This window comes from Chromobacterium rhizoryzae, from assembly GCF_020544465.1.
Taxonomy (GTDB): Bacteria; Pseudomonadota; Gammaproteobacteria; order Burkholderiales; family Chromobacteriaceae; genus Chromobacterium.
This window is the reverse complement of the sequence record NZ_CP066126.1, coordinates 286,077-510,969: the sequence shown is the minus strand read 5'-3', so window position 1 is coordinate 510,969 and position 224,893 is coordinate 286,077. Positions and strand designations below refer to the sequence as shown.

Here is a 224,893-nt window from a genome sequence, read left to right as displayed (position 1 = left end):
CGTGCGCCGGATGCCTTCCACCCAGGCCTCGCACTCCGGGTACAGCCAATCGTCCTGCTCCACCCGGCGCGCCAAGGGGTAGCAGCGCTCCCAACTGGTCTGCCAATGCTCAGCGCCGGAATTGCCCCAGCCCGGCACCGTGATCAAGGTGACGTCGTCCTCGTCCAACATCACAGGCTCCGTTCGTAATCGACGATCAGCGGCGCATGGTCGGAAAACTTCTCGTCCTTGTATACCGAGGCCTTGCGCGCCAGCTCCATCAGCGACGGGGTCACGATGTGATAATCGATGCGCCAGCCCACGTCCTTGGCGTAAGCCTGGCCGCGGTTGCTCCACCAGGTGTAGCCCGGCGTGTCCGGGTACAGGCGGCGCCAGGCGTCGCACCAGCCCACGCGGCCCAGCAAGTCCGTCATCCAGGCGCGCTCTTCCGGCAGGAAACCGGAGTTCTTCAGATTGCCTTTCCAGTTCTTCAGATCGATCTCGTTGTGGGCGATATTCCAGTCGCCGCAGATCACGATGTCGCGGCCGGCCGCGCGCAGCGTTTCCAGATGCGGCATGAACACGTCGAGAAAATCGAATTTCACTTGCTGGCGTTCATCGCTGCTGGAGCCCGACGGCAGATACAGCGAAATCACGCTGAGATTGCCGAAATCCAGTTGCAAAAAGCGGCCTTCGGCGTCGATCCAGTCGACGCCCAGCCCCTCCACCACCGCATCCGGTTGATGACGGGTATACAGGCCTACGCCGCTGTAGCCCTTTTTTTCCGCGTAATGGAAATAGCCGGTCATCCCATCCGGCTGGCGCATGCGCTCGGACAGGTCGCCGGCCTGGGCCTTCAGTTCCTGCACGCAGACGAAGTCGGCGTCTATGCCGGCCAACCAGTCGAAAAAGCCTTTTTTATCGGCGGAGCGGATGCCGTTCAGATTGGCGGAAACGATTCGAAGCAAAGGACTCTCCCGTGATATGCTTGCCGGCAATTTTTTCAGCCGTTCAAACAGTTAACAGTTAATAAGGAGTAATGATGAGCGATTTCCGTCAGGATTTTATTCGTTTTGCGCTCGACAAGCAGGTTTTGAAGTTTGGCGAGTTCATCACCAAGGCCGGCCGCAAGTCTCCCTACTTCTTCAACGCCGGCCTGTTCAACGACGGTCTGTCCACTTTGCACTTGTCGCGCTTCTACGCCAAGTCGATACTGGAAAGCGGCGTGCAATTCGACATGTTGTTCGGCCCGGCCTATAAAGGCATCATCCTGGCCGCCGGCGCCTGTATGGCGATGGCGGAACAAGGTCGCAACGTGCCCTTCGCCTACAACCGCAAGGAAGCCAAGGACCACGGCGAAGGCGGCACCCTGGTGGGCGCCCCGCTGCAAGGCAAGGTCCTGATCATCGACGATGTGATCTCCGCCGGCACCTCGGTGCGCGAATCGGTGCAGCTGATCCGCGCCGCCGGCGCCGAACCGGCCGGGGTGGCCATCGCGCTGGACCGCATGGAACGCGGCAGCGGCGAATTGTCGGCGGTGCAGGAAGTGGCCCAGCAACATGGCCTGCCGGTCATCGCCATCGCCACGCTGAAAGATTTGCTCAGCTTCCTGGAACACAGCCCGGAACTGGCGGCGCACCTGGACGCGGTGCGCGCCTACCGGGCGCAATACGGAGTCAACGACTGATGAAACCGCTTGCCGGACTCGCGCTGCTGATACTGGGAACCGCCGTCTGCGCCGGCGGCCTCTACAAGTGGGTGGACGAATCCGGCAAGGTGCATTACAGCGACTCCCCGCCGCTGCAAAGCCAGCAGCAGGGCGTCGCCGAGCTGTCCAAGCAGGGCGCCGTCACCAAACCGGCGGAAAGCCCCGCCGCCCGCCAGGCGCGCGAAGCCGCCGAGGCCGCGCAAAAACAACGCGACGCCCAGCAATTGGAAAACACCCGCCGCGACAACGCGCTGGTGGAAAGCTACGCCAACCTGCAGCAACTGCAGGCCGAGCGCGCCAAACAGCAGGCCGTGCTGCAAAGCGCGCTGGACGCGCTGCAACAGCGCTCTCGCGGCCTGACGCTGCAAATTCAAGGCATTCAGCAAGACATTGCGCAAAGCCGGCGCAACAAACAAGCCCCTCCGCAAAACAGTCAGCGCAATCTGAACGTGCTACAGGCGGAGCAAGCCGAACTGGCCAGGCAAATCGCCGCCAAGCAGCAAGAGCTGGCCGCCTTCCGCCAAAAGACTCAGAACGACCTCAACCGCTACCGGCAATTGCGCGGCGGCTAACTACTGCCCGCCGTCCTTGCGCTGCCAAGCCTCGTTCAAGGCCTTGGTGGCCGCCTCGCTGGTCTGCGCCGCCGCGGCCTGAGCCGACTTGGCCGCCTCCAGTTCCGCCGTGGCGCCGCTCAAGCCCGCCTGAGCCTCGCTCAGTCGCTGCTCCGCCTTGAGCTTGTCGGACTCGGCCTGCGTCAAACGCGCGTCCGCCTTCTGCTGCGCGCCGCGCACTTGCTGGTAGTACATCTGCGCCGCCAGCAACTGTTCGTCCGCCGTCTGCGCCACAGCCAAGGCAGGCAAGGCCAGGGCGGCCAAGGCCGCGACGATTCCGTTTACCCTCATCACACAGCTCCCGTTTTCGGTGTCGATGCGCAAGCTTAACGCGGCGGCGGGGTTTTGGCTAAATCCGGCTGGGGCGCCGCGGCCGTCCCGGCCGGTTCGATCGCCTGCGAAGGCCGCGACAGCAAGTACAGCAAGACGCTCAATTCGATCGCCCCCACCAGCCACGGCACCCAGTGCGGAGGCCGCGCCAGCAACAAGGCGGCGAAACCCGCACCCATGCCCATGGCGGCGAAGCACTTGGCCTTGACCGGCACCACGCGGTGCTCGCGCCAGCGGCGCAGGCCCGGCCCGTAACGCGGATGCGCGAGCAGCCGCTGCTCCAGCCGCGGAGAGGACTTGCTGAAGCAAGCCAAGGCCAAAATCAGAAAAATCGTGGTCGGCATCACTGGCAGCAAGGCGCCGATGACGCCCAAGGCCAGCATCGCCACGCCGGCGCACAGGTATAGCCAGCGCACCGCGGGGTGCCGCAAACGCTGACTCAAGCGTACACCTGGTCCAGATGGCTGTTCATGCAGGCGAAAGCGGCCACCGCGCCGGCAGTGACGCGTTGCTCGGCCGCCTCGTCCAGCTGCAGACCGTCCAGCGCCGCGGTGAACGCGCGCCAGTGGCGGGCGCGGCCGTCCGGGTGGCCGGCCAGATGGCGGGCGCCGCAATGCTCGTCCAGGCCCAGTTTGCCGGCCAGCTTGTACAGAATGGCCGCGCCCAGTTTGGAACCTTCCACCACGTAGAGCCAACCCATCGCGCTGGCCACATCCAGCGTGCTGCTGATCGGCGCTTCGCGCAATTCCGGCAGCGGGCGGTCCAGATCACGCAGATCGGCGGCGATGCTGTCGTAACGGCGGCGCTCGGCCAGGTCCGGGAACAGGCGGGCCAGCTCGGGATTGTCGTACAGCGCGTCGGCGTCGCGCAGGAAGCGGTATTGCGCCAGCAGGAAGCGCGCATAGTTTTCACGGGTGGCGAACGGCTGATTCGCCATGATGCGCTGGTCCAGCGCGTCGTGGGTTTCGTGGGTGCGGGCCTTCAAGTCCTGAGTGCGGGTTTTCTCGACAACGGTAGTCATGCTCTGTGTTTCCTGTTTGATGCGATCCCGGCGCCTGCGCGCGGCGGCGCGGACGTCGGGAAGAGGCGAATAACTCGCCATTATAATGCGAATGATTCTTACAATCATTATCAAATTTACCACGACAAAGACATGTCCGCGAGAAAGACCCGGGAAAACCGGCAAACGCTAAAGCAGAGGGAAACAAGGGAAGCGAGAGAAAACAAAAAGGCCAGTTCTCGCGAACTGGCCTGATTGCTATATATTTGGTGGGTCGTGCGGGATTCGAACCTGCGACCAACGGATTAAAAGTCCGCTGCTCTACCAGCTGAGCTAACGACCCGATCCTGGGCGCTAAGAGTTTGTCGTGGTGGGTCGTGCGGGATTCGAACCTGCGACCAACGGATTAAAAGTCCGCTGCTCTACCAGCTGAGCTAACGACCCCCAACAAAACTCTTGGCAATTTCCGGTATCGGAAACTGGTGGGTCGTGCGGGATTCGAACCTGCGACCAACGGATTAAAAGTCCGCTGCTCTACCAGCTGAGCTAACGACCCAAGAGAGAGCGCAACTATAATGAAACAGTTCAGGGTCGTCAACGGGTTTTTGCATTTTTTTTCATGACAATGACAGCGGCACGGGCGGAAAAGCCCGCTTGAAACGGGAACCGAAGCGCCGCGATATCATCTAAGCCCGAACGATAATTCCAGACCGGCCTTGAAAGCCGCCAAGCCATACCCATGTGTACAACAAGGGATCAGGTTTACGCGTCCGCCGCCTGATCGCGAAACCCACTTACCGGATTCAGTTGCCCATGCGCACCTTCCTCATCCTGCTGTTGCTGTACCCCTTCGCTGAAATCGCCGCCCTGGTGGCGCTGGCGGACCACTTCGGCGGGCTCGCCGTCTTCGTTTTCGTCGTGCTGTCTTCGCTGCTGGGCTTGTGGATGTTGCGCAACCAGCAGATCGGTGCCTTGTTCACCCTGGGCAGCGTGATGCGCCAGGGCGACCGCGTATCGCTGTATTCCTTGCTCTGGCCGCTGCGTTATTTGCTGGCCGGCGTGCTGTTCCTGATACCAGGCGTCATCAGCGACCTGGCCGCCGTACTATTGCTGCTGCCTTTCAAAGGCCCCAGCATTGCCGTCAACGCTCGCGCGGCGACCGGACCCGGAGCCGCCGCCGACCCCGACATCATCGATGGAGAATATACCCGGGTGGACAAAACCACGCCGCCCGACCGGCGCCTTCACTGAAAGTCCAGCCGCCGCAGCGCGTCTTCCTCGGTGATCTCGCACTGAAGCAAGACCACCTTGTGCCGGCTCTTGTCGCCGGACAGCAGTTGAACGTCGCGCTTGGCCACGGCGAAGCGCTGCGCCAGCCAGGCCAACAGCGCGGCATTGGCCTTGCCGTCCACCGGCGGCGCCGCCAAACGTATTTTCAGGCAGTCGCCGTGTTCGCCCGCCGCCTCGGTTTTCCTGGCGCCGGGCTGCACATGCAGCGTCAGACGGACAGCGCCGTTGCGGCAATCCAGCCAAGGTTTCATGATTTTTTCCCGCAAAACGGGAGAGTGTAGTCCAAAAGCCGCCGCGCCGGCGTCAGCCGACGGGAGGCTTCCGCTCTCCCTTCACTTATGAGGATATCGCGATGGATATTGGAATCAACGAACAAGACCGCCAGGAAATCGCTCATGGCTTGTCCCGCCTGCTGGCCGACACCTACACCCTGTATCTGAAAACCCACAACTTCCACTGGAACGTCACCGGGCCGATGTTCAACACCCTGCACCTGATGTTCGAAACCCAGTACAACGAACTGGCGCTGGCGGTGGACGCCGTGGCTGAACGCATCCGCGCGCTGGGCCACCACGCGCCGGGCAGCTATGCCGACTACGCCAAGCTGACCGCGATCCAGGAAGCCGCCGGCGCCCCGCCCAAGGCCGAGGAGATGATCCGCCAGCTGGTGGACGGCCATGAAACCGTATGTCGCACCGCGCGCAGCATTTTCGCCGTGGTGGAACGCGCCGCCGACGAGCCCAGCGCCGACCTGCTGACCCAGCGTCTGCAAGTTCACGAGAAAACCGCCTGGATGCTGCGCAGCCTGCTGGAAAAATAATACGCCCGCACGCTTGATGCATCGCCACGCCGCGCTCAGCGCGGCGTTTTTACTGGCCGCCGTGCTACACTTTCAGCTGCGCCCGGTTCCGCCTGCGGCGAACTCCGCTTACCCGGTGAAAGCCAACACAACAGCCATCCATGTCCACTAGTCCGCTCTCGCCCTCGACTTCCAGCGCCACCATGCTGCCGCTGGGCTTGACGCTGCTCGCTTCGCTGCTGGTCCATGCGCTGTTGTTCAGCCTGGAGATTCGTCCACGCTCCAGCCCGCCCGCGCCCGTCTCCGCCCAGATCATCAATGTGCAGTTGAACCAGACGCCCAGCCGCCAGACGCCCAAAACCCGCCGGCTGGCGGAGCAGAACAATCTGGGGGCCGGCAATAGCGCTCAAAGCGACAAGCTGGCCAGCCATCGCGCGAAGCCGGTCGCCGCACCGGCGGAGCCCGGTACGCCCGAACCCGCCGACGCGTCGCCACGGCAACAAACCATGGCCCGGCCGCCTGAGGCCGGCAAAAAACCGGCGCTGCCGGCCGCGCAGTCCGGCACGGTCGGACATGTCAGCGCCGGCAGCCTGCTGGCCCAGGTCGGCGACTTGAGCCGGCAGTTGGGCGACAGCGGCCTGACCGACAAGGAGCAGGAAAGCGGCGGCAAACAGGGCAAGCTGGCCGAAAGCGCCCGCGGCTACCCCTGGGCCCGCTACCAGGAAGACTGGCGGCTGAAAGTGGAGCGCATCGGCAACCTCAACTACCCGGAAGCCGCCCGCCGCCAGAACATTCACGGCGCCGTGACGCTGGAAGTGCTGATTGCAGCCGACGGCGGCCTGCGCGACGTGCGCGTGCTGCGCAGCTCCGGCTTCGACGTGCTGGACGAAGCCGCGCGCCGCATCGTGGAACTGGCCGCGCCCTACGCGCCGTTCCCGGCCTCGCTCGCGGAGCAATCCAGCTCGCAACGCATCCGCCAGAAATTCGTTTTCACTCGCGACAATCAACTGTCCAGTCGCTGACACATCATCAAGGAATCTCCATGTACGAAGTCAATCGCAGCATCGCCCTGATCCGCCCCCTCGCCCCCTTCCACGCCTGGCTGCAATCCTTGCCCGGCGGCTTGGACGAGGAAATCTCGCTGCAGCACCTGGGCCAGGACTGCAACGCGCTGCTGATCCCGGCGGCGGAAGATTACGCCGACGCCCAAGCCTTTGTTTTCGAGCGTTACCAGCAATTATTCGCAGCCGAGCTGTCCGACTGGTGCGACGACGACAGCCTGTGGCCGGAAGAGCTGTCGCTGGAACTGTTCCAGCAATGGTTCTCGCTGGAAATCCATTCCATCGTCACCGACCTGGTGGACGAGGCGCTGGAGCGCGAGGCCTTCGTGCCGCTGGAACTGGGCGAATAACATGGGCGCCGCGGCGTCGCCGTCCATGGCGGCGCAGCGCGCCATCACGAGCAAAGGGGAAAACACCATCATGCAGCACAATACCAAGATCAAAGTGCGCGGCTATCATCTGGACCTGTACGGCCATGTCAACAACGCCCGCTATCTGGAGTTTCTGGAGGAGGCGCGCTGGAACTACTTCGAGAGCCGCGGCGACCTGCCTTGGTTCCTGCAATCCGGCCTGGCGCTGGTGGTCGTCAACATCAATATCGATTACCGCTACCCGGCCACCATGGGCGACGAGCTGCAAATCGACACCGGCGTCAAATCGATAGGCACCCGCAGCGCGGTGATGCATCAACGCGTCACCCTGGTCGGCAGCGGCAAGCTGGTGGCCGAGGCCGACGTCACTTTCGCGGTGTTTGACGCCAAACAAGGCAAGGCGGTGGCGCTGGACGGCAAGCTGAAGGAACTACTGGAACAAATGCTGGCCGAACAGGCTTGATCGCCATGGCATGAACCGTCCGGGCCGCGCCCGGACCTTACCGCAGGATAAGGAAATGAAGAAAGGTCTGCTCGCGCTGCTGGGCATCGCGCTGGTCGCCGTCGTCGCCTATATGACGCTGTTCGCCGGCTCGCCGGCGCCCCAGGTCAACTACACCTCGCTCAGCGGCCAGACCGCCAGCACCGAATCGCTGAAGGGCAAGGTGGTGCTGGTCAATTTCTGGGCCACCAGCTGCCCGGGCTGCGTTGAGGAAATGCCGGAAATCAAGAAAATGCATCAGGAGTTCGCCGGCAAGGGCTATGAAACCATCGCGGTGGCGCTGAGCTACGATCCGCCCAATTACGTGAAGAGCTTCGTGGACAAATACCAGCTGCCCTTCTTCGTGGCGCTGGACGGCAATGGCGAGATCGCCAAGGCCTTCGGCGACATCCAATTGGCGCCGACCACCTTCCTGATCGACAAACAGGGCAAGATCATCAAGCGCTACGTCGGCGTGATGGACTTCAAGGAAGTACGCAAGCTGGTGCAGCAGCATCTGTGATGCCCGCTCGCCCCGGCAAAACCAACGCCCCGGTCAAACGGGGCGTTTTTCATCGCGCGGCGCACACCGCGCAAGCGGGATCCCGCGGCACCTTGATCTGGCGGAACTCTCCGCTCAGCCCGTCATACAGAGTCAGCCGGCCCAAACGCGGCGCAATGCCGGCCAAGAGCTTGACCGCCTCCACTGCCTGCAAGCTGCCTATCACCCCCACCAGCGGCGACAGCACGCCGAAAGTCGCGCACGGCCCGTCGCCGGCCTCGCCCTCGTCCGGAAACAGACAGTGATAGCAGGGAGACGCCGCGTCGCGCGGATCGAACACCGCCAGCTGGCCGGCGAAACGCACCGCGGCGCCGGACACCAGCGGTGTGCCGGCGGTGACGCAGGCGCGGTTCACCGCGTGACGGGTGGCGAAATTGTCGCTGCAGTCCAGCACCAGATCATGGCCGGCCGCCAACTCCTCCAGGGCCGCCTGGTCCAGCCGCCGCGCCAGCGGCCGCGCATCCACCTCCGGGTTGATGCGGCGCATTCTCTCGACGGCGGACTCGGCCTTCAAACGCCCCAGGCTATCGCTGTCGTGAACGATCTGACGCTGCAGATTGGACAGCTCCACCACATCGTCGTCGGCGATGCTGATATGCCCTACTCCAGCGCTGGCCAGGTACAGCGCCACCGGCGAGCCCAATCCGCCGGCGCCGACGATCAGCGCGCGCGCCCGGTTTAGCCGCTGTTGGCCGGCAATGTCGATTTCCGGCAGCAGAATGTGCCGGCTGTAGCGCAATAGCGCCTCGTCGTTGAGTTCAATCATGATTGCTAGCCTAATCCGAACGCCGCCACCGCGCCATCACCCAAAGCATAAGGCCAGCCGTATCCGGGCTGGCCTTATGCTCAAAGTCTGCTGCGCTTCAGCTATACGGCGTTGAAAATACCTTCAGAATGCTCATGTACCGTATGTACGTTCCGCTTCTTCAGCCATTTTCGCCTTGTCTCGCTCTTGCTCGCGAGACTTTGAACGGTTCTAACGGAAACGCGGACTTATTCTTCCACCGTCTTGCGGGCGAACTTGATGCCCAACTGCTTGAGTTTGCGGTACAGGTGGGTGCGCTCCAGGCCCACCTTCTGCGCCACCCGGCTCATATTGCCGTTCTCCAGCGAGATATGGTACTCGAAATAACGGCGCTCCAACTGCTCGCGCAGTTCGCGTAGCGGCATATTGAAGTCGAAACCGGACTCTTCCACCGGCTTCTCGTGGCGGAACTGCGCCAGCACCTTATTGACCTCGCCGGCGTCCACTTCATCCGACTCCGACGTCAGCGCCAGGCTCTTGATGATGCTGCGCAGCTGCTCAAGGTTGCCCGGCCAGTCGTACTGACGCAGCGCATTGAGCGCGGCGGTGGTCAGCTTGCGGGCCGGCACCTGCTTGGACTCCACCAGCTCGGTCAGGATCTGCTCGGCGATGAAGATGATGTCTTCGGAATGCTCGCGCAGCGGCGGAATCGGCACGATCACGCTGGACAAGGCCGTCAGCAGGCGGTTGTCGCACTCGGGATCCACCAACAGTTCCTGCAACGGGCGGCTGCAGGAACACAACAGCCGCACATTGAAGCGGTCCAGCTTGGACAGCAGGAACAGCAGCCCTTGTTGCACGCGGCGGCCGTACTGGCCGATCTCCGGCAGGAACAAGACGCCGTTATTGGCTTTTTGCAGCAGCTCCAGCGGGGCGTCCGCCAATTGCTCCTGCTTGGCCGGCGTCACCCACGGGGTGTTGCCCTGATGGAAGAAGCGCGCCACCAGTTCGAAGCCGGAACCCGGTTCGCCGGTCAGCAGCACCGGCGACTTGACCTTGGCCACGCGTTCCAACTGCCGCTTCAGCTCCTGGATCGGCTCGCTGCGGCCGAGCTTGTCCAGATTGAGCGAGGTGTTGGCCTGCATATCGCCGTATTTCAGCGCCCGCTGCACCGTGGTCAGCAGCTTTTGCAGCGCGATCGGCTTCTCCAGGAAGTCGAAAGCGCCGATGCGAGTCGCCTCTACCGCGGTGTCTATGCTGGCGTGACCGGACATCATCACCACCGGCATGTTCAGCTGACCGGACTTGGCCCATTCCTTGAGCAAAGTCACGCCGTCGCAATCCGGCATCCAAATGTCCAGCAACACCAACGCCGGACGCGTCTGGTTGCGCAACTGTCTGGCTACCTCGGCGTTTTCCGCCAGCGCGACGGTGTACCCCTCATCCTGCAGTATCTCGGAGAGCAATTCACGGATACCGATCTCGTCGTCAACAATCAAAATATCGCTGCTACGCATTAGGCCTCCAGCAATGGCAGGGAGAGAAGGATGCGCGCGCCATTCGGTTCGAGATTACCCACTTTGATCTGCCCGTGATGGTCTTCAAGAATCTTCTTGACCACCGCCAGGCCAAGACCGGTACCTTTGGTCTTGCTGGTCACATAGGGTTCGAACACGCGTTGCAGGATCTCCGGAGCAAAGCCCGGACCGTTATCCTCCACGCAAACGAGCGCATAGCCTTCTTCTTTTCGGCTGCTAATTTGAATCATCGGGATGTCAACGTCAAGGACCGCATCTTGCGCGTTCTGAATCAGGTTATGTAAAACCTGCCGCAACAATGCCGCATCCGCCATGATCATCAACGGCCTTTCATCAAGCGCCATCTTAACAGCAGAGTTGGATTCGTAAAGAGCCATCACCTCCCGCACCACTTGATTCAGGTCCAATTCGGTCAACTTGGTGCGCGGCGCGCGCGCGTAATCGCGGAAAGCGTCCACCATGGCCTTGAGCGCGCCCACCTGCTTGATGATAGTGTCGGTGGAGCGTCGCAGCATGTCGGCGTCGGCGCCGGCCAGCTTGTCCTGCAGCTTCATCGCCAGCCGTTCCGCCGATAGCTGGATAGGCGTCAACGGGTTGCGGATCTCATGCGCCAGCCGCTTGGCCACCTCGCCCCAGGCCGCGTCGCGCTGGGCCCGCGCCAGTTCGGTGATATCGTCGAACACCACCACATAGCCCACCGCAGACGCCTCCGGCAAATGGGCGCCGCGCACCAGCAAGGTGCGCTCGCCCTGCACCGTCAAATAGTTAAGCTGGGTTTTCCAGTCGCTGTCGCTGTTCTTGGACGCGTACTCCAGCACGCACTCCACCAGCGGCGCCACCGCCGGAATCGAGGTGGCCCAGTGCGGGAAATCCTGATCCGACACCTCGGCGAAATCCACGCCCAGAATGCGCGAGGCGCTGGTATTGGCGGCGCGCAGCTGCCAATCGGCGCCGAAGGCGATCACCCCGGCGCTCAGGTTGGCCAGAATGCTTTCCAGGTAAAGTTTGCTGCTTTCCAGTTCGCTGCGGCTGAGGTCCGCGGCGTGGCGCGCGTCCTCAAGCTGCTGCGTCATCCGGTTGAACAAGGTGGTCAGCATGCCCAGCTCGTCGCGCCGGTATACCGGGTGGCGCTTGGAAAAGTCGCCCTGCGCCACGGCCCGGGTGCCGGCGGCCAGCTCGGACAAGGGCGCCGACAGGCGCTCTGACAGGAATAAGGCGAAGGCCAGCGCCGCGGTCAACGCCAGCAGCGCGGACAGCGCCAGCGTCAGCATGTAGAAGGTGGTCAGGCCCTCGCGGCCCAAGAGCAGCTGGCGGTACTCCGCGCGCGCGGTCTCGATCTGCTCCGCGTCCTGGGCGATACGGCCGGGAGCGGATTGCAGGGCCTGCAACACGCGTTGCTGGCTGTCCAGATTGCGGTAAATCAGCAGCGATTTCAGCACCAGGCCGCTGCCGCCGTCGTTCTCGAAGCTGTCCAGCGTCTGGCGCGGTTTGAGCTTGCCTATGCTCTCGCGCGACAGCGGAGGAGGCACTCGCTCGCTGAGTCCGCCGGCGAAGGCCAGCAGCTGACCGCTGCGGCTATAGACAGCAAGCTCGCGCAATCCCAGTTGCTCGCGCAAGCGCTCCAGCCGCGCCGGCAGCAGGCCTTCCGGCAAGGACTCGATATCGTCCTGCACCGAACGCGTGCGGCGCCCCAGGTCTTCCTGCACGTACTGCAGCGAGTTGCGCGCCAAGCCCAGGCTGCGGTCCAGCGCCGACTCAACGCGGACGTCGAACCAGCTTTCGATGCTGCGGGTCAGGAACTGGGCGGAAACGGTGAACACCAGGATGCCCGGCACCAGGGCCACCACCGCGAACATCATCACCAGCTTCTGAGTCAGCTTGGCGCCGAACACCCGTTGCCGCACCCGCTGACGCAGGCGCAGCAGCTGCCGTGCCACCACGCCCAGCAACGTGGCGAGCAGGAGGCCGTTCAGGCCGAACACCCACCAGTAGTATTCGTTGAGTTTGGATGCGTTGCCGGTGGCCAAGGCCAGCAGATAAAGCAGGATGGCGCCCAGCGTCGCCAGCGCAATCACCGCGTAACGCATCAGCCGCCGTCCTTCACGTCCAGCTTGACCCAGTCGGACGACAGCGACCAGTCCGACGAGCCCAGCGCGTTCAATTGAAAGGGCTTGGGCAGTTCGCCGATGTCCAGCAACAGCCGCACCTGGCCGGCTACGCGCCCCGAGGCGCGCGGGTCCAGGGTGCCGGAATTGAGCACGCGCCAGCCCTGGATAGCGCCCACTGCGCCCAGCGCTTCGCGCAAGGTGGGGTAGTAGCTGGAGAGATTGCCGATGGTGACGCGGTAGCGATTGGTCAAGGACTGATAGGACAGCTTGAAGCCCAACTGGGCGTGCGGATCGAACCACTCGCTGAAATTCAGATAGTAAGCGGTCAAACGCGGCTTGGTCAGCTGGAACTCCAGCCGGAACGGCAGCACCACGCCCTGTTCCAGCGCGTCGCTGAGACTGGGCGTCAAGCGCGTCTGAAACCGGGTGCTGACGGACAACTGGCCGTCCGCCGTCACCTCGGCCTCAGCCCGACGCGAGCTGATGGTTTCGGCCTGCGCCGCCATGGCGAGACCGGCCAGCAAGCACAGCAGCAGGCTAACGTTTTTCAAGCAACGCGTAATAAAAGCCGTCATGACGCTCACAAGGAAGCAACTGCTCCTGTCTCAGGCACGCGGCATCCGCATGGCGATTCAGAAAGGAGTCTAGCTGTTGCTGATTCTCTTCGGGGAAAATGGAGCACGTAGCGTAAAGCATTTTGCCGCCCGAGGCGAGCAAAGGCCACAGCGCGTCGGCCATGGCGGCCTGCTGCACGCCCAGCGCGGCGAAATCGCCGGGGCGGCGCAGCCACTTGATGTCCGGATGGCGACGCACCACGCCGCTGGCGGAACAGGGCACGTCGGCGAGGATGCGGTCGAAGGGCCGGCCATCCCACCAGCCGTCCGGCTGGCCGGCGTCGGCCGCATGCAGCCGCGCGGTCGCGCCGATGCGCTCCAGATTGTCGGCCACGCGCTGCAGCCGCTGTTCGTCGATGTCCAGCGCGGTCACTTCGACATCGGCGCTCTCCAGAATATGGCCGGTCTTGCCGCCGGGGGCCGCACAAGCGTCCAGCACCCTTTGGCCGGCGCGCAGGTCCAGCCAGTGCGCGGCCTGCTGCGCGCCCCAATCCTGCACCGAGACTTCGCCGTCGGCGAAGCCCGGCAAGTCTCGCACATTAACCGGCCGCGCCAGCGTGATCGAGCCGCCGTCCAAAGCCTCGCCGTCCAGCCCGGCGGCGCGCAGCCGCTCCAGATAGGCCGCGGCGTCGCCATGGCGGCGATTGACGCGCAAAGTCATCGGCGGATGGCCGTTGTCGGCGTCCAGCACGGCTTGCCAGGCGTCCGGATAGGCGCGCTGCAAGCCCTTGATCCACCATAGCGGGTGGTTGAAGCTGGCCTCTATGTCCTTTTCCGCCGCGCGTTCCAAGGCGGCGCGCTGGCGCAGGAAGTTGCGCAGCACCCCGTTGACCAGGCCCTTGAAATTGCCCTTGGCCAGCCGGCTGGCCAGGGTCACCGCCTCGTTCACCACCGCGTACTCGGCGGCGCGGGTGTGCGAGAGCTGATAGAAGGCCACGATCAGCACCCGCTCCAGCACCGGCTCGGGCAAGGGCTTGGCCACCAGTTGGCGCAGGTAGAAACGCAGCCGCGCCAAGTGGCGCAGGCTGCCGTAGGCCAGATCCTGCAAAGCGCCGCGCTCGGACGGCGTCAACTCCGGCGCCTTGCGTTGAGCCTCGGCCAAGGCCTCGGTCAGATTGGTTCCGGATTCGACGCGCAACAGAATATTGGCGGCCAATTGCTGAATATGATGCATGGGTGCTTTCTATCAAACCATAACAAACAGGCCAATGCCCTCCGGCATTGGCCTTGCGCGATCAAGGCGGCGCGCGGCCGCCCGACGCTCTTCAATTAATATACGCCGCGCGCCATCGCTTGCAGCCGTTCGATGCGGTCCGCGGTCTGCGGATGGGTGCGGAACAGATCGCCCATCCCGCCGCCGCCGGACAAGGGGTTGATGATCATCATCTGCGCGGTTTCCGGGTGCGCCTCGGCGGTGGGCATCACAATGCCCTGCGCATAGTACTCGATCTTCTGCAAGGCGGAGGCCAAGGCCAGCGGGTCGCCGGAAATCTCGGCGCCGCCGCGGTCGGCCTCGAATTCGCGCGCGCGGGAAATCGCCATCTGTATCAGGCTGGCCGCCAGCGGCGCCAGCAGGGCAATGGCCAGACGCGGCAGCCAGCCCACCGGCTGGCCGTTTTCGTCGCGGCCGCCAAAGAACATGGCGAAGTTGGCCAGCGCGGATATCGCGCCGGCCATGGTGGCGGAAATAGTGGAGATCAAGGTGTCGCGGTGCTGGACGTGGGCCAGTTCGTGCGCCATCACCCCGCGCAGCTCGCGATAGTCCAACATGCGCATGATGCCGCTGGTGGCGGCCACCGCCGCGTGCTCGGGACTGCGGCCGGTGGCGAAGGCGTTGGGCTGCTCTTCGTGAATCACGTAGACGCGCGGCATAGGCAGGCCGGCGCGCTGCGCCAGTTCCGCCACCATGCCGTAGAATTCCGGCGCGCTCTGGGCGTCCACCTCCTGCGCGTTGTACATGCGCAGCACCATCTGGTCGGAATTCCACCAAGCGTACACATTCATCGCCCCGCCGAACAGCAAGGCCAGAATCATGCCGCTTTTGCCGCCTATCATGCCGCCGATCACGGCGAACAGCGCCAGAATCGCCGCCATCAGCAAGGTGGTCTTGAACCAGTTGTCCGTCATTGCCGCCCCCTTTCCTCTCGCCTCAGTCTATCCGCTCACACGCCCAGCCGCGTGCCCGCCAGCTGGCTTCTACCGGCGACAAAGTCCCGCGCGGCCAGCCGCTTGCCGCCGGCCGCCTGCAGCACGCTCAAGCGCACCAAGCCGGAGCCGCAGCCCACCAGCACGCCGTCCGCGTCCGCGGCGACGATCACGCCCGGCTCGGCCTGGCCAGCTTCGGCGCCGGCCATCCACAGTTTCAGCGCTTCGCCGGCCAGCAGCGTATGCGCGCCCGGCGCCGGGTTGTAGGCGCGGATGGCCCGGGCCACTTCTTCCGCCGGCAGGCTCCAGTCCACCAAGGCCTCGGCCTTGCTTAGCTTCTGCGCGTAAGTGACGCCCGCTTCCGGCTGCTTGAGCGGGGCGATCCCGTCCAGTCCGGCCAGCGTGGAGACGATGGCGCGCGCGCCTTCCACGGCCAGCTTATCGTGCAGCGTGGCGGTGGTTTCGTCGTCGGCGATGGCCACAGGATGGATGGACAGCATGTCGCCGGTGTCCAGGCCCACATCCATCTGCATGATGGTGATGCCGGTTTCGGCGTCGCCGGCCAGGATGGCGCGCTGTATCGGCGCCGCGCCGCGCCAGCGCGGCAGCAGCGAGGCGTGGATGTTCAGACAGCCGCGCGTCGGCATATCCAGCACCGCCTGCGGCAGGATCAGCCCGTAGGCGGCCACCACCATCAAGTCGGCGCCGATGTCGCGCAGCATCTGCTGCGCTTCGTCGTTGCGCAAGGACGCCGGCTGCTCCACGCGCAGGCCGTGCTCCAGCGCGACCGCCTTGACCGGGCTGGGCTTCAATTTCATGCCGCGGCCGGCCGGACGGTCCGGCTGGGTCAGCACCAGGGCGATTTCATGGCCGGCGGCGATCAACTCGCGCAGCGCGGCGGCGGCAAACTCCGGCGTACCGGCAAAGATCAATTTCATTCAAACCATTCCGGACGGGGCGCCCACGGCGCCGCGGTCACATATTCTGTTTTTCACGCTTTTTCAGCTTGGTCTTGATGCGGGTCTGCTTCATCTGCGACAGGTATTCTACGAATACCTTGCCGTCCAGATGGTCGATCTCGTGCTGGATGCAGATCGCCAGCAGGCCGTCGGCCTCCAGTTCGAACGGCTTGCCGTTGCGGTCCAGCGCGCGCACCTTGACGCGCTCGGCGCGAGTCACTTTGTCGTAAATGCCGGGCACGGACAGACAGCCTTCTTCATATTCCGTCTCGCCGTCCTTGCTCAGGATTTCCGGGTTGATGAACACGCGGCGTTCGTTCCGTTCCTCGGAAATGTCCATCACCACCAGGCGGTGGTGGAAATCGACCTGAGTCGCGGCCAGGCCGATGCCTTTGGCCTCGTACATGGTCTCGAACATATTATCGATCTGGATCTGCAAGGCCTCGTCGAAGACCTCCACCGGCTTGGCCACGGTGTGCAGCCGTTCATCCGGGTAATGCAAAATATTCAACAATGCCATCGGATTTAATGACTCCCCGTCGTTTCATTCACTCATCAAGTTGTCGTATCGCGATCGGCACGCCGATAATAGACATGTTCGAAACGCGATTCCTTGTATGCGGGCCACCCCCGCAGGTGTCCGTCCACCTTCATATTGGGGCATTTCCCATGCGTAAAAGCATTATATCCTTCGCCTTGGCCCTCGGGCTCGCCGCGCCCGCCTTCGCCGCCGATCTCCAGTTGAAGGCTGACGCGCCCAGCCGCTACACCGTGAAGCGCGGCGACACGCTGTGGAGCATTTCCGGACGCTATCTGAGCAGCCCCTGGAAATGGCCGCGTCTGTGGCGGATGAACCAGGGCGAAATCAAGAATCCGCACTGGATCTACCCGGGCGACGTGCTGGCGCTGGACTATGTGGACGGCCAGCCGCGGCTGTCGCTGGCGCGAGGCGCGCAGCGCGAAGTCAAACTCTCGCCGCAGGCCCGCGTCGAGACGCTGGATCAGGCGGTGGCCAGCATTCCCGCCTCGGCGATCGAGCCCTTCCTCAAACGGCCGCTGGTGGTGGACATGGCGCAGTTCCTGCAATCGCCCAAGCTGATCGCCGGACCGGAAGAACACCTCACCGTCGCCACCGGGGACCGCGTCTACGCCACCGGCGTCAACGAGGCCGGCACCTGGCAGGCTTACCGGCTGGGCAAGCCGCTGCTGGACCCGGACACCAAGAAGGTGCTGGGCGTAGAAGCGACCTACAGCGGCGACCTGACCGCAGACAAGCCCCAAGGCGACGTTCAGACGCTGAAAGTCAGAAACGTCAGCGAGGAAATTCTGGTGGGCGACCATCTGATGCGCGCGCCGCAGCAAAACTTCAACAACTACGCCCCGCATCCGGCCGACGCCCATCTGAGCGGCAAGGTGGTCTCGGTCTACAACGGCGTGGACGGCGCGGCCCAATACTCCACTATTGTACTCAATCTGGGCCAGTCGCAGGGCGTCGAAAACGGTCATGTGTTCGGCCTGTTCAAAAAAGGCCGCCCGCTGGAAATCAAGGATGAGCAGGGTAAGCGCATGGTGACGCTGCCGGCGGAGCGCGCCGGCAACGCCTTCGTCTACCGCGTGTTCGACAAAGTGTCCTACGCGCTGGTGCTGGACAGCCGCGGCCCGATCTACGTGGGCGATGGCGTGGCCAGCCCCGAGCAAGAATGAAGGCTCCGCCGCATGACTGGCTGTTGCTGGCGCTGACCCCCGGCATCGGTCCAGCCGGCTTTTTACGGCTGATCGACGCCTTCGGCGGCGCCGACGCCGCCTTGAACGCCAACAGCCGCCAGACCGAGCCCTTGATCGGCAAAGAAGCGGCCGAAGCCTTGCAGCGGCGCGAGGCCGCCGCCTCCGCCGAGGCGGCGCTGGAATGGGCGCAAACGCCGGGCTGCCAATTGCTGTCGCTGCTGGACGACGACTACCCGCCGCAGCTGGCCGAATCCAACTCGCCGCCGCCGCTGCTGTTCGCCCGCGGCCGGCGCGAGCTGCTGACCCAGCCCATGCTCGCCATCGTGGGCAGCCGCGCCGCCACCCCGCAGGGCAGGCAGAACGCGGAAAGCTTTTCCCGCGAACTGGCCGAACACGGCTATTGCATCGTCAGCGGCCTGGCCAGCGGCATCGACGCCGCCGCCCACCACGGCGCGCTCGGACAGCCGCCCGCCACCGTCGCCGTGGTCGGCACCGGCATAGACCGCGTCTACCCGGCCAGCAACCGCCAGCTGGCGCACCGCATCGCCGAGGAAGGCCTGATCCTGTCCGAGTTCGCGCTGGGCATGGGACCGCTGGCCGGCCATTTCCCGCGCCGCAACCGCATCATCGCCGGCCTCAGCCGCGGCTGTCTGGTGGCGGAGGCCAATATCGGCTCCGGCTCGCTGATCACCGCGCGGCTGGCGATGGAGAACAACCGCGAAGTGATGGCCATCCCCGGCTCCATCCACAATCCGCAGTCTCGCGGCTGTCACCGGCTGATCAAGGACGGCGCCAAACTGGTGGAAACCGTGGACGACGTGCTGGACGAAGTGGGCAGGCTGCAACGCAAACGCCCCAGCGCCAAGCCGGCGGCCCCCGCGGCGGAATCGCCGCTGCTTGAAGCCATGGGATTCGACCCCATCAGTATGGATGCGCTTTCGACCACGCTCGGGTTGACTGTGGGGGAGCTTTACGCGATGCTGCTCGAACTTGAGCTGGCCGGCCTGGTGGCCAGCCATCCCGGCGGGCTTTTTCAGCGCCTGAAACCGGGCTGAACCGCGCTAACCCGCACTTTAAGAAGATAGATTGATGTTTGACGTACTCGCCTTCCTGTTTGAACAATTCCGCGATCCGGACGCTTTCGGCGACCGCGGCGCGCTGATGCGCCAATTGGAGGCCGCCGGTTTCGAGGACGAGGAGATCAACGACGCGCTGGATTGGCTGGACGGCATCAGCGGTCTGGACGACAGCGGCTACGTCGGCGCCAACGAAGCCAGCGGCATGCGCGTTTACGCCGAAGACGAGCTGGAGCACCTGCCCGCCGACGTGCGCGGCCTGCTGCAGTTCCTGGAGGATCACGGCGCCTTGACGCCCGCGCAGCGCGAAATGGTCATCGACCGCCTGATGGAACTGCACGGCGACGACATCAACGTCGGCAGCGCCAAGCTGGTGGCCTTGATGGTGTTGTGGGCGCAACAGGCGGAACTGCCCATTCTGCTGGGCGAGGCGCTGTTGGATGCCGTGCATGGCGAACCCACCATGCAATGACTTGTCAGCCTCATGGAGCGGGCTTAACATGCCGCCCTTGGCCGCCGGTTCCGGCGGCCGATCCAAGAGCGCTCTTGCGCTCTTGTTTTATTTGACGAATATATTTTCTGTCGACGCGAAATTTTCAGGGTGAAGCCTTCATCCTCCTTGTCGACGGGAACGCAGCAGCCCACGCACGGGCCTGGCGCCCTTCTGCCGCGCGGCAGAAACGCCCGGTTCGGACGGATCGGCCGGCATGCCGGCGATTGCACATAGAAAAGATAATATGCCCACCAGTCTCTTGATCGTCGAATCGCCTTCCAAGGCGAAAACGCTGAAGAAATACCTAGGCCCTGACTTTGAAGTCCTGGCCTCCTACGGCCATGTGCGCGATCTGGTGCCCAAGAACGGCGCAGTGGACCCTGAAAAAGGGTTCGCGATGAAATACCAGCTGATCGCGCGCAACAGCAAACACGTCGACGCCATCGTCAAAGCGGTGGGCGACGCCGAACACATCTATCTGGCGACTGACCCGGACCGCGAAGGCGAGGCCATTTCCTGGCATCTGGTGCAGATCCTCAACGGCAAGAAGCTGCTGAAGAACAAGACCGCCCAGCGCGTGGTCTTCCACGAGATCACCAAGAACGCGGTGCTGGAAGCGATCCAGAACCCGCGCGAAATCGCGCAGAACCTGGTGGACGCACAGCAGACCCGCCGCGCGCTGGACTACCTGGTGGGCTTCAACCTGTCGCCGCTGCTGTGGAAGAAGATCCGCCGCGGCCTGTCCGCCGGTCGGGTTCAAAGCCCCGCGCTGCGGCTGATCTGCGAGCGCGAGAACGAAATCCGCGCCTTCGTCGAGCAGGAATACTGGTCTGTGCATCTGGACAGCCACAAGGGCCGCACCAAGTTCGGCGCCAAGCTGACCTCGATGGCCGGCAAGAAGCTGGAGCAGTTCGACATCCCCAACGAGGCCGAGCAGGCCAGCATACTGGCGCGGCTGGAAGGCCACCCGGCGGTGGTCAGCAGCATCGAGAAGAAAAAGAAATCTCGCAGCCCCGCCGCCCCGTTCACCACCTCCACGCTGCAGCAGGAAGCCGTGCGCAAGCTGGGCATGACCACCGACCGCACCATGCGCACCGCGCAGCAGCTGTACGAGGGCATAGACATCGGCCAGGGCACCGTCGGTCTGATCACCTATATGCGTACCGACTCGGTGGCGCTGGCGGGCGAGGCGGTGGAGGAGATCCGCGGCTATATCGGCCTGAAATTCGACGGCGACTACCTGCCCAAGAACCCGGTGGCCTACAAGAACAAGTCCAAGAACGCCCAGGAAGCGCACGAGGCGATCCGCCCCACGTCCATCCTGCGCACCCCGGACATGGTCAAGCCCTTCCTGACCTCGGATCAGTTCAAGCTCTACGACATGGTCTGGAAGCGGACGCTGGCTTGCCAGATGGCGCCGGCCAAGTTCGACACCACCAGCATCGACATCGCCGTCGGCGAAGGCGTTTTCCGCGCCACCGGCCAGGTGCAGACCTTCGCCGGCTTCCTCGCCGTGTATGAAGAAGACGTGGACGACGCCGAGGACGAGGACAATGCCAAGCTGCCGCTGCTGGACGAGGGCGAGACCCTGCCGGTGGACAAGCTCTACGGCACCCAGCACTTCACCCAGCCGCCGCCGCGTTATTCGGAAGCCTCGCTGGTGAAGGCCCTGGAAGAATTCGGCATCGGCCGGCCGTCCACTTACGCCAGCATCATCTCCACGCTGAAAGACCGCGAATACGTGGTGCTGGACAAGAAGCGCTTCCTGCCCACCGACACCGGCGACATCGTCAACAAATTCCTGACCGAGCACTTCGCGCAATACGTGGACTACAACTTCACCGCCAAGCTGGAAAACCAGCTGGATGAAGTGGCCAACGGCCAGCGCGAATGGGTGCCGGTGATGGACAGCTTCTGGAAGAACTTCTCCAAGCAGATCGCGGAGAAGGAGAGCATCTCCCGCGCCGAGGTCACCACCGAAAGCCTGGACGAAGCCTGTCCAAAATGCAGCAAGCCCTTGTCCATCAAGTTCGGCAAGCGCGGCCGCTTCATCGCCTGCACCGGTTATCCGGACTGCGATTACACCCGCAATATGGGCGAAACCGCCGAACAGGCTGCGGAAGAGGCGGAAGCGCCGACGGTGATCGAAGGCCGCAGCTGCCCGGAGTGCGGCGGCGAGCTGCACATCAAGAAGGGCCGCTACGGCAAGTTCATCGGCTGCGCCAACTACCCGAAGTGCAAGCACATCGAGCCGCTGGAAAAGCCGCGCGAAACCGGCGTGGAATGCCCGGAATGCAAGGCCGGCCAGCTAATCGAGCGCAAGAGCCGCTACGGCAAGCTGTTCTACAGCTGCAACACCTATCCCAAGTGCAAGTACGCCACCTGGAACCCGCCGGTGGCCGAGCCCTGCCCGAAGTGCAATTGGCCGATCCTGACCATCAAGACCACCAAGCGCCGCGGCACCGAGAAAGTCTGCCCGCAGAAGGAATGCGGCTATAGCGAGGTGATCGCGCCGCCGGAAGGCAAGGAAGCCGAGCCGGCTTAAGGGCTCCGCTTACGACAACAGCCCTGCGCGGGACACCGCGGCAGGGCTGTTTTCATTGAGGCCTCGCTTACGCTTGCGCCAAGCGCCGGATCACGCGGCCGGCGGCTCTGTGGGCCGGCGCGCCGCCTCGGCTTCGCGAATTTCCCTGCCCAGAAAGTAATTGAGCGCGGTGCGCAGCACCGCGATGGCGCCCAACTTGCCGATCTGGTCCCAACTGGGCGCCACCGCTGTGGACAGGATGTCGGCCGCCAATTGCAACTCCAGCGCCAGCGCCAGGAAGCGGGCGAAGCTGAGCCGCACCTGATTGTAATCGTCATGGTTGGCGCTGAGGCAGCGGCGAACATAGCGGACGCCCAGGGCCAGGATGCCGACGCCTATCACCAGCGCGCCCAGCGCTTCCACGCCCAACTTGAGCCAGAGCACGATGTTCAACACCCACTCCTCGACTCCGGATTCCACTGGCGACATCATCGGACGGCTCCCTCTGGGTTCAGGCAGCCGTCACCTTACCCGCTTCAGGCAAACAACACCAGACACCACACCGCGGTCAGATTGATCAGGCCCAGCAATTGAGCGGCGCTGCCCATGTCCTTGGCGCGCTTGGCCAGCGGATGCCGCTCCAGCGAGGTGTGGTCCACCGCCGCCTCGATCGCGGAGTTCAGCAATTCGATGATCAGCGTCACCAGCGAGCTGGCCACCAGCAAGGCGCGCTCCAGCGGCTGGGCATGGATGACGAAGGCCAGCGGGATCAGCACCGCCGCCAGCAGCACCAGCTGGCGGAAGGCGTCCTCATGCCGGAACGCCGCCTTGAGGCCGTCCAGCGAGTAGCCGAAGGCGTTGATCAGGCGGGTGATCCCGGTTTTGCCTTTGAACGGGCTTTCTTTCATTGCTAGATCCATGCGGTTGGGTCGTCGGAAACGGCATCGGATGGCGGCCGGCGCTCCAGCATGCCAGCTCAAGATGACGACAATAAAAATCAAAACGGCCGACGTTGCCGCCGGCCGTGTTTATAAAGTCGTCGCAAACCGTGTCAGTGCGGCTGGCAGCGCCGCTCCAAGGCGTCGATGTACAGGCCGGCGACCTTGATCTCGGTCTGGTCCATGATTTCGCGGAAGCAGGTGGGGCTGGTGACGTTAACCTCGGTCAGATAGTTGCCGATCACGTCCAGCCCGGCCAGCAGGATGCCGCGCTTTTTCAGCTCCGGCCCCACCGTTCTGGCGATTTCGCGATCGCGCTCGGTCAGCGGCCGCGCCTCGCCGCGACCGCCGGCGGCCAGATTGCCCCGGGTCTCCCCCGCCGCCGGAATGCGCGCCAGGCACCACTCCACCGGCTCGCCGTCTATCACCAGAATGCGCTTGTCGCCGTCGCGGATCTCCGGAATGTAGCGCTGCGCCATCACCGTGCGCTTGCCGCGCAGCGTGATGGTTTCAATGATCACAGACAGATTGGCGTCGTCCGGGCGCAGCCGGAAAATGCTGTCGCCGCCCATGCTGTCCAGCGGCTTCAGGATCACGTCCTGATGCTGGTTGATGAAGGCGCGCAGGCGGTGCGCCTCGCCGGTGATCAGCGTGGGCGCGGTCAGCTCCGGGAACTGCAGAATGGCCAGCTTCTCGTTGAAATCGCGCAGCGCCTGGCCGCTGGTGAACACCTTGGCCCCCTGCGCCTCCGCCAGCGTGAACAGCTGAGAGGCGTACAGGTATTCCATGTCGAAGGGCGGATCCTTGCGCATCACGGTGGCGCTGAAGGACTGCAGGGGCTGGCGATGCACTTCGCCCAGCTTGAACCAGGCCGGATGCTCGCCCTCGTACTGGCCGGTCAGGCTCAGATCGCGCGCGTCCACCAGCACGCGGCCGCCCTCCACCGACAATTGATGGGCCTGGGCGAAGCTCAGGGCATGGCCGCGCGCGGCGGCCTCCTGCATCATCGCGAAGGTGGTGTCCTTGTAAAGCTTGAAGTGATCCAGCGGATCGGCAATGAACAGGATGCGCATGATTATCGGTCCTCGCTTGGCTTGGCGGCGTCGCGCAGCATGCGTTCCATGCCGCTGCGCGCCGTTTGCATCATCTCGTCGGCCTGTGCGGCGACGGAAAGGAAAGTGGGCTCGTCGGCCCCATTATAGGAGCAGCCGAGGTAGCGCAGCGCTTCGCCCTGCTGCGGCGCGCCCAGCAGCGCCGCCAAGGGATTGGCGGACATCTCGTAGACGGACAGCATCGGCCCTTCCGCGCCGACGAAGCGGTAATACTGCTCCGTCGCCCGGATCGGCGCGCGTTTGAGCCGCAGCCGGGACGCGGCTTCGGCCATTGTCCAAGCGGACGGCAGCGGCACCGACACGAACTCCTTGTGCAACGCCAGCCGCGTCGTCTCCGCGCCGAACACCCGGATCGGCCGTTTCAGATCATAGGCGTAAACGCCCAGCGTGCTGGCCTGCTCGTTCTTGCGTATCCAGTCCGGCCCCTTGTCGAACACCACGTCCAGCAAGGCCGGCTGCAAGGCCTGGTAGCGCTCGAACGACGCGCACTGCACCAGTTCCTCCAGCGCCTGCGGCGTCAAGGCCTCGTCGGCGGCCGCCGAGGCCGTCGCCGCCAACAGCGCCAGGCTCAGCCAGGCTTTCATTCGTCCGCGTCCGGATCGGTGGCTTCCAGCTCCAGCGAGGCGGCCAGCAGCGCCAGCCGCGAAATCACGCCGTAGGCGTAGAAACGGTTGGGCGCGCAGTCCGGCGTGCCCTGCTTGTCCGGCAGGCAGGCGGTTTCGAACGAGAGCGGCACGAAGTGCATGCCCGGCGCGTTCAGGTTTTCATCGATGCCGCGGCCGGTGTGCACGCGATAGAAACCGCCGGTCACGTAGCGGTCCATCATGTAGACCACCGGCTCGGCCACCGCGTCCTCCACCGTTTCGAAGGTGTACACGCCCTCTTGCACGATGACCTCGGACACCTCCAGGCCTTCCTTGACCACCGACATCTTGTTGCGCGCCTTGCGGTTGAGGCCCAGCACCTCCTCCGGGCTCTTCACGCTCATCACGCCCATGCCGTAGGTGCCGGCGTCCGCCTTGACGATGACGAAGGGATCGTTGTCTATGCCGTATTCGCGGTATTTGACGCGAATCTTGTCCAGCATCCGCGACACCTCGTCCGCCAATTGCTCCTCGCCGGTGCGGGCGTGGAAATCCAGGCCGCTACAGCTGGCGAAATAGGGATTGATGGTCCAGGGATCGATGGAGATCAAACGCGCGAAGTCCTCGCACACCTTGTCGTAGGCGGCGAAGTGGTTGCTCTTGCGGCGCACCGCCCAGCCGGCGTGCAGCGGCGGCAGCAGGTTCTGCTCCAGGCCTTTGAGCAGGTCGGGAATGCCGCCGGACAAATCGTTGTTGAGCAGGACCACGCAGGGGTTGAAGCCGTCCGCCAGCACCAGGCGGTTGCCGCGGCGTTCGATGGGCTCCAAGCGCACGATGTCGCCGTTGGCCGATTGCAGCTCGGTCGGCTCGGTGATTTCCGGGTTCAGCGAGCCCAGGCGCACCTTGAGGCCGGCCTGCTCGAAAATATGCACCAGCGCGGCGATGTTCTGCAGGTAGAAGGTGTTGCGGGTGTGGTTTTCCGGTATCAGCAGCACGCTGCGCGCTTCCGGACACACTTTTTCCACCGCGCTTTGCGCGGCGTGGACCGCCAGCGGCAGAAAGTCGCGGTTCAGGTTGTTGTGGCCGCCGGGAAACAGGTTCATGTCCACCGGCGCCAGCTTGAAACCGCTGTTGCGCAGGTCCACCGAGCCGTAGAACGGCGCCGCGTGGTTATGCCACTGACTGCGGAACCAGTGTTCGATCTGAGGCTGGGCAGTCAGGATGCGGCTTTCCAGTTCGTAAAGCGGGCCGGTCAGTGCGGTTGCCAGATGCGGAACGGGCGGCATGGAATCCCCTTGGGTTTTCGAATTGAATTCGCTAATGGTGGGGGTGGCGCGGGATGAATTCAAGACTTGTTGTGTTGGGACCGTCAAAAAGCAAAGGACGCTTGCGCGTCCTTGTCGGTTTGGCCCGCGGGCCGCATCGTCACAACGGCCAGGGTTCGCCGTAAGCCTGCTGATACAAGTCCTTCAGCGAGTCCCAGTCGAAGAAGTGATTCTGGCAGCCCGGCGTGGTGACCTTGATCGCGCCGATCACATTGGCCAGACGGCCGGTGATCTTCCAGTCCAGGCCGCGGCTGATGCCATAGAGCAGGCCGGCGCGGAAAGCGTCGCCGCAGCCCATCGGGTCCACCGGCTTGATCGGCATTTGCACGCGCGGGATCAGGTGCACGGTGTCGCCGACGTAAATCTCCGCGCCCTTGGAGCCACGGGTGACGATCAGCGCCTCCACCTTTTTGCGCAAGTCCTCCACCGACAGGCCGGCGCGTTCGCGCATCAGCTCGCTCTCGTAGTCGTTGATGGCCACATAGCTGGCCAGTTCGACGATCTCGTGGATCTCGTCGCGCGACAGCAGCGGCAGCTCCTGGCCCGGATCGAAGATGAAGGGAATGCCGGCCGCGGCCAATTCCTTGGAATGCTGCAGGAAGGCGCTGTAGCCGCCGGGCGACAGAATCGCCAGTTCGATCGGCCCCGGAATATCCGATATGTGGTTTTCGGTGGCAAAATCCATGGCGCCGGGATGGAAGGCCATCAATTGATTGCCATCCTTGTCGGCGATGCCGAAGCACTGCGAGGTATACTGCTTGCGGATCAAGCGAATGAAGCGGTCGTCCACGCCGGCGCGTTTCAGATGTTGGCGATACGGCTCGAAATCCTCACCCACCACGCCCATGACGATGGGGGTTTCGCCCAACAGACACAGGCTGTAGGCGATATTGCCGGCCATGCCGCCGAATTCGCGGCGCATGGTCGGGGCCAGGAAGGTCGTGGAAATTTTGTGCAGCTGATCCGGCAGGATCTGGCTGTCAAAACGGCCATGAAACGAGAACAGGGTATCGTATGCGAGGGCCCCGCAGACGAGGATAGACATGCCCACTCCGCAAAAAGGTCAATCGACCATTTTAACATGAAACATTTGTTTGGTTCACGTCGAGAACTTTGACCTTGTCGGATATCCAATACACTTCAAACACCTACCGGAAGCTCAACAAGATGCTGAAACGACTGCTCGCCCCCGCGCTGATCGCGCTGCTGCCGCTCTCCGCCATGGCCGCGCCCACGCTGGAACAAACCCATTTCACCAAGCTGCAAGGCGGCGACGCCACCATCACCGCCTATAAGGGCAAGGTCACGGTGCTGAATTTCTGGGCCACCTGGTGCGGGCCTTGCCGCGAGGAAATGCCGATGCTGAACCGCCTGCGCGCCAAGCTGGCGCCCAAGGGCGTGGAAGTGGTGGGCGTGGCGCTGGACAATAAGGAAGAAGTCAGCGCCTTCGTCGGCCAGCTAAAGATAAGCTATCCCATCCTGCTGGGCGACAGCGACACGCTGAACCTGATGCGCAGCCTGGGCAACGCCACCGGCGGCCTGCCTTACACCCTGATCCTGGACCGCAAGGGCAAGATCGCCGCCAAGCTCACCGGCCTCTTGGACGAGAAAAAACTGGAAGCGGCGATCAAAGCCCAGTTGTAAACCGCTCGGCGACGGCCATTGACGCCGGCCGCCGCCCAAGCCTCCTCAGCGGCCGGCTCTGCGCCGGCTCACTTCCGCCGCCAAGGCCTCGGCCTCCGCCGGCAAGGCCTGCGCCACATGCCAATAACGCCGGCAATCCGGCGTCCGCCCCAGCAAGCCCTGCTCCACCAGCTCGCGCCGCAGCAACACATGGTCGCCAAAGGCTTCTTCGGCGCGGATCAAGGCGTTCGCCTCCGGCTCGGACCACTGCTCCCCGCCCGGCAGGCTGGCCCACAAGACCCACAGGCAGACGCGCTGTTCGCTGAATTTCTTAGGCCAGCGCGTCAAGCGCCCCTCGGCGTCGTAATGACGCAACAGCCGCGTCGTCGCCGCGGACAGGCCGGCCGGCGGCGCCGGACGTTCGCATTCCGCCCGCCAGTGCTGGAAGTTCTGGAAGCCGGCGGAACGCGCCAGCATATTGAGGATGTGCACATGGCTGGGCGGAGCGCTTTCCTGCGCCCATTGCTGTTTGAGCGAACGCGCCAGCGCGGAGATGTCGCTGCAATAAAAGGGATAAAGCGTACGAGACATGGTTCGAATCCTGTCGTCGTGCCAAGGTCGGGAGGGACTGCCGCGGTCGCCGTTACGGCCTGGCACGGGTTCGAGCCAAGCGGGTTGAATCTAGCCAAGACAGGTTTAGCGTGGTGAAGGCACCGGCGACGCCTGGGTGAACTGTTGACCCGCGACGATGCTAACACCGCGCCGTCCACTTGCAAAGCGCGCGGGCATGAAAAAAGCCGACGCTCACGCGTCGGCTTTGGGCCCTGCGGCTACCGGATCACTCCAGGCGGCCGTGGCACTGCTTGTACTTCTTGCCGCTGCCGCATGGGCAGGCGTCGTTGCGGCCGATGCGCAGGCCCTGCGCCGCCAGCGCGTCCGGGGACAGAGGATTGTCCTCGTCCTCGCCCAGCGCCGAACCCGGCGCGGCGTGCTGCATTTCGTACTCGCCCACCTGATGCGGCTCCACCGCGTCCACGTCCTCCTGGCTGCGAATCTGCACCGTCATCAGCACATTAACCACGCTGCGCTTGATGCGCTCCAGCATGTCGGCGAACAGCTCGAAGGCTTCGCGCTTGTATTCCTGCTTGGGGTTCTTCTGCGCGTAACCGCGCAGGTGGATGCCCTGGCGCAGGTGATCCATCGCCGCCAGATGTTCGCGCCAGTGATTGTCCAGCATCTGCAGCACCAGGCTGCGCTCGAACTGGCGCATCACGCCGTCGCCGGCCAGCTCCACCTTGGCCTGATAGGTCTCGGCGGCTTGCTCGATGATGCGTTCGCGGATGCTTTCGATGTCCAGCGCCGGCTCGGCCTTCAGCCATTCGCTGACCTTGATCGGCAGCAGGAATTCGGCTTCCAGCGTTTTCTCCAGGCCCGGCAGATCCCACTGTTCTTCCATGGATTCCGGCGGCAGGTGCAGGTCCACCAGGTCGGACAACACGCCTTCGCGCATATTGACCACCACGTCGGACACATCGCTTTCCACCAGGATTTCATTGCGCTGCTGGTAGATCACCTTGCGCTGGTCGTTGGCGACGTCGTCGTATTCCAGCAATTGCTTGCGGATGTCGAAGTTGCGGCCTTCCACCTTGCGCTGGGCGTTCTCGATGGAGCGGGACACCCACGGGTGCTCGATCGCCTCGCCTTCCGGCATTTTCAGGCGGTCCATGATCGCGGCGACGCGATCGGAGGCGAAAATGCGCAGCAGCGGGTCTTCCAGGCACAGGTAGAAACGGGAGGAGCCCGGGTCGCCCTGACGGCCGGAACGGCCGCGCAGCTGGTTGTCTATACGGCGCGATTCATGGCGCTCGGTGCCCACGATGTGCAGGCCGCCGGCGGCCAGCACCTGATCGTGCACCACTTGCCAATCGGCGCGGATCTTCTCGATGCGCGCGCGCTTCTCCTCGGCGGACAAGCTGTCGTCGGATTCGACGCCCTTGATCTCCGGCTCCGGATTGCCGCCCAGCACGATGTCGGTGCCGCGGCCGGCCATATTGGTGGCCACGGTGATCACGCCGGGGCTGCCGGCCTGCACCACGATGTCGGCTTCGCGCGCGTGTTCCTTGGCGTTCAGCACATTGTGCGGCAGCTTGGCCTTTTGCAGCAGATTGGCGATCAGTTCGGAGTTTTCAATGCTGGTGGTGCCCACCAGCACCGGCTGGCCGCGCTCGTGGCAGTCCTTGATGTCGGCCAGGATGGCGTCGTACTTCTCCTTGGCGGAGCGGTAGACCTTGTCCTGCGCGTCCTTGCGGACCATGGGCCGGTTGGTCGGGATCACCACGGTTTCCAGGCCGTAAATGCTCTGGAATTCGTAAGCTTCGGTGTCGGCGGTGCCGGTCATGCCGGCCAGCTTGCCGTACAGACGGAAGTAGTTCTGGAAGGTGATCGAGGCCAGCGTCTGGTTCTCGCGGTTGATCTCCACGCCTTCCTTGGCTTCCACCGCCTGGTGCAGGCCTTCGGACCAGCGGCGGCCGGACATCAGGCGGCCGGTGAATTCGTCCACGATCACCACTTCGCCGTCCTGCACCACATAGTGCTGGTCCTTGTGGAACAGCGAGTGGGCGCGCAGAGCGGCCATCAGATGGTGCATCAGCGTGATGTTGGTGGCGGAATACAGGCTGTCGCCTTCCTTCAGCAGGCCCAGACGGGTCAAGATTTCTTCGCTGTGCTCGTGGCCCGCTTCGGACATCATTACCGAGTTGGCTTTCTCGTCCACCCAGTAATCGCCCTCGCCCTCTTCGGTTTCCTGGCGCTTCAGCATCGGCGGCACCGCGTTCATGCGCTGGTACATGTCGATATTGTCGTCGGCCGGGCCGGAGATGATCAGCGGGGTGCGCGCTTCGTCGATCAGGATGGAGTCCACCTCGTCGATCACCGCGTAGGCCAGCTTGCGCTGCACCTTCTCTTCCACGCTGAACACCATATTGTCGCGCAGATAGTCGAAGCCGAATTCGTTGTTGGTGCCGTAAGTGATGTCGCAGGCGTAGGCGCTCTGCTTCTCGTCGTGCGGCATCTGGGACAGGTTGACGCCCACGGAAAGGCCGAGGAAGTTGTACAGCTTGGCCATGATGCCGGCGTCGCGGCTGGCCAGGTAGTCGTTGACGGTGACGACGTGCACGCCGTCGCCGGTCAGCGCGTTCAGATAGGACGGCAGCGTGGCCACCAGGGTCTTGCCCTCGCCGGTGCGCATCTCGGCGATCTTGCCGTAGTGCAACACCATGCCGCCGATCAGCTGCACGTCGAAATGGCGCATGCCCAGTACCCGGCGCGAGGCTTCGCGGCACACCGCGAAGGCTTCCGGCAACAGGCCGTCCACCGTCTCGCCCTTGGCCAGACGTTGCTTGAACTCATCGGTTTTGGCCGCCAAAGCCTCGTCGGACAACGCTTTCAAGCCCTCTTCCAGAGCATTGATGCGCACCACCGTCTGGTGGAATTGCTTCAGAAGCCGGTCATTGCGGCTGCCGAATACTTTTTTAAGCAAAGAAGAAATCATGTAATCGAATCCAGAGACCAGCGGGCTGTTTAGGTAAGGTGTCCGCAAAAATGCCTGAAAGTGTAGCACATTAGCAGTCTTATTTTATGGGGGCGCGCTTGCGCTGTATCAAGGGGGCAGGCGCTGCGCGCGGCCTTTATTTTCCTCCGCGCCCGGCCGCCGCCGGATGCACGCGCGAAAACCGCCCGCCGCGGCGCGGCCGCGTCCCAAAGCGCGCCGCCCCGGCGCGGCGCTGGCGGGCGGAAGCGGATCAAACTCAAACAAGTGTTGGTTTTAACCCACGTTTTCCGGGCCAATTCGAGCAAACACTCAATTAAATTGACACCCGCTGTCATGCCACTTTAATAATCCCCTCAAACAATAGCGCCTTTCCGACAAGGGCCGCCCACGGCCCGATTCAGACACAAGCACGCAGGACAATAGAGGGGAGACATCGATGGATCGCAGACAGTTTCTGAAGTGGAGCGGCTTCTTGACCGCCTCCGTCGCCGCCGGCGGCTTGAGCGCATGCGGCGGCGGGGGCGCGGGCAGCCTGCCCGGAGGCTCCGGCGCCGCGATCGGCGTCAACGGCAGCGGCTTTAGCCAGGGCGTGGCCTCAGGCGACCCCAAGCCGGACAGCATCGTGTTGTGGACCCGTGTCGACGGCGGCGACGGCAGCCAGAACGTCAAAGTCACGCTGCAATTGTCCGACCGCGCGGACTTCTCCACCCTGCTGGTGAACGTGGCGCTCAGCGCCCAGCCTGACTGGGACTACACCATACGCCACAAGGTCACCGGCCTTGGCAGCGCCGCCACCTACTACTACCGCTTCCTCACCGGCCCGGCGGTCAGCATGACCGGCCGCACCAAGACCGCGCCGGCCGCCGGCGCGCCGCTGTCCCAGCTCAAGTTCGCCTTCATTTCCTGTCAGGACTGGAGCGTCAACCACTGGGGCACTTTCGAGGAATTGGCCAATCAGGACCTGGACTTCATCGTCCATCTGGGCGACTACATCTACGAAACCGTCGGCGCCGGCTTCCAGAGCGGCGGCAACGAAACCCGCCACCCGGCGCTGAGCCTGCCCAACGGCACCCTGCGCGCCGACGGCGCCCGCTACGCCACCACGCTGGCGGACTATCGCGCGCTGTACAAGTCCTACCGCAACGACGCACGCCTGCAAAAGCTGCACGCCAGCTTCCCGATGATTGCGATCTGGGACGACCACGAGTTTTCCGACGACTGCTGGCAGGACCGCCAGGAATACACCGCCACCGACGACAGCTCGCCGCAAACCGCGCGCCGCCGCAGCGCCAGCCAGGCCTGGTTCGAAAACATGCCGGCCGACGTACGGCTGGACTTGAACAACCCCTCGTTCCAGAACATCCAGATCTACCGCAGCTTCACCTTCGGCGATCTGGCCACCCTGGTGATGACCGACGAGCGCCTGTACCGCAGCGACCACATCATCCCGGAGACCCAGGCCGGCGGCGAAATCGGCAGCCGCTACTTCGTGCAGAAAAACACCCTGGCCCAGGTGGAAGCCGTCAAGATGGCCTCCACCGGCGGCAATCTACTCAATGTCTCCATCCTGGGCGAGACGCAGCGCGCCTGGTGGCAGACTCAGATGAAATCCGCCGCCACCACCTGGAAGCTGTGGGGCAATGAAGTCTCGCTGCTGCGCATGGGCTTTGACGGCACCGTCGCGGTGGCCTCGCTGCTGACCCAGGGCCTGGCGCCGCAGCTGGCCGGCATGGGCCTGACGCTGACCCAGCCGCAGATCGCCCAGCTGCAAGGCGCGCTCTATCTGGACCTGGCCGCCGCCAACACCAGCGGCTCCACGCCCGTGGTCAGCTACGCCAACACCCAGCCGCTGTTGAACACTCTCAGCGGCGGCGCGATCTCCGCCGGCGTGTTCAACGCCGCCATCAAGCCCGGCCTGGACGCCAGCCTGCCGCCGTCGATGTTCTTCGATAAATTCATCCTCAACGCCGATCAATGGGACGGCTACAACGCCGAACGCAAAGCGCTGATGGCCTATCTGAAAGCCCAGGGCATCGCCAATGTGGTGGCGCTCACCGGCGACATCCACGCCTTCTTCGCCGGCCCGGTGATGGACGACTACGACGCCGCCAGCCCCGCACCGGTGATGGTGGACCTGGTCACCGCCGGCGTATCCAGCAACTCGCTGTTCAGCTATTTCAAAAACGTGGTGGACACCGTGCCGGCCTTCTCCAAGGCCAAACCGCTGATCTACACCACGGTCAGCGGCCAGGTGGTCAACACCTTCACCAACACCCTGCAAAGCTTCAACAGCTGGCTCAAATACGTGGACAGCGACGCCCAGGGTTACGCCTTGGTCACGCTGACACCGGCCAAACTCAGCTGCGCCTTCCACAAGGTGGGCGCGCTGAACGGCGGCGCGGCGCCCAGCCCGGCCACCGCCAGCGTCAAAACCGTGGAAGTGGCGGCCGGCAGCCCCGCCGTCAACGTCTTGTAAGCATTGGCGCCGCCGCCCGCTCGGAACGCCGGGAGCGGGTGGCGAAACGCCACTCAGTTTCAAACAGTACAATCCGTCACAAAAGCCCAACAAATCTGCGGCGCCGGTAACATTCCCGTCCACGCAACTCTGCTAGTATCCAGCGCCTACGCCACGCGCATTTTCCCGCCGCAAACCAGCCTCCGCGACAGCCCGCCGTCCCTGATGCTGGCCTATGCTGTGAAGGCAGGCGGGCCGATCCCGGCCGCGCGTCGCGCCGCAACCCCAGATCGTCGGGCCGGCTTTCCGCCGCAACTCCGCCCGGACAAAACAGACTACACACCGCCGGCGTCGGCGGCGATAAACCGGAGAGGCCCGATGACAGCCGTTGTCCGCCATTTCATGCCCGCCACGGCCAAGCGGCTGATTCCCAACCGCTGGGACCTGATCGCGTTTCCGCTCCTGCTCGGCTTCCTGCTGATGGCCACCACCGGCATCCGCGAAACCTGGGCGCCGCTGACCGCGCTGCAAACCGTTCCCATCACGCTGGACCCGGCCAATCTGCCGGAATACGCGCTGCGCACCACGCTGCGCATGCTGGCCGCCATGGCCGCCGCGCTGGTCTTCACGCTGATCTACGGCACGCTGGCGGCCAAGAGCCGCCGCGCCGGCCTGCTGCTGGTGCCCATGCTGGACATCCTTCAATCAGTGCCGGTGCTGGGCTATATCTCCTTCACCGTCACCTTCTTCCTGGCGCTGTTTCCCGGCCGGGTGCTGGGCGCGGAGTTCGCCGCCATCTTCGCCATCTTCACAAGCCAGGCCTGGAACATGACCTTCAGCTTCTACCAATCGCTGCGCACCGTGCCGCGCGATCTGGAGGAAGTCTCCGTCAATCTGCGGCTGACGCCGTGGCAGAAGTTCTGGAAGCTGGAAGTGCCGTTCTCCATGCCCGGCATGATCTGGAACATGATGATGAGCATGTCCGGCGGCTGGTTCTTCGTGGTGGCCTCGGAAGCCATCACCGTCGGCGACAAGACCGTCACCCTGCCCGGCGTCGGCTCCTATCTGGCCATGGCCATCCAGCACAAGGATCTGGCCGCGGTGGGCTGGGTGATCCTGACCATGACCGTGGTCATCGTCGTCTACGACCAGTTCCTGTTCCGCCCCATGGTGGCTTGGGCCGACAAATTCCGCCTGGAAGACACCTCCAGCCAATCCGCGCCGGAGTCCTGGGTGCTCAAGCTGATCCAGCGCACCCGCGCCATCCAGCTGCTGCTCAAGCCCTTTGGCAAACTGCTGCGCAAAGCCGCCCGGCTGCGCCTCAACTACAGCCTGCCGCAAGGCCTGCATTCGGAGGCGCAAACGCCGGTGTCGCGCGGCATCGACGTGGTCTGGTGGCTGCTGGTGGCGGCGCTGGGCCTGCTGGCCAGCTGGAAGCTGCTGACCTTCATCCATACCGAAGTGGGCCCGGCCGAAGTGCTGCGCGTGCTGGGCCTGGGCCTGATCACCCTGCTGCGGGTCACCTTGCTGATCCTGCTGGCCTCGCTGATCTGGGTGCCGCTGGGCGTGCACATCGGCCTGCGCCCGGCGCTGGCGGAAAAAATCCAGCCGCTGGCCCAGTTCCTCGCCGCCTTCCCGGCCAATCTGCTGTTCCCGGTGTTCGTGGTCTTCATCGTCCACTTCAAGCTCAATCCGGATATCTGGCTGTCGCCGCTGATCGTGCTGGGCACCCAGTGGTACATCCTGTTCAACGTGGTGGCCGGCGCCAGCGCCTTCCCCAACGATTTTCGCGAAGCCGCGGCCAATTTCCGCATCCGCGGCTGGCAATGGTGGCGGCAAGTGATGCTGCCCGGCATCTTCCCCTACTACGTCACCGGCGCGATAACGGCGTCGGGCGGAGCCTGGAACGCCAGCATCGTGTCCGAATACGTGTCCTGGGGCGACGACAAACTGGCCGCCCACGGCCTGGGCGCCTATATCGCCCAGACCACCGCCGCCGGCGACTACCCCAAGATCCTGCTCGGCATCGCCGTGATGTCCATCTTCGTCGTTCTGTTCAACCGCCTGCTGTGGCGTCCGCTGTACGCCATCGCCGAAAACAAACTCCGTCTCAGCTAAGGGGGCAACCATGACACTAGACACCACCACCCCCGGACGGGAAATCTTCCAGCTGAAAAACGTCTGCCGCGGCTTCAACAAGGGCAATGACGAAATCCAGGTGCTGGACGACGTCAACCTGACGCTGCGCGAAGGCGAGATCGTCGGCCTGCTGGGCCGTTCCGGCTCCGGCAAATCCACCTTGCTGCGCATCATCGCCGGCCTGATCAAGCCCAGCAGCGGCGACGTCCGCTACCACGACAAGCCCTTGACCAGCCCGGCCGAAGGCGTGGCCATGGTGTTCCAGACCTTCGCGCTCTTCCCCTGGCTGACCGTGCTGCAAAACGTGGAGGCCGGCCTGGAAGCGCTGGGCGTGGAAGCCAAGGAACGCCGCCGCCGCGCGCTGGCCGCCATCGACCTGATCGGCCTGGACGGCTTTGAAAACGCCTACCCGCGCGAACTGTCCGGCGGCATGCGCCAGCGCGTCGGCTTCGCCCGCGGCCTGGTGGTCAACCCCACCCTGCTCTTGATGGACGAGCCCTTCTCCGCGCTGGACGTGCTCACCGCCGAAACGCTGCGCACCGATATGCTGGATCTGTGGAGCGAAGGCCAGTTGCCCATCCAGTCCGTGCTCATCGTCACCCACAATATCGAAGAAGCCGTGTTCATGTGCGACCGCATCCTGGTGCTGTCGTCCAATCCCGGCCGCGTGGTGGCGGAAATCAAAGTGCCCTTCCCGCACCGCCGCAATCGGCTGGACCCGGCCTTCCGCAAAATGGTGGACGACATCTACGCGCTGATGACCGCGCGCCGCAGCGCCCACACCCTGCACAAGCTGCCGCTGGAAATCGGCAGCCAGTTGAGCGAGGTCTCCACCAACCTGATGGCCGGCCTGATCGAGGAAGTGGCGCAAGCGCCGTATCACGGCAAGGCGGACATGCCGGAAATCGCGGAAAAGCTGCGGCTGGAAGTGGACGAGTTGTTCCCGGTGGCGGAAATCCTGGAGCATCTGGGCTTCGCCGAACTGAAAGACGGCGACATCCTGCTCACCGCCGCCGGCAAGCTGTTCGCCGACTACGGCACCCAGGAACGCAAAGTGCAGTTCGCCGAACACCTGCTGCGCCACGTGCCCATGGCCGCCCACATCCGCAAAGTGCTGCAGGAGCGCCCGGGCCAGCGCGCGCCGCGGCTGCGCTTCGCCCAGGAGCTGGAAGACTCGCTGTCCGACGAAACCGCCGAAGAGACGCTGGACACCGTGATCAGCTGGGGGCGCTACGCGGAAATCTTCTCCTACAACGACCACAGCGAAACCTTCAGTCTGGAGGATGTGGAAGGCGGACAGTAAGACTTGGGGGCGCCGCCGGCCCAAGGCTCCCCAAGCGCCCCCCTCAGCGGCTACAATGAACTGTTTTCACTAGACTGCCCGCCATGTTCGGACGCCAATTCAACGACATCGCCAGCAAAGACAGCACCCTGACCCGGCTCACCGCCGAGGCCAAAGAGCTGATGAAGCTGGACCGCGCCTTTCAGAAACTGCTGCCGCCGCTCTTGGTCGGCAGCTGCCGCGCCGTGCGCATCCGCGACGACGAGCTGGTGATTTACACCGACACCGGCATCATCGCCGCCCGCTTGCGCATGCTGGCCCCCAGCCTGTTGCCGCAACTGGCCAAGCAAGGTTTCATCGCCGGCAAGACCCGGGTCAAGGTGGATGTCCGCCTGGCGCGCAAGCCGCGTGAAAAAAAGCTGAAAATCAGCCAGAACGCGTTGGACGGCATGGAAGAAGCCGCCGCCAGCGTCAGCAATCCGCTGGTCAGCGCCGCGCTGGCCAAGCTGATCGCCCACCACCGCAAGTAAAGACCGGGACCGCCGCCCAGCTTGCCGCCGCCGGCCAAACCGGCTTAAAGTCGCGGCATGAAACAACACATCATCATATTGATCGCCGGTCTCGCCGCCGGCTTCGCCCAAGCCACGCCGACGGAACAGCCGACGCCGGCCGAGGCGGAAGCCTCTTTCAAGGCCCAGGCGCTCGCCTCATTCGATTCCAAGCCGGAATCCACCCACACCCTGCTGATACGCTCCATGGTGGAGTCCACGCTCAAAGACCTGCGCGTCACCGCGGTGAACGACTGCCAGAACGACGAGGAAAACGCCACGCTGGACTGCGAAGTCAGCTATCAGGCCCGCAAGCTCACCGGCAAGCCGGTGGAGCGCGAACAACGGATGCGCTTCAGCCGCCAGGACGGCCAATGGCGCATCGTGCCGCCGCCCAAGGACGCGGACGACGAAGAAAGCGGCGCCGCCTCCGCCCCGCAATAGGCTCAGGCCGGCTGGGCCTCGAAGCTGTCCGCCCGCGCCATCTGCCACATGCGGCCGTAAAAGGCCGCCTTGATCTCCGGCTCCAACAACTCGCCCGGCTGCAAAAAGACGTGCAGCTGCGAAAACAGGCGGATCTCGGTATCGCTGACACGGCGCACCAAGTGGTGCGGCCGCAGCTGCGACGGATGTTCCAGCCCTGCCGAGGCCAGCATCTCCGCCAGCGCCTTCATGGTGTTGCGGTGGAAATGAAACACCCGGTCCGCCTTGTCCGGCACCACCAGCGCGCGCTGGCGCAGCGCGTCCTGCGTCGCCACCCCGGTGGGACAGCGGTTGGTGTGGCAGCTCTGACTCTGGATGCAGCCGATGGCGAACATGAAGCCGCGCGCGGAATTGGCCCAGTCCGCACCTATGGCCAGCACGCTGGCGATGTCGAAGGCGCTGACCAGCTTGCCGCTGGCGCCTATCTTGATCTTGTCGCGCAGATTCAGCCCCACCAGCACATTGTGGACAAACAGCAGGCCCTCGCGCAGCGGCACGCCGATGTGGTCGGTGAACTCCAGCGGCGCCGCGCCGGTGCCGCCCTCCTTGCCGTCCACCACGATGAAATCCGGCAGAACCCCCGTTTCCAGCATCGCCTTGGCGATGCCCATGAACTCCCACGGGTGGCCCAGGCAGAACTTGAAGCCCACCGGCTTGCCGCCGGACAGCTCTCGCAGCCGGGCGATGAAGCGCATCAGTTCGATCGGCGTGGAAAACGCGCTGTGGCGCGACGGCGACACGCAATCCTGCCCCAGCGGCACGCCGCGGGTGGCGGCGATTTCCGGCGTCACCTTGTGCTTGGGCAGAATGCCTCCGTGGCCGGGCTTGGCGCCTTGGCTCAGCTTGATCTCAATCATTTTCACCTGCGGATTGCGCGCCTGCTCGGCGAAGCGCTCCGCGTCGAAACCGCCGGCCGCGTCGCGGCAGCCGAAATAGCCGCTGCCCAGCTCCCACACCAGCGCGCCGCCATGTTCCAAGTGATAAGGGCTGATGCTGCCCTCGCCGGTGTCGTGATAGAAGTCGCCGCGTTGCGCGCCCTGGTTCAAGGCGCGGATGGCGTTGGCGCTGAGCGCGCCGAAGCTCATCGCCGACACATTGAACAGGGACGCCGAATACGGCTGCGCGCACTGCGGGCCGCCGATCTCCACGCGGAAACCGGCCGGATCGCTCAGCGGCGCCGGCCGCATCGAATGGCTGATGAACTCGAAGCCCGGCTGATACACATCGATCAAGGTGCCGAACGGCTTGTCCGCGCCCTCGTTCTTGGCCCGCGCGTACACCAGGGAGCGCTGCGCGCGCGAAAACGGCAGCTGCTCGCGGTCGGACTCCAGCAAATACTGGCGGATTTCCGGACGGATGCTTTCCACCAGGTAGCGGATATTGCCCAGGATCGGGTAATTGCGCCGCACCGCGTGACGGGTTTGCAGCAGATCGAACACCCCCAGCAGCGTCAGCGCGGCCGCCGCCAGCGTGAACGGCCACAACCACTCGTAATGGACGAAAGGCAGGCTGAACAAGGTGAACAACAGGCAACAGGAGAAGAAAGCGTAACGGCTCAACAAAGACACACTCATGTGGACTCCAAAACTAGGTGGCGGAGAAGGCCCAGGGTAAGGTGACGCCCCGCCGCGCACAAGCCGCGGCAAGCGCCCATTCACATTAATAAATACATTCACTACATAGATAGTCCGCCACCTGATCTAAAGGCCGGCTCCACAAACACGACGACTATCCGGAAGATAACATCGCTCGACATCCACACCGCCGCGGCCCGGCCGCCGGTTCATTAGATAAAACGATGGAATCCACCACATGCCCAGCCTGCAACGCTTCCGCCCGGACACCGCGCCGGAAACCCTGATCGCCGCGTTAGAACAAGACGGCGGCATCGTGATAGAACAGCTGTTGACCCCGGAAAGCCTGGCCCAGTTCCGCGCCCAGCTGCAACCGTTGCTGGACCGCTCCGCCCCCTGTCAGGGCGATTTCTACGGCTACGCCACGCGCAGGATCAGCGGTCTGATCGAACGCGTGCCCGTCACCCGAGAACTCGCCGCCCATCCGCTGATCCTGCGAGTGATGGACGCCTTCCTGCTGCGCGGCTGCCGCGAATACCAGCTCAATCTGACCCAGGCCATCAGCATCGGCCCCGGCGAACCGCGCCAATTCCTGCACAGCGACGATCTGATGTTCCCCGGCACCGCGCCCGGATCTGAAAAAATGATCAACTGCATGTACGCGCTGGACGACTTCACCGAACAGAACGGCGCCACCTGCGTCGTGCCCGGCAGCCACCGCTGGCCCGAGCCGCGCGAAGCCCGTCCGGAAGAAGTCATCAGCGCCGCCATGCCCGCCGGCTCGGTGCTGATCTACCTGGGCTCGCTGACCCACTGCGGCGGCGCCAACCACAGCGACCAAGCGCGCACCGGCGTGGTCATCAGCTACAACCTGGGCTGGCTGCGCCAGGCGGAAAACCAATATCTCGCCGTTTCCCGCGAACTGGCCCGCACGCTGCCGCCGCGGCTGCAACGGCTGCTGGGCTACTTCGTTCACGCGCCCAATCTCGGCAGCCTGGACGGCCGCGACCCGATAGAACTGCTGCGCGAGGAGCCGCCGGCGGACACGCTGTTCCGCGAATTCCTGCCGGAGGAAATTCGCCAGCCGTTGGCGGAAGCGCGCGCCGCCGCGCTGCGCGCCGACTAAACGCCGACATCCTGCCGCAACACGGCGGCGGGATGATGGACCACACCGCATGCTCTCAGACAAGGACGCATCATGACCGCCGCCGATGAACAGGACAGCTCGTTGCCAGCCGAAACGGACGCCCCGCAAGACCCCTCCCGCCGCCGCCTGTTCGAAGGCCTGGCCGCCATCGGCGCCAGTTGCGCCTTGCCCGCCGCCGCCGCGCCCAGCAGCCACCCGCGCCGCGGCAAGCTGGACGCGCTGCTCAAGGCCAATATCAAGAACGTGGTGGTGATCTACCTGGAAAACCGCAGCTTCAACAACCTCTACGGCAACTTTCCCGGCGTGGCCCAGCCGCTGAGCGCGGTCAAGCCGGAACAGGCGCAGCAACGCGACCGCGACGGACAGCCGCTGTCCGGCCTGCCCAAGATCTGGGGCGGCCTGGTGCCCACCGGCCAGACCGTGGCCGGCAAGCGCTACTTCATCGAAGAAAAAGACATCCACGGCCTGCCCAACGCGCCCTTCCCGCTAAAGGACGCCGAAGGCCAGCCGCTGCCGGAGGCGGTGATCACCCGCGATCTCTGTCATCTGTTCTATCACAACCAGATGCAGATCAACGACGGCCGCAACGACCAGTTCGTCGCCTGGGCCGATTCCGGCGCGCTGGTGATGGGCCACTACCCGGACACCGCGCGCACGCTCAACCAATGGCAGATCGCCCGCCGCTTCACCCTGTGCGACAACTTCTTCATGGCGGCCTTCGGCGGCTCCTACCTCAACCACCAGTTCCTGATCTCCGCGCGCACCCCGGAATACTTCAACGCCGCCCAGACCCCGGCCAAGAAGAAAATCGCCGTACTGGCCGACGGGCCCACCGGCCACCAGTTGGCGCTGGACCCCAAATCCCCGGCCTCCGCGCTGGACGGCCCGCCCAAATTCGTCAACAACGGCGCCATCACCCCGGACGGCTACGCGGTCAACACCATGGCCCCGCCCTACCAGCCCAGCTTCGTGCGACCGGCGGAAGGCGGCGACAAGCGCTACGCCGACCCGCAAGACCCCAGCACCCTGCCGCCGCAAAGCTACCGCACCATAGGCGACCTCTTGTCCGAGAAGCACATAGACTGGGCCTGGTACGGCGGCAGCTGGCAAGCCGCGCTGGACGGCAAGGGCGGCGGCGACGCGCCCAACTTCCAGTACCACCACCAGCCCTTCAACTACTTCCGCCAGTTCGCGCCCGGCAGCGCCGCCCGCGAGCGCCATCTGCTGGACGGCGGCCTGGGCGACAGCCCGATTTCCAACCGCTTCATCGCCGACGCCGTGGCCGGCAAACTGCCCGCGGTGGCCTTCTACAAGCCGCAGGGCAATCTGAACATGCACGCCGGTTATTCCGACGTGGAGTCCGGCGACCGTCATGTGGCCAATGTGTTGCAGCACTTGATGAGCGGGCCGCAGTGGAAGCATATGCTGGTGGTGATCACTCACGATGAGAACGGCGGCTGGTGGGACCATGTGGCGCCGCCGCAGGGGGACCGCTGGGGGCCGGGCTCGCGGATTCCGGCGATCATCGTCTCGCCGTTCGCCAAGCGCGGGCATGTGGATCACACCTTTTACGACACCACGTCCATCATCCGTTTCATCAGCCGGCTGCATGATTTGCCGGAGCTGGAGGGGGTGAGCGCGCGCAATGCGGCCTTCCGCGCGCGCGGCGCGCAGCCGCCGGGGGATTTGACCGGGGCTTTGGCGTTTGCGTGAGGGGGGTTGTTGCATCCGCTTTGCGGGTGATGATTTGGGTGCCGCTTTCCGCGCTGACCAAGCGAGGCAAGCGCAGCGTTGTGAGGGCATAAGACAGGGAGGGGCGGGAAGCCGTAGGCCAGGCTTGCAGGGTGGCCTTTAGGAGTGGAGAGGATATTTGGCCAAGCAAATATCCTCTCCCTGCCCGCCGGGCAGCCCCGGCAATCAAAATCATCATCCGCGCAGCGGATTCAAAATCCAGATCACTCAACAACTAAGCCACGCTCAATCAAAGCAACCACCCCGCCTTGACCCCAAGCACTCCCTCAGGAACAATCCCCCCGTTGCCGCCCACATGCGGCACCGGGATTGGCGTCCCGTTGTGAGCTTTAGCAAACCTACGCAGCATGCTGCGTAGGTTGTTTTTCCATTGCAACGCCATTTGGCAGGTGCGTGGGAGGAGAGTGCTATGCACTCACCGGCTTGAAAGCTCACCCGGTACGCCAATCCGCTCACGCGCCTGCCTAATACCTCAGCCTCACCCGGCAGGTGGTTTATCTTGTGTCACAGCAGGAGAAACACCATGTCTTACACCCTACCTTCCCGCCGCCGCTACAAACTAGCCGCCCGCGAACAGCAGGCAACCCTGCTCCCCTTCGTTCGCTACCTGCCTTCCCGCGACTATCCCCACTACTGGCAAATGCCCGCTGCCTCCGAGAACTACGACATCGCCTGCGCTTACGGCCGCGAATGCGCGGCGCACCTGTTGCAGTGGTTGAAAGACAATCCGGACTACGTCGGCTCCGGCCTGCTCAGCCGCGTCGCCCGCGACATCGATTTCAGCGACCACAGCCAGCGCGGCCACTGGATGGGCTTCTTCAACTATCTGGAACACATGCTGTGGCTGGGCGCGCGCCGGGTTAGGATCTACCAACATCTCGACAGCCAACACCAGCTGCACGACGCGCAAATCCTGCGCACCTGGCTGGAGGCGCGGCACGCGCGACGCCGGCATTAAACCCGGCCGACGGATTTAGCCATCAACACAGCTGCCATCATAAAAAAAGCACCGTTTTCCTGATTAGGGAACGGTGCTTTTTGCTCGTATTGGATCAAAAACACGCTTCAGGCGGGAACGAGCTCCACCTTGATTTTCTTGCCAAGCGCCGTCGCGGCGCCTGCCAGCGTAGCCAGCGTCAAGCTGGTATCCGTGTCATCCAGCAAGCGGTTCAAGGCTGCGCGGCTGGTATGCATTTTCTTTGCCATAGCCGTCTTATTCAGCTTCTGCGCCTTCATTTCCTGCTGAATCTGCCAGGCGATCACCCGCTTCACGGCGATTGCCGTGGCTTCTTCCAGCATGCCCTCTTCGGCGAGGAAGTCATCGAAGCGGCTGCCGATATGCTCTTTGTTCATCATGTATTCCCTAGCTGTTTGAGCCGCGCAAGCGCCAGCCCCAAATCTTCCTTCGCGGTGGCCTGCGACTTCTTGATGAAACCATGCAGCAGAACCATCGCCTCCGCGACCACGGTGAACATCACTCTGGCGATACGCCCAGGCAGATGGATGCGGACCTCCCATAAATCCTTAGCCATTTTCCGCACCAAGGGCATGCCAAGCGGCCAGCCAAACTGGACCGTCTTGATGGCTGCGCCTATGACTTTTCGGTCCGGAGCCTCCAGCGCTTTCAACCAATCACGCACGGGTTCCGTACCGCTTGCCGTCTGGTAGAAACGAACATCCAGGATGGGGGCATTCATACTTGGATGGTACCAATTTTGGTACATTAGTCAAATCGAAAGCCTAGGCTGAAATACCGGCGCCACTTAAGAACCTGTTTACGATCTCGCGAGCTAGGGCGAGACAAGGCGAAAACGAGCGAAAAAGCGGAATGTACTCGTGGTACATGAGCATTTTGAGCTTGGTTTCAACGCCGTATCGCCGACGCGCAGCAGATCGTAAACAGGTTCTTAGCAAAGGCCATGAAAAAACACCGTTCCCCCTTATCTGGACGAACGGTGCTTTTCTCTTTCCAACGAAACGGACTCAGCGCCAACGCTGCCCGCAACACTCAAATCACGTAATCCTGACCTTCCTGCTTGGCGAACACCGACAGCTTCTTCGGCGTCACATACAGGCTGTCGCCAGGCACTACCGCCAACTCGCGGTAACGCTCCTTGCTCACCGCCGCCTCTATGCTGCGGCCGTCGGCCTGCACCAGTTCCACCCGCACGATGGGCCCCACCGCGTGGATATGCTCCACCGTGCCCTGCGCCAGCGCGCCGTCGGCCTGACGCGACAGGTCCAGATCATGCGGGCGCACATAGGCCACCGCCTCGTCGCCGCTGGCCAGCGTCAGCCCTTCCAGCGCATGGGCGTAGCCGCCGATCTGCAACTGTCCGCGCTCGATGCGGCCATGGAACAGGTTCACATCGCCCAGGAATTGGGTGACGAAGGGGGTGGCCGGGTTTTCATAGATGTCGTCCGGACGGCCCACTTGCTCGATGTGGCCGTGGTCCATCACCACCACCCGGTCCGACACTTCCAGCGCTTCTTCCTGATCGTGGGTGACGAACACGCTGGTGATGTGCATATCGTTGTGCAGATCGCGCAGCCAGCGGCGCAGGTCCTTGCGCACCTTGGCGTCCAGCGCGCCGAAGGGTTCGTCCAGCAACAGCACCTTGGGCTCCACCGCCAGCGAGCGCGCCAGCGCGATGCGCTGACGCTGGCCGCCGGATAGCTGGCCGGGATAGGCGTCCGCCAGCCAGTCCAGCTGCACCATTTTCAGCAGCTGCATCACTTTGTCGCGGATCTCGTCCTTGCCGGGCCGGCTCTTGCGCGGCTTGACGCTGAGGCCGAAGGCCACGTTGTCGAACACCGTCATGTGGCGGAACAGCGCGTAATGCTGGAACACGAAGCCCACTTCGCGCTCGGCCACATGGGTGTGGGTGGCGTCGGCGCCGGAAAACAGCACTTGCCCGGCGTCCGGCTGTTCCAGGCCGGCGATGATGCGCAGCAAGGTGGTCTTGCCGCAGCCGGACGGCCCCAGCAGCGCCAGCAGTTCGCCGGCTTCCACGTTGAGGCTGACATTGTCCAGCGCGACGAAATCGCCGAACTGTTTGCGGATATTACGGATTTCTATGCTCATGCGGGCTGGTCCTTGGCTATGGCGCGGCCGGCGGCGGCCAGGCGAGCGGCCGCGCTGCGTTCCGCGGCGGCGTCGCTCTGTCGCGCCATCCGCCACTCCACCAGGCTCTTGACGCCCAGGGTAACCAGGGCGAGGAAGGCCAATAGCGAAGCGCAGGCGAAGGCGCCGACGAAGTTGTACTCGTTGTACAGGATTTCCACATGCAGCGGAATGGTATTGGTTTGGCCGCGGATATGGCCGGACACCACGCTGACCGCGCCGAATTCCCCCATCGCGCGGGCATTGGTCAGGATCACACCGTAGAGCAGGCCCCATTTGACATTGGGCAGGGTCACGCGCCAGAAGGTCTGCCAGCCGGAGGCGCCCAAGACCAGCGCCGCCTGCTCCTCGTCCGCGCCCTGGGCCTGCATCAGCGGGATCAGTTCACGGGCCACGAAGGGGAAGGTGACGAAGACGGTGGCCAGCACGATGCCGGGCACGGCGAAGATCACTTGCAGGCCGTGCTGCTGCAACCAGCCGCCCAGCGCGGTGTTGACGCCGAACAAGAGCACGTACATCAGGCCGGCCACCACCGGCGACACCGCGAACGGCAGGTCGATCAGCGTGGTCAGGAAGCTCTTGCCGCGGAATTCAAAGCGGGCGATGGCCCAGGCCGCCGCCACGCCGAACACCAGGTTCAGCGGCACGGCAATGACGGCGGCGGTCAGCGTCAGCTTGATGGCCGCCCATGCATCCGGCTCCACCAGCGCGGCCAGGTACAGGTCCCAGCCCTTGCGGAAGGCTTCCCAAAACACCGCCAGCAGCGGCACCAGCAAGAACAGGAACAAGAAGGCCAGCGCCAGGCCGGTCAGCAGATAGCGCACCGTGCGCGATTCAGTGGTCAGGCTTTGCATATCATTTACCCGCGCCGTGGCGGCGCGCGGCCCACCATTGGATGAGGTTGATGGCGAACAGGAACAGGAAGGAGATGGCCAGCATCACCAGCGCCACCGCCACCGCGCCGTTTTGGTCGAACTGGTCCAGCTTGGCGGCGATGATCAGCGGGGCGATCTCCGACACCATCGGGATATTGCCGGCGATGAAGATCACCGAGCCGTATTCGCCGGTGGCGCGGGCGAAGGCCATTGCGCCGCCGGTGATCAAGGCCGGCAACGCCGCCGGGAAGATCACGCGCCGGAAAATGTCCCAGCGCCCGGCGCCCAGACAGGTGGCGGCTTCTTCCAGCTCGCGCTCCAGGTCTTCCAGCACCGGCTGCACCGTGCGCACCACGAAGGGCAGGCCGATGAAGGTCAGCGCCACAATGATGCCCAGCGGGGTGAACGACACTTTCAGGCCCAGCGGCTCCAGGTATTGGCCTATCCAGCCGTTGGGCGCGTACAGCGTGGTCAGCGCGATGCCGGCCACCGCGGTGGGCAGCGCGAACGGCAGGTCCACCAGCGCGTCTATCAGCCGTTTGCCGGGAAAGCGGTAGCGCACCAGCACCCAGGCCACCAGGAAGCCGAACAGCAGATTGATCAGCGCGGCGATGCCGGCGGAAACAAAGGACAGGCGAATGGCGGCGGCCACGCGCTCATGGGCCACCGCGTCGACGAAGGCCGCCCAGCCCATGCCGTGCGCCGACCACAGCAGCGCGGCAAAGGGCAGCAGCACGATCAGTCCCAGCCAGAACAGGGTGATGCCGAAAGACAGGCCGAAGCCGGGCAGCACCGAGTGGCGCTTATTGATCAGATTGAAGCCGCTGGCCGCCATCACGCGCTCATTTCTTGCTGAAGATCTGGTCGAAGCTGCCGCCGTCGGCGAAGTGCTTCTGATTGACCGCGGTCCAGGAGCCGAACACGCTGGCCACGGTGAAGGTTTTCACCGCCGGGAAGCGGGAGGCGAACTGCTTGGCCACCGCCGGGTCTTGCGGCCGCAGGTAGTTGTCGGCGGCCAGTTTCTGGCCTTCCGGGCTCCACAGGTATTGCAGATAGGCTTCCGCCTGCTTGCGGCTGCCCTTGCGGTCCACCACCTTGTCCACCACGGACACCGGGTTCTCGGCCAGCACGGACACGCTGGGGTAAACCAGTTCAAAGCCGCCTCGGCCGAATTCGCGGGCGATCATTTCCGCCTCGTTCTCAAAGGTCACCAGCACGTCGCCAATCTGGCGCTGCATGAAGGTGGTGGTGGCGGCGCGGCCGCCGCCGTCCAGCACCGGCACGTTCTTGAAGATGCGGCCTACCAGATCCTGGGCCTTGGCCTCGTTGCCGCCCGGCTGTTTCAGCGCATAGCCCCAGGCCGCCAGATAGCTGTAGCGGCCGTTGCCGGAAGTCTTGGGATTGGGGATCACCACTTTCAGGCCCGGCTTGGCCAGATCGCTCCAGTCGCGCACTTGCTGCGGATTGCCCTTGCGCACCAGGAACACGATGGTGGAGGTGAACGGCACCGCGTGGTTGGGCAGGCGGCTGGCCCAATTGGCCGGCACCAAGCCCTTGCCCGCCAGCAGGTCGATATCGGTGGCCTGGTTCATGGTGATCACGTCGGCGGCCAAGCCGTTGGCCACCGCCAGCGCCTGCTTGCTGGAGCCGCCGTGCGACTGCTGCAGGGTGACGGTTTCGCCGGTCTTGGCCTTATAGGCTTTCTGAAAGGCCGGGTTGTAGTCCTTGTAGAAGTCGCGCATCACGTCGTAGGACACGTTGAGCAATGTGGCGTCGGCCAGCGCGGAGCCTGACGCGGCCAGCAACAGGGCGGCCAGGGCGAGACGGAGCTTCATGGACAGACCTTTTCTGAATGGATGATCGGCGATGTTCCCGAGATGTTCCCGACTATACCCAAGGACTGTTATATCCATAAATAATATTGTGAAATACTCTTATCCCTCAATCATCTAACAAGCCCGCCCCACCCTCTTCGCATTCCCGCGCGCTCCAGCGGCGCGCGCACCGCTCTGGCCGCCCTCCCCGCTTTGGTTTACTCTCAGAGTCAATCCTCTATTCTGGCTCTCGGAAGTTTCCACGATGAACGTCAAAGACTATATGCAACAGGCGGGCAAGGCCGCCCGCAAAGCCAGCCGCGAACTGGCCCGCGCCGACACCGCGCAGAAGAACCGCGCGCTGCTGGCGATGGCGGACGCCATCCTGCGCGATCAGGCCAAGCTGTTGGCCGCCAATGCTCAGGACATGGACGCGGCGCGCAAGGCCGGCTTGGAACCGGCGATGCTGGAGCGGCTGGCTTTGACTGACAAAACTATCGTCGGCATGGCCGAAGGCCTGCGCCAAATCGCCGCGCTGCCGGACCCGGTGGGCGAGGTCAGCGAGATGGCCTACCGTCCGTCCGGCATCCAGTTGGGCAAGATGCGAGTGCCCTTGGGCGTGGTGGGCATCATTTACGAGGCCCGCCCCAACGTCACCGCCGACGCCGCCGGCCTGTGCCTGAAATCCGGCAACGCCGCGCTGCTGCGCGGCGGCTCCGAGGCCTTCCACAGCAATCAGGCCATCGCCGCCTGCGTGCACGAGGGCCTGCGCGAAGCCGGCCTGCCGGCCGAGGCGGTGCAGGTGCTGGCCACCACCGACCGCGCCGCGGTGGGCGAGATGATCACCATGCCGCAATACGTGGACGTGATCGTGCCGCGCGGCGGCAAGGGCCTGATCGCCCGCATCAGCGCTGAGGCGCGGGTGCCGGTGATCAAGCATCTGGACGGCAACTGCCATGTCTACATCGACGACACCGCCAGCCCGGACAAGGCTTTCGACATCGCGCTGAACGCCAAGACCCATCGCTACGGCACGTGCAACACCATGGAAACCCTGTTGGTGCACACCGCCTTCGCGGAATTCATCCTGCCGCGCCTGGCTGCGGCCTATTGGGAAAAAGGCGTGGAGCTGCGCGGCTGCGAACGCACCCGCGCCATCCTGGGCGACAAGGTGCGCCCGGCCGGGGAAGAGGACTGGGCCAGCGAATACCTGGCGCCCATCCTGGCCGTCAAGGTGGTCAAGGATCTGGACGAGGCCATCGAACATATCAACCACTGGGGCAGCCACCACACCGACGCCATCGTGTCCGAAGACTACGGCCGCACCCGCCGCTTCCTGCGCGAGGTGGACTCCGCCAGCGTGATGGTCAACGCCTCCACCCGCTTCGCCGACGGCTTTGAATACGGGCTGGGCGCGGAAATCGGCATTTCCACCGACAAGATCCACGCGCGCGGCCCGGTGGGCCTGACCGGTCTGACCAGCCAAAAGTGGATCGTGCTGGGCGACGGCCATATCCGTTCCTGATCCCGCCGCATCGAAGGCCGCTTGCTTGAGCGGCTTTCGCTATGCCGCCGGCCTCGCTGCCGGCGGCGTTTTCATTGATAATCGCTGCTTTGCTTCCATACCCGGCGATTCCATGCTGACCCTGAACCAACAAGACTTGGCCGCGCTGTCGGCCAAAGCCGCCTGTGCGCCGCGCCTGCGCGCCAATCAGAATTTCCACGTCCAGCTGGAAGACCCGATCCAGCGCCTGGCCATCGCCATGGAGCCGGACACCTATGTCCGCCCGCACCGCCACGACCACAGCTGGGAAATGCTGATCGCGCTCAGCGGCGCCTTTGAAGTGATCGTTTTCGACGAGGCCGGCGTGGTGCAAAGCCGCCATCGCTTGGGCGCGGACGGCGCGCGCGTCTTCGAAATGCCGGCCAACACCTGGCACTCGGTGGTGTCGCTGCAACCGGGCAGCGTGGTGTTCGAAGTCAAGCACGGCCCGTATCTGCCGCTGCAGGACCAGAACCTGGCCGCCTGGTCCCCGGTCGAGGGTTCCGAGCGCGTGCCGGCGATGCTGGATTTCCTGCGCCGCGCTCAAGCCGGCCAGCGCTTCGACGGCTGAGCCCCGCGCCGGTCAAACGGCTAGCCGAATAAGCTTGCCAGCCGCCTCGCCCCTGTTTACCGTGTAGGGCATCTCTTGGGGGCGGGAGTCGGACCATGTTGTGGCATTGGTTGCTGGCAAGCTTGCATCTACTGGCTCTGGGCGCCGGCCTGGCCGCCCTCTGGAGCCGAGCCGGCCTGCTGCGCCAGCAGCAATTCCCCAATCAGACCCCGCAGCTGTTTCGCAGCCACCGCTGGTGGCTGCTGGCGCTGACGCTGTGGACCGTCAGCGGCCTGGGCCTGCTCTCGCTGGACCCCGCCCGGCTGCAACAACCGTTGTTCATGCTCAAACTGCTGACCCTGGCCCCGCTGCTGCTGCTGGAAGTCCGCGCTTCGCGCGGACTGATGCGCTGGCAAAGCCAGCTGCGCATCCAGCGCAGTCTGGAACTGCGCGGCGCCGACTCGCTGGCGCGCAGCAGTTATTGGCAAATCTGGCTGCTGCTCGCCATCGTCGGCGAATCCGCCGCGCTGCATGGCTGAATAAACGGCGCCCAGTCCGCCGCGGCTCCGCCGTCTCAAACTCCTTAACACCTGCAACCGGCCTAACTCGAACTTGCGCGCGGCGCCGGGCTTCCAACCCCATATCCCGTCCCGACGCAAGAACGCCATGCCCATTCTGATCGAACACTGCAAATCCCTATTGCTTCAAGCCGCGCTGGGCGTCGCCCTGAGCTGCGCGGTCATGCCTGCTCTCGCCAACCTGAGCGACCCCGTCGCCACGCTGAAGGCCAAGGCCTCGCCGCCCGCCGTGGCCAGCTGCCTGGACGAACGCATGCGCAAGCTGCGCATTCCCAGCGAATACATCGAACGCGAGCGCGGCCGAGACGGCGGCGAGACCGTGCGTCTGACCAATCCGGCCACCCAGAAAGACGGGCTGGAAATCCTCATCCGCCCGGACGGCGACGCCAGCAAGCTGACGGTGAACACCCATGGCCTCAGTTACAGCAAGGCATGGCGCAAACTGGTCACGGACTGCGCTCAGCGCGCCTGAGTCCCTCCCCGGCCGGGCTGTGGACAGCGCCGGCCGCGGCCCCGCGGCTGTGGAAAGTGTGCGCAAACTGTGTACAAAACTGTGGATAACATTGAAAAGCCCCCGGCAGACCCCCGGTTTGATTGCGTCCGCTTGCCTTTTCCGCTTGTGTACAACTTTTGAAACCCACGGCGCGCTGTGTGTAATGTGGATGAAACGGGGACAAGCTTGTGGATAAGCGGAGCCGGCGTTTGACAGCCAGTCCCGCTGACAAAAATTCTCCAGCGGTTACACTGGACAAGAGATCTTCGTCCAGGAGCCCGCATGTCCAATTACCACGCCAAGTACGAACTGCACTACGCCGCCGGCAAGGCGCTGCGCCAAGCCTGCTCCCGCACGCTGCAAGCCGAAAACCGGCTCAGCGCGCCGCGCGACATCCTCGCCATGGTGGAGCACACCTCGCAGGGCCGGGTGCAGGGCCTGATTCCGCTGCGCTACAGCCGGATGCAGGTTTCGCCCTTCACCTTTTTCCGCGGCTTCGCCATGATCCAGGCCGCCGATCTGGCCGCCAATCCCTCCAGCGGCCTGAAGCTGCAGATCTGCGGCGACGCCCACCTGATGAACTACGGCTTCTTCGCCTCCCCTGAACGGCAGCTGATCTTCGACATCAACGACTTCGATGAAACCCACCACGGTCCGTGGGAATGGGATCTGAAACGGTTGGCGGTCAGCCTGGTGCTGGCCGCGCGCGGCCAGGGCTTCAGCGAAAGCCAGGCGCGGGACATGGTGTGCCGCGCCAGCGAGGTCTACCGCCGCCGCGTCAATGAATACGCCCGCATGGGACAACTGGAGCTGTGGTACACCAAGGTGGGCTTCGAACAATTGCTGGAGCGCGCGCCCACCGACGCCATCCGCCAGCAAATGCTCAAGCTGTCCGACAAGGCCAGACACCAGACCCAGGAAAAACTGCTGCCCAAGATGACGGAGCTGGAAGACGGCACCCTGCGGCTGCGCGACAACCCGCCGGTGATCTTCCATCTGCACGACAAGAACACCCTGCTGGACAACGACGACAGCTGGCTGTCCGCCGACGACGCCGAGGCCCTGGTCAAGCCGATGCTGGACAACTACATCGACACCTTGAAGGAAGACCGCCGTCAGTTGCTGGAGCGCTTCCGGCTGGTGGATTGCGCGTTCAAGGTGGTGGGCGTGGGCAGCGTGGGCACCCGCTGTCTGGTGATGCTGTTGCAGGACAACTTCGACCAGCCGCTGTTCCTGCAATTGAAGGAGGCGCGCCCCTCGGTGCTGGAGCCTTACACCCAGGCCTGCGTGCACGGCCACCAGGGCAAGCGGGTGGTGTTCGGCCAGCGCCTGATGCAGGCGGCCAGCGACCTGTTCCTGGGCTGGACCACCGGCCCGGCCGGTCGTCACTTCTACGTGCGCCAGTTGCGCGACATGAAGGCGGCGCCGTCGCTGGAAGCCTTCGCCACGCCGGAAGCGCTGACCGCCTACGGCCAGGCCTGCGCCTGGGCGCTGGCGCGCGCGCACTCCAAATCCGGCGGCCAAGCCGCCCAACTGGCCGGCTATGTGGGCGACAGCGACAAGCTGGACCAGGCCATCGCCGGCTACGCGCTGGCCTACGCCGACCAGGTGGAAGCCGATTATCAGGTGTTCAAGGCCGCCATCGCCAGCGGCCGGCTGCAAGTCCACGACTGAAAACCCCGTCGCAACGCCGCCGCCGGCGGCGTTCATCCTTCCGTATTAATACCAAACCCTTGATCTTGTTGCTTGTAATGTCATAAAACCATACTAGAACAGGCGATAATCCCGGCCCTGTCCTTGCCGCCGGCAAAGACAGGGCCGACAGCCCACAATCAGACATCCACCTTCGAAAAGCGAACATCATGCGGGTCAATACCAGACTGTTCATCATCATGGCGGCCAGCCTGCTGGCGCTGCTCAGCATCGCGGCCGTGGCGCTGCTCTCCACCCGCGCCACGCTGGGCCAGGAAAAGCGCGAGCAAATCACCCACCTGCTGCGCATGGCGGAAGGCACCATGAGCCACTTCCAGAAACTGGAGGAAAAAGGCCTGCCGCGCACCGACGCCCAAAAACAAGCCATCGCCGCCCTCAACGCGCTCAAGGTGGACGACATCTACTTCTTCGGCCGCAATCCGCAAAACGTGGTGATGTTCCACCCCAACAAAGACCGGGTGGGCAAGGTGGACATGGGCAGCACGCTGCCGGACGGCCGCACCACGGTGGCGGTCTATGAAGAGGCCTTGCAGAAAGAGCATTACGGCCTGGTGACCATCCAGACCTCGCGCAAGGGCAGCAAGGGGGAATTTCCCAAACTCAACGGCGTGGTGCGCTTCGAGCCCTGGGGCTGGATGGTGGGCACCGGCATCTTCATCGACGACATCGACCAGCTGTTCTGGAGCCAGGCGCGCACGCTGCTGATCATCGCCGCCATCGGCGTGATCACGCTGGCCGGCCTGATCCTGCTGGTCTCGCGCAGCATCATGCAGTCTCTGGGCGGCGATCCCAACTACGCGGCTCAGGTGGTCAAGGCCATCGCCGACGGCGATCTGGGCACCGACATCGTGGTGCAGGGCCCGCCGCACAGCCTGCTGGCGGCAATGCGCGAAATGCAGCTGAAACTGCGCCAGATGATCGAGGAGATTAGCCTCGCCGCCACCAATATCAACCAGGCCAGCCGTCAGCTATCCAGCGATATGGACAAGGTGCACGACGTTTCCGGCGTGGCCAGCTCCTCCACCAGTTCCGCCGCCGCCGCCATCGAGCAGCTGTCTGTGAGCATAGACCACGTCACCGCCAGCGCCCGCGACACCGAATCCGGCTCGCGCGACACCGTGGAGCTGGCGCGCCAGGGCGAAGCGCTGGCGGCGCGGGCCGCCGAGGGCATCCGCAACATCGCCGGCCAAGTGCATAGCGCCAGCGATATGGTGGGCAAGCTGGCCGAACGCACCCGCAACATCAGCGGCATCGCCGAAACCATCCGCGACATCGCCAACCAGACCAATCTGCTGGCGCTGAACGCGGCGATCGAAGCGGCGCGCGCCGGCGAGATGGGCCGCGGCTTCGCGGTGGTGGCGGACGAAGTGCGCAAGCTGGCCGAGCGCACCGCCTCCGCCACCGACGAGATCTCCACCATCGTGCAGGCGGTGGTCAGCGAAACCGGCAGCGTGTCCAGCCAGATGGACGACATCCGCCCGGCGGTGGAAGGCGGCGTGGAGCAGGTGCAGCAGGCGGCCCAGACGCTGGACGCCATCAGCAAGCAGGCCAGCCAGGCGCTGGAGCATGTGCACAATGTGGTGGTGGCGATGGGCGAGCAGAGCCAGGCCGGCACCAATATCGCCGGCAACGTCGAGCAGGTGGCCGGCGTGGTGGAGGAAACCCAGAATTCGGTCAGCAACGCGGTGGGGGCGGTTCGCGCTATCGATCAGCAGGCGGACACCCTGCAACAGACCGTGGGCCGTTTCCGCCTCTAAGAGCCTGTTGGCGGCGATACGGCGTTGAAAACAAGGTCGAAATACGCATGCGCCACGAGTACGTTCCGCTTTCTCGGCCGCAACGCCTTGTCTCGCCCTAGCTCGCGATCGTAAACCCCTTCCCAGCCTTCCCCAAGCCCCGCTCCGCCGGGGCTTTTTGCCGCCTTCATTCCGGGCTTGCCCTCCCGCCCCTGCCTGATGGCATAATGTGCGCAGAGCAAACGCTCCAAAAATAAAACAAAGCCACGGACAGACAGACCCAAACATGCAAACAATAATGCGCAAGCGCATCGGGAGAGATTCATGTCCCAGGCCACCATCCCGGCGGACTTGGCCGAATGGCTGATTCAACAGAATGTTCGTGACGTAGAACTGGCTTTCGCCGACGTGCACGGTTTTGCCCGCGGCAAAACCTTGCCGGCCAAGGCCTTCATCAAGGGGCAGCCGCTGCGCATCGCGCGGGCGGTGCCCATCCAAAGTTGCATCGGCGAATTCCCGGACTACCGCTACTACGGCGAGCACGATCCGGACGTCACCCTGGTTCCGGATTTCGCCACCCTGCGCCAGGTGCCGTGGGCCAAGACCCCGCGCGCCAGCGTGATCTGCGACTGCGTGGACCACGACGGCAGCCTGGCGCCGCTGGCGCCGCGCTCGGCGCTGAAAGCGGTGCTGGCGCGCTACGCGGCGCTCGGCTGGACGCCGGTGGTGGCGCCGGAGCTGGAGTTCTACATCTTCGCCGCCCACGGCGACCCGCAGCAGCCGTTTCAGCCGCCCACGCTGCGCAGCGGCCGCCGTGAAGCCGGCTTCGACTCCTTCAGCTTCTCCTCGCTCAACGATCTGGAAGCCTATTTCGACGATCTCTACCGCGCCTGCGAAATGCTGGGCATCGCCACCGACACCTTCGTCCACGAAATGGGCCCCAGCCAGTTTGAGATCAATCTCAAGCACGGCGACGCGCTGGCGCTGGCCGACCAAACCTTCCTGTTCAAGACCGCGCTTAAGGAGATAGGCAACCGCCACGGCCTCAGCGTGGTGTGCATGGCCAAGCCGCTGCCGGGCCAGCCGGGCAGTTCGATGCACTTGCACCAAAGCGTGGTGGACCAGCATGGCGACAATGTCTTCAGCCGCGCCGACGGCGAAGCCTCGGAAACCTTCTACGGCTTCATCGCCGGCCTGCAGCGTTATCTGCCGGAACTGATGCCCTTGTTCTGCCCCAGCCCCAATTCCTACCGCCGCTTCGTCAAAGGCATGGCCGCGCCGGTCAATCTGAGCTGGGGCCTGGACAACCGTTCGGTGGGGTTGCGGGTGCCGGTGTCCGGCCCGGAAGGCCGCCGCGTGGAAAACCGGCTGCCCGGCTGCGACGCCAACCCCTATCTGTCGCTGGCGGCCAGCCTGGGCGCCGGCCTGCTGGGCATTGAAGGCCGCTTGCAGCCCAGCGAGCCCGCCACCGGCAATGTGTTCAAGAGCGAACGCGCCAGCCTGCCCAATACCCTGGACGCCGCCTGCGAGGCGATGGCCGGCGGCGACGCCGCCGCGCAGCTGTTCGGCGCGGAGTTCAGCGCCGCCTATCTGGCGGTGAAGGAGGTGGAACTGACTCACTACCACAGCCAGATCACGCCGTGGGAGCGTCAATACCTGGGTCTGCTGGCCTGAGAACCCATTGACCAATGCAAACAGGCCCGCTCATGCGGGCCTGTTTGCATTGTCTCGCGCCAAGCGCCTCAGTTGCGGCTCAACAGCAGCCGCCGCGCCAGCAGTTCGATCGCCTCCTCGCGGCTGACCGGCACGCTGCCGCGGTATTGCTCGGCCACGATCCACTTTTCCACCGCGGCGCGGTCGCCGCGCGCGGCCTTGAGCAACACGCCGAAGGCCGCCCCGGTGGAATGCTCAGGCGGCTCCACGCTGCGGATCTGGGTATTCAAGGCGTACACCTTGTCCTCGGCGCGCGTCCTCGTGACCTGGCGCGGCGCGCGGCGCGAGTACACAATCCACCCCAGCAAAGCCAGCAAACACGCGCCCACGATCAATAGAAAAACAAACATTTCAAATCAAACCTTTAACTGAGGATGTCATTGTAAAACACCGCCTCGCCCCGCCGTCAACGCCTTGCGCCAGGTCAAACCCGGTTCATGCCGGCTTGGCCTGGGCCGCCCGCCGCGATATGCTGTCACGATAATCCCCCTGTCTCACCAGCCATAAAGGACATCGGACATGTACCAACACATCATCGCCGCGCTGGATGGCAGCAGCAATTCGGACAAGGCGCTGCTGGAAGCCATCCGCGTCGCCAAGTTCTGCAAAGCCAGCCTGACCCTGTTCCACATCGCCAGCCTGCGCGATCTGGCGGTGGAAGGCGTCGGCCTGCTCGGCACCCACGAACTGCACGATCAAGCCTTCCGCGACGGCAACCGCGTGCTGGAACAGGCGCGCAAACAGGCGGTGGAAGCCGGCGTGGAACAGGTGCAGATCCACATGGCGGAAAGCTGGGACGGCGGCGCCGACATGGCGGAACTGCTGGTGCGCTACGCGGACAGCCACAAAGCCGGCCTGGTCGTGCTCGGCACCCATGGCCGCAGCGGCATCGCCCATCTGCTGTTGGGCAGCTTCGCCCAGAACCTGCTGCGCCGCGCCAACTGTCCCGTCATGGTTCTGCGCAGCGAGCAAAGCGAGTTCGGCCAAGCGGAATAATAACCGCGACGCGCGGCCCTGGCGATGCCTTCATCATAACAAGGCATCGCCTCGCGCCGCTCAGCGCTTGCGCGCGTAGATGAAGAACTCGCGGTTGCCGTCGCCGCCGGTGATCGGACTGTCGAACCACTTCAGCAGCTCAAAGCCCTGCTCCCGCACCGCTTCGCTGATCTTGTCCCGCACGCGCGGGTACAGGCTCTCGTCGCGTACGATGCCGCCCCTGGCCAAACCTTCGCGCCCCACCTCGAACTGCGGCTTCACCAGGCTGAGCAGGTGACCGCCGGGACGGATCAAGGGCAGCGCCGAGGGCAGCACCAAGGTCAGCGAAATGAAGGACACGTCGCACACCATCAGGTCGAAAGGCAAACCCTCGTTGGCCGCCAACAGGGCCGCATGGTCCAGCGCCCTGGCGTTCACCCCTTCGAAATAACGCAGGCGCGCGTCCGTCCGCAGCCGCGGATGCAATTGATCGTGCCCCACGTCCACGCCCACCACTCGCCGCGCGCCCTGCTGCAGCAGGCAGTCGCTGAAACCGCCGGTGGACTGGCCCACGTCCAGCGCCAGCGCGTCGCGCGGGTCCAGGCCGGACGACTCCAGCGCGCCTAGCATTTTCAAGCCGCCGCGCGACACGAAACGATCGGATGGATCGGCGGCGATATCGAAGCGGCTGCCCGGCGCGCATTTCTGGCTGGGCTTGCTCACCGGCGCGCCGTCGCAACGGACGCGCCCCGCGGCGATCAGATTCTGCGCCGCCGTGCGCGAAGCCGCCAGGCCCAGTTCCACCAGCAACACGTCCACTCGCGTCATCGCACCCTCCCCACCATCGACAAAAACCGCACAGCGTGGCAAGCGCGCCGGCCGCTGTCAAGCCAAGACCATGATCTCACCGTGCGTAGGGCCCGCCAACCGCGCTAGAATCGCTAAATGCCAATCCGGCCAGCCGTCGCCCCCGGCGTCGGCAGCCTCAAGCGGAGACATGGATGGATACACATCAACTGGAAGCGCATGAAGTGCGCGTGCTGGGCGCCCTGGTGGAAAAACAGGCGCTGACCCCGGACGCCTACCCGATGACCTTGAACGGCCTGGCCTCGGCCTGCAACCAGCTGACCAGCCGCGAACCGGTGATGCAGCTGTCCGAAGCGGACATCAGCGCGGCGCTGGACAGCCTGATCGCCAAGAAGCTGGCGAGCGAGCGGCTGCCGGCCGGCAGCCGGGTGGCCAAATACGAGCACAGGCTCAATTACGAATGGAATATCGAAGGCGCGCGGCTGGCGGCGCTGGCCCTGCTGATGTTGCGCGGACCGCAAACCTCGGCGGAAATCCGCACCCGTTCCGGCCGCATCTACGGCTTTAGCGGCGTGGAGGAAGTGGAAACCGCTCTCAACGCGCTGGCCGACAAATACCCGCCGCTGGTGCTGAAGCTGGAGCGCCAGCCCGGCGAGCGCGAGGCGCGCTGGGCCCATCTGCTCAGCGGCGAGCCGCAATCGCTGCCGGCCGCCGGCGACAACGGCTGCGGCGTGATCGAGGTGGGCATCGCCGGCCGCGTCGCCGCCTTGGAAGCGGAAGTGGCCGCCCTCAAAACCCGGCTGCTGGAGCTGGAGAATTTGCTGGCCAGTGAATAATTCACACTCGAATATTTGGCGGCTCGCCGAACTTGTTACTTAAAAAGCGGTCACTTCCCTTGTTGTCTAACTCACCCAAGAGAAGTGACCCATGAAAACTCTGCATCTGAGCGCCGCCGCCGCGCTGCTCGCCCTGACCGCGGCCGCCCACGCCGCCGATTACAGCTTTATCGCCGGCAAGGACTTCCAGCAATTCAGCCGCACCCCGCAGGGCCTGGGCCTGGGGCTTTCCATCGACTACCTGAACAGCGACCACAAGGGCAACGCCGGCGGCGCCGGCCTGGAGTTCGCGATTCCGCTGGGCCCGGTCACCCTGGCCGGCGGCGGCAAGCTGATGGGCCTGAACCCGGACAGCGGTTCCGGCACCGCCGCCTTGCTCGGCGGCCGCGCCAACATCCAGCTGGCGCCCAAGCTCAGCCTCTACGGCCAGGCCTATTTCGCCGGCGACAGCATGGCCAGCGGCAGCGTCAAGAACGTCAGCGACCTGGCCGCCGGCGTGCGCTGGAACCCCATTGGACCGTTCACCGTGGAAGCCGGCTATCGCTACTTCGACATCGAGCGCAAGGACAACAACCGCAATCGTCGTCTTGCCGACGGCATGTATATCGGCGCCGGCTTCACCTTTTAAGCCCAGCCCGCCGCCACGAAAAACAGCCCCGCAATGCGGGGCTGTTGCTTGTCGCGGCTCACTCGGCGTGTCGCGCTTCGAACACCGCGTAAGTCTTGCACGCCGGCTCCAGCACCTGCCAGGTGCCGACGAAGCCCGCGGGGATCACGAAGTGATCGCCCTGCTTCAACTCCACGCTGTTCCCGGCCTCGTCGCTGACCTTCACTCGTCCTTGCAACAGCGTGCAGAACTCGTGTTCGCTGTAGCGCACTTTCCAGCAGCCCTGCCCGCCGCTCCAGATGCCGGCGTGGAACTGCCCGCTGGGATCGGAATAATGGTTGGCCACGCTTTGCCGGCATTCGCCGGCGACGCGGCGATCCTCGGCCGCCACAAACGATTCCAGCGCCACGTCGTGACGCTGGAACACAATGATATCGCTGGCCTGTTTCATCGCTCTGCTCTCCATGGCTGTTTGAAATTTTCAACACAATGCCATGAAGCAGACAGAATATTCAACTCCCTACCGATTCAATCGCCGCGCCGCCGGCCACATCGCCGCGCACAGCAGCGCCATGGCCATGGGCTGGTACAAGACATACGGCTGATAAGCCGCGCCAAGCAAACCCAGACCGCCGGCGATCAGCAGGTAGTACATCAGGCCCAATAAGGCGCCGGCCGTGCCCTGCACTTGGCGGTAATCCCGCAGGGCCCCCGCCAGCAGCGGCGGAATCGCGCAGCCGAAGGCCGCGGAAATCGCCAGTTGGCTGAGCAACAGCACGCCGACGGCCGCGGCCGGCCGCAGACCCGGCCAGCCGCTGAGCAACTGCACCAGGGCCGCCGCGCCGGCGGCCATCAAGGCCAGGCGCGGCAAGCGTTCCGCGCCGCCTCGCGCCGCCAGCCGGCGATTGACCGCGCCGCCGAACAGGCCGCCGGCGGCCACCAGCAAACCGCTGAGGCCGAACAACCAGGCCGGCATGCCCAGCAATTGCAGCGTGAACGGGGCCAGCGTGTAAAAGCCGAACAACAGCAGATTGAAGCCGGCCACCAGCCATACCGTGGCCAGCACCCGCGGATCTCGCGCCATCCTGGCCGCCACCGCGCCCAAGGCCGCCGGCGGCGGCAGGTCCGCCGGCCGGGTTTCGCCGGCCAGCTTCCAGGACAACAGCAGCAACAGCGCCGCCAAGCCGCACAAGGCGGCGAACACGCCCTGATGACCGAAACCGGCCACCAGCAAAGCGCCCAGCGGCGGGCCCAAGGCCGGCGACAGCGACAACACCGCGCTGACGGTGGCGAACACCGTCAGCAAGGCCGGGCCTTGATAGCGGTCGCGCAACATGGTCTGCACCACCACCGAACCCGCGCTGGCGCCGAAGGCCAGCAATAGCCTGGCCAGCAGCAGCGCGGTGAAATCGCGGCTCATCACCGCCAGCACCGCGCCCGCGCCGTAACAGGCCAGGGCGGCCAGCAAGGCCGGCCGCCGTCCGTATAGATCGGCCAGCCGGCCCCAGCACACCACGCCGAAGGCGAAAGCCAGAAAGTAGACGCTCATCGTCAACTGCGCCTGACCGGCGCTGACATGGTAAGCCTGGGCGATCTCGGTCAAGGCCGGCGCGTAAATGGTTTCACTCAATTGCGGGAAACCCAGCAATACAATCAGCAGCGCCAGCGGCGCCGCCCGGATCGCGGTTTTCATTTTGTCCTCCTAAAAACAACGAACAGGGATTGTAGGAGGATGAAGGCACGCCTATTATCGATGGATAGCCATAAAACATTGAGAATCGGACAAGATGCCGCGCTACCTGCCCGCCACGGCGCCGGACCCGGACCAGCTCGCCGATCCCATCGTCGGCATGGCCATAGACGCGCCGGCGCCGCATGACTCCGGCCTGCACCGCCATCGCCGCGCGCAGCTGATGTACGCGGTCAGCGGCGTGCTGCAAATCCGCATCGGCCACACCCGCTGCGTGCTGCCGCCGACAATGGCCGCCTGGATTCCCTCGGGCCTGTGGCATCAGGCCGAAACCGGCAAGCCTTTCGCCTATCGCAGCCTGTACTTCGATCCGGTCGTCTATCCCGCGCTGCCGCGGCGGCCGCAGATCATCGCCGTCAGCCCGCTGTTGCGGGAATTGATCGTGCGGGTGGCGGAATGGCCGCTGTCGCCGTTGGAGCCTGAGCAAGAACGGCTGGTGGAGGTGTTGCTGGACGAGGCCGGCCGCGCGCCGGAGCAGGCGCTGAGCCTGCCGCTGCCGCAAGACCGGCGGCTGCTGCGCATCGCCGAGCAGCTATTGCAGCAGCCCGGCGACGAGGCCACGCTGGAGCAATTGGCCGCCCAGGCCGGCGCCAGCGCCCGCACCGTCAACCGGTTGTTCCAGCAACAGACCGGGCTCAGCTTCAGCGCCTGGCGGCGGCAATTGAAAATGATGGAGGCCAGCCGGCTGTTGGCCGAGGGGGAAAGCGTCAGCCGGGTGGCGGCGGAACTGGGCTATGCGCAGGACAGCGCCTTCATCGCCATGTTCCGCCGCCATGCCGGGCTTACGCCCGGCCAGCTCAAACGCTCAGTCTGAGAACCGGTTTACGATCTGGGAATGACTCACCACCACAAATGGAAGCGCTGCTTGGGCGACAGATACATCTTGTCGCCCGGCTTGACGCCGAAGGCCTGGTAGAACGGCTCCATATTGCTGGCGGTGCCGATGGGCCGCCACAGGTCCGGCGTGTGCGGGTCCGACACCAGCTGTTTGAGCGTGGCTTCGTCGCGGCTCTTGCTGCGCCAGGATTGGGCGAAGGCGATGAAGAAACGCTGGTCGCCGCTCATGCCGTCCAGCACCGGCGCGTCCTTGCCGGCGAGCGCCAGATGATAGGCCTTGTAGGCCACTTCCAGGCCGGCGTTGTCGGCGATGTTCTCGCCCAGGGTCAGTTCGCCGTTGACATGGTGGCCGGGCACCGGCTGGTAGCGGTCGTACTGCTTGACCAGCTTGCGCGTGGCCGCCTTGAAGCGCGCCTTGTCGCTGGCCGTCCACCAGTTGCGCATATTGCCGTCGCCGTCGAACTGGCTGCCCTGGTCGTCGAAACCATGGCTGATTTCGTGGCCTATGGTGGCGCCTATGCTGCCGTAGTTGACCGCCGGATCGAAGCCGGGATCGAAATACGGCGCCTGCAGGATGGCCGCCGGGAACACGATCTCGTTATTGGCCGGATTGTAATAGGCGTTCACCGTCTGCGGCGTCATGCTCCATTCCTTGCGATCCACCGGCTGGCCCAGCTTGCCGCTCATATAGCGGTAGTTGAACACCGCGATGCGCCGCACATTGCCGGCCAGATCGTCCGGCGCCAGCTGCAGGCCGCCGTAATCGCGCCACTTGTCCGGATAGCCTATCTTCAGCGTGTACTTGGACAGCTTGATATGGGCCTGGCGCTTGGTGGCGGCGCTCATCCAGTCCAGAGTGTCGATGGACTGGTCGTAGGCCTGCAGCAGATTGCGCACCAGTTCGTCGGCCTGGCGCTTGGCCTCCGGCGTGAAATAACGCGCCACATAGAGTTTGCCCAGCGCCTCGCCCAGGCCGCTTTCCACCATGCCCACGCCGCGTTTCCAGCGCGGGCGGTTCTGCTTGCGGCCTTCCAGGGTCTTGCCGTAGAAGTCGAAGTGGGCGTCGACGAAGGCCGGCGTCAGGCTGGGCGCGTAAGCGTCCAGCGTGCGCGCCAGCAGGTAGTTGCGCAGCGTGGACGCGGGCGCGGCCCGCAAGAGTGGCGCCAGCTTGCTCAGATAGCCGGGCTGGTCCAGATTCAACTGCTTGGCGGCGTCCAGGCCGGCGTCGGCCAGCAAGGCCGGCCAATCGTAGCCGGGCTGCCGGCGCGCCAACTCGGCCAGGCTCAGCTTGTTGTAGGTTTTCTGGATGTCGCGGTTCTCGACATTGGTCCACTGGATTTTCGCCAGCCGGGTCTCGAAAGCCAGCACGTCGCGGGCGCGGCTTTGCGGCTGGTCCAGTTCCGCCAGTGCGAACAGCCGCTCCAGATAACTCAAATAGGCCTTACGCGCGGCGGCGAAGTCGGCGGACTTGCCCAGATAGTAGTCCTGGTCCATCGCCAGACCGGATTGGCCGACGCCGGCCAGGTAGGCGGCGGAATCCTTGGGGTCCTGGCCGACATAGAAGCGGAACGGCGTATCCACCGGCTGATCCTGCAGGCGGCCCATATAGCGGACCGCCTCCGCCGCCGTGCCCAGACCGGCCACGGCCCGCAGCGATTCGCGCAGCGGCTCCAGCCCGCGCCGGGCGACGACGTCCTCGTCCATGAAGCTGCGATACAGCGCGGCGATCTGCCCCGCCTCGGCATCCGTCCCCTGCCCGGCCTGTTCGATCAACTGGCGCAGCCGTTCCAGATTGCGGTCCGCCAAAGCCTCCGCCACGCCCGCCGAGGAACGCTCGGCCGGAATCACCGTGCGCTGGATCCAGCGGCCATTGGCGTGCAGCGACAGATTGTCCTGTACTCTCACCGCCGGATCGATGCCGTTCAAATCAATGCCGTAACGGCCGTAATCCAGGCCGCCGTCCGCCCAGGCGCCGGCCGCGCACAGCAAGGCCGCCAAGGGCAGCAGTCTGCTCATCTTCATGTTTTCCCCTTTGTTTTTGTCGTACCGCGGCGCGGTGGGCCCAGCCGGCCTATCCACTGTAAAACTCGGCCCTCAGTCTTTCCGCATAGGCCGCCAGATTGGGCCGCGCCGCCACCAGCGCCCGCGACGGGGTTTCCCCCATCGCGTCGGTCAAGGCGCCGCTGACGAAGGCGTAAACGCTGGCGTCTATCCAGGTGGCGGTCTCGCCCATGAAATAACGCTGCTCGCCCAACAAGGCTGACAGCGCCGCCACGTCCGCCTCCAGCAGCCGCAGGCGCTCCGCCGCGCTGAAACGGCCCATGCCCTGCCCCCATAGATTGGCGCGCACCTTGCGCCGCACCAGCCTCGTCACCAAGCCGCGCAGCAAGGCCGGCACGCCTTTGAAAAACACGCTGGGCCCGCGCGCGAAGTGTTCGTCCACCATCCAGCGTTCATGCACGATGCCCCAGTAGAAATGATCGCCCAGCATGCAGTCCACGCTCCAGGCCAGCGCCTTCTGCGCCTCGCTGAGACCGGCGTCCAGCGTGAGGCCGTGCTTGTCCGCCAGATGCAGGCGGATCAGCGTGGAGTCCGCCACGATCTGGCCGTCGTCGTCGATATAAGGCAGCTTGCCCTTGGGCGCCTTGCGCATATCGCCGCGCACGCGGCGGTAGGACAGGCCCGACAGCTTCAGCAGCAGGTCCGCCTTCATCACGAAGGGACTGGGGTCCACCAAGCCCATGGCCGGGCCGAACTGATACAGAGTGATCATCAAGCGCCTCCCGCGGCAGACATGACATTGAACTGAAGCAGACTAGCACGCCGCCGGGAAGGCGCGCGAGGGGGCGGGCGCGAAAAGGGGAAGGACGCCTAATCCGCCGCGCAAACCCGCAGCCAGTCCATCACCGCCCGCACCCGAGGAGACGGCGCCGGCAACGGACGCACCAGGTAATAAGCCTGCGGCCCCAGCGGTTGAAACGGCCCCAGCGGCAGCATCAGTTCGCCGCGTTCCAGCTGCCGCTGCACCAAGCGACGCCGACCCAACGCCACGCCGGCGTGATGCGCGGCCGCCTGCGCGCATAGGTCGGAACGGTCGAAGCTGATGCCCCGCGGCGGCAAGGCCACGTTCTGCCGCCGCGCCCACTCCCGCCATTCGGCGTCGTGAGCCGCCCGTTCCCAGGCCTGGGCGTCGTGCAGCAGCAGGCATGCGGCCAGGGCCGCCGGATTGTCGCGCAAGCCGTGCCGCTCCGCGTACTCCGGGCTGCACACCGGCGCCACCTGCTCGTCCATCAGACGCTGCGCGTCCAGGCCGGGAAACTCGCCGGCCGAGTAATACAGCGCCAGGTCTATATTCCAGGCGCGGAAGTCCACCATCTCGTTGCCGCTGCGGATGTCCAGCGCAATGCGCGGATAGCGCGCGGCGAAATCCGCCAGCCGCGGCGCCAGCCAACATTGCGCCAGCGAGGGCCGCGCATACAGGGCCACCGCGCCGGCCGGCTCGGCGTCGTCCTGCGGATTCAGCGCCGCCTCCAGCCGCGTCTGGCCGGCCAGCCAGGCCTGATAGATGCGTTCGCCGTCCTCGCTCAGCCTCAGGCTGCGGGTCAGCCGCAGGAACAGGCGGGTGCCCAGCGCCCGTTCCAGCCGGGCGATGCGATGGCTGACCGCGCTGGCGCTCAGGCACAGTTCCTCGGCGGCGCGGGCGAAGCTCAGATGCCGCGCCGCCGCCGCGAAGGTGTGCAGATTGGACCATTGCGCGCCGTCCAGCCGGACGCCGGCGCGCGGGGGAAGATTCAGCATATCGCCAGCATCGTTCACGCCGACAGCCGCCGCCGGCCTTCCGCCAGATAGGCGTCCATTTCCGCCGGCGGCACCATGCCGCCGCCGGTGCCCCACACCAGATGGCTGGCGCGCGACAGCCGCTCCGCGCTCAAGCCCGTCCGCTGGCGGTAACCCTGGGACTCGCTCAACACCCGCAACGGCCCCGGCATGCCGGCCAACGCCGACGGCTCCAGCCGCAAGCCCTGCTCGCGCTCCAGCATGGCCAGCAAGCGGTAGAGCTCGCCATCGTCCACCGTGTAATAGCCGTCTATCAGCCGCTGCATCGCGCGCCCGACAAAGCCGGACGGGCGGCCCACCGCCAGGCCGTCGGCGGCGGTCAGATTGTCGATGCCGAAATCCTGCACCGCCACCTCATCATGCAGCCCGGTGTAAACACCCAGCAGCATGCAGGGCGCGTGGGTGGGTTCGGCGAACAGACAGTGCACCGCATCGCCGAAAGCCAGCTTGAGGCCGAAAGCGACCCCGCCCGGCCCGCCGCCGACACCGCAGGGCAGGTACACCAGCAGCGGGTGTTCGGCGTCCACCCGGACGCCCTGCTCCGCCAACTGGCCGCGCAGACGCTCCGCCGCCACCGCGTAACCAAGGAATAGATTGACCGAATTCTCGTCGTCGACGAAATGACAGCGCGGATCGGACGCCGCCTGTTTGCGGCCTTCGGCCACCGCCACGCTGTAATCAGACGGATACTCGACCACCTCGACCCCATGGCTGCGCAGCAAGTCCTTCTTCCACTGTCGCGCGTCCGCCGACATATGCACGCTGGCCTGAAAACCCAGCTTGGCGCTGATGATGCCGATGGACAGGCCCAGGTTGCCGGTGGAGCCCACCGCTACCCGGTAGCCGCCGAAGAAGGCCCGCGCCTCGGCGCTGTCCAGTCCGGCGTAGTCGTCCCCCTCCCGCAGCAGGCCATGACTCAGCGCCAAGCTTTCCGCGTGCTTCAATACCTCGTAAATGCCGCCGCGCGCCTTGATGGAGCCGGAAATCGGCAGCAGATTGTCCGCCTTCAGCCACAGGCCGCCGCCGTCCGCCAACCCGGCCTCGGCCCATAGGGCCGCGCGCATCGCCGGCAGCGGCAGCAGCGGCGATTCGATGATGCCGCCGCTGGCGGCCGCGTCCGGAAACACCCGCGCCAGATAGGGCGCGAAGCGGCGCAAGCGCGTATCGGCGTCCACGACATCGGCCCGGCTCAGGCCCACGTCGGCCAGCGCTTCCGCCGCCGACGCCAGCGCGGGGTTGAACCAGCTCAAAGACTGCAAGGCCATCAAGGGCGTCAATAAGGGGTGGCTGGCCTGCCAGTCGGCCACGGTCTTGCCGGCAATCGTCGCTTGCATCGCGCGCTCCATGGAATCGAAGACCCGATTAAACCGCGCCGCGCCGCCGCTGGCAAAAGACGATTGCGCAGCCGACGGCTGACGCTGGATCAGCCATGCGCGCGCGGACTTGCCAGACACCGGGGCGCATCGCCTATGATGGGCGCATCGTCCGCCGCCAGGAGTCGCCGTGCTCGCCATAATCACCCGTCTGTTCCCGCTATGGGCCCTGCTGCTGTCCGCCGTCGCTTACCAGCGGCCGGCGGCGTTCACTCCGCTGCTGCCGCATACCGGTCTGCTGCTGGCGGTGATCATGTTCGCGATGGGGCTGACGCTGACGCTGGACGATTTCAAACGGGTGCTGAGCCGGCCGGCGCCGGTGCTGGCCGGACTGGGCCTGCACTATCTGGTGATGCCGCTGGCGGCCTGGGCGCTGGCGCGGCTGTTCCAGATGCCGCCACAGCTGGCCATCGGCATGATTCTGGTGGGCAGCGTCGCCAGCGGCACCGCGTCCAATGTGATCATCTATCTATCGCGCGGCGACGTGGCGCTGTCGGTCACCATTTCCTCGCTGTCGACGCTGGTTGGGGTGATAGCCACGCCGCTGCTGACCCGGCTGTACGTGGACGCGGCGATCAAGGTGGAAGTGGCGGCGATGCTGCTAAGCATTCTGCAGATCGTCATCCTGCCGATAGGCCTGGGCCTGCTGGCCCATCGCTTCTTCGCGCCCCAGGTCCGCCGGCTGGAGCCCTTGCTGCCGCTGTTGTCGATGCTGGCCATCGTCGCGCTGATCGCCGCCATCGTCGCCGGCAGCAAGAACCATATCGCCGCGGTGGGCGGGCTGAGCATTCTGGCGGTGATGCTGCACAACGCCATCGGCCTGTTGGGCGGGTATTGGGGAGGACGCTTGCTGGGCTTCGACGAATCGGTGTGCCGCACGCTGGCGATCGAGGTGGGCATGCAGAACTCCGGCCTGGCCGCCCAGCTGGGCAAGGCCTACTTCAGCCCGCTGGCGGCCTTGCCCGGCGCGCTGTTCTCGGTCTGGCACAATATTTCCGGCTCGCTCTTGGCCGGCTATTGGCGGGACAAGCCCGCCGAGCGGGGGCGTCAAGCGTCGCGGGCCGGCGCGCAGCAAAGCTTGTAACGACGCATGACGCGGCTTGCAAAACCGAGCAGGATCAGCCTTCCACCCGCCAATGCCCGCTCTTGCCGCCCTCTTTCTCCAGCAGCCGCACGCCGTCGATGACCATGCCGCGGTCCACCGCCTTGCACATATCGTAAATGGTCAGCAGGCCGACGTTGGCCGCGGTCAGCGCCTCCATCTCCACCCCGGTCTGGCCACTGCATTCGGCGGTGACCTCGATGCGCACGGCGTTGTCGGCCTCCAGCAGTTCGAAGTCCACCGCCACCCGGGTCAGCGCGATCGGGTGGCAGAGCGGAATCAGGTCCGCGGCCTTCTTGGACGCCATGATGGCGGCGATGCGGGCGATGCCGAGCACATCGCCTTTTTTATGGCCGCCGTCCTTCACCAGCGCGAAGGTGGCGGGCAACATGCGGATGCGGCCTTCGGCCACCGCGCGGCGGCGGCTGTGCGCCTTGGCGCCGACGTCGACCATATGGGCCTGGCCGCCGGCGTCGAAATGAGTCAATTTTGACATGGGTTCATTACTCCTCCGGCCCGCTTAGAACAGGCTCTTAGGACAGCAGCCGGTAAATCAGCCAGAAGGCGCTGACCAGCACCACCAGGCCGCCGCTCCAGCGGGCGATGCGGCCGAGGTAGCGCAGGTAGAGCGGATTGCGGGTCAATAGGTAACAGACGCCTGCCCAGCCCAGCAGCAGGATGGTGACGAGCAGCCACAAGCGCCAGAAACCAAACACCGCTAGGCCACCTCCGGCAGCCGGTGGAAGCTGGACGGCGCGTCCAGCGGGTCGTCGTAGCTGACGTATTCCCAGGCTTCCGGCGTCTCCAGCAGCTTGCGCAACAGCTTGTTGTTCATCGCGTGGCCGGATTTGTGGCCGGAGAAGGCGGCGATCAACGGGTGGCCGATGATGTAGAGGTCGCCGATGGCGTCCAGGATTTTGTGGCGAACGAATTCGTCCGGGAAACGCAGGCCTTCCGGATTCAGCACGTATTCGTCGTCGATGACGATGGCGTTGTCCAGGCTGCCGCCGCGGCCCAGGCCGTGGTTGCGCATGTACTCCACCTCGTGCATGAAGCCGAAGGTGCGCGCGCGGCTGATCTCGTCGGTATAGGAATGACGCGCGAAATCCACCGCCACCGTCTGCGGCGCCAGATTGAAAGCCGGATGGTTGAAGTCGATGGACAGCGTGACCTTGAAGCCCTCGTGCGGCTCCAGCTTCACCCACACGTCGCGCTCTTCCACGGCCACCGTCTGGGTGACGCGGATGAAGCGCTTCTTGGCGTGCTGCTCGACCACGCCCGCGGTCTGCAGCAGGTAAATGAAAGGGGCGGCGGATCCGTCCATGATGGGGATCTCCGCCGCCGTGACCTCAATCACGAGGTTGTCGATGCCAAAGCCCGCCAGGGCCGACATCAAATGCTCGATCGTGCCGACACGCACGCCGGTGTCTGTCACCAGCGTGGAGGAGAGTCGCGTGTCGTTGACGAGCGATGGATCCACTTTCACCGTCACCGGCTCGGGCAAGTCGGTGCGGCGAAAGACGATCCCGGTGTCGGGCGCGGCCGGCAGCAGGGTGAGCTTCACCCGCTCGCCGGAGTGCAAACCCACACCCGTGGCGCTTATCGCTTGTTTCAGCGTGCGCTGCAATATCATGTCGGGCTTCTCGAACGAATGGGAATGCCCGATTCTAGCACAGTCAAAAACCGCACTTTATTGATTGATTTGCAGTATTAAATAGCTTTCTTCTATAGCGGCTCCGCCTCAGTCCGCCTGCTTGCGCAGGAAGGCCGGGATGTCGTAGCTTTCGCTCACTTCCGGGTTGGAGAAGTCCATGGACGGCGCGGCGCGGCGACGGCCCTGGCGCATGATGGCCGGGGTGTCGAAGTCGTCGTAGCTGACCACTTCCACCGCGCGGTCGTCGGTGCCGGTCTTGACGATCTTGATGTATTCCGGACGCTCCTCGGTATTGCGCGCGGTCTTCTTCTGACCCAGGCCGGTGGCGATCAAGGTCACGCGGATGGTGTCTTCCGGCATGTCTTCCACTTCGGCGGTGCCGAACTTGATCTGCGCGTCTTCGTCCGCGTACTGGCGCACGATGCCCATGATTTCGCGATACTCGCTCATCTTCAGGCAGCCAGGCGCGGTGGAGATGTTGACCAGCACGCCGCGCGCGCCTTCCAGCGTGATGTTGTCCAGCAACGGGCTGGCCACGGCCTGTTCGGCGGCCACGCGAGCGCGGTCGATGCCGGAGGCGTAGGCCGAGCCCATCATCGCCAGGCCCATTTCGCTCATCACGGTGCGCACGTCGGCGAAGTCGACGTTGATCAGGCCCGGGCAAGTGATCACTTCCGCGATGCCGGCCACCGCGCCCTTGAGCACGTCGTCGGCGGCGCGGAAGGCTTCGCGCATGGTCACGTCGTCGCCCAGCACTTCCATCAGTTTTTCATTGGGGATCACGATCAGCGAATCGACGTGCTTTTTCAGATCCTCGATGCCATTCTGCGCCACTTTCATGCGCTTGCCTTCGTGCTCGAACGGCCGGGTGACCACGCCCACGGTCAGGATGCCCATTTCCTTGGCCACTTCGGCCACCACGGGCGCCGCGCCGGTGCCGGTGCCGCCGCCCATGCCGGCGGTGACGAACACCATATTGGAGCCGCGCAGCATCTCGGCGATGCGTTCGCGGTCTTCCAGCGCCGCGCTGCGGCCCACTTCCGGATTGGCGCCCGCGCCCAGGCCGCGGGTCAGATTGTTGCCCAGCTGCAGCTTCTGCGGCGATTTGTTGCGCAGCAGCGACTGAGCGTCGGTGTTGGCGCAGATGAACTCCACGCCGTGCACATTGCCGTCGATCATATTGTCGATGGCGTTGCAACCGCCGCCGCCGACGCCGATGACTTTGATGATCGCCACATTGGCGGTTTCTTGCATAACTTCAAAGACCATTCCGCTCATTTTCCTCTCCTCAATAAAGATGAGCTACCGACTTCATATACATCTGCCCGATCGCTATCGTGGCCAGCGAGTGCGCCGGCCGCGTAGCGCTTAGAAATTGCCAGCGAACCACGCCTTCATGCGCGTGAACATCTGGCCCACACCCGCCGTCTCCACCTTGGGGCCGGCATGCGTTTGAATCTGATCCTTGCCGTACAACAGCAGGCCGACGCCGGTGGAGAAGCGCGGGGTCTTCACCACTTCCGCCAGGCCGCCCACATACTTGGGCACGCCGACGCGCACCGGCATGTGGAACACTTCTTCCGCCAGCTCCACCATGCCCGGCATCAGGCTGGCGCCGCCGGTGAGCACGATGCCGGAGGACAGCAAATCCTCGAAGCCGCTGCGGCGCAGTTCCTGCTGCACCAGTTGGAACAACTCTTCCACCCGCGGCTCCACCACTTCGGCCAGCGTGGCGCGCGACATCTGCCGCGGCCCGCGCTCGCCCACGCCCGGCACTTCTATCATCTGGCTCGGGTCCGCCATCGCCACCAGCGCCACCGCGTGCTGGATCTTGATGTCCTCGGCTTCCTTGGTCGGGGTGCGCAAGGCCATGGCGATGTCGTTGGTGATCTGATCTCCTGCGATCGGAATCACCGCAGTGTGGCGGATCGCGCCGTTGGCGTAGACCGCGATATCGGTGGTGCCGCCGCCGATGTCGATCAGGCACACGCCCAGATCTTTTTCGTCTTCCGACAGCACCGCGATGGCGGAGGCCATCGGTTGCAGCACCAGGTCGGACACTTCCAGACCGCAGCGGCGCACGCACTTGGTCACGTTCTGGGCGGCGGACACCGCGCCGGTGACGATGTGCACCTTGGCTTCCAGCCGCACACCGCTCATGCCCAGCGGTTCGCGCACGCCTTCCTGACCGTCGATGCTGTATTCCTGGGTCAGGATGTGCAGCACCTGATGGTCCGGCGGGATGGTCACCGCGCGCGCGGTTTCAATCACGCGGTCGATGTCCATCTTGGTGACTTCGCGATCCTTGATCGCCACCATGCCGTGCGAGTTCACGCTCTTGATGTGGCTGCCGGCGATGCCGGCGAACACTTCGTGAATCTTGCAGTCGGCCATCAGTTCCGCCTCTTCCAGCGCGCGCTGGATGGCCTGCACCGTGGATTCGATGTTCACCACCATGCCGCGCTTCAAACCGCGCGACGGCGTGTGGCCCATGCCGACGATATTGAGTTGGCCGTCCTCCAGGACTTCTGCGACGATCGCCACGATCTTGGATGTGCCGATGTCGAGGCCAACCAGCATGTTCTTGCTTTCCTTTGGTTTGCTCACCTGTCGCTCCAACTGCTAATTACTTGTTTCCCTTGGCCGGCGGCGCCTTGTAATCGGGCATCCGCACGGCGAATCCATTCGGGTAGCGCATATCCACGTATTCCACGTGATACGGCAACGCCGCCAATTTGCTCTTCCAGTACTGGGCGAAGCGGCGGGCGCGCGGACTCACGTCGTTGCGTCCCAGCTCCAGCTGCACCTGGTTGTCCAGCCCCACTTTCCAGGCGCGGCGGCTGGACAGCCACAGCGCCGCCGGCTTGACGCCCGCCGGGGCCAGATCCTGCCGCAGCCCTCCCAGCATTTCGCTCATGTCCTTCTCTGCCCCCGCCGGCCCGTAAAACACCGGCAGGTCCTGGTCGCTGGCGGCGTCGAACCGCTCTCCTCGGGTATTGACCAGGCCGTTCTCTCCCCAGCGCGCAAGCGCCACATGCTCTTCCACCGAAATGTCCAGCGCGTCCGGCCAGCGCCGCCGCACCTGGGCATCCCGCACCCACGGCAATTTGCCGAAGGCCGCTCGCGTCTTGTCGATGTCCAGCGTGAAGAAGGTGCCGGACAGCTCATGCTCGGCAATGAACTTCAGCTGTTCCGGCGTCACGCGTTTCATGTCGCCGCGAATCTGGATCTTCTTCACCGGAAACACCGGAGCGTGCGTCAACCAGAACCCTCCTGCATACAGCAACATCAGCGCTGCGGCGGCCAGCATCAGATTGGCCAGGCCTCTAAGCAGCCGATGGTTATCCCACATGCACCATATCCAGCACCTTGAGGCACAAATCCTCGTAACTGATGCCCATCGCCCGCGCCGCCATCGGCACCAGGCTGTGGCTGGTCATGCCCGGATTGGTGTTGGCTTCCAACAGGTAAATGCCGCCGGCTTCGTCCATCAGGAAATCCACCCGGCCCCAGCCGCGGCCGCCCAATACGCGGAAAGCCGCCAGCGACAGTTCGCGCGCGCGCGTCTCCACGTCTTCGCTCAGGCCGGACGGGCAACGGTAGACGGTGTCGTCGCGGAAATACTTGGCGTCGTAGTCGTAAAACTCGGTCGCCGGTTCGATCTTGATGGTCGGATAGGCGGTGTCGCCGATCACCGCGCAGGTGTACTCGCCGCCGCCGATGAAACGCTCGGCGATCACGATGCTGTCGTATTTGCGCGCCTCTTCGAACGCCGCCTTCAGTTCGCCCGGCTGCTTGACCTTGGTCACGCCGATGCTGGAGCCCTCGGTGGCCGGCTTGACGAAGATGGGCAGGCCCAGCTTGGCTTCCACCGCGGCGAAGTCGCTGTTCTCGTCCAACAGTTCGAAGGCCGGGATCGGCAGGCCGGCGCCCTGCCACAGCAGCTTGGTGCGCCATTTGTCCATGCAGATCGCCGACGCCATCACGCCGCAACCGGTATACGGCAGGCCCATGCTTTCCAGCACGCCCTGCAGGGTGCCGTCTTCGCCGAAGGGCCCATGCAGGATGTTGAACACGCGGTCGAAACCCTCGTCTTTCAGCGCGCTCAGCGGCTGTTCCGACGGATCGAACTTGTGAGCGTCCACGCCACGGGATTGCAGGGCTTTGAGCACGCCGGCGCCGCTCATCAGCGACACTTCGCGCTCGGAGGAACTGCCGCCCATCATCACCGCCACCTTGCCGTACTGCTTCATTGCCTTGTCCTTGTCATTCATCATCACGCGCCCGCCGCCACTTTGGCCGGCACCGCGCCGATGGAGCCCGCGCCCATGGTCACCACCACGTCGCCGTCGCGAGCTTGATCGAAAATGGTCTGCTGCATCTCGGCGATGTCCTCGACGAACACCGGCTCCACCTTGCCCTGCACGCGCACCGCGCGCGCCAAGGCGCGGCCGTCGGCGGCCACGATGGGCGCTTCGCCAGCGGCGTAGACTTCGGACAGCAGCAAGGCGTCCACGCTGGACAGCACTTTGACGAAGTCTTCAAACAGGTCCCGAGTGCGGGTGTAGCGGTGCGGCTGGAAGGCCAGCACCAGACGCTTGTCCGGGAAGGCGCCGCGCACCGCGGCCAGCGTGGCGGCCATTTCCACCGGGTGATGGCCATAATCGTCCACCAGGGTGAAGCGGCCGCCGTCCTTGGCCGGCACTTCGCCGTAACGCTGGAAGCGGCGGCCGACGCCGGCGAACTCGGCCAGGCCTTGCTGGATCGCTTCCACGCTGGCGCCGCACTCCAGGCCGATGGCGATGGCGGACAGCGCGTTGAGCACGTTGTGGCGGCCCGGCATGTTCAACACCACCGGGAAACGCACTTCCTTGCCGTTCTTCACCACCACGTCGAAATGCATCTGGCCGGCGGCGGCGCGCACGTTCTCGGCGTAGATGTCGGCGGAGTCGTCCAGACCGTAGGTGGTCACCGGCTTGGTGATGCGGCCGCGGATCTCGCGCACATTGGGGTCATCCACGCACAGCACCGCGCGGCCGTAGAACGGCAGCCGCTGCAGGAAGTCGACGAAAGCCTGCTTGAGCTTGTCGAAGCTGTGGTCGTAGGTGTCCATGTGGTCGGCGTCGATATTGGTCACCACCGCCATCACCGGAGTCAGATGCAGGAAGGAGGCGTCCGATTCGTCGGCCTCGGCCACCAGGAACTCGCCGGAGCCCAGGCGCGCATTGGTGCCGGCCGCGGTCAGCTTGCCGCCGATGACGAAGGTGGGGTCCAGGCCGGCCGCGCCCAGCACCGAAGCGGTCAGGCTGGTGGTGGTGGTCTTGCCGTGGGTGCCGGCGATGGCGATGCCCTGCTTGAAGCGCATCAGTTCCGCCAGCATCAGCGCGCGCGGGATCACCGGGATCTTGTTGGCGCGCGCTTCCAGCACTTCCGGATTGTCGGCCTTGACCGCGGTGGAGGTCACCACCACGTCGGCGCCGTGCATATAGGTGGCGTCGTGGCCGTAGAACACGCGGATGCCCTGATCGATCAGCCGCTTGCTGGTGGCGCTTTCCGCCATGTCGGAGCCGGACACGGTAAAGCCCAGGCCGTGCAGCACCTCGGCGATGCCGCACATGCCCACGCCGCCGATGCCGACGAAATGTATGTGTTTGACCCTGTGTTTCATGTCTGTGTCTCTGCTTGAGCGCTCGTATGACGCTCTGTCATTCCCGGGCCAGCTGCTGGCACAGGTCGGCCACCCGGCCGGCCGCGCCGGAACGCGCCAGCGCGCGCGCGCGTTCGGCCTTGTCCAGCAACTGCTCTCTATCCAAACCCGCCAGCAGGCCCGCAAGCCCGTCGGCGTTCAATTCTTTCTGCGGCAGATGCCAGGCCGCGCCGGCCTGCGCCATCCACTCGGCGTTGTCGCGCTGATGGCCGGTGGTGGACACCACCAGCGGCACCAGCACGCTGGGCACGCCGGCCGCGCACAATTCGCTGACCGTGATCGCGCCGGCGCGGCAGATCACCAGATCGCATTCGGCCAGGCGCTGCGGCATATCGTCGACGAAGGGCAGCAGTTCCACTTGCTCCCGCAGGCCCGCGGCCTGATACGCGGCCTCGACCGCGGCGAAGTTCGCCTCGCCGGTCTGATGCGTCAGTCGCGGCCGCTTGTCGGCCGGCAGCTTGGCCATCGCCTGCGGCAGCGTTTCATTCAAAACCTTGGCGCCCAGGCTGCCGCCCACCACCAAGACCTTCAGCGGGCCGCTGCGGCCGGCGAAGCGCTCCGCCGGCGCGGCGATGCCCTCGATCTCCCCACGCACCGGATTGCCGGTGACCAGCGCCTTGCCGTTGCGCGCCGCGTCGCCGTCGAAACCGCAGGCCAGTTTCTTGGCGAAGGGCAGCAAGGCCTTATTGCTCAACAACAGGCCGGCGTCGGCGTTGACCAGGACCAGCGGTTTCCACAGCAGGCCCGCCATCACGCCGCCGGGCAGGCAGACGTAACCGCCCATGCCCAGCACCACGTCCGGGCGGTGACGGAAAATCTGCGCCGCGCTGCTGAAGAAAGCGCCGGCCAGCTGCAACGCGCCCTTGAGCGAGCCCAGCAGGCCCTTGCCGCGCACGCCGTGGAAATTCAGCCGCTCCAGCGGAATGCCGGTCGGCGGCACCAGCTTGTTCTCCATGCCGCGCCGGGTGCCCAGCCACACCACCTTCCAGCCCCGGCTTTGCAATTCCTTGGCCACGGCGAGGCCGGGGACGATGTGTCCACCCGTGCCAGCCGCCATCACCATGACCGTGCGATTCGCCATCTCTATCCGTTCCGTTAACTCTCGTTGCCGCGCATCATGCGCCGGTTTTTGCTTCGCCCTTCGGACTCGCAGAAACCGCCACCCTACGGGCTTACGCCCTAAGGCGCCTGACAGCGCTGCTCATGCGCGGCTACACTTTGTAGCCGCGCATGATGCGGCGGTTTTCATAATCAACTCGCAGCAGCACCGCCACCGCGATCAAATTCATCAACATCGCCGAGCCGCCGAAAGACATCAGCGGCAAGGTCAAACCCTTGGTCGGCAGCAGGCCCATATTCACCCCGATGTTGAAAAACACCTGGATGCCGAGCCAGATGCCCAGGCCCTGCGCCACCAGCGACTGGTAGTAACGCTCCAGCTTTTTCGATTCCACGCCGATGTGGAAGGCGCGGCGCACGATCCAGGCGTACAGACCGACCACCACGCAGATACCGGCAAAGCCGAACTCTTCCGAAATCACCGCCATGATGAAGTCGGTGTGCGCCTCCGGCAGGTAAAACAATTTCTCTATGCTGCCGCCCAGACCGACGCCGAACCACTCGCCGCGACCGATGGCGATCAAGGAGTGCGACAGCTGGTAGCCCTTGCCGTACGGGTCGTCCCACGGGTCCATGAAGCCCAGCACCCGCTTCAGCCGGTACGGCGAGGAAATGATCAACACCACGATGGCGCCCACCGCCATCACCGCCAGCCCGCTGAAGATGCGCATATTGATGCCGCCGAGGAAGAGCACGCCCATCGCGATGCTCATCACCACCATCAGCGCGCCGAAGTCCGGCTCGCGCAGCAGCAGGAAAGCCACCACCACCATGGCGGCGAACATCGGCGCGAAGCCTTCCTTCAAGCTGTGCAGCAAATGGCTCTTGCGCACGGTGTAATCCGCCGCGTACAGCACGGTGGCGAACTTCATCACCTCCGACGGCTGCAGGTTCAGCACGATCAGATTGATCCAGCGCCGCGAGCCGTTGACCATCTTGCCGATGCCGGGAATCAGCACCAGCACCAGCAAGACCAGTCCGATCAGGAAAATCTTGCCGGAGTACTTCTGCCAGAACGCCGTTGGAATCTGGAAGGCGATATAGGCCGCGCTCAGCCCTATCGTCATGAAGATCATGTGACGGATCAGGTAGAAGTAGCGGTTGTGCGTGGCCGCGTCGGCCTCGGCGTAGGCGATGGACGCCGAGTACACCATCACCAGGCTGATCGACAACAGCAGGGCCAGCGCCCAGGACAGCGCCTCGTCGAACGGCTTGATGGCGGCGTAACGCCGGGCTCCGTGCACGATCATGGCCGCGTCGCCTCCGCTTGCCGCGCTTTCCACTCGCGCACGGCGTCGATGAACACCTGGGCGCGATGCGCGTAGTTGCGGAACATGTCCAGACTGGCGCAGGCCGGCGACAGCAACACCACGTCGCCCGGCTGTGCCAGTTCCGCCGCGCGGCGGGTGGCTTCTTCCAGCGTCTCGCAGTCGTGCAAGGGCAAGCCGGTGGCGGACAGCGCGGCGCGGATCTTGCCGGCGTCGCGGCCGATCAACAGCACGGCGCGGGCGATGCGGCGGCAGGCCGGCGCCAGCGGCGCGAAGTCCTGGCCCTTGCCGTCGCCGCCGGCGATCAACACCACCGGACGCGTCATGCCGTTCAGCGCCGCTTCGGTGGCGCCGACATTGGTGCCCTTGGAATCATCGATAAACGCAACCGAGGCGATTTCGTCTACCAGCTCGACGCGATGCTCCAAACCATGGAAGGTTTTCAGTCCTTGCAGCAGCGCGGCGCGCGGCGCGCCCACTGCTTCGCACAAGGCCAGCGCGGCCAGCGCGTTGGCGGCGTTGTGCAGGCCTTGCAAACGCATCTCGGCGCAATCGAAGGCCCGCTCGCCGTCCAGGCTCAGCCAGTAGCGGCCGTCATCCTGCCGCAACGCGTATCCGGCATCCTCTGTCAGCGAGAACCATTTGACCGCGCGGCCGGGGCGAACCATCGCGCGCACCAGCGCGTCGTCGCGGTTCAGCACCTGGACGCCGGCGCCGTGGAACACCCGGGTCTTGGTGTGGGCGTAGTCCAGCAGATCGTCGTAACGGTCCAGGTGGTCCTCGGAAATATTCAGCACCGTGGCGGCGTCGGCCTCCAGCGTAAATGTGGATTCCAGTTGAAAACTGGACAGCTCCAGCACCCACACGTCCGGGCGCTTGCCGCTTTGCTCGCGTTCCAGCTGCGCTTCCAGCACCGCCAGGCCGATATTGCCGGCCACCACCGCGTCCAGGCCGGCGGCGGCGCACAGATGGCCCGCCAGGCTGGTGACCGTGCTCTTGCCGTTGGAACCGGTAATGGCGATCACCTTGCTGCCGTCGCCGCGGATCGCGCGCGCCAGCACTTCGATATCGCCGATCACCTCGCCGCCGGCTTGGCGGTAGGCGGCGACGGCCGGGTGTTTCAGCGGCACGCCCGGGCTCAGCACCAGCAAGTCGGCGTCGGCGAAGGTCTGGGCGCTGAAATCGCCGGCGCGCACTTCCGCCTGCGGCAGGAAGGCGCGCAGCTCGGCCACGCGCTCGGCCGACGGCTTGGCGTCGGCCACGCTCACGCGCGCGCCGTGCGCGGCCAGGTAGCGCGCGGCCGCCAGGCCCGAGCCTCCCAAGCCCACCACCACGACGTGACGATTCGCGTAGTCCATAGTCTTCCTCAACGCAGCTTGATGGTGGACAGGCCGGCCAACACCAGCATCATGGTGATGATCCAGAAACGCACCACCACTTGCGTTTCCTTCCAGCCCTTCAACTCATAGTGGTGATGCAGCGGCGCCATGCGGAACACCCGCTTGCCGGTGAGCTTGAACGAAGCCACCTGAATCATCACCGACAGTGCCTCCACCACGAACAGGCCGCCCATGATCAAGAGCACGATTTCCTGACGCACGATCACCGCCACGGTGCCCAGCGCCGCGCCCAGCGCCAGCGCGCCGACATCGCCCATGAAAACCTGGGCCGGATAGGCGTTGAACCATAAAAATCCCAGGCAAGCGCCGCACATCGCCGCGCAGAACACCACCACCTCGTGCGCGCCGGGAATGAAGGGCAGGCCCAGATATTTGGAAAACACCGCGTGGCCGGCGACATAGGCGAAGATGGACAGGCCGGCCGCCACCATCACGGTGGGCAGGGCCGCCAGGCCGTCCAGGCCGTCGGTCAGGTTCACCGCGTTGGAGGTGCCGACGATGACGAAATAGGTCAGGATGCAAAAACCGATCGCGCCCAGCGGATAGGAGATGGTCTTGACGAAGGGCACGATCAGCTCGGTGGACGCCGGCAGCTTGGCGGTGGCGATCAGGAACACGCCGGCGCCGATGGCGATGGCGGACTGCCAGGCCATCTTGAACTTGGCGGACACGCCTTTCGGGTCCTTGTACACCACCTTGCGCCAGTCGTCGTAAAAGCCCAGCGCGCCGGTGCCGAACATCACAGCCAGCAGCAGCCACACGTATTTATTGGACAAGTCCGCCCACAGCAGCGTGGTCAGGCCGATGGCCAGCAGGATCAGCGAACCGCCCATGGTCGGCGTGCCGGCCTTGACCAGATGGGTTTGCGGGCCGTCGTTGCGCACCGCCTGGCCCACTTTGAGTTCGGTCAGCTTGCGGATCACCCACGGCCCCAGCAGCAGGGAGATCGCCAGCGCGGTCAGCGCCGCCATCACCGCGCGCAGCGTGATGTAGTTGAAGACGTTGAAGGCCCGGATGTGGGAGCCCAGCAGTTCAGCCAGCCAGAGCAGCACGTTATTGTTCCTCTCTAAATTGTTGCATCAGGTGTTCCACCACCCGTTCCATGCGCATGAAGCGCGACCCCTTGACCAGAACGGAGGCACCCGACGGCAACTGCCGGTCGAGAAACTCGTACAACTCGTCAATCGAATCAAAATGTTTGCCGCGCGCGCCGCAGGCGGCGGCGGCGTGGCGCGAAACCTCGCCCAAGGTCAGCAGCAGGTCCACGTCGCGCGTCCGCGCGTACTCGCCCACTTCCGCGTGCAGCGCGTCGGCGGCTTCGCCCAGTTCGCCGATGTCGCCCATCACGAAGCAGCGCGGCGCCGGCAGGCGGACCAGCACGTCGATCCCGGCCTTCATCGAATCCGGGTTGGCGTTGTAGCTGTCGTCGATCACGCTCAGACCGCGCGGGCTTTGCTTGAGCTGCAAACGGCCCTTGGCGCCGCCGAAGGCGGCCAGGCCGGCGGCGATGTCGTCCAGCGGCACGCCGGCGGCCAAGGCCAGGCTGGCCGCGGCCAGCGCGTTGCGCACATTGTGTTCGCCCGGCGCCGGCAATTCGATCCGCCGTTCGCCGTCGGCGCAACGCAGCGTGAAGCGGCTGCTCAAGGCGCTCAGTTCGCTGTCGACGGCGCGGACGTCGGCTTCGGCGCCCAGGCCGAAGGCGATCTGGCGGCGACCGTCCGCCGCGCGGCGGAACAAGGCCAGATTGGCGTCGTCGGCGTTCAGCACCGCCGCGCCGTCGGCGTCCAGGCCTTCGAAGATTTCCGCCTTGGCGCGCGCCACTTCCTCGGTAGAGCCGAAATAACCGAAGTGGGCGCGCATCGCGTTATTGACCAGCGCGATGCGCGGCCGGGCCAGACCGGTCAGATAGCGGAGCTCGCCGTGATGGTTCATGCCCATCTCCAGCACCGCGTAGCGATGCGCCGGCGTCAGCCGCAGCAGGGTCAGCGGCAGACCGATATCGTTGTTGAAGTTGCCGGCGGTGGCCAGCACCGCGTCCGCGCCTGCATATTGGCGCAGAATGGCGGCCAGCATTTCCTTGACCGTGGTCTTGCCGTTGGAGCCGGTGACGCCGATGCGCAGCGCCGGCTGGCGTTGCGCCCAGCCGGAGGCCAGCCGGCCCAGGGCCAGGAGGGTGTCGTCCACGCGGATCAGGCTGGCGCCGGGCAGCTCGAAATCCGCGCGCACCAGCGCGGCCGCGCCCTTGGCCGTCACCTCGGCGACGAAATCGTGGGCGTCGAAGCGTTCGCCCTTCAGCGCGACGAATAGATCGCCGGGTCCGGCCTCGCGGCTGTCGGTCACCACGCGCAGGATGTCGCCGTCCGGGCCGCTCAAAGCGCCCCGGGCCAGTTCGGCGGCCTGCAGCAGCGTCATCATGCGCGCTCTCCCCAGGCGGTCAGCGCTTCTTCCGCCACGCGGAAGTCGGAGAACGGCCGCTTGACGCCGGCGATGTCCTGGTATTCCTCATGCCCCTTGCCGGCCACCAGCACCACGTCGCCGGCGCGCGCCTGGCTCACCGCCCAGTGGATGGCGGCTTCGCGGTCCGCTTCGACGTGGGTGCGCGCGGCGTCCATGCCGGCGAGCACGTCGCGCAGAATGGCTTGCGGGTCTTCGGTGCGCGGATTGTCGCTGGTCAGCACCGCCACGTCGGCGATGTTCTCGGCGATGGCGCCCATCATCGGGCGCTTGCCCGGATCGCGGTCGCCGCCGCAGCCGAACACACAGAACAGGCGGCCGCCTTCCGGGCGGATCTCGGCCAGCGTGGACAAGGCTTTTTCCAGCGCGTCCGGCGTGTGGGCGTAGTCGATCACCACCAGCGGCTCGTGCGCGCCGCCCACGCTCTGCATGCGGCCGCGCGCCGGCTGGATGCGCGCCATCACCGCGGCCGCGTCGCGCAGGCTGACGCCGTTGACGCACAGCGTGGCCAGACAGGCCAGCAGATTGGCGGCGTTGAAGCGGCCCACCAGGCCGGTGCGCACATCGGCGACGCCCCAGGGCGTGGTCACCGTCAATTGCAGGCCGTCCAGCGTGGCGGCCAGCGCCAGCGGACGCACATCGCCCTGCTCCAGGCCGTAAGTCACCACCTGAGTCTCAGCCGGATCGATTTCGGCGGCCAGCTGACGGCCGAATTCATCGTCGGCGTTGATCACCGCGTGCTTCAGGCCTTCCCAGAAGAACAGCTTCTTCTTGGATTCGCCGTAGGCTTCCATCGAACCGTGGTAGTCCAGGTGATCGCGAGTCAGGTTGGTCAGCACCGCGGTGGCGAAGTCCACGCCGTTGACGCGGCTTTGATCCAGGCTATGGCTGGACACTTCCATGGTCACCACGTGCGCGCCCTGGCGGCGGTATTCGGCCAGCTTTTGCTGGATGGTCACCGGGTCCGGCGTGGTGTGGGTGGTTTCGGTCAGCTCGCCGTAAAAGCCGTTGCCGACGGTGCCGATCAGCGCCGCCTTCTGGCCCAGCAGCGAGAAAGCCTGCGCCAGCCAGTGGGAAATCGAGGTCTTGCCGTTGGTCCCGGTGATGCCGATCACGCGCAGCGCGCGGCTGGGATAGCCGTAAACCTCGGCCGCCAGCATGCCGATGCGGTCGCGCAGATGCGGCACCGGCAGATTGGGCGCCTGCCACAGCGGGTTCCAGGCGAAGCCGCCGGCGTCGTCCCACAACACCGCGGCCGCGCCTTTCGCCAGCGCGGCCTGGATGTAGTCGCGGCCGTCGGAATGCAGGCCGGGGCACGCCAGGAACACGTCGCCGGGCAGCACGCGGCGGCTGTCGGTCTCTACCCGTTTGACGGGCAGTCCCAATTGTTTGATGTCGGCCGGATTCCAGTCCGGCATGGGGGTCAAACGGCTTTTCATGATCTGATCAAAAATCCACCGGCACCGGGGTGGATTCCGGCAATAAAGTGTTGTTGGAGGGCTCGTCCGGCTGCACGTTCAGCACCCGCAGCGCGCCGCCGGCGATCTGCGAGAACACCGGCGCAGCCACCGCGCCGCCGTAATATTTGCCCGCGGAGGGCTCGTCTATCATCACCGACACGATCACGCGCGGCGCTTTGCCCGGCGCGAAGCCCATGAACAGCGCGCGGTGCTTGTTGGCCACATAGGCGCGGCCTTCCAGCTTGCGCGCGGTGCCGCTCTTGCCGCCCACGCTGTAGCCGATGATGCGGCCGCCGACGGCGCCGCCGCCCGGCTGGCTGTTGGCGATCAGCAGATCGCGCATCTCGTGCGCGGTCTTTTCGCTCAGCACCCGCTTGCCCGGCATCGGGGTGGCGGTCTTGTACAGCGAGATCGGCAGCATCACGCCGTCGTTGGCGAACACGGTGTAGGCGCGCGCCATCTGGATCAGGCTGACCGAGATGCCGTAGCCGAAGGACATCGTCGCCTGCTCGATGGGCCGCCAGTTGTGCCAGTCGCGCAGCCGGCCGCCAGCTTCGCCGGGGAAGCCAGTTTCCGGCGCGCGGCCAAAACCCAGCGCGTCGTAATGCTTCCACGATTGTTCCGGCGAGCTCATCAGTGCCAGCTTGCTGGTGCCGACGTTGGACGATTTCTGGATGATGCCGAGAATGTCCAAGCTGGGGCGCGGCGCCACGTCGCGGATGGTGGCCGGGCCTATCATGTAGGTATGGGTGTCCAGCACCGTGTTGAGTCCGGCCTTGCCGTTTTCCAACGCCAGCGAGATGGACAGCGGCTTCATCGTCGAGCCCGGCTCGAACAGATCGATCACCCCGCGGTTGCGCATCATTTCCGGCGTCACGCCGCTGCGGTTGTTGGGGTTGAACGAGGGGTAATTGGCCAGCGCCAGCAACTCGCCGGTGTGGGCATCCACCACCACCACGCTGCCGGCCTTGGCCTTGTTCAGCTCCACCGCGGCCTTGAGCTCGCGGTAAGCCAGGTATTGGATGCGGTGATCCACCGCCAGCGCCAGCTTCTGGCCGTCGCGCGGCGGCTCGATGGCGGCGACGTCTTCGATGATGTGGCCGCGGCGGTCCTTCAGCACCACGCGGCGGCCGTCCTTGCCGGCCAGCATTTTCTCGCGCGCCAGCTCCACGCCTTCCTGGCCCTTGCCGTCCACGCCGGTGAAACCGATGATGTGGGACACGATTTCCCCGGCCGGGTAGAAGCGGCGGAATTCCTGCTGTTTGGCGATGCCGGGCACGCCCAGCGCCATCACCTTGTCGGCCAGCTCCGGGCTGATCTGGCGTTTGACGTAGACGAATTCCTTCTTGCGGTCGGACAGTTTGGCCGACAGCTCCTCCGGCGACAGATCCAGCATCGCCGCCAGTTCGCGCAGCTTGGCCGGCGGCACCGGCTCCATATCCGCCGGGCTGGCCCAGATGGTCTGCACCGGCGAGCTGATCGCCAGCGGTTCGCCGTTGCGGTCCGTGATCACGCCGCGGTTGGCCTCCAGCGTCAGCGCGCGGCGGAAACGCGCCTCGCCCTGGTTTTGCAGGAAGTCCTGCTGCACCACTTGCAGATAGACCGCGCGGCCGATCAAGGCCAGGAACAGCAGCGCCAGCATCAGCAGCACAAAGCGCACGCGGCCCGGCTTCATGCGCAGCGCGGGGCTGGCGTCCGGGATGCGTTGCTGGTGGCGGGGGGAGTAAGTGCGCATCACATCCCCTTCCCAGGCGAGATCACCTGGGTCTGGCGCGGGTCCGGGATATGCATGTCGAGGCGGCTGGACGCGGCTTTCTCAATCACCGCGTGCGCGCCCCAGGTGCTCTGCTCCAGCTGCAGCTGGCCAAACTCGATCTCCAGCTGCTGGGCGGATTTGCGTTCCTTCTGCAAATCGCTGTAGAGCTTGCGCGACACGTGGGTCGAGGTGACCACCGACCAGGCGGACAGCACCACGATGACCAGCAGTATCGCGTTGAGCTTGTTCATGCGTCGATCTCCCGCCACGGCGCGGCGGTGCGCTCGGCCACGCGCATGATGGCGCTGCGGGAGCGCGCGTTGGCGCGCACCTCCTCATCGCCGGCGCGCACCGGCTTGCCCACGGTGGACAGCGGCGGCTGGGCCATATCGGACGCGCGCACCATCGCCCACGCCGGCAGCTTCTCCTCGCTGCTGGCGTCGCGCAGGTATTGCTTGACGATGCGGTCTTCCAGCGAATGAAAGCTGATCACCGCCAGGCGGCCGTTTTCCGCCAGGCGGCGCGCCGCCTGCGGCAACACCGCCTTGAGTTCGTCCAGCTCGCGGTTCACAAAGATCCGGATCGCTTGGAAGGTACGCGTTGCGGGGTCCTGACCCGGTTCCCGAGTACGGACGTTTTGCCCAACGAGCAAGGCGAGCTCACGCGTGGTCTGGAGGGGGGCGTCAGCCCTTTGCGCAACAATGGCTGCTGCGATCTTGCGAGCAAACCGCTCTTCACCATAAGTCTTGATGACCTCTCTGATATCGGCCTCGTCTGCCGTCGCCAACCATTCGGCCGCGGTGATGCCGCGGGTGGTATCCATACGCATGTCCAAGGGCGCGTCGAAACGGAAGCTGAAACCGCGCCGTCCGTCGTCGATCTGCGGCGAGGACACGCCCAGATCCATCAACACGCCATCCACCTGGGGCACGCCCAGGCGGTCCAATTCCTGCCCCAGCGTTTCAAAACCGTTGTGCACGATCTGAAAGCGCGGGTCTTCCTCCGCCAGCCGCGTGGCCACGGCGATGGCTTCGGGATCCTTGTCGAAGGCGATCAGGCGGCCTTGCGGCCCCAGTCGCGACAGGATCAAGCGGCTGTGGCCACCTCGACCGAAAGTGCAATCGACGTAGACGCCATCCGGCCGGATGGCGAGCGCGTCGACCGCTTCGGTCAAGAGCACCGTCAGGTGCACGAAAGGGGTGGTGCTCACAGCGTAAAGTCTCCAAGGTGTTGGGCCAGATCGGTTTGATCGATGGCCAGGGCGTCAGCGGTCTGGTTGTCCCATTCCTCGGCATTCCACAGCTCGAAGCGGTTGCCCATGCCCACCAGCGCGACGTCTTTGTCGAGTCCGGTGAGATCGCGCAGGCGCGCGGGCAGCAGAATGCGTCCGGCGCTGTCCATTTCCAGCGTTTCCGCGTGGCCGAGCACGAGGCGCTGATAACGTTTCAGAGTGGGATTGCCGGTGGGAAGGGCTAGCAGGCGGGCTTCGACCGGACGCCAGTTGGGTTCGGGGTAGATCAGCAAGTGGTCTTGGGACTCGAGGGTGACGATCAGTTTGTGCCCGAAAGCGGACAGCAGTGTCTCGCGGTGTTTAGCCGGAATAGCCAAACGCCCCTTGCTATCGAGAGACAAGATGCTGACGCCACCAATCATGATTTCGAGCCCGCTGACCGAATAAACCTAAGGGGCCGTCGCCCCCTGGGACAAATGCCCCACTTTCACCCACTTCGCCCCACTTTCCGCCACTATAAGAAAGAACTTCCCCACGGTCAACATCGAGAAGTTCTAATTCACCTTTTGAGACAATGACTTAGCGGACCAGGCAAAAAGCGGATTCCTTGTCAAATCAGAGGCTTAAAAACATCAGTCAAAGTGAGCTGTTAACACTCGAACCATTTCCGAAACACCACACCCCGGGCCTGGGAATATTTCCAAGGACAGTCCAGAGCAAGACCACTTGTCGCGCCGCAACACAAAAACAGGGCGGCGGCGCCACGATCGGCGCCGCCGCCCTGAAGTTCCGCCGGATTAGGCCAGCTTTTGACGCAGAATATCCTGCACCTGAGCCGGATTCGCCTTGCCTTTGGAGGCTTTCATCACCTGGCCGGCCAAGGCGTTGAGCGCCTTTTCCTTGCCGGCGCGGAATTCTTCCACCGCCTTGGGATTGGCTGCGATCGCTTCCTCCACCATTTTCTCGATGGCGCCGACGTCGGACACTTGCTTCAGGCCGTCGCGCTCGATGATGGCGTCGGCGGACAGTTCGCTGTCCCACAAGGCGTCGAACACCTGCTTGGCCAGCTTGCTGGACAGCGTGCCGTCGGCGATGCGCGCGATCAGGCCAACCAGGCGCTCGGCCGAGATCGGGCAATCGGCGATCTCCTTGCCGTCGCGATTCAGCCGCGCGGCGATCTCGCCGTTGATCCAGTTGGCGGCCAGCTTGCCCTGGCCGGAGGCCTTGGCCGCGGCTTCGAAGTACTGGGCCTGGGCCAGGCTGGACGTCAGCAACGCCGCGTCGTAGGCGGACACGCCGTAGGCCTCGGCCAGACGGACTTGCATCGCCGCCGGCAGCTCCGGCATCTCGCCGCGGATGCGGGCGATCTGCTCGTCGGAGATGCGCACCGGCAACAGGTCCGGGTCCGGGAAGTAGCGGTAATCGTGCGCGTCTTCCTTGCTGCGCATCATCCGGGTCTCGCCGGTATCCGGATCGAACAGCACGGTGGCCTGCTGCACCTTGCCGCCGTCTTCCAGGGTGTCGATCTGCCACTGGATTTCGTATTTGGCGGCCTGCTCCAGGAAGCGGAAGGAGTTGAGGTTCTTGATCTCGCGGCGGGTGCCGAAGGCTTGCTGGCCCTCAGGGCGCACCGACACGTTGACGTCCATGCGGAAGCTGCCTTCCTGCATATTGCCGTCGCAGATGCCCAGCCAGGTCACCAGCGCGTACAGCGCCTTCACATAGGCCAGCGCCTCGTCCACCGAGCGCATGTCCGGTTCGGACACCACTTCCAGCAGCGGCGTGCCGGCGCGGTTGAGGTCGATGCCGGACAGGCCGTGGAAGTCTTCATGCAGGCTCTTGCCGGCGTCTTCTTCCATATGGGCGCGGGTCACGCCGATGACCTTATCCTGCTCGCCCACCAGGATCTTCAGCTGACCGCCTTCGACGATGGGCAGATCCATCTGACTGATCTGGTAGCCCTTGGGGAGATCGGGATAGAAGTAGTTCTTGCGCGCGAACACGTTCTTCTGGTTGATCTTGGCGTCCAGCGCCAGGCCCAGGCGGATGGCTTTGTCCACCGCCGCCTTGTTCAATACCGGCAACACGCCGGGAAAGGCCAGCTCCACCGCGGAGGCCTGGGTGTTCGGCTCGGCGCCGAAGGCGGTGCTGGCGCCGGAGAAAATCTTGGAGACGGTATTGAGCTGCACATGCACCTCGATACCGATGACGACTTCCCATTTCATGGTTGGAAAATCCTTCTATTATTTTTTGCCACGGAAGCACACGGAAAACACGGAAGAAAAACGGCTGCCCCTAGCTCACCCACCTCTTGGGAGCCGGGGTTTGTCCATGTCCTTCCCTGCGCTTCCGCGGCTAATTCATTCAATTACAAAACCGGCGCGCGGCTGTGCCAATCAGTCGCAAGTTGGAACTGATGCGCGACGTTCAGCATCTTGGCTTCGCCGAAGTAGTTGCCGATGATCTGCAAGCCGATCGGGCGGCCATTCGCGCTAAAGCCGGCCGGCACGCTCATGCCCGGCAAGCCGGCCAGGTTCACCGACAACGTGTAGATGTCGGACAGATACATCTGCACCGGATCGTCGTTCATCGCGCCGATGTCGAAGGCCGCGGTCGGCGCCACCGGCCCCAGGATCACGTCGCACTGCTCGAAAGCGGCTTTGAAATCGTTGGCGATCAGACGGCGGATTTTCTGGGCCTTCAGGTAATAGGCGTCGTAATAGCCGTGCGACAGCACATAGCTGCCCACCAGGATGCGGCGCTTGACCTCGCTGCCGAAGCCTTCGGCGCGGGTCTTCTCGTACATGTCCACCAGGTCCTTGTACTCGGCGGCGCGATGGCCGTAGCGCACGCCGTCGTAACGCGACAGATTGGTGGAGGCCTCGGCCGGCGCGATCACGTAATAGGCCGGGATGGACAGCTCGGTATTGGGCAGGCTGATGTCCACCACCTGCGCGCCCTGCTGTTTCAGCACCGTCACCGCCTCGTCCACCGCGCGCGCCACGTCGGCGCTCAAGCCGGCGGCGAAGTATTCGCGCGGCAGGCCCACCTTGAGGCCGGCCAGCGGCTGATTCAGGTCGCGGGCGTAATCTTCGCGGGCGCGCTCCAAGCAGGTGGAGTCGCGCTGATCGAAGCCGGCCATCACGTTCAGCATCAGCGCGCAGTCCTCGGCGGTCTGCGCGATCGGGCCCCCCTGATCCAGCGAGGAGGCAAAGGCCACCATGCCGTAGCGCGACACCACGCCGTAGGTCGGCTTGATGCCGGTGACGCCGCAATGGGAGGCCGGCTGGCGAATGGAGCCGCCGGTGTCGGTGGCGGTGGCCACCGGCGTCAGCCGCGCGGCCACGGCGGCGGCGGAGCCGCCGGAGCTGCCGCCCGGCACCGCGTTCTGATCCCAGGGATTTTTCACGGCACCGTAGAAGGAGTTCTCATTGGACGAACCCATCGCGAACTCGTCCATATTGGCGCGGCCCAGCGTCACCATGCCGGCGGCCTGGCACTGCTCCACCACGTGGGCGCTGTACGGCGACACGAAGTTGTCCAGCATTTTGGAGCCGCAGCTGGTTTTCCAGCCCTGCTGGCAGAACAGATCCTTGTGGATGATGGGCACGCCGGTCAGCGCATGGGTGTTGCCGGCGGCGATGCGCGCGTCGGCGGCCGCTGCTTCGGCCAGGGTCTTGGCGCGGTCGACGGTGACCAGCGCGTTGAGCGCCGGGTTCAGCGCCTCGATGCGGTCCAGATATTGGGTGGCCAGCTCAAGGCTGGAGACTTCCTTGGCCGCCAGCTGCCGCGACAGTTGCTTTAAAGTAGACTGTGTCATTTCAAATGGAATCTTTAGCTATCCGGGAATGGCGTCGCCGTCCTTTCAGACAGCGACCGGCGCCGGCCTCCCGCGCGGGCGGGAACCTAAACCGGCGCAGGCAATCAGAGCATCACTCGATGACCTTGGGGACCAGGAACAAGCCCTTTTCCACTTGCGGGGCCACGGCCTGGAAAGCTTCGCGCTGATTGGTTTCGGTAACGATATCTTCGCGCAAACGCAAAGAGACATCCTGCGGATGGGCCATCGGCTCGATGCCGTCGGTGTTCACCGCCTGCATCTGTTCGATCAGGCCGAAAATATTATTGAGTTGCTTGCTTGTCGCGGCAATTTCCGCTTCATTGACATTGATGCGGGCAAGCTTGGCAATTCGTGCGACATCCTGATGCGTCAGCGACATGGTGTCCTCGTTCAAAACCTTTAATATTTCAAGCGTTATAGGGTATCATAGCCCGCTTGATTCTCCCAAGATCGACATCACGCCACGGCGTAATTTCGGCAACGCTTTCACCGCGCGGCCGACAGGCGGCAAGCCGCCGCGCCGGGGCCGGATCGTGCAGGCCTTATCGAACCGACACGGCGTCGGAAAATGATGCGCAAGGCCAGCGGGCGAAGCCGCTTAGCCGGCGTCGCCCAGTGGGCGCCAAGCGTCGTTTTGCCACGCGGCGGTTAGACTCGGGTCGTACGAGTAGACAACAAACAACAGATTAAGCGCGGACGCGACGGCGCGTCCGCCACATGACGAAAACTGACCAGGATCGCCCAATGTTTCGTTCGCTGACCGGATACTTCTCCAACGACCTCGCCATTGACCTTGGCACAGCCAACACCCTCATCTACATGCGCGCCAAAGGCATCGTGCTGGACGAGCCCTCGGTCGTCGCCATTCACAGCGACGCGCCCACCAACAAGAAATCCATCCTGGCCGTGGGCCTGGAAGCCAAGCGCATGCTGGGCCGCACCCCGGGCAGCATCCAGGCGATCCGCCCGATGAAGGACGGCGTGATCGCCGACTTCACCGTCACCGAACAGATGCTCAAGCAGTTCATCAAGAAGGTGAACCCCAACCGCTTCTTCGCCGCCAGCCCGCGCATCGTGATCTGCGTGCCCTGCGGCTCCACCCAGGTGGAGCGCAAGGCGATCCGCGATTCGGCGCTGGCCGCTGGCGCGCGCCGCGTGGAACTGATCGAAGAGCCGATGGCGGCCGCCATCGGCGCCGGCCTGCCGGTTGAGGAGCCCACCGGCTCCATGGTGGTGGACATCGGCGGCGGCACCACCGAAGTCGGCGTGATCTCGCTGGGCGGCGTGGTGTACTCCAACTCCGTCCGCGTCGGCGGCGACAAGTTCGACGAAGCCATCATCAACTACATCCGCCGCAACTACGGCATGCTGATCGGCGAAACCACCGCCGAGGAAATCAAGAAGACCATAGGCTCCGCCTTCCCGGGCGCCGAAGTGCGCGAAATGGAAGTCAAGGGCCGCAATCTGGCCGAAGGCATTCCGCGCGCCTTCACCGTGTCCTCCAACGAAATCCTGGAAGCGCTGACCGAGCCCTTGAACCAGATCGTATCCGCGGTGAAGATCGCGCTGGAACAGACCCCGCCGGAACTGGGCGCCGACATCGCCGACAAGGGCATGGTGCTGACCGGCGGCGGCGCGCTGCTGAAAGACATCGACCGCCTGCTGGCCGAAGAAACCGGCCTGCCGGTGTTCGTGGCCGAAGAACCGCTGACCTGCGTGGTGCGCGGCTCCGGCAAGGCGCTGGAGAAGATGGACAAGATTGGCACCATTTTCACCAACGTCCCCTAAACCGGAACGACCGACGACCGCCTGAGCCCGGCTCCGGCGGCGGCGGCCGCTCGTAAAGCAAGCGATGATGGCGGGCGCGCGACAAGCGCGCCCGTTTTTGAAGCACAGCGCCCCGCGTCAAGGGGCGAGGTCTGAGCCGATGGACTTTGCCAACACCCCCAGCTTTTTCCGCTCCGGGCCGCCGCCCGGCGCGCGCTTGGCCATGGCCGTGGCCGCCTCGGTGGCGCTCCTGGTCGGCGACAGCTATTTCGGCCTGATGGAACAGGCGCGCGAAGCCACCTCGCTGGCGCTGTACCCGGTGCAGCGCGCGGTGAACATGCCGGCGCAGGCGATGCGCCACGTCAGCGATTTTCTCAGCTCCCAAACCGAACTGAAGCAGGAAAACACCGCCTTGCGCGTGCGCCAGCTGGAAATGTCGGCGCAGCTGTCGCGGCTGCAAACCCTGCAGCGCGAGCTGGACGAAGTGCGCAAGCTCAACGGCATCAAGTCCAGCTACCACCAGCAAGCGCAGATGGCGGAAACCCTGTACACCGGCCGCGATCCGTTTTCCTACAAAATCATCATCGACAAGGGCAGCGACGCCAATCTGAAAGCCGGCCAGCCGGTGGTGGACGCCAGCGGCCTCTTGGGCCAGGTCACCCGGGTGCAGCCGCTGACCGCGGAAGTGACCCTGGTCATAGACAAGAACCAGATGGTGCCCGTGATGGTGGCCCGCACCGGCCAACGCGCCATCCTGTACGGCTACGGCGGCGGCGTGGAAATCCGCTACCTGCCGCAAAGCGCGGACATCAAGGACGGCGACCACATCGTCACCTCCGGCGTGGACGGCGTTTATCCGGCCGGCATCCCCGTGGCCCGCGTAACCCGGGTGGAGCGCAACCAGGGCGCCACCTTCGCCCGCATCGCCACCGCGCCCTTGGCCGGCGTGCAGCAAACCCGCTACATGCTGGTGCTGGGCGACAAGCAGGCGCCGCCGCGCCCGCCGGAACCGGCCCCCATCGTCAAAAAGAGCAGGGGCGGCAAGAAAGCCGCCGCCGAGGAGTAAGCCCCGATGACGTTCGAGCGCCCCAAGGAACTGCTCAAACCGGTGAAGCGCCGCTTCATCCTGTTCACCTTCATCTTCGCCGTCCTGATCGAACTGATCCCGCTGCCGCACGGCAGCACGCGCTGGCTGCCGGATTTCATCGGCATGCTGATCCTGTACTGGGTGATCAACCAGCCGCGCCGGGTCAATATCGGCACCGCCTTCTTGCTGGGCCTGGTGGCCGACATCTCCACCGCGGGATTGTTCGGCCAGCACGCGCTGGCCTATTCGATCACCGCCTATCTGGCCTTGGCGCGCCAGCGCCAGGTGGTGATGTTCAACCTGGGCCAGCAGACGCTGGTGGTGCTGGGCCTGCTGCTGACCAACCAGCTGATCATGGTGGTGGTGCGCATGCTCACCGGCTCCGCCTTCGTCGGCTGGGGCTATTTCCTGCCGCCCTTGATCGGCGCCCTGCTATGGCCGCTGCTGACCAAGCTGATGCTGATGCCCTACCGCCATAACGCGGTCTAGCGCCGCGGACCGTCCATGCCTCAACCCACCCGCTTCAAGAACCCGCAGGCCGAAGACAGCCAGTTCCAGCTGCGCCTGATCGTCGCTTACGCGCTGATCGTGCTGATGTTCCTGGTGCTGCTCACGCGCTTCATCTGGCTGCAAGTGCTGCAGCACGAACACTTTTCCACGCTGGCCCAGAACAACCGCATCTCGCTGGTCCCCATCCTGCCCAACCGCGGCCTGATCCTGGACCGCAACGGCGTGGTGCTGGCGCAAAACTACTCCGCCTACACGCTGGAGCTGACGCCCAGCAAGATCGCGGACCTGGCCGCCACCGAGGCCGAACTGCGCAAGCTGGTGGACATCACCCCGCGCGACGAGCGCCAGTTCAAGCGCCTGCTGATCGAGAGCAAGAACTTCGAATCCATCCCGCTGAAAACCAAGCTCAGCGAGGAAGAGGCCGCGCGCGTCGCCGCCCAGTCCTGGCGCTTTCCCGGCGTGGAGGTCAAGGCGCGGCTGTTCCGAGACTATCCGTTCAAGGAAATGACCAGCCATGTGCTCGGCTATATCGGCCGCATCAACCAGCGCGACAAGGAAAGGCTGGAAGAAGAAGAGAAAACCGCCAATTACAAGGGCTCCAACTACATAGGCAAGACCGGCCTGGAGGCGGTGTACGAGGACGATCTGCACGGCAAGGTCGGCTTCGAGGAAGTGGAAACCGACTCCGGCGGCCGCGCGGTGCGCTCGCTGCGACGCACGCCGCCGGTCAACGGCAACACCTTGAAGCTGGCGCTGGACATCCGCTTGCAGGAAATGGCGGACAAGCTGTTCGGCAGCCGCCGCGGCGCGCTGGTGGCGATAGAACCGTCCACCGGCGGCGTGCTCGCCTTCCTGTCCAAGCCGGGCTTCGACCCCAATCTCTTCATCGACGGCATCGACACCCAGACCTGGACCAATCTGAACAGCGACTGGCAGAAGCCGATGATCAACCGCGCGCTGCGCGGTACCTACCCGCCCGGCTCCACCTTCAAGCCCTTCATGGCGATGGCCGCATTGGAAAACCACGCCATCGGCATGCGCGACATCCGCCCGGCGCCCGGCTACTTCACCCTGCCCGGCTCCAGCCACCAGTTCCGCGACAGCAAGAAGGCCGGCAACGGCATGATCAATCTACAGCGCGCGATCGAAGTCTCCAGCGACACTTTCTTCTACAAGCTGGCCTGGGACATGGGCATAGACAAGATCCACCCGGCGCTGGCGCAGTTCGGCCTGGGCAGCAAGAGCGGCATCGACCTGGACGGCGAATCCATCGGCGTGCTGCCGTCCAAGGAGTGGAAGGCCCGCCGCTTTTCCCGCTACAAGGAAGAGTTCCGCCGCTGGTATCCGGCCGACGTGGTCAGCATCGGCATCGGACAGGGCTTCAACGCCTACACCCCGCTGCAAATGGCCAACGCCACCGCCATCATGGCCAACGACGGCCAAGTGTTCAAACCGCACCTGGTCCAGCAAGTGGTGGACACCCGCAGCGGCAAGGCGCGCATCATTGAACCGATGCCCACCCGCCAGATCCCGTTCAAACCGGAAAACTTCGAATACGTGAAGCGCGGCATGGAAGGCGTGATGACGCGCGGCACCGGCGCGCGGCTGGGCGTGGGCCTGCAGTACTCGATGGCGGGCAAAACCGGCACCGCCCAAGTGGTGCAGATCAAACAGGGCGCCAAGTACAACGCCTCCGCGCTGGCCGAGCAATACCGCGACCACAGTTGGTTCATCGCCTTCGCCCCGGTGGACAAGCCTCGCATCGCCGTGGCGGTGATCGTGGAGAACGCCGGCTTCGGCGCCGCCGCCGCCGCGCCCATCGTGCGCGCGCTGTTCGATTACTACTTGCTGGGCAAAGTGCCGAAAGACATCGAAGGCACGCTGAAGACCATGCCCACCGACACCGCCAACGACAATGCAGACCTCTCTAATTAAACGCGTCTGGGAACAGGTCAAAGAGCCGCTGGACGGCTGGCTGATGCTGTTTCTGGGCATGATCTTCGTGGTCAGCATGGTGCTGCTGTACTCGGCCAACAACCAGTCCTTCGACAAGATAGACAACAAGCTGATCTACACCAGCCTGTCGCTGATCATCATGTGGATCATCGCCCGCATGCGGCCGCAAAGCATCATGAACTTCGCGCCGCCCATCTACGGCCTGGGCGTACTCTTGCTGCTGGCCGTCCACTTCAAGGGCGTCACCGTCAACGGCTCCACCCGCTGGCTGGAACTGGGCATTACCCGCATCCAGCCGTCCGAGATCATGAAGATCGCGCTGCCGATGATGCTGGCCTGGTTCTTCCAGAAATACGAGCTGTCGATGCGCTGGTGGCACTATCTGGTGGCCGCCTTGCTGATGGCCGTGCCCAGCGCGCTGGTGCTGAAGCAGCCGGACCTGGGCACCACCCTGCTGATCGCCGCCGCCGGCCTCTTCGTGCTGTTCTTCGCCGGCCTGCCGTGGAAAGTGATCTTCGCCGGCATCGGCCTGGGCGCGGCCAGCCTGCCCATCGTCTGGAACCTGCTGCACGACTACCAGCGCCGCCGGGTGCTGACCATGATAGACCCCACCACCGACCCGCTGGGCGACGGCTACCACATCATCCAGTCCATGATCGCCATCGGCTCCGGCGGCCCCTGGGGCAAGGGCTGGCTCAACGGCACCCAGACCCACCTCGATTACATCCCGGAACGCACCACCGACTTCATCTTCGCCGTGTATTCAGAGGAATTCGGCCTGGCCGGCAATGTGCTGCTGCTGACGCTCTACCTGCTGGTGCTCAGCCGCGCGATGATGATCACCGCCAGCGCGCAAACGCTGTACGGCCGGCTGATGGCCGGCTCCATCACCCTGTCCTTCTTCGTCTACGCCTTCGTCAATATGGGCATGGTGTCCGGCATCCTGCCGGTAGTGGGCGTGCCGCTGCCCTTCATGTCCTACGGCGGCACCGCCACCGTCACCCTGTTCGTCGGCATGGGCATGCTGATGAGCATCAGCAATCTAAAACGCTGAGAGCCTGTTTACGATCTGCTGCGCTTCGGCGATACGGCGTTGGAAATGACCTCAGAATGCTCATGTACCGTATGTACATTCCGCTTCTTCGGTCATTTCCGCCTTGTCTCGCTCTTGCTCGCGAGATCGTAAACAGGCTCTAAGTTCCATGGCGGGAACCAATGCCCCGCCGCGGCGGCCTACCCCTGTTTGCCCCAGACTTACGTCATGCCCGGAAGGTTTCCGACTTGACGAAGGCAAGCAAAATCGCAAGCCTATAGCATTCCGGCGCCATCGCACGCCGCCATCCCGCATTCATGCCAGAGGAAACGCCACCGCATGCGCATCAAGACCCTGAGCCTGCTGCTCGCCCTGTCCCTGGGCCACGCCCTGCCGGCCATCGCCGCCGAACCCGCCGCCGCCAGCCAAAGCCAGCTGCAAGCCTACACCAGCGTGGAAGGCGTCACCGAATACCGGCTGCCCAACGGCCTGCGCGTCCTGCTGGCGCCGGACGCCTCCAAGCCCACCACCACCGTCAACATCACCTATCTGGTGGGCAGCCGCCACGAAAGCTATGGCGAAACCGGCATGGCCCACTTGCTGGAGCACATGCTGTTCAAGGGCACGCCCAGCAGCGGCAATCTGATGCAGGAGCTGGGCAAGCGCGGCATGCAGTTCAACGGCACCACCTTCCTGGACCGCACCAACTACTACGAAACCTTCCCCGCCAGCGACGCCAATCTGCGCTGGGCGCTGGAGATGGAAGCGGACCGCATGGTCAACAGCAAGATCGCCAGGAGCGATCTGGACACCGAGTTCTCGGTGGTGCGCAATGAAATGGAGATGGGGGAGAACAATCCCCGCCGCGTGCTGTGGAAGCAGATGACCGCGGTCAGTTACGACTGGCACAACTACGGCCACAACACCATAGGCGCGCGCTCGGACGTGGAAAAGGTCCGCATCGACAATCTGCAGGCCTTCTACCGCAAGTACTACCAGCCGGACAACGCGGTGCTGATGATCAGCGGCAAGTTCGACCCGGCGGCGACGCTGGCCGTCGTCCAGCAGGCCTTCGGCAAGATCGCCAAGCCGCAGCGCCAGCTGACGCCAACCTGGACCGAAGAACCGCAGCGCGACGGCGCGCGCGAACTCACCGTGGAGCGCGTCGGCGACACCCAGCTGGCCGCAGTGCTCTATCCGATCTCCGCCGGCAGCCACCCGGACGCGGCCGCCGTCCTCGCGCTGGCCGACATCCTGGCCAGCACGCCCAACGGCCGGCTGTACCAGGCGCTGGTGGGCGGCAAGAAAGCCGTAGGCGTCGAGGCCTGGCCCTTTGCGCTGGCCGAACCCGGCTACATCATTTTCTGGGCGGAGTTGAACAAGGGACAGAAGCTGGCCGACGCGCGCCAGGCCCTGCTCGCCGCCATCGAAGGCTTCAAGAGCAAGCCGGTGACCGAGGCTGAACTCAAGCGCGCCAAGGCCAGCCTGCTCAATGAGATCGACAAGACCTTGAACGATCCGCAGCAGCTGGCGGTGGAAATGTCCGAAGCCATCGCCAAGGGCGACTGGCGATTGTTCTTCCTGACCCGCGACCGCATCGAGGCGCTGAGCGTCAAGGACGTGGAACGGGCGGCCGAGAATTACTTCAAGCCGTCCAACCGCACCTACGGCCAGTTCGTGCCCACCGCCAAACCGGAACGCAGCGTGATCCCGGCCACGCCGGACGTGGCCAAGCTGGTGGACGGCTACAAGGGCCGCGCCGCGATCAGCCAGGGCGAAGCCTTCGACCCCAGCCCGGCCAATATCGACGCCCGCACCGAGAAAACCACGCTCGCCAACGGCGCCAAGCTGGCCTTGCTGGCCAAGAAGACCCGCGGCGAAACCGTCAACGGCAGCTTCAGCCTCGCCTTCGGCGACGAGAAAAGCCTGTTCGGCCGCGGCGCCGTTCCCGGCCTCGCCGCCGACATGCTGGAGCGCGGCAGCGGCAAACTCAGCCGCGCCGAAATCAGCAATCGCCTGGACCAATTGAAAGCCAAGCTCAGCATCTCCGGCTCCGGCCAAGAAGTCAGCGTGGACTTTGAAACCACCCGCACGCATCTGCCGGCCTTGCTGGACCTGATCGCCAGCCTGCTCAAGCAGCCCAGCTTCCCGGAACGGGAGTTCGAACTGCTGCGCAAGGAGGAGCTGACCGCCATCGACGCCCAGCGCAACGAGCCTCAGGCCATGGCCACCCAGGCCGTGGGCCAGGCGCTCAATATCTATCGCAAGGGCGATCTGCGCTACCGTCCGACGCTGGACGAGGCCGCCGCCGAATTGAAAGCCGCCAAGCTGGACGATCTGAAGCGCTTCCACCGCCAGTTCTACGGCGCCAACCACGCCCGCTTCGCCCTGGTCGGCGACTTCGACGCCAAGGCGGCGCAAAGCCAGCTGCAAAAACTGTTCGGCGGCTGGAACAGCCCTGTGGCGTACAGCCGCGCGCCCAGCCAGCTGCCGCCGGCCAAACCGGGCCAGCGGCAACTGCTGGCCAAGGACAAGGCCAACGCCTTCTACCTGGCCACCGCGCCGCTGGCGATGCGTGACAGCGACGCCGACTACCCGGCGATGCTGGTCGCCAACAAGATTCTGGGCGGCGGCGTCAAATCGCGGCTGTTGGACCGCCTGCGTCAGAAGGACGGCATCAGCTACTACGCCGGCAGCCAGTTCAAGGCCGGCAGCTTCGAGCCGGTGGCCAGCCTGAGCCTGGTGGCCATTTACGCGCCGCAGAATCTGGACAAGCTGAAACAGGGGGTGGCCGAGGAATTGGCCCACTTCATCCGCGACGGCGTCAACGCCACCGAGCTGACCGACGCCAAGAAAGCGCTGCAGCAGGAAAGGGAAATCGCCCGCGCTCAGGACGGCGCGCTGAGCGGCGCTCTGGACGGCCAATTGCAGATCGGCCGCGGCATGGACTTCAACGCCAAGGTGGACGCCGCCATCGCCGCGCTGACGGTGGAGCAAGTCAACGCCGCGCTGCGCAAGCATATAGACCCGGCCCAGTTGTTCCAGGTCTACGCCGGCGACTTCAAAACCCCCTGATCCGGCCTTGCGCTGACCCGCCTCAACCGTTCGGGGGCGGGTCGGCGTCTCGCGCTGGCGGCTCCGCCTCGCCCGCGGCGGCGTCCGCCGCCGGCAGGTCCGGCAAGGGCCGGCCGTCCCGGCCGAACAGGCGCAACTGACGCGGCAGGTCATGCTCGTCCGCCAGCTTGACGCCGACGCCGACCAGACGCACCGGCCGCCGTCCGCGCTCGAATCCCACTCGCAGCAGTTCCCCGAAACGCGCCGACGACAGTTGTCCACCGACGTGTTCCACCGTGGTCTGGTTGAAATCGTCGAACTTGAGCTTGACCGACAAGCCCTTGAACGCGGGATTGCCGCTGCGCGCGATGCGCGCGCTCAAGCGGTCTATCAGCTCCGGCAGCTTGGACAGACAGGCGGCGACGTCGGGCAGGTCCACCGCATAGGTCTCCTCGACGCTGATCGATTTGCGGCTGCGGTCGGTGGACACCGGCCGCGGATCCACGCCGCGCGCCAGCTCGTGGAGACGCTCGCCGAAACGGCCGAAGTGACGCAGCAGATCGGCCAGCTCCCAGGCCAGCATATCGCCGCAGCGCCGAATGCCCAGCTCGTTCAGCCGCTGCGCAGTGACCCGGCCCACGCCGTGTATCTTCTCCACCGGCAGCGCGGCGACGAAGCCGGCCACGTCTTGAGGCCGGATCAGGAATTGCCCGTCCGGCTTGTTCCAGTCGCTGGCCACCTTGGCCAGGAATTTGTTGGGCGCGATGCCGGCCGAGGCGGTGATGCCCACCTCCTCGCGGATCTGGCGGCGTATCGCCTCCGCCATCCGCGTGGCGCTGCCCTGCTCATGCGGCTGACCCGTCACATCCAGATAGGCTTCATCCAGCGACAAGGGCTCGATCAAGGGCGTGTAGCGCTCGTAGATGCGCATGATCTTCTGGCTGGCTTCGCGGTAGCGCGCCATATCGGGCGGCAGAATCAGCAGATTGGGGCACAGGCGCAGCGCGCGCGCCGACGACATCGCCGAGCGCACGCCGTAGCGGCGCGCGATGTAATTGCAGGTGGCGATCACGCCGCGGCTTTCCGGCCGCCCGCCCACCGCCAGCGGCAAGGGCCGCAAGGCGGGATCGTCGCGCATCTCGATGGCGGCGTAGAAACAATCGCAATCGACGTGGATGATTTTGCGCAGCAGCTCGCTCATGGCGACGGCCGGGTCAGGAAACGGCGCCGTCGCTATGGCCCAGCGAACGCTGCGGCGCCACCCGGTCGCGCACCCGCTGCTTCAGCAGCTTGATGTCGGGGAAACCGCCGTCGGCCTTGCGGTCCCACAGCAGCTCGCCGTCCAGTTCGACGCGGAACACGCCGCCGCTGCCGGGCTGCAAGGCCACTTCCGCCAATTCCTTCTCGAAGGTGGTCAGCAGCTCCTGCGCCATCCAGGCGGCGCGCAGCAGCCAGCGGCAGCCGGTGCAGTATTCAATGCTCAGGCGCGGAGATTTGGCGGGGGGGATAGAGGGTGTCATGCGGGAAAACGCAGTCGGCAAGAAGATAGCTGACAGCATACATCATGGGAGGGGAAAGGAACTGCCGGCGTCCCTGGATTTTGTTGTGTGCGGGCGCAAGCGCTCGCTCCTCCATCGTTTCTCTCTTTGTGCAGACTTGGCGTTTTGACCTTGTTCAGGGCGCCGGCAGTGGCAATGACGTCTTGTTCTCAACACATTCCCGAGGCCAAGTCTGCCCAGTCGCCGGCGCGGGGTAAAGCATTTACTCCAGCCCGCGCCGATTGCTGCACTGCACGATGTAACTTCGGCGCAACGTTACCGGTAGCATCGCACCTTGCCGTTCAATGCGCGTGCTCGGCCGGCGCGGCGGCGGCCACGCCGTCTTCCACCACCACTTCCACGGTCACGCTGCCCGCTTTCTCGAATCGCAATGTCAGCGGAAAGCGGTCGCCCACGCGTAGCGGCTGCTTCAGGCCCATCAGCATCACGTGATAGCTGCCGGGCGCGAACTTGACTTCCTGGCCTGCGGCCACGGCCACGCCGCCGGCCACTTCGCGCATGCGCATCACGCCCTTGTCGTTGATGTGGGTGTGCAGTTCGGCCTTGTCCGCGCGCGGCGTGCTGGCGGACAACAGTTTGTCCGCGGCCTTGCCGCGATTGCTCAGCGACAGGTAAACGCCGCCGGTGGGGCTGCTTTCCGGCATCGCCCGGCTCCATGGATGGCCGATCTTCATATCGCCCAGCTTGAATTCGTGCGCCATCGCGCCGGCGCTCAGCAGGCACAGGCCCAACAGGGCGCTCAATGTCTTTTGCATAATGGATTCCTCGGGTTTTCCGCACTCTAGCACAGCCGCCGCAGGCAGCTGTGCGGCATAATGCCACAGCCAATGTCATGCCGCGCGCGCTTCGCGCCGCCGGCCGCAGAATTTCCCTTGTCACCGGCCCGCGGCCTCAGGCAGACTGCGTCCATTCCATGTAATGTTCGCTTCATCAGCGTAGTGCCATGCTCAAGACGTTGTCGCTCCAATTCCTGTTCGGCGGGCTGCTCAGCCTGATCACCATCACCAACCCGCTATCCAAGATTCCGCTGTTCATCACCCTGACCCGCGAGATGAGCGACTCTGCGCGCGACAATCAGGCGCGCCGCGCCTGCGTGTTCGCAGCCGCAATCATGGTGGTCAGCCTGCTGGCCGGCAACGTGATCATGTCCGCCTTCGGCATTTCCTACGGCGCGCTGCGCATTTCCGGCGGCTTCGTCGTCGCCGTGCTCGGCTACCGCATGCTGTTCCTGTCTCAGGACCCGGGCAACGCGCCCAAGACCGGCGAACGCGAGGACTACGCCTTCTTCCCGCTGGCCATGCCCGGCATCAGCGGCCCCGGCACCATCGCCGTGGTCATCGGCATTTCCACCGAGATCGCCGAACTGACCACGCTGCCGGCCAAGGCGCTGGCCTTCGCGATGACCTTCGCCGCCATCGGCGGCACCTGCTTCGGCATGTGGCTGACGCTGAAATCCTCGCAGCTGATCGCCCAGCGTCTGGGCCGCGGCGGCCGCGAAGTGATGACGCGGCTGATGGGCTTTTTGCTGATCTGCATCGGCGTGCAGTTCGTCGGTTCCGGCATCCGCACCTTCATGGCCGGCTCCTAAGGCCGGCCGCGACGCCCCGCCATGTCCCGCCCGGCGTCCGATCGTTCCGATTTCTTCCGCGCCGACGACATCGGCGCCTTGGAATGCCTGGACGCCAGCTACGCCCAAAGAGTGTTTCCGCCGCATTTTCATGAAGAATACGTGGTCAACGCGCTGACCCTGGGCGCTCAGTCCTACCGCCACCGCGGCGGCACCCACCGCGCCGGCGTCGGCGCGCTGGTGCTGATCAATCCCGGCGAAGTGCATACCGGCGAAACCGCCGACGCGCGCGGCTGGGCCTATCGCGGCTTCTATCCGTCCGCGGACTTCCTCCAAAAGCTGGCCGCCGACATCAGCGGCGACGCCCACGCCCGGCCTTACTTTCGCGACACCGTGGTGCTGGACGCGCCGCTGGCCGCCGGCATGGACCAGCTGCATCGCCTGCTGCGCGACAGCCGGGACCGGCTGCTGCGCGAATCTGCGTTGCAGCGCATGTTCGGCGCGGTGCTGCAACGCCATATGCAGGTGCGCGGCCAGACGCAGGCGGCCGCCCCCCGCGCGGTGGAGCTGGCGCGGCAAATGCTGGCCGACGCCGTCAGCGACAATCTGTCGCTGCAGACGCTGGCGGAAGCGGCCCAGCTCTCGCCCTGGCAGCTGTGCCGCCAGTTTCGCCAGCACTTCGGCCTGCCGCCGGTGGCTTGGCGCAATCAGCTGCGCGTCAATCGCGCGCGCCAATTGCTGGCGCAGGGACAAACGCCCGGCGCGGTGGCGCTCAGCCTGGGCTTCGCCGACCAGGCCCATCTGACCCGCGCCTTCCGCCACACCGTGGGCCTGGCGCCGGCCGCCTATCAACGCGCGCTGGGCCTGCGCCGCTGAGAACCTGTTCAAAGTCTGCTGCGCTTCAGCGATACGGCGTTAAAAACAAGCTCAAAATGCTCATGTACCAGCTGTACATTCCGCTTTTTCGCTCGTTTTCGCCTTGTCTCGCCCTTGCTCGCGAGACTTTGAACAGGCTCTGAGAAGCAGCTCAAAGCCACGCGGCCATCCCCCGCAAAATCGTTCAAGACGGCGGCCGGTTTCGGCGGCATGATGAATCCATCTCATTGCCGCAAGGATACGCCCCGATGACCCGCCCCACCCCCGCTGCCTGGGCCTTGCAAGGCGCGCGCGACAGCCTGCCCATGCTGATAGGCGCCGCGCCCTTCGGCGTGATTTTCGGCACCTTGGCCATCGCCGCCGGGCTCAGCCCGCTGAGCACCCAAGCCATGTCCTTGCTGGTGTTCGCCGGCTCCTCGCAATTCATCGCCGTCAGCCTGGTGGCCGCCGGCGCCGCGCTGCCGGTGATCTGGCTGACCACTTTCGTGGTCAATCTGCGCCACGCGCTCTACAGCGCCACCCTGCTGCCCTATGCGCGGCAATGGCCGCTGGCCTGGCGCTGGCCGCTGGCGTTCTGGCTCACCGACGAAACCTTCGCCGTGGTCGAACACCGTTTCCGCACCCAGGCCGCGGCCGGCGGCCAGTGGTATTGGCTGGGCTCCTCGCTGGCGATGTACGGCAATTGGCAGGCGTGGACGCTGGCCGGCGTGCTGCTGGGGCGCTCGGTGCCGGGGCTGGCGCAGCTGGGCCTGGACTTCGCCATGGTGGCCACTTTCGCCGCCATCGTCGCGCCGCAATTGAAAAAGCGACCCACGCTGGCGGCCGCGGCGGTAGCCGGCCTGACCGCGCTGCTGGCGCGCGGCCTGCCCTACAAGCTGGACCTGATGCTGGCGGCGCTGCTCGGCGTCGGCGCCGGACTCTTGCTGGAAGGCAAGCGCAAGGAGGCGGCATGAACCATTGGTGGATGATTTTCGGCATGCTGGCGGCCACTTTGCTGATCCGCGCCAGCTTTCTGGTGTTCGGCCAGCGGCTGGCCTTCCCGGACTGGCTGAACCGCGCGCTGCACTATGTGCCGGCGGCGGTGCTGTCGGCGCTGGTGGTGCCGATGGCGCTGGCCCCGGCCGGGCGCATTGATCTGTCGCTGGGCAACGCCTATCTGATCGGCACCCTGGTCGCCATCGCGGTGGCGTGGAAGAACGGCAAGACCCTGCTCGCCATTGTGGTCAGCTTTATCGTCTACGGCTTGCTGCGCTGGCTCTAAAAACCCGTTCAAAGTCCGCTGCGCTTCGGCGAGATGGACGAAACGGGCTTAAGAGCCGCTCGCAACGCCTCGCGGAGAAGCCGAGCCAAGGCGCGCCGGCGCAGGCCGTACAAAGAGTGCGGCCAGGAGGCGCAAGCAGGATCAGGGGTTTGCTTGGCGGGTCTAAGCCGCCAGCAGACCCAGCGCCGCCAGGCCCGCTTTTTCCTCTTCGCGCAAGGTCAGGATGCGGCAGCCGTCGGCGGTGACCAGGAGGGTGTGCTCGAACTGAGCCGACAGGCTGCGGTCCCGCGTCACCACCGTCCAGCCGTCCGGCAACACCTTCACGTCCTTGCCGCCCTGATTGATCATCGGTTCGATGGTGAAGGTCATGCCGGCCTCCAGCTTGAGCCCTTGGCCGGGCCGGCCGTAATGCAGCACCTGCGGCTCCTCGTGCATGGCGGCGCCGATGCCGTGGCCGCAATACTCGCGCACCACGCTATAGCCCTGCGCCTCGGCGTGCTGCTGGATTGCGTGGCCGATGTCGCCCAGCGTCGCGCCCGGGCGGACCTTGGCGATGGCCAGATACAGGCAACGCTGGGTGACGTCCACCAGGCGCTGCGCGTACGGGCTGATCTCGCCGACGGCGAAGGTCTTGCTGCTGTCGCCGTAATAACCGTCCTTCAGCACCGTGACATCGACGTTGACGATGTCGCCACGCTTCAGGCGCTGCCGCTCGGAAGGCCAGCCGTGGCACACCACCTGATTGACCGAGGTGTTGACGCTGAACGGGAAGCCGTACTGCCCCTTGCTGCCCGGCCGCGCGCCCAATCGCTCGACGATGTAACGCTCGCAAAAGGCGTCGATCTCCAGCGTGCTGACCCCGGGCCGGATCTTCTCCTCCACCGCCTGCAGCACTTGCGCGGTCAGGGCGCCGGCCAAGATCATGCCCTGGATGTCGGACTCGGTTTTAATCATGGCCGCTCCCTTTCTTGCCCATGCCAACGGCAAAGCGAATCAGATATTGTATACCAGCACCAGGCTGATCAGAATGGGCGCCGCCCAGCAATAGATGAAGCGCACGCCGGCGCTCAGCGCCGCGGGCAATTGCAGCTCGGCGCGCATGGTCGGCCAGATCACCCAGCCGGCGAAGCAGGCGGTGCCGATGCCGCCCAGCGGCAGCAGGATGTTGGACGCGGTGTAGTCCATCAGCTCGAACACATTGCGGCCGAACAGCTTCCAGTCCGCCAAGGGCCCGAAGGACAGCGCCGCCGGAATACCGGCGCAAAACACCAGCAGGCAGATCAGCAGCGTCGCTTTGCGCCGGCCTACGCCCCACTCGTCGATGGGAAACACCGCCACCAGTTCCAGCAGGGACACCGAGGAGGTCAACGCCGCCATCAGCAGCAGCAGAAAGAAGGCCGCCGCCAGGGCTTGGCCGAAAGGCAGGTGGTTGAACACCACCGGCATGGTCATATAGGTCAGGCCCGGTCCGGCCTGAGGGTCCAGCCCAAAGGCGTAGATCGCAGGAAAGATCATCAGGCCGGCCAAGACCGAGGTCAGCGTGGTCAGGCCGGTCACCCACAGCGCGGCGCCCGCCAGTTTCGCGTCCCGGCCCAGATAGGAACCGTAGGCGATCATGCAACCGGCGCCCACCGACAAGGAAAAGAAGGCCAGGCCCAGCGCTTCCACCAGCATGCCCGGCGTCACCTTGGAGAAATCCGGCGTCAGCAAGGCCGCCACGCCGGCCCCTGCGCCCGGCAAGGTCAGCGAGCGGGCGATCAGGCCCAGCATCAGCAGGAACAGCAGCGGCATCAACACCTTGCCGGCGCGCTCAATCCCCTTTTGCACCCCGCACATCACCACCAGCAGCGTCAGGCCGGTGAACAGGGCGTGAGTCAGCAGGGATTCGAAGGGATCGGACACGTAATCGCCGAACAAGCGCGCCAGCGCCGCCGGGTCGTTGCTCATCACCCGGCCGTCCACCGCGCGCAGCAGATAGCCCAGCGTCCAGCCGCCCACCACGCTGTAGAAGGAAAACACCAGGAAACCGCACAGCACGCCGGCGTAGCCCACCAGCTTCCAGCGGCGCGAACCCAACCGCGCGAAGGCGCTCACCGCGCCGCAGGCCGCCGCGCGGCCGATGGCGATCTCGGCCAGCAGCAAGGCGATGCCCAGCGTGAAGGTCAGCAATAGATAGATCAGCAGAAACGCCCCGCCGCCGTTCATCGCGGTGACGTAGGGAAACTTCCAGATGGAGCCCAGGCCGACCGTGGCGCCGGCCGAAGCCAGAATGAAACCGAGGCGGGAACCCCATTGTGTGCGAGACATGACAACTCCTGAGTCAGAACAATTTGCCGCCGCACGGGGTAACGCTGGATACAACAAGGCCGCCCATGACGGCGGCCCGGAAAATAGATGCGAACATCCCTGGCGCGCCGATTAGCTGCGCCACCACCACGTTTTGGTCTGGAATGGGATCGTTTGCTTCATAAGCGTGGAAGCATGCCGGTTTACGCCCCAGTACGTCAAGCCCGGCATGCGGATTCACGCCTTGTCGACGGCCAGACCGGCCGCGTCCGCCCCCGGCCGCTTCAGCCGGAAACCCAGCCACAGGACCAGCAGCCAGGCCGGCAAAACGTACACCGACACCGCCACCCCCGGCGTGAACAGCATCACTCCCAGGATCATCAACATGAAGGCCAGGCACAGCCAATTGGAGAACGGATGCCACAGCGAGGCGAACACCAGCTTGCGGCCGCCCTGGGCGCGGCGGAACTTCAGGTGAGTCAGGCTGATCAGCGCCCAGTTGATCACCAGGGCGGTGACCACCAGCGACATCAACAAGGCCAGCGCGCCGCTGGGCAGCAGGTAATTGAGCACCACGCCGGCGAAGGTCGCCAACGCCGACAGCAAGGTGGCGTTGACCGGCACCCCGCGCTTGTCCAGCCTGGCCATGCTCTTGGGCGCATTGCCCTGCTGAGCCAGGCTGAACAGCATGCGGCTGGTGGCGTAGACGCCGCCGTTGTACACCGACAAGGCCGCGGTCAACACCACGAAATTAAGCCCGTGAGCGGCGAAGCCGGCGCCGATCTGCTCGAAAATCATCACGAAGGGGCTGCCGCCGGCGGCCACCTTGCTCCACGGATACAGGGACAGCAGCACCAGCAGCGAGCCGATGTAGAAAATCAGCACGCGGTAGATCACCTGATTCACCGCTCTGGGAATGGTTTTCTGCGGGTCCTGGGTCTCCGCCGCCGCCATGCCGATCAGCTCCAAGCCGCCGAAGGAGAACATGATCACCGCCATCGTCATGAACAGGCCGCCTACGCCGTGCGGAAAGAAGCCGCCGTCGCTCCACAGATTGCTCACCGAAGCCTGCGGGCCGCCCTTGCCGGACAAGAGCAGATAGCCGCCGAACACGATCATCGCGATCACCGCGCCCACCTTGATCAGCGCGAACCAGAACTCCGTCTCGCCATAGTATTTGACGCTGCTCAGATTGACGCCGGTGATCGCCGTGAAGAAGACCAGCGCGGTGACCCAGGTGGGCACATCCGGCCACCAATAGCGCACGTACTCGCCTGCGGCCGTCAGTTCGGCCATGCCGGCCAGCACATACAGCGCCCAGTAATTCCAACCGGACAGGAAGGCGGGAAACTTGCCCCAGTAACGGCCGGCGAAATGGCTGAGCGAGCCGGCCACCGGCTCTTCGGCCAGCATCTCGCCCAATTGGCGCATGATCAGGAAAATGATGAAGCCGGCGACGGCGTAGCCGAGAATCATCGCCGGTCCGGCCGCTTTCAACACGCTGGCCGAACCCAGGAACAGACCGGTGCCGATCGCGCCGCCCAGCGCGATCAATTGGATATGGCGGTTTTTCAGCTCGCGCTTCAAACCGGTGGAAGTGGGGGTAACGCTCACCTTGGCGCCTCCTGCTGATGGGAAGCTGTTTACGATCAGCGGCGCGCGGCGATACGGCTTTGAATCCGGCTTGGCATTGCTCGTGCGCCATGCGCGCATTCCGCTTTCTCAGCCGCAAAACCTTGTCTCGCCCCAGCTCGCGCCATCGTAAGCAGGCTCTCTTGTGAATGGGACGGTATTGCTTCATCAATGCAGCAAGGCCCTCACCACCCGTCAATCAGACAAAAAGTCCAAAAAGCAAGCAAGACATCCTTATTACATACATCAACCTCAAACAAACCACATTCAGACTAAACAAAATACGACAAAAGGTCAAAAATCTTTTTCAAACCATCTGGTGATGATCCATAAGACCATCATCAGCACCAAGCAAATTAGACAATAAGTCCAATAAAATGCAAGTCGAGGAGACGGACCGCACGGGGCAAAAAGCAGGGCCGCCCGGATAAGGCGGCCCTGCCGATACGCTCGCTGCGCGAGCGTCGTGAAAACACTCAGGAGGTCTGGCGCACGGGCTCCGCCGCCGGCGCGCCCTTGGCTTTGGCGCGATAGCCCACCCACAACAGCCCCAGCCATATCGGCAACACATAGACCGATACCGCGGCGCCCGGGGTCAGCAGCAGGATCAACAGAATCATCGCCATGAAAGCCAGGCAGATCCAATTGGTCAGCGGGAACCAGAAGGACTTGAACACCAGTTGCTCGCCGGCTTCGACCTTGGCGCGGCGGAACTTCAAATGCGTCAGGCTGATCATCGCCCAGTTGGTCACCAGCGCGGCCACCACCAGCGACATCAAAATGCCCAAGGCCTCGCCCGGCAGCACATAGTTGAGGATCACGCAGGCGAAAGTGGCCAACGCCGACACCAGGATCGCCGGCACCGGCACGCCGCGCAGGTCCACCTGCATCAAGGCCTTGGGCGCGTTGCCCTGTCTGGCCAGGCCATACAGCATGCGGCTATTGGCGTAAACGCTGCTGTTGTACACCGACAGCGCCGCGGTCAGCACCACGAAGTTGAGCAGATTGGCGGTCAGCCCGGAGCCGATTTGCTGGAAGATCATCACGAAGGGGCTGCCGCCGGACGCCACCTTGCTCCACGGGTACAGCGACAGCAGCACCACCAGCGAACCGATGTAGAAGATCAGGATGCGGTAGATCACCTGGTTCACAGCCTTGGGAATGGTGGTGCGCGGGTTATCCGCCTCGGCCGCGGTCAGGCCAATCAGTTCCAGGCCGCCGAAGGAGAACATGATCACCGCCATCATCATGAACAGGCCGCTGAAACCATGCGGGAAGAAGCCGCCATCGCTCCACAGATTGCTGAACGAGGCTTGCGGACCGCCGGTGCCGGTCAGCAGCAGGTAGCCGCCGAACAGAATCATGGCAATCACCGCCACCACCTTGATCAGCGCGAACCAGAACTCCGCCTCGCCGTAAACCTTGACGTTGGCCAGATTGATGCCGTTGATACAGACGAAGAACACCAGCGCCGACACCCAGGCGGGGACATGCGGCCACCAGTACTGGACATAGGCGCCGACGGCGGTGAGTTCCGCCATGCTGACCAGGATGTACAGCACCCAGTAGTTCCAGCCGGACAGGAAGCCGGCGAAATCGCCCCAGTAACGGTAGGCGAAGTGGCTGAACGAGCCGGCCACCGGCTCCTGGGCCACCATTTCGCCCAACTGGCGCATGATCATGAAGGCGATCAGGCCGGCGACGGCATAACCCAGAATCATGGACGGACCGGCGGCCTTCAGCACGCTGGCCGAGCCCAAGAACAGGCCGGTGCCGACCGCGCCGCCCAAGGCGATCAATTGGATGTGGCGGTTTTTCAAACCGCGCTTCAAACCGGCTTCGGTGGAGATATCAGTCAAGGCTGCCCCCTAAAATCATCATTTTCCAGCAACATTAATACCAACAGCATGACAATTCAGGCAAGCCGCTTCGTTTCTGTTGCAAACATCAACAAGCTGGACATTAAGCACTCATGCTCGCCTCGCGTCAAATGAAGACATTGGATTTTTATGCCTTAATAGCGTCATATATTGGATACAATGAAATTAAATTCGATTATTTAAACAAAAACTTTGCTCTAATTGCTCAATTACCTGCAGACTACTGCAAATTTCTGCCCCACTCCCCATCGCGGGGCCCAGCATGCCAATTTGCATATAAGCAAGCGTTCACTCGCTGATATATTGATTTAAATCAAATTGCTAGCGCCGCTGCAACACCGGAGCCGCCGCCGCAAACGCTAACGATTCGCCACTTTTAGTAACAAATGGAAAACATTTGATTTGCAACTGTCTGCCACCATGAAGTGTCTGAATTTCATCTCACTCATCATGATTACGGCCGCATAGACGGCCCGCTTTTGGAGACGAACCATGAAACAATCCTTGTTGATCGCCAGCGTGCTGGGCGGCGGCATCGCGCTCGGCGGCCTGGGCGTGGCCGGCTATCAAGCCGTGAAATCCAATCCTCAGACCGCGGCCGCGCCGCAGCAAACCGCCAGCGCGCCGGCAGCCGCATCCGCCCCAGTGGCGGTGCTGCCGCCCGCCGTGGCCTCCGCCCCGGCGGTCGTCGCCGCGGCCGCGCCCGTCGCAGCCGCCCAAGCGGCCAAGCCGGCGGAGAAAACCGCCGAACCCAGCGCGCCGGCCAAGCCGGCCGCTCCGGTCCACGCCACCCATGCCCGCATCCTGGCGGTGACGCCGATCAAGGAAACCGTCAACGCGCCCAAGCAGGTCTGCCATCAGGAGCAGGTCACCCATCAGGCGCCGGTCCAGGATCAAAACCGCATCGCCGGCTCAGTGATAGGCGGCGTGATCGGCGGCGTGCTGGGCAATCAGGTGGGCGGCGGCAACGGCAAGAAGGCCGCCACCGTGATCGGCGCCCTGGCGGGAGGCCTGGCCGGCAACAAGGTGCAGGAAGGCATGCAACAGCGCGATCAGGTCAACAGCACCCAGACCATTTGCAATGAAGTGAACGAAAGCAGCGAGAAGGTGGTCGGCTACGACGTCAAGTACTCGCTGGACGGCAAGACCGGCACCGTGCGCATGGACCGCAAGCCCAAGGGCAAGACCTTGCCGGCCAAGAACGGCAAGGTGCTGGTTTAGCATCCTGCTGTAGCGTTGCGCCGACTGGCTCAGCGCTGACGCTGATGCTTGCTAGCCACGCAGGCTGGCAAGACCATGCTATGCAAAAGCGGACCTCCCGGTCCGCTTTTTTCATGCCCTCAGCGCCAGCGCGCCGCGACCGCCTCAGCCTCTTCCGGCGGGCCGAACAAGACCGTCCAGCGGTCCTTCCAGTTGGGCGCGCGCCAGGCTTCCCGCAACATATCGCGCCATTCCACCACGCTGACCCATAGCGGATTGAAGCTGTTCACCGGCTTGACCGTGCCGTAGTCGCAGGGATCGTCGGCGCTTTCCTCCACATAGGTGCCGAACAGGCGGTCCCAGACCACCAGCACGCCGGCGTAGTTGTGATCGATGTAGCGCGGATTCTTGGCATGGTGGCCGCGATGGATGGACGGGGTGTTGAGAACGTATTCCAGCCAACCCAGCTTGGGGCAGGCCTGGGTATGCACGAAGAACTGGAAGGCCAGGTTCAGCAACACCACGCCGACCACCTGCTCCGGCGGAAAGCCCAGCCAGGCCAGCGGCAGCCAGAACGCCCACATGCCGGCCAGCGGATACATCAGGCTCTGGCGGAAGGCGGTGGTGAAATTCATCCGGGTGGAGCTGTGGTGCACGCTGTGGGCGGCCCACAGCCAACGCACGCGGTGGCTGACGCGATGGAACCAGTAATAGAGGAAATCCTGGCCGATGAACAACAGCAAGAAGCTGAGCCAGGAGTCGTAAAATTGAAACAGCCGGTGTTCTTGGAAAATCCACGCGTACAAGGGCAGCACTAGCACCCAGGCCAGCTTGTCCGCCCCCTGGTGCAGCAAGCCCAGACAGGCGCTGCACACTGAATCGCGCCAATCGTACAGACTGAGCCGGCCCTGCCGGCGCAAATGCCACAACTCGCCGGCGACGAAGGCCAGAAACACCGGCGCCATCACCAACAACAGCAGCTGAATATCGAACTTCATCACGGCCTCCCGCTTGGGCAAGGCGTTTGCGTCAGGGGCAAACACTTGATTGGAGTTTGAGCTCTATAATTACTCAAACGCCGAATGCCGGCAAGCGGGTCGGTCCTGTCCTGCGGTTTACCCTATTGCTGCTGACGCGCGCGGAACGCGGTCAAGGACGCCTCACACTCGCTCCAGGTCCGGCTCACGCTCTTGCGGGCGGACAGGCGCTGCAGATAGGCGTCGCGATCGGGGAAGCCGGCGGTCAGGTCTTCGCCCAGCAAGGCCTTGCTCATCTGCTCCAGCGCCGGCAGGACGCAGGCGGCGCCGATGTCGGCGCTGCTGAAATCCTCGCCACAGGCCCAAGGGCCGTAATCCAGCAACTGGGCGCAGGCGGCCACGCCACGGGCGATCTGCTGACGCGCGGCGTCGATCGCGCCCGCTTCCAGCGGGCTGCCGAACAGCCAATGGCGGTATAAAGGCAGCGCCGGCATCAGCACGTACAAATCCAGCATCGCGCTCAGCTGGCGCGCGTGGGCGCGGCCGTTCGGCGTCGGCGGCAGCAAGGAGGCGGTGGGATAGGCGTCCTCCAGCCATTCCAGGATCACCGATGACTCCGCCATGGCGTGGCCGCCCACTTCGACAAAAGGAATCTTGCCCATCGGGCTCTTCGCCAGCAGTTCTTCCTGCTGCGAAGGGGCGGTGAGGATTTCTTGGAAGTTGACGCCCTTTTCCAGCAAGGCGATTTTGACCTTGTTGTAATAAGGGGACAGCGCAGCGCCGTAAAGCTTGATCATTCAGGTCTCCAGGCAGGCCGGGCCTGCGGTTGCTGATGGAAGGCGGCCGGCCATGCTGCAATGCAGGGCCAGCCCGGCAGCATTATGCCATTACTTATTCATGGCAACGGCTTTTTGCTGCAGCAATTGCCTGATCTGCGGCAGCGCCGCCTGCGCGGCGCGCTCTCCTTCCAGAATAGCCTGATGGCGCGCGTCGAATTGAGCGGATCCGATATTCTGCACTTGCGGGCGGATCACCACGTCGGCCTGCTTCAGCTCTTGCGCCAGCGCCGGCCCGTTCATGATGTTCAGGCTCTGATCCAGCATGGACAAAAAGCCGGTGGCGGCGCCCTTGCGCGGCCGCGCCGAGATATCGACGGCGATGACGAAGTCCGCGCCCATCTCGCGCGCGGCGCTGACCGGCACCGGGCTGACCAGGCCGCCGTCCACATAGCTCTTGTTTCCTATCTTCACCGGCAGGAAGACGTTGGGAATGCTGGCCGAGGCGCGCACGGCCTGGCCGGTGTTGCCCAGGCGGAACACCACCTTGCGGCCGCTGTCCAGTTCGGTGGCCACCGCGCCGAACGGGCGCGGCAATTGCTCCATGGTCTTGTTGGCCACCTGAGCGTTGATCCAGTTCTGCAGCTTCTCGCCCTTGATCACGCCCTTGCTCGACAAGGTCCAATCGGTCAGATTGGATTCGTCCAGTTGAATCGCCCGGCTTTGCAGCTGCATGCCGCTGAGGCCGGAGGCGTACAGACTGCCGACCACGCTGCCGGCGCTGGTGCCGGTCACCAGATCGGGCGTGAGGCCGGCGGCTTCCAGCACCTTGATCACGCCGACGTGGGCAAAGCCCTTGGCCGCGCCGCCGCCCAGCGCCAAGCCGATCTTGGGCTTAAGCGCCGGCTTCGGTGGCTGCGCCGCGGGAGGGGAGGACAAGGTGGAACAAGCCGACAACAGTGCGGCCATGCCCGCCAACAGCCAGGGGCGGAGAGTGTGTTTGCTCATCATGATTTCATCGGGCTTTCAGGCATCGGCGGTGGTTGGAACCGCCCCAACGGGCGCGCAGTCCAGCATCACGTAATTCAGATGCCGCGCGCCCTCCAATTCGAAATGGCATTCGCCGTGGACGGTCATGCCCAGCCGGCGGTAGAAGGCGATCGCGCGCTCGTTGCGGTGCCACACCGTCAGCCACAAACGCGCGGGTTCGGGAAGGGCGAGCGCCCATTGCCGCGCCGCTTCCAGCAAACGCCGGCCCAGGCCCTCCCCGGTGCGGCTTTCCACCAGGTAGATCCTGCACACTTCCACGGTGGGGAAGTCGCAGCCTTGGCAGGGGCTGTCCAGCTTCATCAGCGCGTAGCCGAGCAGAAAGCCGTCTTGCTCCATCGCCAGCAGATGATGCGAGGGGCTGGCGATCAGCGCCTCGAAATTGGCCGGCGTGAATTCGCTCAGCACATAGTCGGCCATGTCCCGGCGGACGCCGTCGGTGACGTAGGTGCTCAGCCACACTTGAATCGACAAGGCGGCCAGGCAGCCGGCATCCTTGGGCGCGGCCAGGCGGATGGTCGGCATCGCCTTAGTCCGGCCGCTTCTTGACGAACTCGATCACTTGGCGGCCGTCCTCGCTGAATTTGGCCAGCTTCTTGTCGCCGCCCTTCCAGGCGTGACCGTACACTACCTCGTAGGTGGCCGGCAGCTTGCCGTCGCGGCGCAGGCTCTCGTAGGCCGCCTCCACCCGCTGCCAGGCGTGCTTGCCCATCAGGCCGCGGCCGCGGCCGCTGGTGGCGTTGTGCGCGCCTATGGCCTTCAGGTCCGCCATCACCTCGCGGGCGCGGCCGTAGGTCAGCACGATTTTTTCCATGTCCATCACCGGCTCGGCGAAACCGGCCCGCATCAGCGCGTCGCCCAGATCATGCATGTCGATGAACTGGTTGACGTGGGTGGCGCGGTCCACGCCGGCGAAAGCGCCGCGCAGCTCATGCAAGGTGTCGGGGCCCAGGGTGGAAAACATCAGCATGCCTTCGGGCTTCAACACGCGGCGGAATTCGGCGAACACGCTGTCCGGCACATTGACCCACTGGATGGTGAGGCTGGACCAGATCATGTCCACGCTGGCGTCGGCCAGCGGCAGGCGCTCGACGTCGGCCACCACCTGCCACGGCAGGCTGGGGCGGAACAGTTTCTTCAACAGGCCGTCGCCGCTTTGCTGCTTGGCGCGCGAGGCTTGCAGCATCGCCTGCGCCAGATCCAGCTCCACCACGCGCGCGTCCGGGTAGCGGGCGCGCAGCTGGGCCGAGCCGTAGCCGGTGCCGGCGCCGGCGTCCAGCACCACTTGCGGCTGAAACTTGATGTAGTCCAGCCGCTCGGACATCCGGTCGGAGACTTCGCGCTGCAAGACCGCGGCGGAGTCGTAACTGGCGGCGGCCTTTTCGAACGAGGCGCGCACTCGCGCCTTGTCGGTGTAAAACGCTTCAGTCATGCATGGGCTTCCAAATGCTGGGCAAGCGCGGCGACGAATTCGGCTTCGTGCGACAGAAACGGCGCGTGCGACGCTTGCGGAAATTCATAAAGCCGGGCGTCGCCCAGCGCGTCGGCCAGCCAACGGCCGGCGCCTATCGGGGTGATGGCGTCGCGAGCGCCGTAGAACAGGCCCGCCGGGCATTGAATGCGTCCGGCCAGCGCGCGCGCGTCCGCCGTCAGCAGCAGCTCCAGCGCCGGCAACAGGCCTTGCGGCCTGCCGTGGGCGAACAAGTCCGCGCGCAAGGCCTTCAGGGTGTCGCGCGCCGACGGCGCGCCCATCATCTGCAAGGCGAGAAAACGCTCCAGCGTCTGCTCGAAGGCGCCGTCCAGGCTGGCGGCCACCGCTTCGATGGACTTGCGCTCCTGCGCGTGCGGCCAGCTGTCGTCGCGCACGAAGCGCGGGCTGGTCGCCACCAAGGCCAGGCTCTTGATCTTGTCCGGATGGCGAGCGGCCCAGTGCTGGGCGATCAAACCGCCCAGCGACCAGCCCACCAATTGCAGCGGCAATGGAAAGGCCTGGTCCAGCAGATCGGCCACCGCGTCGGCGTCGAAGGAGGCCAACGGGGCGGAAGCGCCGTGACCGGGAAGGTCGACCAGATGCACGCAATGACTGGCGGCCAAGCGCGCCGCCACGCGGCTGAACACGCCGCCATGCAGGCCCCAGCCGTGCAACAGGACCACGTCCGGGCCTTGGCCCAGCGTTTCAACAAACAGACTCATGGACGACCAGATGGGGTGAAACCTTCATTTTCGCAAGATCGCGATGCGAAAGAAACCACCTAGTCCGGCATCTTCGTCATGAACCTTGCTCAAACGACAAGCCGCCAGGATATCTTCCAGCCGGCGGTTGATATCGGTGGCGATCGCCCGCGACAGCAGATTGCCGGCGCTGCGCAATAAGGACGGCCGCCGGCCGTCGGGCAGGAATTTGTCGAACACAGCCGCCCGGCCGCCGGGCTTGAGCACGCGCTCCACTTCGCGGATGCAGGCTTGCGGGTCCGGCACCACCGCCAGCGCCAGATGCAAGACCACCGCGTCGAAGCTGGCGTCGGGAAAATCCAGCGCCTGCGCGTCCATCACCCTGGCGTCCACCGCCATGCCCAGCGCCGCGGCGTGGGCGCTCAGCCGCTCCAGCATGCCGTCCGAGATGTCGATGGCGGCCACATGTCGGCAACGCACCATGAAATCCAGATCCAGGCCGGTGCCGGCCGCCACCAGCAGGATGCGCTCCTCCGGCTGCGGGTTGAGCAGGGCGATGGAGCGGCGCCGGCGCGCGGCGAAGGCCTGCGCCACCCGGTCGTAGACCGGCGCGTACAGATTGTAGCGCCAGCGGTTGAACGCCAGCGGCCAACGCCGCCATCCGCTAGCGCTCACTCTGGAACTCCTGCCGGAAGCGGGCCAGCCGCTCCCAGTCCACGCCCTCCGCCGGCGCCGGGGCGGCGAAGTAGAAACCCTGCAGCTTGCCGCAGCCCATTTTTTTGAGCATGGCCAGCTGGGCGGCGGTTTCCACGCCTTCGGCCACCACCTCCAGATCCAGCGCCTTGGCCAGCGCCAGGATGGCGCGCACAATGGCCGCCGACTCCTGGGTGCGGTCAAGATCGAAGACGAAGGACTGGTCTATCTTCAGCACGTCGAAACGATAGCGGTGCAGATAGGACAGCGCCGAATAGCCGGTGCCGAAGTCGTCCAGCGCCAGCCTCACGCCCAGTTCATGCAGCGCGTGCATCACGGTGGCGGCGATTTCCGGCTGATCGATCAGCGCGCTCTCGGTGATTTCCAGGTGCAGCGTCGCCGGCGGCAGCCGGTAATGCCGGATGCGCTCTCCTATCCAGGCCGCCAGTTCCGGATCGTGGAAATGGGCCGAGGACAGATTGATGTGCAAGGCCACCTCCGGCCCCACCCGGCCCTGAACGCGCCACGCGCTCAATTGGGCGCAGGCCGCGTTCAGCATATAGCGGTCCAGCCGGGTGATCAGCCCGCTTTCCTCGGCGATGGGTAAAAACAGGCCGGGCGAAATCAGGCCGCGCTGCGGGTGCTGCCAGCGAGCCAAGGCCTCGAAGCCCACCAGCTCGCCGCTGTCGCCGTCGATGAAGGGCTGGAAATACGGCTGCAGCTGCCCCTCCTCCTCCAGCGCGCGCCGCAGTTCGCTCTCCATCGCCAGCTGGTCCGCCTGATTGATGCGCAACTCGTGGTTGAACAGGGTATAGCCCTGCCGCCCTTGCTGTTTGGTGCAATACATCGCGTGGTCGGCGTCGCGCAGCAGATCGTCGGCCTTGTGGTAATGCTCATGGTCCGCCAGCACCACGCCGACGCTGGCGGTGGAGAACACCTCCCGCCCCGCCAGGATCACCGGCCGTTCGAACTCGCTGACGATGCGCTGGGCGATGCGCTCGCAGTCGCCGCCGCCGTCCATGCCGAACATCAGCACCGCGAATTCGTCGCCGCCCAGCCGCGCCAGGAAATCGTAATGACGCAGGCAGGAGCGGATGCGCGCGCCGGCCTCGAACAAGAGGTGGTCGCCGGCCAGATGGCCCAGGGTGTCGTTGACCAGCTTGAAGCGGTCCAGATCGATGAACAACACCGCGAAGCGTTCGCCGCCGCCATTCGCGTACGCCTCCCAGGCCCGGCGCAAAGCCTTGGAAAAATAGCTGCGGTTGGGCAGCTTGGTCAGCGGATCGTGCAGGCTGTCGAACTCCAGCTGGGCGTTGACCGCGTCCAGCTCGCTGGTACGCTCGCGCACCCGCTGCTCCAGTTCCACGTAAGCGGTTTGCAGGCTCTCCAGCGCCTTGACCCGGGTCAGCGCCGCGCCGATGTGGTTGGCGACGAACTCCAGCACTTCTTGGTCGCGGAAGTTGTAGACCACGTCGTCTTCATAGCTTTGCACCGCCAGCACGCCCAGAAGATCGGTGCCGCAATACAGGGGCACGCCCAGCCAGCTCTTGGGCCGGGGCAGTTCTTCGTCGGCGTCCGGCTGGCGGTTCTGTTGCGAATAGGGGTCGATCAACAAGGGCCGGCCGCTGTGCAGCACCTGTTCGACGAAGCCCTTGCCCGGCCGGTGCGGCTTGAGCGGCGGCGCGTATTCGTCTGCGCAATAGGGGAAGCTGATGCAATCCTCGGTCTGGTCGTACAAGGCCACCAGGCAATTGCGCGCCGGCACCATCTCGGCCAGCAAGCGGTGCAGGCCGCCGAGAAAGGCCTCCAGCGACAAGCTGGTATTGGACAGTTCCGCGATCCGGAACAAGGCGCCCTGGAAACGCTCGGCGCGCTTGCGCTCGGCCACCTCGGCGCGCAGCCTCGCGTTGGCGCCCTCCAGCTCGCTGGTGCGCAGCCAGACCTGACGCTCCAGCTGGCTGCGGTGCAAGACCCGCTCCAGCACGAAGCCGACATGGCGGGCGGCGAACAGAAACAACTGCTGCTCGGCCGAGGTCAGCGGCGTTTGATCCTCGTACAGCTGCAGCACCACCGCGCCGATGACATGGCCGCCGGCATTGGCCAGCGGCGCGCCCATCCAGCTGGCCGGCAACAGCCCTTGCCGGCTCAGGCCCTCCTGCTGACACACTTCCAACAGGCGCTCCCGGCTCAACACCACCGGCTTGCCGCCGCGTATCAACCAGGCGGTCAGGGACTGGGCGTGGCCGCTCAGCGGGAAAATGGCGTCGCTGGCGGGCGGCGCGGGATCGCGCTGGTCAATGTAGAAGGGAAAGTGGATGACCTGGGCTTCATCGTCGTACAGGGCGATGTAGAAGTTGCTGGCGTCCATCAGCCGCATCATCTGCCGGTGCAGGCCGGGCAATACCTGATCGATGGTGCCACACTCTTCGGCCAGCTGAGAAATATCGAACAAGGCCTCGTTGGCCTCGCGCGAGGCCACCTGCTCCGCGCCCAGCCGCGCGCACAGCAGATGGGCGCACAGCAAGGCGGCGGATGGATTCAACGCCGGACCGGCGTCGCCGCGCCACACCAGCCAACCCAGCACTTGCTCGCCGGCGCGCAAAGGCATCGCCTCGCAGCCGGCATCCAGCCTGTCCCCGCTCGCCAGCGCTTCCGCGCCGGGCAAGGCGTCGGCGTCGCCCAGCGCGGCCAAAAGCTGCCAAGCCGCCCCCAGCTGCCGCCAGACCGCGGCAACGCGCACCCCTCCCTGCTCTTGCAGCAGAGACAGCGCCATAGCGGCGGCCTGCTCTGGCGTCGCCAGATATTCAGCCATGCTCTTCATGTGATTATCGTAGTATGAGTTAGCTGGAAAATCCGGCCATGCCGGCGCGCCCCTCCCCATGGGCGCGTCGGCTCAGGACGCCGCGACGTGCTGAATACAGGACAGCAGGCGCTGCAAGTGTTCCGGCTGGTGCATGGCCGACAAGGACAGACGCAAGCGCGCCGTCCCTGCGGCCACCGTGGGCGGGCGGATCGCCGGCACCCACAAACCCTGGTCGCGCAGACGGGCGGCCAAGGCCAACGCCTGTTCATCGCCGCCTATGATAAGTGGCTGAATCGGCGTTCGGGAAGCCCCTGCGGAGTATTTGGACTCGGATAGTCCGGATTTGATGATTGCTATCGATTCGCGCAAGCGCGCGCGCCGCTCGTCGGCCTCGGCGATCAGGCGCAGGCTGGCCAAGATCGCACAGGCCAGCGCCGGCGGCTGGGAAGTGGTGTAGATATAACTGCGGGCCGCATTGATCAGCCATTCCACCAGATCAGCGCCGCCGGCGATGAAGGCACCGGCCACGCCGGCGGCTTTGCCCAGGGTCGCCATGTAAATCAGCCGCGGGCTGGACAGGCCGTGCTCGGCCAGCGCGCCGCGGCCCTCGCCCAGCACGCCGAAACCATGGGCGTCGTCCACGTACAGCCAGGCCTCGTAACGCTCGGCCAGCGCCAAGAGCGCGGGCAGCGGCGCTTCGTCGCCGTCCATGCTGTACACCGACTCCACCGCGATCAGCTTGGTTTTGGCGTCGGACTCGGCCAGCAAGCGCTCCAGCTGCGTCAAATCGTTGTGATGGAAGCGTTTGAACTCGGCGCGGCTCAGCCTACAGGCGTCGTTCAGCGAGGCGTGGTTCAGCCGGTCGGCGAACACCGCGTCGCCGCGATCCAGCAAGCTGCTGACAATCGCCAGATTGGCCGCGTAGCCGGAGCCGAACAATAATGCCGCCGGCTGGCCGACGAATTCCGCCAGCGCCTCCTCGGCTTCTTGCTGCACGCTGAAGTGGCCGGCCAGCAGATGCGATGAACCGCCGCCCACTCCCCAACGCTCTAGGCCCTGCTGCGCGGCGCGCACCAGGGCCGGGTGATCGGCCAGCCCGAGGTAATCGTTGCTGGCGAAAGAAACATAGGAACGTCCGTCCACCACCACTTCAACCCCCTGCGGGCTGTCGACGACCGCGCGTTGGCGGCGGCGGTGGGTGGCGGAAAGATCCATCAGGGCGGCAGGCAGGTCTTGAAGGCGCATATCGGCTCGAAATATCCCGTGTAAAGGGCTTGGCGGAAACCGGCCTCGCCGTCCGCCCAAGCTATTCCTTATATATACATTTTTTACATCGCCCGCGAATCCGCCACCCAAACCGCTCAAAGCGGCGTCAGATCAAGCTTTTCCAGCAAGAGCCGGTCGGCGTCCACCTCGGGGTTGCCGGTGGTCAACAGCTTGTCGCCGTAGAAGATGGAATTGGCCCCGGCCAGGAAGCACAAAGCCTGCGTGGACTCATCCATTTCACGGCGTCCGGCGGACAATCGCACATAGGTTTTGGGCATCACGATGCGGGCCACCGCGATGGTGCGCACAAACTCGGTCCAGTCCAGCGGCGCGGCGCCTTCCAGCGGCGTGCCCTCCACCTTGACCAGCTTGTTGATAGGCACCGATTCCGGTTGCGGCTCAAGATTCGCTAGCTGTGCAATCAGACCTGCGCGATCGTTGCGGGTTTCATTCATGCCAACAATACCACCGCAGCACACCGACAGACCGGCGCTGCGTACTTTTCCCAAAGTGTCGAGGCGGTCTTCGTAGTCGCGCGTGGCAATGATATCGGAATATTTGTCCGGCGAGGTGTCCAGATTGTGATTGTAATAATCCAGGCCCGCCGCCTTCAGTTTTTCCGCCTGGCCTCCCTTCAGCAAACCGAAAGTGGCGCAGGTTTCCAGGCCCAAGGCTTTGACTTCCTTGACCATTTCCAAAGTTTTCTCCAAGTCCGCGTCCTTGGGGCCGCGCCAGGCCGCGCCCATGCAAAAACGGCTGGCGCCGTTGGCCTTGGCTGCGCGCGCGGCGCTCAAAACTTCATCAACCGTCAGCATCGGCTGATTGGGCACCGGGGTGTCGTGATGCGCCGATTGCGGACAGTAGCCGCAGTCCTCCGGACAGCCGCCGGTCTTGATGGAAATCAGCGTGGACAGCTGCACTTTGGCGGGGTCGAAAAACTGACGATGAATCTCGGCCGCGCGAAACACCAGCTCCATGAAGGGCAGCGCCAGCAGGGTTTCGATTTCCGCCACAGTCCAGCTGGGAGACTCCGGGTGCGGGGTGGCGGAAGGCTTGAATTCGATAGCGGAAGAATGCATGGTCTATCCTGGCTGTGGTCGCTGTCCGGCGATGGAAGACCTTGATCAGGCAAGGATAATTCCGGCTTGCGCCGTCAGGACCGTCAGAGTGCCACGCCCGGCCGGGCGTGGGGCGAATCAGCGCATCTTGCTGGGGAGGGCGCCATGCTGTCAAACCTGACAAGCCTCATAATTGACAAGTGCACAATATTTAATCAACCCTGCTGGCTCTGCGGGGATTGGCGGGCAAGCCGGGGTTTCTGCCCCGACTGCCGCCGCCGGTTGCCGGCGCTGCCGTCCGCGCAATGCGCGCGCTGCGCCGAACCCCTACCGGTTTCCGGCCTGTGCGGCCAATGCCAACGCCGCCCGCCCGCCTTCGACGCGCTGTACGCGCCCTACTGCTTCGACTACCCGCTCGCCGCGCTGATCCACGCCTTCAAATACGGAAAACAGCTGCAGATGGGTGCGGCGCTTAGCGGCCTGCTCGCCGATTTCGCCCGTCCGCGCCGCCAAGACTATCACCTTGTCATTCCCGTTCCACTGGCAAAAGAACGACTTGCCGAGCGCGGTTTCAATCAAAGTCATGAGTTGGCAAAAGCATTCGCTGCTACAATGGCGAGCCGTTTGAGCGCCGAGGTTTGTTGGCGAAAATACAACACTCCGTCCCAGGCCTCGCTCGGGCGCGCCGAACGCCGGAAAAACCTCCGCCATGCTTTCGGCGTAAATTGCCGCTGTGACGGGCTTTCCATCGCCATTGTCGATGACGTCGCCACCAGCGGCGCCACCCTGTCGGCGCTGGCCGAAATTTTGAAAAAACAGGGGGCAAAACGGGTCGATGGCTGGGTGCTCGCCAGGGCCTTTTCTCCTAAAACTTGACCAAGATTTTGATTCTTTGGAACAATCCAGGCTGCCAACGATGTTCACTGTAATTCTTTTTCAGCCGGAAATACCGCCCAACACGGGCAATGTGATTCGTTTATGTGCCAACACCGGCTGTGAACTGCATCTGGTCAAACCCATGGGCTTCCCTTTGGAGGACGCCAAGCTTCGACGCGCGGGACTCGATTACCACGAGTACGCTCGCGTAGTGGTTCATGAGGATTGGGCGGCTTGTCAAGAGACTTTGCGCGGACGGCGTATTTTCGCCGCCACCACCAAGGGCTCCGAGCGCCATGACCGGATATCCTATCAACCTGGGGACGTTTTTTTGTTCGGTCCCGAATCCCGCGGTCTGCCGCCTGAAGTGCTGGAGTCTTTGCCTCCCCAGCAGAGGATTCGTTTGCCGATGCGTCCAGAATCAAGAAGTCTCAATCTTTCGAACGCGGTCGCGGTGACGGTGTTCGAGGCTTGGCGACAGCTCGATTTCGCAGGGGGAAGCTGAAGCGGTTCGCAGATCGGCCCAACAAGGGACTCTGGAAAGCCTGGACTTGGCGCTTGCAAGCAAGCGCGAAGCGCCGACGTTGAAACGGCGCGCCAAGGTTTTGCAGTGGTTCCGACAGCATAAGGGAGATCTATGCAATCAGTACTCCGATGGCTGTGGCTTGTGTTCGTCAGTCTCGTACTCGTGGCCTGTTCCACCGTGAAGACGGCCAGCGCCACCAACCAGTCGGCGTCCTCGTCGACCGGCAACAAGAAAACCGTTGCCAAGAATGGAGCTTATTTCCAGAACGATGGTCCCGCGGACCATATCCCGGTCAACCTGAACCTGGTGCCGGACGCCGTGCCGCAGGAAGAGCCGCTGATCAAGTCGGCCAATCTGCCCTACACGGCGCTGGGGATGAGCTTCCGTCCCGACACGCGCGAAAAGCCCTATCAAGCAACGGGCCGCGCCTCCTGGTACGGCAAGCAGTTCCACGGCCGCAAGACGTCCTCCGGCGAGAAATACGATATGTTCGCCATGACCGCCGCCCATCCTACGCTGCCGATCCCGAGCTACGCCCGGGTCACCAATCTGAACAACGGCAAATCCGTGGTGGTGCGCGTCAATGACCGCGGCCCCTTCCACAAGAGCCGCCTGATGGACCTGTCCTACGCGGCGGCCTACCGCCTGGGCTTCATCAAGCAAGGCAGCGCCAAGATCGCCATCGAACGCGTATGGCCGGACGCCGGCGGCGAGAACATCGCCAGCACCCGTCCCGTCAACACCGCGCGACGCGTAGAAGACACGCCCAAGTATCTGCAACTGGGCAGCTTCTCCAAACTGTCCAACGCCGAGGCGATGGTGCAGAAAATGCTGGGCGAGATGGACGACAAGTACGAGTCCAAACTTGGCATCGTGAATCAGGAAGGCGTCTACAAAGTGCGCCTGGGGCCTTTCCGCTCCAGCGACGCGGTGCGCAACGCCGCCGAGAACCTGCACGTAGAGACCGTAGTCACCAGCTTGTAAGAACCAACGATCTGCTGCGCGTCGGCGATACGGCGTTGAAACCGACTGCGAAATGCTCATGTACCCAATGTACATTCCGCTTTCTCAGCCGTTTTCGCCTTGTCTCGCTCTAGCTCGCGAGATCGTAAACAGGCTCTACAAGTGCTCGGTCAAAAACAAAGGCGAAGGAGAGATCTCCTTCGCCTTTGTCGTTTCCGCCGCCGATAAAAAACCCCGGCAAGCTGCTGCCGGGGTAAGCCTGATCAATCCAGGCCCCGCTCAGGGAGGCAAGCGGGAGGTGTTGGCCACCTGCTTGTTTAGGTGCGGGCCTGTTCCTAAAGTTCCGGCGGCGCGGCCTCGTCCGCGGCCGGCTGTCCCATGTACTGCTCGAACCAGCCGTTCACCACCCGCTCCACGTCCTCTACCCCGCTTTTCTTCAGGCTGGAGAACATCTGCACGCTGACGTCCGGATAGTCTTTCAGCTCGCTCTTGACCAGGGCCAGCACCTTGGATTGCTCCTGGCGCGACAGTTTGTCGGCTTTGGACAACAGGATATGCACCGGTCGCCGGTTCACCCGGAAGAACTCCAGCATCTTGCGGTCCAGCTCTTTCAAAGGATGGCGCGCGTCCATGATCAACAGCAGACCGATCAGGCTCTGGCGCGACTGCAGATAGCGTCCCAGCAGTTCCACCCAGTGCGCGCGAACCGCTTCAGGCACCTCGGCATAGCCATAACCGGGCAAATCGACTAGAAAACATTCGTTACCCAGCTCAAAAAAATTGATGTGCTGAGTGCGGCCCGGCGTCTTGGACACCCGCGCCAGGCGGCCGTGATTGGCCAATGTGTTGATGGCGCTGGACTTGCCGGCATTGGAGCGCCCCACGAAAGCGACCTCCGCTCGGGTAGGCGGCAAGTCCTTCATGTGGTTGACGGTGGTATAAAATCGGGCGTTTTGAAAAGTCGACATAGTAGTAAGGGTGAAATCAGTTGGTATAGAATAGCAGGTTTGAAATTGCCACTTTTACAGATATTTAGGGATAGCCCCTAAAGGAGCGACCATGAAACGTATGATGCTGTTGGCGATGGCGGCTGCAACCCTGGCCGGAAACGCGTTGGCGGCTGCGCCGGTAGCCGTCAAGGCGGACCCGGTGAAGGCCAAACAGATCGTAGAAACGGTTTGCGCGGCTTGCCACGGCACTGACGGCAACAGCGTAGCCGCGGCCAACCCCACGCTGGCGGGTCAGAACGCGCACTATCTGTACACCCAGTTGAAGGCGTTCAAGGCCGGCGTGCGCAAGGACCCGACCATGCTGGGTATGGCCTCCATGTTGTCCGAGGACGATATGCGCAATGTCGCCGCCTACTACAGCGAGCAAAAGCCGAAGGACCGCGAAGCCTCCGACAAGGCGCAAATGCCGCTGGGCGCCAAGATTTACCGCGTCGGCAACGCCGGCACTCAGGTTCCCGCCTGTATGTCCTGCCACGGTCCCGCCGGCAAGGGCCTGCCCGACCAGTATCCGCGTCTGGGCAGCCAGCACGCCGGCTACATCGTCAAGCAGCTGAACGAATTCAAGGGCGGCGCGAACCGCAAGAACGGCCCGATGCAGGACATCGCCAATCGCATGAGCGACGCCGAAATGAAAGCGGTGGCCGAATACATTTCCGGCTTGCGCTAAGCGTTGAGCAGCCCGGCCGCACCGGCCGAGCCTGACGGCCCCTCAGGGGCCGCCCCTGCGGGGGCTCCGCCGCCCGCGCTCCGGGGCGCGCCGGCAACTTTGCCCGGCACGCCGGCTCAAAAGGGAAGACCCGTCCACGGGCTTTCCTTTTTGCACTTTACGCCACTATGAAAAAAACTAGCCGCAACAGCCTGGCTCACGCCTGGTATGAGTTGCTCAGTTCGATGCGATTCGCCATCGGCCTGCTGACCATCTTGGCCATCGCCTCGGTGATCGGGACGGTTCTGAAACAGAACGAACCCTATCCCAACTACGCTTTCGAGTTCGGGCAATTCTGGTTTCAAGCGTTTGAATGGCTAGGCTTGTACGACGTCTACCATTCGGCGTGGTTCCTCACCATCCTCACCTTCCTGGTGCTGTCCACCAGCTTGTGCATTCTGCGCAACGGTCCCGGCTTCATCAAGGACATGCGCGCCTACCGCGAAAAAGCCTCCGACAACTCCCTGGCGGCGATGAAGCACAGCGTCAGCTTCCAGGCCGAAGGCTTCGACGCCGACGCCGCGCGCGCCTATTTGCAGGCGCAAGGCTTCCGCCTCAAGGAGCAGCCTCGCGCCGACGGCGGCCTGGTGCTGGCGGCCAAGAAGGGCGCGGCCGGCAAGCTCGGTTATTTCTTCGCCCACATCGCGCTGGTGGTGATCTGCATCGGCGGCCTGCTGGACGGCAACCTGCCGCTGAAAATCGGCGAGCTCACCGGCCGCGTGGTGCCGGAAACCCGCGACGTGCCGCAAAACCAGATTCCGGCGGCCAGCCGGCTGGGCTCGAACAATCTGTCCTTCCGCGGCAACGTCACCATCGCGGAGAACAAGAGCGCCGACGTCACCTTCCTCAACGCCGGCAACGGCTATCTGGTGCAGGAACTGCCCTTCATCATCACCCTGAAGAAGTTCCACGTCGATTACTACAGCAACGGCATGCCCAAGCTGTTCGCCAGCGACATCGTGGTCACCGACAAGGCCAGCGGCAAAACCACCGAGGCCACGGTCAAGGTCAACCACCCGCTGATCGTCGACGGCATCGCCATCTACCAGTCCAGCTTCGGCGACGGCGCGTCCCCGCTCAAGTTCAAGGCCTGGAATCTGGCCGCGCCGCAAGCGCGTCCGACCGAGATTCCGGCGGTGTCGATGTCCAGCCAGCCGCTGAAAGCCAACGGCAAGGACTACACGCTGGAAGTGGGCGAGCTGCGCGTCTTCAATATCGAAAACATCGGCAAGCCGCAGGAAGGCCAGCGCACGCTGTCGCAGCGCATGCACGACGCGCGCGAGGTCAAACAGGACAAGCAGCTGAAAAACCAGGGCCCGTCGATCAGCTTCAAGCTGCGCGACGCCCAGGGCCAGGCGGTGGAGTTCATGCATTATATGGCGCCCATCCAGCAGGACGGCGCCAGCTATATGATGGCCGGCGTGCGCAAGACCGTGGCTGAACCGTTCCAGTACGTGCGCATCCCCTTGGACGAGGAGATGAGCGTGGAGCGCTTCATGCGCCTGCGCGCCGCCTTGCTGGACCCGGCGCGTTACGACGAGATCGCCCGCCGCGCCGCGCACAAGGCGCTGAAAGGCGACGCCATCAGCCCGGCGATGCAGCAGCAGTTCACCGACAGCGTCAAATGGGTGCTGGCGCGCTTTGGCGACAGCGGCTTCGTCGGCCTGGAGAAATTCCTGGACGACCGCGTGCCGCAGGACAAGCGCCAGGCGGTGGCGCAAACCTATATCAAGATCCTGCAAGGCGCGGTGGTGGACGTGATGTCGGTGGCCGACGAAAAAGCCGGCCTGCCGCCGATGAAGCTGGACAGCGAGCATTACCGCTTCTTGCTGGACAGCCTGGTGGCGGCCAGCTCGCTGCACGACTACGGCGCGCCGGTCTTCCTGCAGCTGGAAGGCTTCGAGCAAGTGCAGGCCTCCGGACTGCAACTGACCCGCTCGCCCGGCAAGACCTTGGTCTATCTGGGCTCGGTGCTGCTGGTTTTCGGCATCATCCTGATGTTCTATGTGCGCGAGCTGCGCCTGTGGGTGCGCGTCAACGGTTCCAAAGTACGGGTCGCGATGACGTCAAACCGGCATAATCGCGATCTGGACGGCGACTTTGCGCGCCATACTCAACTTATCAAACAGCTGGTACGAGGTGCATGATGGAACTGGCTCACGCTTCTTTCTCGCGGCAGCCGCTGCTGAAACGGCTGACCCCGGCCGACTGGCTTTACGCGCTGCTGGTGCTGGCCGCCGCCGGCTACAGCTACGCGCTGTACAACCATTACATGGACGGCTACGAACAGGCCATCCTGGCCGGCTCCGCGCTGGGACTGATCGGCCTGGGCTGGTTCTGGAAAGCCTGGCGCTGGTTCTTCCCGCTGGCCGGCTGTATCTCGCTGCTGGCGATCCAGGTGTATCAGCATGAGCTGGCGCGCGGCCAGACCGCCTTCCTGCTCAAATACATGCTGTCCAGCCAATCCTCCATCATGTGGATGTGCACGCTGTTCTTCCTGGCCGCCTTCTCGTATTGGGCCGGCTTGCTGACCCGCTCCGACACGCTGAACCGCATGGGCAGCGGCCTGACCTGGGCCGCGTCGGTCATGGGCCTCGCCGGCCTGTTCACCCGCTGGTACGAAAGCTATCTGATCAGCCCGGACATCGGCCACATCCCGGTCTCCAACCTCTACGAAGTCTTCGTGCTGTTCACGCTGATCACCGCGCTGATGTATCTGTACTACGAGGCCAAGTACGCGGCGCGCCAGATGGGTGCCTTCGTGCTGCTGGTGATCTGCGCCTCGGTCGGCTTCATCCTGTGGTACACCTTCGACCGCCAGGCCCATGAGATCCAGCCGCTGATCCCGGCGCTGCAATCCTGGTGGATGAAGATACACGTGCCGGCCAACTTCGTCGGCTACGGCGCCTTCGCCATCGCCGCCATGCTCGGCATCGCCGAACTGCTGGCGTTGAAGGGCTGGCTCAAGGACAAGCTGCCGCCGGCCGAAGTGCTGGACGAGGTAATGTACAAGGCCATCGCCGTCGGCTTCCTGTTCTTCACCATCGCCACCATTCTGGGCGCGATGTGGGCCGCCGACGCCTGGGGCGGTTACTGGAGCTGGGACCCGAAGGAAACCTGGGCCTTGATCGTGTGGCTGAACTACGCCGCCTGGCTGCACATCCGCCTGGTCAAGGGCTGGCGCGGCGCGCCGCTGGCATGGTGGGCGGTGGTGGGCTTATTCGTCACCAGCTTCGCCTTCCTCGGCGTCAATATGTTCCTGGCCGGCCTGCATTCCTACGGCGGCTTGTAAACCGCCTCCCGAGCCACCCCGCCTCGGCGGGGTTTTTTCTTGCCGCCGCGGCCGGGCGCAATGGATTTTTGTTAATCGCGCCCCGACTGTGCTATTTTTACCCCGTTTTTATCTATAAGGAATCTTCGTTTTCATCATGGACGTTTCGTGGCTGTCTGACCCTTCCGCCTGGCTTGGCCTCCTCACGCTGATCATCCTGGAGGTGGTGCTGGGCGTTGACAACCTGATCTTCGTCGCCATCCTGGCGGAAAAGCTCCCCCCGCACCAACGCGACCGCGCCCGCATCACCGGCCTGTCGCTCGCCCTGATTATGCGTCTCGTGCTGCTGGCCAGCATCTCCTGGCTGGTGACGCTGACCTCGCCTCTGTTCCACGTGCTCAGCCAGCCCTTCTCCGGGCGCGATCTCATCATGCTGGGCGGCGGTGTATTCCTGTTGTTCAAAGCCACCACGGAACTGCACGAACGCCTGGAAGGCGTGGATGAAGTGAAGAGCAACGGCCAGAAGGCTTACGCCGCCTTCGGCACCGTCGTCGCCCAGATTCTGGTGCTGGACGCGGTATTCTCCATCGACTCGGTGGTCACCGCCATCGGCATGGCCGAACACCTGCCGGTGATGATGCTGGCCGTCATCGTCGCCATGCTGATGATGATCGCCGCCAGCAAACCGCTGACCGCCTTCGTCAACGCCCACCCCACCGTGGTGATGCTGTGTCTGGGCTTCCTGCTGATGATCGGCTTCAGCCTGGTGGCGGAAGGCTTCGGCTTCCATATTCCCAAGGGCTATCTGTACGCGGCCATCGGCTTCTCGGTGCTGATCGAAGCCTTCAACCAGGTGTCGCAGGCCAATCGCATCCGCTACCTGAACCGCAACCAGTCCTTGCGCGAACGCACCGCCAACGCGGTGCTCAGCCTGATGGGCAGCAAGCTGACCAGCCCCAGCGCCGACGAAGGCAAGGTGGAGGACAGCAAGGACGCCGAGCCGCAGGAAGCTTTCGCCCAGAACGAACGCGCGATGATACACAGCGTGCTGACCCTGGCCGAGCGGCCGATCCGCGTGATCGCCACGCCGCGCGCCGACGTGCACCGCCTGGACCTGAGCCAAAGCCAGGATGCGCAGCGCAAAGTGCTGCGCGACAGTCCTTACTCGCGGCTGGTGGTGATCAAGGACGGCAGCATCGACGAGCCTCAAGGCATCGTCGCGCGCAAGGACTTGCTGACCCAGTTGCTGGACGGCGGCGAAATGAATATCGACGCCGCGCTGCGCCAGCCGCTGGTGCTGCCGGAAACCGTCACCGTGCTCAAGGCGCTGGAGAGCTTCCGCCAGCACTCGGCGGACATGGCCTTCGTGGTCAACGAGTTCGGCAGCCTGGAAGGCATCGTCACCCAGAAGGACTTGATGGAGGCGATCGCCGGCGAGTTTCCGGAGGAACACGAGCGTCACGAACTGCCGGCCATCGTGCCGCAGGCCGACGGCAGCTTCGACGTGGAAGGCAGCCTGGAACTGGTGACGCTGGAGCAGCACATCGTGCTGGGCGACTTCGAGGACGAAGACTTCCACACCGTGGCCGGCCTGCTGATGGACTGCCTGGAGCGCATTCCGCGCGAAGGCGATGAAATCACCGTCGGCGAATGGAAGCTGCGCGTCACCGTGCAAAAGGGCAACCGCACCGAACGGGTGCTGATCAGCCCGCTGGCCAATCTGGATGCCAGCATCTAAATCCGCCGACGCGCGGGACACGCAGGGCCGGGCTTCCCCCCGGCCCTGGTTTTTATATGTGCTGCGCTGCCGCGACGGCGCGCTCTACACCGGCGTCACCACCGATGTGGCGCGCCGCTACGCCCAGCACGCCGCCGGTAAGGGCGCGCGCTACACCCGGCTCAACCCGCCGCAGGCGCTGGCCCTGGTGCTGGTCTGCGCAGGCCGCTCCGAGGCGCTGAAGGCCGAATACGCGTTCAAGCGGCTGGACCGCGCCGCCAAACTGGATTTTCTGAACCGCCATGCGCCCGCGGACGGAGATTTCTTAGTTTTCATGTCTAAGCCCGCCGCGGGCAACACAGATTAAACAGCCTTAACAAACACTTGCCCTGCCCCCTTCTAGGATGACATCTGGCAATCATTGCCATCCCAGGAGATCAAGATGAAAACGAACGCTCGCCCCCTGCTGCTGACCGGCCTGCTCGCCGCCAGCCTATTGCTCGCCGCCCAGGCCCGGGCCGAATCCGAATGGCAGAAGGAGCATCCGCGCCGCGAGGAAGTCAATCAGCGCCTGCATCATCAGGACCGCCGCATTCACCGCGAACTGAAGGAAGGCAAGATCAGCCGCGACGAAGCGCGCAAGCTGCACGGCGAAGACCGCGACATCCGCCAGCAGGAGCAGGACATGGCCAAACTCGATCACGGCCACATCACCAAGCAGGAGCAAAAAACGCTGAATCAGGAGGAGAACCAGGTCAGCCAACAGATCAAGAACGGCAACTGATCGCGCCGTCCAAACGAAAAGCCCGCCAAACGGCGGGCTTTTACTTTGACCAGAACCTGGCTTAGGACCTGTTTACGATCTGCTGCGCGTCGGCGATACGGCGTTAAAAACAAGCTCAAAATGCTCATGTACCACGTGTACATTCCGCTTTTTCGCTCGTTTTCGCCTTGTCTCGCCTTAGCTCGCGAGATCGTGAATAGGTTCTTAGTGCTGCAAGATCTTGGACAGAAAGTGACGGGCGCGCTCGGAACGGCCGTCCAGATTGCCGAAGAACTCGTCCTTGTCGCAATCCTCCACGATATGGCCCTGGTCCATGAAGATCACGCGATTGGCCACGCGGCGGGCAAAGCCCATCTCGTGAGTCACGCACATCATGGTCATGCCCTCGTGCGCCAGTTCGGTCATCACGTCCAGCACCTCGTTGATCATCTCCGGGTCCAGCGCGCTGGTGGGCTCGTCGAACAGCATCGCGATCGGATCCATCGCCAGCGCGCGCGCAATCGCTACCCGCTGCTGCTGGCCGCCGGACAGCTGGCTGGGAAACTTGTCGGCATGCGCCTTCAGTCCCACCCGGTCCAGCAATTTCAAGCCCTTGTCGCGCGCCTCGTCCTGGCTGCGGCCCAGCACCTTGACCTGGGCGATGGCCAGATTCTCGGTAATGGACAGATGCGGGAACAGTTCGAAGTGCTGGAACACCATGCCCACGCGGCTGCGCAGCTTGGGCAGATCGGTCTTGGGCGCCCCCACCGAAATGCCGTCGACGATGATCTCGCCCTTCTGGAACGGCTCCAGCGCGTTCACGCACTTGATCAGGGTGGATTTGCCGGAGCCGGACGGCCCGCACACCACCACCACCTCGCCCTTGGCGACCTGGGTGGTGCAATCGGTCAGGACCTGGAACTGGCCATACCATTTGCTGACTTGCTTCAGGGAAATCATTGCGCTCATACAGCCAACCTCTTTTGCATACGCTTCACCAGCCGCGAAGCGCCGAAACTGATCACGAAATAGACTGCGCCGGCAAACAGCAGGAACTCATGCGGCAAGCCGACGACGTCGCCCTTGGAGCGGGCGGTGTTGAGAAAATCCATCAAGCCGACAGCGTACACCAGCGAAGTATCCTGGAACAGGATGATGGACTGTTGCAGCAAGAGCGGCGTCATCTTGCGAAAGGCCTGCGGCAGGATCACCAGACGCATCACCTGGCCGTAATTCATGCCCAGCGCGTAGGCGGCGCCGGCCTGCCCCTTGGGAATGGCCTGGATGCCGGCGCGGACGATCTCGGAGAAATACGCCGCCTCGAACATCACGAAGGCCACCAGGCAGGAAGTGAACGCCCCCACCGGCTCGAAATTGCCGGTGATCCAGTTCAGCAACAGCGGCACCACCAGGTAAAACCAGGAGATCACCAGCAATAGCGGAATCGAACGGAAGTAATTGACGTAGAACTTGGCCAACGGCGCCAGCACCCGGTTGTCGGACAGCCTGGCCAGCGCCAGCAGAGTGCCCAGCACCACGCCGCCCACCACCGCCATCACCAGCAGCTTCAGCGTCAGCTGCATGCCCTGCCACAGTCCCGGCAAGGCCGGGCCGATCTGGCTGAAATCGAAATCCATCATTTGCCCCCCATCATGCCGGGAATGCGCACCCGCTGTTCAATCCAGGCCATCAGCGTCATCAGGCTCATATTGAGCACAAAATAGATGATGGTGGCCAAGGTAAAGGCCTCGAAGATGTTGGCGGAGAACTCCGCGGTCTGCTTGGTCTGCGCCAGCAGTTCCATCAGGCCGATCAGCGAGGCCACCGAGGAGTTCTTGAAAATATTCAGAAACTCGCTGGTCAGCGGCGGAATGATGATGCGGAAAGCCTGCGGCAGCAACACGTGGCGATAGGTTTGCGCCAGGGAGAAACCCATGGCCAGCGAAGCGTTGCGCTGCCCCAGCGGCAAGGCTTCGATGCCGGTGCGCACCTGTTCGCACACCCGCGCCGCGGTGAACAGGCCCAGACACACCACCACCGACAAGAAGGCGGATGTGGCCGGCGCCAGGTCCTGCTTGAACCAGGTCTGCGCGCCCTCGGGCAGCAGGTCCGGGATCAGGAAGTACCAGACGAATAATTGCACCAGCAAGGGCACATTGCGGAACAACTCGACATAGGCGGCGGCGATGCCGGCCACCCAGCGATTCGGCACCGTGCGCATCACGCCCAGCACCGAGCCCAAGGCCAGGGCGATCGCCCAGCCGGCCAGCGCCACGGCGATGGTCCAGCCCAGGCCGGTGACGAACCAGTTCAGATAGATCTCGCTACCCACCCCGGTGGACTTGAAAAACACCATCCAGTCCCAGTGGTAATTCATGCTTCACTCCCACAACGCCAGCCCGCCGGGCGCGCTCATGCGCAGGCGGGCCGCGGCCGGCGCAAACGCCCGGCCACACACAAAGAAAGCGGGTACGACCGCGCGCCCCGGGCTCCGCGCCAGACAGCGGGGAGGACGGGGCGGCGGCGCGCCAACCGCGACTTACATCTGCTCGGCAGACTTGTCGGTCGGCTTGGCGATCAGCTCCTTGAACTCATCGGACATCGGGAAGTTCAGGTTCAGGCCCTTGGGCGGCACCGGGCTGGTGAACCACTTGGCGTAGATCTTGTTGACCTCGCCGGACTTGAAGGTGTTGCTCAGCGCGGCGTCCACCACCTTCTTGAAGGCGGGGTCTTCCTTGCGCATCATGCAGCCGTAGATCTCGTAGGACTGGGCCTTGCCGGTCACCACCCAGTTGGCCGGGCTCTTGGCCTTGGCCATCTCGCCGTAGAGCAGCGCGTCGTCCATCATGAACGCCGCGGCGCGGCCGGACTCCAGCATCAGGAAGGATTCACCGTGATCCTTGGCCGAGATGATGTTCATGCCCAGCTTCTTGTCGGCGTTCATCGCCTTGATCAGGCGCTCGGAGGTGGTGCCGGCGGTGGTCACCACGTTCTTGCCCTTCAGATCCGGAAAGTCCTTGATGCCCGAGGTTTTGGCGGTCAGCAAACGGGTGCCGATCTCGAAGATGCCCACCGAGAACGCCACTTGCTTCTGACGCTCCACGTTATTGGTGGTGGAGCCGCACTCCAGGTCCACGGTGCCGTTCTGCACCAGCGGGATGCGGGTCTGCGAGGTCACCAGATTGTACTTGACCTGCAGGTTGGGCATTTTCAGCTCTTTTTTCACCTGCTCGACCACTTTGTTGGCCAAGTCCACCGAGTAGCCCACCGGCTTCTGGTTGTTGTCGTAGTAGGAAAACGGAATGGACGCGTCGCGGTTGCCCAGGACGATCACGCCGGAATCCTTGATCTTCTTCAGGGTGCCGGTCAGTTCGGCTGCCATGGCCGGAGCGGCGCAGAAGGCGCCCAGAGTGGCGGCACAGATCAGGGTGGAGCGAATACGCATGAAGTTTCTCCTTTTTCACTTCCTGTGATAGACAGCCCCCGCCGACAAGGACGGGGACGGACGACTCTTTGTAGTGCGGCGGGCGCTGAACGCCCGCTCGTATTTTTTTACGTTGCCAAAGCCCCGTTACTGACGTTTGGCCTTGTGGCCTTTCGCGCTCAGATAATTGGCCAGTCGGACGTAATCCTCCACCGGCAGATTCTCCGGCCGCAATCCGGGGTCCATTTCCAGCGCGGCGAAGCCGTCCGCGTCCAGCAGGCCCTTCAGATTGTTCTTCAGCGTCTTGCGCCGCTGCGAAAACGCCGTGGTCACCACCTGCTCCAGCAGAAGCTCGTCGCTGGCCACGCCGCAGCGGCCCGGCGCCGGAATCATCCGCACCACGGCGGAATCCACCTTCGGCGGCGGCCAGAACGCTTCCGGCGGCACGTGCAGGATATTCTCCATTTCAAAACGGTACTGCAACATCACCGTCAGCCGGCCGTAATCGGCGGTGGACGGCTCCGCCACCATGCGTTCAATCACCTCTTTTTGCAACATGAAATGCATGTCGGTGACTTTCTGGCCGTAAGTGGCCAGATGGAACAGCAAGGGCGTGGAAATATTGTAGGGCAGATTGCCGACGATCTTCAGCTTGCCCTCCGCCACGGAGGCGAAGTCGAAGGCCAGCGCGTCGCCGGCGTGGATGCTCAGGCGCTCGGCCGGAAACTCCTTTTGCAGGCGGCTGATGATGTCGCGGTCGATCTCCACCACGTGCAAGTGCTTGAGCGCCGCCAGCAGCGGCTTGGTGATCGCGCCCAGGCCGGGACCGATTTCAATGACGACGTCGTCCGGCTGCGGGTTCACCGCATGCACGATGTTGGCGATGACGCTGGCGTCTTGCAGGAAATTCTGGCCGAAACGCTTGCGCGGAATATGTTTGTTCATGAAATCTGCTAATCAGTGCAAAGAACGGAGAAGCGCCGGGTGATTTGCCGCCGCGCCTCATTGTCGAAGTCAACTCTCAAATTTGGGCCAATTGTCTGCCGATTGTAGGCTGCCCGACAAGAGCTAAAGCCGGACCCGCGCCACAAATCTCACAATACATGCCAAACGCTTGAAAATCAGTGAGGATTTTCCCGAATCGCCGCCGCGGGCCGGGTCAGCCAGCGGCACAGGCCGGCCAGCAGCAGGATCGTCGCGCCCAGCGCCCATTCGCCCGGCAAGGGCAGCGCCGCGAGCCCCGCCGACACGCCGGCGGCGAACAGCATCTGACCGCAGCCCAGCAAGGCGGCGGCGCGGCCGGCGCCCTGGGAAAACGGCGCCATGGCCATGCCGCTGGCCGGCCCCAGCGTCCAGGCGAAGCCCACGCTCAGCACGCCGATCGGCAACATATAATGCCAAGCGCCCGGCTGGCCGGACAGCGCCAGCAGCAATACGCCGGCCAGCAACATGATGTTGAGGCCGTAACGCAACATCGCCTTCTGGCCGAAGCGGCCGATCAGCTTCAGACCCAGGAAGCTGGCCGCCATCACCAAGAGAGCGTTGCCGCCGAACAGCAGGCCGAAGGTGGTGCTGTCCACCCCGCCGCGCTCGATCAGCACCGCCGGCGCCAGCGTCACATAGCTGACGATCAAGGCCAGCGCCGCGCAGCAGCAAGCGCCGTAACGGCGCAGCGCCGGCGTCGCCAGCACCTGGCGCATGCCCATCGCCGGGCCGGCGGCGCTGGAAGCCGCGGGCCGGGTTTCCGGCATTTTCCAGACCAGCCACGCCGCCGCCAGCACCGCGCTGCCGGCCAGCGCCAGAAAGCAGGACTGCCAGCCCCAGCGCGCGGTCAGCCAGCCGCCCAGCAAGGGCGCCATCGCCGGCACCACGTTCAGCGCGGCGTTGAGCAGGCTGTAGCGCTGGGCCGCCGCGTTGCCGGAGAAGCAATCGCGCACCAGGGTGAACGCGCACACCGAGCTGGCGCTGGCGCCCAGGCCTTGCAGCGCGCGCAGACCCAGGAAACCGCCCAGGCTGTCGCTGCGGCTGGCTAGATAGGCCGCCGCCGCATACAGCAGCAGGCCGCCCAGGGCCACCGGCTTGCGGCCGATCCGGTCCGCCAGCGGGCCGAACAGCAACTGCCCCAGCCCCAGGCTGAAGATGAACACGCTGAGGCTGATCGCGACGTCGGCCTGGAAATGCCGCTGCATCGCCGGCATCGCCGACAGGTAAAGATCGATGCCCAAGGGATTGAACAGGATCAACAGAATGGCCGCCAAAGTGGCGGCGCGGGCAAACGGGGAAACGCTGGACTTGGGCATCGGGGTATGACGACAGGAGATGGGGAAGCAAGCCGCCATGATACCGGGCAGCGCGCTCCGCCGCAGCAGGCCGCCGGAAAAAAACCCGTCCGCGCGCCGCTTCCACGCCTTTAAAAACAGGAAATTGACGCCATTTGAATGGGAACTTGCCGGCCTGAAAACGCCCGGCGTCTGATGGATTCGATGGTTGCGGCATCACGCGTCTGGTAACCTAGACGACGACCGAAAGAACAAATGAGCAGACTATCATGACCGCAAATGACACCCGGATTTACCTGTCTTCCGGCAGCCCGCGCCGCCGCGAAATTCTGGAACAGTTGGGCATGCACCTGGAGCGCATCCACGCCGACATCGACGAATCGGTGCGGCCCGGCGAGTCCGCCGTCGCCTATACCGAACGGCTGGCGCTGTCCAAGGCCGAGGCCGGCTGGCAGGTGGTGGAGTCTTGCGGACTGCCGTCCCGGCCCTTGCTGGCCGCCGACACCACGGTGGCGATGGACGGTGAAATCTTCGGCAAGCCGGAAAACGCCGACGACGCCCGCCGCATGCTGCGCGCCTTCTCCGGCCGCGGCCATCAGGCCATCACCAGCGTGGCGGTGCGCGAGGGCGAACACGTCAGACTCAAGACCTCGGTGACCGAGGTGTTCTTCCGTCCGCTCAGCGAGCAGGACATCGAGCGCTATCTGGACAGCGGCGAGCCTTTCGACAAGGCCGGCGCTTACGGCATCCAGGGCAAGGCCGGCGTCTTCGTCGAGCGCATCCACGGCAGCCACAGCGGCGTGATGGGCCTGCCTATCTTCGAAACCGCGGCGCTGCTGAGCGAATTCGGCTTTCAGTTTCCATGAGCGCGCGGGGAACCACCATGCTGCATCAATCGATACCCCTGCCGCGCGATCTGCCGCGCCCCAAAGAACAAATCCTGGTCAACATCACCCCGCAGGAAACCCGGGTCGCGGTGTTGGAAGACGCCGTCGTCCAGGAACTGCACGTGGAGCGCGCCGCCAGCCGCGGCATCGTCGGCAACATCTACCTGGGCCAGGTCAAGCGCGTGCTGCCCGGCATGCAGAGCGCCTTCATTGAAATCGGCCTGGAGCGCGCGGCCTTCCTGCACATCGCCGACGTGCTGGAACAACGCCAGCACCCGACCGAGCCGCAACGCATCGAAAAAATGCTGTTCGAAGGCCAGACCGTGCTGGTGCAGGTGATCAAGGATCCGATCGGCACCAAGGGCGCGCGCCTGTCCACTCAGATCTCTCTGGCCGGCCGCTTCCTGGTTCACCTGCCGCAGGAAGAGCACATCGGCGTCTCGCAGAAGATAGACAGCGAAAGCGAGCGCCACAATCTGAAGTCCCGGCTGGAAAAGCTGTTGCCGGCCAATAGCCCGCGCGGCTACATCATCCGCACCAGCGCCGAAACCGCGCGCGACGACGAGCTGGCCGCCGACATCGACTACCTGTCCAAGCTGTGGTCCGACATCCGCCACAAGTCCCAGCACCTGCCGGCGCAAAGCCTGCTCTACGAGGACCTGCCGCTGGCGGTGCGCGTGCTGCGCGACATGGTCAGCGACTTCACCGACAAGGTGGTGGTGGATTCCACCGAGAACTACAGCCGCATGGTGGAGTTCGCCGAGCAATACGTGCAGATCGCCGTGGACAAGATCGAGCGCTACAGCGGCGAACGCCCGCTGTTCGAGCTGCACGGCATCGAAGCCGAGATCGACAAGGCGCTGGCGCGCCGCGTCAACCTCAAGTTCGGCGGCTATCTGATCATCGACCAGACCGAAGCGATGACCACGATAGACGTCAACACCGGCGGCTTCGTCGGCAACCGCAATTTCGACGAAACCATCTTCAAGACCAATCTGGAGGCCACCCAGACCATCGCCCGGCAACTGCGGCTGCGCAATCTGGGCGGCATCATCATCGTCGACTTCATCGACATGGACAACGACGAGCACCAGTCCGCGGTGCTGGCGGAGCTGGCCAAGGCGATGGCGCGCGACCGCACCCGCGTCACCCTCAACGGCTTCACCAGCCTGGGCCTGGTGGAAATCACCCGCAAGCGCACCCGCGAAAGCCTGGCCCACGTGTTGTGCGAACCCTGCCCCACCTGCCAGGGCCGCGGCGAGATCAAGACCGCGCAAACCGTGTGCTACGAGATCCAGCGCGAAATCGTGCGCGAGGCGCGCCAGTTCGACGCCAAGGGCTACCGCATCCTGGCCGCGCAATCGGTGATCGACATGTTCATAGACGAGGAATCGCAAAGCCTGGCGATGCTGATCGACTTCATCGGCAAGCCGATCTCGCTGTCGGTGGAAGCCACTTACACCCAGGAACAATTCGACGTCGTCCTGTTGTAAGCCGCGCATGCCATCCCGCCCGCCCCGTCCGGCGGCCCGGCTGCCGCGCCTGTTGTCCCGCGCGGCGCTGGGCCTGCTGGCCCTGATCGCCCTCTATCTGCTCGCCGCGCTGACCCTGGGCCTGTTGCCGGTCAACCGGGACTGGCGGCCGGCCGAGTCCGGCATACCGGTCTACCTGGACAGCAACGGCGTGCACGCCGGCCTGCTGCTGCCCCGCCGCGCCCCGGGCATGGACTGGGATGAGACCTTTTCCCCACGCCATCCGCGGACCGGGGCCAATCTGGACAAACTGCCCTATGTGGGCATAGGCTGGGGCAGCCGCAGCTTTTACCTGGAAACGCGGAACTGGTCCGACCTCACCCCAGGCAAGGCGCTCTACGCGCTGTCCGGGCTGGACGGCGCCGTGCTGCACGTGGAATACCTGCCGACGCCGCGCGAAGGCGCCGCCACCCGGCGCCTGCTGCTCGCGCCGGAACAATACCGGCGGCTGACCGGCTTCATCCAGGCCGCCGTCGCCCGCGACGCGGCCGGCCAGGCCCTGTGGATGCCGGGCTATCATTATCATGATCAGGACGCGTTTTACCTGGCCAACGGCCGCTACAGCCCGTTGACCACCTGCAACCAGTGGGTACGCGACGCGCTGGCCGCCAGCGGCGCGCGCACCGCCTGGTGGTCCCCGTTCGACCGCGCACTATTCTGGCAATTGAAAGACCGCTGAGGCGCGCCGCCCCAGCGCAAGGGAGTTTCGCAAAATGAACGAAGCAAACGGCGACCCGCTCTGGTCCGCCATCCGGCGGGAAGCCGAACAAGCCGCGCAAGACGAGCCCATGCTGGCCAGTTTCCTGCACATGACCGTGCTGCGCCACACCACCCTGGAAGACGTGCTGGCCTTCCACCTGTCCAGCAAGCTCGCCAGCCCGGTGATGGACGCCCGCGCGCTGATGGAATTGTTCCGCGAGGCGCTGGACGCCGATCCGGCCATCAGCGCCGCCGCCCGCGCCGACATCAGCGCCTGTTTCGACCGCGACCCGGCCTGCGACAACTACTCCACCCCGCTGCTTTACTTCAAGGGCTTCCACGCCATCCAGTGCCAGCGCATCACCCACTGGCTGTGGCGGGAGGAGCGCAAAACCCTGGCGCTCTTTCTGCAGAACCGCATCTCCGAAGTCACCGGCGCCGACATCCACCCGGCCGCGCGCATCGGCCAGGGCGTGATGCTGGACCACGGCACCGGCGTGGTGGTGGGCGAAACCGCCGTCATCGGCGACAACGTCTCGCTGCTGCAGGGCGTGACCCTGGGCGGCACCGGCAAGGAACACGGCGACCGCCATCCCAAGATCGCCGACGGCGTGCTGATCGGCGCCAACACCTCCATTCTCGGCAACATCCTGGTGGGCGCCTGCGCCAAGATAGGCGCCGGCAGCGTGGTGCTGGAAGACGTGCCGGCCCACACCACCGTGGTCGGCGTGCCCGCCCGCGTGGTGGCCCGCGCCGAAGGCACCCCGGCGCTGGACATGGACCAGCGCGTATGAACGCGGAGCGGGTTCACCTCGCCGTCGGCGACTCCGCCGCCGGCATGCTGAACGCGCTGCGGCGCGACGGCCTGCTGGACGGCGAGGTCCTGCCCTTCATCGAAGACCTGAGCGCCGGGCCTCTGCTGGACGCCGACGCCATCGATCAAGGCCTGCGCCTGGCCTGGCATCAGCAACTGCTGCAGGCCCAGCCCTGGCTGCCGGAATACGAGGACGATTGGCTGCGCCGGCATCAAGCCGGCCGCAAAGCGCTGCTGCGGCTGCTGGAACGGCCGCGGCCGCTCACCGTCTGGCAAGGCCGCAACGCCGGCGACCGCCTGGCGCTGGCGCTGCTGGCCGAGCAACTGCCGGCGGACTGCCCGTTGACCGTCTGCGCCGCGCCGGAGCCCGTCTGGCAGGCCGGCGACGAGATGGCGGAATGGAGCATGGCCATGCTGCCGCTGGAACGGCTGGCGGATTGCCAGCGGCGGGAACGCCCGCTGGCGGCCGGCGAACGCCAGGCGCTGGCCTCGCAATGGCGCCGCTGGCGCGAACACGGCCAAGGCCTGCGCCGCCTGCAAGACGATGACGTCGTCGAAGCGCCGCTGGACCGCTACGACGCGCTGCTGCTGGAACTGAGCGGCGAGCAGCCGCGCGCGGTGTCCCGCCTGGTCGGCGACGCCCTCGTCCACATCCGGGAAGCGCTGCTGTCCTCCGACATCCTGTTCTGGCGCGTCCAGCAGTTGCTGCGCGCGGGCCGGCTCCGCGCCGACACCACGGCCGGCGGCGGCTCCTCGCCCTTCATCCGCGCCGGCGGCTGAACCGACGTTGCCGCGACGCGACACCCCCGCGGCCCGCGCTTGGTGATGCCGGGAGCCGCGGGTAAAATCCCAGCCCTCGGCGCCTGCCCCGCCATTGAATGGCAGCGTCCTGCAATCCTCAGGAACCCCACCCCATGAATGTCAGAGTTGTCGACTACCACGCGCCGGACGCGGCGGAACAATTCACCCGCTCCCTGCACGAAACCGGCTTCGGCGTGCTGGTCAACCATCCGATCCCGCAAAGCCTGGTGGAAAAGATCTACGCCGACTGGCTCGCCTTCTTCAACAGCCAGGCCAAATACGATTACGCCTTCTCCATGGAACGCCAGGATGGCTGGTTCTCGCCGGAAGTGTCGGAAACCGCCAAGGGCGCAACCCTGAAGGACATCAAGGAGTACTTCCACATCTACCCCTGGGGCCGCGTACCGCCGCAGCTCAAGGCCGACACCGACCGCTACTACGCCATCGCCAACCAGCTGGCGCAGGAACTGCTGTCCTGGGTACAGCAATACACCCCGGCCCACATCGCCGCCCATTACACCGAGCCGCTGTCCCACATGATCGCCGACAGCCAGAAAACCCTGTTGCGCGTGCTGCGCTACCCGCCGCTGACCGGCCAGGAGCCGGCCGGCTCGCTGCGCGCTGCCGCCCATGGCGACATCAATCTGCTGACCATCCTGCCCGCCGCCAACGAGCCCGGCCTGCAAGTGCAGGACAAGCAGGGCGAATGGCTGGACGTGCCCTGTGATTTCGGCACCCTGGTGGTCAATATCGGCGACATGCTGCAAGAAGCGTCCGCCGGCTACTACCCGTCCACCCAGCACCGCGTGGTCAACCCCAGCGGCGAAGGCGCGAGCAAGAACCGCATCTCGCTGCCGCTATTCCTGCACCCGCGCCCGGAAGTGGTGCTGTCCGAGCGCTATACCGCGGACAGCTATCTGAACGAGCGCCTGCGCGAACTGGGCGTCAAGATGTAAGAACCTGTTTATGATCCGCCGCGCGTCGCGCGGCGTAACACGGAGGCTGCGGCTTCGCAGCCTCATCCATCGTCCCCTTGCCGCAACGCCTTATCTCGCCTGCGCTCGCTCGATCGTGAACAGACGGCAAACCCCTCGCAGCGGCGGCTTCCCACCGCCGCTGGCGGCCCTCCGCAATCAAATCCAAAAATTCATTAGTAAAATGCTATCGCTCTGAGCAAAATATTCAACTGGCCCACTCAAATGAGAATGACTATCATTCAATAAATACTCAACGTGGAGCCCTGCCATGCTCAAGACCATTACTTTCGCCATCTGCCACTTCACCGTCGCCTTCAGCGTGGCTTATCTGCTGACCGGCAATATCGGCGTATCCAGCCTGCTGGCCCTGGTGGAACCGCTGGTCAACACCGTGGCCTATTACTTCCACGAGAAGGTGTGGGACCGCATCCGCGGCCGCAAGGCCCAAGCCGCCGAAACCGGCGCCGCCGGTCACAACGCCCTGTTCCATCAGCACTGACGCCAACGGTGCCGCGCCCCTGTCCGGGCGCGGCCTTGCTCTCACGGCGCTTCGTCCCGCTCCATGCCAATGAATTTCTGTATTGACAGAAATTTCGGAAACAACTATCGTAAGCACCATGGAACTGACACCCGTATCCCAACGCTTCGTGCTGCACTGGGGCGAAATGGGCACCCGCTGGGGCGTGAACCGCACCGTCGCTCAAATACACGCGCTGCTCTTCATCACCGGCCGCCCGCTGAACGCGGAAGAACTGGCCGACACCCTCAACGTGGCCCGCTCCAACATCAGCAACAGCCTGAAAGAGCTGCAGAACTGGCAACTGATCCGCATCGTGCACGTGCTGGGCGACCGCCGCGACCACTTTGAAACTTCGGGCGACGTTTGGGAACTGTTCCGCATCATCGTGGCGGAGCGGCAGCGCCGTGAAATCGAGCCCACCCTGCTGGTGCTGAAGGAATGCATGGACAGCCCGGACTTCCAGCAGGAGAGCCCGCTGGCGCAGGAACGCATCCGCAACACCTGGCAGTTCATGGACACACTCACCTCCTGGACTCGGGAAATGCTACGCCTGTCCACCGCCACGCTGAGCCGGGTGCTGAAGATGGGCGCCAGCATTCAGAAACTGCTGGGACGGGATAAATAAGTTCGCCGCGCACGCGGGCGGCGCCGGGCGGCCTTGCGCCGCCGGAAACCCCGCGCATTTTTTTTGCCATTATATTTCTGTTTTGACAGAAATTTCAGAAACAAAGGAGAACACCATGAGCGGATTCATCACCAGCATGATCATCGTCCCCCTACTGTGCAGCCTGTTGTGCTGGTGGCTGCTGGCCGGCCCCTTGCGCCAAGTAACCCAGGCCCTGTGCGAGCACGGCGCCGGCGGCCCGTTCTGGCAACGCGCCTTCTTGATCCTGATCCTGGCTGGACCGCTGCTGGCCGTGCTGCTGTTCGCGCCGGATGCCCCTTCCGCCTCTCTATGGCTGGACATCCGCGGCATCCTGATGTGGGCGCTGCTGGGCGTGGTAGCGCAGTTGCTGGTGCTGCTGCGCCTGGTCTGGCGGCAGGTGGCGCCGCGCCCCGTCGCGCGGCAGGCCCAGCCCCTGCCCGCCGCGCCTCAGGAGACCGCGCAATGAAGATACTGCTCTTGGGCGGCGGCGGCTTCATCGGACGGCCGCTGCGCCAGCGGCTGGAACGGGACGGGCACCAAGTCAGCGCGCCCTCACGCCGGCAGCTGGACCTGCGCCAGCCGCGCGCCGACTGGCGTCAATGGCTGGAAGGCGTCGACACGGTGGTCAACGCCGCCGGCCAGTTGCTGGACCGCCCAGCAGGCGCGCTGGAAGCCGTTCATCACTTGGGACCGTTGCAGTTGGCCAGCATGGCCTATCAAGCCGATGTGCGCCGCTGGGTACAGCTGTCGGCCCTGGGCGCGGACCCGCAGGCCGCCACCCCGTTCCTGGCCGGCAAGGGCCGCGGCGACGCCGCCCTGCTGGCCAGTGGCCTGGAAGCCCGCATCGCGCGGCCCTCGCTGATCTACGGCCCGCAAGGCGCCAGCAGCCGGCTATTGCTGCAACTGGCGCGACTGCCCCTGTGGCTGCTGCCCGACGGCGGCAATCAGCGCATCCAGCCGCTGGCGCTGGACGACGCGGTGGAGGGGCTGGCGCGGCTGGCCTTGGCCGACGACGCGCCGGAAGGCGTCGTCGAGTTCGTCGGCGCCGAGGCGCTGACCCTGGCCGACTACCTGCGCCAGCTGCGTCGATTGCAAGGACTGAACGCCCCGGCCTACATCCTCAACCTGCCGCCTCAGGCCAGCCGGACACTGGCGGCCTTGGCCGAACGCTGGCCGTCCAGCCTGATCAGCCGCGACACCCTGGAGATGCTGAACCACGGCAGCTGCGGCGACCCGTCCACCCTCGGCGCGCTGCTGCAACGCGCGCCGCTGGCCAGCGGCCAATTCCGGGAAGCGCCATGACGCCCTCCACGCGCAACATCGAATACGCGTTGGCGGCGCTGTGGCTGTGGAGCGGCCTGCAGCCGCCGCTCAGCGCCTGGGACGCGTCCGTCGCCATGCTGCAGCGGCTGCCCTTGCCCGCCGCCTGGGCCGCGCCGCTCTTCCTCGCCGCCTGCGGCCTGGACCTCGTCTTCGGCCTGCTGACGCTGGGACGCCCCTGCCGCGCCTTATGGCGGACCCAGGCCGCCGTCGTCGCCGGCTACAGCCTGACGTTGGCGCTCTGGCTGCCGGAGAATTGGCTGCATCCGTTCGCCCCCTTAGTGAAAAACCTGCCCATCCTGGCCATGCTGCTGTGGCTGGGCGCCCGCCGGGAGACTTCCGCATGAACGCCTATCTCGTGGTCAAAACCCTGCACATCCTGTCCGCCACCCTGATGGTGGGCACCGGCTTCGGCTCCGCCTTCTACCTGTTCTTCGCCAACCGCGGCCGCCAGACCGCGGCCCAGGCCGAAGTGGCGCGGCTGGTGGTGCGCGCCGACTGGTGGTTCACCACGCCGGCGGTGATCTTCCAACCGCTATCCGGCCTGTGGCTGGCGCGGCAGGCCGGCTGGCCGCTCGCCAGCGGCTGGCTGCTCGCCTCCATCGGCCTGTTCCTGTTCGCCGGCCTGTGCTGGCTGCCGGTGCTGCGGCTGCAAACCCGCATGGCGGCGATGGCGCGCGCCGCCGTCGCCGCCGGCCAGCCGCTGCCCGCGCGCTACTGGCGCTACGCCCGCTACTGGGAATGCCTGGGCTATCCGGCCTTCCTTGCCATGCTTACGACATACTTTCTAATGGTGATAAAACCGGGAGCTTGAGCAGGAATAAGGATAGAATGTTTGGTTTTTTATTATTCAAGCCAGAATCATGGCTTGAGCCTTCCGCACTATGTCGCTCACCCCCCACTCCTGTATCGACGCCAAAGCTTATCGGCCGGACATCGACGGCCTGCGCGCGCTGGCCGTGCTCAGCGTGGTCGCTTTCCACATCGGCCTGCCCGGATTCGGCGGCGGCTTTGTCGGCGTAGATATATTCTTCGTCATTTCCGGCTTCCTGATCAGCGGCCTGCTGCGGCAGGAATTGCTTGCGCAAGGCCGCATCGACTTCAAGGCTTTCTACGCTCGCCGCATCCGCAGGCTTGCGCCCGCGCTGGCGCTGGTGCTGGCCGTCAGTCTGGCGCTGGCCTACTTCGTGATGCTGCCGGACGACCAGATCAAGCTGGGACGGGAAGTCCGCGCGGTCGCCACGCTGTCCGCCAACCATCACTTTCTCAAGCACGCTTTTGATTATTTCGACTCCGACGCCGACCTCAAAGTCTTGCTGCACACTTGGTCGCTGGCGGTGGAGGAGCAATATTATCTGGTCTGGCCCTTGCTGCTATGGAGCGTCTTCCGCCTGAGCAAGGGGGATCGCCATGTCACCGACCTGCGCATGCGTCTGGCCCTGGGCGCGGTCTTGCTCGGATCGCTGGGCTTGAGCTTATGGTTAAGCTATCGCGATACGCCGCAAGCCTTTTACCTGATGCCTGCCCGCGCCTGGGAATTCGCCGCCGGCGCCCTGCTGGCCTTGCTGCCGCCCCCGCGCGGAGGCCGGCGCCTGGCCTTGCCCATCGCCGCGCTGGGTCTGGCGCTGCTGCTGGCGTCCATCGCGCTGCTGAATGAACGCATGGTCTTTCCCGGCGTCATCGTGTTGCTGCCGGTCATCGGCAGCGTGCTGTTCATTCTGGCCGGCATGCTGGACCCGTCCAATCCGATAAGCCGCTGTATCGGCTCCCGTCCCTGGACCAGCATCGGCCTTTTGTCCTACGGCTTTTATCTGTGGCACTGGCCCTTGCTGGCGCTGGGCCGCTATTGGGGCCTGGGCGAACGCGATCTGACACGCGACCTGTTCTTGGGCGGCGTCCTGGCGCTGGCGCTGGCCTGGCTGAGTTACCGCTATGTGGAACAACCGCTGCGCCGGGGACAATGGCGGAAGCTGCGCGACACCCGGTCCACGCTGCGAACCGGCCTGGGCATCACCCTCGGCCTATGGCTGCTGGGCACGGTCGCCATGTATTTGCCCAAGCACTTTCCTTGGCCGGGACAGCAAAGCATTCTGCAGGCCAAGCGCGACGCTTTCCATTTTGTCGGCGATTGCGGCATGCCGGCCGCCGGCGTCCCCTTGTCCCCGCGCGCCCAATGCTTGGTCGGCGCGCCCGGCGCGCCGCTTAAACTGCTGGCCTGGGGCGATTCCCACACCGACCATCTGATGCCGCTGTACGACGCGCTGGCCAAGGAGCGCGGCATCGCCATCCTGCGCCGGGTCTACCACGGTTGCCCGCCGCTGGCCGACGCCATGCCGGTGGGCGAAGGCAAAAAACGCAGTTGGTGCCCCAGCTTCGCGCGGGCCGTGCGCGCGGAATTGCCGCAGCTGGCGGCCCAAGGCGTCACCGGCGTGCTGCTCAACGCGCGCTGGAACAGCTATACCGCCCAAGATCTGCCGGGCAGACCGGCCATGACCGGGCTGGTGGCCGCAGGTCTCGAAGGCGTCCCCAGCGTATCCGGCGGCATGAAGGCCGGCGTCGCTCCGCTGGACCGCGCCTCCTCGCTGCAGGTCCTGGAGCAATCGCTGGACCGCAGCGCGCAAGACATGGCCGGCCTGGGACTGAAAATCGTCCTGGTGCTGCCGGAGGCGGAGATGAGCAAGTCGCCGCCGGAATGCGTGGCCCTCTTGGGCGCGGCGGCCTGCAACGCGCCGCGCGCGGACGTTGAGCGCCATCGCCTGCAGATTGTCCAGCTGCTGCAACGCGTCGCCGCCCGTCACCCCAACATCCGCTTGTGGGACCCCCTGGATCAGTTCTGCGACGCCAAGACCTGCTTCGCCAGCCGCGACGGCAAAGTGCGCTACCAGGACAAGGACCATATCACCGCCAGCATGGCGCTGACCTTGACGGATAGTTTCCGCCCCAGCTTCGACTGGGCGAGAAGCGCCGAACGCTGAACCCGCCCTCCTCAAAATGGCAGCCTCCCGGCTGCCATTTTCGCTTTTACCCACGCAATGCCGACGATGCCGACGCCTGGTGTAAAATGGCGTTTTGCCTGAACCAGATAGACACCTCGCCATGACAGATCTCCTCGCCGGCCTCAATCCAGAACAACTGCGCGCCGTCACCTGGCCCGACAAGAGCGCGCTGGTGCTGGCCGGCGCGGGCAGCGGCAAGACCCGGGTGCTGACCACCCGCATCGCCTGGCTGTTGTCCACCGGACAAACCAGTCCCAGCGGCGTTCTGGCGGTAACCTTCACCAACAAGGCCGCGCGCGAGATGCAGACCCGGCTGGCGACCATGGTGCCGGTCAACGTGCGCACCATGTGGATAGGCACTTTCCACGGCCTGTGCAACCGCTTCTTGCGCTCCCACTACCGCGACGCCGGCCTGCCGCAGACCTTCCAGATTCTGGACTCCGCCGACCAACAGGCGGCGATCAAGCGCCTGCTGAAAAGCCTGGAACTGTCCGACGAGAAATTCCCGCCGCGCGCGGTGCAAAGCTTCATCAACGGCAGCAAGGAAGCCGGCCTGCGCGCCGACAAGCTGCCGCCGGCGCTCAATCCCTACGAAGCCAAGCTGGTGGAGCTGTACGCCGCCTACGACGCCCAATGCCGCCGCGAAGGCGTAGTGGACTTCGCCGAACTGCTGTTGCGCAGCTACGAGCTGCTGAGCGCCAACCAGGCGCTGCGCCAGCATTATTGCAGCCGCTTCCGCCACATCCTGGTGGACGAGTTCCAGGACACCAACCGCCTGCAGTACGCCTGGCTCAAGCTCTTGGCCGGCGACGGCGGCTCCTTGTTCGCCGTCGGCGACGACGACCAGAGCATCTACGCCTTCCGCGGCGCGGAAGTGGGCAATATGCGCTCCCTGCTCAACGACTTCTCGGTCAGCGAGCCGGTGCGGCTGGAACAGAACTACCGTTCGATGGGCAATATCCTCAATGCCGCCAACGCGCTGATCGAGCAGAACGACGGCCGGCTGGGCAAGAATCTGTGGACCGACGCCGGCGAGGGCGAAAAGATCCGCCTGTTCGAAGCCTACTCCGACGGCGAGGAAGCCGAGTTCATCAGCGACGAGGTGCGCAGCCTCAAGCGGGACGGCTTCAATCTGTCCGACATGGCCATTCTCTACCGCTCCAACGCCCAGTCGCGCTTGCTGGAACACGTGCTGGTCAACGCCCAGATTCCCTACCGCATCTACGGCGGCCTGCGCTTCTTCGAACGCCAGGAAGTCAAACACGCGCTGGCTTATATGCGCCTGATCGCCAACCCGGAAGACGACAACGCGCTGCTGCGCGTGATCAATGTGCCGGCGCGCGGCATCGGCGCGCGCACGGTGGAAGGCCTGCAAGCGGTCAGCCGCGAGCAGGGCGTCACCCTGTGGCAGGCCGCCTGCGCCTCCGGCGGCGGCCGCACCGCGGCCAAACTGGGCGAGTTCGTACTGCTGGTGGAACGCATGCGCGAACGGGGCCGCGAGCTGCCGCTGGCCGAAGCCGTCAGCCTGGCCATAGACGATTCCGGCCTGCGCGCGATGTACGAGCAAGACAAGAAAGAAGGCGAAGAGCGGCTGGCCAACCTGGACGAATTGATCAACGCCGCCGCCGGCTTCATGCCGGACGAGCCGGCGCAAGCGCTGACCGAATTCCTCAGCGCCGCCAGCCTGGAAGCCGGCGAACACCAGGCCGAAGCCGGCAGCGACGCGCTGCAACTGATGACGGTGCACGCCGCCAAGGGCCTGGAATTCGACGCCGTCTTCGTCTCCGGCCTGGAAGAAGGCCTGTTCCCGCACGAAAACAGCATGAACGACGGCAAGGGCCTGCAAGAAGAACGCCGGCTGATGTACGTGGCCATCACCCGCGCGCGTCAGCGCCTCTATCTGTCCAACGCGCAAAGCCGCATGCTGCACGGCCAGAGCCGCTACCCCATCCGCTCGCGCTTCGTCGACGAAATCCCGGCGGAGCTCACCCACGACCTATCTGCTAAAGTGAAAGCGACAGCCAAGACAAATGCATCGACAAATGCATCCTGGCGCGCGGTTCCGAAGGTGGGCCGCGTGGCCGCCGACAACAGCCAGGGCTTCCGCATCGGCCAATCGGTGGAACACGCCAAGTTCGGCAGCGGCGTGGTGATCAACGCCGAAGGCGGCGGCGAGGATGTGCGCCTGCAAATCAACTTCGCCGAGCACGGCGTGAAGTGGCTGGATCTGCGCTACGCCAAGCTGAGCGCCGGCTAAGCCTCTCGCCGCGGCGGCGGCCGCTTGAGCGATTTTTGTAAGTCGCACTGATGACAGTTTGCGGAGAATCGTCAAAGATAGCGAGATGAGCACAGCCAACACCAACTCGACCACCTTCCAGAGCGTCGCCGCCGCCAGCAAGACCGGCACCGCGCCGCGGAAAAGCTACGACGATCCGTACAGCAAGCGTCTGTTCCTGATCATAGACAGCCTGCCGGAAATGCAGCGCGCGCTGGCGATGACCCTTTCCTCCTTTGGCGCCGACAAGGTGGAGTACGCCAGCAAGGCCGGCGACGCGCTGGCCAAGATGGGCAAGTACGAGTTTGACGTGGTGCTGTGCGACTACGATCTGGGCAACGGCTACGACGGCCTCTACCTGTTCGAAGAGGTCAAGGAACGCAATCTGATCAAGCAGTCCTGCGTGTTCATGATCGTCACCGGCGAGCGCCGCTCCCAGCGCGTGATCTCCGCCGCGGAACTGGGGCCGGACGACTACCTGCTCAAACCCTTCACCGGCGAAGTGCTGCGCGAGCGGCTGGAAAAAGCGATGCGCCGCCGCGAAGCCTTCCGTCTGGTGGACGAGGCCATCATGCGCCACGAATACCTGAGCGCCATCGAAGTCTGCACGCGCCTGATCGGCGAGCGAGGCGAATTCACGCTGGACTTCATGAAGCTCAAGGGCTCGCTGGCGCTGAAGATAGGCGACTTCGACAGCGCGCGTTCCCTGTACATGGACGTGCTGCGCATCAAGCCGGTGCCCTGGGCCAAGATGGGCCTGGCCAAATCGCTGACCGGGCTGAAAGCCTACGACGAGGCGCGGCTGCTGTTCGAAGAGGTGCTCACCGACAACGACCGGGTGATGGAAGCCTACGACTGGCTGGCCAAGCTCTACCGCAGCAACCACAATCTGGACGAAGCCCAGGCCACCTTGAAACAGGCCACCGACATCTCGCCGGTGGTGTTCCGCCGCCAGCAGCAGCTGGCGGAAGTGGCCCTGCTCAATAATCAGCTGGAAGTGGCGGAAGGCGCCTGCCAGACCACGCTGGACATCGCCAAATACACCTGGCACCGCAGCCCCACCCACTACGCCGCGCTGGCGCGGGTGCAACTGGCGCGCGGCGACACCGCCAACGTCGGCCGCACCCTGTCCAATCTGCGCCGCGACTACCGCTACAACGAAGAAGGCGAATGGATGGCCGGCGTGGTGGACAGCCAGCTGCAAAACAAAAAGGGCAACCGCGACAAGGCGCGTCAGTTGTTTAGCGACGCCGAGACCAAATTCCGCCAGCTGGCGCCCAAACTCAGCAGCGACGCGCAGATGGAGTTCGCCCGCGCCTGCTACGCCCAGGGCCACAAGGACGCCGGCAACAGCGTGATGCGCGATCTGGTGCGCAACCATCACGACGACGAGGAACTGCTGGCGCGCTTCGGCGACATGTTCGAAGAAGTGGGCCTGGGCGAGGACGGCCGCCAGCTGATCGCCGACAATGTGCAATCGGTGCTGGAACTCAACAACCAGGCGGTGCGCGAAGCCCAGGCCGGGCAATTCGACTCCGCCATCGAGCGCTTCGTCAAAGCCCACGAGGAAATGCCGCAAAACATCCAGGTCATGCTCAACCTGATCAACGCCACCATGGCCTACGTCCACCGCCAGGGCTGGCACGAAAGCCATATGCGCCGCGCCCACGACATGCTGAGCAAGGTGCGCGACCTCGCCCCCACCAACAACAAGTTCCAGAAAATCCTGCAAGCCTGGCGCATGCTGGTGGAAAAGCTGGGCAAGCCGCAATGGGTGCTGTAAGCCCCTGGCAAGATTGGCGCGCGCTGGTGGTGGACGACGAACCGCTGGCCTGCGAGCGCCTGCGCCAACTGCTGCGCGAGCAAGGCCTGCAGCATGTTTACTGCCTGACCGACAGCCGCCAGGCCATGAGCTGGCTGGCGCAAAACCCGGCCGACATCGTGCTGGCCGACATCTCCATGCCCGGCGTTTCCGGCCTGGAACTGGCTCAGCAACTGCGGCGCCAGCCGCTGGCGCCGCAGCTGATCTTCACCACCGCCCATGAACAGTACGCGGTCAGCGCCTTCGAACTGGAGGCCATAGACTACCTGCTCAAGCCGGTGCGGCGCGAACGCCTGCGTCAGGCGCTGGAGCGCGCCGCCCGCCAGCGCGGCGATGCGCCGCAGCCGGAGGCCAGCTTCACCGTGCGCCAGCGCGACCGCCTGCTGCCCATCCCCTTCTCCCAGGCCCGCTACCTCAAGGCCGAACTCAAATACGTCACCCTGGTGACCCCGGACGCGGAATACCTGCTGGACGAAACCCTGATCGCGCTGGAACAGCGGCTGGGCGACGCCGCCGTGCGCATCCACCGCAATTGCTTGGTGATGCGCCACGCGCTGCGCGAGCTGTTCCGCGCCAGCGCGGACGGCGAGGAACAATGGCAGGTGCGCCTGGCCGATATCGGCCAGCCTCTGCCGGTCAGCCGGCGGCAGCTGGCCGGCATCAAGCAATGCCTGCACCAGCAGGACTAGGCGCGCCCTTCCCTCCCCGCGCGCCGTCGCCATATATACAGATCACAAAACCAAAGCATCTGTAATCATTGATGGCAGAAAGCTGCGTTCTGCTTTTCAATCGCATCAAGCTTGACTTTAGTCATTTGTCATTATCAGAACTAAAACTATCATCCTTGCCCATGCGCACGGTTTGCGCGGCAGCGTCCCGCCGCCGGCCATACATTCATTTTTGGGCAAGGAGCGGTCATGCGGTCATTGAAAATCATCTTGTTGTCGTCGGCGTTCAACGGACTCACCCAGCGCGCCTGGCTGGAATTGCGCCAGTCCGGTCACCAAGTCAGCGTGCAGCTGTTCACCAATGAACAGGAAGTCAGCGCCAACATCCAGCAATCCGGCGCCGATCTCGTCATCTGCCCCTTCCTCAAGGACCGGGTGCCGGAAACCCTGTGGCGCGACGCCAGCCGGCCGGTGGTCATCATCCACCCCGGCATCGTCGGCGACCGCGGCGCCTCGGCGCTGGACTGGGCCATCACGCTGCGGGAAAACCGCTGGGGCGTCACCGCGCTGCAGGCGGTGGAGGAAATGGACGCCGGCCCGATCTGGTCCAGCTGCGAATTCGACATGCCGCCGGACGTGCGCAAATCCGAGCTCTACAACGGCCCGGTCAGCGACGCCGCCCTGTATTGCATCCGCGACGTGGTGGAGAAGTTCGGCACCGGCTTCAAGCCCGCGCCGCTGGACTACGGCCAAGCGCATGTGCGCGGCCGGCTGCAAGCCAATATGCGGCAAAGCGACCGCGCCTTCCTGTGGCAACAGCCCGCCGCCGAGATCAAGCGCCGCATCGACGCCGCCGACGGTCAGCCCGGCGTGCTGACGCAACTGGCCGGCGGCGACTACTACGTCTACGACGCCCATCTGGACTACCGCGCCGGCCAGCCTGGCCAACTGTTGGCGGTGCACGACGACGCCGTGCTGGTGGGCGCCGGTGAGCACAGCCTGTGGCTGGGCGCGCTGCGCCGCAAGCCGGAGGCCGGCGAAGAAACCTTCAAACGCCCGGCGCGCCATGTGCTGGCCGGCTTGCTGGACGACGTGCCGCGGTTGGACTGGAGCCTCGCCACCCATCCTCACTGCGAGGAAAGCTATCAGCCCATCCGCTACCGCGAATACGGCCGCGTCGGCGAGCTGACCTTCGAGTTCTACAACGGCGCGATGAGCACCGAGCAATGCCGACGGCTGAGCGAGGCCCTGCGCTGGGCCAAGGCCCAGGACACCAGCGTGCTGCTGGTGCGCGGCGGCCGCGGCAGTTTCAGCAACGGCGTCCACCTCAACGTGATCCAGGCCGCGCCGGAACCGGGGCTGGAAGCCTGGGCCAATATCCAGGCCATAGACGACGTCTGCCAGGAAATGCTGACCGCGCGGCAGCTGGTGGTGTCCGGCCTGACCGGCAACGCCGGCGCCGGCGGCGTGATGCTGGCCCTGGCCGCCGATCTGGTGTTCGCCCGCGGCGGCGTGGTGCTCAACCCGCACTACAAGACCATGGGCCTGTACGGCTCGGAATACTGGACCTACAGCCTGCCGCGCGCGGTGGGCGAGGAACAGGCCCGGCAGCTGACCGAAGCCTGCCTGCCGCTGAGCGCGCGCGAAGCCTGGCGTCTGGGCATGGTCCACGAGATCGGCCCGCACGACCCGCACGACTTCGGCGTCTGGCTGCGGCAGGCCGCCGGACTGGCGCTGAACGATGACCGCTTCCGCCCGCAGCGCGCGCGCAAGGCCGAGCTGGATCTGGAGCGCATGGAGCGCTGCCGCCAGACCGAGCTGCTGGAGATGCGCCAGGACATGGTGGAAAACCGCGGCCAGTTCCTGGACAAATGCCGCAACTTCGTGCTCAAGCGCAAAGCCTGCGGCACGCCGCAACGCCTGATCGCCGACTGGGCGCAGGCGCGCTGAGCAACGCCGAGACAGCGCTTTAAAACAGCCTTCAAAGAGCAAAGACCCGTCTCTTCAACGCCCAAACGGCCCGCCCTGGCGGGCCGTTTGATTTCAATCTCATCCCGAAAAACCACAGTATTGTTTTACGTACAACTACTTAAAACCCGCTTTTTCATCAGTCAAAGCTAAAAAATAGCCGCTCCTTCTTATAAAATCTGTCATCCCCTCTTTCCCCCTTCCTACGGTTGCTACATGCGGACACGGCTGGTTTATGCAGGATGCATCGCGATATGGCTGGTGCTGAGTGCGCTAGTGGCCCTGTCGGTCGCCAGTCACGCGCTGCTGGGCGCGGAGCAGCAATTCAACCGCGACGCCCTGCTGCTGTCCGAACAGCTCAATCAAAAACTGCAAAGCCATGAAACCGTGCTGGACAGCTACGCCACCTTCAGCACGCTGGACCGCAGCTGGAGCCTGCCGTCCGAGAAAAGGCTGGCCCGGCAACTGCTGCGCCGTTATCCACAGATCCAGTGGCTGGGGCATATCGAACGCATCAGTCCCGGCCAATTGCCGATGTTCAGACAACGCTTGAAGCAGCTGTACGGCCAAGCGCTGCCCCTGCCCGCCGCCAGCGGCGACGGCTGGGAAGGCCGCTTCGGCCTGTTCCCGCTCGCCTTCATCGAACCCATGCCCCAGCCCGGCCTGCTGGCCGCGGACCTGGGCCGGCTGCAAGCCGCGCGCCAAGCCCTTCAGAACGCGCTGGAAAGCGGACGGATGGAAATCTCCAGTCAGATCAAGTTGCCCGGCCTGCCGGCCGGCTATCTGCTGATCCGCGCCATGGACGATATGCTGAGCAAGCCGCTGGCCGCCCCGCTGGCGCCGGCCCACTTCGCCGCCATGGCGATACGCGCCGACAGCCTGCTGCCCAGCCCGCTGGCGCTGCGCGAGGGCGTGGAAGTGCGCCTGTTCCACCGCAACGACCCGCCGCCCGGCCCGCCCACCCTGCTGCGCGACGCGGCACGCGCCAGCGCTCTGGAAACCCTGCTCTTCCCCCGGCTGGAAGCCCGCCATCCGCTGGGCGGCGCCAGCCAGCCGCTCTTGCTCACCATCAGCCAGCAACTGGGCTGGCGGCAGATAGGCGCGTTTGAATGGGGCATGCTGCTATTCCTGTCGCTGGCCTTGCTGGCCGGCCTGCTGCTGGTGTCGCACCACTATCTGCAACTGGCGCACGGACGTCGCCAGCGCGAAAACCAACTGTTCTACCTGGCCAATCACGACCGTCTGACCGGCCTGGCCAACCGCAATCTGTTCTACGACCGGCTGCAACACGCCATCTCTCGGGTGGACCGCAGCGGCAAGCGGCTGGCCTTGCTGTTCCTGGATCTGGATCGCTTCAAACCGGTGAACGACACCTACGGCCACATCACCGGCGACCGCATCCTGCAACTGATCGCCGCCCGCATCAAGGAAGAATTGCGCGGCGAAGACACGGTGGCGCGGCTGGGCGGCGACGAGTTCGTGGTGCTGATGGAAGACATAGAATCCAACCGCGAGGCGGACAAAATCGTCAATCGCCTGAAACAGGTGATTCATCAGCCCTACGAGGTCAACGATAACCTGATCACGGTGGGCGTCAGCATCGGCATCGCCTATTACCCGGAGGACGGCTTGTTGATCGACGAACTGCTGACGGTGGCGGACCGCAAAATGTACGGCGACAAGCGCGAGATCGCGGCGGCGGGCGCCGAGACGGCCTGATCCCAGGCCGCCGCAACCCCGCCCCCGCTAATGCGCGGCCTCCCCAAGCGCGACGCCGGACGACGCCGTCTCCCGCGGCCGCGCCAGGCCGTTGAACCAGACATTCAGCGCCACCGCGCTGACCGTGGCCAACAGGATGCCGCTATGCAGCAGCGGCGCCAGCACCTCCGGCAGTTGCCGGAAAAAACCGGGCGATACCGTAGGAATCATGCCCAGGCCCAGGCTGATGGCCACCACCAGCAGATTATGCCGCTGCGTCTGATAGTCCACCTTGCCCAGAATCTTGATGCCGGTGGCCAGCACCATGCCGAACATCACCAGGCCGGCCCCGCCCAGCACAAAGGGCGGAATCGAGGCCACGATCAGCGACATCTTGGGCACCAGGCCAAACACCACCAGGATGCCGCCGGCCATCACGCACACCCAGCGACTGCTGACCCCGGTGACGCCCACCAGGCCGACGTTCTGGGAAAACGAGGTATGCGGGAAGGAATTGAACAGACCGCCGATCACCGTGCCCAGCGCGTCCACCCGCAGACCGCGCACCAAGGCAGCCCTGTCCACCGGACGCTCCACGATCTCCCCCAGCGCCAGAAACATGCCCATGGACTCCACGAAGATGATCAGCATCACCACGGTCAGCGTCAGGATGGACCACAGCTCAAAGCGCGGCATGCCGAAACGGAAGGGCGCGATGGGCGCGAACCAGGCCGCCTCGCCCAGGCCGCCCAAATTGACCTTGCCCAGCAGCAAGGCCAGGACAAAGCCGAACAGCAAACCCAGCAACACCGCGATATTGCAGAAAAAGCCTTTCAGATAGCGGGTGATCAATAGGATGAACACCAGCACCGCCACCGATACCCCCAGATAGAGCGGATGGCCGTAGTCCGGGTTGCCTCTGCCGCCGGCGGCCCAGTCTATGCCGACGCGGATGATGGACAGGCCGATGGACGTGATCACCACCCCGGTGACCAGCGGCGGAAACAGGCCGATCAAGCGCCCCATCAGCGGCACCAGCAACAGGCTGAGCACCCCGGCGCCGATAGTGGCGCCGAAGATGCCGGGCAGGCCCAGCGCCGGGTTGCCGCCAATGGCCACCATCGGGCCCACGGCGGCGAAAGTCACCGCCATGATGACCGGCAGCCGGATGCCCAGGCTGCGGAAGCCCACGCACTGCAATAGCGTCACCAGCCCGCAACAGAATAAATCGGCGCTGATCAAGAACGCGATCTGCTCCTTGGGCAAGCCCAGGGAACCGCCGATGATCAGCGGCACCGCCACCGCGCCGGCGTACATCACCAACACATGCTGCAGGCCCAGGGTGAACAGCTTGCCCGCCGGCAGGGGCTGATCCACCGGGTGCACCGTCTGCTTGCCATCCATGCTCGTCTCCTTGGTAGATGCCGGGCCGCTTTTTCAAACACGCGGTCCTGGCGACTTGCGGGTATTACACAATCGACTCCTTGACAGCAAAAAGGGAAGGCGGCACAGGCTCAGCCCGCGCCGCCCGGTTTGATCAGGCAGGGGCGCGACAAGACGGCCTCGTCGCAGTTGTCGCCGGCGCCGATGCGGTCCAGCAGAATGAAATCGCCCACCTGCTCCAGACAAGTCAGCGGGTGGTGCCAGGTGCCGCGGTGGTAGTTGACCCCCTGATCCCCGCGCGCCAGGAAGGCGCGGATCCGGTCTTCGTCCGGACGGTCGCCCATGCCTGCCGGCGCCACCACCACCACGCAGGCGGCGCCGCTGCAGGGAATGAAGGCCTGGCTGCCCAGCGGATGCCGTTCCAGCATGCGGATCTCCAACGGCAGGCCATGCGCGTCGCCGCGCGCCATGCTGATGCCGGGCTGGCCGCCGCCGGCCTCCACCAGGCCCAGCCGGTGATAGCGGCGAGTGCTGCCCTGATTGATGGGAAACCAATCGCTGCCGTCGATTTCGATCACATCGCCAAACGGGGCGAACGCCTGTTTGGTCAACGGTTCCAAGCTTAGAATCCTCATGCCTCGCTCCTCAACAGAACGCCATCGGCAAGGGCGAGCGGCTTAATCCGCCAGCCGTCCCCAAATCCGCAGCCGGCTGACCCCGCCGTCCGGGAAGATGTTCAGCCGCACATGGGTGACCGCGCCCAGATCGCGCAGCATGGTCTTGTCGTAAAAATGCTGCCGGTCCATCTCGGTTTTCTGCTCCGGCAACAAGTGCTCCCAAAACATGGCTTGGGTCACGATGGATTGATCGGTGCCTTGACGAACGTAAGCCGCCTGCACCGAGACCCGATCCGGGTAATTGCCCTTGAAATGCGCGGTGTCGACTTCGATGCTGTCCACCAGCGCCGCATGTCCCAGCTCGACGATGCACCAGTCGTTGCCCGGCTCTCGGCGGCGACGGGTTTCCCAGCCGTCGCCCATATTCACGCCGCGCCCCGGCATGATCAGCCGGAAGGGCACGCCGAAGTGGGCGTCGTTATAGGCGACGATGCGGCCGCCCTTTTCCAGCGCCGACACCTCATGCAGCGCGGCCGGGTCCTGTCGCGCCCAGTCGCAGGCGGGCTGGCCGTAGACGCGGAAACGCGCCACGCCGCCGTCCGGGTAAATATTCAAACGCAGATGGGTCCAATCGCGCGCATCGTCGATGGCGATGAAATGATGAGCGCTGGCGCCCAAGGAGGTGGCCGGCAGGATTTCCACCCACTCGCTGTCTTCATCCGGATCGCCGGCCGAACGGCAGGCGTCCACCGAGGCCGCCGGCGGGTAGTTGCCGCTGAAGTGGCTGGTATCGATGTCCAGTCCCTTGATCACCCCGGGCAGGCCCAGCTTGATCACCGCGTGGTCGTAGCCGCCGTTGCGGCGGCGGCGGGTTTCCCAGCCGTCCATCCATTTGCCGTGATCGTCGAACTCACCGACGATGAACACCGGCTCGGACGCTTGCAGCATCCGTTCCGCCGCGGCGAACCACTGATCGGAACAGGCCAGGACCCTGGCGCCGAAATCCGCCGCGGCCAGATTGGCGTAACGCCGGGCGAACTCCGGCACCTCGACCGCCGGGGCGTGCAGCGCCGTTCCCGCCGGGTGATTGACAAGCGCCATCAAACTTTCTCCTTATCAATGGCGTCGGCGCGCGCCCTCTGGCCGCGCCGTACGCCGTTCATGCCGCCAGCCGGCCCCAAATCAGCGCCAGCCCCAAGACGAGAAAAAACAAGGCCGAAACCTTGAGGAAGACGAGCCGCAGCACCGCCAGACGCTGGAAGAACAGCTCCGCCAACAGGCCGTACGCGGTCTTGCACGATAAATCGATCGCCACCCAGCCGGCCGCCATCCAGCCCAGTTGCGGCGCCAGCGGCGCTTGGGCGTTGATGAACTGCGGCAGCAGCGCCACGAAAAAAGCGATGTCCTTGGGATTGCTGATGCCCAGCAGAAAAGCATGGGAAAACCATTGCGCCGGCGCCGCCTTTCGGCTGCCCTGAGCCGCCGCGGCCCGGCCGGCGCCGCGCCAGGTCTTGAAACCCAGCCACAGCAGATAGCCGGCCCCCAGCGTCTGCAGGACGGAGAACAGACCGGGAGAGGCCAGGATCAGCGCGCCCACGCCCAAGGCGGACAAAAGCAGCAGCGACAAAGACGCCAGCACGCCGCCGGCAAACGCCGGCCAGGCGCGCAACAGGCCATGCTCGGCGCTGGTGGCGACCATGAACAGCGACAGGGGGCCGGGCACGGCGATCACCACCAGGATGGACAACAAGTACATGACAAGAATCTGGCTGGACATGGCGGCTCCGGTCTTGGCGCGGGATCAGGAAGAAATCAGTTCGGCCAAGCGCAGGCCGGCGATCCGATAGATTTGCTGCAAACAGGCCAGCCGTTCCGCCTCCGGCTCCGCAGCCAGCCGCCGCTGGAACTCGGCGATGACGCCGGCGCGCCCATAGCCGCGCACCGCCAGGATGAAGGGAAAACCGAAACGGGCCCGGTAGTCGGCGTTCAGCCGCCGCAACAACTCCAGTTCCTGCGGCGAACACTGATCCAGGCCGGCGCCGCCTTGCTCGGCGGCGGACTCGGCGGTCAACTCCCCGCGCAGCGCGGCCTTGCCGGCCAGCTCCGGGTGGGCGCGGATCAGTTTCAATTGCGCCCCCGCGCCCGCCTCCTCCACCTGCCGCCGCATGCAGCCGTGCAGGTCCGCCACGCTGGCGAACGGCCTCAGGCCGGCCGCCTGCGCCGCCACCCACGGCGAGTGTTCGAAAACGCCGCCCAGCGCAGCGACGAACTGCTCCGTCGGCAGGGCGTTGATGCGTTCCAGCGTCAAGGACATGGCCGCTCTCCGGTGAAAGGATGCGTCTCCCGCCAATGCCGGGCGATGTCCAGCCGCCGGCAGATCCATACCCGCGGATGACGCTCCAGATAATCGAGAAAACGACACAGGCCGGCAAAGCGGCCGGGCCGGCCGATCAAGCGGCAATGCAGGCCCACCGACAACATGCGCGGCCTGTCCGCCCCTTCGGCGTAAAGCACGTCGAACGCGTCTTTCAGATAACTGAAAAAATGCTCGCCGGTATTGAAGCCCTGCGCGGTGGCGAAGCGCATATCGTTGGTGTCCAGCGCATAAGGCACGATCAGATGCGGCTGCTCGCCGCCGTCGCTGCGTCGCACCAGGGTCCAGAACGGCAAATCGTCGCCGTAGTAATCGGAGTCGTAGAGAAAGCCGCCGTCGTCCGCCACCAGCCGGCGCGTATTGGGGCTGTCGCGGCCGGTGTACCAGCCGGACGGACGCTGGCCGGTCAAACGCCGGATCGCTTCCACGCAGCGCCGCATGTGCTCGCGCTCCACCGCTTCGTCCACCTGCTGATAATGCAGCCAGCGATAGCCGTGGCCGGCGATCTCGTGGCCCAGTTCCGCCAGCGCGCCGGCCAGCTCCGGATGCCGCTCCAAAGCCATGCCGACGCCGAACACCGTCAAGGGCAGGCCGCGCCGCTCAAACTCGCGCAGAATGCGCCACACCCCGGCGCGCGAGCCGTACTCGTAAATCGACTCCATCGACAGATGCCGCGCCGGGTAGGCCGCCGCGCCGATGATTTCCGACAAGAACTGCTCGGAGCCGGCGTCGCCGTGCAACACGCAACTCTCGCCGCCTTCCTCGTAATTGAGCACGAACTGCACGGCGATGCGCGCCGCGCCCGGCCAATTGGCCTCCGGCAGATCGCGGCCGTAGCCGATCAAATCGCGTGGATAATCCGCCTGCATGGCCATCCTTCCCGCTGTCAGCGCTTAAGATTGAACACCGTCCACGGGTCCAAATGGGGGTGGGTTTCCACCTTCATCCGCCGCTCGCAATCCTCCAGATGATGGTGCATCGCCGCCGCCGCGCCGGCGCGGTCCCCCGCCTCCAGCCGCGCCAGAATCGCCTCATGCTCGTCGAAGGAACAAGCGCTGCGGCCGGGCACATCGTACAAAGCGATGATCAGCGAAGTGCGCGAACACAGGCCGTGCATCAACTCGGTCAACACCTCGTTGTCGGCCAGCCGCGCCAATTGCACATGGAAGGCGTTGGACAGACGGATCCAGCTGACCCGGTCGCCGCGCTCGAAGGCGGCGCGCTCGTCGGCCACCATGCGCCGCATCGGCGGCAGGCGCTCGGCCAGATCGGGCAAGGCCAGCAGCTTGTCCAGAATCGCCGCCTCCACCATGCGCCGCGCCTCGAACACATCGCGGGTTTCCTTCTCGTCCGGCTTGGCGACGAAAGCGCCGCGGTTGGGCAGGATGTCGACGATCTTGTCGTGCGCCAGCTGGGCCAGCGCGCTGCGGGCGCTGCTGCGCGAGCACTGGAAGGCGTCGCACAGCACCGCCTCGGTCAGCTTGACCCCCGGCAATAAGCGCTGGTCTATCACCGCGTCGAAGATTTCCCAGTACAAGCGATCGGCGTCATTGCTCGGCGCGCCGTCGCCCACCAAGGTGGACGCTCTGGGCGCCGCGGCCGGCGTTCCGTTAGCGGAATGCAACATGTCCTCTCCCGGTATTTCCATATCCCGCTCTATGCCTTCAGAATTTTGTTGACAATTATTGTCGTTGGCAAACACTATCGTCAACATAAATTGTCGACAATTTTAAATCGCCATCGCGAACAACAAGATCGACAACAGGTCCGCCAGATCGGGCCGCACAACAAAGGAGAAACAACCGTGGGCAAATTGACCACCCATGTGCTGGACACCATGCACGGCAAGCCGGCGGCGGGCGTGCGCTGCCAGTTGTACCGGCTGGACGGAGAACAAAGGCTGTTGCTGGCCGAGGCGACAACCAACAGCGACGGCCGCTGCGAACGGCCGCTGCTGGAAGGCGAGCAACTGCGCGCCGGCGTGTACGAACTGCTGTTCCATGCCGGCGATTACTTCGCCGCCCAAGGCGTGAAGCTGCCGGAACCGCGCTTTCTAGATCAGGTGCTGCTGCGCTTCGGCGTCGCCAAGGCGGACGAAAACTTCCATGTGCCGCTGGTCCTGACGCCGTGGAGCTACTCCACCTACCGCGGCAGTTGACGCTGTTCCCGTCCCCCACCCGGAAACCTCGCCATGGAAAACTACCTGCTGGAGCTGGGCAACCTGCTGCTGCGCTGGTTGCACGTGATCGCCGCCATCGCCTGGATAGGCGAATCGATTTACTTCGTCATGCTGGACAACAGCCTGTCGCCGCCCGCCCCCGCCGATGCCCGGCGCGGCCTGCACGGCGAGATGTTCGCCGTGCACGGCGGCGGCTTTTACCATAACCAGAAATACCTGGGCCAACCGCCCTTCCCGCTGGACGACAAACTGCACTGGTCATTCTGGAAATCCTACGCCACCTGGCTGTCCGGCTTTGGCCTGTTCTCCCTGCTCTACCTGCTCAATCCCGCCTTCTACCTGGTCAACCCCGCCAGCCCCTGGGCCTGGGCGGCGGCCTTGTCCGGCGGCGCGGCCGCCTTAATCGCCGTCGCCTTCCTCTTGGGCGGCTGGCTGGCCTACGATCAGCTCTGCCGCCGCATCAGCCCGGACATGAACCGCGACGGCGCGCTCAGCCTGGCCGTGGCGCTGCTGATGGCGCTGGCGGCCTACGCCAGCAGCCACATCTTCCAGGGCCGCGCCGCCTTCCTGATCACCGGCGCAGTCATGGCCACCTGCATGTCGGCCAATGTCCTGTTCTGGATCATCCCCGGCCAGCGCCGCATGGTGCGCGCCATCCAGGCCGGCGACAAACCCAATCCGCTGGATGGGCTGCGCGGCAAGCAGCGCTCGGTGCACAACACCTATTTCACGCTGCCGGTGGTGTTCCTGATGATCAGCAACCACTACGCCTTCACCTTCGGCAGCCGCCACGCCTGGCTGATCATGGTGCTGTTCATCCTGTCCGGCGCGCTGATCCGCCAATACTTCGTGCTGCGCCACTCCGGCCGCCAGCGGCCGCTGCTGCCGGCGCTGGGCGGCCTGCTGCTGGTCGGCGTGGCGGTATTGGCCGCGCCGCCCCCGCCCAATACCGCGCCCGCGGCGCCGCAAGCCGCGGCGGACGCCCCTGAACCGGCGGCGGCGCAAACGGCGGCCGACGCCCGTCTGCGACAGATTCACGCCATCATTCAAAACCGCTGCCTCTCCTGTCACTCGGCCACGCCCAGTCAGGCCGGTTTCGTGGCGCCGCCGGCCGGCCTGAAGTTTGACGATGCGCAGGAGATTCTCATCAACGCGCACCGAATCAAGCAGGCGGTGGCGTCCAAATACATGCCGCTGGCCAATTTGACCCAGATGACCCAGGAAGAGCGCGAGACTCTGGCGAAATGGGGGCCGGCGCCCGGCCGCTAACGCAACGCCGACCCGTTTGAAAATGGCGAGCGGCTTAGCCATATGGGTTGACTGGGGATAACTTTCCCATTCCGCCCCATCTGTGGATATCTTGAAACGATCAAGAAGAAGCCGCCTCGCCTTGACCCCCGCCCGCCGCTCGGCAACAATCCCCCACGTTGCCGCCAAAACAAGCGGTACACGGGATTGGCGTCCCGTCCTCTACTTACCAACTTCTACTTACGCGGCATGCCGCGTGAGCAGCTTTACTATGGCCGTGCCATTTGGCAGGCGCATGGTGGCCCATGAGCCGACGCTTCAACGATTTGATTTGTTTAGACGCCAATCCTGTTCCCTCTTAATGGGCTCAGGTGCTTCATCTTGTGTTATTCATCAGGAGAAACACCATGCAACAGCCTCAAAACTTTCCCCCGCGCCGTCGCTACAAACTGAACGCTCTGGAACAACAAAGCGCACTGCTGCCCTTCGTCCGCTTCTGCCCCGGCCGCACCTACCCGCATTACTGGCAAATGCCCACGCCCAGCAAGGATCTCCTCGCCGACCACGCTTATGGCCGCGAATGCGCGGCTCACCTGTTGCAATGGCTGAAGGACAATCGGGAATACGTCGGCAAAGGCCTGCTCAGCCGCGTGGCGCGCGACATCGATTTTGACGACCGCGCCGGACGCGGCCAGTGGATGGGCTTTTTCAACTATCTGGAAATCATGATGCTGCTGGGCGCCGACCGGGTCCGGGTTTACCGCCATGTCGATAGCCAGCACCAGATCTACCTGGCGCTGGGACAGCGCTTCAGCCTGGAAGCGCGCTTCCGCCGCATCCGGCTGCGAAACCGCTAAGCGTCTTGCGGTGGGTATCGCTGCGCTCCACCCACCCTACGGTGGAAGGTTTGGTCGGGGGCATTTGTAGGGTGGGAGGAGCCGTAGGCGATACCCACCAAGCCCCGCCGCCAAGGTCCAAGCATCGGTCCCACCACGTTTCCGCGTGGGTATCGCTGCGCTCCACCCACCCTACGGCGGATGGTTTGGTCGGGGGTATTTGTAGGGTGGGTGGAGCCGAAAGGCGATACCCACCAAACCCCGCCGCCAAGGTCCAAGCATCGGTCCCATCGCGTTTCCGCGTCGGCATCGCCGCGCTCCGCCCACCCTACGGCGGATGGTTTGGTCGGGGGTATTTGTAGGGTGGGTGGAGCTGAAAGGCGATACCCACCAAAGCCCGCCGCCAAGACCCAAGCATCGATCCCATCGCGTTGCCGCGTGGGCATTGCCGCGCTCCACCCACCCTACGGCGGATGGTTTGGTCGGGGGTATTTGTAGGGTGGGTGGAGCCGAAAGGCGATACCCACCAAACCCCGCCGCCAAGGTCCAAGCATCGGTCCCATCGCGTTTCCGCGTGGGTATCGCTGCGCTCCTCCCACCCTACGGCAGGAGGTTTGGTCGGGGGTATTTGTAGGGTGGGTGGAGCCGAAAGGCGATACCCACCAAACCCCGCCGCCAAGATCCAAGCATCGATCCCATCGCGTTTCCGCGTGGGTATCGCTGCGCTCCACCCACCCTACGGCGGATGCTTTGGTCGGGGATATTTGTAGGGTGGGAGGAGCCGATAGGCGATACCCACCAAGCCCCGCCGCCTTTCCTTGCGCGTCACGCTTAAGGAGTGTGTGGAACGACGGCTACCGCAAACACGAGCCGGAATGAAAACGCGCGTCCTAGCCCTCAGGACGCGCCGCCTTGCCAACAGACGCCGCCGAGCATGGGTTCCGCCCAAAAAGGCGGACGGACGCCCTCCTCCGTTGTTTTGGCCATTTCCACCCAGGCGTCTTGCTTGCTCCACTCGTACAAGACGCCGGGCTGGATCAGATGCAGGTAGACGCGCTCGAAGGCGGACGACTCCAACAGATGATGGGTGGCGGCGGTCAGCGCCGCTTCCTGGATGAAGGCGGGAAACAGGGTGGTGGCGGCCACGCCGCCGAACTGCGGGATATTGGCCGCCAGCAGCAGGCTCAATTCATAGCCGGGCTTGGCCGCATAGCGCTTCACGCACTTGGCTTGGATACGGTATTTGATCGCGGCGATGGGCGCGTTGGGCACACTGATCGCCGCATCCTCGCCCTGCTGCGCCTGGCGCACTTCGCGGGCGCGCAGACAGCCCTTGCCGCCGCCGAACAAGTGCTCGTCCGCATGCACTTCCGTCACTTCGAAAGCGATCCGCCGGCCGTCGCTGAGGGTGGCGCCCACATCCGGCAGCGGCGGCGGCCAGGACTGCCGGTCCACTGCGTGCAAACCCTTGCGCTGCAATAAACGCAGCACCAGTTCCAGCTCTTTTTGCGCTTTTGAAGCCATCGGCCTCCCCCAGCCTGCGTCCGCTGGCGTTGCGGCGCGGCTGCGGCCGACAACGCCGGGGCGCGGTTATTTTGGCTATCGCTCAACCCAACCCGGCACAAGATATTTCTTTTTAGCACAAAAAATAAGCTATTCAGATTGGATTTAAAGTTTGATAAGCGATAGCGCTGCGCCGGGGGGCTTCAGTGCAGGGAATCTCCTTCGCCGGGCAGCACCACGAACTCGCCGTTCAGGCCGCCCACCGCTTCGCCGCCGCACTCCAGCGCCACGGCAAGCCGCAAGCGCCCCATGCGTCCGCGCCGCAAAGCCCGCTCCAGCTTGTCCCAGTCGGCGGCGTCCGGCGCGGCGGCGCGGGCGAGGAAGTCGGCGGCGATGGGCTTGTCGTAGCGCATGTCGTTGCCGTGAATGATGACGCGGCCGGCCAGGCCGCGCTCGCGCAAGCGCATGAACACCAGGCACCAGGCGGCGAGGATGGCCACCGCCGAGGCGCTGCCGCCGAACACGGTGGCGCGGTGGTTGATATTGGGCGCCAGCGGCGCGCTCAGGATCACCCGTTCGCCGCTGGCCTCGGCCACGCGGACCGCCATCGCGGCGGACAGCGGGATGTGTTGATGGAGGTAGTCTTCAAGCGCCTGTGGACTCATGTTGTTCTCCCGATTCGGCGCGCCCGGCTTTGGCGCCGCCGCCCTCATTCTGCCCCAAGAGGTGGCGCTGGAAAAACCACAGGCTATGGCCCAGTTGCAGCACCTGGTTTTCCCGTTTGGCCGCGCCGTGGCCTTCGTCCGGGAACAGGATCAGGCCGCCGTCCACGCCCTTGCCGGCCATCGCGCGGTACATTTGCAGCGCCTCGCCCACCGGCACCCGCGGGTCGCTGACGCCCTGGATGATCAGCAGCGGATCGCGCAGCTTGTCGATGTGATTGATGGGCGACAATTGCTCCAGCGCGGCGCGGTCGCGCTCCAGGTCGCCGTATTCGGCGGCGCGCAGCGCGCGGCGGTAGGGCGCGGTGTTTTGCAGGAAGCTGACCAGGTTGGCGATGCCGACATTGGACACGCCGGCGTCGTAGGCGCCGGCGAAGATGGTCATCGCCGCCAGCGTGGAATAGCCGCCGTAGCTGCCGCCCATCACGCCGATCTTGGGCGCCACGCCGTCCGCGCCCCACTGGCTGCGGATGTAGCGCGCGGCGTCTTCGATATCGGACAGCACTTGCAGCCGGCGCGGACCGTTGTCGCTGTCCAGCCAGCTCTTGCCGTAGCCGACGGAGCCGCGCACATTGGGCTGCACGTAGATGAAGCCGGCATCGACGAATAACTGGGCCTGCGGCAAGAAGCCGGCCCGGCTCTGGCTCTCCGGCCCGCCGTGAAAGTGGACCACCACCGGGCAGGGCGTGGCCGCGCAGCGCGTCGGCCGGCGCACGAACATCGGAATCGGCGTGCCGTCGCGCGCCGGGTAGCTTTCCAGGCTGACCTTGGCGAAGCCCCGGGTATCCAGTTCCGGCGCGGACGGCAACAGCCACTGGCTGAGTTTGCCGCGCTTGCTGTCCCAAACATGGCTGCTGGCCGGCGCAGTGTCGGTTTCCACGCTGAAGTTGACGTAGCGGCCGTCGCGGCTGAGGTTGACGACGTTGACCTGGGCCGCGCCGGGAAAAGCCGGCAGCTTCAGCGCGCGATAGCCGCGGCGGCCGTCCAGCGCCAAGGCCTTGCCGTAACCATCCTGGCTCAGGGTGTAGTAGACGCGGCCCCGCTCATGGTCGATGTTGAGGTTTTCCACGTCGCCGCGCGCTTCCGGCGTCAGCGCCTGGAAAACGCCGGCGCTCCACAGATAAAGACGGTGGTATTCGCCGAACTTATTGCTGCGCACCAGGTATTCGCCGTCGCGCAGGCCGAAGTCCATCCGATAGTCGACGGCCTCGCCCTGGCCCAGCAGCGGCTGCAAGGCTTTGCCGTCCGGCGTCCATAAATAGAATTCCGCGCTGGCGTTGCTCAGCGTCTTTTGCAGCAATAGACGGCCGTCGTCGCGGTGGTCGGCGATGCTCCAGGCCCCGCGCTCGCCGAACAGACGCTCGCGGCGGCCGTCGGCCAGCCGATAGCGATACAGGGTGTAGCTGTCGGCCCGCTCGTCGTTGCTGCGGTAGTACAGCCATTGGCCGTCCTTGCTGAGAAACTGGAACTGGGTCTGCACGCCGGGCTTGTGCTGGACTTCGCGCAGCGCGCCGCCGGCGGCGGCTTGCAGATAGAGGCCGGGATTTTCCTCGCCCTTGCGGTCGCGGCTGAGCACCAGCCAGCGCCCGTCCGGACTGACGTCCTGGATCAGGGTGGCGTCTTCGCCGCCGGTAAGCTGCACCGGAAAGCGTTGCGGACCGTCCAGCCTCCAGACCTGCGGCACGCCGGTGACGCGCCAGCTGAAATACAAGGCCTTGCCGTCCGGGGACAGCACGCCGGCGCCGGGCGCGCGCAGGTCCAGCATATTCTGCACTTTGCGGCTCAGCTCCGCCGGCAAGGGCGCGGCGCGGTAGCGCGCCACCTCCTCCGCGCTGACGCTGGCGGCGCCAAGGCCGCTGTAGCCGCCGGCGGCACAGTCATGAGTGGACAACATCATCAACGCTGCGGTGGATAAGGCACGGACCATCATGACGACTCCTGAACCATTGGGCGGGCGACCAGTATAGCGGCCATGACAAAGCCATCGCAATTTGCATTATTCTCATGCCGACTCTGCGACACTTTGTCGCATGCTAGGGGGATGAGCAGGCGCTAAACTGATGCGGCTAATCCTCATTCGCATTTGTCGCCGCCAATGGCCGACACGCGCGCTAACCCTGATCCGCAAAGAGCTACGATGAAAAAGATCGCCCTGCTGGCCTTGCTGGCCGCTTCCGGCTCCGCCCTCGCCCACGTCACCCTGGAAACGCCCACCGCCGCCAGCGGCGGCTATTACAAGGGCGTGCTGAAAATCGGCCATGGCTGCAACGGCAGCCCCACCACCGCCATCAGCGTGGAAATGCCGGAGGGCGTGCGTCTGGCGCAGCCGATGCCGAAAGCCGGCTGGGAGGTGGAGGTGAGCAAGAGCGCGGTCAAGCCTTTCGACAATTACGGCCGCAAGGTGAGCGAGGATGTGAGCCGCATCACCTGGAAGGGCGGCAAGCTGCCGTCCAATTTCTACGATGAGTTCGTATTCCAGGCCAAGATCGCCGCCCAGCCGGGCAAGCTCTACTTCAAGGTGAAACAGCTGTGCGAACAGGGCGAAACCAATTGGGCGGACATTCCGGCCCCCGGCCAGGACGCCCATGACTTGAAAAGCCCGGCGGCGGAGCTGACGGTGACCGCCGGCGCGGCCGGCCATCATCATTAAGAACCTATTTACGATCTGCTGCGCGTCGTGGAACGTGGCTCGGTGAGTACACCTTGGAAACGCTCATGTGCCTTATGTACATTCCGCTTCCTCTGCGGTTTTCGCCTTGTCTCGCCTTAGCGCGCAAGATCGTAAACACGTTCTCGGAACGGATTCCTTGCGCCGGCCTGATCCCGCTTGCAAGCGGGCCGGCCAAAGGCATGAAAAACGCCGGCGGCGAGTCTCTCGCGGCCGGCGTTGTTGCATGGATGGGTGGGATCAGCGGAATAAGCCTTTGAGCAGATCCGCGCCCTGGGACAGCAAATCATCGCCCTGCGGCAGCTGGCCGTTGGGGGTCAGCTTGTCCACCAGGCCGGGCAGATGTTCGGCCACCAGTTGCGACACTTGCCCCTGGTCCAGGCCCACTTTTTCCGCGATGCCGGCGAGTTGATCGCCGCCCAATACTTGCTGGATCTGCTCGGCGGACACCGGCAGATTCCCGCCCTGCCCCACCCAGGACGACACCAGCTCGCCCAGACCGCCTTGCTGAAACTGTTCCAGCAGTCCGGACAAGCCGCCTTGTTGTTGCAACAAGCTTTGCAGGGCTTCGCCGGCGCCGCCTTCCGCGCCGCCGGACAGCAAACCGCTCAAGGTATCGAATAAAGCCATGGTGCTCTCCTGTTTGCCGCGCACGGGGCGCGAATCTTGGTGAATGTCCCGCCGGATCAAGCGGCCAGCAGGCCCGCCAGCCCGCGCATGGTCTGCCAGGGGTCGCCGACTTCCACGCCCTTGATCTGACGGTCTATGCGCGCGCATTCGTCCAGCGCGGTCATCAGCTTGCGCGGGCCGATGCGGCGCAAGGCCGGTTCGGCCAGACGCTGCTTGTCGCCCCACAAACGCAGTTCGCGCGCCATGTCGCGCGCGTTGCGCCCATCCTTCAGGCCCTGGCGCAGACGCAGCAACATGCGCACGTCTTCGGTCAGCGACCACAACACCAGCACCGGCGCCTCGCCTTCGGCCATCAGGCCGTCCAGCATGCGCAGCACCCGCGGCACGTCGCCGGCCAGCCAGGATTCGGACAGATGGAACACGTCGAAGCGGGCCACATTGGCCACCGCGGCGCGCAATTGCTCCAGCGTCAGTTCGCCGGCCGGATACAGCAAGGCCAGCTTGTCCACTTCCTGGCGCGCGGCCAGCAGATTGCCCTCCACGCGATCAACGAAGAAAGCCAGCGCCTCGCCGCCCAGCACCTGGCCCTGGGCCTTGAGCCGGCGCGTGATCCAGCCGGGCAGCTCGGCGCGCCCCACCAGGCGGGCCTCCGCCGTCACCGCCAGCTTTTCCAGCGCCTGGAACCATTTGGACTGCTGCTGCGCGCGCTCCAGCTTGGGCAGGGTGATCAAGGTCACCGTGTCCTGCGGCGGCTGCGCCGCCAGCTGTTGCAGCGCTTCCGCGCCTTCGGTGCCGGGTTTGCCGTTGGGAATGCGGATTTCCAGCAGCTTGCGCTCGGCGAACAGCGAGACGCTGCTCATCGCGTCGCGCAATTGCGACCAATCGAAACCGGCCTCCACCGTCAGCACTTCTCGCTCCTGATAGCCTTGCTCGCGCGCCGCCTGGCGCAGCGCGTCGGCGGCTTCCAGCGCCAGCAGCGCTTCCTCGCCGTGGATCAGGTAAAGCGGCGCCAGGCCCTTGCCCAGCGCCGCGATCAGCGCGTCAGGGCTTAGGCTGGGCATCGGCGGGCTTCAGGCTTTGCGGGCCGGTCAGCGGCGCGGCGGCCGGCTTTTTCAGATAGGCCAGCCGGCGCACGATCTGCTCGGCCGCGTCGCGGCGGGCATCGGCCCAGATCAGCGCTTCTTCCTGCTCCTTGCCGAGGATGGCGCTGTCGGAGTAGTTCATGCTGCGGCGCACGACCACCGTCATGTCCGGCTCCACCGGCACGCCGAACAGCACTGTGCGCACCACGGCGGTGTAAGTCAGCTGGTACTCGTTGATCTTGCCGCCCACGTTCAGGGTCAGGATGTCCTTGGACTGATTTTCGCTGAGGATGGTCACCACCGCCTCGGCCTGCTTGGGATTGCCCAGCACTTGCAGACGCGGGTCGCGCGCCAGCACGGTGCGTACGTCGCCGGCCACCGCGGTGTTGCCGCCGTCGAAATACATCGAGGCGAACGGCAGCGGCTTCATCGGGCCGCCCAGACCGCGCAGGTGGAAGCCGCAGGCGCTCAGCGTAAGGGCCAGCAGCGCCAGCCACAGCCATTGCAGGGAAAGTCTCATTCGCGATTCCTTATCGGGAAACAATGCTTGCCTGGCCCGGCCCGGGGCGCGATCCGCGACCCGGAGCCTAAGCCACGCCGGTTTACAGCACGATGTTGACCAGGCGGCCCGGCACCACGATGATTTTCTTGGCCGGTTTGCCTTCCATGAACTTCTGCACGTTTTCATGCGCCAGCGCCGCCGCCTCGATCGCGTCCTTGGCCGCGTCGGCGGCCACGGTGACGCTGCCGCGCAGCTTGCCGCCCACTTGCACCATCAGTTCGATCTCGCTCTTGATCAGCGCGCTCTCGTCCACTTTCGGCCAAGCTTGTTGCAGCAATTCGCTGCCCGGACGCAAGGCGTTCCACAACGCGTCGCAGATATGCGGCACGATGGGGGACAGCAACAGGGTCACGGCTTCCAGCGTTTCCTGCGCCACGGCGCGGCCGGCGTCGCCGGAGGTGTCGGTCTTGTCGTAGGTGTTCAGCAGTTCCATCACCGCGGCGATGGCGGTGTTGAATTGCTGGCGGCGGCCGTAGTCGTCGGCCACTTTCTGGATGGTGGCGTGCAGCTTGAAGCGCAGGTCTTTCAGGCCGGCGCTCAGTTCGCCGCCGCTGTAAGCCGGCGCCAGGCCGGTTGCGACATGCTCGTTCGCCGCCTTCCACAAGCGCTTGAGGAAGCGGAACGCGCCTTCCACGCCGGCGTCCGACCATTCCAGGCTCTGCTCCGGCGGCGCGGCGAACATCATGAACAGGCGGGCGGTGTCCGCGCCGTAGTTTTCAATGAATTCCTGCGGGTCCACGCCGTTGTTCTTGGACTTGGACATTTTCTCGATGCCGCCCACCACGACCGGCAGGCCGTCCACGCGATGCTTGGCGGCCACGATCTTGCCCTTGGCGTCGCGCTCCAGCACCACGTCCTGCGGCGCGATCCAGTCGGTGGCGCCGTTGGGCAGTTCGCGATAGAAGGTTTCGCACACCACCATGCCCTGGGTCAGCAGGCTCTTGAACGGCTCGTCGCTGGACACCAGGCCCTCGTCGCGCATCAGCTTGTGGAAGAAGCGCGCGTACAGCAGGTGCAGGATGGCGTGTTCGATGCCGCCCACGTACTGGTCCACTTGCAGCCAGTAGTCGGCCGCCTTCTTGTCCACCATCGCGGTGTCGCACTTGGGCGAGGCGTAGCGCGCGTAGTACCAGCTGGACTCGACGAAGGTGTCCATGGTGTCGGTTTCGCGCTTGGCCGCGCCGCCGCATTTCGGGCAGCTGGTTTCGTAGAATTCCGGCATCTTGGCCAGCGGGGAGCCGGCGCCGTCCGGAATCACGTTCTCCGGCAGCGTCACCGGCAGGTCTTTTTCCGGCACCGGCACGTCGCCGCAGCTCTGGCAGTGGATGATGGGGATAGGGCAGCCCCAGTAGCGCTGGCGGGAAATGCCCCAGTCGCGCAGGCGGTATTGGGTTTTCTTCTGGCCGGAGGCCTTGGCTTCCAGATCGCCGACGATGGCGTCGAAGGCGGCGGCGAAGTTCAGGCCGTCGTATTTGCCGCTGCCCACGGTGCGGATGCTGTCGTCCTTGGCGGCGTACCAATCCTGCCAGGCGGCGGCGTCGAAGTTGTCTTCGCCGCTGGCCGGCGCGTAGACCTGCTGGATCGGCAAGCGGTATTTGTTGGCGAACTCGAAATCGCGCTCGTCATGCGCCGGCACCGCCATCACCGCGCCTTCGCCGTAGCCCCACAGCACGTAGTTGGCCACCCATACCGGCAGCTTGGCGCCGGTCAGCGGATGAACGACGAACAGGCCGGTGTCCATGCCCTTCTTTTCCATCTTGGCCACGTCGGCCTCGGCCACGGAGCCGGCCTTGCATTCGGCGATGAAGGCTTGCAGCTCGGCGTTGCCGGCCGCGGCCTGGCTGGCCAGCGGGTGTTCGGCGGCCACCGCCACATAGGTGGCGCCCATCAGGGTGTCGGGACGGGTGGTGTAGACCTTGAGCTGGCCGGCGTGGCCGATGCTGGCTTCGTCGTAGGCGAAGGCCACGTCGGAGCCGAAGCTCTTGCCTATCCAGTTGCGCTGCATGGTCTTGACCTGTTCCGGCCAGCCGTCCAGCTTGTCCAAATCCGCCAGCAGCTGCTCGGCGTAGTCTGTGATGCGGAAGTAGTACATCGGGATTTCGCGCTTTTCCACCAGCGCGCCGGAACGCCAGCCGCGGCCGTCCACCACTTGCTCGTTGGCCAGCACGGTCTGATCCACCGGGTCCCAGTTGACCACGCCGTTTTTCTTGTAGATCACGCCTTTTTCAAACAAACGGGTGAACAGCCACTGTTCCCAGCGGTAGTAGTCCGGCTTGCAGGTGGCCAGCTCGCGTTCCCAGTCCAGCGCAAAGCCCAGGCTGTCCAGCTGCTGCTTCATGTATTCGATGTTGGCGTAGGTCCAGGCCGCCGGCGCGCCGCCGTTTTTCATCGCGGCGTTCTCGGCCGGCAGGCCGAAGGCGTCCCAACCCATGGGCTGCAGCACGTTGAAGCCTTGCAGACGCTTGAAGCGGGCCAGCACGTCGGTGATGGTGTAGTTGCGCACATGGCCCATGTGCAGCTTGCCGGACGGATAGGGGAACATCGACAGCGCGTAGTATTTGGGACGCGACGCGTCTTCCACGGCTTTGAAAGCGGCAGTCTTCTGCCATTTCTGCTGGGCGGCGGCTTCCACCGCGCGCGGGCTGTATTGTTCTTGCATGGCGATCTTTATCTGGACTCTGAAATACAAAAGGCGGGCTGCCCGGAGGCGCCAGTGATGCGCTCCGCTCCGGATAGCCCGTCCGCAAAAAGGTTGCCCCCATTATAACGGCGTCTTCGCTTCCGCGATAAGACCCCAAAAAAACAAATGCTTGGCCGGCTCCTTGACCCGTCGCCGTCAAGGGCAGGGCTTGACGCCCCAGCCTTTGCGGCCGCGCCAGCAGGAGAAATCCTCCTTCACCGAGCGTATGGTCCAGACATTGCCTTCGCGGGAGAGCTGGAAGCGCTGGCGCATGCCCTTGACGCTGTCGTCCATCAGACCTTCGCGCAGCAGCGCGATGCTGGCCTTGTCGAAGGCTTCCGGCGGGCTGGTCTGGATCACTTTCAGGCTGCGGTATTCGAACTGGCCGTCTTCGCCCAGCCGGTTCTTGGCGAAGCGCAACACCACTTCCAGCGGCAGTTCGCCGGGCTGGCCGGCAAAGGGGAAGCGCGTCTCGTCGCTATAGGCGGAGGCGGCGGCGGGCATTCCGGCCAGTAAGGCCGCGGCGCAGAGAACGATGGTTTTCAATTGCCAGTCTTTCCTTGTCGAAAACCAGATTCGACCGGCCTACGCGCCAAATAGTTGCGCGGGCTTAGAAGCGATTCAAAGTCTGCCGCGCTTCGGCGATACCGCGTTGAAAACGCTTTCAGGATGCTCATGCGCCACCTGTGCATTCCGCTTCTTCAAGCGTTTTCGCCTTGTCTCGCCTTCGCTCGCGAGATCGTAAACACGTTCTTAGACCCGGCCGGCCAGATGGGCGTCGCGGAAGCGCTCCAGTTGCCGCAGCAGCGCCTCGAGTATGCCCGGCTCCCACACAGAGTGGCCGGCGGCTTCCACCAGTTCGTAGTGGGCCTGCGGCCAGGCCTGGGCCAGCCTCAGCGCGGTGGAGGGCGGGCAGACCACGTCGTAACGGCCTTGCACGATGGCGGCGGGAATGTGGCGGATGCGCGCCAGCCCATCCAGCAGCGCGCCTTCCGGCAAAAACACGCGGTTGACGAAGTAATGGGCCTCCAGCCGCGCCAGCGACAAGGCCACGTATTCGCTGCCGGCGCGCTCGGCGGCATCGGCATTGGGGCGCAGCGCGACGCAAGCGCCCTCGTAGCGGCCCCAGGCGCGGCAGGCCGGCAGGTGCACCGCCGGGTCCGGATCGGTCAGCCGCCGGTAATAGGCGGCCAGCAAATCGCCGCGCTCCGCCTCCGGGATGGGCGCGACGAAGCGTTGCCACTCCTCGGGAAAGAACTGACCCATGCCGTGCAGAAACCAGTCGATCTCGCGGCGCTCGCCCAGGAAAATGCCGCGCAGAATCAGGCCGCTGACGCGTTCCGGATACGCCTGGGCGTAAGCCAGCGCCAGCGTGCTGCCCCAGGAGCCGCCGAACACCAGCCAGCGCTCTATGCCCAGTTGCTCGCGCAGCCGCTCGATGTCCGCCACCAGATGGGCGGTGCTGTTGTCGCGCAGCTCGCCGCGCGGCGAGGAGCGGCCGCTGCCGCGCTGATCGAACAGCACCGCGCGGTAAAAACCGGGGTCGAACAACTGGCGGCAGGCCGGCACGCAGCCGTCTCCGGGCCCGCCGTGCAGATAGAGGACCGGATACCCCTGCGGCTGGCCGCACTGCTCCCAGTACATGGAATGCAAGCCGTCCAGCGGCAGCATGCCGCTGGCAAACGGTTCTATCGGCGGATACAGCATGGCTTCTCCATCAAAAGTTCGGTTTCTCAGAGCCTGTTCAAAGGCTCGCGAGCCAGAGCGAGACAAGGCGAAAATTAGCGAAAAAGCGGAATGTACGAGGGGTACTGAGCATTTTGAGCTGGTTTTTAACGCCGTATCGCCAAAGCACAGCAGACTATGAACAGGATTCTTAGCCGCGCAGCAGGCTATACAACATCTCACTGGCCATCGTCGCCATCAAGGCGGCGAACACCTGCTTCAAACGGGCCACCGGCAGCTTGTGCGCGGCGCGCGCGCCCAGCGGCGCCATCAGCACCGTCATCAGCATCAGCGCCAGCATCGCCGGCAGGTAGATAAAGCCCAAGGCGCCTGCCGGCAAGCCGGCAACGCTCCAGCCGCTGTAGAGATAGCCGACGGCGCCGGACACGGCGATGGGCCAGCCCAAGGCCGCGCTGGTGGCGATGGCGGTGTGCACCGGCACATTGCACCAGCTCATATAGGGCACGCTCATCGAACCGCCGCCTATGCCCACCCAGCTGGAGATCATGCCTATCGCGCCGCCGGCGCCCCACTGCCCGGCCTGGCCCGGCATTCCGCGGCTGGCTTGCGGCTTGAGATTGAAGAACATCTGCACGGCGACCAGGTAGGCATAGCCGACGAAGAACCATTTCAACGCCAGCCCGGAAATCGCGCCGGCGATCAGGCTGCCCAGCAAGGTGCCGACCACCATCGCCGGCGCCATCGCCCGCACAATGCGCCAGTCCACCGCGCCCTTTTTATGATGAGCGCGCACGCTGGACAGGCTGGTGAACACCATTACCGCCAGCGAGGTGCCCACCGCCAGATGCTGAGCATGGTCGCCGCCCAGATGCGCGGCGGACAAGACCCCCAACACCACGGGCACGATGACCAGGCCGCCGCCGACGCCGAGCAGGCCGGCCAGAAAGCCGGCCACCGCGCCGCAGGCCAGCAGCGCCAGAATCAGCGGCACGCTCAGCATGCCAGCAGCTGTTCAGTGATATAGCGCCATTCGTCCTCGCTCAGCGGGGTGATGGACAGCCGGTTGCCGCGCTTGAGCACCGTCATCTCCGCCAGCGGCGGGTGCCGGCGCAGCTCGGCCGGGGACAGCAGCCGGGTCTTGCGCAGGAAACGCACGTCCACCGCCAACCAGCGCGGCGCGTCGGGAGAGGACTTGGGGTCGTAGTAAGGGCTTTCCGGGTCGAACTGGCTGGAGTCCGGATGCGCGGAGGCGGCGATTTCCGCCAGGCCGGCCACGCCCGGCTCCGGGCAGGACGAGTGCCAGAACAGCAGCCGGTCCCCCTCTTGCATGCCGTCGCGCATGAAGTTGCGCGCCTGGTAATTGCGCACGCCGGTCCACTCGAACAAGCGTTCGGGCTCGGCGGCGAGATCGTCGATCGAGGTATCGTCCGGTTCGGACTTCATCAGCCAGTATCGCATGGGCAATGTCTGTTAATCAGTCAGGGAAAGGGTTAACGCTTGCTCAATCTTACTGGAAAGATTGCGGCTTAGGCTGTCTTCACCGCCCCGAAAGGGGGTTCTGAAGCGATATGGAAAGGGAAGACCATGAAAACGCATGAAAAACAGCTGGTGATGGGCCTGTTGCTGAGCGGCGCCTTGAGCGCCTGCGTGGTGGTGCCGCCCCGGGCGGCGCCGGTAGTCGTCAGACCCGCGCCGGTGGTAGTGCGCCCGACGCCCGTCGTGGTGACGCCCGTCTACGGCTATTACGGCGACTACGGCCGCCGCCCCTGGCGCTAAGCCGCGCGCAGATACAGCCAGCCGCCCAGCAAGGCCAGATTCAGCGCCGCGCCGCACCAGAACAGCAGCCGGAACGGCTGCTTGACGGTTTTGTGGCGAAACAGCCGGCGCGCCATCAGGCCGCCGGGCCAACCGCATAGCACACCCAACCACAGCAGCCGGGCTTCCGGCGTGCGCGGCCCGCCGCGCTCCGCCGCCCGCTTGTCGCGCCAGTACAGAATGAAGCAGAGCAGGCTCAAGCTCAGATACAGCCACGCCACCGCCCACTCCAGCCGCCCCAGCAGGGCCAAGGCCGGCAAAACGGCCAGGAAGACGATGGCTATCGGCATAGGGGGCTCAAAGGCAGCCGGCGCAAGCCGGATTCGGTCAGCAAATAATCCAGCCGGACGTCCCAGGGCTCGCGCGGCACGCGCTCGACGCGCTGGCAATCGTAGGCCACGCCCACCAGCAAGGGCTTGCCGAACAAGCGCGCGCGCTGGCGGAAGGCCAGCGTGGTGTCGTAGAAGCCGCCGCCCTGCCCCATGCGATAGCCCTCGTCGTCGATGGCCAGCAGCGGCACGAACAACACGTCCAGCCGTTCGGCGCGCAGCGCCGGGCCATCGTATTCGGCGATCCGGTAGCGCGGATGCAGATACCAGCGGTCAGCCGCGCCCAGACGGCTGAACCACAGCCGGCGGCCACGCTGCGGAATCTGCGGCAGATAGACTTCCGCGCCGCGCCACAACGCTGCGCTCATCAGGATTTCCAGATCCAGCTCCGAGCCGGCGGCCAGATAAGCGCCCACGCGCTTGCCGCGCTTGAGCAGCCGCGAGGCGTAACGCGCGATCACCCGCATCGCCTGCAAACGGTAAGAAGCGCTCAGGGCCTGACGCGCGCGGCGAATTTTCCTGCGCAATGCGGGCTTGTCGACGGAAAACGGATCGGAAACAAGAGAGGGTGCGGTCATGGCAGAGGGGGGAGCCCCCGCGAGTGTCGTTCGGGCAAAATTCGCTTGTACCCTGTTTCCAGGGAGGGCCGCCTGCCAGTCATTTCGGGCGCATCCTCAAGAGGACGCGGCACGCCCATGACTCACGCTGGCAGCCTGAAGCGAACGCATTGGTACAAAGGAATTGTGTGCCTTCACAAACACCGCAGGGGGTACTGACCTTGGTGTTCGCCAGCGGGCTGCGGTTTAAAACAGCGCTTGCTGGCTTTCGCGGAGCGCCTGGTCGGCTGCTTCGCTCATACTGCGTATTTTACGCTGAAACGCCGCCATCTCCAAGCCCTCTCCCACTTTTGTCTTCAACAAATCGTGGGCGATGTTCAAGGCGGCCATGATGGCGATCTTGTCGGCGTCCATCACCTTGCCGTGCTGCTGGATCATTTCGATCTTGCCGGCCAGCAGACGCACCGCCTCTTGCAGCGTTTCCTTTTCTTCCGCCGGGGTGCCGATGGTGAAGGAACGTCCCAGCAGTTCGATTTCAACCTGAGCCACGTCGCTCATTCCGCATCCTCCGACGCCTTGGGCAGGCGCTCGACCAGAGCCGCCACCCGCGCGCGGGTTTCGTTCACTCTGAAGTTCAGCTCCGCATTGTCGCGCAGCGCTTCGGACAGCGCTTCGGCAAAACGGCCGTTTTGTGTTTCAAGTTCGCGAATGCGCGCCACCAACGCCGTCACCCGCGACTCGAGATATTCCAGTTCCTTGTCCATGGCGGCGAGGATAGCCGGCGCTCACTTGGCCGTCAAACCCAGCCGCTGCCGCGCTGTGTCCAGCGCGAGACACAGGGCCGCCGCGCCGTCCACCAGCCGCGGGCCGGGCACGACCATGGCGTCGCCCGGCAAGGCGAACAAGGCGTCTTTGGCCACCGCCGGCAGCGTCTGCCAACGACGCCACATCCGCAGGCTGGCCTCGTCACCGGCCAGAATGGCCTGCGGACGCGCGGCCACCACGGTGGCGGCGGACACTTGCGGCGCCGGCTGCCGGACATCGCCAAACACGTTGACGCCGCCGCATAAGCTGATCAGCGGCCCCATGAAGCTTTGATCGCTGACGGTGAAAATGGGCGTTTGGCTAACCTGATAGAACACCCGCACCGGCGCGCGCGCGCCGTAACGCCGGCGCAACTCGGCCAGGCGCTGGCGATAGCTCGCGGCCGCCTTGCCGGCCGCGGCGTCCACGCCCGCCAGCCGCCCCAAGGCCAGCATTTCCTTGGCCACGTCGTCCGGCTGCAAAGGGTGACTCAGATAGACGGGAATGCCCAGGCCGCGCAAGCGCTCCAGTTCGCGCGGCGCGCCGCCGTCGCGCCAGGCCACCACCAGATCCGGCCGCTGCCGCATCACCGCCTCCAGGCTGAAGCCGGTGAAGCTGCCCACCCGCGGCAAACGCTTGGCGGCGTCCGGATGGTCGCTATGTTCCACCGTGGCCACCAGCTTGTCGCCGGCGCCCACCGCGTACAGCATTTCCGTGGCGTGCGGCACCAGGGTCAGAATCCTTTGCGCCGGCTGCGCCAGCGTGATGGTCTGGCCACCGCCGTCCTGGGCGCTGACCGCCGCCAAAGCCGGCAGCGCGCCCAGCAGCAAGGCCAGAACCGGCAACCGTCTCATATCTCGCCTTTCAACACCAGCGGCAAGCCGCAGGCCACCAGCGTCACCCGCTGGCAGACCTCCGCCACCGCTTGATTCACCCGCCCCAGCTCGTCGACGAAGCATCGGGTCTGGGCATTGGCCGACACCACGCCCCAGCCGATTTCATTGCTGACCAGCAGCACCTCGCCTCGGGCCTGTTCCAATGCCGCCAGCAGCGCGGCGCGTTCCTGTTCGAAACCGGCGGTGTCGAAACCGCCGTCCTCGTTGAAAAAGCGCATCAGCCACATGCCCAGGCAGTCGACCAAAAGCAGGCCGCCCGCCGCGTCGCGACGCAGCAGCTCGGCGGCCAAGCCGCGGCCGGCCTCCGCTTGCGACCACGCCGCCGGACGCCGTCGACGATGGTGTTCGACGCGAGCGGCGAACTCGGCGTCGCCGCCGCGCAGCTCGGCCGTCGCCAGATAGCAGACCGGACCCGGGTGGGCCAAGGCCAGGGTTTCGGCGTAGCGGCTCTTGCCGCTGCGCGCGCCGCCGGTGATCAGGTGGAGCATGGTTACACCTCTACACTTTTACTGCGCCTGGTAGGTGACGCCGAGATAACCACCTAAACCACTGGTGTTGTAGCCATAAGCCGTGGTGTAGCGTTTCTCGAAGACATTGGTCAGACGCATCATTGCCGTCCATTCCTTGGCTAAACGGTAGTTGGCGAACAGATTGGTCAATGAATAACCGCCCAGCGTGACTGGAACATTGGGATAAGGCCGGTAGTCAACATCCGGACGCTTGGCGCTAGCCTGCCATTCAACCCCTGTGATCGCCTTACCCCAGTCATAGGCGGCACTCAGTTGAGCAAAGGCACGCGCACGACGTTGCAACTGTAAATGGCTGCTCTCATCAATCGGATCCTGGTAGGTAGCCGAACCGCTAAGATCCCACGCACCATATGTAGCAGCGCCGGACAAAGTGACGCCCCTAATATGGGCATCACGATTGAGGGAGTGGTCTTTCTGATAAACAATCAGGTTTTCAATTCGATTATCAAACCAGGACAGTTCCAAGCGGCGGCCTTTACCAAGCCACTTCAAGCCCAGCTCGATATTACGCGAGGTTTCAGGCTGCAATGACGGGTTGCCATAGTTGGGCCAATACAAGTCATTGAAGGTTGGCGCCTTGTATGCCGTTCCATAGCTGGCACGCGCAGTCAACTCATCGCTGAAGCGATAACCATAGGCCAGCTGTCCTGTCGTCTTACCTCCAAACTGGGAGTCCCTATCATTGCGTAGGTTTGCCTGCACCAAATTATGGCCGAACTCCCCGGAGTAGCCTACAAATCCGGCATTATTGGTGCGTTGAGTCACCGAGTACCCATTCGGCAAATAAGTAGATTGACCGTCAACATTCTGCTGAGTATGCACCGCGCCAGCCAAGAAAGTGCCTATGCCTGTCTTGATATCATTCTGCCAGAACCATTCATTCTGACGAGTTTCTATCAAGCTGCTACGGTTAACCATATCACTGGCAACCCACGTCTCTTGACGATCAACGGTATGACTGAAACGCAAAGTGCTGGACCAATGATCAGTCAACGCGTTTTTTGATTGAATCGTAAAGCCGTTTTGCCTGTTTTTCTGCAAATCTTCGCCCACAGACGATTGGTCGAAATCAAGTTTGCTAAAGGTTTGAAAAGCACGCACTGTCAGTTCATGCCCCGGCAACAGTGTTTGGGTAACGTTAGCGCTATATGAAAGGTTGCGATACGGATCTCGATCCGGATTGTAGTTTGAACTGTCCCGATTCGTCGCGGAAATACCTTCGTTCATTTCATGGTTCAAATTCAGGCTGAACGCCGTATTCTCAACTTTACCGCTGATCCCTGCCCCGGCCTTCATCAGGCCATGGTCGCCCACACCAAAGCTGGCATTCAACTTGGGACTACCTTTGCCTTCACGAGTAAAAATCTGGATCACACCACCAATCGCATCCGCGCCATATAGACTGGAACCAGACCCTCTCAAAATCTCCACTCTCTCGATCTGTTCGAGAGGAATGTTCTCCACTGCGCTGGTGCCTGTTGTAGCCGAGACGATACGCACGCCGTCCACTAACACCACCGTCTGATTGGCGTTGGCTCCACGCATGAAAATACTGGACGGTGCACCACGCGTTCCCGTACTGACAATTTCCAGGCCACCTTGACGCGACAGCAACTGAGGTAAGCTGGTTGCCGCTGATTGCTCAATCTGCTCACGCGTAATCACACTCACATCGGACAAGGTCTTGGAAATTTCCTGCGGCTGGCGCGTAGCAGTCACCACTACCGGATCCCCGGCGAACTCGGGCACATTGGCGGCATAGGCCTGGCCGGCGCAGGCCAGCGAGACCAGCAAGGCGCATTGTTGGGGTTTGAACATGAAACACACTCCACATCGAATCTGGCCGCCGCGACGGCATGGTTAGGAAGAGTGCGAAGAAGGCATGAAAAGGGGGACGCCGCGGCAGGACGCCGGGCCGTCTGTCGGATCGCCTCCCCGCGATACTCCAGTGCGGCCGCCTTCCGGGCGGCCATTGGGCGGGCGCGAGTGTGGTTTCCATGATCGCGCATGCCAGCAGGCCGGTCTCCGGGCTCGGCCTTGCGGCGATGCGCCTTCCCATCCGATGGACAGTGGCCCTTGCATCGCCTGGGCGTTGAGGTTCAACGTCTCGCGCGTCGAGCGCGACTCGGTTGAACAGCTTCACACGCCAGGCCTTACCGTTGCGGGGGCAGCGCCGGTCTTGCACCGGCTTCCCGTTTCATCCGCGGCGCTTGAGCCGCGGACACCTGCTAGGTTCCGGATTATACCGGAGAGCATCCCGACGGGATGGCGCCAAAAGAAATATGTTTAGTTAGGATCAAATCGTCCACCGGCTGCGGGTTGCCCCGGTGGCGGGCTATCGCTTAAAGTCGCCGCTGAATCACTCTCTCATCCAGGCTGGAGTTGGCCATCTCATGACATTCATCGATACCTTTCGCTCACCCGATTTCGCCGCCTACCAGGCCGCCCGCGCCCGCCAGGCCACACTCACCAAGCCGGCGGGCAGCCTGGGCAGGCTGGAAGAGCTGGCCTGCCGCTTCGCCGCCTGGCAGGGCAAGGTCTGCCCGGACGCGCTGCGGCCGGCGATCACGGTGTTCGCCGGCGATCACGGCGTGACGGCGGAAGGCGTGTCCGCCTATCCCTCGGTGGTGACCGGCGAAATGGTGCGCAATTTCGCCAATGGCGGCGCGGCCATCTGCGTGTTGGCGCAAAGCCTGGACGCCAGGCTGGAGGTGGTGGACGCCGGCGTGCTCAGCGACGTCTCCGCGCTGCCCATCGTCCACGCCAAAGTGCGGGCCGGCACCGGCAATCTGGCCAGGGAGGCCGCAATGACGCCGGCACAGGCGGAGGCCGCGCTGGAAGTGGGCCGCCTGGCCGCGCGCCGCGCGCTGGACGGCGGCGCCAATTTGCTGATCGCCGGCGACATGGGCATAGGCAACACCACCGCGTCCGCCGCGCTGATCTGCCGGCTGGCGGACTTGCCGCCGGAACGCATCGTCGGCCGCGGCACCGGCCTGGACGAGGCCGGCCTGGACACCAAGCGCCAAGTGGTGCGCACCGCGCTGGCCCGCGTCGCCGGACGCGATTTGTCCGCGCTGGACATCCTGGCCGAGCTGGGCGGCCTGGAAATCGCCGCCATGGCCGGCTTCTATCTGGAAAGCGCCGCGCAAGGCGCGCCGGCGCTGGTGGACGGCTTCATTTCCAGCGCCGCCGCGCTCTGCGCGCTGGCGCTGGAGCCGCGCGTGGGAGATTGGCTGCTGGCCAGCCACCGCTCGGAAGAAACCGGGCACCTGCTGGCGCTGCACGCGCTGAAGCTGGAGCCGGTGCTGGACCTGGGCATGCATCTGGGCGAGGGATCCGGCGCCGCCTTGTGCGTGCCCTTGCTGCAAATGGCCATCCGCCTGCACAACGAGATGGCCACCTTCGCCGAGGCGGGCATCACCGGAAAAGCGGAATGAACCCCTATACCCTGACCCTGTTGCGTCACGGCGAAATCGATCATGAGGGCCGCTTGATCGGCAGTTGCGATCTGCCGCTGAACGCCACCGGACACATTCAGATGGCGCAAAGCTGGCAGCGCATTTGCGCGCTGGCGCCGGTCACCGCGATGGCCAGCTCGCCCTTGCAGCGCTGCCGCGAGTTCGCGGTCCAGCACGCTCTGCACGGCTCGCTGACGCTGAAAGTGGACCCGCGCTTCGCGGAAATGGACTTTGGCGACTGGGACGGCATGGACGTGCAGGTGCTGGCGCAGCGCTATCCGGACTGGCGCGCCAAACTGGCGACCGGGGAGCTGACGCCGCCGGGCGGCGAAGCTTACGATGGCTTCCGCACCCGAGTGCTGGCCGGCCTGTCCGAGTGGATGACCACGGCCAGCGGCAGCCACCGCGTGCTGGTCACCCACGGCGGCGTCATCACCACCTTGCTGGCGGAGTTGCTGGGCGCCGATTTTGCGGTGGCCAAGCTGATGACGGTGCAGCGCGGCGGCTTTGCCCAATTATCCATCCTGGACGGGCACCCGGCCTATTTGATGCGGCTGGAAGCACCGTGCGCGGACTGATTCTGGCGCTGCAGTTCCTGACCCGCCTGCCCACGCCGCAGCTGCGCGAGTTCAAGCCCGAGTGGCTGGCCGACAGCGCGCGCTGGTTCGCCGCGGTGGGCTTGATCGTCGGCGCGCTATTGCTGGCGGCGCTGACCCTGGGCCGTTTGAGCGATCCTTGGCTGGCGGCGCTGCTGGCGCTCTTGATGTGGACCTGGGTCACCGGCGGCCTGCATCTGGACGGCTTGGGCGATCTCGCCGATGCGCTGGGCGCCGCCCACCGTTCGCGCGAACGTTTCTTCGAGGTGCTGAAAGATCCTCACGTCGGCAGCTTCGGCGCGCTGGCGCTGATCCTGGCCGTCGTCGCCAAGCTGGTCTTGCTGATGTTGCTGGCCAAACAGCCGGCGCCGCCCTGGGGCCTGCTGCTGATCCCCGCCTGGTGCCGCTGTTTCGCGGTGTACTGGTCGGCCAGCCTGCCGGCGATCGCGCCCGGCAGCGGCGAACGCTTCGCCTGGCGGCGGCACGGCCCCAGCTTGGCGGTCAACGCGGCGCTGCTGGCGGCGCTGTCGGCCTGGCTGGCCCCGGCATTGCTGCTGGCGCCTTTGGCGGCGCTGGCCTGGCGGCGCTTCCTGCTGCGCAAGCTGGGCGGCATGACCGGGGACTGCCTGGGCGCGGGCATTGAGCTGTGCGAAATCGGTCTCTTGCTGCTTTTGGCGGTCCGCTGGCCGGCGCTCTAGCAGCGCTGCAACGATACCGCCATCTCCCCGTCATCCCGCGGTGATGCCGAGCGCGGATACTGGCGGCGTCGTCATCGCACGGAGCCGCCATGGCCCATCTGGAGATCAGCTGCGAGCGCGGCCGGCTGGACCGCGACATGATTCAGCGCTTCCTGTCTCAAACCCACTGGGCGCAAGGCCTGACGCCGGAGCAGCTGGACAAGGCCATAGCGCACTCGCTGGTGTTCGGCGCCTACCGCGGACAACGGCAACTGGGCTTTGCCCGCATCGTCACCGACTACGCCAGCTTCGCCTATTTGTCCGATGTGTTCGTGCTGGCCGAGGCACGTCGCCTCGGCGTCGGCCGCGCCTTGATGGAGGCGGCGCTGGCCCACCCCGAGCTGCAGCAGCTGCGGCGCTTTCTGCTGGTGTCCCGCGACGCGCGCCCGTTCTACCGCCGGCTGGGCTTTGCCGAACTGCGCGACGGCGAACGCTATATGGAGCTGCGGCGCGAGCCGGCGGCACAGCCGGCGCGCGCCTGGTCCTGGTTCCGCGCAAATAAAAACGCCGCTTGATGAGAGCGGCGTTCTTGCATGCGTCAACGGTTCAAAGCGTGCCGGCCAGCTTCTTATTGCGCATCAGGCACAGCATGTCACAGGCCAGATGCGCGGCGGCGAGGGCGGTCACCTCGCTATTGTCGTACGCGGGCGCCACTTCCACCACGTCCATGCCGACGATGTTCAGATCGCCCAGATTGCGGACGATCTTCAAAGCCTGAGCGCTGCTGAGGCCGCCCGGCACCGGGGTGCCGGTGCCCGGCGCGAAGGCCGGGTCCAGACAGTCGATGTCGAAGGTCAGGTAGACCGGGCTGTCGCCGATCACTTCCTTGATGCGCGCGATGGTGGCGTCCACGCCGTTGTCGTGCACCCAGGGCGCGTCCAGCACATTCATGCCCATGAAGTCGTCGTTCCAGGTGCGGATGCCCACTTGCACCGACTTCTTCGGATCGATCAGGCCATCCTTCACCGCCTTGTAGAACATGGTGCCGTGGTTCAGGCTGTCCGGCTCATCGTCCGGCCAGGTGTCGCAGTGCGCGTCGAAATGCAGCAGCGCCAGCGGCTTGCCGTATTTCTCCGCGTGCGCGATCAGCAGCGGGTAGGTGATGAAATGGTCGCCGCCGAAGGTCAGCATCTTGGCGCCGGAAGCCAGGATGGTGCGCGCGTGCTCGATGATGGAGGGCTTGATGGTCAGCGGATTATGCGCGTCGAACCAGCAATCGCCGTAGTCGATCACGGCCAGATCGTCGAAGGGGTTGAAGCCCCAGGGGAAGGGGCTCAACTCGGCCAGCTGCACGCTGGCGGCGCGGATCGCCTGCGGACCCAGCCGCGCGCCGGAGCGGAAGGTGGTGGACAGGTCCAGCGGAATGCCGGACACCACCACGTCGGCGCCGGTCAGATCTCGGCTATAGTTGCGGCGCATGAAGGACAGCACGCCGGCATAAGTGTTTTCAATGGAAGAGCCGTACAGGCCCTGACGGCGGATCGCGCCGTCGCCGTAAATGGTTTCGCTCATGAATACTCTCCGCGAGAGAGTACGCCGGGCTCAGGCGTCCCGACGATTACCGTCCATCTTGCACAGCCGACGGCTTGAGGCTGCCGCCCCCCTTGGGGCGGAACCCCGAAGTTTGCCGCGATGCGCGCGCACGCACAAGAGCCAATCGAATCAATGGCTTTCCAGCTGGATGCGCCACAGCCGAAAACGCAGTCTCACGTCGTACCAGACCGGGCGCAGCCCCAGCAGAAACAAGAGCAGCGCCAGCGGCAGGGTGAAGCTGTATCCCATATGCTTGAAGCCCAGCGCGCCCACCACGCCGCCGCCGAAAAACGACAGCAGGATCAGCAGATAGGTGCGCAGCTTGACGCGGTTGGCGCGCACGTCCTTGACCTTGGGCATGCTTTCCCGGCCGTAGTAGCTGAGCTTGGCCAGCTCGATGCCGATGTCGGTGGCGATGCCGGTCATGTGGGTGCTGCGCAACAGGCCGCCGGACAGCTTGGTGACGATGGTGTTGTGCATGCCCATGATGAAGCAGAGCAGCATCACGGTCAGCGGGGTGAAAAAGCCCTTGTGTAAGGACAGCGCGGCCCCCAGCAGGCCAAACAGCAGCAGCAGGCCGGCCTCTTCCATCATGGACACGCCGTAACCGCCGCGCAGACGCTGCCGGCGCGCCCACAGAATCAGCCAGGAACTGTGCATGGCGCCGGCGATGAAGCACAGCAGCATCACCAGCAAGGACAGGCCCAGCGTCACCTCGCCCAGCGCGAACTCGTCAGCCATGCCGGACACGATGCCGGACATGTGCGAGGTATAGCGGTGCACGGCGAGAAAACCGCCGGCGTTGAGCGCGCCGGCGATGAAGGCCATGGACCATCCCAAATGCCGCAAGGTGCGGTCATTGAAACGGCCCCGGTCCAACAGCCGGGTGATGTTGCTTCGTCTGGACATATCCTGCTGACAGAATGAACAACGGCGGCCAGAGGCCGCCGTCATCGGAGAAATGAAGACCTGCGCCTGCGCCCGCTTGGGGCGATGCTTGATAGTGCATCGCCGCGCCGGCGCTGGCAAGCGGTCAGATCAAGACTATCCGTCTCATCCGCAGGATTTCAGGCCGATTCCCGGCGTCAGCCGCTTTTGCAGCCCCTTGAGCTTGTCGGCCTGCTGCGCGTCCAGCGTCTTGAAGCTGAGCGTGGTCTTGCTCGCCTTCTGCCCCTTCTGCTGCACCAGCGCCTTGTCGTAGCCGGCCGCCTTCAGCCGCGCGGCCAGACCCTTGGCCGCGTCTTCCTTGCCGAACAGGCCCAGCGACAGATGGCCTTTGAAGTCGTCGTTCTTGACGATGTAGTTGTCAAAGCCCTTGCCCTTCAGTTCCGACGACAGCGTCGACGTCTCCGCCTGGGTGGCCAGCGGCGGATAATAGACCCAGAAGCGCCCGCCGCCGGCGGTTTCTTCCTTGCTGGCCTCGCTCAGCTGGCCGGCCTTGAGCTTGAGCTGCGGCACGCCGCCCTTGACCCTGGCCAGCAGCTTGTCGTCCAGCGGCCCCCATTGCAGGCAGGCCGCGACGGCTTCCGCCGGCTTGGCCGTTTCGGCCTTGGGCTCCGGCTTGGCGGTCTCCGTTTTGGCGACCTCCGCCTTGGCGGCCGCTGTTTTCGGCGCAGACGCTTCCTGGGCCTTAGGCTTGGCCGCGGCCGGCTTGTCCGCTTTGGGCGCGGAAGATTCGCGCAGCGGCTCCGCCGCCGGGGCGGACGCGGCCGGCGCGGAGGCGTTCGGCTTCCAATTGGCCGGTAGCAGCTTGACCAGTTCCGGGCTCACTTCCTGCGCCCGCACGTCCGCCGGCGGACGCTGTTTGAACGAGCCATACATCGCCACCAGCAAATTCAGCACCACGACCAAGGCTAGAAACCACTTCATTTTTCGTCGGCCACTCTTAATAAGCCCAATAACACCAGATTATCCACGATCTCGACCGGCCCGGCGAGCCAAGGCGCCAAGCGCGCCGCGTCGCCGCCGGTCAACAGCACCCGCACCGGAGCGCGTCCGGTATGCGCCTGCAATTGCCGACGCTGCGTTTCCACCGCGCCGGTCAGCGCGTACACCGCGCCGCTGGCCAAGGCGTCTTCCGTGCCTTGCGGGAACGGCGTCACCACGCCGGCGGAACGGTCCAGATTGGCGGTGTTGCGCGCCAGGCTGCTCAACATCAGCTTCAGCCCGGGCACGATCAGCCCGCCCAGATAATCACCCTCGGCCGTCAAGGCCTCCACGGTCAGCGCGGTGCCGGCGCAGGCCACGATCAAGTCGTCCCTATGCAGTTGCCGCGCGGCCAGCACCGCCAGCCAGCGGTCGGCCCCTTGCTCGGCCGGGTTGCGGTAGGCGTTGCGCACACCGCCGAAACCGGCTTCCGCCCGCACCCATCGCAAGGGACAGGGCGTTGCCGCCTCCAAGGCTTGCGCCGCCTCCGCCCGCGCCACCGACGCGCCCCAGGCGGCCGTGATCGGCCATTGTCGCCAGACTTCAGCCAGGCTGGCGATGTCGCCGTGCTCCACCGCGCCCTGCACCAGCCAGTCACGGCCATCATGCACCGCCCATTTGACCCGGCTATTACCGGCGTCGATCAACAACTTCATGCCAGTTTCCTCAAACTGACCTCGCCGGCGTGATACGTCTTCACGCCGTCGGCGGTGTCCACCAGCAGGGCGCCGCTCTCGGCCACGCCGCGCGCCACGCCCTGCACCGGCTCGCCATGGGAAAAACTCAGGCAGACCGGCGCGTCCTGATGCGCGGACAAGCTCATCCACTCCTGCCGCAAGGGCACGAAGCCATGACGGTCGAAATCGCTCAGCACCCGGTGCAGTTCGTTCAGCAGCTCCGCCAGCAACGCGCTGCGCGCCAGCTTGACGCCCGCCTCGGCCAAACAGGCCACCGGCTGATCCACTTCGCCCGGTTCGCCCACATTCATGCCGATGCCGATCACCACCGCGGTCGGGCCCAGCGCGTCGCCGGACAGTTCTATCAGGATGCCGGCCAACTTGCGCTCGTTCAACAACACATCGTTCGGCCACTTCAAGGCCACCGGCGCGCCCAGCCGCCGCAGCGTCCGAGCCAAGGCCACCCCTACCGCCAGGGACAGGCCGGCCAATTGGGACAGGCCGCGGTCGAAGCGCCACAGCAGGGAGAACGTCAGGCCCGAGCCCAACCGCGCCTGCCAGCGCCGCCCCAAGCGCCCGCGGCCGGCGGTTTGCAGCTCCGTCGCCAACACCAGGCCGTGCAGGCCGCCGCTGGCGGCGCGCGCCAGCAGCTGGGAATTGGTGGAGTCGGTGCGCTCCGCCACCGCCAGCGTGAAGGTATCCGCCGCCGCCTCGCTCAGGCCGTCGCGGATGGCCGACACGTCCAGCCATTCAAACGGCGCTTCCAAGCGATAGCCCTGCCCGCGCACGCTGAATACGGTGACGCCCAGGTCTTGCTGGATGGCGTGCACCGCCTGCCAGACCAGGGTGCGGGAACAGCCCAGTTCGCCGGCGATGTCTTCGCCGGAATGGAAACGGCCGTCGGCGAGACGGCGCAGCACCGCGAAAGCGTGTTCGCTCACCGGCCGGCCTCGCTGCCCCGAATCTTATTCAAGGTGGAGGTGGTGGAGGTGTCGAACAGGAAGGGAATGGAGTGCACCTGGCCGCCGCGCGCTAGCGTCTCGGCGCTGCCGACGATCTTGTCCGGCGTCCAGTCGCCGCCCTTGACCAGCACATCGGGACGCACCTGCTCTATCAGCTGCGCCGGGGTGTCTTCGTCGAAACAGATCACCAGGCTGACGCTTTCCAAGGCGGCCAATACCGCCGCGCGGTTGTCCTGATGATTGATGGGCCGGTCGTCGCCCTTGCCCAGACGGCGCACCGAGGCGTCGGTGTTCAAACCCAGCACCAGGCTGGCTCCCAAGGCGCGCGCCTGCGCGAGATAGGTCACATGCCCGCGGTGCAGGATATCGAAGCAGCCATTGGTGAAGACGATGGGGCGCGGCAAGGCCGCCAGCTTGTCCGCCAGCTGTTCCTGAGTGCAGATTTTATTTTCGAACAAAGGTGTCGGGTAGGACATCGGCTTCCTTCAAACTCGGCAATCGTCCATGGGCGGCCACGCTCCCATGGACATCAAGTTGCGAAGGATACCACAGCCCCCCACCGCTGCCGCTAGCCAAGCCGCGGACTCCGGTCCGCGGCTGTCTCGTTTCGCCCTCAGCGCCAGCAATTGCTGACGGTGCCGCTGGCAGCGCTCTTGCTGCCCAGGCTATTGAGGCTCAGCGTGCCGCAGCTCTCTCCCACCTGCCCGCCGGCCGGGGCCGCCTGCAAGGTATAGCCCTGGCCGTTGGCCAATGTGGCGGAGGCGCTCAGATCGCCCATGGTGATGGTGTAGCGGTTGTCCTGGCTGCTAATGCTGGAGGAGGCGTAGCTCAGCGCGGTCAGCGAGGAGGCATAAGCATTATTCAGCGTGAAGTATTTTTCCTGCGCCTGGGCGATGGCTTGCAGCTCGGTCTGCACTTCGGCCCGATAGGTGCGTTGCACGTAGTTGGTGTACGACGGCAAGGCGATGCTGACCAAAATGCCGATAATGGCCACCACGACAATCAGCTCTATCAAGGTGAAGCCGCGATGTGTCCGCCGCGCCGCTTTGCTGCGATATCCCATTCCCCATCCTCAGTTATTGGTCAGTTCGCGCCAGGTGACGCGCTTCCAGCTACGCCCCAAGTTCCAGCCCGTGATCGAGGTGCTGCCCGTGGTGCTGCTGGACAGCGAGTAGACCTTGCCGCTCAGGACAAAATCGGTGGTGCCCAACGAGCCGCCCATCTGCTTGCCGATGATGGGCTTGTAGTTGCCGGAGGAGTCCGTCGTCTGCGCCACGGTGTCCGCCAGCTTGGGCTTGATCCCGGCGCCGCCGTTATCGTACTGCACCCGCAGAATATAGGCGGCGTCCTTGGGCGTGCAAATATCGCTGGTATCCGAAGAAGGGATATAGGTCTGATATTCCAGCGTCTTCGAATAATAGTTCAGCATCCCCACCACCCGCTCGCCGCTGATGTTCAAATCCTCGTACCAGCCCAACTTGCCGGCGGTGGAGCTGATCGAGCCGTACTGCGTCGAGCAGCTCTGGTTCGCCGTCGCGCTGGCCAGCGTGTAGTCTTTCCAGCTGATCGAGGTATTGGTGGCCTGCCGGTAAGTGGTGCCGCTGATTACATTGGTGGATAGGGTTTGTTGCAACAACAGACGGCGATCGCAGACCGGCGCGCCCCAGTCCCAAATGCCGTACACACTGTGGCTGTTGGATTCCGGCGTGCAGCTACTGGTCTTGTCGCAGCTTTCTATGTATTTGCCGGTGCCGAACATCACAATCCGGTTGCTATTGCTCGCCGAGGTGACGCCGTTGCTGACCGGCATGGGCGCGGTCACCGGCGCCAGCACGATGGGCTGGGCCACGCCGCTGCTGTCTTTGGCGCTGAACAAGGGCACGCGGTTCAAGGCCACCTTCCAATTGGACGGCGTGCCGGAGCTGAGGTCGAACTTCCACATATTGCCCTTCAGATCCCCGGCGTAGACCACGTCTATCGTGCCGTTGCCGTCCAGATCCACCGGCTCGATGGTGGAGAGGCCGTTAGGCGACACCGCGGTGCCGGACAAGGTGGACAGCTTGTAGTAATTGCTGTTCAGGACCCAGCTGACGCTGGAATCCAGCGACAGAATCAGCAGGGCGGCGTCGCCGTTGGTGCTGTTGTAGCCATTGTGGCTGACCACATACCACTTGTTGTCGTTGAGTTTGATGATCTGCGGCGCGCCGAACACATAGCCCATGTCCAGATCGTTGGTGGCGTTGAACTCCCATTTGGCGATGGAGGCGGCGCTGCTTTCGCTGAAGGCGTCCGGATTGGTGATATCCAGCAGATACAAGCCCTTACCGCCCGCGCCCAGGCCGCCGGCCAGATAGCTGCCCCAGGTGCTGCCAATCTGGGCGTCGACGGCAACCGGGGTCGAGTCGACATAGAAGTTATGGGTATAGGAGTTGCTGGCCAGCAGGTTCAGGTTGCCGAACACCGGCGAGGGGATGTAGGCCAGCAGTTCTACGCCGGTGGTAGCCTGAAAGCCATGCAGCATGCCGTCGTTGGCGCCCACGTACACCATGGAGGAACGGCTACCCTTGCTCGTCACGAAGGACTGGTAGCTGGTGCTGCTGTAGTTCGGATCGCTGGAGCCGTTCGCCGGCGCCGGGATGTAAGCCGGCGAGGAGTTGACGATGTCTCCCAGCTTGGTGGCGGGCCGCGGCCGGAACTGGGTGCTGCCGTAGCCCTCGTTCGCCGGGCTGCCGCGCAGATAAGTCAGCCGGCTTTGCGTCACCGAGCTGAGCTCGGACGAGGACGCCCGCAGAGCCTGCTGCTGCACGGTGTTCAGGCTGGACCACTGGAAGGCTTGCCCGCCGCCGATGCCGCCGCTGGAAGTGATGATCTGGCGACCGGTGTCGCTGCTCACCTTCAGCTTGGCGTTCCACAAGGGATTGCTCAGGGACAGGCTGGTGCCGCTGACCAGAATCTTGCGGGCGCTCAAATCCCCGGACCAGTCCGCGCTGTTGACCGAGGCTTCGTAGTAATAGGTGTCGCCGCTGATCGTGGACTTGCTGCCCACACCGGCCGAACCCGAGCCGTTCTGATTGCTGATGTTCTGGAAGGCCTGATCCAGCTGCGCGTTCAATTTGGACGGGTTGCTGACCAGCGAGTAATTGTCGGGGTTGCCGTCGCCGTCCGCGTCCCATTGCCAGACATTGTTCGGGTCAAAGGAATTGGGGCTGCTGGGATTGGTCTTGTTGTCGGTGAAGCCGCCGTATTTGGCCATATACCACAACGGGCTCTCGAACAGCGTAGTCGAGCCCTTGGTCGGATCCAGCGTGAAGGTGGCGGTGAAGGTCAAGGGCAGCACCTTGCAGCTAGCGCTGCTGAGACCGTAGTTCAGCGGGTTGTAGCCGGACTGCCCGCTGCTGGTGCCTATGCACTGAGTAGCGCTGCTTGACTCGTTCTCGCGCACCACCAGGTAGGCGCCGGCCTTGTTCTCGGTGGAGGCCCCGGCCAAGGGTTGCACACCGGAGATGATAAAACCCAGATGGTTTGCGTAGCCGCTGGCCGCATAGGTGGAGTTGACCGTCACCTGCACCTGATTGCTGCCCACCTTGCTGATCTGATAAGTCGCGATAGCATCCAGGTCGTAGTCGCTGCCGAACTCGCTATCGTCGAAGTTCACCTGAAAGGAATAGGAACTGCCGTCGCTGGCCGCGCTGGTCAGGAAGAAGTTGGTAATGGTCAAGGTATTGCTTGCGCCAATCACCACCTTGCCGAAAGGCACCAGCGTCACCGAACCGCCGGTCAAGGGCACGGTGATCTTGGGCAGGGGCGAAGACAGCCCCACCGCGAAAGTGCGCACCGGCGCCAAGGTGGCGCCGCTGGGCGGACTGGTCGGCGTCACCAGGATATTGGTGCGCGCATAATAAGCGGCCATCGCCGCGTAAAAGCTGCCCTGCCGCGTCGGCTCCTCCGGCGACAAGCCGCGGACATCGAAATTGGAGGCGGGCTTGCTGGTCGGCAAACCGTCGGCGGTGCCGCCGGACACCTCTCCTATCATCACGTTCTTACTACCGCTGCCAAACTGGTAGCCCCACAAGGTGTTGCCCAACTGGCTGACGTTCATCCCGCTCAAATCGTTGCTGTAGGAGAAGCCCCAGGGCGAGCCCGGCATCTGACTGTCGTAAGAGGTCAAAGCCTCGCTGATCACGGTGACAAAGGGCTTGGTGCACCAGGCCCTGCCGTTATAGGGGTTGGTCCAGCTGGTGATCTTGGGCAGGCCCAAAGTACTGGTATCGATCGAGGTGGTGCCGGTGATGAATTTGGGCCCGCTCTTGCCCGCCAGATAACGCAGGCCCTCGTAATACATGGTGGCCACCGGGTTGCCCCAGTTGCCGCTGCCGCTGGTGGAGGTGTCGTAGCTGGAGCTGGGCTTATTGATCCTGAGGCGGTCGATCGTATCGGCCGTACCCCCAGCCTTAAAAGTACCGTCGCTGTTCAATTCGTCGCCGAACTTGCCGATGGCGTCGCGCAGCACCCCGCCCAACTGCGGCGAGTCATACGAGCCGGTCAGTAAGCCAAACTCCATATTGCTGCTGATGCCGTATTTGTGCAGCAGACCGGTGGGCAGGTAATTGCTGCCGTACTGATTGCAGTTGCTCTCCAGCAAGCCCGCCACGCACACCCGCACTTGCAGGGTCAAGGCGGTGAAGTTCTGAGACAGCTTGCCGTTGCTCTCGGTGCTGACCCAGTCCGTCATCACGTTCTTGGTGGGATCCATCGCCGCGATCCGCAGCACCGGCGTACCGGGATAGGTGCCGCTATCCATGTTCACCATGACGATGTTGCGGCCCGCCGACAGCATGCTGGCAATGGTGCTGGTAGAGGTGCCGGCGCCGTTTTCATACTTGGACACGCCCAGCGTGGTATCAACGTAGGAGGCCAAGGACACCGTGGGGCTAATGGAAATGACGCTGCCGAAAGATTTGCCCCAGACATGGGCGTCCAGCGGGATGTTGGAGCGGATCAGCGTCGCGGGCGAAGCGCTGGCCCGCTTGCCGCCATACAGCGATTTGCGCAGCACGTCGATGCGCGACATGGTGACGTAGTTGAGGAAGTCCCCGCTCCAGTGCGAGCCGTCGCAGGTTTTGTCGCTGGTCGTCGCGTAAGGGACGAAAGCACTGCTGGATGAGCTATAGGTGTAACACTTGAAGGAGTCGAAATAGCCGTAATAGTCGATGGACTTGGGCTTGTAGCCGATATCCGGCATCCCGACACCATCCAGATCGGTATAGTCGTTATAAGCCGCGACAAACAGATTATGGCTCTTGCCCATCACCAGCAGATTGATCGGGTTCACTTGCAAAGTGTTTTGCAATAAGGGCTGGGTCGGAATGGTCAACGCCCAGGCCAGGCTTCCCTGGGTCAGGGCCAAGATCAGACTCAAGCAACCTTGCATCAAGATGCGCGCCATCTTCCGTCTCCTTACTGCTCCACCCAGACGACGGACTCCAATTGCGTCTGAGTTGTGTTCAACAGGGTCTTGCGGCCGCCGTAGCCCGTCGCCCGCAACAGGTAATAATCTCGTCCCCCGCTGGTGCTGACATAGCTGATGGTATAGGTGGCGGATGCGGCCGAATTGGACACGGCGACAGTGCCGCTCGCCGTGGTGCCGCTTGCCGGCAGATTGTCGGCCGTGGCGATATAAGTCTCGGCCTGACGCATCGCCACTTCCGCCGCCATGAAGGCGATGGCCCGCTCGCGATTGTTGCCGCCCAGTTTTTCTTCCATCAGCGCCGAACGCACCGCCCCGAAACCGAGCATCGCCAGCACGGTCAGGAAGATCAGGGCCACCAGTAATGAAAACCCCTGCTGTTGCGCCTTGGCCGTCATGACAGATTGTTCCGCAAGAAGATGGAGGTCCGGAAGGTACGCGCCAGCTTGCCGTTATTGGACACCCCGGCCGCCGGATAGGCGCTGCCATTGCAGTCGGTCACGGAGTAGCCGCTGGGCGCGGTGTACTGAGTGTCCGACTCCACCAGGATGCAAACCCTCACCACATGCACTTTGGTCCAATCGGCAACCGCCGCCGCCGCGACATAACTCTCCGGAATATTATCCGGCGTCGTGCTGCTATCCACCCCATACGTCAGCACCAATTGCTTCACCCCGCTCAACACCGTGCTGGTGCTGCCCGCCGAGGCGCAGGTCATCACATCGCTGGCGGTGCGGGCAATTGCGAAACTATAAGCCGTCGACGCGCTGGCCACCGGACTGCCCTGGCAATCTATGATCTGATTATCGTTATTTCCGTAAAAGCGGTAGTTCAAAGTGCCGCTCGCCTCCAGCAACACCGTGCCCGCGCTCGTGAATGTCGTGCCGCTGGCGGGGAAATTGACGGCCAAGCCATTGGCCAGCCTGGTGGTGTCCACATAGCCGGCCTGACGCACTTGCTCCGATATCCAGCGGAGGGCGAAACGGCCTTTCTCCTGCACCTCGGCCTGCGCCGCCTGGCTGCGAAACACGGTCTTGTTGGAATAGAACACCTGGCCGACCAGCAGCACCACCATCAAGCCCAGTGTCAACGCCACCATCAGCTCGATCAAGGTCATGCCGCCTTCACGGCGGCTGCGCATCGCCAAGGTTTTCATCGGAATCGGTACTCGAAGGTCTGGGTTTGCATGGGCGTGGTGCCGCTCGCCGCTTTTTCCTGCCAGCTGACGCTGACCGAAACCTGACAAGCCGTACCCGTACCCGCCCCTGCCAGGCTGTAGCTACACGCGCTCAAGGTAGCCGCGGAACTGCCGTCCGCCTTTTTCAGCAGAACCTGCACCGAGCCCGAACCCAGCAAACTATTGGCCGTGGATGAAAAGTAAGAAGTGTCTGTCGTCGCCATGGTCTGCGTGGCGGAACTGTTGGCGGTACAATCCGACGTCGCCACCCCGGAGGCGTAGCACCCCATCGCGCCATTCAAGTCCATCTGATTGCTGGCGGTATTCAGGGCGTAAACCTGATCGCCGGTCGCCGCCCTCACCCGCTCGGCCGCCTCCACCGCCAGTTCCGAAGCCAGGCTGCGCATATAAGCGTCATGCGAATCGCGGATGGATTTCAGCTGCATGCCGGCCATGGCCAACATGCCCAGGGCCACCACCAGCACTGAGATCAGCACCTCCAGCAAGGAGAACCCGGCCTCCGCTCTTATCCGTGCGCGCATATCAATTCCCGCTTATCAAGCCGTACGGCGCCACCTGCACCGTGCTGCTGGCCGTTGTGGTCTGGCTTTGAAACAGTATCTGCAGCGTGGTGGTCAGACGCGTGCCGCTGGCCGTCGCCCCCCTCGCCTCGCCGCTGGGCGCAAAACGAAAACCGGCCACCGTGCTCGAAGCGACAGCGGCGCCGCCAGGGTTATGCACCGATAGGATTTCGCTACTGGAAGGCGCGCCGCTGCCGTCGAGATCGGCGAAAACCAGCCAGCCCACCGACCAATTGCTGGCCGCATTGGAACAACTGCTGCCATCGGTCGATGCGCACACACCCACCGGCACGCCGCGGCGAATCGCTTCGGCGCGGGCATTGGTCATGTCCGCCACCAAGGCGCGCGACAACGCCTGGTAACGATTGGTGTCGATGAATTGGTTAAACGCCGGCACCGCCAATGCCAGGCCAATCCCCACCACCGCAATGGTCACCAATAGCTCAACCATGGTGAAACCACCCAACGTCGTTCGCCGGCCCATTCCATTCCCATTGCTTAAGCTGTTTTTTCAGGATTGTATAGAGAAGCGAACGCAGGCAAGCCTGGCTGGACAAGCGGCAACTAAATCAAGACAGAAGGGAAAGACAAGGAGCAGAAACGGGAAAGGGATCGTCAGCCAGACGGCGATGCAATGCATAAAGCCCAGCTCGTGTGAGCTGGGCTTTGCAATGGGGCGTCTGGCGGTGTCCTACTTTCACATGGCGAATGCCACACTATCATCGGCGCTAAGGCGTTTCACGGTCCTGTTCGGGATGGGAAGGCGTGGGACCACCTCGCTATGGCCACCAGACATAAACTGGTACAAACTTGAAGAAGCCTAGGTCGATACTCGATCAACCCACATATATTCGGTATTCAATTGTGTCGCACAACCACTATCTCGTCACTCGGTTTCCCAAGCCACTCAAATGATAGGATCAAGCCTCACGAGCAATTAGTATCGGTTAGCTTAACGCCTCACAGCGCTTCCACACCCGACCTATCAACGTCCTGGTCTCGAACGACTCTTCAGGAGGGTCAAGCCCTCAGGGAAGTCTCATCTTCAGGCGAGTTTCCCGCTTAGATGCTTTCAGCGGTTATCTCTTCCGCACTTAGCTACCCGGCAATGCGACTGGCGTCACAACCGGTACACCAGAGGTGCGTCCACTCCGGTCCTCTCGTACTAGGAGCAGCCCCCGTCAAACTTCCAACGCCCACTGCAGATAGGGACCAAACTGTCTCACGACGTTTTGAACCCAGCTCACGTACCACTTTAAATGGCGAACAGCCATACCCTTGGGACCGGCTACAGCCCCAGGATGTGATGAGCCGACATCGAGGTGCCAAACACCGCCGTCGATGTGAACTCTTGGGCGGTATCAGCCTGTTATCCCCGGAGTACCTTTTATCCGTTGAGCGATGGCCCTTCCATTCAGAACCACCGGATCACTATGTCCTGCTTTCGCACCTGCTCGACTTGTCGGTCTCGCAGTTAAGCTACCTTTTGCCATTGCACTATCAGCACGATTTCCGACCGTACCTAGGTAACCTTCGAACTCCTCCGTTACACTTTGGGAGGAGACCGCCCCAGTCAAACTGCCTACCATGCACTGTCCCCAATCCGGATCACGGACCAAGGTTAGAACCTCAAACACACCAGGGTGGTATTTCAAGGACGGCTCCATGAGAACTAGCGTTCCCACTTCATAGCCTCCCACCTATCCTACACAAGTCTGTTCAAAGTCCAATGCAAAGCTACAGTAAAGGTTCACGGGGTCTTTCCGTCTAGCAGCGGGGAGATTGCATCTTCACAAACACTTCAACTTCGCTGAGTCTCAGGAGGAGACAGTGTGGCCATCGTTACGCCATTCGTGCGGGTCGGAACTTACCCGACAAGGAATTTCGCTACCTTAGGACCGTTATAGTTACGGCCGCCGTTTACTGGGGCTTCGATCAAGAGCTTGCACCCCATCACTTAACCTTCCAGCACCGGGCAGGCGTCACACCGTATACGTCCACTTTCGTGTTGGCACAGTGCTGTGTTTTTGTTAAACAGTCGCAGCCACCGATTCTCTGCGACCTCTCAAAGCTCCTCCCGCAGGGGATTCACTCTAAGAGGCATACCTTCTCCCGAAGTTACGGTATCAATTTGCCGAGTTCCTTCTCCTGAGTTCTCTCAAGCGCCTTAGAATTCTCATCCTGCCCACCTGTGTCGGTTTGCGGTACGGTTCTTATGCAGCTGAAGCTTAGTGGCTTTTCCTGGAAGCGTGGTATCAGTCACTTCAGGTCCGTAGACCCTCGTCATCACGTCTCGGCCTTAAGGGGCGGCGGATTTGCCTACCACCCCAGCCTACCGGCTTAAACAGACTATTCCAACAGTCTGATGACCTAACCTTCTCCGTCCCCACATCGCACTGCATAAAAGTACGGGAATTTTAACCCGTTTCCCATCGACTACGCTTTTCAGCCTCGCCTTAGGGGCCGACTCACCCTACGCCGATGAACGTTGCGTAGGAAACCTTGGGCTTTCGGCGAGCGGGCTTTTCACCCGCTTTATCGCTACTCATGTCAGCATTCGCACTTCTGATATCTCCAGCATCCCTTACGAGACACCTTCACAGACCTACAGAACGCTCCCCTACCATCTGCACTTACGTGCAAATCCGCAGCTTCGGTTATCAGTTTGAGCCCCGTTACATCTTCCGCGCAGGACGACTCGACCAGTGAGCTATTACGCTTTCTTTAAATGATGGCTGCTTCTAAGCCAACATCCTGGCTGTCTATGCCTTCCCACCTCGTTTACCACTTAACTGATCATTTGGGACCTTAGCTGGCGGTCTGGGTTGTTTCCCTCTTGACGATGGACGTTAGCACCCACCGTCTGTCTCCCATGCTCGCACTTTCCGGTATTCAGAGTTTGCCATGGTTTGGTAAATCGCAATGACCCCCTAGCCATAACAGTGCTTTACCCCCGGAAGTGATACATGAGGCACTACCTAAATAGTTTTCGGGGAGAACCAGCTATCTCCGAGTTTGTTTAGCCTTTCACCCCTATCCACAGCTCATCCCCTAGTTTTGCAACACTAGTGGGTTCGGACCTCCAGTGCGTGTTACCGCACCTTCATCCTGGCCATGGATAGATCACTCGGTTTCGGGTCTACGCCCAGCAACTAAAGCGCCCTATTCGGACTCGGTTTCCCTACGCCTCCCCTATTCGGTTAAGCTCGCTACTGAACGTAAGTCGCTGACCCATTATACAAAAGGTACGCAGTCACGGAACAAGTCCGCTCCCACTGTTTGTATGCATCCGGTTTCAGGTTCTATTTCACTCCCCTCCCGGGGTTCTTTTCGCCTTTCCCTCACGGTACTGGTTCACTATCGGTCGATCATGAGTATTTAGCCTTGGAGGATGGTCCCCCCATCTTCAGACAGGATTTCTCGTGTCCCGCCCTACTTATCGTACGCCTAGTCCTTGGAATGCGTTTTCGTGTACGGGGCTATCACCCACTATGGCGGTCCTTTCCATGAACCTTCCACTAACACAATCCATAACACGTACAGGCTCTTCCGCGTTCGCTCGCCACTACTAACGGAATCTCGGTTGATTTCTTTTCCTGCAGCTACTTAGATGTTTCAGTTCGCTGCGTTCGCCTCCTCAGACCTATGGATTCAGTCTGGGATCTCCTTGCGGAGGGGTTTCCCCATTCGGACATCGCGGGATCAAAGCTCTATTGCCAGCTCCCCCGCGCTTTTCGCAGGCTTACACGTCCTTCTTCGCCTATGATCGCCAAGGCATCCACCAGATGCACTTAGTCGCTTGACCCTATCATTTCAGTAACCTAGATCACCAAAACAACAAGTGTGTTTGTGCGACGACTACACCGCCCCTTTTGATATGGCGACGTAGCCTAGATACAATCAAATACCCAAGATGACGATCCGTCCGCGTAAAGAGTTAACTCTACGCTTCCTTCTCGCCGTCTTTATATATTCGGCTTCTTCAGTTTGTTAAAGATCAGTGCGTTCAAACAACGCGATCACAGTACTCATCCAAGCACTCTGATCGCGAGACTCAAACTCGCGAATAACCGATAGGCTGTAAGTACTCGATCAACAACCTTCTCTAGAAAGGAGGTGATCCAGCCGCAGGTTCCCCTACGGCTACCTTGTTACGACTTCACCCCAGTCATGAATCCCACCGTGGTAAGCGGCCTCCTTACGGTTAGCCTACCCACTTCTGGTGAAACTCACTCCCATGGTGTGACGGGCGGTGTGTACAAGACCCGGGAACGTATTCACCGCAGCATGCTGATCTGCGATTACTAGCGATTCCGACTTCACGCACTCGAGTTGCAGAGTGCGATCCGGACTACGATCGGTTTTATGAGATTGGCTCCACCTCGCGGCTTCGCGACCCTCTGTACCGACCATTGTATGACGTGTGAAGCCCTGGTCATAAGGGCCATGAGGACTTGACGTCATCCCCACCTTCCTCCGGTTTGTCACCGGCAGTCCCATTAGAGTGCCCAACTTAATGATGGCAACTAATGGCAAGGGTTGCGCTCGTTGCGGGACTTAACCCAACATCTCACGACACGAGCTGACGACAGCCATGCAGCACCTGTGTTAACGCTCCCTTTCGGGCACCACCACATCTCTGCGGCGTTCGTTACATGTCAAGACCAGGTAAGGTTTTTCGCGTTGCATCGAATTAATCCACATCATCCACCGCTTGTGCGGGTCCCCGTCAATTCCTTTGAGTTTTAACCTTGCGGCCGTACTCCCCAGGCGGTCAACTTCTCGCGTTAGCTACGCTACCAAGGATTCAAACCCCCAACAGCTAGTTGACATCGTTTAGGGCGTGGACTACCAGGGTATCTAATCCTGTTTGCTCCCCACGCTTTCGTGCATGAGCGTCAGTGTCATCCCAGGGGGCTGCCTTCGCCATCGGTATTCCTCCGCATCTCTACGCATTTCACTGCTACACGCGGAATTCTACCCCCCTCTGACGCACTCTAGTCGTGCAGTCTCCAATGCCGTTCCCAGGTTAAGCCCGGGGCTTTCACATCAGACTTGCACAACCGCCTGCGCACGCTTTACGCCCAGTAATTCCGATTAACGCTTGCACCCTACGTATTACCGCGGCTGCTGGCACGTAGTTAGCCGGTGCTTATTCTTCCGGTACTCTCAGACCCAGCGGTTATTAACCACTAGGATTTGCTCCCGGACAAAAGTCCTTTACAACCCGAAGGCCTTCTTCAGACACGCGGCATGGCTGGATCAGGCTTGCGCCCATTGTCCAAAATTCCCCACTGCTGCCTCCCGTAGGAGTCTGGGCCGTGTCTCAGTCCCAGTGTGGCGGATCATCCTCTCAGACCCGCTACTGATCGACGCCTTGGTGAGCCTTTACCTCACCAACTAGCTAATCAGACATCGGCTGCTCGTATAACGTGAGGCCTTTCGGTCCCCCACTTTCCCCCTCAGGGCGTATGCGGTATTAATCCGGCTTTCGCCGAGCTATCCCCCATTACACGGTACATTCCGATGCATTACTCACCCGTTCGCCACTCGTCAGCGGTGCAAGCACCCTGTTACCGTTCGACTTGCATGTGTAAAGCATGCCGCCAGCGTTCAATCTGAGCCAGGATCAAACTCTTCAGTTCAATTCCAAGCAAATTTTCTGGCACGCAAGATCAAAGAAACATCGAGACATTTCTCGTCTTGCAGTGCAAGTGTTTGGTCATCGACCGAGCACTTACACCTATCGGTTATTCGTTCTGTTAAAGATCGGTGCAGGTCGCTGCGTTTCGTTTCCGCCGCTGCGTTGTCTGCTGAGGAGGTGAAATATACGTTACAGCCCTCGCTCCGTCAACACCTATTTTGAAAAAAGACGGAGATTTCGCAAGCAGCGCCGGCAAGCTTTTGATTTGTAAAGAAGCTGTCATTCCGAGCCTGAACAATTTCTCTCCAACGCTCCGACAAGCCCGCGCGGAGGAAACGCGCAGGATGCGAAAAAGCCCCGATTGACGGGGCTTTTTCTGGGCAGGAGGCCGGCATTCCGGCAAACGGAGCGGCCCAAACGGCTAAAACGCCTTGCTCAGCTGCGGTAGTCTGCATTGATCTTCACATAGTCATAAGAGAAGTCGCAGGTCCAAACCGTGGCTTCCGCCGCGCCGCGCCCCAGGTTTACCCGCACCAGGATTTCCGGCTGGGCCATCACGCGCTGGCCGTCTTCTTCTTTATATAGAGGATTGCGTCCGCCGTTGACGGCGACCAGCACCTCGTCCAGATACAGCTCCAGGCGATCGACATCCAGGTCCTGCACCCCGGCGTAGCCGATGGCGCACAGCAGGCGCCCCAGGTTTGGGTCGGAAGCGAAGAAAGCGGTTTTCACCAGCGGGGAACGCGCGATGGCGTAAGCGACGTCCTTGCACTCTTCGAAGGAGCGGCCGCCCTCAACTTTGACGGTGATGAACTTGGTGGCGCCCTCGCCGTCGCGGACGATGGCCTGAGCCAGCGCCGTGGCGACTTGAATCAGTTCCGCCTTCAGCGCCTGATAAGCCGCCAGCTGCGGCGAATCGATCAACGGAGCGCCGCTTTGACCGGTGGAGATCAGAATAAAGCTGTCGTTGGTGGAGGTGTCGCCGTCCACCGAGATGCAATTGAAGGAAACATCGGCCACTTCCTTCACCAGCTGACGCAGCACCGGGCGCGTCACGGCGGCGTCGGTGGCGATGAAGCCCAGCATGGTGGCCATATTGGGATGAATCATGCCGGCGCCCTTGGAGATGCCGGTAATGTTGACCGGATGACCGTCCAGCGTCAGGCGGGCGCTGACCGCCTTGGGCGCGGTGTCCGTGGTCATGATGGCGCGGGCGGCGTCGGCCCAGTCCGCACCTTGCCGATGCGGCAGCGCCGCGGTGATCTTGTCCACCGGCAGCGGTTCCAGGATGACGCCGGTGGAAAAGGGTAGGATCTGTTCCGGCTGGCAGCCCAGTTCGTCGGCCAGCGTGCGGCAGACTTGCAGCGCGTCGCTGCGTCCTTGTTCGCCGGTGCCGGCGTTGGCGTTGCCGGTGTTGACGACCAGCGCGCGGATCTGCACGCCGGCGTCCAGATGCTTTTTGCAGATTTGCACCGGCGCGGCGCAGAAGCGGTTTTGGGTGAATACGCCGGCAACCGTGTTGCCTTTGTCCAGACGAATGACCAGCACGTCGTTGCGGTCGGCTTTCTTGATGCCGGCGGCGGCAACGCTCAGTTCCACGCCGGGAATGGGGAAGAGATGTTCGCCGCTGACGGGCTTGAGGTTTACTGCCATCTATCGCTCCAGATCAATCAATATTATTCGCATCGATTGTAGCGGATTTGATCCGCCGGACCGGAAACAAAAACAGCGGCCGGATCAACCCGCTTCGGCCGCCGCCGCGCTCAGCAGTTCAAGCAGCGCTTCGCCGTAGCGCGCCAGCTTGAGTTCGCCCAATCCATACACCTTGGCCAAGCCGGCGCGGGAGCTGGGATGCTTTTCCACCAGGTCGCGCAGGGTGCGGTCGGAGAACACCGCGTAGGCCGGCACATTGTGTTCGTCCGCCATTTGCCGGCGCCAGCCGCGCAGCGCCTGCCACAGCCGCTCTTCGCGCTCGGTGCGCAGCCAGCGATCGGCGCTGGCGCTGCTGCGCGTCGCCTTATCGTCGGCCAGCGGCCGCAGATAGACTTTTTCCTGGCCTTTGAGCACGGCCCGGCATTCGTCGCTCAACACCAGCGACTGACCGCGGGCGATGTCGACATGCAGCAGCTTGCGCGCCACCAGTTGGCGGATGATGGAGCGCCAAACGCGTTGGTTGTAGTCGCGGCCGATGCCGAAGGTGGACAGCTTGTCATGGCCGTAATGACCGACGCTTTGATTGGCGCGGCCCAGCAGCACGTCGATCACGTGGCCGGCGGAGAAGCGCTGCTCCACCCGGTAGATGCAGGACAGCAGCTTTTGCACCGCCACGGTGGCGTCGAAGGTGATCGGCGGATGCAGACAGTTGTCGCAATGGCCGCAAGGCCGGCTCTGTTCGCTGAAATGCGCCAGGATGTGCTGGCGGCGGCAGGAGGCGGCTTCGCAGAAGGCCAGCATGGCTTCGAGCTTGCCCAGTTCCACCTGCTTTTGCAGCTCGGCCATTTCCCCGCCTTCTATCATTTGCCGCAGTTGCACCACGTCGTTGAGCCCATAGCACAGCCAGCTGGCGGCGGGCAGGCCGTCGCGGCCGGCGCGGCCGGATTCCTGATAAAAGTTTTCCGGGCTCTTGGGCATGTCGATATGGGCGACGAAGCGCACGTCCGGCTTGTCTATGCCCATGCCGAAGGCGACGGTGGCGACCATGACCACGCCTTCGTCGCGCAGGAATTCGCGCTGGTTCGCCTCGCGCTGCTGATGACTGAGGCCGGCGTGGTAGGGCAAGGCGTGGATGCCGTTGTCGCACAGCCATTGCGCGGTGTCTTCCACGCGCTTGCGCGACAGGCAGTAAACGATGCCGGCGCTGCCCGGGTATTCGTTGCGGATGAAGTCGAGCAGCTGCTTTTTGGCGTTGTGCTTTTCCACCACTTGGTAGAACAGATTGGGCCGGTCGAAGCTGGACAGGAAGACGCGCGCGTCCTGCAGCTTCAGGTAATGGATGATGTCGGCGCGGGTCTGTTCGTCGGCGGTGGCGGTCAGGGCGATGCGCGGCACTTGCGGGAAGCGCTCGGCCAGAAAGCCCAATTGCTGGTATTCCGGGCGGAAGTCGTGCCCCCAGTGGCTGACGCAATGCGCTTCGTCGATGGCGAACAGGCTGATGTTCAGCTGCGACACGAACTCTTGGAAACGCGGGGTCAGCAGGCGCTCCGGCGCCACATACAAAAGATCCAGCGAGCCGGCGCGCGCCTGGCGCGCGATGTCGCGCGCCTCGTCCAGCGGGGTGGCGGAATTGAGACAGGCGGCGGCCACGCCCTGCTCCACCAGGGTGGCGACCTGGTCCTGCATCAGCGCGATCAGCGGCGACACCACGATAGCGACGCCCGGCCGCATCAACGCGGGGATCTGAAAGCAGAGGCTCTTGCCGCCGCCGGTGGGCATCAGCACCAGCGCGTGGCCGCCCTGGGCGACGTGATCGACAATCTCCCCTTGCTGCCCGCGGAATTCGGGATAGCCGAAGATATTATTGAGTAGGGAGAGCGCGTCCTGCATAAGCCGTCTTCTTGCGAGAAGGGGCCTATTGTACGGCAAGTGGCCGGCAGCGTCCTGTCCCGGGAGCCACGGGCAAAAAAAGGGCCGCTGGAGTGCAGCGGCCATAAAGTTGGATGGAGACAATGTGAAACGAAGAGGAAAAATGCTCTCGCACTACCATGGACCTGTGGGACACTCGCGAAGTTCCTTTTTTTTCATTTATTTTTGGCGTTTTTTCGCAAAAAAATACTTATATGGCATTGCGGATTTTTTGCGGCGCCGCACTGTCGAAGGCAGCCCGCCACCCGTCTCTAGCCACCGCCGCGCAAGCCGTTCCGCGCGCCGGCGCTTGGAGCCTTCCCCCGGCTGTGCGACACTGACCGACGATTTCTTGGAGGCATTAATGCGTAATATTTGGCCCGTCCTGCTGGCGGCCGCAGTGATCGGCGGCTGCGCCAGCGCCCCCAGCAAAGCACCCAGCCCATCGACCGTCGGCAAGCCCGCTCAGTCCGGGGCCAGTCCGGCCAACGCCGATTGGCAAAACCTGGGGGTTTCCCCCAACGGCAACATCCTGAACGAGCTGGACAAGCTGTCTGTCCGCAAGCAGGGCCAGGTGGCCAGCTTTCGCGACCGCAAGACCATCTTCAATCTGAAGAAGGAAAACTTCCTGTCCACGCCGCGTCACAAGGTGTCGATCAATACTTGGCAGATAGACTGTTCGCAGCGCACTTTCCGCCTGCTGGACATGGTGCTGTTCGATGAGAACGGCCGCCAGATCGCCAGCTTCACCTATAATGACGCTCAGATAAAACCTATGCCGGTAGTGCAGAATTCGGCCAGCTATCAACAGATGCTGCTGGTATGCAAGGGCGAACCCGGGTTCTGAGCCCGTTTCGCCCAGCCCGCTCGCTCGCGGCCGCGTCCCGCGGCGCGCCAAAACGCGAGCGGGCGTTTTTTGCGTAGCGGCCCCGCCGCCCAACCGGCCCCATGCCTGGAGCGCCCATGCAAGCGATTCGACGAGTGGTCTTCAATCAAAAAGGGGGGGTGGGCAAGTCCACCATTACCGTCAATCTGGCCGCCGTCGCCGCCAAACAGGGCAAACGGGTGCTGTTGGTGGACCTGGATCCGCAGGGCAACGCCAGCCATTATCTGATGGGTTCCGCCGCCCGGGACGACGCGCCGTCGCTGGCCGGCCTGTTCGAGCAGATGCTGAGCATTTCCATGTTCAGCAAGGAACCGGCGGACTTTGTCCGCGCCACGCCGCTGACCGGGCTCAGTCTGCTGGCTTCGCACCCGGACCTTGCCGAGCTGATGGGCAAGCTGGAGGCGCGCTACAAGATGTTCAAACTCAAGGAAGCGCTGGACAGCTTGAGCGGCCGGTTCGACGAGATCTGGATCGACACTCCGCCGGCCTTGAACTTCTTCACCCGCTCGGCGCTGATCGCCGCTGACCGCTGCCTGATTCCCTTCGACTGCGATGCCTTTTCCCGCCAGGCCCTCTATAACCTGAAAGTGAACACCGAGGAAATCCGCGCCGACCACAATCCCGAGTTGTTCATCGAAGGCATCGTGGTCAACCAGTTCCAGGCGCGGGCCAGTTTGCCGGTGCGCCTGGTGGAGGAGCTCAAGCAAGAAGGCCTGCCGGTGTTGTCCTCTCCGCTGTCTTCATCCGTGAAAATCCGGGAGTCACACGATGCGGCGCTTCCCATGGTGTACCTGGACCCGCGCCACAAACTGTCTCGCGAGTTCGAAGCGCTTTACCAGGAGCTGGCGCGGGATGGACGGCCGGCCTAGCGTCCCTCTCCCGCCGTCCGCCGGCTCGCGCGGAGGCGGCTCCCCTTGAATCGCCTGAGCTCGCTGCTGGTCAGCGGCCTGCTGAGCGTCGGCCTGCTGTCCGCCGAATACTGGCTGATGATCAACGATGAACGCGCCGAGCTCATCGACCGCCAGCATTACTGGGGCGAATTGAGCGCCGAGTTGCTGCGGGTGCGGATGCAGGCGATGCTGGATCACTCCGCCGTGCTGGCGCAGAGCCTGGCCAACAGCCCTCAGCCGCGTTCGCTGGCCGTGCTCGCGCGCAGCACCATCCGCGACGATACGCCGTTCGGCGGTCTGGGCATCATCGAATACGTGCGCCCGGAACAGCGCGAGGCGTTCGAGAGCCGCATCGCCAACAGCATACGCGTATTGCAGGACCGCCATCTGGCGCCCAGCCCGCGCCGCCCGCTGTACTATCCGGTGTCCGGCTACCTGCCGGACGACAGCAACGCCTTGCCGCAAGGTCTGGACCTGGGGGGCGTAGGCAACGCCCGCCGCAAGATGGACCTGGCGCGCCACAGCACCCAGCCGGTGCTGATGCCGACCACGCTGCCCGGCAGCAACGGCAGCCGTCTGGACATCGTCGTGCGGCTGAACGACGACAACACCCTGCTGCTGCTCAATCTGCGCAAGGACAAGCTGATCCAGGACAGCCAGCGCGAACCCGGCACCGCCAGCCCGCTGCGCCATGTCCGCATCGTCGCCTGGACCCAGGAACAACCCGACGCGCCGCTGCTGGACTCCCAGCCCACCCGGCCGCTGCCGTCCACGCCGCCTTTGTACACCATTCGTCACAATCTGGGCGGCAACGAGATCTTGTTCGGCGCCTATCCGCAAGGCGTAGCCAATCCCGGCATGCGGCTGACCCACTGGGCGATCCTGGCCACCACGGCCGGTTTTTTGCTGGCGATGTTCTGGTTCCAGCAACAGCAGGCCCAATCCCGGCGCCGGATGCAGGATCAGCTCAAGCGCAGCCAGCAGCAATTGGAAATGAACACGCGCACGCTGCGCGAGCAGATCAACGACAGAGTGATGTCCGAGCAGGCGTTGGCGCAGAGCGAGGCGCGCCAGCGCGCCATTCTGCAAGCCAGTTCCGACGCCATCATCCTGATCGACCACCAGGGCCTGGTCTTGCAGATCAACCCGGCGGCGGTGCGGCTGATCGGCCAATCGGCGGACATGGTGCGGCAACTGCCGATAGGCAAGCTGCTGGACGAGCTGTACGACCGCAATCCGGCGCGCAGCTTCGAACACATCGCCCAGGAGCACGAGGGCCGGCCGTTCGAGGCCAGCTTGCGCCGCAGCGACGAGCATATGCTGCCGGTGGAGCTGTCGCTCAGCCGGGTCACCTTGCCGGACGACTGGTTCTACGTGGTGGTGTGCCGCGACATCTCCATCCGCAAGGAGCAGGAAGCGGCGCTGATCGAACTGAAAAACAGCCTGGCCGAGCAGGTGGAAGTGCAAAGCCGCCAGTTGTCCGCGCTGCTGGACGCCAGCCCGATGGCGATGGCCTACATCGTGGACCGCAATCTGCTCCAGGTGAACCGCGCCTTTCTCGATCTGTTCGAGCAGCGCGAGGAAGTCGTCCTCGGCCACAGCACCCTGCCCTTCTTTGAATCGCCTGAGCAATGGGAGCGCACCGGCAAGGCGCTGTACAGCCTGCTCAACGACGGCAAGGTGGTGCAGACCGAGCAAAGGCTGCGCACCGGCACCGGCAAGCTGTTCTGGTGCCGGCTGTACGGCAAGGCCATCAACCCCTCGGTGCCCAAGCTCGGCACCATCTGGCTGTATCAGGACTTTTCCGCCCAGCGCGCGCTGGAGGAAACCCTGCGCCACGCCAAGGTGCTGGCCGAGGAAAACAGCCGCGCCAAGACGGAGTTCCTGGCCAATATGTCCCACGAGCTGCGCACGCCGCTGCACGCCATCCTGGGCTTCACCGAAATGGGCCAGGCCCGCTCGCGCGGGCAGCACGACGACAAGATGGCGCAATACTTCAGCCGCATCCAGAGCAGCGGCAACCGGCTGCTGACCCTGCTCAACGATTTGCTCGACCTGGCCAAGATGGAAGTGGGCCGCATGGAATACACCATAAGCCGCAACAATCTGTGCCAATGCCTGCACGACATCTGCGACGAAATGACGCCGCTGGCCGCGCTCAACGACATCCGCATCTATCTGAACTGCTCGTCGGAGCAACTGCACGCCGACATCGACCCCTTCCGCATCGGCCAAGTGATGCGCAACCTGCTGTCCAACGCCATCAAGTTCAGCCCGCACGGCGGCGAGATCTACGTCAACGCCGGCCTGCGCCAGGACACCGACGGCGAGAACATCCTCGTCACCGTGGAAGACACCGGCCCCGGCGTGCCGGAGTCCGAACTGGAAAGCATTTTCGACAAATTCATCCAGAGCAGCAGCACCAAGACCGGCGCAGGCGGCACCGGCCTGGGGCTGGCCATTTGCCGCGAGATCATCTCCGCCCACCATGGCCGCATCTTCGCCAGCAATTTGCCGACACGCGGCGCGCTGTTCACCTTCATCATTCCGCGCACCGGACAGGCCGGCGCCACGGAGGACCCCAACCATGCCCCACAAACTACTGCTCGTTGACGACGAACCCTTCAATCTGGAGCTGATGGCCGAGCTGCTGCAGGACGCCGGCCACGAAGTGGTCCAGGCCGAGGACGGAGAGACCGCGCTGGACATCCTGCAGCGAGAAGGCGAAACCTTCTCCACCGTGCTGCTGGACAAGATGATGCCCGGCATCAGCGGCTTCGACGTGCTCAAGCGCATCAAGAGCGAGCCGCGGCTGGAGTTTTTGCCGGTCATCATGCAAACCGCCATGGGCGCGGCCTCCAGCGTGCAGGAAGGGCTGGCGGCCGGCGCCTTCTACTATCTGACCAAGCCGTTTTCCCGCGACATGCTGCTGGCCATCGTCGAGGCGGCGATAGGCCACTGGGACCGCTACGCCCACTTCCGCGAACTGGCCAATCTTCACGTCGACGCCCTGCGCCACCTGAACAAGGCCACCTTCAGTTGCCGCAGCCACAAGGAAGCCCAGACCGTCACCGCCCTGCTGGCCAAAACCTGCGCCCATCCGGAGCGGGTGGCCACCGGCCTGTTCGAGCTGCTGGTCAACGCCATCGAGCACGGCAATCTGGACATCAGCTTTGACGAGAAAAGCCACTATATGGCCGAAGGCCAGTGGGAGGCCGAGCTGGCCCGCCGCATGCAAGACCCGGTGCTGGGACAGCGCCAGATCAGCGTGGACTTCAGCCGCGAACCGGAACAGATGCGCTTCACCATCAGCGATATGGGCGCGGGCTTCGACTGGGAGCACTACCAAAACGCCGAGCCCGCCTCGCTGATGTCCAGTCATGGGCGCGGCATCCTGATCGCGCGCAAGCTGTCCTTCGACGGCCTGCACTACCAGGGCCGGGGCAATATCGTGGTCGCCCACGTCAACAGCGGAGAATAAGACGCGGTTCAAGGCCGCGCTGAGGCGGAGCCGCCGCGGCGTTCGCGCCCGAGCCGGCCCGCCCGGGCTCACGGCGGCTCGCCGCAATCGCCGCGCTCGCGCCAGTAACGGCGCTGACTGTCGCGCCAACAGCTCCACTCCACCCCTTCGCCGAACTCCAGCGTCAAGGCGCCGTCCAGATCCGTGCGCAGCACCGCGGCGCCGGCCTCCTCCGCCCGCCTCAGCACGGACGGATGCGGATGGCGATAACGGTTCAGATAGCCGGCGCTGATCAACACCACCTCCGGCCGCGCCGCCGCCAGCCAGGCCGCCCCGGTGGCGGTGCGGCTGCCATGATGGCCGGCGACCAGCACCGTGCTGCGCAAGCGCAGGTCCGGCCGGCCCGCCAGCGTCCGCTCCGCCGCCTCAGGCGCATCGCCGCTCAAGAGCAGCGCATGGCTCGCGCCCGCCACCCGCAAGATGCAGCTGCGCGCATTGGCGTCCTTGGCCGGAACGCTTTCCGGCGGCCCCAGCACGTCAAAACGCACCCCGTCCCACGCCCAGCTCTGTCCCGGACGGCAGCCATCGCCGCTCAAGCCCAACTCAGGCAAGGATTCCGGCTGCCCCGCCCATACCCGGCCCGGCGGCATGGCGGCGGCCAGCTCCGCCGCCGCGCCGTCGTGATCGCTGTGGCGATGCGACAGCATCAGGCCGTCCAGCCTCCTCACCCCCAGGCCGCGCAGCTGCGGCAACACCACTCTCTCGGCCCCTCCTGGGCCGGTGTCGAACAACAGGGCGCGACTCCGGGTCTGCACCAGCACCGATAGACCCTGACCCACGTCCAGCATGGTGGCGCGGAACGCGCCCTCAGCCGGCGGCGGGGGCCGGTAGAGCAACATCGGCAGCAGCATCAAGGCCGCCAGTCCCCGGCCGGGCACGCCGCGCGGCGCGATCAGCCACGCCGAGCCCAGCAAGGCCAGCAAGAACAACGGCAAGGGCGTTCCGGCCAAGGGCAGGACCGGCGCTTGCGCCAGCCTCTCCACGCCCCAGTAAAAGCCGCGCGCCAGCCAGGCCGCCCCATGCAGCGGCCACTCCAGCGGCAGCAAGACGGCGGCCAGGGCCAGCGGCGTCAGCAGCAGCGACACATAGGGAATGCCCAGCGCGTTGGCCAGCGGCGACACCAGCGGAATGCCGCCGAACCACCAGACCAGCGGCGCCAGCGTGCACACGCCCGCCGCCCACTGCCCGGCCAAGGCGGCCCGCCACTTGCCCGGCGCGCGGCGTCTGGCGATGGCGCTGGCCATCAAGGCCGCCACCAGGCCGAAGGACAGCCAGACCCCGGGCGCCAGCACGCAGAAAGGATCGATCAGCAACACCGCCGCCAGGGCCAGCCACCAAATGCGGAACGGCGACAGGCCGCGCCGCAGGCATAAGGCGGCCAGCCCCACGCCCAGCATGAACAAGGTGCGTTGGGTCGGCACCGAAAAACCGGCGAGCAAGGCATAGGCCGCCGCCGTCAGAAAAGCCCCGCCGGCGATCAGCAAACGCGGCGGAAGACCGAAGGCCGGCAGCCTGCGCGCCAGCCAGGCCAGCGCCGCCGCGGCCAGGCCCGCCAGCATGGTGATGTGCAGGCCGGAGATCGAGATCAGATGCGTCAGGCCGGTGGCGGCGAACAGCCGCCAATCCTCCCGCGCCACGCCTTGCTGCGCACCCACCGTCAACGCGGCGATCAGCGCCGCTTCGCGCGACTCGCCCAGCACCCGCTCGATGCGCGCCACCAGGGCGGCGCGCGCGCGGTCCACCCAGGCCAGCGGCGCGCGGCCGTCCTCCAAGCGACGCTCGCCCGCGCCCAGCGAGCCGCTGGCCAGCACGCCTTCCGACCATTGCCATTGCTCGACGTCGAAACCGAAGGGATTGGCCGGCCCGCGGCTGCGCTTGAAACGGGCCTCGGCCCGCCAGCGGCTGCCCGTCGGCCACTCCCGCCGGCGAAAATCCGTCAGCCTCACCGTTGGCGGCAAGTCCACGCCCGGCGTCAGCGTGCGCTCCACCTCCATGGTCAGGCGCGTCCCGTACTCGCCGGGCTGCGGCAGGCCCCGCACCTCGCCAACGAAGACGATGGGCCGTTGCTGCCAATCGGCCGGCAATTGCTGCGCCATTCGGCTGTCGGCGCGCCAGGAGGCGTAGCCCAGCCCCAGTAGAAAAGCCGGCGCCAGGGCCGCCCAAGGCCGAGCGCGCGACGGCAGACAGGCGGCCAGCGCCGCCGCGCCCGCCGCCAGGCCCAGGCAAGCCGTCGCGGCGGGCAAGTCCGGCAAGACGGCGCACGCGGCGATGCCGCACAACACAGCGATCAAGACAGGCATGCCGGCATCTTAGGCGGCGATGCCGCGGCACCGCAATCTATTAAATACATTCACTAAAGCGCAGCGAATAGATCATGCCGATCGTATTTTTTATGATCTCGGAACGCACCCATAGCAGATGAAACGGGAAAAAATAACAAGTACAAATGCGTATTGCATTAACGAAGCGCTGGACTACACCTAGGACAAGCGCTTTCGAAACCCCCGGCCGCCGCGACGCCTCGCCAGGTCCAGGCGGCGCCCAAGCGCGGCAGCCTGCCTCTCTTTCACATGACTTTCCATCTGGCAGCCGCCAGACGGTTCACTCGCAGGAGGAATACATGGACGCATACATGGGCACCATCACGGTCTACGGCTTCAATTACGCGCCGCAAGACTGGGCGCTGTGCCAGGGCCAGACCTATCAGGTATCGCAGTACGAAGCCTTGTACTCGCTGCTGGGCACGCTCTACGGCGGCACCGCGTCTCAAAACTTCAAGCTGCCCAACCTGACCGGCCGCATGGCCATCGGCACCGGCCCCGCGCAGCCCGCCTATAATCTGCCGGCCTACAATCCCGGTCAGTTCGGCGGCACCCAGAACGTGGCGCTCAGCGTGGCCAACCTGCCGGCGCACTCCCATACCGCCACTTCCATGGCGGTGACCTTCCACGCCGCCGGCACGCCGACGCCGGCCACCCCGGCCAGCGCGCCCAGCTCCAGCAACCCCTATCTGGGCGCTTCCGGCGCCGGCACCGGCCTCGCCACCATCTGGTCCACCGCGCTGAACAACCCCGTGTCGGTGCAAGGCCTGTCCGCCACCGGCAATACCGATCTGACCGGCGGCAACGCTCCGGTCAGCGTGCTCAACCCCTTCCTGGCGCTGAATTTCTGTATCGCTATCAACGGTCTGTATCCGGTTCGTCCATAATCACAATACGCGGCCTACCGCCGCTTCCGGCCGCCTCTCCGCCGCAGGGGCGGCGGCCGTTGCCTTCAGGGGACATCGCCATGCTCGCCACCGTTCAAGCCGAAGACTTCATGCATCTGCTCGGCAAGCACTGCATCTTCCGCAACCCGCAACATCCCGATATCGCGCTGCAAGTGCAGGCCGTCAAGCTGCGGCCGCAGGCGCAATCGCCGCATCAGACCGCGCGGCGCACCCCCTTCGTGGTGGAATTGGCCGCCGAGGGCGCCACCGAGCTGGCGGACGCGGTGGGCCAGCTGGAGCTGCCCGCCACCGAGCACAGCGACGCCATTCGGCTGGATCTGGTGTGGATAGGGCGGGTGATTCCCGCTGGACGCGATCCGGCGCTGGCCTACTTCCAGCTGCCGTTCAATTAAGCCGGCCCGCCGACAGCCCGTGGGCGGCCGGCGGACGGATAAAAAGGACGAAGACTCCGGCCGGGCGGCGCGCCCGGCGAAATATTACAAACCCGCCCGCGCCTCGCCCTGCGGCGAATGGCGCTCGGGCCGCCACACCAGCTTGTCCGCCATGTCGCCGGCCTCTTCCAGCACGAATCCCAATTGGTGATAAAGCCGGCGCGCCTGCACATTGCTGTGCCACACCACCACCGCCAGCGGCGCGCGCACTTGCCAGGCCGCCTGCTGCAAGCCCATCAGCACCTCCTTGCCGTAACCCAGGCCGCGCGCTTCCGGCACCATGGCCAGAAAGATGATGCGCACCTCGTTATGGCCGAAGTCCACCATCACCACGCCGACGTTGGCCCCGGTTTTCTCGATGACGAAGTGCATCGCGTCCGGGTAGTTGTCGCCTGCGCCGCGTTGCAGCACCTGGTATTGCTGCTCCTGCACGGTGCGGATCAGTTCCTCCTCGCCGTCTATCAATTGCAGGTCCGGGCGGGCGCTGCGGTAGAGGCCGGCGATGAAGGCCTCGTCGTGATGTCGCGCCGGGCGCAGATGCAGGCCTTCGGCCAGCGAGGACGTGTTCAAGAATGAGGACATGGCGAACGGCTCCTTTCCAAAACCTGTTATGGGGCGCGCCGGCGGCGCGCCCGTTTCGTTCTACGCGCATGCGCGCGCAAGGTCTTGCGAATCAGGCGAAACCCGGTCTTAAGGCCTATTCAGTCTACGCCGAAGGCATGAGCTTTCCAGGCGTCTCAAAACCGCTTGCTATCCGCCCCCAGCGGATCGCGAACAGCGTCTACAGTCCGGCCTCTCGACGGAACACCGCCAACAACTGACGCCACCCGCGCTCCAGCCAGCTGTAGCGCTCCCCCCGCAAGCGCGCCACGCCGGCCAGCTCCCGCAGCGGCGCCGCGCCTCGCTCGCAACGCTCCAGCCGCACGCGGAAAGTAGCGGCCAAGGGCACCAGGCCGCGGTCGCGCTGTTCGGTGGGAATGGGGCCGCCGTAGGTGGAGGCCAACAAGGCCTGATCCAGCAGCGGCAGATTAAGCCGGTCGATCTGGCCCAACCGGCATTCCACGCTCCAGAACTCCCCGCCGTCGGCGACGAAGCGGGCGACATGGCCGGGCTTGAGTCCGCTCAGCGCGGCCTCGTCGACAAAGGCTTCGCCCTTGACCCCGTCCGGCCCCACCACGTCCAGCAGATGCTCGCCCTCGGCCAGCGCGGTGCCGGCGCGCAGCGCGTCGCTGAGGTCCACCACGCGGCCGGCGAACGGCGCGGCGAGCGTGAGCCTGGCCATTTGCTGACGCAAGGCGGCCACCTGTTCCTGCGCCACCTGCCATTGCTTGCGCAAGGCCGGTCCGCGCTGTTGCAGCTCCAGATCGAACGGTTGCTGCGCGGTCTGCCAGGCCAGGTCGCGCTCGCGGGCGTCCGCCAGCGCCAGCTGCGCCTCCAGCATCGGCGAGCGGAGCCTGGCCATGATCTGCCCCGCCTTGACCAGCTGGCCGTCGCGCACCAGGACTTCCGCCACCTCGCCCGTCGCCGGCGCGTACAAGCCCTGCGACTGCAAAGCGCCCAACACCGCCGGGCTGGCCACTTCGCGCTGCCACGGCAGAATCAGCGCCAAACTCAGGATCAGCAGCGCCGCGGCGCTGCGGCGGGTTTCGCGGCCCCAGCGCAGATCCGCGCGGTGCTGCCACCACACCATCAGTTCGCCGACCACGGGGCGAGCGATGAACCAGCCCAGCTCCACCGCCAGCAATAGAATGCCCAGGGCCTTGAAGAACAAGTGGTAGACCAGGAAGGCGATGGAGAGAAACAGCACCAGCCGATACAGCCAGGTGGCCCAGGCGAACAGGATCAGCCCGCGCCGCCGCGCGTCCGGGAAATGTTCCGGCACCGGATCGTCCAGGCCCAGCAGCGTTTTGCGCAGCCGCCAGCGCGCCAGCGCGAAGGCGCGATTGTGCAGATTGGGCAGGCCCAGGTAGTCCGCCAGCAGGAAATAGCCGTCAAAGCGCATGAAGGGGCTGGCGTTGATCGCCAGCGTCGCCAGCCAGGTGGTGGTGGCCAGCAGAAAGACCCCGGCGCGCAGCGGCCCGTCCGGCAAAAAACTCCACAACAAGGTGGCCCAGGCGGCCAGCACCAGTTCCGCCAGCATGCCGGCGCCGCCGATCAGCAGCCGCTGGCGGCGCGAATCCAGCTTCCAGGCGTCGTTGGTGTCGGTGTAGAGCACCGGCATCATCACCAGAAAGGCCACCCCCATCGCCGGCACCCGGCAACCGAAATGGCGCGCGGTCAGCGCATGGCCCATCTCGTGCAGGATTTTGGCCAGACTCAGCGACAGGCCGATGCCGATGGCGGCGCTGACGCCGCCGTAAGCGGAGAAGGTGTGGGTGAACTCGTCCCAGCGCCGCGACACCAGCGCCAGCGCCAGCAGCAGCACCGCGCCCATCGCCAGCCAGAAGCGCGGATGGAACAGCCAGCCGGTCCACGGCAGCAGGCGATTGAGCAGGGCTTCCGGCCGCAGCAGCGGCACCCGGAAAAACAGATAGTTTTTCAACAGCCACATGGCGCGGCTGGGCCGGTTGGCCTCGCGCAGCTGCCACAGCCAGCCGTTCTGCTCGGCGCTGGCGGCCTGCAGCAGTTGATGGCGGGACAGGAAGAGCAGCACGGCCTCGATATCCTCGGCGCCCAACTGCAGCGTGGTTTCGGCGTTGACGGCTTGCAGCACCGCTTCGGCGGTGCCCAGTTGCCAGCGCGACAGGATTTCGAAACTGGCCCAGCCCAGTTGATAGAAGCGGTGGGCGCAGGGGTCGTGCAGGGTCCAGCTGGGCGCGCCGTCGGCCAGCGCCGGGCCGGGATGCAGCGTCAGTTCCTGACGCAGCGCGGGCAAGGCGGGGGATCTCATGCTCACCACCCCAGCCATTGCCGCGCGGCGGTCAGCGGCCGGCGCAGCGCGTAGTAGATCAGCGGCACCCAGTCGCCGTAGACGCGGGCGGTGCCCATCTGGCCCAGCCGCGGCTTATCGCCGCCGACGAAGCGGGCTTGCAGCCGATAGGCGAGCAGACCGCCCTCCACCGCTTCCGCCTTGTAGGCGACGCGGAGGATTTCCGCGTCGTAGGACTCGGTGGGCGAAGCGTTGGGATAAAGGGTGATCTTGCCGCCGGGCGCCACGTCTATGGCTTCCGCCGCCGGCAGCCAGGCGGCCAGTTCCACGTGGGCGGGGTCGGCCAGCGTCATCACTTTCTCACCCACCGTCACCGCCTTGCCCTGCCAGTCGTTGCGGTCGGAAAACACCACCACGCCGGCGCTGGGCGCGGTGACGTGCAGCCTTTGCAGCTCCAGTCCGGTGTACTCGGCCGCGATGCTTTTCTCTTCCAGCTTGGCGCGGTCCTGCGCCATGGCCAGCTTGCCCTTGTCGTCGGTGACCGCCAGCTGAGCGCTGGCGCGGAAGCTTTCCTGCGCGGCGTCGCGCTCGCGCGCGGCCATGGCGAACTGGCCGGCCAGCAAGGTGGCGTCCAGATCGAACAAGGGATCGCCGGCCTTGACGCGCTGATTGGGCTGCACCTGGATGCGGTCTATCACCCCGCTGAGCGGCGCGCGCAGCAGCACCGGATTTTGCGGCGCCACTTCGCCGCGCGCCAGCACGCTGAGGCGTATCGGCATGCAGGCCAGCAACAGCGCGGCGATGAGCAGCCGCCGCTGCTTGCGGCCGGGCCGCAGCCATTGCCCCGCCAGTTCCCGCCAGTTGCGCCGGGGCGCGAAGCGCAGCAGCGCGTGGCCGTAACCGTGGGCCAGCTCTTCCGCCAGCTTGCGCTCGTAATCGCTCCACGGCAGTTCCCGCGCCAACAGCCAGGCGCCCTGCTCGCCCAGGCGCAGCCACAGCGCGTGGGCCGGCAGCCAGGACGACCAGTCCTCGGCCAGCGCCGCGGGCAGGTCGCCGGCCTCGAGCAAGCGGCTGTCCTGCCCGACTTCCGGCCCGCCGGATTCCGCCAGATGGCGGAACAGGCGGGACAGCCACTGCATATAGGGCGCGGTGGGGTCCAGCTCGGCCAGGCCGGACAGCGCCGTCACGTGGCGATGCAGGCCCTCGCGCCAGACCGCCGACTGGCGGTAGGGCAGCAGTTGCTGGCTTTCGTTGACGATGATGAAACCCAGCTGCTCGGCGCTGACCGCGTCGCGTCCGCGATGCAGCAGCTGCAGCAGGCCGGCCAGTTCCCGGCTTCTATCGGCGTGCCCCATGCACGGCCTACTTGAAGCTGGCCCAGCCGCTCATCCCCGGCAGCAGGCTGGCGCCGTTGCCCTCGATGACGCCCACCGCGAGGATGGACTGGCTGACCGGATCGATCTGCGCGCCCAGGCGTTCTATCCTGGCCGGGAAACTGGCGCCCAGCTCGTCCACCGCCACGGTGAACTTGCTGCCGGGCTTGAGTTTGGCCAGCCATTTGGACGGCACCAGCATGCGCAGTTCCAGCGAGCCGGAATCGACGATGTCCAGCACCGGATTGCCGGGGCTGACGTATTGATGCACGGCGGCGATGCGGCGCGCCACGCGGCCGTTGAACGGCGCGCTGATCACGCATTTGCCGACTATGGTCTGCATATAGCTGGCGTCGGCGGCCGCTTCCTTGGCCTTGCCCTGGGCCTGGGCCACGTCCAGCGCGCCGGCGGAATTGAGCTTGGCCAATTGGTTGTTGACCTTGAGCAGCTGGCTGGCGGCCTCCAGCGAAGCCTGGGATTTGCGCAGCTGGGCGCGATAGCTGCCGCAGTCGAACTGCACCAGCGCCTGACCCTTGCTGAAGCTGGCGCCCTCTGGCACCGGCAAGGCCGCGATCTTGGCCGCCACTTCGCCGGACAGGGTGACGGCGTTGCGCGCCATCAGCTGCACGCGGATGCGGCCGTCGCTGGCGTTGGTCACCGGTGCCGCCGGCGGCTTGGGCTTGGCCGGCGGCGTGGCCGCCTGGGCGCAGGCGGCCGCCAGCAGGCAGGCCGCGGCCCTCAGAACCGTCAACTTCATGGCTTGCTCCCCGCCACCTGCCCCTGCCAACGCGTTTCCGCGCCCTTGAAGGCGGCGGCCAAAGCCGGCAGATCATAGCTGGCGGTGCTTTCCGGCAGCGGGTCCATCCCCAGGCTGGAACCCATCTGGCCGTAGGCGTTTTGCAGATCGCCGTAGCTCTGGTACAGCCGCAGCGTGGAGAACACCGCGTTGGCGTCGGCCAGGATCGCCGGCAGGCGGCCTTGCACGCCGCTGTCGGTGGCGTTGCGGTTCTGCACGTAGATGCGCTGTTCCACGTCGTTGAGTTCTTGTTCCAGCCCGAACTGGCGCGAGCGGCCTTTGAGATCGAGGTACGCCACGTGCACCTGGGTCAGCACCGCCATGTTCAGCGCCATGCGCTGGGTCTTGGCCACTTGCAGCTGGGCGTCGGCGGCCTTGGTGATCGGCCCGGCGCTGAACAGATTGAGCAGGTTCCAGCTGATGCGCAGGCCGGCGTCGCTCCAGGAGTTGTTGACCAGGAATTTATTGCTGTCGTAGTTCTGTCCGATGCTGAATTCCAGGCCCGGCAGCAGCTTGGCGATGGCCTTCCGGGTTTCGGTGACGCCGATGCGTTCGTTGTAGCGCGCCTCGTTCAGCTCCGGCCGGTTCAGCAAGGCCATTTCTTCCATCTGCTCCAGCTTCAGGCCCAGCGTCGGGGTGGGCAGCCCTGCGGGCACCGCCACCTTGAAATCGGTGCCGGGCGGCACGTTCATGATGGCGGCCAGCTTGGGCTTGGCCTGGGCCAGCGCGTTGCGGATCATGCCCATCTGGCGGATCACGTCCAGCAGTTGGCGACGGTAGTTCAGCGCCTCCAGCGGCGCGCGCAGTTTCTGCTTCTCCACCTGCCGCGCGTCTTCCAGCGCGCGGTTGGTTTCCGCCAGCAGCGCGTCGATGCGGCCTTCCAGCTGCTGCGCGCCCACCGCCTGCCACCAGGCTTCGCGCACTTGCTGCATCAGCTGCTGCGCCACTTTGCGCTTGCGCTGTTGCAGGATCAGCATGCGGTCGGACTGCTGTTGGGCGGTGTAATAGCTGACGCCGAAGTCCAGCACGTTCCAGCTCAGATTAAGGTCGGCGGTATGGCTGCGCTTCTCCGAGGAG

General features: G+C 64.5%; 214 protein-coding genes, 3 tRNA genes, 3 rRNA genes, 1 other RNA gene and 1 riboswitch (2 of these 222 only partly in view). Of the genes, 87 read left to right on the top strand and 134 right to left on the bottom strand.

Annotated elements, in window-relative coordinates:
* A protein-coding gene (locus JC616_RS02300) for an RBBP9/YdeN family alpha/beta hydrolase (RefSeq protein ID WP_227106537.1) crosses the window boundary here: on the bottom strand, positions 1-171 show its beginning. It extends 423 nt beyond the left edge of the window; 171 of the gene's 594 nt are visible here — the first part of the coding sequence; the start codon lies at positions 169-171; its stop codon lies off the left edge, out of view.
* Entirely contained in the window at positions 171-947 is a 777-nt protein-coding gene (locus tag JC616_RS02295) for an exodeoxyribonuclease III (protein ID WP_107797886.1), read from the bottom strand. Before JC616_RS02295 ends, JC616_RS02300 begins: the two co-directional genes overlap by 1 nt.
* 74 nt (positions 948-1,021) lie before the next feature.
* Here JC616_RS02295 and pyrE point away from each other — a divergent pair, with 74 nt between their 5' ends.
* Together pyrE and JC616_RS02285 are read left to right on the top strand one after the other, a co-directional pair.
* Positions 1,022-1,666, top strand: coding sequence for an orotate phosphoribosyltransferase (gene pyrE, locus JC616_RS02290; RefSeq protein WP_227106535.1), 645 nt, complete (start codon positions 1,022-1,024; stop codon positions 1,664-1,666).
* On the top strand, positions 1,666-2,259 hold the full coding sequence (locus JC616_RS02285) for a DUF4124 domain-containing protein (RefSeq protein WP_227106533.1): 594 nt from the start codon (positions 1,666-1,668) through the stop codon (positions 2,257-2,259). The genes pyrE and JC616_RS02285 overlap by 1 nt, the downstream gene beginning before the upstream one ends.
* On the opposite strand, the gene JC616_RS02280 is transcribed toward JC616_RS02285, so the two are convergent.
* The 6 genes from JC616_RS02280 to JC616_RS02255 all read right to left on the bottom strand — a co-directional run bounded on the left by JC616_RS02280 (position 2,260) and on the right by JC616_RS02255 (position 4,184).
* The gene (locus JC616_RS02280; RefSeq protein WP_227106531.1) at positions 2,260-2,589 is read right to left on the bottom strand and encodes a hypothetical protein; all 330 of its coding nucleotides are present in this window, start codon (positions 2,587-2,589) and stop codon (positions 2,260-2,262) included.
* Positions 2,590-2,624: 35 nt separating this feature from the next.
* A complete protein-coding gene (locus JC616_RS02275; protein WP_199225783.1) occupies positions 2,625-3,071 on the bottom strand; it encodes a YbaN family protein in 447 nt (148 codons plus the stop codon).
* Positions 3,068-3,649, bottom strand: coding sequence for a biliverdin-producing heme oxygenase (locus JC616_RS02270; RefSeq protein WP_227106529.1), 582 nt, complete (start codon positions 3,647-3,649; stop codon positions 3,068-3,070). Before JC616_RS02270 ends, JC616_RS02275 begins: the two co-directional genes overlap by 4 nt.
* Positions 3,650-3,895: 246 nt before the next feature.
* Positions 3,896-3,971, bottom strand: a tRNA-Lys gene (locus tag JC616_RS02265).
* A gap of 25 nt (positions 3,972-3,996) precedes the next feature.
* Positions 3,997-4,072, bottom strand: a tRNA-Lys gene (locus JC616_RS02260).
* A 36-nt stretch (positions 4,073-4,108) separates the two neighbouring features.
* Positions 4,109-4,184, bottom strand: a tRNA-Lys gene (locus tag JC616_RS02255).
* Positions 4,185-4,441: 257 nt separating this feature from the next.
* Here JC616_RS02255 and JC616_RS02250 point away from each other — a divergent pair.
* Positions 4,442-4,879, top strand: coding sequence for an FxsA family protein (locus JC616_RS02250; RefSeq protein WP_107797881.1), 438 nt, complete (start codon positions 4,442-4,444; stop codon positions 4,877-4,879).
* Here the strand turns inward: JC616_RS02250 and JC616_RS02245 are convergent.
* Entirely contained in the window at positions 4,873-5,169 is a 297-nt protein-coding gene (locus tag JC616_RS02245; RefSeq protein WP_107797880.1) for a DUF167 domain-containing protein, read from the bottom strand. The genes JC616_RS02250 and JC616_RS02245 overlap by 7 nt on opposite strands.
* 101 nt (positions 5,170-5,270) lie before the next feature.
* Between JC616_RS02245 and JC616_RS02240 the strand changes: the two genes are divergently transcribed.
* The 5 genes from JC616_RS02240 (at position 5,271) to JC616_RS02220 (ending at position 8,153) form a co-directional block, all read left to right on the top strand.
* Positions 5,271-5,738 (top strand): Dps family protein, encoded by a 468-nt coding sequence (locus JC616_RS02240; RefSeq protein ID WP_107797879.1) that lies wholly within the window; start codon positions 5,271-5,273, stop codon positions 5,736-5,738.
* Between the two features lie 140 nt (positions 5,739-5,878).
* A complete protein-coding gene (locus JC616_RS02235; protein ID WP_227106527.1) occupies positions 5,879-6,739 on the top strand; it encodes an energy transducer TonB in 861 nt (286 codons plus the stop codon).
* Positions 6,740-6,759: 20 nt separating this feature from the next.
* Complete coding sequence (locus JC616_RS02230) at positions 6,760-7,128, top strand: VacJ (protein ID WP_107797877.1); 369 nt, start codon at positions 6,760-6,762, stop codon at positions 7,126-7,128.
* 70 nt (positions 7,129-7,198) lie between these two features.
* Positions 7,199-7,612 carry an acyl-CoA thioesterase gene (locus JC616_RS02225; protein WP_107801583.1) on the top strand — a complete coding sequence of 138 codons (414 nt, stop codon included), beginning with the start codon at positions 7,199-7,201 and terminating at the stop codon, positions 7,610-7,612.
* 55 nt (positions 7,613-7,667) lie between these two features.
* Positions 7,668-8,153: a TlpA disulfide reductase family protein gene (locus JC616_RS02220; protein WP_107797876.1), complete on the top strand. Its 486-nt coding sequence runs from the start codon at positions 7,668-7,670 to the stop codon at positions 8,151-8,153.
* Positions 8,154-8,202: 49 nt separating this feature from the next.
* On the opposite strand, the gene JC616_RS02215 is transcribed toward JC616_RS02220, so the two are convergent.
* The 8 genes from JC616_RS02215 to def all read right to left on the bottom strand — a co-directional run bounded on the left by JC616_RS02215 (position 8,203) and on the right by def (position 16,821).
* Entirely contained in the window at positions 8,203-8,958 is a 756-nt protein-coding gene (locus tag JC616_RS02215; RefSeq protein WP_227106524.1) for a HesA/MoeB/ThiF family protein, read from the bottom strand.
* A 227-nt stretch (positions 8,959-9,185) separates the two neighbouring features.
* A complete protein-coding gene (locus tag JC616_RS02210) occupies positions 9,186-10,454 on the bottom strand; it encodes a sigma-54-dependent transcriptional regulator (RefSeq protein ID WP_019100015.1) in 1,269 nt (422 codons plus the stop codon).
* Entirely contained in the window at positions 10,454-12,562 is a 2,109-nt protein-coding gene (locus JC616_RS02205) for a sensor histidine kinase (protein ID WP_107797874.1), read from the bottom strand. The genes JC616_RS02210 and JC616_RS02205 overlap by 1 nt, the downstream gene beginning before the upstream one ends.
* Entirely contained in the window at positions 12,562-13,134 is a 573-nt protein-coding gene (locus JC616_RS02200; protein ID WP_227106522.1) for a DUF4390 domain-containing protein, read from the bottom strand. The genes JC616_RS02205 and JC616_RS02200 overlap by 1 nt, the downstream gene beginning before the upstream one ends.
* A complete protein-coding gene (rsmB, locus tag JC616_RS02195) occupies positions 13,121-14,371 on the bottom strand; it encodes a 16S rRNA (cytosine(967)-C(5))-methyltransferase RsmB (RefSeq protein ID WP_227106520.1) in 1,251 nt (416 codons plus the stop codon). The genes JC616_RS02200 and rsmB overlap by 14 nt, the downstream gene beginning before the upstream one ends.
* Positions 14,372-14,466: 95 nt before the next feature.
* Positions 14,467-15,324, bottom strand: coding sequence for a zinc metalloprotease HtpX (gene htpX, locus JC616_RS02190; RefSeq protein ID WP_227106518.1), 858 nt, complete (start codon positions 15,322-15,324; stop codon positions 14,467-14,469).
* A 35-nt stretch (positions 15,325-15,359) separates the two neighbouring features.
* Positions 15,360-16,280, bottom strand: coding sequence for a methionyl-tRNA formyltransferase (fmt, locus tag JC616_RS02185; protein WP_227106516.1), 921 nt, complete (start codon positions 16,278-16,280; stop codon positions 15,360-15,362).
* Between the two features lie 37 nt (positions 16,281-16,317).
* On the bottom strand, positions 16,318-16,821 hold the full coding sequence (gene def / locus JC616_RS02180) for a peptide deformylase (RefSeq protein ID WP_107797869.1): 504 nt from the start codon (positions 16,819-16,821) through the stop codon (positions 16,318-16,320).
* A 149-nt stretch (positions 16,822-16,970) separates the two neighbouring features.
* Between def and JC616_RS02175 the strand changes: the two genes are divergently transcribed.
* From JC616_RS02175 to topA, 4 genes are all read left to right on the top strand, one after another.
* Entirely contained in the window at positions 16,971-18,005 is a 1,035-nt protein-coding gene (locus JC616_RS02175) for a LysM peptidoglycan-binding domain-containing protein (protein ID WP_227106514.1), read from the top strand.
* Positions 18,002-19,081, top strand: a complete 1,080-nt coding sequence (gene dprA / locus JC616_RS02170; protein WP_107797867.1) for a DNA-processing protein DprA — start codon at positions 18,002-18,004, stop codon at positions 19,079-19,081. Before JC616_RS02175 ends, dprA begins: the two co-directional genes overlap by 4 nt.
* A 34-nt stretch (positions 19,082-19,115) precedes the next feature.
* Positions 19,116-19,574 (top strand): DUF494 family protein, encoded by a 459-nt coding sequence (locus tag JC616_RS02165; protein ID WP_048413521.1) that lies wholly within the window; start codon positions 19,116-19,118, stop codon positions 19,572-19,574.
* Between the two features lie 265 nt (positions 19,575-19,839).
* Positions 19,840-22,140: a type I DNA topoisomerase gene (gene topA / locus JC616_RS02160; RefSeq protein WP_227106512.1), complete on the top strand. Its 2,301-nt coding sequence runs from the start codon at positions 19,840-19,842 to the stop codon at positions 22,138-22,140.
* A 90-nt stretch (positions 22,141-22,230) separates the two neighbouring features.
* Here the strand turns inward: topA and JC616_RS02155 are convergent, their stop codons facing one another.
* The 6 genes from JC616_RS02155 to JC616_RS02130 form a co-directional block, all read right to left on the bottom strand.
* Entirely contained in the window at positions 22,231-22,611 is a 381-nt protein-coding gene (locus tag JC616_RS02155) for a DUF1622 domain-containing protein (RefSeq protein ID WP_107797865.1), read from the bottom strand.
* Between the two features lie 44 nt (positions 22,612-22,655).
* On the bottom strand, positions 22,656-23,027 hold the full coding sequence (locus JC616_RS02150; RefSeq protein WP_227106510.1) for a diacylglycerol kinase: 372 nt from the start codon (positions 23,025-23,027) through the stop codon (positions 22,656-22,658).
* Between the two features lie 143 nt (positions 23,028-23,170).
* Positions 23,171-24,130 carry a glutathione synthase gene (gshB, locus tag JC616_RS02145; RefSeq protein WP_107797863.1) on the bottom strand — a complete coding sequence of 320 codons (960 nt, stop codon included), beginning with the start codon at positions 24,128-24,130 and terminating at the stop codon, positions 23,171-23,173.
* Positions 24,131-24,132: 2 nt separating this feature from the next.
* Entirely contained in the window at positions 24,133-24,753 is a 621-nt protein-coding gene (locus JC616_RS02140; protein WP_107797862.1) for a hypothetical protein, read from the bottom strand.
* A complete protein-coding gene (gshA, locus tag JC616_RS02135; protein WP_227106507.1) occupies positions 24,750-26,039 on the bottom strand; it encodes a glutamate--cysteine ligase in 1,290 nt (429 codons plus the stop codon). Before gshA ends, JC616_RS02140 begins: the two co-directional genes overlap by 4 nt.
* Positions 26,040-26,178: 139 nt before the next feature.
* Positions 26,179-27,123: a carbohydrate kinase family protein gene (locus JC616_RS02130; RefSeq protein WP_107797860.1), complete on the bottom strand. Its 945-nt coding sequence runs from the start codon at positions 27,121-27,123 to the stop codon at positions 26,179-26,181.
* Between the two features lie 122 nt (positions 27,124-27,245).
* Between JC616_RS02130 and JC616_RS02125 the strand changes: the two genes are divergently transcribed.
* Positions 27,246-27,722, top strand: a complete 477-nt coding sequence (locus tag JC616_RS02125; RefSeq protein ID WP_227106505.1) for a TlpA family protein disulfide reductase — start codon at positions 27,246-27,248, stop codon at positions 27,720-27,722.
* A gap of 45 nt (positions 27,723-27,767) precedes the next feature.
* On the opposite strand, the gene JC616_RS02120 is transcribed toward JC616_RS02125, so the two are convergent.
* Positions 27,768-28,292, bottom strand: coding sequence for a DUF2087 domain-containing protein (locus tag JC616_RS02120; RefSeq protein WP_227106504.1), 525 nt, complete (start codon positions 28,290-28,292; stop codon positions 27,768-27,770).
* Positions 28,293-28,539: 247 nt separating this feature from the next.
* Positions 28,540-31,251 (bottom strand): preprotein translocase subunit SecA, encoded by a 2,712-nt coding sequence (gene secA, locus JC616_RS02115; RefSeq protein ID WP_227106503.1) that lies wholly within the window; start codon positions 31,249-31,251, stop codon positions 28,540-28,542.
* A gap of 436 nt (positions 31,252-31,687) precedes the next feature.
* Here secA and JC616_RS02110 point away from each other — a divergent pair, with 436 nt between their 5' ends.
* The 5 genes from JC616_RS02110 to JC616_RS02090 all read left to right on the top strand — a co-directional run bounded on the left by JC616_RS02110 (position 31,688) and on the right by JC616_RS02090 (position 38,119).
* Positions 31,688-33,727 (top strand): alkaline phosphatase D family protein, encoded by a 2,040-nt coding sequence (locus JC616_RS02110; RefSeq protein ID WP_227106502.1) that lies wholly within the window; start codon positions 31,688-31,690, stop codon positions 33,725-33,727.
* A 357-nt stretch (positions 33,728-34,084) separates the two neighbouring features.
* Positions 34,085-35,824, top strand: coding sequence for an ABC transporter permease (locus JC616_RS02105; protein ID WP_227106501.1), 1,740 nt, complete (start codon positions 34,085-34,087; stop codon positions 35,822-35,824).
* A gap of 10 nt (positions 35,825-35,834) precedes the next feature.
* On the top strand, positions 35,835-37,148 hold the full coding sequence (locus JC616_RS02100; protein ID WP_227106500.1) for an ABC transporter ATP-binding protein: 1,314 nt from the start codon (positions 35,835-35,837) through the stop codon (positions 37,146-37,148).
* Between the two features lie 83 nt (positions 37,149-37,231).
* Entirely contained in the window at positions 37,232-37,657 is a 426-nt protein-coding gene (locus JC616_RS02095) for a DUF721 domain-containing protein (RefSeq protein WP_227106499.1), read from the top strand.
* Positions 37,658-37,714: 57 nt separating this feature from the next.
* On the top strand, positions 37,715-38,119 hold the full coding sequence (locus JC616_RS02090) for a hypothetical protein (RefSeq protein WP_227106498.1): 405 nt from the start codon (positions 37,715-37,717) through the stop codon (positions 38,117-38,119).
* A gap of 2 nt (positions 38,120-38,121) precedes the next feature.
* On the opposite strand, the gene JC616_RS02085 is transcribed toward JC616_RS02090, so the two are convergent.
* Positions 38,122-39,732 carry an FMN-binding glutamate synthase family protein gene (locus JC616_RS02085; RefSeq protein ID WP_227106497.1) on the bottom strand — a complete coding sequence of 537 codons (1,611 nt, stop codon included), beginning with the start codon at positions 39,730-39,732 and terminating at the stop codon, positions 38,122-38,124.
* A gap of 238 nt (positions 39,733-39,970) precedes the next feature.
* Between JC616_RS02085 and JC616_RS02080 the strand changes: the two genes are divergently transcribed.
* The 3 genes from JC616_RS02080 (at position 39,971) to JC616_RS02070 (ending at position 43,589) form a co-directional block, all read left to right on the top strand.
* Positions 39,971-40,858, top strand: a complete 888-nt coding sequence (locus tag JC616_RS02080) for a phytanoyl-CoA dioxygenase family protein (protein ID WP_227106496.1) — start codon at positions 39,971-39,973, stop codon at positions 40,856-40,858.
* Positions 40,859-40,930: 72 nt separating this feature from the next.
* Positions 40,931-42,592 carry an acid phosphatase gene (locus tag JC616_RS02075; RefSeq protein ID WP_227106495.1) on the top strand — a complete coding sequence of 554 codons (1,662 nt, stop codon included), beginning with the start codon at positions 40,931-40,933 and terminating at the stop codon, positions 42,590-42,592.
* A 562-nt stretch (positions 42,593-43,154) separates the two neighbouring features.
* Positions 43,155-43,589 (top strand): hypothetical protein, encoded by a 435-nt coding sequence (locus JC616_RS02070; protein ID WP_227106494.1) that lies wholly within the window; start codon positions 43,155-43,157, stop codon positions 43,587-43,589.
* Positions 43,590-43,696: 107 nt separating this feature from the next.
* Here JC616_RS02070 and JC616_RS02065 read toward each other — a convergent pair whose 3' ends face one another.
* The 6 genes from JC616_RS02065 to JC616_RS02040 form a co-directional block, all read right to left on the bottom strand.
* Positions 43,697-43,984 (bottom strand): XRE family transcriptional regulator, encoded by a 288-nt coding sequence (locus JC616_RS02065; RefSeq protein WP_081546910.1) that lies wholly within the window; start codon positions 43,982-43,984, stop codon positions 43,697-43,699.
* Positions 43,984-44,328 (bottom strand): type II toxin-antitoxin system RelE/ParE family toxin, encoded by a 345-nt coding sequence (locus JC616_RS02060; protein ID WP_107797849.1) that lies wholly within the window; start codon positions 44,326-44,328, stop codon positions 43,984-43,986. The genes JC616_RS02065 and JC616_RS02060 overlap by 1 nt, the downstream gene beginning before the upstream one ends.
* Positions 44,329-44,639: 311 nt before the next feature.
* Positions 44,640-45,716, bottom strand: coding sequence for a sulfate/molybdate ABC transporter ATP-binding protein (locus JC616_RS02055; protein WP_227106493.1), 1,077 nt, complete (start codon positions 45,714-45,716; stop codon positions 44,640-44,642).
* The gene (cysW, locus tag JC616_RS02050) at positions 45,713-46,609 is read right to left on the bottom strand and encodes a sulfate ABC transporter permease subunit CysW (protein ID WP_048408326.1); all 897 of its coding nucleotides are present in this window, start codon (positions 46,607-46,609) and stop codon (positions 45,713-45,715) included. The genes JC616_RS02055 and cysW overlap by 4 nt, the downstream gene beginning before the upstream one ends.
* 1 nt (position 46,610) lies before the next feature.
* A complete protein-coding gene (gene cysT / locus JC616_RS02045) occupies positions 46,611-47,465 on the bottom strand; it encodes a sulfate ABC transporter permease subunit CysT (RefSeq protein ID WP_048408327.1) in 855 nt (284 codons plus the stop codon).
* Between the two features lie 7 nt (positions 47,466-47,472).
* On the bottom strand, positions 47,473-48,465 hold the full coding sequence (locus tag JC616_RS02040; RefSeq protein WP_227106492.1) for a sulfate ABC transporter substrate-binding protein: 993 nt from the start codon (positions 48,463-48,465) through the stop codon (positions 47,473-47,475).
* 244 nt (positions 48,466-48,709) lie between these two features.
* Between JC616_RS02040 and JC616_RS02035 the strand changes: the two genes are divergently transcribed.
* From JC616_RS02035 to JC616_RS02005, 7 genes are all read left to right on the top strand, one after another.
* Positions 48,710-49,969, top strand: coding sequence for a glutamate-5-semialdehyde dehydrogenase (locus tag JC616_RS02035; protein ID WP_227106491.1), 1,260 nt, complete (start codon positions 48,710-48,712; stop codon positions 49,967-49,969).
* A 112-nt stretch (positions 49,970-50,081) separates the two neighbouring features.
* Complete coding sequence (locus JC616_RS02030) at positions 50,082-50,558, top strand: WbuC family cupin fold metalloprotein (protein ID WP_227106490.1); 477 nt, start codon at positions 50,082-50,084, stop codon at positions 50,556-50,558.
* 95 nt (positions 50,559-50,653) lie between these two features.
* Positions 50,654-51,076, top strand: coding sequence for a DUF2214 family protein (locus tag JC616_RS02025; RefSeq protein ID WP_227106489.1), 423 nt, complete (start codon positions 50,654-50,656; stop codon positions 51,074-51,076).
* A 127-nt stretch (positions 51,077-51,203) separates the two neighbouring features.
* On the top strand, positions 51,204-51,587 hold the full coding sequence (locus tag JC616_RS02020; RefSeq protein WP_227106488.1) for a hypothetical protein: 384 nt from the start codon (positions 51,204-51,206) through the stop codon (positions 51,585-51,587).
* A 303-nt stretch (positions 51,588-51,890) separates the two neighbouring features.
* Positions 51,891-53,282: a DUF2252 domain-containing protein gene (locus tag JC616_RS02015; protein ID WP_107797842.1), complete on the top strand. Its 1,392-nt coding sequence runs from the start codon at positions 51,891-51,893 to the stop codon at positions 53,280-53,282.
* A gap of 188 nt (positions 53,283-53,470) precedes the next feature.
* Positions 53,471-55,078 carry a methyl-accepting chemotaxis protein gene (locus JC616_RS02010; protein ID WP_227106487.1) on the top strand — a complete coding sequence of 536 codons (1,608 nt, stop codon included), beginning with the start codon at positions 53,471-53,473 and terminating at the stop codon, positions 55,076-55,078.
* A gap of 303 nt (positions 55,079-55,381) precedes the next feature.
* Positions 55,382-56,731: a glutamine synthetase family protein gene (locus JC616_RS02005; protein ID WP_107797840.1), complete on the top strand. Its 1,350-nt coding sequence runs from the start codon at positions 55,382-55,384 to the stop codon at positions 56,729-56,731.
* A 68-nt stretch (positions 56,732-56,799) separates the two neighbouring features.
* On the opposite strand, the gene JC616_RS02000 is transcribed toward JC616_RS02005, so the two are convergent.
* Positions 56,800-57,120 carry a hypothetical protein gene (locus tag JC616_RS02000; RefSeq protein WP_146176546.1) on the bottom strand — a complete coding sequence of 107 codons (321 nt, stop codon included), beginning with the start codon at positions 57,118-57,120 and terminating at the stop codon, positions 56,800-56,802.
* A gap of 169 nt (positions 57,121-57,289) precedes the next feature.
* Between JC616_RS02000 and JC616_RS01995 the strand changes: the two genes are divergently transcribed.
* Entirely contained in the window at positions 57,290-57,766 is a 477-nt protein-coding gene (locus tag JC616_RS01995) for a universal stress protein (RefSeq protein WP_107797838.1), read from the top strand.
* Positions 57,767-57,826: 60 nt separating this feature from the next.
* Here JC616_RS01995 and JC616_RS01990 read toward each other — a convergent pair whose 3' ends face one another.
* Positions 57,827-58,573, bottom strand: a complete 747-nt coding sequence (locus JC616_RS01990; RefSeq protein WP_227106486.1) for a TlyA family RNA methyltransferase — start codon at positions 58,571-58,573, stop codon at positions 57,827-57,829.
* A gap of 173 nt (positions 58,574-58,746) precedes the next feature.
* On the opposite strand from JC616_RS01990, the gene JC616_RS01985 reads away from it, so the two are divergent.
* Positions 58,747-59,388: a YceH family protein gene (locus tag JC616_RS01985; RefSeq protein WP_107797836.1), complete on the top strand. Its 642-nt coding sequence runs from the start codon at positions 58,747-58,749 to the stop codon at positions 59,386-59,388.
* A 91-nt stretch (positions 59,389-59,479) separates the two neighbouring features.
* Complete coding sequence (locus JC616_RS01980) at positions 59,480-60,016, top strand: YfaZ family outer membrane protein (RefSeq protein ID WP_227106485.1); 537 nt, start codon at positions 59,480-59,482, stop codon at positions 60,014-60,016.
* Positions 60,017-60,074: 58 nt separating this feature from the next.
* On the opposite strand, the gene JC616_RS01975 is transcribed toward JC616_RS01980, so the two are convergent.
* Complete coding sequence (locus tag JC616_RS01975; protein WP_227106483.1) at positions 60,075-60,446, bottom strand: cupin domain-containing protein; 372 nt, start codon at positions 60,444-60,446, stop codon at positions 60,075-60,077.
* Positions 60,447-60,515: 69 nt separating this feature from the next.
* Complete coding sequence (locus JC616_RS01970) at positions 60,516-61,688, bottom strand: MFS transporter (protein ID WP_227106481.1); 1,173 nt, start codon at positions 61,686-61,688, stop codon at positions 60,516-60,518.
* A gap of 94 nt (positions 61,689-61,782) precedes the next feature.
* On the opposite strand from JC616_RS01970, the gene JC616_RS01965 reads away from it, so the two are divergent.
* Positions 61,783-62,559: an AraC family transcriptional regulator gene (locus JC616_RS01965; protein ID WP_227106479.1), complete on the top strand. Its 777-nt coding sequence runs from the start codon at positions 61,783-61,785 to the stop codon at positions 62,557-62,559.
* A gap of 26 nt (positions 62,560-62,585) precedes the next feature.
* Here the strand turns inward: JC616_RS01965 and JC616_RS01960 are convergent, their stop codons facing one another.
* The 4 genes from JC616_RS01960 to dsdA form a co-directional block, all read right to left on the bottom strand.
* A complete protein-coding gene (locus tag JC616_RS01960; protein WP_227106478.1) occupies positions 62,586-64,604 on the bottom strand; it encodes a M13 family metallopeptidase in 2,019 nt (672 codons plus the stop codon).
* 49 nt (positions 64,605-64,653) lie between these two features.
* On the bottom strand, positions 64,654-65,355 hold the full coding sequence (locus tag JC616_RS01955) for a glutathione S-transferase family protein (protein ID WP_227106477.1): 702 nt from the start codon (positions 65,353-65,355) through the stop codon (positions 64,654-64,656).
* Between the two features lie 98 nt (positions 65,356-65,453).
* On the bottom strand, positions 65,454-66,380 hold the full coding sequence (gene dsdC, locus JC616_RS01950; protein WP_227106476.1) for a DNA-binding transcriptional regulator DsdC: 927 nt from the start codon (positions 66,378-66,380) through the stop codon (positions 65,454-65,456).
* Between the two features lie 14 nt (positions 66,381-66,394).
* On the bottom strand, positions 66,395-67,753 hold the full coding sequence (gene dsdA, locus JC616_RS01945; protein ID WP_227106475.1) for a D-serine ammonia-lyase: 1,359 nt from the start codon (positions 67,751-67,753) through the stop codon (positions 66,395-66,397).
* A 169-nt stretch (positions 67,754-67,922) separates the two neighbouring features.
* On the opposite strand from dsdA, the gene panS reads away from it, so the two are divergent.
* Positions 67,923-68,876 (top strand): ketopantoate/pantoate/pantothenate transporter PanS, encoded by a 954-nt coding sequence (gene panS, locus JC616_RS01940; RefSeq protein ID WP_227106474.1) that lies wholly within the window; start codon positions 67,923-67,925, stop codon positions 68,874-68,876.
* Positions 68,877-68,910: 34 nt separating this feature from the next.
* On the opposite strand, the gene moaC is transcribed toward panS, so the two are convergent.
* The 21 genes from moaC to gatC all read right to left on the bottom strand — a co-directional run bounded on the left by moaC (position 68,911) and on the right by gatC (position 91,163).
* On the bottom strand, positions 68,911-69,390 hold the full coding sequence (moaC, locus tag JC616_RS01935; protein WP_107797824.1) for a cyclic pyranopterin monophosphate synthase MoaC: 480 nt from the start codon (positions 69,388-69,390) through the stop codon (positions 68,911-68,913).
* A 37-nt stretch (positions 69,391-69,427) separates the two neighbouring features.
* On the bottom strand, positions 69,428-69,610 hold the full coding sequence (locus JC616_RS01930; RefSeq protein WP_019102328.1) for a hypothetical protein: 183 nt from the start codon (positions 69,608-69,610) through the stop codon (positions 69,428-69,430).
* A gap of 2 nt (positions 69,611-69,612) precedes the next feature.
* The gene (gene lpxC, locus JC616_RS01925) at positions 69,613-70,524 is read right to left on the bottom strand and encodes a UDP-3-O-acyl-N-acetylglucosamine deacetylase (protein WP_227108508.1); all 912 of its coding nucleotides are present in this window, start codon (positions 70,522-70,524) and stop codon (positions 69,613-69,615) included.
* A gap of 111 nt (positions 70,525-70,635) precedes the next feature.
* A complete protein-coding gene (gene ftsZ / locus JC616_RS01920; protein WP_039755403.1) occupies positions 70,636-71,826 on the bottom strand; it encodes a cell division protein FtsZ in 1,191 nt (396 codons plus the stop codon).
* A 90-nt stretch (positions 71,827-71,916) separates the two neighbouring features.
* Entirely contained in the window at positions 71,917-73,128 is a 1,212-nt protein-coding gene (ftsA, locus tag JC616_RS01915) for a cell division protein FtsA (RefSeq protein WP_197081372.1), read from the bottom strand.
* Between the two features lie 46 nt (positions 73,129-73,174).
* Entirely contained in the window at positions 73,175-73,900 is a 726-nt protein-coding gene (locus JC616_RS01910; RefSeq protein ID WP_019102324.1) for a cell division protein FtsQ/DivIB, read from the bottom strand.
* Positions 73,890-74,801 carry a D-alanine--D-alanine ligase gene (locus JC616_RS01905; RefSeq protein WP_227108506.1) on the bottom strand — a complete coding sequence of 304 codons (912 nt, stop codon included), beginning with the start codon at positions 74,799-74,801 and terminating at the stop codon, positions 73,890-73,892. Before JC616_RS01905 ends, JC616_RS01910 begins: the two co-directional genes overlap by 11 nt.
* A 23-nt stretch (positions 74,802-74,824) precedes the next feature.
* The gene (murC, locus tag JC616_RS01900; RefSeq protein ID WP_227106473.1) at positions 74,825-76,216 is read right to left on the bottom strand and encodes a UDP-N-acetylmuramate--L-alanine ligase; all 1,392 of its coding nucleotides are present in this window, start codon (positions 76,214-76,216) and stop codon (positions 74,825-74,827) included.
* A gap of 37 nt (positions 76,217-76,253) precedes the next feature.
* Positions 76,254-77,336 (bottom strand): undecaprenyldiphospho-muramoylpentapeptide beta-N-acetylglucosaminyltransferase, encoded by a 1,083-nt coding sequence (gene murG / locus JC616_RS01895; RefSeq protein ID WP_227106471.1) that lies wholly within the window; start codon positions 77,334-77,336, stop codon positions 76,254-76,256.
* A gap of 130 nt (positions 77,337-77,466) precedes the next feature.
* A complete protein-coding gene (gene ftsW / locus JC616_RS01890) occupies positions 77,467-78,624 on the bottom strand; it encodes a putative lipid II flippase FtsW (RefSeq protein WP_019102074.1) in 1,158 nt (385 codons plus the stop codon).
* Positions 78,621-80,000, bottom strand: coding sequence for a UDP-N-acetylmuramoyl-L-alanine--D-glutamate ligase (gene murD / locus JC616_RS01885; protein WP_227106469.1), 1,380 nt, complete (start codon positions 79,998-80,000; stop codon positions 78,621-78,623). The genes ftsW and murD overlap by 4 nt, the downstream gene beginning before the upstream one ends.
* Before the next feature lie 8 nt (positions 80,001-80,008).
* Positions 80,009-81,094, bottom strand: a complete 1,086-nt coding sequence (gene mraY / locus JC616_RS01880; RefSeq protein ID WP_107797818.1) for a phospho-N-acetylmuramoyl-pentapeptide-transferase — start codon at positions 81,092-81,094, stop codon at positions 80,009-80,011.
* A 1-nt stretch (position 81,095) separates the two neighbouring features.
* Complete coding sequence (locus tag JC616_RS01875; protein ID WP_227106467.1) at positions 81,096-82,457, bottom strand: UDP-N-acetylmuramoyl-tripeptide--D-alanyl-D-alanine ligase; 1,362 nt, start codon at positions 82,455-82,457, stop codon at positions 81,096-81,098.
* Complete coding sequence (locus JC616_RS01870) at positions 82,454-83,935, bottom strand: UDP-N-acetylmuramoyl-L-alanyl-D-glutamate--2,6-diaminopimelate ligase (protein ID WP_107797816.1); 1,482 nt, start codon at positions 83,933-83,935, stop codon at positions 82,454-82,456. The genes JC616_RS01875 and JC616_RS01870 overlap by 4 nt, the downstream gene beginning before the upstream one ends.
* 7 nt (positions 83,936-83,942) lie before the next feature.
* Positions 83,943-85,691 carry a peptidoglycan D,D-transpeptidase FtsI family protein gene (locus JC616_RS01865; RefSeq protein WP_107797815.1) on the bottom strand — a complete coding sequence of 583 codons (1,749 nt, stop codon included), beginning with the start codon at positions 85,689-85,691 and terminating at the stop codon, positions 83,943-83,945.
* A complete protein-coding gene (gene ftsL / locus JC616_RS01860; protein ID WP_107797814.1) occupies positions 85,691-85,963 on the bottom strand; it encodes a cell division protein FtsL in 273 nt (90 codons plus the stop codon). Before ftsL ends, JC616_RS01865 begins: the two co-directional genes overlap by 1 nt.
* Positions 85,960-86,922: a 16S rRNA (cytosine(1402)-N(4))-methyltransferase RsmH gene (rsmH, locus tag JC616_RS01855; RefSeq protein ID WP_227106465.1), complete on the bottom strand. Its 963-nt coding sequence runs from the start codon at positions 86,920-86,922 to the stop codon at positions 85,960-85,962. The genes ftsL and rsmH overlap by 4 nt, the downstream gene beginning before the upstream one ends.
* A complete protein-coding gene (gene mraZ, locus JC616_RS01850) occupies positions 86,919-87,365 on the bottom strand; it encodes a division/cell wall cluster transcriptional repressor MraZ (RefSeq protein ID WP_107797812.1) in 447 nt (148 codons plus the stop codon). Before mraZ ends, rsmH begins: the two co-directional genes overlap by 4 nt.
* A 375-nt stretch (positions 87,366-87,740) precedes the next feature.
* The gene (gatB, locus tag JC616_RS01845; protein ID WP_227106463.1) at positions 87,741-89,168 is read right to left on the bottom strand and encodes an Asp-tRNA(Asn)/Glu-tRNA(Gln) amidotransferase subunit GatB; all 1,428 of its coding nucleotides are present in this window, start codon (positions 89,166-89,168) and stop codon (positions 87,741-87,743) included.
* Between the two features lie 143 nt (positions 89,169-89,311).
* On the bottom strand, positions 89,312-90,763 hold the full coding sequence (gatA, locus tag JC616_RS01840; RefSeq protein WP_227106462.1) for an Asp-tRNA(Asn)/Glu-tRNA(Gln) amidotransferase subunit GatA: 1,452 nt from the start codon (positions 90,761-90,763) through the stop codon (positions 89,312-89,314).
* A 112-nt stretch (positions 90,764-90,875) separates the two neighbouring features.
* Positions 90,876-91,163: an Asp-tRNA(Asn)/Glu-tRNA(Gln) amidotransferase subunit GatC gene (gene gatC, locus JC616_RS01835; protein WP_043592439.1), complete on the bottom strand. Its 288-nt coding sequence runs from the start codon at positions 91,161-91,163 to the stop codon at positions 90,876-90,878.
* Positions 91,164-91,528: 365 nt separating this feature from the next.
* On the opposite strand from gatC, the gene JC616_RS01830 reads away from it, so the two are divergent.
* The 6 genes from JC616_RS01830 to JC616_RS01805 all read left to right on the top strand — a co-directional run bounded on the left by JC616_RS01830 (position 91,529) and on the right by JC616_RS01805 (position 100,212).
* A complete protein-coding gene (locus JC616_RS01830; protein WP_043592385.1) occupies positions 91,529-92,572 on the top strand; it encodes a rod shape-determining protein in 1,044 nt (347 codons plus the stop codon).
* 139 nt (positions 92,573-92,711) lie between these two features.
* Positions 92,712-93,617: a rod shape-determining protein MreC gene (gene mreC / locus JC616_RS01825; protein WP_107797809.1), complete on the top strand. Its 906-nt coding sequence runs from the start codon at positions 92,712-92,714 to the stop codon at positions 93,615-93,617.
* Positions 93,618-93,623: 6 nt separating this feature from the next.
* Positions 93,624-94,127, top strand: coding sequence for a rod shape-determining protein MreD (mreD, locus tag JC616_RS01820; RefSeq protein ID WP_107797808.1), 504 nt, complete (start codon positions 93,624-93,626; stop codon positions 94,125-94,127).
* Positions 94,128-94,142: 15 nt separating this feature from the next.
* Positions 94,143-96,083: a penicillin-binding protein 2 gene (gene mrdA, locus JC616_RS01815; protein ID WP_107797807.1), complete on the top strand. Its 1,941-nt coding sequence runs from the start codon at positions 94,143-94,145 to the stop codon at positions 96,081-96,083.
* On the top strand, positions 96,064-97,158 hold the full coding sequence (rodA, locus tag JC616_RS01810; protein ID WP_107797806.1) for a rod shape-determining protein RodA: 1,095 nt from the start codon (positions 96,064-96,066) through the stop codon (positions 97,156-97,158). Before mrdA ends, rodA begins: the two co-directional genes overlap by 20 nt.
* A gap of 318 nt (positions 97,159-97,476) precedes the next feature.
* On the top strand, positions 97,477-100,212 hold the full coding sequence (locus JC616_RS01805; RefSeq protein WP_227106461.1) for a M16 family metallopeptidase: 2,736 nt from the start codon (positions 97,477-97,479) through the stop codon (positions 100,210-100,212).
* 22 nt (positions 100,213-100,234) lie between these two features.
* Here JC616_RS01805 and dinB read toward each other — a convergent pair whose 3' ends face one another.
* The 3 genes from dinB to JC616_RS01790 all read right to left on the bottom strand — a co-directional run bounded on the left by dinB (position 100,235) and on the right by JC616_RS01790 (position 102,505).
* A complete protein-coding gene (gene dinB, locus JC616_RS01800; RefSeq protein ID WP_227106460.1) occupies positions 100,235-101,392 on the bottom strand; it encodes a DNA polymerase IV in 1,158 nt (385 codons plus the stop codon).
* Positions 101,393-101,405: 13 nt separating this feature from the next.
* Positions 101,406-101,711, bottom strand: coding sequence for a SelT/SelW/SelH family protein (locus JC616_RS01795; RefSeq protein WP_107801578.1), 306 nt, complete (start codon positions 101,709-101,711; stop codon positions 101,406-101,408).
* A gap of 320 nt (positions 101,712-102,031) precedes the next feature.
* On the bottom strand, positions 102,032-102,505 hold the full coding sequence (locus JC616_RS01790; RefSeq protein WP_107797803.1) for a copper chaperone PCu(A)C: 474 nt from the start codon (positions 102,503-102,505) through the stop codon (positions 102,032-102,034).
* A 188-nt stretch (positions 102,506-102,693) separates the two neighbouring features.
* On the opposite strand from JC616_RS01790, the gene JC616_RS01785 reads away from it, so the two are divergent.
* The 4 genes from JC616_RS01785 to JC616_RS01770 all read left to right on the top strand — a co-directional run bounded on the left by JC616_RS01785 (position 102,694) and on the right by JC616_RS01770 (position 105,454).
* The gene (locus JC616_RS01785; RefSeq protein ID WP_048408368.1) at positions 102,694-103,338 is read left to right on the top strand and encodes a MarC family NAAT transporter; all 645 of its coding nucleotides are present in this window, start codon (positions 102,694-102,696) and stop codon (positions 103,336-103,338) included.
* Positions 103,339-103,359: 21 nt separating this feature from the next.
* Entirely contained in the window at positions 103,360-104,193 is an 834-nt protein-coding gene (locus JC616_RS01780; protein WP_107797802.1) for an AraC family transcriptional regulator, read from the top strand.
* Positions 104,194-104,441: 248 nt separating this feature from the next.
* A complete protein-coding gene (locus tag JC616_RS01775; RefSeq protein WP_107797801.1) occupies positions 104,442-105,146 on the top strand; it encodes an AzlC family ABC transporter permease in 705 nt (234 codons plus the stop codon).
* Complete coding sequence (locus JC616_RS01770) at positions 105,143-105,454, top strand: AzlD domain-containing protein (protein WP_227106459.1); 312 nt, start codon at positions 105,143-105,145, stop codon at positions 105,452-105,454. The genes JC616_RS01775 and JC616_RS01770 overlap by 4 nt, the downstream gene beginning before the upstream one ends.
* A gap of 162 nt (positions 105,455-105,616) precedes the next feature.
* On the opposite strand, the gene map is transcribed toward JC616_RS01770, so the two are convergent.
* The 4 genes from map to JC616_RS01750 all read right to left on the bottom strand — a co-directional run bounded on the left by map (position 105,617) and on the right by JC616_RS01750 (position 111,231).
* On the bottom strand, positions 105,617-106,408 hold the full coding sequence (gene map / locus JC616_RS01765) for a type I methionyl aminopeptidase (RefSeq protein ID WP_107797799.1): 792 nt from the start codon (positions 106,406-106,408) through the stop codon (positions 105,617-105,619).
* 39 nt (positions 106,409-106,447) lie between these two features.
* The gene (locus JC616_RS01760; RefSeq protein WP_107797798.1) at positions 106,448-107,761 is read right to left on the bottom strand and encodes a sodium-dependent transporter; all 1,314 of its coding nucleotides are present in this window, start codon (positions 107,759-107,761) and stop codon (positions 106,448-106,450) included.
* Between the two features lie 216 nt (positions 107,762-107,977).
* Complete coding sequence (locus tag JC616_RS01755; RefSeq protein ID WP_227106458.1) at positions 107,978-109,354, bottom strand: amino acid permease; 1,377 nt, start codon at positions 109,352-109,354, stop codon at positions 107,978-107,980.
* A gap of 494 nt (positions 109,355-109,848) precedes the next feature.
* Positions 109,849-111,231, bottom strand: a complete 1,383-nt coding sequence (locus tag JC616_RS01750; RefSeq protein WP_227106457.1) for an amino acid permease — start codon at positions 111,229-111,231, stop codon at positions 109,849-109,851.
* 513 nt (positions 111,232-111,744) lie between these two features.
* On the opposite strand from JC616_RS01750, the gene JC616_RS01745 reads away from it, so the two are divergent.
* Complete coding sequence (locus JC616_RS01745) at positions 111,745-112,473, top strand: glycine zipper 2TM domain-containing protein (RefSeq protein ID WP_227106455.1); 729 nt, start codon at positions 111,745-111,747, stop codon at positions 112,471-112,473.
* Positions 112,474-112,592: 119 nt separating this feature from the next.
* On the opposite strand, the gene JC616_RS01740 is transcribed toward JC616_RS01745, so the two are convergent.
* The 10 genes from JC616_RS01740 to bioB all read right to left on the bottom strand — a co-directional run bounded on the left by JC616_RS01740 (position 112,593) and on the right by bioB (position 123,265).
* Positions 112,593-113,450, bottom strand: a complete 858-nt coding sequence (locus JC616_RS01740; RefSeq protein ID WP_227106453.1) for a sterol desaturase family protein — start codon at positions 113,448-113,450, stop codon at positions 112,593-112,595.
* A gap of 122 nt (positions 113,451-113,572) precedes the next feature.
* Complete coding sequence (locus JC616_RS01735; RefSeq protein WP_227106451.1) at positions 113,573-114,226, bottom strand: glutathione S-transferase family protein; 654 nt, start codon at positions 114,224-114,226, stop codon at positions 113,573-113,575.
* 90 nt (positions 114,227-114,316) lie between these two features.
* The gene (locus JC616_RS01730; protein ID WP_107797794.1) at positions 114,317-115,216 is read right to left on the bottom strand and encodes a patatin-like phospholipase family protein; all 900 of its coding nucleotides are present in this window, start codon (positions 115,214-115,216) and stop codon (positions 114,317-114,319) included.
* 15 nt (positions 115,217-115,231) lie between these two features.
* On the bottom strand, positions 115,232-115,777 hold the full coding sequence (locus JC616_RS01725) for a GNAT family N-acetyltransferase (protein WP_227106449.1): 546 nt from the start codon (positions 115,775-115,777) through the stop codon (positions 115,232-115,234).
* Between the two features lie 4 nt (positions 115,778-115,781).
* Positions 115,782-116,684: a malonyl-ACP O-methyltransferase BioC gene (bioC, locus tag JC616_RS01720; RefSeq protein WP_107797792.1), complete on the bottom strand. Its 903-nt coding sequence runs from the start codon at positions 116,682-116,684 to the stop codon at positions 115,782-115,784.
* Positions 116,681-117,445 carry a pimeloyl-ACP methyl ester esterase BioH gene (bioH, locus tag JC616_RS01715; RefSeq protein ID WP_227106447.1) on the bottom strand — a complete coding sequence of 255 codons (765 nt, stop codon included), beginning with the start codon at positions 117,443-117,445 and terminating at the stop codon, positions 116,681-116,683. The genes bioC and bioH overlap by 4 nt, the downstream gene beginning before the upstream one ends.
* Positions 117,446-117,469: 24 nt before the next feature.
* Positions 117,470-118,099 carry a class I SAM-dependent methyltransferase gene (locus JC616_RS01710; RefSeq protein WP_107797790.1) on the bottom strand — a complete coding sequence of 210 codons (630 nt, stop codon included), beginning with the start codon at positions 118,097-118,099 and terminating at the stop codon, positions 117,470-117,472.
* On the bottom strand, positions 118,089-120,938 hold the full coding sequence (locus JC616_RS01705; RefSeq protein WP_107797789.1) for a bifunctional diguanylate cyclase/phosphodiesterase: 2,850 nt from the start codon (positions 120,936-120,938) through the stop codon (positions 118,089-118,091). The genes JC616_RS01710 and JC616_RS01705 overlap by 11 nt, the downstream gene beginning before the upstream one ends.
* A 72-nt stretch (positions 120,939-121,010) precedes the next feature.
* Complete coding sequence (gene bioF / locus JC616_RS01700; RefSeq protein ID WP_227106446.1) at positions 121,011-122,165, bottom strand: 8-amino-7-oxononanoate synthase; 1,155 nt, start codon at positions 122,163-122,165, stop codon at positions 121,011-121,013.
* A gap of 116 nt (positions 122,166-122,281) precedes the next feature.
* Entirely contained in the window at positions 122,282-123,265 is a 984-nt protein-coding gene (gene bioB / locus JC616_RS01695; RefSeq protein ID WP_107797787.1) for a biotin synthase BioB, read from the bottom strand.
* A 144-nt stretch (positions 123,266-123,409) separates the two neighbouring features.
* Here bioB and JC616_RS01690 point away from each other — a divergent pair, with 144 nt between their 5' ends.
* From JC616_RS01690 to JC616_RS01680, 3 genes are all read left to right on the top strand, one after another.
* Complete coding sequence (locus tag JC616_RS01690) at positions 123,410-124,120, top strand: ComF family protein (protein WP_227106444.1); 711 nt, start codon at positions 123,410-123,412, stop codon at positions 124,118-124,120.
* 40 nt (positions 124,121-124,160) lie between these two features.
* Positions 124,161-124,625, top strand: a complete 465-nt coding sequence (locus tag JC616_RS01685) for a tRNA (cytidine(34)-2'-O)-methyltransferase (RefSeq protein WP_081555202.1) — start codon at positions 124,161-124,163, stop codon at positions 124,623-124,625.
* A 132-nt stretch (positions 124,626-124,757) separates the two neighbouring features.
* The gene (locus JC616_RS01680) at positions 124,758-125,630 is read left to right on the top strand and encodes a septal ring lytic transglycosylase RlpA family protein (RefSeq protein WP_107797786.1); all 873 of its coding nucleotides are present in this window, start codon (positions 124,758-124,760) and stop codon (positions 125,628-125,630) included.
* 314 nt (positions 125,631-125,944) lie between these two features.
* On the opposite strand, the gene yihA is transcribed toward JC616_RS01680, so the two are convergent.
* Complete coding sequence (gene yihA / locus JC616_RS01675; protein WP_107797785.1) at positions 125,945-126,577, bottom strand: ribosome biogenesis GTP-binding protein YihA/YsxC; 633 nt, start codon at positions 126,575-126,577, stop codon at positions 125,945-125,947.
* A gap of 91 nt (positions 126,578-126,668) precedes the next feature.
* Here yihA and JC616_RS01670 point away from each other — a divergent pair, with 91 nt between their 5' ends.
* From JC616_RS01670 to JC616_RS01645, 6 genes are all read left to right on the top strand, one after another.
* Complete coding sequence (locus JC616_RS01670; protein ID WP_107797784.1) at positions 126,669-127,286, top strand: c-type cytochrome; 618 nt, start codon at positions 126,669-126,671, stop codon at positions 127,284-127,286.
* A gap of 167 nt (positions 127,287-127,453) precedes the next feature.
* Positions 127,454-129,472, top strand: coding sequence for a cytochrome c biogenesis protein ResB (locus tag JC616_RS01665; protein ID WP_107797783.1), 2,019 nt, complete (start codon positions 127,454-127,456; stop codon positions 129,470-129,472).
* A complete protein-coding gene (gene ccsB / locus JC616_RS01660) occupies positions 129,472-130,617 on the top strand; it encodes a c-type cytochrome biogenesis protein CcsB (RefSeq protein ID WP_107801571.1) in 1,146 nt (381 codons plus the stop codon). Before JC616_RS01665 ends, ccsB begins: the two co-directional genes overlap by 1 nt.
* Before the next feature lie 136 nt (positions 130,618-130,753).
* Positions 130,754-132,334: a TerC family protein gene (locus JC616_RS01655; RefSeq protein ID WP_227106442.1), complete on the top strand. Its 1,581-nt coding sequence runs from the start codon at positions 130,754-130,756 to the stop codon at positions 132,332-132,334.
* The gene (locus tag JC616_RS01650; protein WP_227106440.1) at positions 132,321-132,680 is read left to right on the top strand and encodes a GIY-YIG nuclease family protein; all 360 of its coding nucleotides are present in this window, start codon (positions 132,321-132,323) and stop codon (positions 132,678-132,680) included. The genes JC616_RS01655 and JC616_RS01650 overlap by 14 nt, the downstream gene beginning before the upstream one ends.
* 75 nt (positions 132,681-132,755) lie before the next feature.
* On the top strand, positions 132,756-133,097 hold the full coding sequence (locus JC616_RS01645; RefSeq protein ID WP_199225780.1) for a hypothetical protein: 342 nt from the start codon (positions 132,756-132,758) through the stop codon (positions 133,095-133,097).
* 204 nt (positions 133,098-133,301) lie between these two features.
* Here JC616_RS01645 and JC616_RS01640 read toward each other — a convergent pair whose 3' ends face one another.
* The 6 genes from JC616_RS01640 to JC616_RS01615 form a co-directional block, all read right to left on the bottom strand.
* Positions 133,302-134,036: an amino acid ABC transporter ATP-binding protein gene (locus JC616_RS01640; RefSeq protein ID WP_107797780.1), complete on the bottom strand. Its 735-nt coding sequence runs from the start codon at positions 134,034-134,036 to the stop codon at positions 133,302-133,304.
* A gap of 5 nt (positions 134,037-134,041) precedes the next feature.
* Complete coding sequence (locus JC616_RS01635) at positions 134,042-134,716, bottom strand: amino acid ABC transporter permease (RefSeq protein WP_107797779.1); 675 nt, start codon at positions 134,714-134,716, stop codon at positions 134,042-134,044.
* Positions 134,713-135,453 (bottom strand): amino acid ABC transporter permease, encoded by a 741-nt coding sequence (locus tag JC616_RS01630; protein ID WP_227106438.1) that lies wholly within the window; start codon positions 135,451-135,453, stop codon positions 134,713-134,715. Before JC616_RS01630 ends, JC616_RS01635 begins: the two co-directional genes overlap by 4 nt.
* Positions 135,454-135,615: 162 nt before the next feature.
* Positions 135,616-136,521: a glutamate/aspartate ABC transporter substrate-binding protein gene (locus JC616_RS01625; protein WP_019102383.1), complete on the bottom strand. Its 906-nt coding sequence runs from the start codon at positions 136,519-136,521 to the stop codon at positions 135,616-135,618.
* A 126-nt stretch (positions 136,522-136,647) separates the two neighbouring features.
* Complete coding sequence (gene rsmA / locus JC616_RS01620) at positions 136,648-137,445, bottom strand: 16S rRNA (adenine(1518)-N(6)/adenine(1519)-N(6))-dimethyltransferase RsmA (protein ID WP_227106436.1); 798 nt, start codon at positions 137,443-137,445, stop codon at positions 136,648-136,650.
* 176 nt (positions 137,446-137,621) lie between these two features.
* Positions 137,622-138,800: a multidrug effflux MFS transporter gene (locus JC616_RS01615; RefSeq protein WP_227106434.1), complete on the bottom strand. Its 1,179-nt coding sequence runs from the start codon at positions 138,798-138,800 to the stop codon at positions 137,622-137,624.
* 19 nt (positions 138,801-138,819) lie between these two features.
* On the opposite strand from JC616_RS01615, the gene JC616_RS01610 reads away from it, so the two are divergent.
* The 19 genes from JC616_RS01610 (at position 138,820) to JC616_RS01520 (ending at position 158,423) form a co-directional block, all read left to right on the top strand.
* Positions 138,820-138,975 (top strand): hypothetical protein, encoded by a 156-nt coding sequence (locus tag JC616_RS01610; RefSeq protein ID WP_158274200.1) that lies wholly within the window; start codon positions 138,820-138,822, stop codon positions 138,973-138,975.
* Positions 138,976-139,048: 73 nt separating this feature from the next.
* On the top strand, positions 139,049-139,645 hold the full coding sequence (locus JC616_RS01605) for a Maf family protein (protein ID WP_227106432.1): 597 nt from the start codon (positions 139,049-139,051) through the stop codon (positions 139,643-139,645).
* A gap of 17 nt (positions 139,646-139,662) precedes the next feature.
* Positions 139,663-141,159, top strand: coding sequence for a ribonuclease G (rng, locus tag JC616_RS01600; protein ID WP_048413615.1), 1,497 nt, complete (start codon positions 139,663-139,665; stop codon positions 141,157-141,159).
* Between the two features lie 7 nt (positions 141,160-141,166).
* A complete protein-coding gene (locus JC616_RS01595) occupies positions 141,167-141,877 on the top strand; it encodes a TIGR02117 family protein (RefSeq protein ID WP_227106429.1) in 711 nt (236 codons plus the stop codon).
* Positions 141,878-141,911: 34 nt separating this feature from the next.
* Positions 141,912-142,691, top strand: coding sequence for a serine O-acetyltransferase (gene cysE, locus JC616_RS01590; RefSeq protein ID WP_107797772.1), 780 nt, complete (start codon positions 141,912-141,914; stop codon positions 142,689-142,691).
* Positions 142,688-143,491 carry a DUF3658 domain-containing protein gene (locus tag JC616_RS01585; RefSeq protein WP_227106426.1) on the top strand — a complete coding sequence of 268 codons (804 nt, stop codon included), beginning with the start codon at positions 142,688-142,690 and terminating at the stop codon, positions 143,489-143,491. Before cysE ends, JC616_RS01585 begins: the two co-directional genes overlap by 4 nt.
* Before the next feature lie 134 nt (positions 143,492-143,625).
* A complete protein-coding gene (locus JC616_RS01580; protein WP_227106423.1) occupies positions 143,626-144,468 on the top strand; it encodes an isopenicillin N synthase family dioxygenase in 843 nt (280 codons plus the stop codon).
* A 289-nt stretch (positions 144,469-144,757) separates the two neighbouring features.
* Positions 144,758-144,988: a DUF2061 domain-containing protein gene (locus JC616_RS01575; protein ID WP_019102374.1), complete on the top strand. Its 231-nt coding sequence runs from the start codon at positions 144,758-144,760 to the stop codon at positions 144,986-144,988.
* A gap of 118 nt (positions 144,989-145,106) precedes the next feature.
* Positions 145,107-145,634, top strand: a complete 528-nt coding sequence (locus JC616_RS01570) for a GbsR/MarR family transcriptional regulator (protein ID WP_107797769.1) — start codon at positions 145,107-145,109, stop codon at positions 145,632-145,634.
* Between the two features lie 115 nt (positions 145,635-145,749).
* Positions 145,750-146,121 (top strand): hypothetical protein, encoded by a 372-nt coding sequence (locus JC616_RS01565; RefSeq protein WP_227106420.1) that lies wholly within the window; start codon positions 145,750-145,752, stop codon positions 146,119-146,121.
* Complete coding sequence (locus JC616_RS01560) at positions 146,118-146,957, top strand: NAD-dependent epimerase/dehydratase family protein (protein WP_227106417.1); 840 nt, start codon at positions 146,118-146,120, stop codon at positions 146,955-146,957. The genes JC616_RS01565 and JC616_RS01560 overlap by 4 nt, the downstream gene beginning before the upstream one ends.
* Complete coding sequence (locus JC616_RS01555) at positions 146,954-147,322, top strand: DoxX-like family protein (RefSeq protein ID WP_107797766.1); 369 nt, start codon at positions 146,954-146,956, stop codon at positions 147,320-147,322. The genes JC616_RS01560 and JC616_RS01555 overlap by 4 nt, the downstream gene beginning before the upstream one ends.
* Positions 147,319-147,789 (top strand): DUF2269 family protein, encoded by a 471-nt coding sequence (locus tag JC616_RS01550; protein ID WP_227106414.1) that lies wholly within the window; start codon positions 147,319-147,321, stop codon positions 147,787-147,789. Before JC616_RS01555 ends, JC616_RS01550 begins: the two co-directional genes overlap by 4 nt.
* A gap of 70 nt (positions 147,790-147,859) precedes the next feature.
* The gene (locus tag JC616_RS01545; protein ID WP_227106397.1) at positions 147,860-149,950 is read left to right on the top strand and encodes an acyltransferase family protein; all 2,091 of its coding nucleotides are present in this window, start codon (positions 147,860-147,862) and stop codon (positions 149,948-149,950) included.
* 121 nt (positions 149,951-150,071) lie between these two features.
* Entirely contained in the window at positions 150,072-152,228 is a 2,157-nt protein-coding gene (locus JC616_RS01540) for a UvrD-helicase domain-containing protein (protein WP_227106395.1), read from the top strand.
* Between the two features lie 85 nt (positions 152,229-152,313).
* Positions 152,314-154,029, top strand: coding sequence for a tetratricopeptide repeat-containing response regulator (locus tag JC616_RS01535; RefSeq protein WP_227106393.1), 1,716 nt, complete (start codon positions 152,314-152,316; stop codon positions 154,027-154,029).
* On the top strand, positions 154,017-154,757 hold the full coding sequence (locus tag JC616_RS01530) for a LytR/AlgR family response regulator transcription factor (protein ID WP_227106391.1): 741 nt from the start codon (positions 154,017-154,019) through the stop codon (positions 154,755-154,757). Before JC616_RS01535 ends, JC616_RS01530 begins: the two co-directional genes overlap by 13 nt.
* Positions 154,758-154,985: 228 nt before the next feature.
* Positions 154,986-156,686: a hydrogenase maturation protein gene (locus JC616_RS01525; protein ID WP_227106389.1), complete on the top strand. Its 1,701-nt coding sequence runs from the start codon at positions 154,986-154,988 to the stop codon at positions 156,684-156,686.
* Positions 156,687-156,965: 279 nt separating this feature from the next.
* Positions 156,966-158,423 carry a sensor domain-containing diguanylate cyclase gene (locus tag JC616_RS01520; protein WP_158274199.1) on the top strand — a complete coding sequence of 486 codons (1,458 nt, stop codon included), beginning with the start codon at positions 156,966-156,968 and terminating at the stop codon, positions 158,421-158,423.
* Positions 158,424-158,450: 27 nt separating this feature from the next.
* Here the strand turns inward: JC616_RS01520 and JC616_RS01515 are convergent, their stop codons facing one another.
* The 7 genes from JC616_RS01515 to JC616_RS01485 all read right to left on the bottom strand — a co-directional run bounded on the left by JC616_RS01515 (position 158,451) and on the right by JC616_RS01485 (position 164,403).
* Positions 158,451-159,806, bottom strand: a complete 1,356-nt coding sequence (locus JC616_RS01515) for a nucleobase:cation symporter-2 family protein (protein WP_319792913.1) — start codon at positions 159,804-159,806, stop codon at positions 158,451-158,453.
* 110 nt (positions 159,807-159,916) lie between these two features.
* Positions 159,917-160,420, bottom strand: a complete 504-nt coding sequence (locus JC616_RS01510) for an ureidoglycolate lyase (protein WP_107797757.1) — start codon at positions 160,418-160,420, stop codon at positions 159,917-159,919.
* A 42-nt stretch (positions 160,421-160,462) separates the two neighbouring features.
* Positions 160,463-161,503 (bottom strand): allantoicase, encoded by a 1,041-nt coding sequence (gene alc, locus JC616_RS01505; protein WP_227106387.1) that lies wholly within the window; start codon positions 161,501-161,503, stop codon positions 160,463-160,465.
* 58 nt (positions 161,504-161,561) lie between these two features.
* Positions 161,562-162,179, bottom strand: coding sequence for a LysE family translocator (locus tag JC616_RS01500; RefSeq protein WP_227106385.1), 618 nt, complete (start codon positions 162,177-162,179; stop codon positions 161,562-161,564).
* A 24-nt stretch (positions 162,180-162,203) separates the two neighbouring features.
* A complete protein-coding gene (uraD, locus tag JC616_RS01495; protein WP_227106384.1) occupies positions 162,204-162,716 on the bottom strand; it encodes a 2-oxo-4-hydroxy-4-carboxy-5-ureidoimidazoline decarboxylase in 513 nt (170 codons plus the stop codon).
* Entirely contained in the window at positions 162,707-163,645 is a 939-nt protein-coding gene (puuE, locus tag JC616_RS01490; RefSeq protein ID WP_227106382.1) for an allantoinase PuuE, read from the bottom strand. The genes uraD and puuE overlap by 10 nt, the downstream gene beginning before the upstream one ends.
* A gap of 17 nt (positions 163,646-163,662) precedes the next feature.
* Positions 163,663-164,403 (bottom strand): GntR family transcriptional regulator, encoded by a 741-nt coding sequence (locus JC616_RS01485; RefSeq protein WP_227106379.1) that lies wholly within the window; start codon positions 164,401-164,403, stop codon positions 163,663-163,665.
* 177 nt (positions 164,404-164,580) lie between these two features.
* On the opposite strand from JC616_RS01485, the gene uraH reads away from it, so the two are divergent.
* The 3 genes from uraH to JC616_RS01470 all read left to right on the top strand — a co-directional run bounded on the left by uraH (position 164,581) and on the right by JC616_RS01470 (position 167,060).
* The gene (gene uraH, locus JC616_RS01480; protein ID WP_107797751.1) at positions 164,581-164,934 is read left to right on the top strand and encodes a hydroxyisourate hydrolase; all 354 of its coding nucleotides are present in this window, start codon (positions 164,581-164,583) and stop codon (positions 164,932-164,934) included.
* A 33-nt stretch (positions 164,935-164,967) separates the two neighbouring features.
* Positions 164,968-166,224, top strand: a complete 1,257-nt coding sequence (locus JC616_RS01475) for a urate hydroxylase PuuD (RefSeq protein ID WP_227106377.1) — start codon at positions 164,968-164,970, stop codon at positions 166,222-166,224.
* A 386-nt stretch (positions 166,225-166,610) separates the two neighbouring features.
* Entirely contained in the window at positions 166,611-167,060 is a 450-nt protein-coding gene (locus JC616_RS01470) for a hypothetical protein (protein WP_107801411.1), read from the top strand.
* Positions 167,061-167,936: 876 nt separating this feature from the next.
* Here JC616_RS01470 and JC616_RS01465 read toward each other — a convergent pair.
* The 3 genes from JC616_RS01465 to JC616_RS01455 form a co-directional block, all read right to left on the bottom strand.
* Complete coding sequence (locus JC616_RS01465) at positions 167,937-168,563, bottom strand: hypothetical protein (RefSeq protein WP_107801121.1); 627 nt, start codon at positions 168,561-168,563, stop codon at positions 167,937-167,939.
* A 182-nt stretch (positions 168,564-168,745) separates the two neighbouring features.
* Positions 168,746-169,207: a YiiD C-terminal domain-containing protein gene (locus tag JC616_RS01460; protein WP_227106375.1), complete on the bottom strand. Its 462-nt coding sequence runs from the start codon at positions 169,205-169,207 to the stop codon at positions 168,746-168,748.
* Positions 169,188-171,194 carry a prolyl oligopeptidase family serine peptidase gene (locus JC616_RS01455; RefSeq protein WP_227106374.1) on the bottom strand — a complete coding sequence of 669 codons (2,007 nt, stop codon included), beginning with the start codon at positions 171,192-171,194 and terminating at the stop codon, positions 169,188-169,190. The genes JC616_RS01460 and JC616_RS01455 overlap by 20 nt, the downstream gene beginning before the upstream one ends.
* Before the next feature lie 207 nt (positions 171,195-171,401).
* On the opposite strand from JC616_RS01455, the gene JC616_RS01450 reads away from it, so the two are divergent.
* On the top strand, positions 171,402-171,914 hold the full coding sequence (locus tag JC616_RS01450; RefSeq protein WP_227106373.1) for a YcnI family copper-binding membrane protein: 513 nt from the start codon (positions 171,402-171,404) through the stop codon (positions 171,912-171,914).
* 258 nt (positions 171,915-172,172) lie between these two features.
* Here JC616_RS01450 and JC616_RS01445 read toward each other — a convergent pair whose 3' ends face one another.
* The 8 genes from JC616_RS01445 to JC616_RS01410 all read right to left on the bottom strand — a co-directional run bounded on the left by JC616_RS01445 (position 172,173) and on the right by JC616_RS01410 (position 180,030).
* A complete protein-coding gene (locus tag JC616_RS01445; RefSeq protein WP_107801124.1) occupies positions 172,173-172,562 on the bottom strand; it encodes a YidB family protein in 390 nt (129 codons plus the stop codon).
* Between the two features lie 56 nt (positions 172,563-172,618).
* A complete protein-coding gene (gene holA, locus JC616_RS01440) occupies positions 172,619-173,623 on the bottom strand; it encodes a DNA polymerase III subunit delta (protein WP_107801125.1) in 1,005 nt (334 codons plus the stop codon).
* Complete coding sequence (locus JC616_RS01435) at positions 173,604-174,164, bottom strand: LPS-assembly lipoprotein LptE (RefSeq protein ID WP_107801126.1); 561 nt, start codon at positions 174,162-174,164, stop codon at positions 173,604-173,606. Before JC616_RS01435 ends, holA begins: the two co-directional genes overlap by 20 nt.
* An 82-nt stretch (positions 174,165-174,246) precedes the next feature.
* Positions 174,247-176,865, bottom strand: coding sequence for a leucine--tRNA ligase (gene leuS, locus JC616_RS01430; protein ID WP_227106372.1), 2,619 nt, complete (start codon positions 176,863-176,865; stop codon positions 174,247-174,249).
* A 177-nt stretch (positions 176,866-177,042) separates the two neighbouring features.
* Complete coding sequence (locus JC616_RS01425; protein WP_107801128.1) at positions 177,043-177,432, bottom strand: hypothetical protein; 390 nt, start codon at positions 177,430-177,432, stop codon at positions 177,043-177,045.
* 207 nt (positions 177,433-177,639) lie between these two features.
* Positions 177,640-178,593 carry a prolyl aminopeptidase gene (pip, locus tag JC616_RS01420; RefSeq protein ID WP_227106371.1) on the bottom strand — a complete coding sequence of 318 codons (954 nt, stop codon included), beginning with the start codon at positions 178,591-178,593 and terminating at the stop codon, positions 177,640-177,642.
* 169 nt (positions 178,594-178,762) lie between these two features.
* A complete protein-coding gene (locus tag JC616_RS01415) occupies positions 178,763-179,572 on the bottom strand; it encodes a sulfite exporter TauE/SafE family protein (RefSeq protein ID WP_107801130.1) in 810 nt (269 codons plus the stop codon).
* Positions 179,566-180,030: an EVE domain-containing protein gene (locus JC616_RS01410; RefSeq protein ID WP_227106370.1), complete on the bottom strand. Its 465-nt coding sequence runs from the start codon at positions 180,028-180,030 to the stop codon at positions 179,566-179,568. The genes JC616_RS01415 and JC616_RS01410 overlap by 7 nt, the downstream gene beginning before the upstream one ends.
* Positions 180,031-180,156: 126 nt before the next feature.
* Between JC616_RS01410 and JC616_RS01405 the strand changes: the two genes are divergently transcribed.
* Positions 180,157-180,348 carry a hypothetical protein gene (locus JC616_RS01405; protein ID WP_227106369.1) on the top strand — a complete coding sequence of 64 codons (192 nt, stop codon included), beginning with the start codon at positions 180,157-180,159 and terminating at the stop codon, positions 180,346-180,348.
* On the opposite strand, the gene JC616_RS01400 is transcribed toward JC616_RS01405, so the two are convergent.
* The 8 genes from JC616_RS01400 to JC616_RS01365 all read right to left on the bottom strand — a co-directional run bounded on the left by JC616_RS01400 (position 180,345) and on the right by JC616_RS01365 (position 185,321).
* Positions 180,345-180,677, bottom strand: coding sequence for a DUF1294 domain-containing protein (locus tag JC616_RS01400; protein ID WP_107801133.1), 333 nt, complete (start codon positions 180,675-180,677; stop codon positions 180,345-180,347). The genes JC616_RS01405 and JC616_RS01400 overlap by 4 nt on opposite strands.
* A complete protein-coding gene (locus JC616_RS01395; RefSeq protein WP_264372991.1) occupies positions 180,668-181,243 on the bottom strand; it encodes a 5-formyltetrahydrofolate cyclo-ligase in 576 nt (191 codons plus the stop codon). The genes JC616_RS01400 and JC616_RS01395 overlap by 10 nt, the downstream gene beginning before the upstream one ends.
* A gap of 61 nt (positions 181,244-181,304) precedes the next feature.
* Positions 181,305-181,488: non-coding RNA, 6S RNA (gene ssrS, locus JC616_RS01390), on the bottom strand.
* A gap of 31 nt (positions 181,489-181,519) precedes the next feature.
* Positions 181,520-181,831 carry a cell division protein ZapA gene (locus JC616_RS01385; RefSeq protein ID WP_019101793.1) on the bottom strand — a complete coding sequence of 104 codons (312 nt, stop codon included), beginning with the start codon at positions 181,829-181,831 and terminating at the stop codon, positions 181,520-181,522.
* Positions 181,828-182,037 carry a hypothetical protein gene (locus JC616_RS01380; RefSeq protein ID WP_048409989.1) on the bottom strand — a complete coding sequence of 70 codons (210 nt, stop codon included), beginning with the start codon at positions 182,035-182,037 and terminating at the stop codon, positions 181,828-181,830. Before JC616_RS01380 ends, JC616_RS01385 begins: the two co-directional genes overlap by 4 nt.
* 21 nt (positions 182,038-182,058) lie before the next feature.
* Complete coding sequence (locus JC616_RS01375) at positions 182,059-182,931, bottom strand: cobalamin-binding protein (protein WP_227106366.1); 873 nt, start codon at positions 182,929-182,931, stop codon at positions 182,059-182,061.
* Positions 182,928-183,461 carry a bifunctional adenosylcobinamide kinase/adenosylcobinamide-phosphate guanylyltransferase gene (gene cobU, locus JC616_RS01370; RefSeq protein WP_227106365.1) on the bottom strand — a complete coding sequence of 178 codons (534 nt, stop codon included), beginning with the start codon at positions 183,459-183,461 and terminating at the stop codon, positions 182,928-182,930. Before cobU ends, JC616_RS01375 begins: the two co-directional genes overlap by 4 nt.
* Before the next feature lie 18 nt (positions 183,462-183,479).
* A complete protein-coding gene (locus JC616_RS01365; protein ID WP_227106364.1) occupies positions 183,480-185,321 on the bottom strand; it encodes a TonB-dependent receptor domain-containing protein in 1,842 nt (613 codons plus the stop codon).
* Positions 185,322-185,502: 181 nt separating this feature from the next.
* Positions 185,503-185,747: riboswitch (cobalamin riboswitch) on the bottom strand.
* Between the two features lie 149 nt (positions 185,748-185,896).
* Here JC616_RS01365 and cobT point away from each other — a divergent pair.
* The 4 genes from cobT (at position 185,897) to JC616_RS01345 (ending at position 188,809) form a co-directional block, all read left to right on the top strand.
* Positions 185,897-186,940, top strand: coding sequence for a nicotinate-nucleotide--dimethylbenzimidazole phosphoribosyltransferase (gene cobT / locus JC616_RS01360; protein ID WP_227106363.1), 1,044 nt, complete (start codon positions 185,897-185,899; stop codon positions 186,938-186,940).
* The gene (locus tag JC616_RS01355; RefSeq protein ID WP_227106362.1) at positions 186,937-187,539 is read left to right on the top strand and encodes a histidine phosphatase family protein; all 603 of its coding nucleotides are present in this window, start codon (positions 186,937-186,939) and stop codon (positions 187,537-187,539) included. Before cobT ends, JC616_RS01355 begins: the two co-directional genes overlap by 4 nt.
* Positions 187,527-188,255 carry an adenosylcobinamide-GDP ribazoletransferase gene (gene cobS, locus JC616_RS01350; protein ID WP_227106361.1) on the top strand — a complete coding sequence of 243 codons (729 nt, stop codon included), beginning with the start codon at positions 187,527-187,529 and terminating at the stop codon, positions 188,253-188,255. The genes JC616_RS01355 and cobS overlap by 13 nt, the downstream gene beginning before the upstream one ends.
* 89 nt (positions 188,256-188,344) lie before the next feature.
* Positions 188,345-188,809: a GNAT family N-acetyltransferase gene (locus JC616_RS01345; RefSeq protein ID WP_227106360.1), complete on the top strand. Its 465-nt coding sequence runs from the start codon at positions 188,345-188,347 to the stop codon at positions 188,807-188,809.
* A 31-nt stretch (positions 188,810-188,840) separates the two neighbouring features.
* On the opposite strand, the gene speB is transcribed toward JC616_RS01345, so the two are convergent.
* The 17 genes from speB to recQ form a co-directional block, all read right to left on the bottom strand.
* Positions 188,841-189,806: an agmatinase gene (speB, locus tag JC616_RS01340; protein ID WP_227106359.1), complete on the bottom strand. Its 966-nt coding sequence runs from the start codon at positions 189,804-189,806 to the stop codon at positions 188,841-188,843.
* A gap of 150 nt (positions 189,807-189,956) precedes the next feature.
* Positions 189,957-190,736: a YoaK family protein gene (locus tag JC616_RS01335; RefSeq protein ID WP_107801143.1), complete on the bottom strand. Its 780-nt coding sequence runs from the start codon at positions 190,734-190,736 to the stop codon at positions 189,957-189,959.
* Between the two features lie 144 nt (positions 190,737-190,880).
* Positions 190,881-191,696 carry an SPOR domain-containing protein gene (locus JC616_RS01330; RefSeq protein WP_227106357.1) on the bottom strand — a complete coding sequence of 272 codons (816 nt, stop codon included), beginning with the start codon at positions 191,694-191,696 and terminating at the stop codon, positions 190,881-190,883.
* Positions 191,693-192,409, bottom strand: coding sequence for a type III pantothenate kinase (locus tag JC616_RS01325; protein ID WP_227106355.1), 717 nt, complete (start codon positions 192,407-192,409; stop codon positions 191,693-191,695). The genes JC616_RS01330 and JC616_RS01325 overlap by 4 nt, the downstream gene beginning before the upstream one ends.
* Complete coding sequence (locus JC616_RS01320) at positions 192,406-193,371, bottom strand: biotin--[acetyl-CoA-carboxylase] ligase (RefSeq protein ID WP_227106353.1); 966 nt, start codon at positions 193,369-193,371, stop codon at positions 192,406-192,408. Before JC616_RS01320 ends, JC616_RS01325 begins: the two co-directional genes overlap by 4 nt.
* The gene (gene rfaE2 / locus JC616_RS01315) at positions 193,368-193,868 is read right to left on the bottom strand and encodes a D-glycero-beta-D-manno-heptose 1-phosphate adenylyltransferase (protein ID WP_227106350.1); all 501 of its coding nucleotides are present in this window, start codon (positions 193,866-193,868) and stop codon (positions 193,368-193,370) included. The genes JC616_RS01320 and rfaE2 overlap by 4 nt, the downstream gene beginning before the upstream one ends.
* A gap of 137 nt (positions 193,869-194,005) precedes the next feature.
* On the bottom strand, positions 194,006-194,455 hold the full coding sequence (locus JC616_RS01310; protein ID WP_107801148.1) for a type IV pilin protein: 450 nt from the start codon (positions 194,453-194,455) through the stop codon (positions 194,006-194,008).
* Positions 194,456-194,464: 9 nt separating this feature from the next.
* Positions 194,465-198,838: a pilus assembly protein gene (locus JC616_RS01300; RefSeq protein ID WP_227106348.1), complete on the bottom strand. Its 4,374-nt coding sequence runs from the start codon at positions 198,836-198,838 to the stop codon at positions 194,465-194,467.
* 11 nt (positions 198,839-198,849) lie between these two features.
* Positions 198,850-199,257 carry a pilus assembly PilX family protein gene (locus tag JC616_RS01295; RefSeq protein WP_107801150.1) on the bottom strand — a complete coding sequence of 136 codons (408 nt, stop codon included), beginning with the start codon at positions 199,255-199,257 and terminating at the stop codon, positions 198,850-198,852.
* Entirely contained in the window at positions 199,254-200,015 is a 762-nt protein-coding gene (locus JC616_RS01290; protein WP_227106346.1) for a PilW family protein, read from the bottom strand. The genes JC616_RS01295 and JC616_RS01290 overlap by 4 nt, the downstream gene beginning before the upstream one ends.
* Positions 200,012-200,578: a type IV pilus modification protein PilV gene (pilV, locus tag JC616_RS01285; RefSeq protein WP_227106344.1), complete on the bottom strand. Its 567-nt coding sequence runs from the start codon at positions 200,576-200,578 to the stop codon at positions 200,012-200,014. Before pilV ends, JC616_RS01290 begins: the two co-directional genes overlap by 4 nt.
* A 1-nt stretch (position 200,579) precedes the next feature.
* Positions 200,580-201,101 (bottom strand): GspH/FimT family pseudopilin, encoded by a 522-nt coding sequence (locus tag JC616_RS01280; protein WP_107801153.1) that lies wholly within the window; start codon positions 201,099-201,101, stop codon positions 200,580-200,582.
* Positions 201,102-201,295: 194 nt separating this feature from the next.
* Positions 201,296-201,410, bottom strand: a 5S ribosomal RNA gene (rrf, locus tag JC616_RS01275).
* A 123-nt stretch (positions 201,411-201,533) separates the two neighbouring features.
* Positions 201,534-204,422 (bottom strand): 23S ribosomal RNA (locus JC616_RS01270).
* A 304-nt stretch (positions 204,423-204,726) separates the two neighbouring features.
* Positions 204,727-206,262 (bottom strand): 16S ribosomal RNA (locus tag JC616_RS01265).
* Together the 16S, 23S and 5S rRNA genes form the textbook arrangement of a ribosomal RNA operon.
* A 434-nt stretch (positions 206,263-206,696) precedes the next feature.
* A complete protein-coding gene (argJ, locus tag JC616_RS01260) occupies positions 206,697-207,914 on the bottom strand; it encodes a bifunctional glutamate N-acetyltransferase/amino-acid acetyltransferase ArgJ (RefSeq protein ID WP_107801154.1) in 1,218 nt (405 codons plus the stop codon).
* An 84-nt stretch (positions 207,915-207,998) separates the two neighbouring features.
* Positions 207,999-209,804, bottom strand: coding sequence for a DNA helicase RecQ (recQ, locus tag JC616_RS01255; protein WP_227106342.1), 1,806 nt, complete (start codon positions 209,802-209,804; stop codon positions 207,999-208,001).
* 382 nt (positions 209,805-210,186) lie between these two features.
* On the opposite strand from recQ, the gene JC616_RS01250 reads away from it, so the two are divergent.
* From JC616_RS01250 to JC616_RS01235, 4 genes are all read left to right on the top strand, one after another.
* Positions 210,187-210,669 (top strand): surface-adhesin E family protein, encoded by a 483-nt coding sequence (locus JC616_RS01250; RefSeq protein ID WP_107801156.1) that lies wholly within the window; start codon positions 210,187-210,189, stop codon positions 210,667-210,669.
* A gap of 116 nt (positions 210,670-210,785) precedes the next feature.
* The gene (locus JC616_RS01245) at positions 210,786-211,577 is read left to right on the top strand and encodes a ParA family protein (RefSeq protein ID WP_107801157.1); all 792 of its coding nucleotides are present in this window, start codon (positions 210,786-210,788) and stop codon (positions 211,575-211,577) included.
* Positions 211,578-211,622: 45 nt separating this feature from the next.
* A complete protein-coding gene (locus JC616_RS01240; RefSeq protein WP_227106340.1) occupies positions 211,623-214,211 on the top strand; it encodes a sensor histidine kinase in 2,589 nt (862 codons plus the stop codon).
* Entirely contained in the window at positions 214,186-215,079 is an 894-nt protein-coding gene (locus tag JC616_RS01235; protein ID WP_107801159.1) for an ATP-binding response regulator, read from the top strand. Before JC616_RS01240 ends, JC616_RS01235 begins: the two co-directional genes overlap by 26 nt.
* 68 nt (positions 215,080-215,147) lie before the next feature.
* Here the strand turns inward: JC616_RS01235 and JC616_RS01230 are convergent, their stop codons facing one another.
* Positions 215,148-217,418 carry a DNA internalization-related competence protein ComEC/Rec2 gene (locus JC616_RS01230; RefSeq protein ID WP_227106338.1) on the bottom strand — a complete coding sequence of 757 codons (2,271 nt, stop codon included), beginning with the start codon at positions 217,416-217,418 and terminating at the stop codon, positions 215,148-215,150.
* A gap of 320 nt (positions 217,419-217,738) precedes the next feature.
* On the opposite strand from JC616_RS01230, the gene JC616_RS01225 reads away from it, so the two are divergent.
* A complete protein-coding gene (locus tag JC616_RS01225; RefSeq protein ID WP_048415544.1) occupies positions 217,739-218,326 on the top strand; it encodes a phage tail protein in 588 nt (195 codons plus the stop codon).
* A gap of 80 nt (positions 218,327-218,406) precedes the next feature.
* Entirely contained in the window at positions 218,407-218,739 is a 333-nt protein-coding gene (locus JC616_RS01220; protein ID WP_107801161.1) for a hypothetical protein, read from the top strand.
* Positions 218,740-218,823: 84 nt separating this feature from the next.
* On the opposite strand, the gene JC616_RS01215 is transcribed toward JC616_RS01220, so the two are convergent.
* From JC616_RS01215 to JC616_RS01195, 5 genes are all read right to left on the bottom strand, one after another.
* A complete protein-coding gene (locus JC616_RS01215; RefSeq protein ID WP_107801162.1) occupies positions 218,824-219,360 on the bottom strand; it encodes a GNAT family N-acetyltransferase in 537 nt (178 codons plus the stop codon).
* 199 nt (positions 219,361-219,559) lie between these two features.
* Complete coding sequence (locus tag JC616_RS01210) at positions 219,560-221,668, bottom strand: HlyD family efflux transporter periplasmic adaptor subunit (RefSeq protein ID WP_227106336.1); 2,109 nt, start codon at positions 221,666-221,668, stop codon at positions 219,560-219,562.
* 2 nt (positions 221,669-221,670) lie between these two features.
* Complete coding sequence (locus JC616_RS01205) at positions 221,671-223,002, bottom strand: efflux RND transporter periplasmic adaptor subunit (protein ID WP_227106334.1); 1,332 nt, start codon at positions 223,000-223,002, stop codon at positions 221,671-221,673.
* 7 nt (positions 223,003-223,009) lie between these two features.
* On the bottom strand, positions 223,010-223,777 hold the full coding sequence (locus tag JC616_RS01200) for an efflux RND transporter periplasmic adaptor subunit (RefSeq protein WP_227106332.1): 768 nt from the start codon (positions 223,775-223,777) through the stop codon (positions 223,010-223,012).
* A protein-coding gene (locus tag JC616_RS01195; RefSeq protein WP_227106330.1) for a TolC family protein crosses the window boundary here: on the bottom strand, positions 223,774-224,893 show its 3' portion. The gene runs 404 nt beyond the window's last position; 1,120 of the gene's 1,524 nt are visible here — the last part of the coding sequence; its start codon lies off the right edge, out of view; its stop codon occupies positions 223,774-223,776. The genes JC616_RS01200 and JC616_RS01195 overlap by 4 nt, the downstream gene beginning before the upstream one ends.

Coding starts and splice junctions, on each gene's coding strand:
- pyrE (WP_227106535.1), top strand. CDS start 1,022: ATGAGCGATTTCCGTCAGGATTTTATTCGTTTTGCGCTCGACAAGCAG.
- JC616_RS02285 (WP_227106533.1), top strand. CDS start 1,666: ATGAAACCGCTTGCCGGACTCGCGCTGCTGATACTGGGAACCGCCGTC.
- JC616_RS02280 (WP_227106531.1), bottom strand. CDS start 2,589: ATGAGGGTAAACGGAATCGTCGCGGCCTTGGCCGCCCTGGCCTTGCCT.
- JC616_RS02270 (WP_227106529.1), bottom strand. CDS start 3,649: ATGACTACCGTTGTCGAGAAAACCCGCACTCAGGACTTGAAGGCCCGC.
- JC616_RS02250 (WP_107797881.1), top strand. CDS start 4,442: ATGCGCACCTTCCTCATCCTGCTGTTGCTGTACCCCTTCGCTGAAATC.
- JC616_RS02245 (WP_107797880.1), bottom strand. CDS start 5,169: ATGAAACCTTGGCTGGATTGCCGCAACGGCGCTGTCCGTCTGACGCTG.
- JC616_RS02240 (WP_107797879.1), top strand. CDS start 5,271: ATGGATATTGGAATCAACGAACAAGACCGCCAGGAAATCGCTCATGGC.
- JC616_RS02235 (WP_227106527.1), top strand. CDS start 5,879: ATGTCCACTAGTCCGCTCTCGCCCTCGACTTCCAGCGCCACCATGCTG.
- JC616_RS02230 (WP_107797877.1), top strand. CDS start 6,760: ATGTACGAAGTCAATCGCAGCATCGCCCTGATCCGCCCCCTCGCCCCC.
- JC616_RS02225 (WP_107801583.1), top strand. CDS start 7,199: ATGCAGCACAATACCAAGATCAAAGTGCGCGGCTATCATCTGGACCTG.
- JC616_RS02220 (WP_107797876.1), top strand. CDS start 7,668: ATGAAGAAAGGTCTGCTCGCGCTGCTGGGCATCGCGCTGGTCGCCGTC.
- JC616_RS02215 (WP_227106524.1), bottom strand. CDS start 8,958: ATGATTGAACTCAACGACGAGGCGCTATTGCGCTACAGCCGGCACATT.
- JC616_RS02210 (WP_019100015.1), bottom strand. CDS start 10,454: ATGCGTAGCAGCGATATTTTGATTGTTGACGACGAGATCGGTATCCGT.
- JC616_RS02205 (WP_107797874.1), bottom strand. CDS start 12,562: ATGCGTTACGCGGTGATTGCGCTGGCGACGCTGGGCGCCATCCTGCTT.
- rsmB (WP_227106520.1), bottom strand. CDS start 14,371: ATGCATCATATTCAGCAATTGGCCGCCAATATTCTGTTGCGCGTCGAA.
- htpX (WP_227106518.1), bottom strand. CDS start 15,324: ATGACGGACAACTGGTTCAAGACCACCTTGCTGATGGCGGCGATTCTG.
- fmt (WP_227106516.1), bottom strand. CDS start 16,280: ATGAAATTGATCTTTGCCGGTACGCCGGAGTTTGCCGCCGCCGCGCTG.
- def (WP_107797869.1), bottom strand. CDS start 16,821: ATGGCATTGTTGAATATTTTGCATTACCCGGATGAACGGCTGCACACC.
- JC616_RS02175 (WP_227106514.1), top strand. CDS start 16,971: ATGCGTAAAAGCATTATATCCTTCGCCTTGGCCCTCGGGCTCGCCGCG.
- dprA (WP_107797867.1), top strand. CDS start 18,002: ATGAAGGCTCCGCCGCATGACTGGCTGTTGCTGGCGCTGACCCCCGGC.
- JC616_RS02165 (WP_048413521.1), top strand. CDS start 19,116: ATGTTTGACGTACTCGCCTTCCTGTTTGAACAATTCCGCGATCCGGAC.
- topA (WP_227106512.1), top strand. CDS start 19,840: ATGCCCACCAGTCTCTTGATCGTCGAATCGCCTTCCAAGGCGAAAACG.
- JC616_RS02155 (WP_107797865.1), bottom strand. CDS start 22,611: ATGATGTCGCCAGTGGAATCCGGAGTCGAGGAGTGGGTGTTGAACATC.
- JC616_RS02150 (WP_227106510.1), bottom strand. CDS start 23,027: ATGAAAGAAAGCCCGTTCAAAGGCAAAACCGGGATCACCCGCCTGATC.
- gshB (WP_107797863.1), bottom strand. CDS start 24,130: ATGCGCATCCTGTTCATTGCCGATCCGCTGGATCACTTCAAGCTTTAC.
- JC616_RS02140 (WP_107797862.1), bottom strand. CDS start 24,753: ATGAAAGCCTGGCTGAGCCTGGCGCTGTTGGCGGCGACGGCCTCGGCG.
- gshA (WP_227106507.1), bottom strand. CDS start 26,039: ATGCCGCCCGTTCCGCATCTGGCAACCGCACTGACCGGCCCGCTTTAC.
- JC616_RS02130 (WP_107797860.1), bottom strand. CDS start 27,123: ATGTCTATCCTCGTCTGCGGGGCCCTCGCATACGATACCCTGTTCTCG.
- JC616_RS02125 (WP_227106505.1), top strand. CDS start 27,246: ATGCTGAAACGACTGCTCGCCCCCGCGCTGATCGCGCTGCTGCCGCTC.
- JC616_RS02120 (WP_227106504.1), bottom strand. CDS start 28,292: ATGTCTCGTACGCTTTATCCCTTTTATTGCAGCGACATCTCCGCGCTG.
- secA (WP_227106503.1), bottom strand. CDS start 31,251: ATGATTTCTTCTTTGCTTAAAAAAGTATTCGGCAGCCGCAATGACCGG.
- JC616_RS02110 (WP_227106502.1), top strand. CDS start 31,688: ATGGATCGCAGACAGTTTCTGAAGTGGAGCGGCTTCTTGACCGCCTCC.
- JC616_RS02105 (WP_227106501.1), top strand. CDS start 34,085: ATGACAGCCGTTGTCCGCCATTTCATGCCCGCCACGGCCAAGCGGCTG.
- JC616_RS02100 (WP_227106500.1), top strand. CDS start 35,835: ATGACACTAGACACCACCACCCCCGGACGGGAAATCTTCCAGCTGAAA.
- JC616_RS02095 (WP_227106499.1), top strand. CDS start 37,232: ATGTTCGGACGCCAATTCAACGACATCGCCAGCAAAGACAGCACCCTG.
- JC616_RS02090 (WP_227106498.1), top strand. CDS start 37,715: ATGAAACAACACATCATCATATTGATCGCCGGTCTCGCCGCCGGCTTC.
- JC616_RS02085 (WP_227106497.1), bottom strand. CDS start 39,732: ATGAGTGTGTCTTTGTTGAGCCGTTACGCTTTCTTCTCCTGTTGCCTG.
- JC616_RS02080 (WP_227106496.1), top strand. CDS start 39,971: ATGCCCAGCCTGCAACGCTTCCGCCCGGACACCGCGCCGGAAACCCTG.
- JC616_RS02075 (WP_227106495.1), top strand. CDS start 40,931: ATGACCGCCGCCGATGAACAGGACAGCTCGTTGCCAGCCGAAACGGAC.
- JC616_RS02070 (WP_227106494.1), top strand. CDS start 43,155: ATGTCTTACACCCTACCTTCCCGCCGCCGCTACAAACTAGCCGCCCGC.
- JC616_RS02065 (WP_081546910.1), bottom strand. CDS start 43,984: ATGAACAAAGAGCATATCGGCAGCCGCTTCGATGACTTCCTCGCCGAA.
- JC616_RS02060 (WP_107797849.1), bottom strand. CDS start 44,328: ATGAATGCCCCCATCCTGGATGTTCGTTTCTACCAGACGGCAAGCGGT.
- JC616_RS02055 (WP_227106493.1), bottom strand. CDS start 45,716: ATGAGCATAGAAATCCGTAATATCCGCAAACAGTTCGGCGATTTCGTC.
- cysW (WP_048408326.1), bottom strand. CDS start 46,609: ATGCAAAGCCTGACCACTGAATCGCGCACGGTGCGCTATCTGCTGACC.
- cysT (WP_048408327.1), bottom strand. CDS start 47,465: ATGGCGGCCAGCGGCTTCAATCTGATCAATAAGCGCCACTCGGTGCTG.
- JC616_RS02040 (WP_227106492.1), bottom strand. CDS start 48,465: ATGAAGCTCCGTCTCGCCCTGGCCGCCCTGTTGCTGGCCGCGTCAGGC.
- JC616_RS02035 (WP_227106491.1), top strand. CDS start 48,710: ATGAACGTCAAAGACTATATGCAACAGGCGGGCAAGGCCGCCCGCAAA.
- JC616_RS02030 (WP_227106490.1), top strand. CDS start 50,082: ATGCTGACCCTGAACCAACAAGACTTGGCCGCGCTGTCGGCCAAAGCC.
- JC616_RS02025 (WP_227106489.1), top strand. CDS start 50,654: ATGTTGTGGCATTGGTTGCTGGCAAGCTTGCATCTACTGGCTCTGGGC.
- JC616_RS02020 (WP_227106488.1), top strand. CDS start 51,204: ATGCCCATTCTGATCGAACACTGCAAATCCCTATTGCTTCAAGCCGCG.
- JC616_RS02015 (WP_107797842.1), top strand. CDS start 51,891: ATGTCCAATTACCACGCCAAGTACGAACTGCACTACGCCGCCGGCAAG.
- JC616_RS02010 (WP_227106487.1), top strand. CDS start 53,471: ATGCGGGTCAATACCAGACTGTTCATCATCATGGCGGCCAGCCTGCTG.
- JC616_RS02005 (WP_107797840.1), top strand. CDS start 55,382: ATGTCCCAGGCCACCATCCCGGCGGACTTGGCCGAATGGCTGATTCAA.
- JC616_RS02000 (WP_146176546.1), bottom strand. CDS start 57,120: ATGTTTGTTTTTCTATTGATCGTGGGCGCGTGTTTGCTGGCTTTGCTG.
- JC616_RS01995 (WP_107797838.1), top strand. CDS start 57,290: ATGTACCAACACATCATCGCCGCGCTGGATGGCAGCAGCAATTCGGAC.
- JC616_RS01990 (WP_227106486.1), bottom strand. CDS start 58,573: ATGACGCGAGTGGACGTGTTGCTGGTGGAACTGGGCCTGGCGGCTTCG.
- JC616_RS01985 (WP_107797836.1), top strand. CDS start 58,747: ATGGATACACATCAACTGGAAGCGCATGAAGTGCGCGTGCTGGGCGCC.
- JC616_RS01980 (WP_227106485.1), top strand. CDS start 59,480: ATGAAAACTCTGCATCTGAGCGCCGCCGCCGCGCTGCTCGCCCTGACC.
- JC616_RS01975 (WP_227106483.1), bottom strand. CDS start 60,446: ATGAAACAGGCCAGCGATATCATTGTGTTCCAGCGTCACGACGTGGCG.
- JC616_RS01970 (WP_227106481.1), bottom strand. CDS start 61,688: ATGAAAACCGCGATCCGGGCGGCGCCGCTGGCGCTGCTGATTGTATTG.
- JC616_RS01965 (WP_227106479.1), top strand. CDS start 61,783: ATGCCGCGCTACCTGCCCGCCACGGCGCCGGACCCGGACCAGCTCGCC.
- JC616_RS01960 (WP_227106478.1), bottom strand. CDS start 64,604: ATGAAGATGAGCAGACTGCTGCCCTTGGCGGCCTTGCTGTGCGCGGCC.
- JC616_RS01955 (WP_227106477.1), bottom strand. CDS start 65,355: ATGATCACTCTGTATCAGTTCGGCCCGGCCATGGGCTTGGTGGACCCC.
- dsdC (WP_227106476.1), bottom strand. CDS start 66,380: ATGCTGAATCTTCCCCCGCGCGCCGGCGTCCGGCTGGACGGCGCGCAA.
- dsdA (WP_227106475.1), bottom strand. CDS start 67,753: ATGCAAGCGACGATTGCCGGCAAGACCGTGGCCGACTGGCAGGCCAGC.
- moaC (WP_107797824.1), bottom strand. CDS start 69,390: ATGTCAAAATTGACTCATTTCGACGCCGGCGGCCAGGCCCATATGGTC.
- ftsZ (WP_039755403.1), bottom strand. CDS start 71,826: ATGAGCGGAATGGTCTTTGAAGTTATGCAAGAAACCGCCAATGTGGCG.
- ftsA (WP_197081372.1), bottom strand. CDS start 73,128: ATGCTGGTTGGCCTCGACATCGGCACATCCAAGATCGTGGCGATCGTC.
- JC616_RS01910 (WP_019102324.1), bottom strand. CDS start 73,900: ATGTGGGATAACCATCGGCTGCTTAGAGGCCTGGCCAATCTGATGCTG.
- JC616_RS01905 (WP_227108506.1), bottom strand. CDS start 74,801: ATGAAGCAGTACGGCAAGGTGGCGGTGATGATGGGCGGCAGTTCCTCC.
- murC (WP_227106473.1), bottom strand. CDS start 76,216: ATGAAACACAGGGTCAAACACATACATTTCGTCGGCATCGGCGGCGTG.
- murG (WP_227106471.1), bottom strand. CDS start 77,336: ATGGCGAATCGCACGGTCATGGTGATGGCGGCTGGCACGGGTGGACAC.
- ftsW (WP_019102074.1), bottom strand. CDS start 78,624: ATGATCGTGCACGGAGCCCGGCGTTACGCCGCCATCAAGCCGTTCGAC.
- murD (WP_227106469.1), bottom strand. CDS start 80,000: ATGGACTACGCGAATCGTCACGTCGTGGTGGTGGGCTTGGGAGGCTCG.
- JC616_RS01875 (WP_227106467.1), bottom strand. CDS start 82,457: ATGATGACGCTGCTGCAGGCCGCCGAACTGGCCCGGGGCGCTTTGAGC.
- JC616_RS01870 (WP_107797816.1), bottom strand. CDS start 83,935: ATGAAAAGCCGTTTGACCCCCATGCCGGACTGGAATCCGGCCGACATC.
- JC616_RS01865 (WP_107797815.1), bottom strand. CDS start 85,691: ATGCGCACTTACTCCCCCCGCCACCAGCAACGCATCCCGGACGCCAGC.
- ftsL (WP_107797814.1), bottom strand. CDS start 85,963: ATGAACAAGCTCAACGCGATACTGCTGGTCATCGTGGTGCTGTCCGCC.
- mraZ (WP_107797812.1), bottom strand. CDS start 87,365: ATGATTGGTGGCGTCAGCATCTTGTCTCTCGATAGCAAGGGGCGTTTG.
- gatB (WP_227106463.1), bottom strand. CDS start 89,168: ATGAAATGGGAAGTCGTCATCGGTATCGAGGTGCATGTGCAGCTCAAT.
- gatA (WP_227106462.1), bottom strand. CDS start 90,763: ATGACACAGTCTACTTTAAAGCAACTGTCGCGGCAGCTGGCGGCCAAG.
- gatC (WP_043592439.1), bottom strand. CDS start 91,163: ATGTCGCTGACGCATCAGGATGTCGCACGAATTGCCAAGCTTGCCCGC.
- JC616_RS01830 (WP_043592385.1), top strand. CDS start 91,529: ATGTTTCGTTCGCTGACCGGATACTTCTCCAACGACCTCGCCATTGAC.
- mreC (WP_107797809.1), top strand. CDS start 92,712: ATGGACTTTGCCAACACCCCCAGCTTTTTCCGCTCCGGGCCGCCGCCC.
- mreD (WP_107797808.1), top strand. CDS start 93,624: ATGACGTTCGAGCGCCCCAAGGAACTGCTCAAACCGGTGAAGCGCCGC.
- mrdA (WP_107797807.1), top strand. CDS start 94,143: ATGCCTCAACCCACCCGCTTCAAGAACCCGCAGGCCGAAGACAGCCAG.
- rodA (WP_107797806.1), top strand. CDS start 96,064: ATGCAGACCTCTCTAATTAAACGCGTCTGGGAACAGGTCAAAGAGCCG.
- JC616_RS01805 (WP_227106461.1), top strand. CDS start 97,477: ATGCGCATCAAGACCCTGAGCCTGCTGCTCGCCCTGTCCCTGGGCCAC.
- dinB (WP_227106460.1), bottom strand. CDS start 101,392: ATGAGCGAGCTGCTGCGCAAAATCATCCACGTCGATTGCGATTGTTTC.
- JC616_RS01795 (WP_107801578.1), bottom strand. CDS start 101,711: ATGACACCCTCTATCCCCCCCGCCAAATCTCCGCGCCTGAGCATTGAA.
- JC616_RS01790 (WP_107797803.1), bottom strand. CDS start 102,505: ATGCAAAAGACATTGAGCGCCCTGTTGGGCCTGTGCCTGCTGAGCGCC.
- JC616_RS01785 (WP_048408368.1), top strand. CDS start 102,694: ATGCTCAAGACGTTGTCGCTCCAATTCCTGTTCGGCGGGCTGCTCAGC.
- JC616_RS01780 (WP_107797802.1), top strand. CDS start 103,360: ATGTCCCGCCCGGCGTCCGATCGTTCCGATTTCTTCCGCGCCGACGAC.
- JC616_RS01775 (WP_107797801.1), top strand. CDS start 104,442: ATGACCCGCCCCACCCCCGCTGCCTGGGCCTTGCAAGGCGCGCGCGAC.
- JC616_RS01770 (WP_227106459.1), top strand. CDS start 105,143: ATGAACCATTGGTGGATGATTTTCGGCATGCTGGCGGCCACTTTGCTG.
- map (WP_107797799.1), bottom strand. CDS start 106,408: ATGATTAAAACCGAGTCCGACATCCAGGGCATGATCTTGGCCGGCGCC.
- JC616_RS01760 (WP_107797798.1), bottom strand. CDS start 107,761: ATGTCTCGCACACAATGGGGTTCCCGCCTCGGTTTCATTCTGGCTTCG.
- JC616_RS01745 (WP_227106455.1), top strand. CDS start 111,745: ATGAAACAATCCTTGTTGATCGCCAGCGTGCTGGGCGGCGGCATCGCG.
- JC616_RS01740 (WP_227106453.1), bottom strand. CDS start 113,450: ATGAAGTTCGATATTCAGCTGCTGTTGTTGGTGATGGCGCCGGTGTTT.
- JC616_RS01735 (WP_227106451.1), bottom strand. CDS start 114,226: ATGATCAAGCTTTACGGCGCTGCGCTGTCCCCTTATTACAACAAGGTC.
- JC616_RS01730 (WP_107797794.1), bottom strand. CDS start 115,216: ATGATGAGCAAACACACTCTCCGCCCCTGGCTGTTGGCGGGCATGGCC.
- JC616_RS01725 (WP_227106449.1), bottom strand. CDS start 115,777: ATGCCGACCATCCGCCTGGCCGCGCCCAAGGATGCCGGCTGCCTGGCC.
- bioC (WP_107797792.1), bottom strand. CDS start 116,684: ATGACTGAAGCGTTTTACACCGACAAGGCGCGAGTGCGCGCCTCGTTC.
- bioH (WP_227106447.1), bottom strand. CDS start 117,445: ATGAGTCTGTTTGTTGAAACGCTGGGCCAAGGCCCGGACGTGGTCCTG.
- JC616_RS01705 (WP_107797789.1), bottom strand. CDS start 120,938: ATGAAGAGCATGGCTGAATATCTGGCGACGCCAGAGCAGGCCGCCGCT.
- bioF (WP_227106446.1), bottom strand. CDS start 122,165: ATGCGCCTTCAAGACCTGCCTGCCGCCCTGATGGATCTTTCCGCCACC.
- bioB (WP_107797787.1), bottom strand. CDS start 123,265: ATGCATTCTTCCGCTATCGAATTCAAGCCTTCCGCCACCCCGCACCCG.
- JC616_RS01690 (WP_227106444.1), top strand. CDS start 123,410: ATGCTGTCAAACCTGACAAGCCTCATAATTGACAAGTGCACAATATTT.
- JC616_RS01685 (WP_081555202.1), top strand. CDS start 124,161: ATGTTCACTGTAATTCTTTTTCAGCCGGAAATACCGCCCAACACGGGC.
- JC616_RS01680 (WP_107797786.1), top strand. CDS start 124,758: ATGCAATCAGTACTCCGATGGCTGTGGCTTGTGTTCGTCAGTCTCGTA.
- yihA (WP_107797785.1), bottom strand. CDS start 126,577: ATGTCGACTTTTCAAAACGCCCGATTTTATACCACCGTCAACCACATG.
- JC616_RS01670 (WP_107797784.1), top strand. CDS start 126,669: ATGAAACGTATGATGCTGTTGGCGATGGCGGCTGCAACCCTGGCCGGA.
- JC616_RS01665 (WP_107797783.1), top strand. CDS start 127,454: ATGAAAAAAACTAGCCGCAACAGCCTGGCTCACGCCTGGTATGAGTTG.
- ccsB (WP_107801571.1), top strand. CDS start 129,472: ATGGAACTGGCTCACGCTTCTTTCTCGCGGCAGCCGCTGCTGAAACGG.
- JC616_RS01655 (WP_227106442.1), top strand. CDS start 130,754: ATGGACGTTTCGTGGCTGTCTGACCCTTCCGCCTGGCTTGGCCTCCTC.
- JC616_RS01650 (WP_227106440.1), top strand. CDS start 132,321: ATGCCAGCATCTAAATCCGCCGACGCGCGGGACACGCAGGGCCGGGCT.
- JC616_RS01645 (WP_199225780.1), top strand. CDS start 132,756: ATGAAAACGAACGCTCGCCCCCTGCTGCTGACCGGCCTGCTCGCCGCC.
- JC616_RS01640 (WP_107797780.1), bottom strand. CDS start 134,036: ATGATTTCCCTGAAGCAAGTCAGCAAATGGTATGGCCAGTTCCAGGTC.
- JC616_RS01635 (WP_107797779.1), bottom strand. CDS start 134,716: ATGATGGATTTCGATTTCAGCCAGATCGGCCCGGCCTTGCCGGGACTG.
- JC616_RS01630 (WP_227106438.1), bottom strand. CDS start 135,453: ATGAATTACCACTGGGACTGGATGGTGTTTTTCAAGTCCACCGGGGTG.
- JC616_RS01625 (WP_019102383.1), bottom strand. CDS start 136,521: ATGCGTATTCGCTCCACCCTGATCTGTGCCGCCACTCTGGGCGCCTTC.
- rsmA (WP_227106436.1), bottom strand. CDS start 137,445: ATGAACAAACATATTCCGCGCAAGCGTTTCGGCCAGAATTTCCTGCAA.
- JC616_RS01615 (WP_227106434.1), bottom strand. CDS start 138,800: ATGCCCAAGTCCAGCGTTTCCCCGTTTGCCCGCGCCGCCACTTTGGCG.
- JC616_RS01610 (WP_158274200.1), top strand. CDS start 138,820: ATGGGGAAGCAAGCCGCCATGATACCGGGCAGCGCGCTCCGCCGCAGC.
- JC616_RS01605 (WP_227106432.1), top strand. CDS start 139,049: ATGACCGCAAATGACACCCGGATTTACCTGTCTTCCGGCAGCCCGCGC.
- rng (WP_048413615.1), top strand. CDS start 139,663: ATGCTGCATCAATCGATACCCCTGCCGCGCGATCTGCCGCGCCCCAAA.
- JC616_RS01595 (WP_227106429.1), top strand. CDS start 141,167: ATGCCATCCCGCCCGCCCCGTCCGGCGGCCCGGCTGCCGCGCCTGTTG.
- cysE (WP_107797772.1), top strand. CDS start 141,912: ATGAACGAAGCAAACGGCGACCCGCTCTGGTCCGCCATCCGGCGGGAA.
- JC616_RS01585 (WP_227106426.1), top strand. CDS start 142,688: ATGAACGCGGAGCGGGTTCACCTCGCCGTCGGCGACTCCGCCGCCGGC.
- JC616_RS01580 (WP_227106423.1), top strand. CDS start 143,626: ATGAATGTCAGAGTTGTCGACTACCACGCGCCGGACGCGGCGGAACAA.
- JC616_RS01575 (WP_019102374.1), top strand. CDS start 144,758: ATGCTCAAGACCATTACTTTCGCCATCTGCCACTTCACCGTCGCCTTC.
- JC616_RS01570 (WP_107797769.1), top strand. CDS start 145,107: ATGGAACTGACACCCGTATCCCAACGCTTCGTGCTGCACTGGGGCGAA.
- JC616_RS01565 (WP_227106420.1), top strand. CDS start 145,750: ATGAGCGGATTCATCACCAGCATGATCATCGTCCCCCTACTGTGCAGC.
- JC616_RS01560 (WP_227106417.1), top strand. CDS start 146,118: ATGAAGATACTGCTCTTGGGCGGCGGCGGCTTCATCGGACGGCCGCTG.
- JC616_RS01555 (WP_107797766.1), top strand. CDS start 146,954: ATGACGCCCTCCACGCGCAACATCGAATACGCGTTGGCGGCGCTGTGG.
- JC616_RS01550 (WP_227106414.1), top strand. CDS start 147,319: ATGAACGCCTATCTCGTGGTCAAAACCCTGCACATCCTGTCCGCCACC.
- JC616_RS01545 (WP_227106397.1), top strand. CDS start 147,860: ATGTCGCTCACCCCCCACTCCTGTATCGACGCCAAAGCTTATCGGCCG.
- JC616_RS01540 (WP_227106395.1), top strand. CDS start 150,072: ATGACAGATCTCCTCGCCGGCCTCAATCCAGAACAACTGCGCGCCGTC.
- JC616_RS01535 (WP_227106393.1), top strand. CDS start 152,314: ATGAGCACAGCCAACACCAACTCGACCACCTTCCAGAGCGTCGCCGCC.
- JC616_RS01530 (WP_227106391.1), top strand. CDS start 154,017: ATGGGTGCTGTAAGCCCCTGGCAAGATTGGCGCGCGCTGGTGGTGGAC.
- JC616_RS01525 (WP_227106389.1), top strand. CDS start 154,986: ATGCGGTCATTGAAAATCATCTTGTTGTCGTCGGCGTTCAACGGACTC.
- JC616_RS01515 (WP_319792913.1), bottom strand. CDS start 159,806: ATGGATGGCAAGCAGACGGTGCACCCGGTGGATCAGCCCCTGCCGGCG.
- JC616_RS01510 (WP_107797757.1), bottom strand. CDS start 160,420: ATGAGGATTCTAAGCTTGGAACCGTTGACCAAACAGGCGTTCGCCCCG.
- alc (WP_227106387.1), bottom strand. CDS start 161,503: ATGGCGCTTGTCAATCACCCGGCGGGAACGGCGCTGCACGCCCCGGCG.
- JC616_RS01500 (WP_227106385.1), bottom strand. CDS start 162,179: ATGTCCAGCCAGATTCTTGTCATGTACTTGTTGTCCATCCTGGTGGTG.
- uraD (WP_227106384.1), bottom strand. CDS start 162,716: ATGTCCTTGACGCTGGAACGCATCAACGCCCTGCCGACGGAGCAGTTC.
- puuE (WP_227106382.1), bottom strand. CDS start 163,645: ATGCAGGCGGATTATCCACGCGATTTGATCGGCTACGGCCGCGATCTG.
- JC616_RS01485 (WP_227106379.1), bottom strand. CDS start 164,403: ATGTTGCATTCCGCTAACGGAACGCCGGCCGCGGCGCCCAGAGCGTCC.
- JC616_RS01475 (WP_227106377.1), top strand. CDS start 164,968: ATGGAAAACTACCTGCTGGAGCTGGGCAACCTGCTGCTGCGCTGGTTG.
- JC616_RS01470 (WP_107801411.1), top strand. CDS start 166,611: ATGCAACAGCCTCAAAACTTTCCCCCGCGCCGTCGCTACAAACTGAAC.
- JC616_RS01465 (WP_107801121.1), bottom strand. CDS start 168,563: ATGGCTTCAAAAGCGCAAAAAGAGCTGGAACTGGTGCTGCGTTTATTG.
- JC616_RS01460 (WP_227106375.1), bottom strand. CDS start 169,207: ATGAGTCCACAGGCGCTTGAAGACTACCTCCATCAACACATCCCGCTG.
- JC616_RS01455 (WP_227106374.1), bottom strand. CDS start 171,194: ATGATGGTCCGTGCCTTATCCACCGCAGCGTTGATGATGTTGTCCACT.
- JC616_RS01450 (WP_227106373.1), top strand. CDS start 171,402: ATGAAAAAGATCGCCCTGCTGGCCTTGCTGGCCGCTTCCGGCTCCGCC.
- JC616_RS01445 (WP_107801124.1), bottom strand. CDS start 172,562: ATGGCTTTATTCGATACCTTGAGCGGTTTGCTGTCCGGCGGCGCGGAA.
- holA (WP_107801125.1), bottom strand. CDS start 173,623: ATGCCCAGCCTAAGCCCTGACGCGCTGATCGCGGCGCTGGGCAAGGGC.
- JC616_RS01435 (WP_107801126.1), bottom strand. CDS start 174,164: ATGAGACTTTCCCTGCAATGGCTGTGGCTGGCGCTGCTGGCCCTTACG.
- leuS (WP_227106372.1), bottom strand. CDS start 176,865: ATGCAAGAACAATACAGCCCGCGCGCGGTGGAAGCCGCCGCCCAGCAG.
- pip (WP_227106371.1), bottom strand. CDS start 178,593: ATGCTGTATCCGCCGATAGAACCGTTTGCCAGCGGCATGCTGCCGCTG.
- JC616_RS01415 (WP_107801130.1), bottom strand. CDS start 179,572: ATGCTGAGCGTGCCGCTGATTCTGGCGCTGCTGGCCTGCGGCGCGGTG.
- JC616_RS01410 (WP_227106370.1), bottom strand. CDS start 180,030: ATGCGATACTGGCTGATGAAGTCCGAACCGGACGATACCTCGATCGAC.
- JC616_RS01405 (WP_227106369.1), top strand. CDS start 180,157: ATGAAAACGCATGAAAAACAGCTGGTGATGGGCCTGTTGCTGAGCGGC.
- JC616_RS01400 (WP_107801133.1), bottom strand. CDS start 180,677: ATGCCGATAGCCATCGTCTTCCTGGCCGTTTTGCCGGCCTTGGCCCTG.
- JC616_RS01385 (WP_019101793.1), bottom strand. CDS start 181,831: ATGAGCGACGTGGCTCAGGTTGAAATCGAACTGCTGGGACGTTCCTTC.
- JC616_RS01380 (WP_048409989.1), bottom strand. CDS start 182,037: ATGGACAAGGAACTGGAATATCTCGAGTCGCGGGTGACGGCGTTGGTG.
- JC616_RS01375 (WP_227106366.1), bottom strand. CDS start 182,931: ATGAGACGGTTGCCGGTTCTGGCCTTGCTGCTGGGCGCGCTGCCGGCT.
- cobU (WP_227106365.1), bottom strand. CDS start 183,461: ATGCTCCACCTGATCACCGGCGGCGCGCGCAGCGGCAAGAGCCGCTAC.
- JC616_RS01365 (WP_227106364.1), bottom strand. CDS start 185,321: ATGTTCAAACCCCAACAATGCGCCTTGCTGGTCTCGCTGGCCTGCGCC.
- cobT (WP_227106363.1), top strand. CDS start 185,897: ATGACATTCATCGATACCTTTCGCTCACCCGATTTCGCCGCCTACCAG.
- JC616_RS01355 (WP_227106362.1), top strand. CDS start 186,937: ATGAACCCCTATACCCTGACCCTGTTGCGTCACGGCGAAATCGATCAT.
- JC616_RS01345 (WP_227106360.1), top strand. CDS start 188,345: ATGGCCCATCTGGAGATCAGCTGCGAGCGCGGCCGGCTGGACCGCGAC.
- speB (WP_227106359.1), bottom strand. CDS start 189,806: ATGAGCGAAACCATTTACGGCGACGGCGCGATCCGCCGTCAGGGCCTG.
- JC616_RS01335 (WP_107801143.1), bottom strand. CDS start 190,736: ATGTCCAGACGAAGCAACATCACCCGGCTGTTGGACCGGGGCCGTTTC.
- JC616_RS01330 (WP_227106357.1), bottom strand. CDS start 191,696: ATGAAGTGGTTTCTAGCCTTGGTCGTGGTGCTGAATTTGCTGGTGGCG.
- JC616_RS01325 (WP_227106355.1), bottom strand. CDS start 192,409: ATGAAGTTGTTGATCGACGCCGGTAATAGCCGGGTCAAATGGGCGGTG.
- rfaE2 (WP_227106350.1), bottom strand. CDS start 193,868: ATGTCCTACCCGACACCTTTGTTCGAAAATAAAATCTGCACTCAGGAA.
- JC616_RS01310 (WP_107801148.1), bottom strand. CDS start 194,455: ATGGGATATCGCAGCAAAGCGGCGCGGCGGACACATCGCGGCTTCACC.
- JC616_RS01300 (WP_227106348.1), bottom strand. CDS start 198,838: ATGGCGCGCATCTTGATGCAAGGTTGCTTGAGTCTGATCTTGGCCCTG.
- JC616_RS01295 (WP_107801150.1), bottom strand. CDS start 199,257: ATGACGGCCAAGGCGCAACAGCAGGGGTTTTCATTACTGGTGGCCCTG.
- JC616_RS01290 (WP_227106346.1), bottom strand. CDS start 200,015: ATGAAAACCTTGGCGATGCGCAGCCGCCGTGAAGGCGGCATGACCTTG.
- pilV (WP_227106344.1), bottom strand. CDS start 200,578: ATGCGCGCACGGATAAGAGCGGAGGCCGGGTTCTCCTTGCTGGAGGTG.
- JC616_RS01280 (WP_107801153.1), bottom strand. CDS start 201,101: ATGGGCCGGCGAACGACGTTGGGTGGTTTCACCATGGTTGAGCTATTG.
- argJ (WP_107801154.1), bottom strand. CDS start 207,914: ATGGCAGTAAACCTCAAGCCCGTCAGCGGCGAACATCTCTTCCCCATT.
- recQ (WP_227106342.1), bottom strand. CDS start 209,804: ATGCAGGACGCGCTCTCCCTACTCAATAATATCTTCGGCTATCCCGAA.
- JC616_RS01250 (WP_107801156.1), top strand. CDS start 210,187: ATGCGTAATATTTGGCCCGTCCTGCTGGCGGCCGCAGTGATCGGCGGC.
- JC616_RS01245 (WP_107801157.1), top strand. CDS start 210,786: ATGCAAGCGATTCGACGAGTGGTCTTCAATCAAAAAGGGGGGGTGGGC.
- JC616_RS01235 (WP_107801159.1), top strand. CDS start 214,186: ATGCCCCACAAACTACTGCTCGTTGACGACGAACCCTTCAATCTGGAG.
- JC616_RS01230 (WP_227106338.1), bottom strand. CDS start 217,418: ATGCCTGTCTTGATCGCTGTGTTGTGCGGCATCGCCGCGTGCGCCGTC.
- JC616_RS01225 (WP_048415544.1), top strand. CDS start 217,739: ATGGACGCATACATGGGCACCATCACGGTCTACGGCTTCAATTACGCG.
- JC616_RS01220 (WP_107801161.1), top strand. CDS start 218,407: ATGCTCGCCACCGTTCAAGCCGAAGACTTCATGCATCTGCTCGGCAAG.
- JC616_RS01215 (WP_107801162.1), bottom strand. CDS start 219,360: ATGTCCTCATTCTTGAACACGTCCTCGCTGGCCGAAGGCCTGCATCTG.
- JC616_RS01210 (WP_227106336.1), bottom strand. CDS start 221,668: ATGAGATCCCCCGCCTTGCCCGCGCTGCGTCAGGAACTGACGCTGCAT.
- JC616_RS01205 (WP_227106334.1), bottom strand. CDS start 223,002: ATGGGGCACGCCGATAGAAGCCGGGAACTGGCCGGCCTGCTGCAGCTG.
- JC616_RS01200 (WP_227106332.1), bottom strand. CDS start 223,777: ATGAAGTTGACGGTTCTGAGGGCCGCGGCCTGCCTGCTGGCGGCCGCC.